Annotated in this window: 170 protein-coding genes and 2 pseudogenes (1 of these 172 only partly in view); 49 read left to right on the top strand and 123 right to left on the bottom strand. The window is 36.8% G+C overall.

From position 1 onward, the window contains the following. The 7 genes from CKJ95_RS11670 to CKJ95_RS11700 form a co-directional block, all read right to left on the bottom strand. A protein-coding gene (locus CKJ95_RS11670) for an ABC transporter ATP-binding protein (protein ID WP_099353605.1) crosses the window boundary here: on the bottom strand, positions 1-1517 show its 5' portion. The gene continues 238 nt to the left of window position 1, outside the view; 1517 of the gene's 1755 nt are visible here — the first part of the coding sequence; it begins with the start codon at positions 1515-1517; the stop codon falls past the left edge of the window. A 169-nt stretch (positions 1518-1686) separates the two neighbouring features. After that, positions 1687-2142, bottom strand: a complete 456-nt coding sequence (locus CKJ95_RS11675) for a TlpA disulfide reductase family protein (RefSeq protein ID WP_099353606.1) — start codon at positions 2140-2142, stop codon at positions 1687-1689. Positions 2143-2212: 70 nt separating this feature from the next. Then, positions 2213-2761: a peroxiredoxin gene (locus CKJ95_RS11680; RefSeq protein ID WP_099353607.1), complete on the bottom strand. Its 549-nt coding sequence runs from the start codon at positions 2759-2761 to the stop codon at positions 2213-2215. A 272-nt stretch (positions 2762-3033) separates the two neighbouring features. After that, positions 3034-3282 carry a YkuS family protein gene (locus tag CKJ95_RS11685; RefSeq protein ID WP_099353608.1) on the bottom strand — a complete coding sequence of 83 codons (249 nt, stop codon included), beginning with the start codon at positions 3280-3282 and terminating at the stop codon, positions 3034-3036. A gap of 106 nt (positions 3283-3388) precedes the next feature. After that, entirely contained in the window at positions 3389-4267 is an 879-nt protein-coding gene (locus tag CKJ95_RS11690) for a LysR family transcriptional regulator (protein WP_099353609.1), read from the bottom strand. Between the two features lie 116 nt (positions 4268-4383). Beyond that, positions 4384-4821 (bottom strand): cyclic-di-AMP-binding protein CbpB, encoded by a 438-nt coding sequence (gene cbpB / locus CKJ95_RS11695; RefSeq protein ID WP_099353610.1) that lies wholly within the window; start codon positions 4819-4821, stop codon positions 4384-4386. A gap of 181 nt (positions 4822-5002) precedes the next feature. Continuing rightward, positions 5003-5239: a YkuJ family protein gene (locus CKJ95_RS11700; RefSeq protein WP_099353611.1), complete on the bottom strand. Its 237-nt coding sequence runs from the start codon at positions 5237-5239 to the stop codon at positions 5003-5005. 181 nt (positions 5240-5420) lie between these two features. Between CKJ95_RS11700 and CKJ95_RS11705 the strand changes: the two genes are divergently transcribed. Continuing rightward, positions 5421-6377, top strand: a complete 957-nt coding sequence (locus tag CKJ95_RS11705; RefSeq protein WP_099353612.1) for an MBL fold metallo-hydrolase — start codon at positions 5421-5423, stop codon at positions 6375-6377. 34 nt (positions 6378-6411) lie between these two features. Here the strand turns inward: CKJ95_RS11705 and CKJ95_RS11710 are convergent, their stop codons facing one another. Continuing rightward, entirely contained in the window at positions 6412-7053 is a 642-nt protein-coding gene (locus CKJ95_RS11710) for a DUF3993 domain-containing protein (RefSeq protein WP_099353613.1), read from the bottom strand. A 306-nt stretch (positions 7054-7359) separates the two neighbouring features. Between CKJ95_RS11710 and CKJ95_RS11715 the strand changes: the two genes are divergently transcribed. Then, positions 7360-8223 carry a metallophosphoesterase gene (locus tag CKJ95_RS11715; RefSeq protein ID WP_099353614.1) on the top strand — a complete coding sequence of 288 codons (864 nt, stop codon included), beginning with the start codon at positions 7360-7362 and terminating at the stop codon, positions 8221-8223. Positions 8224-8251: 28 nt separating this feature from the next. On the opposite strand, the gene CKJ95_RS11720 is transcribed toward CKJ95_RS11715, so the two are convergent. Then, the gene (locus CKJ95_RS11720; RefSeq protein ID WP_099353615.1) at positions 8252-9982 is read right to left on the bottom strand and encodes a sensor domain-containing protein; all 1731 of its coding nucleotides are present in this window, start codon (positions 9980-9982) and stop codon (positions 8252-8254) included. Between the two features lie 180 nt (positions 9983-10162). On the opposite strand from CKJ95_RS11720, the gene CKJ95_RS11725 reads away from it, so the two are divergent. Beyond that, positions 10163-10630, top strand: coding sequence for a YkyB family protein (locus CKJ95_RS11725; protein ID WP_099353616.1), 468 nt, complete (start codon positions 10163-10165; stop codon positions 10628-10630). Positions 10631-10668: 38 nt separating this feature from the next. Here the strand turns inward: CKJ95_RS11725 and CKJ95_RS11730 are convergent, their stop codons facing one another. After that, positions 10669-11319 carry a glycoside hydrolase domain-containing protein gene (locus CKJ95_RS11730; protein WP_099353617.1) on the bottom strand — a complete coding sequence of 217 codons (651 nt, stop codon included), beginning with the start codon at positions 11317-11319 and terminating at the stop codon, positions 10669-10671. Positions 11320-11344: 25 nt separating this feature from the next. Beyond that, positions 11345-12613, bottom strand: a complete 1269-nt coding sequence (locus CKJ95_RS11735; RefSeq protein ID WP_099353618.1) for a DUF346 domain-containing protein — start codon at positions 12611-12613, stop codon at positions 11345-11347. A 320-nt stretch (positions 12614-12933) separates the two neighbouring features. On the opposite strand from CKJ95_RS11735, the gene CKJ95_RS11740 reads away from it, so the two are divergent. After that, entirely contained in the window at positions 12934-13170 is a 237-nt protein-coding gene (locus CKJ95_RS11740) for an IDEAL domain-containing protein (protein ID WP_099353619.1), read from the top strand. Positions 13171-13239: 69 nt separating this feature from the next. Here the strand turns inward: CKJ95_RS11740 and CKJ95_RS11745 are convergent, their stop codons facing one another. The 3 genes from CKJ95_RS11745 to CKJ95_RS11755 form a co-directional block, all read right to left on the bottom strand. Then, positions 13240-15096, bottom strand: a complete 1857-nt coding sequence (locus CKJ95_RS11745) for a PAS domain S-box protein (protein ID WP_099353620.1) — start codon at positions 15094-15096, stop codon at positions 13240-13242. A 222-nt stretch (positions 15097-15318) separates the two neighbouring features. Next, on the bottom strand, positions 15319-15501 hold the full coding sequence (locus CKJ95_RS11750) for a hypothetical protein (RefSeq protein WP_010282879.1): 183 nt from the start codon (positions 15499-15501) through the stop codon (positions 15319-15321). Positions 15502-15653: 152 nt separating this feature from the next. Continuing rightward, positions 15654-16541 (bottom strand): NAD(P)-dependent oxidoreductase, encoded by an 888-nt coding sequence (locus CKJ95_RS11755; RefSeq protein ID WP_099353621.1) that lies wholly within the window; start codon positions 16539-16541, stop codon positions 15654-15656. Between the two features lie 136 nt (positions 16542-16677). Between CKJ95_RS11755 and CKJ95_RS11760 the strand changes: the two genes are divergently transcribed. Next, the gene (locus tag CKJ95_RS11760) at positions 16678-16779 is read left to right on the top strand and encodes a YjcZ family sporulation protein (protein WP_099353622.1); all 102 of its coding nucleotides are present in this window, start codon (positions 16678-16680) and stop codon (positions 16777-16779) included. A 90-nt stretch (positions 16780-16869) separates the two neighbouring features. Continuing rightward, positions 16870-16953: pseudogene (locus CKJ95_RS11765) on the top strand (YjcZ family sporulation protein); the annotation flags it as partial. A gap of 64 nt (positions 16954-17017) precedes the next feature. On the opposite strand, the gene CKJ95_RS11770 reads toward CKJ95_RS11765, so the two are convergent. After that, positions 17018-17230 (bottom strand): hypothetical protein, encoded by a 213-nt coding sequence (locus CKJ95_RS11770; RefSeq protein ID WP_099353624.1) that lies wholly within the window; start codon positions 17228-17230, stop codon positions 17018-17020. A gap of 111 nt (positions 17231-17341) precedes the next feature. Here CKJ95_RS11770 and CKJ95_RS11775 point away from each other — a divergent pair, with 111 nt between their 5' ends. Beyond that, complete coding sequence (locus tag CKJ95_RS11775) at positions 17342-17533, top strand: DUF5370 family protein (protein WP_099353625.1); 192 nt, start codon at positions 17342-17344, stop codon at positions 17531-17533. Between the two features lie 60 nt (positions 17534-17593). Then, entirely contained in the window at positions 17594-18259 is a 666-nt protein-coding gene (locus CKJ95_RS11780; RefSeq protein ID WP_099353626.1) for a GNAT family N-acetyltransferase, read from the top strand. A gap of 40 nt (positions 18260-18299) precedes the next feature. On the opposite strand, the gene ptsP is transcribed toward CKJ95_RS11780, so the two are convergent. Together ptsP and CKJ95_RS11790 are read right to left on the bottom strand one after the other, a co-directional pair. Then, positions 18300-20018, bottom strand: a complete 1719-nt coding sequence (gene ptsP, locus CKJ95_RS11785; RefSeq protein ID WP_099353627.1) for a phosphoenolpyruvate--protein phosphotransferase — start codon at positions 20016-20018, stop codon at positions 18300-18302. Continuing rightward, positions 20018-20284 carry a phosphocarrier protein HPr gene (locus CKJ95_RS11790; protein ID WP_099353628.1) on the bottom strand — a complete coding sequence of 89 codons (267 nt, stop codon included), beginning with the start codon at positions 20282-20284 and terminating at the stop codon, positions 20018-20020. The genes ptsP and CKJ95_RS11790 overlap by 1 nt, the downstream gene beginning before the upstream one ends. Before the next feature lie 501 nt (positions 20285-20785). Between CKJ95_RS11790 and CKJ95_RS11795 the strand changes: the two genes are divergently transcribed. From CKJ95_RS11795 to CKJ95_RS23815, 3 genes are all read left to right on the top strand, one after another. Further along, positions 20786-21583: an HAD family hydrolase gene (locus CKJ95_RS11795; protein WP_180271483.1), complete on the top strand. Its 798-nt coding sequence runs from the start codon at positions 20786-20788 to the stop codon at positions 21581-21583. A gap of 101 nt (positions 21584-21684) precedes the next feature. Then, entirely contained in the window at positions 21685-22452 is a 768-nt protein-coding gene (locus CKJ95_RS11800; protein ID WP_099353630.1) for an alpha/beta fold hydrolase, read from the top strand. A 76-nt stretch (positions 22453-22528) separates the two neighbouring features. Continuing rightward, positions 22529-22654: a hypothetical protein gene (locus tag CKJ95_RS23815; protein ID WP_257215775.1), complete on the top strand. Its 126-nt coding sequence runs from the start codon at positions 22529-22531 to the stop codon at positions 22652-22654. A 42-nt stretch (positions 22655-22696) separates the two neighbouring features. Here CKJ95_RS23815 and CKJ95_RS11805 read toward each other — a convergent pair whose 3' ends face one another. From CKJ95_RS11805 to CKJ95_RS11845, 9 genes are all read right to left on the bottom strand, one after another. Then, entirely contained in the window at positions 22697-23914 is a 1218-nt protein-coding gene (locus CKJ95_RS11805) for a DUF4129 domain-containing protein (protein ID WP_099353631.1), read from the bottom strand. Next, positions 23904-25094 (bottom strand): DUF58 domain-containing protein, encoded by a 1191-nt coding sequence (locus CKJ95_RS11810; protein ID WP_099353632.1) that lies wholly within the window; start codon positions 25092-25094, stop codon positions 23904-23906. The genes CKJ95_RS11805 and CKJ95_RS11810 overlap by 11 nt, the downstream gene beginning before the upstream one ends. Further along, on the bottom strand, positions 25094-26044 hold the full coding sequence (locus tag CKJ95_RS11815) for an AAA family ATPase (protein WP_099353633.1): 951 nt from the start codon (positions 26042-26044) through the stop codon (positions 25094-25096). The genes CKJ95_RS11810 and CKJ95_RS11815 overlap by 1 nt, the downstream gene beginning before the upstream one ends. A 202-nt stretch (positions 26045-26246) precedes the next feature. Next, a complete protein-coding gene (ptsG, locus tag CKJ95_RS11820) occupies positions 26247-28280 on the bottom strand; it encodes a glucose-specific PTS transporter subunit IIBC (protein WP_099353634.1) in 2034 nt (677 codons plus the stop codon). A gap of 200 nt (positions 28281-28480) precedes the next feature. Then, a complete protein-coding gene (gene glcT, locus CKJ95_RS11825) occupies positions 28481-29323 on the bottom strand; it encodes a glucose PTS transporter transcription antiterminator GlcT (protein ID WP_099353635.1) in 843 nt (280 codons plus the stop codon). A 140-nt stretch (positions 29324-29463) separates the two neighbouring features. Then, positions 29464-30741: an ATP-binding protein gene (locus CKJ95_RS11830; RefSeq protein ID WP_099353636.1), complete on the bottom strand. Its 1278-nt coding sequence runs from the start codon at positions 30739-30741 to the stop codon at positions 29464-29466. 318 nt (positions 30742-31059) lie between these two features. Continuing rightward, a complete protein-coding gene (locus tag CKJ95_RS11835) occupies positions 31060-31815 on the bottom strand; it encodes a VOC family protein (RefSeq protein WP_099353637.1) in 756 nt (251 codons plus the stop codon). Positions 31816-31900: 85 nt separating this feature from the next. Then, the gene (locus CKJ95_RS11840) at positions 31901-33283 is read right to left on the bottom strand and encodes an L-cystine transporter (protein WP_099353638.1); all 1383 of its coding nucleotides are present in this window, start codon (positions 33281-33283) and stop codon (positions 31901-31903) included. 153 nt (positions 33284-33436) lie between these two features. Continuing rightward, positions 33437-33844, bottom strand: coding sequence for a VWA-like domain-containing protein (locus CKJ95_RS11845; RefSeq protein ID WP_099353639.1), 408 nt, complete (start codon positions 33842-33844; stop codon positions 33437-33439). A gap of 159 nt (positions 33845-34003) precedes the next feature. Between CKJ95_RS11845 and CKJ95_RS11850 the strand changes: the two genes are divergently transcribed. Beyond that, entirely contained in the window at positions 34004-34282 is a 279-nt protein-coding gene (locus CKJ95_RS11850; protein WP_099353640.1) for a hypothetical protein, read from the top strand. 75 nt (positions 34283-34357) lie between these two features. Beyond that, entirely contained in the window at positions 34358-34918 is a 561-nt protein-coding gene (locus CKJ95_RS11855; RefSeq protein ID WP_099353641.1) for a thioredoxin family protein, read from the top strand. Positions 34919-35026: 108 nt separating this feature from the next. On the opposite strand, the gene CKJ95_RS11860 is transcribed toward CKJ95_RS11855, so the two are convergent. After that, positions 35027-35527: a hypothetical protein gene (locus CKJ95_RS11860; protein ID WP_099353642.1), complete on the bottom strand. Its 501-nt coding sequence runs from the start codon at positions 35525-35527 to the stop codon at positions 35027-35029. A gap of 623 nt (positions 35528-36150) precedes the next feature. On the opposite strand from CKJ95_RS11860, the gene CKJ95_RS11865 reads away from it, so the two are divergent. Beyond that, the gene (locus CKJ95_RS11865) at positions 36151-36381 is read left to right on the top strand and encodes a group-specific protein (RefSeq protein WP_099353643.1); all 231 of its coding nucleotides are present in this window, start codon (positions 36151-36153) and stop codon (positions 36379-36381) included. A 42-nt stretch (positions 36382-36423) separates the two neighbouring features. Here the strand turns inward: CKJ95_RS11865 and recQ are convergent, their stop codons facing one another. Further along, entirely contained in the window at positions 36424-38211 is a 1788-nt protein-coding gene (gene recQ / locus CKJ95_RS11870) for a DNA helicase RecQ (protein WP_099353644.1), read from the bottom strand. A gap of 333 nt (positions 38212-38544) precedes the next feature. On the opposite strand from recQ, the gene CKJ95_RS11875 reads away from it, so the two are divergent. Next, positions 38545-39597 carry a YeiH family protein gene (locus CKJ95_RS11875; protein WP_180271484.1) on the top strand — a complete coding sequence of 351 codons (1053 nt, stop codon included), beginning with the start codon at positions 38545-38547 and terminating at the stop codon, positions 39595-39597. A gap of 994 nt (positions 39598-40591) precedes the next feature. Here CKJ95_RS11875 and CKJ95_RS11880 read toward each other — a convergent pair. The 5 genes from CKJ95_RS11880 to CKJ95_RS23820 form a co-directional block, all read right to left on the bottom strand. After that, positions 40592-41056: a hypothetical protein gene (locus CKJ95_RS11880; protein WP_257215777.1), complete on the bottom strand. Its 465-nt coding sequence runs from the start codon at positions 41054-41056 to the stop codon at positions 40592-40594. Between the two features lie 52 nt (positions 41057-41108). After that, the gene (locus CKJ95_RS11885; protein ID WP_099353646.1) at positions 41109-43472 is read right to left on the bottom strand and encodes an FdhF/YdeP family oxidoreductase; all 2364 of its coding nucleotides are present in this window, start codon (positions 43470-43472) and stop codon (positions 41109-41111) included. A 209-nt stretch (positions 43473-43681) separates the two neighbouring features. Then, entirely contained in the window at positions 43682-44044 is a 363-nt protein-coding gene (locus tag CKJ95_RS11890) for a DUF2294 domain-containing protein (protein ID WP_099353647.1), read from the bottom strand. Between the two features lie 61 nt (positions 44045-44105). Beyond that, entirely contained in the window at positions 44106-45371 is a 1266-nt protein-coding gene (locus tag CKJ95_RS11895; protein ID WP_099353648.1) for an L-lactate MFS transporter, read from the bottom strand. A 76-nt stretch (positions 45372-45447) separates the two neighbouring features. Next, complete coding sequence (locus tag CKJ95_RS23820; protein ID WP_257215778.1) at positions 45448-45579, bottom strand: hypothetical protein; 132 nt, start codon at positions 45577-45579, stop codon at positions 45448-45450. A gap of 186 nt (positions 45580-45765) precedes the next feature. On the opposite strand from CKJ95_RS23820, the gene fdhD reads away from it, so the two are divergent. After that, on the top strand, positions 45766-46575 hold the full coding sequence (gene fdhD, locus CKJ95_RS11900) for a formate dehydrogenase accessory sulfurtransferase FdhD (RefSeq protein WP_099353649.1): 810 nt from the start codon (positions 45766-45768) through the stop codon (positions 46573-46575). Positions 46576-46732: 157 nt separating this feature from the next. On the opposite strand, the gene CKJ95_RS11905 is transcribed toward fdhD, so the two are convergent. After that, a complete protein-coding gene (locus CKJ95_RS11905; protein ID WP_099353650.1) occupies positions 46733-47182 on the bottom strand; it encodes a CoxG family protein in 450 nt (149 codons plus the stop codon). 173 nt (positions 47183-47355) lie between these two features. Here CKJ95_RS11905 and CKJ95_RS11910 point away from each other — a divergent pair, with 173 nt between their 5' ends. Both CKJ95_RS11910 and mscL read left to right on the top strand, forming a co-directional pair. Next, on the top strand, positions 47356-47655 hold the full coding sequence (locus tag CKJ95_RS11910; RefSeq protein WP_099353651.1) for a hypothetical protein: 300 nt from the start codon (positions 47356-47358) through the stop codon (positions 47653-47655). 70 nt (positions 47656-47725) lie between these two features. Further along, complete coding sequence (gene mscL, locus CKJ95_RS11915; protein ID WP_099353652.1) at positions 47726-48103, top strand: large conductance mechanosensitive channel protein MscL; 378 nt, start codon at positions 47726-47728, stop codon at positions 48101-48103. 46 nt (positions 48104-48149) lie between these two features. Here mscL and CKJ95_RS11920 read toward each other — a convergent pair whose 3' ends face one another. The 7 genes from CKJ95_RS11920 to CKJ95_RS23350 form a co-directional block, all read right to left on the bottom strand. Continuing rightward, positions 48150-48668: an acyl-CoA thioesterase gene (locus CKJ95_RS11920; RefSeq protein ID WP_099353653.1), complete on the bottom strand. Its 519-nt coding sequence runs from the start codon at positions 48666-48668 to the stop codon at positions 48150-48152. Positions 48669-48709: 41 nt separating this feature from the next. Then, positions 48710-49144 (bottom strand): GNAT family N-acetyltransferase, encoded by a 435-nt coding sequence (locus CKJ95_RS11925; protein ID WP_306475364.1) that lies wholly within the window; start codon positions 49142-49144, stop codon positions 48710-48712. 135 nt (positions 49145-49279) lie between these two features. Further along, entirely contained in the window at positions 49280-50245 is a 966-nt protein-coding gene (locus CKJ95_RS11930; RefSeq protein ID WP_099353655.1) for a bile acid:sodium symporter family protein, read from the bottom strand. 141 nt (positions 50246-50386) lie between these two features. Next, positions 50387-51115: an exonuclease domain-containing protein gene (locus CKJ95_RS11935; RefSeq protein ID WP_099353656.1), complete on the bottom strand. Its 729-nt coding sequence runs from the start codon at positions 51113-51115 to the stop codon at positions 50387-50389. Between the two features lie 15 nt (positions 51116-51130). Further along, on the bottom strand, positions 51131-52102 hold the full coding sequence (locus CKJ95_RS11940; protein ID WP_099353657.1) for a DUF294 nucleotidyltransferase-like domain-containing protein: 972 nt from the start codon (positions 52100-52102) through the stop codon (positions 51131-51133). A gap of 64 nt (positions 52103-52166) precedes the next feature. After that, positions 52167-53429, bottom strand: coding sequence for an ammonium transporter (locus CKJ95_RS11945; protein ID WP_099353658.1), 1263 nt, complete (start codon positions 53427-53429; stop codon positions 52167-52169). A gap of 211 nt (positions 53430-53640) precedes the next feature. Next, positions 53641-53793, bottom strand: a complete 153-nt coding sequence (locus CKJ95_RS23350; protein ID WP_180271485.1) for a hypothetical protein — start codon at positions 53791-53793, stop codon at positions 53641-53643. A 211-nt stretch (positions 53794-54004) separates the two neighbouring features. Between CKJ95_RS23350 and CKJ95_RS11950 the strand changes: the two genes are divergently transcribed. Beyond that, positions 54005-55366 (top strand): YjiH family protein, encoded by a 1362-nt coding sequence (locus tag CKJ95_RS11950; protein WP_099353659.1) that lies wholly within the window; start codon positions 54005-54007, stop codon positions 55364-55366. A gap of 209 nt (positions 55367-55575) precedes the next feature. Here CKJ95_RS11950 and CKJ95_RS11955 read toward each other — a convergent pair whose 3' ends face one another. From CKJ95_RS11955 to CKJ95_RS11970, 4 genes are all read right to left on the bottom strand, one after another. Then, positions 55576-56583 carry an ABC transporter ATP-binding protein gene (locus tag CKJ95_RS11955; RefSeq protein WP_099353660.1) on the bottom strand — a complete coding sequence of 336 codons (1008 nt, stop codon included), beginning with the start codon at positions 56581-56583 and terminating at the stop codon, positions 55576-55578. A gap of 19 nt (positions 56584-56602) precedes the next feature. Further along, complete coding sequence (locus CKJ95_RS11960; RefSeq protein WP_099353661.1) at positions 56603-57412, bottom strand: ABC transporter permease; 810 nt, start codon at positions 57410-57412, stop codon at positions 56603-56605. Positions 57413-57415: 3 nt separating this feature from the next. Then, positions 57416-58219 carry an ABC transporter permease gene (locus CKJ95_RS11965; protein ID WP_099353662.1) on the bottom strand — a complete coding sequence of 268 codons (804 nt, stop codon included), beginning with the start codon at positions 58217-58219 and terminating at the stop codon, positions 57416-57418. Between the two features lie 109 nt (positions 58220-58328). Further along, positions 58329-59630 (bottom strand): purine/pyrimidine permease, encoded by a 1302-nt coding sequence (locus tag CKJ95_RS11970; protein ID WP_099353861.1) that lies wholly within the window; start codon positions 59628-59630, stop codon positions 58329-58331. Positions 59631-59747: 117 nt separating this feature from the next. Between CKJ95_RS11970 and CKJ95_RS11975 the strand changes: the two genes are divergently transcribed. After that, complete coding sequence (locus tag CKJ95_RS11975) at positions 59748-60731, top strand: Gfo/Idh/MocA family protein (RefSeq protein ID WP_099353663.1); 984 nt, start codon at positions 59748-59750, stop codon at positions 60729-60731. A 37-nt stretch (positions 60732-60768) separates the two neighbouring features. On the opposite strand, the gene CKJ95_RS11980 is transcribed toward CKJ95_RS11975, so the two are convergent. The 3 genes from CKJ95_RS11980 to CKJ95_RS11990 form a co-directional block, all read right to left on the bottom strand. After that, on the bottom strand, positions 60769-61422 hold the full coding sequence (locus tag CKJ95_RS11980) for an SDR family oxidoreductase (RefSeq protein ID WP_099353664.1): 654 nt from the start codon (positions 61420-61422) through the stop codon (positions 60769-60771). A gap of 99 nt (positions 61423-61521) precedes the next feature. Then, a complete protein-coding gene (locus tag CKJ95_RS11985; protein ID WP_257215779.1) occupies positions 61522-63126 on the bottom strand; it encodes a PH domain-containing protein in 1605 nt (534 codons plus the stop codon). After that, entirely contained in the window at positions 63123-63611 is a 489-nt protein-coding gene (locus CKJ95_RS11990) for a PH domain-containing protein (RefSeq protein ID WP_257215780.1), read from the bottom strand. Before CKJ95_RS11990 ends, CKJ95_RS11985 begins: the two co-directional genes overlap by 4 nt. Positions 63612-63831: 220 nt before the next feature. On the opposite strand from CKJ95_RS11990, the gene CKJ95_RS11995 reads away from it, so the two are divergent. Next, on the top strand, positions 63832-64272 hold the full coding sequence (locus tag CKJ95_RS11995; protein WP_099353666.1) for a cell wall hydrolase: 441 nt from the start codon (positions 63832-63834) through the stop codon (positions 64270-64272). A 113-nt stretch (positions 64273-64385) separates the two neighbouring features. On the opposite strand, the gene panF is transcribed toward CKJ95_RS11995, so the two are convergent. The 3 genes from panF to CKJ95_RS12010 form a co-directional block, all read right to left on the bottom strand. Continuing rightward, complete coding sequence (gene panF, locus CKJ95_RS12000; RefSeq protein ID WP_099353667.1) at positions 64386-65846, bottom strand: sodium/pantothenate symporter; 1461 nt, start codon at positions 65844-65846, stop codon at positions 64386-64388. After that, positions 65843-66130, bottom strand: coding sequence for a YhdT family protein (locus CKJ95_RS12005; protein ID WP_099353668.1), 288 nt, complete (start codon positions 66128-66130; stop codon positions 65843-65845). Before CKJ95_RS12005 ends, panF begins: the two co-directional genes overlap by 4 nt. Before the next feature lie 122 nt (positions 66131-66252). Next, on the bottom strand, positions 66253-68208 hold the full coding sequence (locus CKJ95_RS12010; protein ID WP_180271486.1) for an LTA synthase family protein: 1956 nt from the start codon (positions 68206-68208) through the stop codon (positions 66253-66255). Between the two features lie 368 nt (positions 68209-68576). Between CKJ95_RS12010 and CKJ95_RS12015 the strand changes: the two genes are divergently transcribed. Then, positions 68577-69653 carry a metallophosphoesterase gene (locus CKJ95_RS12015; protein ID WP_099353669.1) on the top strand — a complete coding sequence of 359 codons (1077 nt, stop codon included), beginning with the start codon at positions 68577-68579 and terminating at the stop codon, positions 69651-69653. 35 nt (positions 69654-69688) lie between these two features. Here the strand turns inward: CKJ95_RS12015 and CKJ95_RS12020 are convergent, their stop codons facing one another. Both CKJ95_RS12020 and CKJ95_RS12025 read right to left on the bottom strand, forming a co-directional pair. Then, entirely contained in the window at positions 69689-70111 is a 423-nt protein-coding gene (locus CKJ95_RS12020) for a DoxX family protein (protein ID WP_099353670.1), read from the bottom strand. Continuing rightward, positions 70101-70766, bottom strand: a complete 666-nt coding sequence (locus tag CKJ95_RS12025) for an alpha/beta hydrolase (RefSeq protein WP_099353671.1) — start codon at positions 70764-70766, stop codon at positions 70101-70103. The genes CKJ95_RS12020 and CKJ95_RS12025 overlap by 11 nt, the downstream gene beginning before the upstream one ends. A gap of 241 nt (positions 70767-71007) precedes the next feature. Between CKJ95_RS12025 and CKJ95_RS12030 the strand changes: the two genes are divergently transcribed. Together CKJ95_RS12030 and guaC are read left to right on the top strand one after the other, a co-directional pair. Further along, entirely contained in the window at positions 71008-71547 is a 540-nt protein-coding gene (locus tag CKJ95_RS12030) for a helix-turn-helix domain-containing protein (RefSeq protein WP_099353672.1), read from the top strand. A gap of 166 nt (positions 71548-71713) precedes the next feature. Next, positions 71714-72697, top strand: a complete 984-nt coding sequence (guaC, locus tag CKJ95_RS12035) for a GMP reductase (RefSeq protein WP_099353673.1) — start codon at positions 71714-71716, stop codon at positions 72695-72697. Between the two features lie 48 nt (positions 72698-72745). On the opposite strand, the gene CKJ95_RS12040 is transcribed toward guaC, so the two are convergent. Next, positions 72746-73174, bottom strand: coding sequence for a hypothetical protein (locus CKJ95_RS12040; protein WP_099353674.1), 429 nt, complete (start codon positions 73172-73174; stop codon positions 72746-72748). Between the two features lie 35 nt (positions 73175-73209). Here CKJ95_RS12040 and CKJ95_RS12045 point away from each other — a divergent pair, with 35 nt between their 5' ends. Then, positions 73210-73455, top strand: a complete 246-nt coding sequence (locus tag CKJ95_RS12045) for a DUF2164 domain-containing protein (protein WP_099353675.1) — start codon at positions 73210-73212, stop codon at positions 73453-73455. 50 nt (positions 73456-73505) lie between these two features. Beyond that, the gene (locus tag CKJ95_RS23355) at positions 73506-73670 is read left to right on the top strand and encodes a hypothetical protein (protein WP_180271487.1); all 165 of its coding nucleotides are present in this window, start codon (positions 73506-73508) and stop codon (positions 73668-73670) included. A gap of 93 nt (positions 73671-73763) precedes the next feature. Here CKJ95_RS23355 and CKJ95_RS12050 read toward each other — a convergent pair whose 3' ends face one another. After that, positions 73764-75119 carry an MFS transporter gene (locus CKJ95_RS12050; RefSeq protein ID WP_099353676.1) on the bottom strand — a complete coding sequence of 452 codons (1356 nt, stop codon included), beginning with the start codon at positions 75117-75119 and terminating at the stop codon, positions 73764-73766. Positions 75120-75262: 143 nt separating this feature from the next. On the opposite strand from CKJ95_RS12050, the gene CKJ95_RS23360 reads away from it, so the two are divergent. After that, positions 75263-75439 (top strand): hypothetical protein, encoded by a 177-nt coding sequence (locus tag CKJ95_RS23360; RefSeq protein ID WP_180271488.1) that lies wholly within the window; start codon positions 75263-75265, stop codon positions 75437-75439. A 16-nt stretch (positions 75440-75455) separates the two neighbouring features. Here CKJ95_RS23360 and CKJ95_RS12055 read toward each other — a convergent pair whose 3' ends face one another. The 8 genes from CKJ95_RS12055 to CKJ95_RS12090 form a co-directional block, all read right to left on the bottom strand. Then, the gene (locus tag CKJ95_RS12055) at positions 75456-75653 is read right to left on the bottom strand and encodes a DNA-binding protein (protein ID WP_099353677.1); all 198 of its coding nucleotides are present in this window, start codon (positions 75651-75653) and stop codon (positions 75456-75458) included. 15 nt (positions 75654-75668) lie between these two features. Continuing rightward, a complete protein-coding gene (locus CKJ95_RS12060; RefSeq protein WP_099353678.1) occupies positions 75669-77282 on the bottom strand; it encodes an ABC1 kinase family protein in 1614 nt (537 codons plus the stop codon). Positions 77283-77378: 96 nt separating this feature from the next. After that, entirely contained in the window at positions 77379-78437 is a 1059-nt protein-coding gene (locus CKJ95_RS12065) for an ABC transporter permease (RefSeq protein ID WP_099353679.1), read from the bottom strand. Then, positions 78437-79927, bottom strand: a complete 1491-nt coding sequence (locus CKJ95_RS12070) for a sugar ABC transporter ATP-binding protein (protein ID WP_373604852.1) — start codon at positions 79925-79927, stop codon at positions 78437-78439. The genes CKJ95_RS12065 and CKJ95_RS12070 overlap by 1 nt, the downstream gene beginning before the upstream one ends. 118 nt (positions 79928-80045) lie before the next feature. After that, entirely contained in the window at positions 80046-81029 is a 984-nt protein-coding gene (locus CKJ95_RS12075) for an ABC transporter substrate-binding protein (RefSeq protein ID WP_099353681.1), read from the bottom strand. Between the two features lie 162 nt (positions 81030-81191). Beyond that, positions 81192-82190 carry a Gfo/Idh/MocA family protein gene (locus CKJ95_RS12080; RefSeq protein ID WP_099353682.1) on the bottom strand — a complete coding sequence of 333 codons (999 nt, stop codon included), beginning with the start codon at positions 82188-82190 and terminating at the stop codon, positions 81192-81194. Between the two features lie 282 nt (positions 82191-82472). Beyond that, positions 82473-83480, bottom strand: coding sequence for a Gfo/Idh/MocA family protein (locus CKJ95_RS12085; RefSeq protein ID WP_099353683.1), 1008 nt, complete (start codon positions 83478-83480; stop codon positions 82473-82475). Between the two features lie 45 nt (positions 83481-83525). Next, on the bottom strand, positions 83526-84515 hold the full coding sequence (locus tag CKJ95_RS12090; RefSeq protein ID WP_099353684.1) for a LacI family DNA-binding transcriptional regulator: 990 nt from the start codon (positions 84513-84515) through the stop codon (positions 83526-83528). A 193-nt stretch (positions 84516-84708) separates the two neighbouring features. Between CKJ95_RS12090 and CKJ95_RS12095 the strand changes: the two genes are divergently transcribed. After that, on the top strand, positions 84709-85677 hold the full coding sequence (locus tag CKJ95_RS12095; RefSeq protein WP_099353685.1) for a sugar phosphate isomerase/epimerase family protein: 969 nt from the start codon (positions 84709-84711) through the stop codon (positions 85675-85677). Positions 85678-85770: 93 nt separating this feature from the next. On the opposite strand, the gene CKJ95_RS12100 is transcribed toward CKJ95_RS12095, so the two are convergent. Further along, positions 85771-86295 carry a CBO0543 family protein gene (locus CKJ95_RS12100; RefSeq protein WP_099353686.1) on the bottom strand — a complete coding sequence of 175 codons (525 nt, stop codon included), beginning with the start codon at positions 86293-86295 and terminating at the stop codon, positions 85771-85773. Positions 86296-86414: 119 nt separating this feature from the next. After that, positions 86415-87581 (bottom strand): LL-diaminopimelate aminotransferase, encoded by a 1167-nt coding sequence (locus CKJ95_RS12105; protein ID WP_099353687.1) that lies wholly within the window; start codon positions 87579-87581, stop codon positions 86415-86417. A gap of 132 nt (positions 87582-87713) precedes the next feature. Between CKJ95_RS12105 and CKJ95_RS12110 the strand changes: the two genes are divergently transcribed. Further along, a complete protein-coding gene (locus CKJ95_RS12110; RefSeq protein WP_099353688.1) occupies positions 87714-88940 on the top strand; it encodes an MFS transporter in 1227 nt (408 codons plus the stop codon). 108 nt (positions 88941-89048) lie between these two features. Here CKJ95_RS12110 and CKJ95_RS12115 read toward each other — a convergent pair whose 3' ends face one another. From CKJ95_RS12115 to CKJ95_RS12125, 3 genes are all read right to left on the bottom strand, one after another. Continuing rightward, on the bottom strand, positions 89049-89873 hold the full coding sequence (locus CKJ95_RS12115) for a M15 family metallopeptidase (protein ID WP_218962747.1): 825 nt from the start codon (positions 89871-89873) through the stop codon (positions 89049-89051). 797 nt (positions 89874-90670) lie between these two features. Beyond that, positions 90671-91357, bottom strand: coding sequence for an OmpA family protein (locus CKJ95_RS12120; RefSeq protein WP_099353689.1), 687 nt, complete (start codon positions 91355-91357; stop codon positions 90671-90673). Beyond that, positions 91350-93176 (bottom strand): MotA/TolQ/ExbB proton channel family protein, encoded by a 1827-nt coding sequence (locus tag CKJ95_RS12125; RefSeq protein WP_099353690.1) that lies wholly within the window; start codon positions 93174-93176, stop codon positions 91350-91352. Before CKJ95_RS12125 ends, CKJ95_RS12120 begins: the two co-directional genes overlap by 8 nt. A 200-nt stretch (positions 93177-93376) precedes the next feature. On the opposite strand from CKJ95_RS12125, the gene CKJ95_RS12130 reads away from it, so the two are divergent. Continuing rightward, positions 93377-94216, top strand: coding sequence for a serine O-acetyltransferase (locus CKJ95_RS12130; RefSeq protein WP_257215781.1), 840 nt, complete (start codon positions 93377-93379; stop codon positions 94214-94216). Positions 94217-94317: 101 nt separating this feature from the next. Then, a complete protein-coding gene (locus tag CKJ95_RS12135) occupies positions 94318-94938 on the top strand; it encodes a DUF3298 and DUF4163 domain-containing protein (RefSeq protein WP_099353692.1) in 621 nt (206 codons plus the stop codon). A gap of 66 nt (positions 94939-95004) precedes the next feature. Here the strand turns inward: CKJ95_RS12135 and asnA are convergent, their stop codons facing one another. The 16 genes from asnA to CKJ95_RS12210 all read right to left on the bottom strand — a co-directional run bounded on the left by asnA (position 95005) and on the right by CKJ95_RS12210 (position 110176). Further along, entirely contained in the window at positions 95005-96006 is a 1002-nt protein-coding gene (gene asnA / locus CKJ95_RS12140) for an aspartate--ammonia ligase (protein ID WP_257215792.1), read from the bottom strand. 239 nt (positions 96007-96245) lie between these two features. Beyond that, entirely contained in the window at positions 96246-96785 is a 540-nt protein-coding gene (locus CKJ95_RS12145) for a VUT family protein (protein ID WP_099353694.1), read from the bottom strand. 44 nt (positions 96786-96829) lie between these two features. Beyond that, positions 96830-97504, bottom strand: coding sequence for a 7-cyano-7-deazaguanine synthase QueC (queC, locus tag CKJ95_RS12150; RefSeq protein ID WP_099353695.1), 675 nt, complete (start codon positions 97502-97504; stop codon positions 96830-96832). A 276-nt stretch (positions 97505-97780) separates the two neighbouring features. Beyond that, positions 97781-98872 (bottom strand): Gfo/Idh/MocA family protein, encoded by a 1092-nt coding sequence (locus CKJ95_RS12155; RefSeq protein ID WP_180271490.1) that lies wholly within the window; start codon positions 98870-98872, stop codon positions 97781-97783. A 13-nt stretch (positions 98873-98885) separates the two neighbouring features. Then, complete coding sequence (locus CKJ95_RS12160) at positions 98886-99614, bottom strand: ThuA domain-containing protein (RefSeq protein ID WP_099353696.1); 729 nt, start codon at positions 99612-99614, stop codon at positions 98886-98888. Between the two features lie 17 nt (positions 99615-99631). Further along, the gene (locus tag CKJ95_RS12165; RefSeq protein ID WP_099353697.1) at positions 99632-100789 is read right to left on the bottom strand and encodes a Gfo/Idh/MocA family protein; all 1158 of its coding nucleotides are present in this window, start codon (positions 100787-100789) and stop codon (positions 99632-99634) included. A gap of 283 nt (positions 100790-101072) precedes the next feature. Beyond that, a complete protein-coding gene (gene nhaC, locus CKJ95_RS12170; RefSeq protein ID WP_099353698.1) occupies positions 101073-102497 on the bottom strand; it encodes a Na+/H+ antiporter NhaC in 1425 nt (474 codons plus the stop codon). 390 nt (positions 102498-102887) lie between these two features. After that, the gene (locus CKJ95_RS23365; RefSeq protein WP_180271491.1) at positions 102888-103055 is read right to left on the bottom strand and encodes a hypothetical protein; all 168 of its coding nucleotides are present in this window, start codon (positions 103053-103055) and stop codon (positions 102888-102890) included. Positions 103056-103170: 115 nt separating this feature from the next. Beyond that, entirely contained in the window at positions 103171-104286 is a 1116-nt protein-coding gene (gene mnmA, locus CKJ95_RS12175) for a tRNA 2-thiouridine(34) synthase MnmA (protein ID WP_099353699.1), read from the bottom strand. A gap of 29 nt (positions 104287-104315) precedes the next feature. Beyond that, entirely contained in the window at positions 104316-104534 is a 219-nt protein-coding gene (locus CKJ95_RS12180; protein ID WP_099353700.1) for a DUF896 domain-containing protein, read from the bottom strand. A gap of 23 nt (positions 104535-104557) precedes the next feature. Next, positions 104558-105100, bottom strand: a complete 543-nt coding sequence (locus CKJ95_RS12185) for a cysteine hydrolase family protein (RefSeq protein ID WP_099353701.1) — start codon at positions 105098-105100, stop codon at positions 104558-104560. A gap of 63 nt (positions 105101-105163) precedes the next feature. Next, on the bottom strand, positions 105164-106630 hold the full coding sequence (locus CKJ95_RS12190; protein ID WP_099353702.1) for a nicotinate phosphoribosyltransferase: 1467 nt from the start codon (positions 106628-106630) through the stop codon (positions 105164-105166). 55 nt (positions 106631-106685) lie between these two features. Further along, positions 106686-107267, bottom strand: coding sequence for an HD domain-containing protein (locus CKJ95_RS12195; protein ID WP_218962748.1), 582 nt, complete (start codon positions 107265-107267; stop codon positions 106686-106688). Positions 107268-107349: 82 nt separating this feature from the next. Beyond that, positions 107350-108195 carry a Sir2 family NAD-dependent protein deacetylase gene (locus CKJ95_RS12200; RefSeq protein WP_099353703.1) on the bottom strand — a complete coding sequence of 282 codons (846 nt, stop codon included), beginning with the start codon at positions 108193-108195 and terminating at the stop codon, positions 107350-107352. Positions 108196-108285: 90 nt separating this feature from the next. Continuing rightward, positions 108286-109170: an NAD-dependent protein deacetylase gene (locus CKJ95_RS12205; RefSeq protein WP_099353704.1), complete on the bottom strand. Its 885-nt coding sequence runs from the start codon at positions 109168-109170 to the stop codon at positions 108286-108288. Positions 109171-109267: 97 nt separating this feature from the next. Beyond that, a complete protein-coding gene (locus tag CKJ95_RS12210) occupies positions 109268-110176 on the bottom strand; it encodes a hypothetical protein (protein WP_218962749.1) in 909 nt (302 codons plus the stop codon). A gap of 163 nt (positions 110177-110339) precedes the next feature. Between CKJ95_RS12210 and CKJ95_RS12215 the strand changes: the two genes are divergently transcribed. Continuing rightward, the gene (locus CKJ95_RS12215) at positions 110340-110699 is read left to right on the top strand and encodes a winged helix-turn-helix transcriptional regulator (RefSeq protein WP_257215782.1); all 360 of its coding nucleotides are present in this window, start codon (positions 110340-110342) and stop codon (positions 110697-110699) included. Between the two features lie 51 nt (positions 110700-110750). Here CKJ95_RS12215 and CKJ95_RS12220 read toward each other — a convergent pair whose 3' ends face one another. After that, complete coding sequence (locus tag CKJ95_RS12220; RefSeq protein ID WP_099353705.1) at positions 110751-111194, bottom strand: Lrp/AsnC family transcriptional regulator; 444 nt, start codon at positions 111192-111194, stop codon at positions 110751-110753. A 119-nt stretch (positions 111195-111313) separates the two neighbouring features. On the opposite strand from CKJ95_RS12220, the gene CKJ95_RS12225 reads away from it, so the two are divergent. Further along, complete coding sequence (locus tag CKJ95_RS12225) at positions 111314-111868, top strand: cysteine hydrolase family protein (RefSeq protein ID WP_099353706.1); 555 nt, start codon at positions 111314-111316, stop codon at positions 111866-111868. Between the two features lie 214 nt (positions 111869-112082). On the opposite strand, the gene CKJ95_RS12230 is transcribed toward CKJ95_RS12225, so the two are convergent. The 5 genes from CKJ95_RS12230 to CKJ95_RS12250 form a co-directional block, all read right to left on the bottom strand. Further along, complete coding sequence (locus tag CKJ95_RS12230; protein ID WP_180271492.1) at positions 112083-113492, bottom strand: MFS transporter; 1410 nt, start codon at positions 113490-113492, stop codon at positions 112083-112085. 52 nt (positions 113493-113544) lie between these two features. Continuing rightward, complete coding sequence (locus CKJ95_RS12235; RefSeq protein WP_099353708.1) at positions 113545-114942, bottom strand: glycoside hydrolase family 1 protein; 1398 nt, start codon at positions 114940-114942, stop codon at positions 113545-113547. 73 nt (positions 114943-115015) lie between these two features. Continuing rightward, positions 115016-116893 (bottom strand): beta-glucoside-specific PTS transporter subunit IIABC, encoded by a 1878-nt coding sequence (locus tag CKJ95_RS12240; RefSeq protein ID WP_099353709.1) that lies wholly within the window; start codon positions 116891-116893, stop codon positions 115016-115018. Positions 116894-117039: 146 nt separating this feature from the next. Next, the gene (gene licT / locus CKJ95_RS12245; RefSeq protein WP_257215783.1) at positions 117040-117894 is read right to left on the bottom strand and encodes a BglG family transcription antiterminator LicT; all 855 of its coding nucleotides are present in this window, start codon (positions 117892-117894) and stop codon (positions 117040-117042) included. Positions 117895-118169: 275 nt separating this feature from the next. Then, the gene (locus CKJ95_RS12250; RefSeq protein ID WP_099353710.1) at positions 118170-118880 is read right to left on the bottom strand and encodes an RraA family protein; all 711 of its coding nucleotides are present in this window, start codon (positions 118878-118880) and stop codon (positions 118170-118172) included. A gap of 325 nt (positions 118881-119205) precedes the next feature. Here CKJ95_RS12250 and CKJ95_RS12260 point away from each other — a divergent pair, with 325 nt between their 5' ends. Together CKJ95_RS12260 and CKJ95_RS12265 are read left to right on the top strand one after the other, a co-directional pair. Next, positions 119206-119391, top strand: a complete 186-nt coding sequence (locus tag CKJ95_RS12260) for a hypothetical protein (protein WP_099353711.1) — start codon at positions 119206-119208, stop codon at positions 119389-119391. 191 nt (positions 119392-119582) lie between these two features. Beyond that, positions 119583-120215 carry a LysE family translocator gene (locus CKJ95_RS12265; protein WP_099353712.1) on the top strand — a complete coding sequence of 211 codons (633 nt, stop codon included), beginning with the start codon at positions 119583-119585 and terminating at the stop codon, positions 120213-120215. Between the two features lie 44 nt (positions 120216-120259). Here the strand turns inward: CKJ95_RS12265 and CKJ95_RS12270 are convergent, their stop codons facing one another. Further along, the gene (locus CKJ95_RS12270; protein WP_099353713.1) at positions 120260-120637 is read right to left on the bottom strand and encodes a nuclear transport factor 2 family protein; all 378 of its coding nucleotides are present in this window, start codon (positions 120635-120637) and stop codon (positions 120260-120262) included. Positions 120638-120941: 304 nt separating this feature from the next. Here CKJ95_RS12270 and CKJ95_RS23370 point away from each other — a divergent pair, with 304 nt between their 5' ends. Further along, a complete protein-coding gene (locus tag CKJ95_RS23370) occupies positions 120942-121097 on the top strand; it encodes a hypothetical protein (RefSeq protein WP_180271493.1) in 156 nt (51 codons plus the stop codon). Between the two features lie 93 nt (positions 121098-121190). Here CKJ95_RS23370 and CKJ95_RS12275 read toward each other — a convergent pair whose 3' ends face one another. The 5 genes from CKJ95_RS12275 to CKJ95_RS12295 all read right to left on the bottom strand — a co-directional run bounded on the left by CKJ95_RS12275 (position 121191) and on the right by CKJ95_RS12295 (position 123784). Next, the gene (locus CKJ95_RS12275; RefSeq protein WP_099353714.1) at positions 121191-121682 is read right to left on the bottom strand and encodes a GyrI-like domain-containing protein; all 492 of its coding nucleotides are present in this window, start codon (positions 121680-121682) and stop codon (positions 121191-121193) included. Between the two features lie 181 nt (positions 121683-121863). Then, on the bottom strand, positions 121864-122874 hold the full coding sequence (locus tag CKJ95_RS12280; protein WP_099353715.1) for a DUF3231 family protein: 1011 nt from the start codon (positions 122872-122874) through the stop codon (positions 121864-121866). Positions 122875-123070: 196 nt separating this feature from the next. After that, complete coding sequence (locus CKJ95_RS12285; protein WP_099353716.1) at positions 123071-123241, bottom strand: YvrJ family protein; 171 nt, start codon at positions 123239-123241, stop codon at positions 123071-123073. Positions 123242-123301: 60 nt separating this feature from the next. After that, on the bottom strand, positions 123302-123517 hold the full coding sequence (locus tag CKJ95_RS12290) for a DUF2922 domain-containing protein (RefSeq protein WP_099353717.1): 216 nt from the start codon (positions 123515-123517) through the stop codon (positions 123302-123304). 36 nt (positions 123518-123553) lie between these two features. Further along, the gene (locus tag CKJ95_RS12295; RefSeq protein ID WP_099353718.1) at positions 123554-123784 is read right to left on the bottom strand and encodes a DUF1659 domain-containing protein; all 231 of its coding nucleotides are present in this window, start codon (positions 123782-123784) and stop codon (positions 123554-123556) included. Between the two features lie 398 nt (positions 123785-124182). Here CKJ95_RS12295 and CKJ95_RS12300 point away from each other — a divergent pair, with 398 nt between their 5' ends. Then, a complete protein-coding gene (locus CKJ95_RS12300) occupies positions 124183-124692 on the top strand; it encodes a hypothetical protein (protein ID WP_099353719.1) in 510 nt (169 codons plus the stop codon). Next, complete coding sequence (locus CKJ95_RS12305; protein ID WP_099353720.1) at positions 124667-125164, top strand: hypothetical protein; 498 nt, start codon at positions 124667-124669, stop codon at positions 125162-125164. The genes CKJ95_RS12300 and CKJ95_RS12305 overlap by 26 nt, the downstream gene beginning before the upstream one ends. A 37-nt stretch (positions 125165-125201) precedes the next feature. Here CKJ95_RS12305 and CKJ95_RS24030 read toward each other — a convergent pair whose 3' ends face one another. Continuing rightward, positions 125202-125471 carry a DNA topoisomerase family protein gene (locus tag CKJ95_RS24030; RefSeq protein ID WP_099353870.1) on the bottom strand — a complete coding sequence of 90 codons (270 nt, stop codon included), beginning with the start codon at positions 125469-125471 and terminating at the stop codon, positions 125202-125204. 334 nt (positions 125472-125805) lie between these two features. On the opposite strand from CKJ95_RS24030, the gene CKJ95_RS12315 reads away from it, so the two are divergent. The 3 genes from CKJ95_RS12315 to CKJ95_RS12325 are packed head-to-tail and all read left to right on the top strand — an operon-like array spanning position 125806 to position 128397. Further along, positions 125806-126006: a DNA modification system-associated small protein gene (locus CKJ95_RS12315; RefSeq protein WP_099353721.1), complete on the top strand. Its 201-nt coding sequence runs from the start codon at positions 125806-125808 to the stop codon at positions 126004-126006. Beyond that, on the top strand, positions 126006-128021 hold the full coding sequence (gene dndD, locus CKJ95_RS12320) for a DNA sulfur modification protein DndD (RefSeq protein ID WP_099353722.1): 2016 nt from the start codon (positions 126006-126008) through the stop codon (positions 128019-128021). Before CKJ95_RS12315 ends, dndD (CKJ95_RS12320) begins: the two co-directional genes overlap by 1 nt. 4 nt (positions 128022-128025) lie before the next feature. Further along, the gene (locus tag CKJ95_RS12325; protein WP_099353723.1) at positions 128026-128397 is read left to right on the top strand and encodes a DndE family protein; all 372 of its coding nucleotides are present in this window, start codon (positions 128026-128028) and stop codon (positions 128395-128397) included. A 35-nt stretch (positions 128398-128432) separates the two neighbouring features. On the opposite strand, the gene dptH is transcribed toward CKJ95_RS12325, so the two are convergent. The 3 genes from dptH to dptF are packed head-to-tail and all read right to left on the bottom strand — an operon-like array spanning position 128433 to position 137342. After that, positions 128433-133622, bottom strand: coding sequence for a DNA phosphorothioation-dependent restriction protein DptH (dptH, locus tag CKJ95_RS12330; protein WP_099353724.1), 5190 nt, complete (start codon positions 133620-133622; stop codon positions 128433-128435). Next, the gene (gene dptG / locus CKJ95_RS12335; RefSeq protein ID WP_180271494.1) at positions 133603-135006 is read right to left on the bottom strand and encodes a DNA phosphorothioation-dependent restriction protein DptG; all 1404 of its coding nucleotides are present in this window, start codon (positions 135004-135006) and stop codon (positions 133603-133605) included. Before dptG ends, dptH begins: the two co-directional genes overlap by 20 nt. Before the next feature lie 2 nt (positions 135007-135008). Then, positions 135009-137342 carry a DNA phosphorothioation-dependent restriction protein DptF gene (dptF, locus tag CKJ95_RS12340; RefSeq protein WP_180271495.1) on the bottom strand — a complete coding sequence of 778 codons (2334 nt, stop codon included), beginning with the start codon at positions 137340-137342 and terminating at the stop codon, positions 135009-135011. A gap of 222 nt (positions 137343-137564) precedes the next feature. Here dptF and dndB point away from each other — a divergent pair, with 222 nt between their 5' ends. The 5 genes from dndB to CKJ95_RS12365 are packed head-to-tail and all read left to right on the top strand — an operon-like array spanning position 137565 to position 143766. Further along, a complete protein-coding gene (gene dndB / locus CKJ95_RS12345; protein ID WP_099353727.1) occupies positions 137565-138665 on the top strand; it encodes a DNA sulfur modification protein DndB in 1101 nt (366 codons plus the stop codon). A gap of 1 nt (position 138666) precedes the next feature. Beyond that, positions 138667-140265, top strand: coding sequence for a DNA phosphorothioation system sulfurtransferase DndC (dndC, locus tag CKJ95_RS12350; RefSeq protein ID WP_099353728.1), 1599 nt, complete (start codon positions 138667-138669; stop codon positions 140263-140265). A gap of 19 nt (positions 140266-140284) precedes the next feature. Next, positions 140285-142270, top strand: coding sequence for a DNA sulfur modification protein DndD (gene dndD / locus CKJ95_RS12355; protein ID WP_099353729.1), 1986 nt, complete (start codon positions 140285-140287; stop codon positions 142268-142270). Then, a complete protein-coding gene (gene dndE / locus CKJ95_RS12360; protein ID WP_099353730.1) occupies positions 142267-142638 on the top strand; it encodes a DNA sulfur modification protein DndE in 372 nt (123 codons plus the stop codon). The genes dndD (CKJ95_RS12355) and dndE overlap by 4 nt, the downstream gene beginning before the upstream one ends. A 9-nt stretch (positions 142639-142647) precedes the next feature. Then, the gene (locus tag CKJ95_RS12365) at positions 142648-143766 is read left to right on the top strand and encodes a cysteine desulfurase family protein (protein WP_099353871.1); all 1119 of its coding nucleotides are present in this window, start codon (positions 142648-142650) and stop codon (positions 143764-143766) included. Between the two features lie 180 nt (positions 143767-143946). Here the strand turns inward: CKJ95_RS12365 and CKJ95_RS12370 are convergent, their stop codons facing one another. The 3 genes and pseudogenes from CKJ95_RS12370 to CKJ95_RS12380 all read right to left on the bottom strand — a co-directional run bounded on the left by CKJ95_RS12370 (position 143947) and on the right by CKJ95_RS12380 (position 147672). Further along, positions 143947-145731: an AIPR family protein gene (locus tag CKJ95_RS12370; RefSeq protein ID WP_180271496.1), complete on the bottom strand. Its 1785-nt coding sequence runs from the start codon at positions 145729-145731 to the stop codon at positions 143947-143949. A 158-nt stretch (positions 145732-145889) separates the two neighbouring features. Further along, positions 145890-146239, bottom strand: a pseudogene (locus tag CKJ95_RS12375) (DUF3427 domain-containing protein); the annotation flags it as partial. 230 nt (positions 146240-146469) lie between these two features. Further along, positions 146470-147672, bottom strand: coding sequence for an iron-containing alcohol dehydrogenase (locus CKJ95_RS12380; protein ID WP_099353732.1), 1203 nt, complete (start codon positions 147670-147672; stop codon positions 146470-146472). A gap of 406 nt (positions 147673-148078) precedes the next feature. Between CKJ95_RS12380 and CKJ95_RS12385 the strand changes: the two genes are divergently transcribed. The 3 genes from CKJ95_RS12385 (at position 148079) to CKJ95_RS12395 (ending at position 151717) form a co-directional block, all read left to right on the top strand. After that, positions 148079-148543, top strand: coding sequence for a DUF2663 family protein (locus tag CKJ95_RS12385; RefSeq protein ID WP_099353733.1), 465 nt, complete (start codon positions 148079-148081; stop codon positions 148541-148543). Between the two features lie 312 nt (positions 148544-148855). After that, positions 148856-150256, top strand: a complete 1401-nt coding sequence (locus CKJ95_RS12390; RefSeq protein ID WP_099353734.1) for a M20/M25/M40 family metallo-hydrolase — start codon at positions 148856-148858, stop codon at positions 150254-150256. Between the two features lie 144 nt (positions 150257-150400). Continuing rightward, a complete protein-coding gene (locus CKJ95_RS12395) occupies positions 150401-151717 on the top strand; it encodes a short-chain fatty acid transporter (protein WP_099353735.1) in 1317 nt (438 codons plus the stop codon). Between the two features lie 89 nt (positions 151718-151806). On the opposite strand, the gene CKJ95_RS12400 is transcribed toward CKJ95_RS12395, so the two are convergent. From CKJ95_RS12400 to CKJ95_RS23375, 20 genes are all read right to left on the bottom strand, one after another. Next, the gene (locus CKJ95_RS12400; RefSeq protein WP_099353736.1) at positions 151807-153570 is read right to left on the bottom strand and encodes an ABC transporter ATP-binding protein; all 1764 of its coding nucleotides are present in this window, start codon (positions 153568-153570) and stop codon (positions 151807-151809) included. Positions 153571-153610: 40 nt separating this feature from the next. Continuing rightward, positions 153611-154420 carry an energy-coupling factor transporter transmembrane component T family protein gene (locus tag CKJ95_RS12405; protein ID WP_099353737.1) on the bottom strand — a complete coding sequence of 270 codons (810 nt, stop codon included), beginning with the start codon at positions 154418-154420 and terminating at the stop codon, positions 153611-153613. Positions 154421-154450: 30 nt separating this feature from the next. Next, positions 154451-155029, bottom strand: a complete 579-nt coding sequence (locus CKJ95_RS12410) for a hypothetical protein (RefSeq protein ID WP_099353738.1) — start codon at positions 155027-155029, stop codon at positions 154451-154453. A gap of 33 nt (positions 155030-155062) precedes the next feature. Then, positions 155063-156115 (bottom strand): NAD/NADP-dependent octopine/nopaline dehydrogenase family protein, encoded by a 1053-nt coding sequence (locus tag CKJ95_RS12415; protein WP_099353739.1) that lies wholly within the window; start codon positions 156113-156115, stop codon positions 155063-155065. A 52-nt stretch (positions 156116-156167) separates the two neighbouring features. Next, positions 156168-156842: a GntR family transcriptional regulator gene (locus CKJ95_RS12420; protein ID WP_099353740.1), complete on the bottom strand. Its 675-nt coding sequence runs from the start codon at positions 156840-156842 to the stop codon at positions 156168-156170. A 159-nt stretch (positions 156843-157001) separates the two neighbouring features. Further along, positions 157002-157448, bottom strand: coding sequence for a DUF6376 family protein (locus CKJ95_RS12425; RefSeq protein ID WP_099353741.1), 447 nt, complete (start codon positions 157446-157448; stop codon positions 157002-157004). Positions 157449-157547: 99 nt separating this feature from the next. After that, complete coding sequence (locus CKJ95_RS12430) at positions 157548-157883, bottom strand: nucleotidyltransferase domain-containing protein (protein ID WP_099353742.1); 336 nt, start codon at positions 157881-157883, stop codon at positions 157548-157550. 209 nt (positions 157884-158092) lie between these two features. Beyond that, complete coding sequence (locus tag CKJ95_RS12435) at positions 158093-158266, bottom strand: XapX domain-containing protein (protein ID WP_099353743.1); 174 nt, start codon at positions 158264-158266, stop codon at positions 158093-158095. A 44-nt stretch (positions 158267-158310) separates the two neighbouring features. Continuing rightward, entirely contained in the window at positions 158311-158904 is a 594-nt protein-coding gene (locus CKJ95_RS12440; protein ID WP_099353744.1) for a class II aldolase/adducin family protein, read from the bottom strand. 16 nt (positions 158905-158920) lie between these two features. Beyond that, complete coding sequence (gene otnK / locus CKJ95_RS12445; protein WP_099353745.1) at positions 158921-160156, bottom strand: 3-oxo-tetronate kinase; 1236 nt, start codon at positions 160154-160156, stop codon at positions 158921-158923. Positions 160157-160207: 51 nt separating this feature from the next. Then, a complete protein-coding gene (locus CKJ95_RS12450; RefSeq protein WP_099353746.1) occupies positions 160208-161131 on the bottom strand; it encodes an NAD(P)-dependent oxidoreductase in 924 nt (307 codons plus the stop codon). Positions 161132-161208: 77 nt separating this feature from the next. Next, entirely contained in the window at positions 161209-161877 is a 669-nt protein-coding gene (locus CKJ95_RS12455; protein ID WP_099353747.1) for an aspartate/glutamate racemase family protein, read from the bottom strand. Between the two features lie 51 nt (positions 161878-161928). Next, entirely contained in the window at positions 161929-162756 is an 828-nt protein-coding gene (locus CKJ95_RS12460; RefSeq protein WP_099353748.1) for an energy-coupling factor ABC transporter ATP-binding protein, read from the bottom strand. Further along, a complete protein-coding gene (locus CKJ95_RS12465) occupies positions 162753-163616 on the bottom strand; it encodes an energy-coupling factor ABC transporter ATP-binding protein (protein ID WP_099353749.1) in 864 nt (287 codons plus the stop codon). The genes CKJ95_RS12460 and CKJ95_RS12465 overlap by 4 nt, the downstream gene beginning before the upstream one ends. Continuing rightward, positions 163613-164362 (bottom strand): energy-coupling factor transporter transmembrane component T family protein, encoded by a 750-nt coding sequence (locus CKJ95_RS12470; protein ID WP_099353750.1) that lies wholly within the window; start codon positions 164360-164362, stop codon positions 163613-163615. The genes CKJ95_RS12465 and CKJ95_RS12470 overlap by 4 nt, the downstream gene beginning before the upstream one ends. Before the next feature lie 192 nt (positions 164363-164554). Next, positions 164555-165163 (bottom strand): ECF transporter S component, encoded by a 609-nt coding sequence (locus CKJ95_RS12475; protein ID WP_099353751.1) that lies wholly within the window; start codon positions 165161-165163, stop codon positions 164555-164557. A gap of 26 nt (positions 165164-165189) precedes the next feature. After that, positions 165190-166710 carry an amidohydrolase family protein gene (locus CKJ95_RS12480; RefSeq protein WP_180271497.1) on the bottom strand — a complete coding sequence of 507 codons (1521 nt, stop codon included), beginning with the start codon at positions 166708-166710 and terminating at the stop codon, positions 165190-165192. A gap of 97 nt (positions 166711-166807) precedes the next feature. Next, on the bottom strand, positions 166808-167782 hold the full coding sequence (locus CKJ95_RS12485) for a nucleoside hydrolase (RefSeq protein WP_099353753.1): 975 nt from the start codon (positions 167780-167782) through the stop codon (positions 166808-166810). 172 nt (positions 167783-167954) lie between these two features. After that, entirely contained in the window at positions 167955-168779 is an 825-nt protein-coding gene (locus CKJ95_RS12490; RefSeq protein WP_099353754.1) for a BtpA/SgcQ family protein, read from the bottom strand. Positions 168780-168842: 63 nt separating this feature from the next. Continuing rightward, a partial coding sequence (locus CKJ95_RS23375; RefSeq protein ID WP_306475361.1) for a BtpA/SgcQ family protein occupies positions 168843-169154 on the bottom strand: 312 nt, incomplete at its 5' end.

Genomic DNA, 169154 nt, shown 5'->3' on the forward strand with positions numbered 1-169154 from the left:
TCCATATCTACCGCGCTTGTTGCATCATCTAAAATAAGAATACTAGGATCAATGCAGATTGACCTTGCTATTGCAATTCGTTGCTTTTGTCCGCCTGATAATCCCATACCACGTTCACCAAGCATCGTATCATAGCCATTTGGAAGCTCCATAATAAACTCATGCGCCTGGGCTCTTTTTGCTGCATCAATAATTTCTTCCATCGAAGCATTAGGTTTGCCATAAGCAATATTTGCACGAATTGTGGATGAGAATAAGAATGATTCCTGCATGACAAATCCAATATTACTCCTTAACGTAGAAATGGAGTAGTCAGAAACATCTCTTCCATCAATTAAGACTTCGCCTTTTACCGGCTCATAAAATCTTGTCATTAGCTGAGTAATACTTGTTTTCCCAGAACCTGTTGCCCCTATTAACCCAATAACCTTGCCTGGTTCAGCTGTGAATGAAATCGACTGTAATGCTGCCTCATCATCCTCTGTATACTTTAAGGTAACATCTTTAAATTCTACATGCCCCTGCAAACTATCACTTTTCACAACATCATTTTGATCGATAATTTTTTCATCTGCTTCAAGTATCTCTAGTAAACGTTCGCCAGACGCCTTCGCTTGTGAAAACATATTAATGATAAAACCAAGGTTCATAATTGGGTTAAGCAGGTACCAAACTAAACTAAAAAATGCAACGAGTTCCCCATATGATACTGACCCGCCAATTACTAAATATCCACCATAAGAGAGTAAAGCGACAACACAAACATTTCCAATAAACTCCATTAACGGGAAAAACTTTGCCCAAATCTTTGAGGTCGCTAGTGAAACATCTCGGTAATCTTCATTGGAGTCGTTGAATTTATTGATTTGAAACTCTTCTCGTGATAATGACTTTACCGTATTAATCCCACTGATATTTTCTTGTACATTCGTATTCAAACGGCCAAATGTTTTTCTTACCTTACGAAATGCTGGGTGGACTCGTTTATCGAAACGATAAACAACAATCGCTAGAAACGGTAATGCCATAATTGTTACCAATGTAAGTGGAATGGAATACGAAAACATCACGATTAAACTGAAAACAATTAAAAGTGTAAAACGAAGTAGTTCGGCAAATCCAAATGAAAGGAAGAATCGAATTCCCTCAACGTCGGCAGTTAAACGTGACATTAAGTCTCCTGTTTTTGCATTATCATAATAACTAAAAGGTAATCGCTGTAGTTTTTCATATAATGCATTTCTTACCTTATAAACAGCCGTTATACCAAATAAATCCCCCAGATACTGGTTGAAATATGTAGCTAACCCTTTAATTAGCATGATGGCAATAAAACCGAATGCAAGATATGGTACATACTGATAATTACCTGCCCGGATAACCTCATCTATGGTTACCTGAAGCACGATTGGATAAACAACTGTAATTCCTGTGACAAAAATCATTGCAAATAATGACCAGAAAAAATATTTCCGGTACGGCCAATAAAACCCCTTTAATTTCCTAAAAGTATCCATATACGTCCCCCCTCGGTGTTTCCATAAAAAACCTAAAATGTACGTAACATATAATATATCGGTTTTCGAAATAAATATCTAGTGCATTTTCAGAAAATGTTAAATATTTTATCTAAAAATAAATAAAGGCTAAGTCAATTTGACTTAGCCTAGTGAGCAAACCTCTTTATTATTCAGCATTTTGAGTTTCTTCTAATACGCGGTTAACACGTTTGGTTAACATCTTCATGCCACTACCGCCTGCTTGGAAATGACGAAGCTTACCTTCTTTATCAAATACATAATAAGCAGGGACATATTGGTTTTCGAATTTATCATTCAATTTAAGTTCACTATCGACAAAGATTGGTTGAGTGATATTATGCTGCTCGGCAACTTGCTTGATTTCATCTAAATCAAGATCATTTTCTGACCTTGGCATATGAACAGCAATAACATTTAACTTGTCTTGATATTGGTCACGGAATTCATTCACCTGTGGCATTGCTTCTTTACAAAGACCACAGCTTATAGACCAAAAATGAATGAGTGTTGGTTTTTCACCAACAAGTTCAGCTTTACTAACTTCACCATTTAACCAAGCTTTTTCTCCATCAAGCTCAGGCATTTGATCTCGTAATTTCATCGGTTATATCCTCCAATTTATGGATTAAAGGGCCTAACATACGTTAGACCCTGTTGGTATTTGTGATAAATTAGACATTAAGTGTAGCTTGGCCAGGTCTCCAATTAGCAGGGCAAAGGCCGCCGGTTTGTAATGCTTGAAGAACACGTAAAGTTTCGTCAACATCACGACCGATGTTGTTGTGGTTTACAACAGAATACATCATTTCCCCTTCTGGGCTGATGATGAATAGACCACGTAATGCAATACCTTCTTCTTCAATTAGAACACCGTATTCTTTAGAAATAGCATGGCTAGTGTCTGCAGCTAGTGGATAGTTAAGATCCCCTAACCCATTGTCTTTACGGTCAGTGTTAATCCACGCTAAGTGAGTATGAATTGTATCCGTAGAAGCGCCGATAACGATAGCGTCTAGGTCTTCAAACTCATCGTAACGATCAGACATTGCCGTAATTTCTGTAGGACATACAAAAGTGAAGTCCATTGGATAGAAAAATAATACTGTCCACTTATCGTTTTTCATGTTCTCTTCAAGACTAACTTTACCAAATTCTTTATTTGGCATAACAGCGTCCATTTCAAAACGAGGAGCTTGTTTACCTACCATACGTTCTGCCATATGTAAGACCTCCAAATATTTTTTATAAGTAGATTGATAACGCTAACACCAATATCCAAGTATAACCAGCTTTATACAGTTTATACATGGGGTATTCGCTATCAACAATGACTAGTTTAACAAAGAGGAGGCTGTCGATTCAAGTAAAATGCCGTCGTTTTTTTAAAATTATACAATCTTTACAATTTTATAATATATTGTTTGATAACCTATGGATTCATAAAAAAAAGACTAGGTGAAATACCTAGTCTCGTCATTTCGTCTATCATTGTTTACGCCTGTCCTAAACGACTTTCTACTTGTTGACAAACCTGGTCAGCAGATAGTCCGTTTGCTTCAATGACTGGCCCTTTCATGACAGTATCAGCCATTCCCATTACATTCGAATCTAAGCCTGTAACAACACAACAGTCACAGTTTTGTGCATCACTTTCCTGTTTTAGCTGAACAACTTCATAGCCTTTTTCTTGAAGAGCCTGCTGAACATTTGTTAGAGAACCTTCAACACCAATTTTCGCCATTAATCATCCACCTCCTCATATATGTAATTTGTCACAATCAGACTGTGATTATTCTACACATATTCGTGGATTGAATTCAGCACGATAACGATTATTAAAAATCAATTCATAAAGAATCTATGTTTTCTTTAATCATCTCAACAAATGCTTGGACTTGTTTAAGTTCAAATGCATAATCATAGCCGACCAACCATGTATCGCGTTTCATTGGTTCGTTATTCTCGTTCATTAATGGAATTTTATAAATGTTTTTTGTTTCATCATCATTTAAAGTGACAGATGGTAATATTGCATATCCAATTCCATTTAAGGTCATTTGCTTACATGTTTCAATTTGGTCAACCACGATGGTGCGACGTGGTGTTGATTGAAAGGTGCGGTGCCACCATTCTTGAATTTCTTGATAATAGGTTGAGTCACTTTTAAATTGAATAAACGGTCGATCTGTTTCCCACACCTGTTCGATTTTTTGGATTTCTGTATCAACCATATACATCGTATCGGTTAATAGATGGTGTTTGGCACCTTTCCAGTCGGGTTTGCCACGGATGATTCCAATATGTACAGTGTCATCATAGAGATTTTTTAATATTTCACTACTCCAGCCGGTAATTAATGAAATTTTAGCATGTGGATATTTATTTACATATTTTTTTAATACCTTTGGAAGCCAATTTTGTCCAATAATGGACGCACAAGCAATTTTTAGGGTGCCGTGCACTTCTTGATTGAGTCCTTGTAGCTGCTCCCGTATTTTTTCTTCCTTCTCAACAACCTCTTTTGCAAAATCAATTATTTTTTCTCCAGCAGGTGTTGGTGTGAGTCCTTTTTGTGAACGAATAAATATTTTCGTGTTCCATGCTTTTTCAATCGATTGTAAACGCTGGGATAACGCAGGTTGTGTAACAAATAAACGTTCAGATGCTTTTCTCATATTTAATTCAGATGATAGTACCACTAATAATTGAAATTCGGAAAATTGCACATTGTTTCCTCCTGAATACAGGTATAAGTTTTACTTATAGTATAAATGATTTATTACAAATTATCATTATACACAGAAAAAAATCCTCCATATCAGCATGGAGGATTTCAACTAACTTATTTAATTTTTAATTGTTTATTGAATTGTTTTAAAATAGCACGACGTGTGAAAATTCCTTCAAATACTAAATCATCGTTTTCAACACAGACAAAAGAGTGATCGATGACTAATTGAAGACCCTTTATGACATTGTCATTTAAATTTAATCGGGGGATTTCCCTGTTCATGACTTCTTCAACTTTCATTTTCTCTAGACGCTCAAATTCAATTCGTTCTAATCCAAGGATCGAGTCTAGAATATGTGTTGAACTAATCAAGCCATGCAGCTTATACTTTGGGTCCAATACAGGAACTGCGGTATATCCCGTTTTTGTAAGGACAAGTAGTGCGTGCTCCAAGCTATTCCCGATTTGAACGTGAGCTACTTTATCTGCAGGAATGAGCAAGTCTTTAATTGTTGTTTCAAATAGATTTTCATTTTGAAGACCAAGCATGTAAGCCTCACAACCTCACATTGTAATTATTTTCATATATTACCAGAATTCAATTTTCATTCTCCTCTTTTATTTTACCATAATTTTATGAGGAGAACTTGTATTATTTAAGGGTGATTTAGAGTTAGTTCTTTAGAAGGAAGAAAAAGGCTCAGCACAATGCCGAGCCTAAGAGGTGTGATTAGCTAATTAAATCGAAAATTTCAATTGCAATCATGTCAATATTATCGAATTGATATGTTTTGGGCTTTTCCCCTTGCTGGTATACTTCGAGTTCAAATGTACTTGTTTTGTTAAAATACTTAACACTACATTTTCTTTCACCATTTACTTCAAAAAAACGTTGTGGAGGCTCCCCACCGTTTGCATTTTCCTGAAGGCTATTAAGACGAGATATGATTCCTTGTAACTGTGACATATGTAGCCTCTCCTTTCTCTACTTTTAGGATTGAGCAATATCCTCTCTTCTATCCACGGTATTGACCATTTTTCTCACGGACTTATATATTCAGAATATTTCTTTCAATACCTTTACAGTAACTACTATGTAACAATACAATAAAATTAGCGATGAAACAATAAAAAAGTGGGAGGAGAACATGGGAAATCTTACACAACTAAATGAGCGAATATTTCTAATTGACGCACATGATTTGGGGAGAAAGGCTCGAACAGGTTCGTACATAATTAAAGAGGAGAAAATTACAATTGTTGAAACAAGTGCAAGTCCTTCTATACCGTACATTATAGAGGCTCTTGAAGAGCTAACTATTGATCCAATTGATGTTCAGTATATTATCGTAACCCATATTCATTTAGACCATGCTGGAGGAGCTGGCCTCCTATTACAGCATTGTCCAAATGCAAAAGTCGTTGTCCATCCTAAAGGTGCAAGACATTTGAGTGACCCAAGTCGATTGATTGCTGGAGCAAAGGCTGTATATGGGAAAAGTTTTGATTCTTTGTTTGATCCAATTTGCCCAATTCCTGAGGAAAAATTAATTGTAAAATTGGATCAGGAAGAGCTTGAAATTGGAAGGAATTGCAGCCTTTTTTTTTATGATACACCAGGTCACGCCAATCATCATTTTAGTATTTATGACCCTGTTAGCAACGGGATTTTTACAGGTGACACAATTGGCATTTATTATCATGAGCTAGTCAAAGATAATATTGAACTGTATTTGCCATCGACATCTCCTAATCAATTCCGTCCTGATGCAATGCTCGAATCTGCAAAAAGAGTGAATGAACTTGGGGTCTCCGCTATTTATTTTGGCCATTACGGGATGTCAACAAATGTGAATGAAGTGTTTAAACAACTCCAACTATGGTTACCTATTTTTGTAAATGCTGGGAAGCAATCGTTTATCGAACATCCTTTAGCAACTGAAGGTGAACATAAAAATTTTATTAAGGAATTGATTTTAGAGGAAATCACAACTTATCTTGATGAAATGAATATTCCAAGACACCATGAAGTATACGAAATTATTAGTCTAGACCTTGATATTTGTTCGATGGGAATTGTTGATTTCCTTCAAAAAGAAAAATAGAAATCCCAATTGGGATTTCTATTTTCTTTGGTATTTAGAAGATGCCTTGATAAAATCCAAAATGAGTGAATGTTCGATTATCCATTTCAAGTAAGGAATAAATCGTGGTTTTAAAAGGATTCCATATTAATAATGATGAATCATGATTAATCGTCTCCTTTTGTGTAGCAGTCTCTTTTACAATGGGAGCTTCATCTTGTATTTGTAAATCCGTAATAAGCCAGTTTGAGTTAATATTTTCAATCGTGATGACTTCATAATGATCTTTATAAGCAACCGGACCTGACTCTGGGGCTTTAAATAACTCATAGACAAAAATCTTCTTTTCGTTTTGATCGAATAAAATTTTTGTTTCATCTGTATACGAATAAAACGGAACAAAGTAGAGGGCAAAATCTGATCCATACACAATATACCCATCTTTTTCCTTAATTAAATTCTCCTCTAAAAATGTGTTTGCATAATCCGAATGGAAAAAAGGAGCAAGAACTTGCTGAACTTCTTCATAGGTACGAAATTCAGATGTTAATGAAGATTGCGCCTGAAATGCTTCTTGTAAGAATGTGAACACTTCATCTTGCGCAAGAGGTTGATTAGATGACGCTTTAGCTGTTGGAACAGAAACTAGTCCGATTAAACAAATGACAATGAGTAGTAGTGAGATTCGCTTGCTCAAATTATCATCCTTTCATTAAGTGACTGGTTATGTACAAGTACCCTCATTTTAACAAGTTCTCAATTGCCCGTGGATATGAATCGTTCGTTAAATAATTGCAGATTTTGACATGTTTATATACATACAAACAATAAATTCATAAATCAATTGAAAAAAAGAATGAATTTTGACATACAAGATGAGAAAACCGCACACGTAATTAGTATTGTTTACAACTGTAATACATATTTAAAATTTAAGTGAATATGAATATGCTACACTAGTCTCATAGCTTCAATTGATTATAAAGATAGGTTGGCGGTTAGGATGGCAAAAAAATATACAAGACGACAATTTATTAAATGGGCGTTTGCCACAACAGCAACAGCTGCAATTGCGTCCTCTTTCGGGTATTGGTATGCCCGATATTTTGAGCCGAAACAGCTAGATATCACGTCTCATAAAATTGTACATCCTACTATTCCAAAAGACTTTGACAATCTGAGGATTGTTCAATTTAGTGATACTCATGTCGGTCATTATTACACACTAGAACAACTTACTCACCTCGTTGATCAAATAAACAGTTACAAACCGGACCTTCTATTTTTCACCGGAGATTTAATGGATGAGCCTAATAAATATGCAGCTGCCAATCATCTCATCCCGATCCTAAAACGGTTAGAAGCTCCTCTTGGGAAATTTGCCATTTACGGTAACCATGACCATGGGGGTTACGGATCTGAGATTTATAAACAACTAATGGAACAAACCGATTTTACACTCTTAATGAACAGTTCCAAGGAAATTCACTTGAGAGATTCAAAAATTACCATTGTGGGATTAGATGATGTCATGCTTGGACGTCCTAGTTTTGAACAAGCCTTTCAAAACGTAGATTCTTCTAGTTATACAATTCTACTTGCTCATGAGCCAGATATTGCTGACCGAGCAGCTGAAGTGGGAGCACATTTGCAACTATCTGGTCACAGTCATGGTGGACAAATTCAACTACCATTTGTAGGCCCACTGATTACCCCCCCACTTGGAAGTATTTATTATGAGGGTGCCCATGAAATTGGTGCTACTAAAATGTTCCTCTATGTCAATCGAGGACTTGGAACAACTAGGCTTCCATTACGATTTCTAGCAAAACCTGAAATCTCCATCTTTACATTACAATCGAAATAACGATAGAGGATGACCCTAGGCCATCCTCTTACTTATTTGTTAAATAGTGCTCAATCAACTCGTCTTCTGGTATTGGTTTACTAAAGAAATATCCCTGTACTTTATGACACCCCATAATCTTGAAAAACTCAACCTGTTGTTCCTCTTCAACCCCTTCAGCAATTACTGAAAGCCCTAAACTTTGGGCTAAGTGAATGATTGTAGTTGTAATGGCAGCATCTTTTTCATCACGGAGAACATCTTTTACAAAGGACTTATCGATTTTTAATGTATCGATAGGAAGTTTTTTTATATAACTTAAGGAAGAATAGCCTGTGCCAAAGTCATCCACTGCAATTCGAACTCCGATGTCCTTTAATTTGGCCAATGTGAACAACGTTTTCTTTGGGTCTAACATCGCTCCTTCGGTAAGCTCAATTTCAAGACTACCTGGATAGATTTGATTCTCTTCAATATTTCGTTGAATCATATTTACTAATTCAGGTTGTTGGAATTGTTTTGGTGATAAATTGATGCCAACAGATACAGTCCCATATCCACTCTCTTTCCAACGCTTTAATTTCTGACAAACTGTGTGAATTAGCCATTCTCCAATTGATAAAATGAGCCCGGTATCTTCTGCTATCGGTATGAATTCAGCAGGTGATACAAACCCTAGTGTCGGATGATTCCATCTTAACAAAGCCTCAAAGCTAGTCACCTTGCCTGAACTAAGATCCAACTGAGGTTGATAGTAGATTTCAAGTTCATTTTTATCAATAGCCCTTCTAAGACTTGTCTCAAGATACATCAAATGGGAAGACTGTTTCTGTAAATCAGTACTATAAAATTGATAGAGCGCCCTGCCTAATTCCTTTGCACGATACAAAGCTGTATCAGCATTTTTTACTAATGTATCAGCATCATTGCCATCGATTGGAAAGAGACTAATTCCAATACTTGCTGAAATAAAGAATTCTTTTTTCTCTAAAATGAAAGACTTTTCAAATAACCGGATCACGTTCTGCGCAAATTCTTCGGAATGCTCTCTTGATGACTCTGGAAGTATGATGATAAATTCATCCCCGCCTTGACGGAAAACCTTATAGCCTTTTTGACCAATTGTTGATAACCGTCTTCCAACTTCTTTTAATAAATGATCCCCCGCTACATGTCCCATAGAATCATTGAAAAATTTAAAACGATCAAGATCTATGAACATTAATGCAAATTCTTGATCACTCTCTATTGCTTCTACAACAGCATGATCTAAGTCCTGCTTCAATGAACTGCGATTGGGCAAACCTGTAAGTTGATCATGATAGGCCATATAGGTAATCATTTCTTTATCGGCAACCCTTGCAGAGATATCACGAGTGACACTTACGATGAATAGAATATTTCCTTTGTCATCAAAGACTGGGGTTAAGAGCGATTCACCATGTACAACTTTTTTATCGGGTAAAATCACAACATCCTGAAACGAGACTGCCTCTCTTTTCTCCACAACAGATTTATATTGTGCATGCAAATGATCAGCCGTTTCTTTAGGTAACACCTCGTAAAGTGTTTTTCCAAGGCTTGAGTTAGTTAATTTTGCATGCCCTTTCGCTTCTTCATTTAGAAAGACATAGGTAAAAATGTCGTCTTCCTCTACTTTCATGACATATATTAAATCCTTGATATGTTTAAGAATAATTTCAAAGATGATTGCCTCAATTTTCTCACCAAAGTGGCTAAATTGCTTATCCTTTAAGATTACATGATTAATGTTATTCATGAGACCATTCCCTGCTACAGATTAATATTTACCTCTTCGGCATACATCGACAAAAACCTTTAATTTTTCAATAATTATTTCTATATAATCATTTGAAAGATTTAATGAATACAATACGCTAGATGAATTTGTCAAAATACACTACTACCAGTATAATAAAAGATAGAAAGGAGAGAAAGTATGAAAAAACAGGTAAATCAAGCCCCGCTTGAACCAAATGTGGACAACCTTGCACGTGCCATATTTGTTGTAAACCGACATGCCAAAACGGCTACAAACCCTAAATTCTTATACTTACTAAAACGAAAAGCACTAGAAAAGCTTATATCCGAAGGGAAAGCCAAAAAGGAAGGACTACATTTTTCCAGAAATCCGAAAAATAGTCAACAACAATCCGATGTCTTAATTTCAGCCGGAGACTATTATTTTCACATGCCTCCTACAAAAGAAGACTTCTCTCGCCTACCACACCTTGGACAGTTGAATCAGACATATCGCAATCCAAAAACCTATCTATCACTTTCTCTAGCAAAAAGCCTGCTTCAGCAATACGTTGGAATCGAAGAAAAGACCGAGAATAATCACCGGCCAAACAAACGGCCATACCAAAAACCCGTATTCAAAAAACTAGGAGAAAGCTATCGCTAAATTCCATTAAAAAAACCAGGACGATGTACCTGGTTTTTTTAATATAGGTAATTTAAGGCCCGCTGGTCAGCTAAATTGGTATCAATCGGACAGTCTTCCGAATCTTTTCCATATTGCCAAACCCATACATTTGCCTTACATTTTGGTGATATTGGTTTAAATGTAGGTGCATTTCGTTCCTTTGTCACGCCAGGCTCAGGTTCAGCACTCCATAAGATCGTTTGGACAGCTATCTGTCTATTTTTTCGTACAGCCTCACAATAAGCTACAGAAAAATCTCCTTTGACGGGATCGTTGTATAACCCTGGACGAAAGCCACTTGGGTAAATCGATTCCACCCACCCCCGAATCCAAGCCTCGTCTACAGCAGAAAAACGTTCCACACTTGCAAACAATGCTACATTGTTTGGAATGCCAAGACGTCTTGCATTAAATACTGCATTTCTTGCAGCAATCTGCCCTTTTTCATATCCTATTGCATCAGAAAAAACATTATAGATGGGCAAAACCTTAATTCCTCGGTTCCGCAAGAATGAAATTTCTGCTCTTGTTAATCCTGCTGAAACATCGGGGACTTCACTTAAATATCGGCCCCAGAATTTTGGGTTTCCCAATTTAGATTTTACAAATGTATATAGCTCTTCATCAGCAGTTGCCGCTGAATCCACTCCCCACACATATCTAGGCATTTCCACAACCCCTGTTCAATTGAAATTATGATTTCCATTTATGGATAAGTTGGTTGTTTTCTCCTCTTGCGAAGACATCAATTCGGTTTCGATTCCATGAGGCTGAGGATGGTTCGGAAGTTAATGTACCACCAAGGTCCTCCCATTCATTCCAACGGCTTCCATCCCAATTTTTGAGATATAAATGTTCGTCTGTACCCTTTACAAAAACATCAAGATTATTAGGCTCTCTTGAGGATGCAGCTGGACTTGAGGTTAATTCCCCACCAAGATCCTCCCAATTACTCCAGCTTGAGCCGTCCCAATACTTATGATAAAGAGCTCTATTTTCGCCTCGCGCAAAAACGTCGATTCGATTTGGCCCCCACGACACCGCTCCAGGTGCAGACGTTAGAACACCGCCTAAGTCCTCCCACTCACTCCAACTATCCCCATCCCAATATTTATGATAAAGATGGCGATCTGTGCCTCTTCCGAATACATCTAGGCGATTTTCAGCCCAAGATGAGACAGCAGGTGATGATGTTAAGACTCCACCCAAATCTTCCCACTCACTCCAAGTGGACCCGTTCCAATATTTATGAATCAAGTGGTTATTCTCACCACGAGAAAACACATCTACCCTGCCAGGTCCCCATGAGACAGCAGCTGGTGAAGATGTAAGAGTACCTCCAAGGCTTTCCCAATCTGTCCAACTTGTTCCATTCCACATCCGCCGATACAACACACGGTTTCTTCCACGCACATAGACATCTAACTGATTTCTTCCAGGTACAGTAACAGAAGGTCCAGATGTTAAGTAGCCTCCAAGATCTTCCCATTCACTCCAATTCTTTTCAGGTGAAAAGCCAATAGTTTCATAAGTAAGTCGAATAATCGCTTTAAATATTCTTTCAAGCTCACGATCTGGAATTCGGTAAGGCGATAACACACCAAAGACCCAGTTGGCTTGACGACGAAACGCCTGATAGGTTTGATTCACTTTTTGATCTAAAGAACCCGAAAATTGATTTTGAGCCATCAATGTGTACATGACAAGTTGCATGGCTATATACTGCGATAAACTCCGGTTTACATTAAATTCAGCTAAATGATCATAGTGAGGTTTTAAATTTTTTCGTACCTCTTTCCATACATTTTGAAATTCTTCTGTTTGTCTTTGCTGGTGTTCTGTAGTGGGTGTATTTATATAATGAGCCTGTTGGTAGCCATTTGCGGGATAATAAGGATAATAATAGTTTGGAACCACGCGAGCATAAGGATTCATTGGATATCCACCATATGGTTGATTCATGACAGGTACCTCCTTTTATTCTTTTAACTTTATTCAGCAAAACTGAATAAAGTTAAAAAGTTGTTCATTTCATACTATGAAATTTTTTAAGAAAGTAGCCCATTTTTTCATATTCTCCGAACCTTATATCCTAGTTTGCCAATTCATCTAAATTCTGACATATCCAAATTTTCTAAAAAAATACTTTACTTTTCGCCTAATTACCTTCATAATAGAAAGACAACTAGAAATTATTAAATGAAATGATTCTAGTTATACGTATAAGGTGAAGGGGTTTTTGATTTATAAAGAAGTGAAAAAATCAAAGGAGTGATTAAGTAATGAACCATTTTAACAAAGAGCAAAAAAATGAGGTAGTCGTAATTTCTCAAACGCCTGATGAAGAAATGTATGAAAAGGTAGCCGAAATGGTTCTCATCCAATCACAGGCCTCCTTTAGAAAAGAACAATTACTTAAACAAATCGACCAATCACTTATTAACAAAGATGAAACATTATTTATGGAACTTACAAAACAATATAATACGTTACTGTCACAACATAGCTTTTTACAATAACCAATTGGCTGGTGCAAAATGCACTAGCCTTTTATTTTACCTATTGAAAAACGATGTAACTTCTAAAAGTTACACCGTTTCATTTACACGCGGAAGCTTTATCTCAAAGGTTGTTCCTTCATTTTCTTTGCTATCCACCTTAATTTCACCGTTATGATTTTCAATAATATTATAACTAACCATAAGGCCAAGGCCTGTTCCTTTTTCCTTTGTGGTGTAAAAAGGCTCCCCAATTCGGTCAAGAATCGGTTTTGGTATACCACACCCCTCATCTATAAACAATATATAAATTGAGTCGACCGTAACCATTGTACGAATAAAAATATTACCGCCCTTTTCCATTGCATCGATGGAATTCTTAATAAGATTGATAAAGACCTGCTTTATCTGATTTTCATCGCATGTAATAATGGACTCTTTATTCATAAAGTCGATATTGATTTGGATATCTTGCAGAATGGCTTGCGTCTCGAGCAATGTTACAACATCTCGCAAAATGATTCGAATATCTTTATTTTTGAATTTAATTTCTGACGGCTTTGCCAATAACAATAGCTCACTTAAAATCAATTCAATTCGATTTAGCTCTGAAAAAATGATATCAAAGTAGTTTTGTTTCCCTTGAAAATCATTATGAAACAATTGTAAAAATCCTTTTATAGCGGTTAATGGATTTCTAATTTCATGTGCAATACCAGCAGCAAGTTGTCCAGCGATAGACAGTTTTTCAGATTTAATCATTAATTCCTCTGCTTTGATTCGATCTGATATGTCACGAATGATTACTTGAACAGCAGCTTCACCAAAATAAGTAGTCGGAATCCCGATTAATTCTGTATAAACCTGCTTTCCCTGGATGGTATACCAGGATTGCTTGCTAAAATTAACTTCCTTTTTTTCAGCATTTACAATTTTGATAAAATCTCTAACCTGATCGTGATTTTCTGGATGTAGAAAGGTATATATATTTTTCCCAAGCATTTCTGTGTAGCTGTTCGCGCCAAACATTTTTACACCTGAGTCATTGATAAAGACCCAATTGTTTTGATAAATAACCGCGATTGTATCAATAGAATTCTGGACAATTCGTTGATATCGTTCACGACTTCTATGGATAATATCATGAAATGATTTTCTAGATGAAATATCATGTAGGACAAGATATTCATAGATTTCATCATTAATATAAATCGGTACTTCTTTTACTTCTACAAAAATTTCCTCATTATTTTGTTTCTTCCACTTTTGTTCAATAATACCCAATCGATACCCACTTTGTAGTTGTTGAATTCGTTTTTCTACTACTTCATGGAATTCCTGATTGATAAGTGAATAAATCGATTTTCCCAATACGTCCATAGGATTCTGAATTTCGAGTAGGGTCTTAACTTCATTATTTAAATACAATATCCTACCAAATTTAGAAATGATAATTGGAAATGGAGCCTCATCGATTAGAATGGATGCATCTTTTAAACGATTTTGATGAAGAACAATTTCCGAATTAACAGATGATAATAACGTATTATTCTGGATTTCCTCATGTGTCCGACTATTTTCAGGCTCGACTAGCACTCTCATTTTTAATAGGATTTCGTCATATTCGAAGGAATCGGAGTAATAAACAGGTTCAACGGTTGTTTCGAACCAGATAAATTCATCGTTTGTCTTCACAACCCTTAGTGCACAAACTGAAGTTTCATGCTTATTGAAAAAATAGCTTTCAAGCATGAATCTGTCATCCTTATGGATAATGTTTTTAATGGAAGATCCAATTAATGTTTCATTTGTGTAACCTAAGATATCTTTACAGTTACTTGATATATAGAGAATTTTTCCGTTTACCGTAACTGTTAACACAAGATTAACAGAGCATTGTGTTTGTGGTAATTGCTGTTGAGCACTAGTTTGATTGCCAAACTCCATGTGTTGAACCCCCTCCCTTTCGCTTTAGACGTATCATTAAGATCTAAAATATGAAATAAAAAATTTTGTTATGGTAACCAGTTTTTTACTATACTATTACATTAATTTAGGGTTTAGTTCATATCCATAGGTAGAAAGACCTGTTTTAAGCTCTAAAATCAATTCATCACCATCCGAAGGTAAAAAAACTCGACAAGCACCTGCTTGTCGAGTTTGTAAGTATTAAAGTCCGCCTTCATATTTACCATCATTCTTAGAGGCTTTTTCTTTTTTCGCTTTTTTCTTATGTGCTTTGTTCGCTGCTGCGCTACCAAATTCTTTGCCGAACTCTGTATCCGTTACAGCTGAGTCAAAGCCTTTTTTGTTTTTTTGTTCAGGATCATTCTTTTTATTACGCTTTGCCATATTTGAGTGCACCCCCCTTAGAGATAATCATTATTATTTTCTTCTCCTAGAGGATTTCCTATGCAACAATAGGCGAGTGCACTTGTGCTTGTTGGTGAATAAATTTCGTTATGACTTTAATCAAGGTTTTGGACAAAGATTCCTTTGACTCATTAATCCCACAGTTTGTAGATGGCTTGAGTTCCGCTGTTTTCTTCGCCCTTTTCGGCCAGTTCTTCATACATTTGTATTGCAAGTTCTAGACCTGGTGTATTCATTCCCATTGCTTTTGCTTCTTCGAGGGCAATTCCCATATCTTTAATGAAATGCTTGATATAAAAACCTGGTTCAAAATTACCTGCAATCATTCTTGGGGCAAGATTGCTTAATGACCAACTTCCAGCAGCTCCTGTTGAAATACTTTTTAAAACAGTTTCAGGGTCGAGTCCAGATTTCTTAGCATATACCATTGCTTCAGCGACACCAATCATATTGGAGGCAATTGCAATTTGGTTACACATTTTTGTATGTTGGCCAGAACCCGCTGGACCTTGATACACAATATTCTCTCCCATGATCTCAAATAGCGGCTTGCAAGCTTCAAAAACCTCTTCGTCCCCACCAACCATAATAGCTAACCTTGCTTCTTTTGCACCAACATCTCCACCAGAAACAGGCGCGTCTAAGGAATACAAGCCCTTTTGTTTTGCTTCCTCGTAGATTTTAGTTGCTAAAGACGGAGTTGAAGTTGTCATATCAATAAAATAAGTTCCTTCTTTTGCATGTGCCAATAGTCCATTTTCACCAAGGTAGACCTCTTCCACATCGTAGGGATAGCCAACCATTGTAATGACGATATTCGCTTCAGATGCGATATCCGCTACAGACTGTTTCCAAACGGCTCCTTGTTTCACAAGTTCTTCAGCTTTTTCTTGCGTGCGTGTATAGACTAGAACCTTATGTCCTTTTGAAAGGATATGACCTGCCATACTTTTTCCCATAACACCTATTCCAATAAACCCCACAACCGCATTTTCATTTAAAAAATCTTTATGTACCATTACGTTATCTCCCTTGATTTTTTATTTTTATCATATCATATAATTCCAAAAAAAAATGGGAAAATTGGGGATTTGTACCTTACGAAAACGGCACATGTTCCATAGGATATAACAAATAGATATGGAGGTGTTCTAAATGAGTGGAGAAAGACACGGAGGATATGGAGCAGGCTTTGCTTTGATTGTTGTATTATTCATTCTATTGATCATTGTTGGAGCTGCTTATGTAGGTTACTAATTCTTTAAGACAATTAAAGGTTAATAATAAAAAAAGAGAGGGAGATGTAATATGAGTTGTTGTGGATACGGATATGGTGGCTATGATTACGGTGGTTATGGGTTCCGCGGAGGCTTTGCGCTGATTGTTGTATTGTTCATTCTTCTAATCATCGTCGGAGCTGCTTGGTTCTAAGCTAAGATAAGCATTTAACATTAATACGAAGCCAGCAACATAAAACAGTTGCTGGCTTTTTACTTTACTCTCCTTCAAAGATATCCTGGAACTTCTTCATTTCTTTATCCACTTTAGGCTTCATATGATAAGGATTTTTCGGTTGAACCATGTTTTCTGTATTTACATCAGACCTAATCCCTATTTTATTTCCTGCAGTATCATCATTGATAATGCCTTCATAGCGTCCATCGAAATGAGGGTCCCGTTCATGATAATCGCGATCATTTTCTGGCATTTTTCTATACCTCCTCATTATTAAAGTGGCATGTTCTATCAAAAATATGTACTTTTTACATCATAAATAGGAACAATAAGAACAGGATTAATGAAATGAGGAGAGATTGTAATGGGTGCGATTGATCGCGAAGGCTATCGGTTTGAAACAGAATATAGTGTCATTAGTCAAAAAGGGGCAATTCATGTCTATCGGGATGGAGAATTTATCAAGGAATTGTCTTTCGCTTTTAAAGGAGAGCAACCAGACCCAGCTTTAATAGAAAATGTGGTTGATGCGTTTTTTGATACACACCAAGAATAAGTATAGTTTTACTTCTCATCCATTTGAATGTAACGTACAATGTGGATGTGAGGTGATGACATGTATCGAAAAGAAATATTTGTGTTTGATGGAAATACACCTAAAAAGTGCGTAATTCGTAATTATCAAGAAAATGATTTTGACGACCTGATTCGTGTTCAACAAGAAAGTTTCCCTCCACCTTTTCCTTCTGAATTATGGTGGAATAATGAACAATTACATAACCATGTAGCTCTATTCCCTGAGGGTGCCCTATGTGTCGAGATTGACGGTAGAATATGTGGTTCAATGACTGGATTAATTGTTCAATTTGACCCTAGTCATCCACAACATACGTGGGAGGAAATCACAGATAACGGATACATACGAAATCATACTGCAGGTGGAAACACATTATACATAGTTGATATTTGTGTGAGCCCGGCCTATCGAAAATTTGGCCTGGGGAAATGGTTGATGCAATCGATGTATGAAGTTGTTGTACATTTAAAATTAGACCGATTAGTAGGTGGCGGGCGAATTTCTGGATACTCTAAGTACTCTACAGATCTAAGTGCCGAAGAATACATTGAAAAAGTAATGTCAGGTGAACTAAAGGATCCCGTGATTACCTTTCTTCTTCGTTGTGGACGCAGTCCTGTCCAGCTTATTGAAAACTACCTCGAGGACGAGGAGTCCTGTAATTATGGATTATTAATGGAATGGAAAAATCCCTTTCAAATATGAAAAAAACGAGTCTACATTAAAGTTAGACTCGTTTTTTTCTTTAGTTCATAAAGTTTGCTTTTACAAATTCAACTACTTCTTCCGTAGTGCTCATAGAAAGAATCTTTTCTTTGAAGCTTGCGATTTCAGCTTTAGAAAGCTTCTTGATCTGAGTTCTTGCAGGTAAGATGGATGTTGCGCTCATACTGAATTCGTCTAATCCTAATCCTAACAGAATTGGAATTGCAATTGTATCCCCGGCCATTTCTCCACACATGCCTGCCCACTTGCCTTCCTTATGAGCCGCTTCAATCACCATTGAAATGAGTCGTAAGATTGATGGAGAATATGGCTGATAAAGATATGAGACACGCTCGTTCATTCGGTCAGCAGCCATTGTATATTGAATTAAATCATTTGTGCCAATACTAAAGAAATCTACTTCTTTTGCAAATTGGTCAGCTAATACAGCAGTGGACGGAATCTCAACCATTATTCCGATTTCAATTGTATCAGATACAGAGGTTCCACCCGCTACAAGCTTTTCTTTTTCATCAAGTAAAATTGCTTTAGCTTGTCTAAACTCATCAAGTGTTGCAATCATTGGGAACATGATTTTTAAGTTTCCATATGTACTTGCACGAAGTAGCGCACGTAATTGTGTACGGAAAATATCCTGTTCCTCTAAGCAAAGACGAATCGCTCTAAATCCTAAGAACGGATTTAATTCTTTCGGAAGATTTAAGTATGGGAGCTCCTTATCCCCACCTATATCGAGTGTTCGAACGACAACAGGTTTGCCTTCCATTTTTTCAAGAACTGTTTTATAGGATTCGAATTGCTCTTCCTCTGTAGGAAGTTGGTCACGCCCCATATAAAGGAACTCTGTACGATATAGTCCAATTGCTTCTCCGCCATTTTCGAGAACTCCCTTTACATCTTCTGGAGTTCCGATATTTGCAGCAAGTTCTACATGCTCCCCGTCACTTGTAACAGTTTTTTCATTTTTAAGTTTAGCCCATTCAGCTTTCTGTGCTTCATATTGCTCTTTCTTTTGACGGTACTGAGCTAAAACTTCCTCAGATGGATTAACAATGACAGCACCATCAAGTCCATCAACAATAACCATTACCCCATTTTCAATATCTGAAGTAACCGTTTTTGTTCCAACTACTGCTGGAATCTCCATTGAACGAGCCATAATCGCAGAGTGTGAAGTACGGCCACCAATATCAGTAGTAAAGCCTTTTACATAATTTCGATTTAATTGAGCTGTGTCTGAAGGAGTCAAATCTTCCGCAATAATAATAACTTCTTCTGAAATCATACTTGGATTCGAGATGGTCACACCTAGTAGATGAGCCAAAACACGTTTTGTTACATCACGAATATCAGAAGCTCGTTCTGCCATATATTCATTGTCCATTCCTTCGAACATGGTAATGAACATATTCGCTACTTCCTGTAATGCAAACTCTGCATTCACATTTTCAGAGTTTATTTTATCTTTAATAGGATTAAGGAGTTCTGGATCACTTAAAACAAGAAGATGGGCGGAAAAGATTGCCGCTTTGTCTTCCCCTAGTTCAACATTTGCTCGATTCTTAATCGCTTCTAATTCTTCTTTTGATTGATTAACTGCTTCTTCAAAACGCTTAATTTCGGCATCCTTGTCGCTAATAGTTTGTTTTTCAACGGTTAGATCTGGATGCTCTAAACGAAAGCTTTTCGCGATTGCGATACCTGCTGAAGCAGCAATTCCTTTGATTATTTCAGACATTATTCACCAAGTCCTTCATTTGCCATAATTTCTGTCAAGTTAGCGATTACTTCTTCTTCGTCAGATCCTTCTGCAACGATCTTTACCTCTGCACCTTGTCCAATTCCAAGAGACATAACACCCATAATTGACTTTAGATTTACGGACTTTCCGTTATATTCTAATTGAATATCTGAGTTATATTTACTAGCAGCCTGTACCAATACTGTTGCTGGACGTGCATGAATTCCTGATTCACTTGTGATTTTAAATGTTTTTTCTGCCATGTTTATTTCCCCTTTTCACTTATTTTAAAAATAATTACTTGTAGTATTTGTTCGTTTCCGGTAGATATGTAAAGAAAGAGTATTATTGTGTTCACTAGATGCAATAAATAAAGGCATGAGAAAGACGATAAAACCCATGCAAAAAATGTTTTTTTGCCTATAGCTTTTATCACTACTTTACTCATGCCTGATCGAATCAGTAACACGTAATATATTACACATATGTAAATTTTAGATTTTGATTTGGTTAAAATGCTCTTACCTTTTATACCTAACCTTTTACACGAAAAAGTATAGCATAGGAATAGAACGTATTTCAACAGAAAGGCAAATAATCGTTTTAAAACGAAAATTGAGAATGTTTTTCATTTACAATAACTTATTATTCAAATGTACTATTCTTTACAAACAGTGCATTTAAAGATTACAATCCTTAAAGGTAGTCATGTATAATAAGCAAATATTGTATTTTATCTACATAATAAGTTGGAGGTGCTTTCATTGATCAAACTGATTGTTAGTGATTTAGATGGAACACTATTGCGGGAAGACAATTCTGTAAATCCTGAAGATACTAAAGCATTGACCAAGGCCGCACAAGATGGACTTCAAATTAGCATCGCCACGGGTCGAATGGATACTGAGATAAAAGAAGTATTAAAATCGATTGGGCAAAACTTCCATCGAATTAGCCAAAATGGGGCATTTGCATCAACCTTAGATGATCGGTCCATTTTTTCTCGTACCTTCACAACCGAAATCGCAGAAACAATCTATAATAACGTATTGAATCCGAAGTTCGTAACGATTATCTGTAGCTATGACACAAATTACACCCATGAAAATAATGAGTATGTTGAGGGTGTTCAAAAAAGAATGTTCCATCCTATCATCATTGATCCAGAAATAAGTACGAAGTTTAGAGAAATTAAACCATCAAAGATTACCCTGATTGGTTTCGAAAACGATATTGTTGAGACGTACGAAACACTTTCTAATGATTATTCCGATGAAATTGATTTGTTCATTTCCGAGAAACATGTTTTGGATATTATGCCAAAGCAAATTAGCAAAGGGAATGCAATTATAAAACTTCTCGAGGATCTTTCTTTAAAACCAGAGGAAATTGCATGTATTGGGGATTCTTTTAATGATATTCCGATGTTCCGCTTAACTCCTTACAGTTTTGTGATGGAGACTGCACATGACGAAGTGAAAAAAGAAGCAAAATTCGTTGTTCAATCTGTGGCAGAAGCGGTTGAAATGATTTTAAAAGAAAATAGTAAACAAAGTGTTTAAGTAGACTCGAAGAGATTCGAGTCTTTTTTATGTTATAAAAGATTGCATCTAACCAAAAACTAAATAAAATCATTTGCACTGATTTGTTGGAGGAAGAAGAGATGCCATATATAACAGGTACGAATCAGACCCAAATCTACTATGAAAGCCATGGTGAAGGGAAACCAATTGTTTTCATTCACCCTCCTGGAATGGGACATGTAACCTTTAAACTGCAACAACCCCTGTCAAAAAAATTTAAAGTTATTACATTTGATCTACGTGGAAATGGGAATAGTGATCCAGGAACTGAGGATATCACCATTTCATTATTAGCAACTGATATTCTGCAACTGATAGATCAACTAGCTCTCGAAAAAGTCGTTGTATGCGGTTATTCCAATGGCGGATCCATTGCATTGGAATTTGCCCTTTCCAATCCCGAACGTGTTGAAGGCATCATATTAATTGGTGGTTTTTCAGAGGTGAACACATTTTTATTACGGTCAGAATTTAAGCTTGGAATTTCCACCGTTAGAATGAGAGGATTATCTGTATTAGCAAAGGTATTAGGGAAGGCACATGGTACAACAAAAGAATATAAAAAGGAAATTGAACAATATGTAAAAAAAGCAAATGTAAATATTCTCTATCAAATGTACATAAGAGGACTCGAATATAATTGTTCACATCGATTAAAAGATATAAAAGTCCCTGTTCTATTAGTTGATGGTTTCTTCGATTTCTACATGCACTCCTATCAACGTTTTTTAGAGAAGGAAATTCCAAATGCAGAGAGAGTCTTTGTTAATAAAGCTAGACATCAAGTACCGACGAGACATGCACATACATTCAATCAATTAATTGAAACATTCATAGAAAAACTATAATCGTTCGTTCATTTTATACCGTAAGATAACACATACTAATAATCGAACAAAAATTTAAAATAAGGGGGTCAACATAATGGCTAAAAAAGGAAGACAAAATAAGGTAAGCCAAGAAGTGGCAAACCCAACTGTTTCACATAACGAAGAATTTGGCGAGGAAATTGGCGGAACACCTAAAAAACAGAAAAAGAAGAAAAAATAAGCAACATGAAAAAAGAACCTGGACACCCAGGTTCTTCTTCTTTCATTTCGACTTCTTTAACGATTTAATCTTCTCTTTAAGGTTCTGGGCGATCTCCTCACAAGCCTTGTTTTCCTCATCGGTTAATACTTCATCCCCATAGCGTACCCTTTCATAGAGTTCAACAAGTCGAGAGTCAAGGAAATGGTTTCTTCCTAACCATTCTGATACACTTTCATGATGGTATCGTCCAAATCCATGCTTTGCTGAGAGCACCTCAAGTTCAAGGATAAGCTTTCGTACCTTTACTTGTGGTGTCTGTCGTTTTGAACGTCTCCATTTTGCAGTAGGGCTTGTAACCCCTTCTGTAATCGTTGCATATTGGTATACGTCGCCAACCACAGCAGCTTCTTTTACAAATCTCTTTTTTGCTAGTAAGAAAAGAATCACTGCTAATAGGAGTAGACCAAGAATGGATAAATAAAACCAAATATCAAAGCTACCGATCAGCTCAAAAAGTGGATTTTTCTTTTCGGTTTCTTCCCAGTTCAAAGTTCCAACACTTTCACCCTGAGAACCTCTATAGGAATCGATATTTTCGACAGCATTAAAAAGTGGCTTTGAAACCCAATAAAAGCCAGTTCCAAGAATGGATGTAATCAAAGACAAACCCTTGACAAAAACGATTGGAAAAATAACCGCGACACCAATAGCACCCACAAACAAGCCACTAAACAGCCCGACAACGGACCAGGAGTTCTGTTTTGTAGCGATTGTTTTCTTCACGAGTGAACTTGTACTTACACTGTTTAGTATTTTTCCAATCATAAAGAAAAGCAATTGAGTCACAAGTAAATATAAGATAAGGTCACTGTGGACATACCCTTGGACCTTTGCAGCAAAATAAGTTAACCCACCAGATAGTAAACTACCATTTAAAATCATAGCTTCCGTCAGCTTAGGATTCTTGTGGTAATGGATAATGATTCGATAACAAACAACAGCCGCAATCACAATGCTTTGACCAAACGATAGCCCTATTTCACTGCTAACAAGTGCAAGCAATGGAACGATTAACATAATGAAAAAATACGGGGTATTTGATTTCATCAGTGATAACAGGAATGCAATGATGACTGCTCCGACGCCAGTTAGAAACAGAAATGGTATAATGGGCGGCAAATAGTCTGTGTGAATATAGAACAACATTAGTAAAATATAGAGAAGGATCATCTCCATTACGTATTGATACGACTTCAGTAAAGACTGACTATATCGCATGGGAATTCCCCCTCCTCATTGCCAAGGATGCCTTCTGTAATAAGATGGAGTCATTATTCTCAATTAGTTTAAAACAATCGACACCTTTTCTTGCAAACCTACTGAGAATCAGTTCCTCATTCTCTTCTATTTCACCTATCATAATGACGTAAGGTGAAAGTTGTTGCTGTCTTTCGATAGTGTGAATCATAAAATGAAATGGTATTGTTACACTATGCTTACTGAGACGAGCAATTAATTCCAGTGCTTTCGCTAAATGTTCCTTTCCTTTTCCTACTGGTAGGTGGATAAAAGGGGTTCTCCCTGCCCTTCTGACATTTACATACACTTCAAATGGAATGTTTTTTAACGTAGCTGCTTCAAGCATATACGTTAACCCGCTTAAATACTCTTCTAGTTTTCGTTCGCGCACATTAATGATAATAGTCCAAGAGAATTGAGCTGTTTTATCATAAATCTTCGTTTGTAATTGATTCGTACGAGCACTCGCTTTCCAATGCACCCGGTTAAATGGATCTGTTGGCACATAACCTCTCGTTCCGATTATTTGTGTCATGTTTTCAAAAAACGAACTCCGAATTGGGTACTCTCCTTGATTTTTCGGAACAATTTTTTCAATCCCTCCAACCGTTTCCGGGGAAGAATAAATAATTGTTTCAAAGGCAACCGGTTTCGTATATTGAAGATATGCCTCACCAAAGCCAAATAAATGAGGAATTCTTAGCTCGAGCGTACGGATTTTCGCAACTCCCCTTTGCTTCCCTTCAAAAGGCAACATTGTGGTTTGAGCCTGTCTTCCTATTAGAGTAAGTGGTAGTGATAGTTCGATTTGTTCTGTCTCTAGTATTTTTCTTTCATTCTGAAATCCTACAACGTGATCCACAGTTAGCCGAATTTGGCCATTTATGATTGGTAAACGACCTTCTTGCTTTAATGTTAGTGAAAAATCACCATCTTCCCCTTTAAAGAGCTTTACGGTTTCTTTATCGATCGAAACGTTGATTTTATTTCCTACATGTTTTAAATAATATTTGTTCACAAATACATATAAAAGAAACAATACCCCTACAAAAAGAAGCAAAAACACCTGTGAAAGAATCCCTACAAGTATAAAAACAGAAGAAAGAAAAGACATATACGACAATTCATTTCCAATGGATATTTGCCGTTTCCAGTCCATTACTTCACTGCTCCGGCTTCCACCGGGACAGAAACCGTTGATAACAGTTCATGTATAACCTGGCGATTCGTTTTCTTAAGTGACCCCTCCATCGTAAGCACAAGGCGATGAGAAATAACATATGGAGCCATATATTTTATATCCTCTGGGGTTACAAACATACGCCCATCCAAATACGCTTTTCCTTGAGCAGCCTTCATAAGTGCTAGAGTCCCCCTTGGACTGACTCCAACTTCAACATCAGTATGCTTTCTTGTTGCATGTACGATTCTTAGTAAATAGTCTTCTACTTCATCGGAAAGTTTCACTTGCCCGACCTCAGCTTGCATCGATATAATCTCTTCTTTTGTAAGGACCTCCAAAATTTCTTCAATCGGATTATTTTGACGATAGGTTCTCATAATTTGCTTTTCCTCTTCAAAGCTTGGATAACCCAAATCAATTTGGACAAAGAAACGGTCCATTTGCGCCTCTGGTAATGGAAAAGTCCCCTGTTGTGACTCAATTGGATTTTGAGTTGCGATTACTACAAACGGTGATGGAAGTTTTAACGTTTCTCCATCGATCGTCACCTGACGCTCCTCCATGACCTCAAGTAAACTCGATTGAGTCCTAGGAGTTGCACGGTTAATTTCATCGGCTAAGAGAATATTAGTCATTACCGGACCCGGGCGCAGTTGAAATTCCTGCTCTTTCGGATTAAAAAATTGAATCCCAGTAATATCACTAGGTAGCACGTCCGGTGTAAATTGAATGCGCTTAAAATTACCACTAATAGACTTTGCAAAACTCTTCGCAAGCATCGTTTTTCCCGTACCAGGTACACTTTCTAGTAAAATATGACCTTTATTAATAAGGGAATTTAGGACAAGTTCAATCACCTCGTCCTTTCCGATGATGCCTTTCCCAATATTCTCTTTGATTTTTAGAACATTCTCTTTTGCAGACATAATTGCCCCCTGTTTTTATTGAATTAGTAATCATGTGACAATTTAAATTTATCAAAAATGTTGGTATTTTCCAACATAATTATCCTACATTGCAGAATTTGTTCCGTAAAAAAAAAGAGAGTACTAAACTTTCCTTCTTGCGGTCCAATAAATTAAAACAGACAGACCCCTAGAATTAACTATGGTCTGCCTGTTGTATTCATTATCCTTTTGTAATCTCGATGATATTTTCTTCAGAAAGATTAATGTTACCTTGCTTTTTAAGAACGATTTCTTCTCCCTCTGCAAGGTTTGTAAAGACAATCGGCGTAACAATTGATGTTGCATTTTTCTTAATAAAGTCTAAATCAACTTTTAAAAGTTGTTGACCTTTTTCGACCTTATCATTTTCACTCACAAACGTTTCAAACCCTTGTCCTTTAAGATTAACTGTATCAATCCCAACATGAATAAGAATCTCACGGCCTGAATCAGATAGAATACCAATCGCGTGTTTTGTTGGGAACAAGTTGATTATTTTCCCATCAACAGGTGAAACAATGACACCTTCAGAAGGGACAATTGCAAAACCATCACCCATCATTTTACCAGAAAACACCGCATCAGGAACTTCAGTAATTGGCTTTATTTCACCTTTAATTGGCGAATTAAATTGATCAGCACCTTGTTGTTCATTACTCACTAATTTTGGATTTGTTTTTTCAACTTGGTTCGTTTCGACTTCACGGGGTTTTTTCCCGCTCATTACGTCTTGCATTTGGCTTTTAATTGTTTCAGAACGTGGTCCAAAGATGGCTTGAATATTATTTCCAACCTCTAGCACACCAGCTGCACCCAGTTTTTTCAATTCATCTTTATCGACATTTTTAATATCGTTTACAGAAACACGTAGTCGGGTGATACATGCATCAAGATGGGCAATATTTTCTTGTCCGCCCATTGCATTCAGGATGTTATAAGCAAGATCTCCAGCCTGCCCTTTCTTTTCCTCTTCACCTTTTACTTCGCGTCCAGGTGTCATGAGATTAAACTTCTTTATTGCAAAACGGAAAACAAAATAATAGATAACTGCAAAAACGAGACCTAATAATATAGCAATCCACCAAGGCTCTCTCCCTGGCAATATACCAAATAAGAAAAAGTCAATTCCTCCACCGGAGAAGGTGTAGCCTATATTAACACTCAACGCTGTCATTAAAACAAAAGATAATCCATCCAGCACTGCATGGATTAAGAATAAAATTGGTGACACAAACATAAATGAAAATTCAAGTGGCTCTGTGATACCCGTTAAGAACGATGTTAGGGCACCTGAACCTAATAAACCAGCTACAAGTTTTTTATTTTCCGGACGTGCAGCATGATACATAGCAAGCGCAGCAGCCGGTAAACCAAACATCATTATTGGAAATTCGCCAGCCATAAAGTTACCAGCGGTAATTTCCACTCCGTCTTTCAATTGTGAAAAGAAGATTGTCATATCTCCCCTGACGACTTGGCCAGATGCGGTTGTATAAGAACCGAATTCATACCAGAACGGCGCATGGAAAATATGATGTAAACCAAACGGAATTAGCAATCTTTTTATAAATCCAAAGAAAAACACAGCAAAATACGTTCCTTCTTCTATCAGCCAAAGTGATGCACTATTCATTGCCTCTTGAACTGGTGGCCATACGACTAATAATAAAAGACCTGCTATAAAAGAAAACGCGGCAGTTGCAATCGGAACGAATCGTTTCCCTGCAAAAAATCCAAGAAATGAAGGCATTTCAATATCATGAAAGCGGTTATAAGCAAAAGCAGCTATAAGACCAACTATAATTCCGCCAAATACACCTGTTTGTAATGTAGGAATTCCTAATACAGATGCAAAAGCAGGATTATCAGTAAGCATATCAGGAGTAACTCCCTGCCATGAGCTCATTACCTGATTTAGAACTAAATAACCGACTAAAGCAGCAAGTGCTGCTGCACCGTCTCCAGCTAAACCAATCGCTACCCCGACTGCAAAGAGAAGGGCTAGATTACTAAATATGATCCCACCAGCATCCTCCATTACCGATGCAATAAGTTGAATCCAATCAGCTTCTAGGAATGGAAGATATTGAAGCATCGTTTCTTGCTGCATCGCATTTCCTATTCCAAGTAAAAGACCTGCTGCTGGTAAAAGGGCTACAGGTAACATAAGCGCTTTACCAATCTTTTGCAGGACACCAAAAACTTTTTTAAACACGGTTCAAAACCCCCTACTAATTTTTCATTCTCATGAGGTAATCGCATAAACATAAAAAAGGCATGAGAAAGAGGATAATCGAAAGAAGTTACAAGAATAATATTCCCCTAGTAAAGGGCAATATATCCTGTTAAACTTACTTCAATCATTCTCCTTACTCATGCCTGATCGAATCAGTAACACGTTAAAGACAATGTATACTATTTAATTTTCTTCTGAAGCCTTTGCAGATGCATCGTTATATAGACTGCTTCTGCGTCAAAAACTGGTTTCTTCAGCGCTTGCTGTATTACCTTAATGAGTTTCCACGAGAGATTATAACATAATGGATATTCTTCTTTCAAGAGTGCAGTGATTTTTTCTGGCTCTTCTACTTTCTCTCCCACTTTTACACGTTCAATGACGAATCTCAAATGTCGTACAAGTCTCATATAATCAATGCTCTGTTTGTCAATCACCATTTTCAACTGATCCTCTACCAACTGAACTAATTTTGTCACAAGTTGAGAATGCTGATTTACTTCAGATAATTCTTTATTGGTTATTGCACTATGGATGTGAAGGGCGATAAAACCAGCTTCTCCCTCAGGCAAATGTATATTACATTCTTTTCTAAAAATATCCATTACTTCTTTGGCGAGATCGTATTCTTTAGGATACATGGTTTTCGTTTCTATTAAAAAAGGATTACGGATTTCCATCCCTTGTGAAACCCTGGTAACAGTAGTCATCAAGTGATCGGTCAAGGCAACATGGATATGTTCATTCAACGAGTCAACTGTCCTGCTTTTGATTAACTCAATAGCGGAAATAATCACTCTTTGTAAATCATCCTCTAAATATGGTAGAAGCTTAATATAGTTAGTTTGTACTTTTTCATTTTTCAGGACGAACAGCTTTTCTACGCTAGCCGCTTCGAGCACCTCTTTCTGCTTTCGGTTAAAGCCGATGCCCTTTCCTATTAAAACGACCTCCCCATAGTCGGAGTGATCTGCAATGACGACATTATTATTCAAAACTTTAGATATAGTAATGACAGACATCTTTATTCCCCACTTTTTAGCTTAGACATACAATTCATATCGTATATGAGCAAGAAAAAGAAATCAATATTTTTACCTTGTAATGAATTGTGTTAATCATGAGAAAGACAAAGTGAACGAACAAAGAGAAGGAGTTTATTTCAGCTATCCTTCTTGTGATGTCTGACAGGTAAAGTAATGATAACTTTTGTGCCGAACCCAACCTTACTTTTAATTTTAAAGTTTCCTTTATGGTCTTGGATAATTTTGTTACTCATCGTGAGCCCAAGTCCCATACCTTTTTCTTTTAATGTGAAAAATGGTTCCCCAATTTTTTCAAGTCGCTCTTTCGGGATACCCACTCCTGTGTCGATCACTTCAATTTGAACATGTTCTCCCACTACTTTAGTGCGAATTTTCGTTCTTCCTCCATCTGGCATTGCATCAATTGAATTTTTAATGACATTGACAAACACCTGGATTAGTTCATTCATATCGCCATAAAGAACAGCATGTTCAGCGTCATTTTCAACGTTAACCTTTACATTATAAAGGGTCGCTTCGTGCGATGTGAGCTTGATGACATAATCAATCAGCTCTTTTAATTCAAATTCCTTTAAAATTTTGCTTTGCGGCTTTGAAAATACGAGTAATTCACTAACAATTTGATTAATCCGTTCAAGTTCGGAAAGGATAATGTCGGAAATATGAGATGTTGATGCATTCTTTTCCTTCTGCAATTGGACAAAGCCTTTAATCGTCGTAAGTGGATTTCGGATTTCATGGGCTATTCCCGCAGCCAATTCACCTACTACAGACAGTTTCTCCCTTCTTAGCGCAAGCTCTTCAGCAGCTTTTACTTTTGAAATATCACGACCAATTGTTACCAAACCTTTTCTTCTTCCTTCATCGTCGAATAAAGGAACCTTGATTACATCAAATGTCTTGATTTCTCCACTTAGGACAGGAAATGATTCTTCCACACGAGTAGTCACTCCTTGTTTCCAAGCTTCCTCATCCGAGTCAACACAACCTAAAAATGGCTCTTTAAAGAACGGAATCATTTCTGCTAGTTCTTTATCTGTTTTGTTTTTATAAGGTTTACCATGAAGTTGGTAGAGGTCTTTTCCATATTCATTTACACGGATCCACCTACCCTCTCCATCCTTAAAACAGACAAAATCAGGCATCGCATTAATAAGTGTCGACAACTCATTTTGTTCTTCTATTGCCTTAATATAGGCATCATGTTTCTTAATAATAAGATGAATAAGAACGGTTGTGAAAACGACAAAAATCAAACCTTTGCCGATTTGATAATAACTATCATAAACGGAAGGAAATAGATCAATTACATATTCAGAGAAAGTTATCCATATTAGGCTTGCCAAGAAATAGATAAGTAGCAATCTCTTCTTGAAAAGTGTTTTTATAGACATGACAAGCACCCCATTACCATTTGACAACAAGAATATTTTCCTGTATAATAAAAATTTGTTCCCTATTAACTTTAACATAATTATTTTATATAGATATAGATAAATTTAATTTTACGTTTTATCTTTTACATTTGGGAAAGACTTATTCACACTGGACCGGCTTCGGAGCCGAAAGGACGAAAGAGAGGTAGGGCTTTCGTTGTTTAAGATTTTCAAATCTACCGCGGCATGTATGTATCATCAATTATGTAATTAAAGTTTTATTACGCCCAAAAAGTAAGAACCAACCGTGTATATGCGGTTGGTTCTTTTTAATTTTCACAATAAATACTTAGCGCCATGAAGACTAATCTCCCTTTTTGCATTAGGTTCTATTCCAACCAGAAAAGGGCGTTCCCCTCTCGGATGATCCTTAAGGCTGATAAAGTACACATCGATTGTATCAAAATGAACCTTTATTGCTTTTTGTTCAGTACCCGGAAGCGTTGAGTTGTGTACTGTGCCATTGAATACTTCCGCCCAAATATCTGCAAGATTTTCCGGCTGTTCCACAGCGTATGCAATAAACGAAATGGATTTTGAGTCTGGAACATAAACCTCTTTTTCAATAAGTTCTAGTTCCCTTACTCTATCGTCCTCCCCCCATTCAATAAAAAATGGCATTGAGTGGGTATGGTCAATAAAGAGCATCGACCATTCAAGAAGGGAGCCATCAGGTCGTTTTCTAGAGCCTGGGAAGGGTCCAATTGTATGGATGCCTTGTTCTGTAAGCTCTTGGTTGGTTTGATCTATCGAGTTGGTCCGGAAGGCAATTTGTGAAAGTCCTTCTCCTCGTTTATAGTCTTCATACAAGTGACGGGTAAATGGGTGACTACCTTCCTTTGTAACCTCTAGATTGTTAATCCCAATCCATTCGATATAAGCAAGATTTTTAAAATAACATAAAGAATTATAGGTCCCCCAAATCTCGTGGTTACCACCTTTTGCGGTATGGAAACCAAGAAGTTTAAATGCTGTCATTGCCTCATACGGATCTTTAACATAATGGACAACATGATCAAAACGAATATCCAACCAATCATCCCCCTAGCCTATTTTTAATACATTTTATCATAAAAAAATAAGACCCTTACAATTAGGGTCTTATTTTTCACTTCTCTTATGCACCAAGTTGTTGAGATGGGTTTGTGTAGGTTTCAGTGTCAAGTTCTTTTGTTACTTTACTTGTAAGAACACCTGCTGTCATACTACCGCTAACGTTAAGTGCTGTACGTCCCATGTCAATTAAAGGCTCAACAGATATCAATAAACCTGCTAAAGCTACTGGAAGGTCAAGTGCTGATAATACGAGGATGGCAGCAAAAGTTGCTCCTCCACCAACTCCAGCAACTCCGAAAGAACTAATCGCTACAATCACTACGACTGTTAAGATAAAGGTTGGATCCAATGGATTAATACCAACTGTTGGTGCAATCATCACCGCAAGCATCGCTGGATACACACCAGCACATCCGTTTTGTCCAATGGAAAGTCCAAATGAACCTGCAAAGTTTGCAATTCCTTCCGGAACACCTAAGTCATTCGTTTGCGCTTTAATATTAAGTGGTAATGTACCTGCACTACTACGTGACGTAAACGCGAAAGTTAATACAGGGAAAGCTTTCTTAATATACGTAATTGGATTTAATCCAGCTAAAGTAATCAACAATAAGTGAATCGCAAACACAATCAATAACGCAACATAAGAAGCAACCACAAATTTACCAAGCTTATAAATCGCACCGTAATCACTCGTAGCCGTCACACGTGTCATAATCGCTAGAACTCCATAAGGAGTTAAACGTAAAATTAACGTTACAACGCGCATGATAACCGAATAAAGGGCATCGATAATTTTAGCAAACAACTCTGCATTCTCAGGGTCTTTACGACGAACTCCAAGGAATGCAATTCCTATGAACGCTGCAAAGATAACAACAGCAATTGTTGATGTGGATCGAGCCCCAGTAAAGTCTAAGAATGGGTTTGCGGGCAATAAGTCAACAATCTGTTCTGGGAATGTTTTATCTTGAATACCCGCATAGCGTTCTTCTATCGAGGCACCCCTTGCTTGTTCAGCCTCACCAGCTTCGATTTGAATAGCCTCTAAGTCAAATGCAACCGTTGTTCCAATTCCAACAAGTGCTGAGATTGCAGTTGTACCTATTAGAATTCCAAGGATCAGGACACTAATTTTCCCGATATTATTTGCCAATTTCATTTTCGTGAAGGCTGAAACGATGGAAATGAAAACAAGTGGCATTACAATCATTTGTAAAAACTTCACATAACCATTACCGACGATATTGAACCAACTAATTGATTCGGAAATGATTTCTGAATTAACACCGTAAATGAGTTGTAGGACAAGACCAAAGACAATCCCTATTCCTAGCGCTGCAAATACACGTTTTGAAAACGAGACATGTTTTTTCTGCATATAAAACAATAATAGTAGTAATAAGACCATAAAAACGATATTTACAATACCAAGTAAACTCATATGTATTACCCCCTTTTTTATTTACTAATGTATTAAAATATAATCCGATAATGTTAATACGTCAAGTAAGAATTAGCCTAATTATAAATTAATAATGTGATTTCAAACTAAATACGCCTAGAACCAAATGATTCTAGACGCGTCATCCAATCTTTATGCAACTTTTATAGCCTTGCCAAACGGGACTTTTGGTACATAATCATCTGGTACAAGCCAAAACACTTCAGCCTTTACATCTAACTCATCGTAAAAATAACCGGTAACATCGGTTATATAAAAAAGAGTATCGATTTTCTCTTCATCCGCCCATTCCAGCACCTCAGTATAGGAGGACTTGCCATGCGTATAATATTTAATGGTAGGGTTTTGAATCGGTGTGATGGTTCTTATTTTAAAATCGGCTTGGACAAGCTGTGTTTCTGGGATCATTTCACCAAAAAATTTTATGATATTGTTTATCAAAACTGACCGTACCTGATTGGTTGATGTATCGATTGCTAATGCTATTTTTTTGCCTTTACGGTCCTTAAGTAAACCCATTAGTGACCTTTGCCATCTCACGCATCCTCAACTCCTCATGCATAATACCAAAGGATGATTACCTTGGCTCCACTATTTTGTCACGTTTTCCGACCAAATATGAACGGTTTAAATAACAATACTTGGATAGGTTATAGGCGTGCGCAAAGGTAAAACTATCAATAATTGGGGGAATGAAAAATGAAAATTTCGAAAGAAGAGTTAATCCAAAAACTTGAATCAAATAATGGATATGGATTTGTTGAATTAAATGGGGTACTACATGAAATTAAACTCCTTGCTGGAAATCAAATCGCTTTTTCAGGTGCATGTTGGAGATGGGAACAAACAGAGATGCCATCAGCCAATGGGGACTATAGCGTGGTAACGGATGTACTTATAGAAGGGGAACCGGTTATACCACGTTTTCCTACTCAAGATTCCTATGAATTCTACGAAACGGTTACAGACTTTTCATAAGCATCTTTGTGGTTAGATTTTCCTTTTTCATTTATAGTAAATGCAAACAAGTAAAAATTGAAGGAGGAATACATAATGTCAAACTTAAAACCATGGTTTGAAAAAGGCATGAACCAATTCGATTACATTAACAGCATGCAAGTTCACAAGGAGAACCTATTAAAAGTATATAATGGGTTTCAATTAGACGAATCTGATAAAGAATTACTTCATGCGCTTCAGGAAAAAGAGTTAAAAGCAATCATTTTAGCAGCTGATTGGTGTGGAGATGCAATGGTCAATCTCCCTATTTTAATGAGAATTGCAGATGAGGCCTTACTTGAAACTCGCTATTTAATCCGTGATGAGAATTTAGAGTTGATGGATCAATACCTTACAAATGGAAAAGCTCGTTCGATTCCAATCATCATTTTTGTCAATAAAGAGTATGAAGAGGTTGGTAAATGGGGACCAAGATCTCCAGAGGCCCAAGCGGTTGCTGATGAATTGAAAGCAAATGTACCTGATAAAGAATCTCCTGAATACGATGCGGCATTCAAAGCATTTATTAAATCATTCACAGAACGGATCACTACAGATGAAGTGCTTTGGAAAGACATTAAAAATAGCATAATGACTACATTAAAAAATGCATAATTATTGAACAATAAAACATATACTATACTTGAGACCGTCCACCACTTCCAACTTCGCAACGTTTGCGGGACTAACCAGAACGGAAATGCGGGCGGTCTCTTTATGTGTTTAGATGGGTAAAAATAAATGGAACAAAAAGAGTAGAGTAAAAAGAAAAGCCGTTGTGTAATGGAATTTCCGGCGAAACCCGGAGGATTTTTTATGACGAAGATATCCTGCAAAAAGAGTAATTGCTAATATTAGAATGGCTAAAATACCACTTATCATCTTCGGATTTATATACCCTATTAACTCCCCTAGCTTTACGAGCATGATTCCCCCATGAAACACAATTAATATCGTTCCGATGATCGCAAGCTTGACATGAGATTTCATCATACTTCGTGACATTTTCGCAAGTGCTATTTTGAGTTTCCGTACCTTCGTCCTGCGGATGACGAGAAAGATAAAATACATATTTACATTTACAACAAATAAAATGATTGCGATTTGAGCGAAAACCTGCCCTAGTGTGACGATTTGCGAATCATGCGACCTAAAAATCCATATGTATATAAACATACTGATCACGAGTAATGCATTTAAAAAAATCCAAATATAATAGGCCATAACTTTCCTCCCCTTCTATCATGTTTCCATTTTATCAAATGGTTATGAAACTTGTTGTGTGGGATGTCACTAGGTGTACAGTAGTAAAGGACTGCTTTCTCCTAAATTATGCAGGATTGGGGATGATAGATTTGGTTTACCGGTTTGCATTCTCCTGATTTTATCCAAATGCAAGGATGTTTACTAGGTTTGCTGGTTCGCTCTCCCCTATTTCATCCAAATTCAAGGATGTTTACTTGGTTTGCTGGTTCGCTCTCTCCTAATTTCATCCAAATTCTAGGATGTTTACTTGGTTTGCTGGTTCGCTCTCTCCTAATTTCATCCAAATTCAAGGATGTTTACTTGGTTTGCTGGTTCACTCTCTCCTAATTTCATCCAAATTCAAGGATGTTTACTTGGTTTGCTGGTTCGCTTTCTCCTAATTTCATCCAAATTCTAGGATGTTTTCTAGGTTTGCTGGTTCGCTCTCTCCTAATTTCAACCTAACAAAATGAAGATAACACTGTTTTCCAACAAACATTCTTCCCACAGGCTTCTCATTAGCTGCATATTAGTTTCCATCCTCCTATTCTACTTACAAACGTGCTAAAATTAAAATAGAAAAGGAAAATGGAGGGAATTTGATGTCTACTTGTAATATCGACCATTCGAAAGCCGATGTTGTTAAAAAGCTCCAGAGCCAGGAAAGCTTTTTGCCCAAAGAACTCTATAACAAGGCGGCTCTGTTTTTAGAGCAAGAGCACACGCAGCTAACATTAAATGAATTGTTTCACTTATTAAAGAAATATGATTTAGTGATTGAAGAAGAACAACAAAAGCGTAATGTTGTAATGGAGGAACTCTTCCAAGCATAATGTAAGGCACCACAATTAAATGTGGTGCCTTTTGTCTATTCCTTATTCGACAACTGCACTTTTCTCCTCGACGTACTTGCGAATCACAGAAAGGAAGTCCTCCCCGTAACGCTCTAGTTTTGTCTTAGCAACCCCTTTAATTTCAAGCAACTCTTTTTCTTCCGTCGGCGCCACTTCACTCATTTCGCGTAATGTACTATCCGAAAAGACAATATATGGCGGTACTTGATCGCGAGTCGAGATTTCTTTTCGGACCTCGCGAAGAATTTCAAATAGTGTATTATCAGTAACAATCTGTTTTTTCATCACCTGTTCCTTCTTATAAATTTTTACTTCCCCTTTAAGAACAGGCAGAGCTTTTGCATCAAGAATAAGCACTGGATACTGAGAGTTTGTCAGTTTGACATATCCTTCGGCAGCTAAATAGTCGATTAAACCGACAATTTGTTTTTCGGAATATTGCTTCAGCAATCCATAAGTGGATAAGGATGTAAACCCTAATTCAAGGATTTTTTTGTTCCTTGATCCTTTCAACACCTGGGCTACCAATGTCTTCCCAAATCGTTCTTTCATTCGTTTGATACAGGAAAACACCATTAGCGCTTCTGTGGTTACATCTTTTTTTTCACGGTCATCTGTACAGTTAAAACAACGTCCACATTCGGGACTTTCGTTCTCTCCGAAATATTCTAGAATATAGGTTTGTAGGCATTTTTCTGTATGACAATAATCAATCATTTGCTGTAGCTTATGATATTCTTGCTCTTTTTTTCCTTCATCCATTGTTGATTGCTCAATCAGGAACTTCTGAAGCTGGATATCCTGCGAAGCGAATAATAAGTAACAATCACTTTTTTCGCCATCACGCCCTGCCCGTCCCGCTTCTTGGTAATATGCTTCAATATTTTTCGGGAGATTGTAGTGAATAACAAATCTTACATTGCTTTTGTCAATCCCCATCCCAAACGCATTTGTCGCAATCATGACATTGACCGTATCAAATAAGAAATCCTCCTGAGCCCTTTTTCGCTCCTCATCAGAAAGTCCGGCATGGTATTTCCCTACTAAATGTCCCTCTTTTTCTAAAAACGCATGAAGTTCATTGACTTCACGGCGTGTTGCAGCATACACAATTCCAGATTGATTCTTGTTTTCTTTTAAAAAGCTTTTGACAAAATCTCGCTTGTTTTCACCTTTTAGGATATTAAATGTTAGATTTTCTCTAGCAAATCCGGTAATAAAAACAGCAGATGGGGTAATTTGCAATTGGCTGCAAATATCATCCTTTACTTCAACGGTTGCGGTTGCAGTCAATGCAGCAACAACAGGCTTTTCCGGTAGTTCCGCAATCATATATTGGATGTTTCGATAGCTAGGCCTGAAATCATGTCCCCACTGTGAAATACAGTGTGCTTCATCAACAGCAATCATTGAAATTGGGATAGAAGATAATAGGGATCGAAATTGAGAGGATTCGAGTCGTTCAGGAGCAATATAAATGATTTTATAACGGCCAAGCCTTGCGTCCTGCAGTCTTTCCTGAATTTCCTGCAAGGAAATACTACTATTGATATATGTAGCCGCAATTCCAACTCCGAGCAAAGTGTCTACCTGGTCCTTCATCAATGAGATCAAAGGAGAAATCACGATTGTTATTCCTTCAAAAATCAAGGCTGGAATTTGATAGCATAAAGACTTCCCGCCCCCAGTTGGCATAATTGCGAGCGTATCGTTTCCTTCTAAAATGTTCTCAATAATGGATTCCTGCCCAGGTCTGAAGGAAGGATATCCAAAATACGACTGTAATACCTGTTTCGCTTGTTCAATCATAAAAAACACCTTTTTAAATTTATTTTACTGATTTTGGCAAAAATGTGTGTTTGACGTAGTGTACTACCCCACATGTCCGCACGCCTTTGTGCATACTATACAGTGTGGTGTTAGCTCCTTATTCTTTATCTGTTCGTGTTAGGAAGTGATATTTCACTTCCTCTTTTTTTTAGTCCCAAGACCATGTGAGTTCATGAAGTCGATGCCACAGGACGTGGCGTTCTTAGTCTTTGTTCAATAGATAAGATAATTATAAAGGAAGAATTTAAAGGTGTGAAGGGTGTCTACGATATGGTAAGATAAAACTTATAAAATATATGAGGGATGAAACACGTGAGTAATGCAAATCTACAAGTATCACAATCTTACGAAAAAAAATCTTTCCTGTTAGAGAATACACAGTCACTTCGAAATAAACTTCCTGGTGTAGCTCTCGTTTTTATTATAGGCGTTTTGGCGAACTCACTAGGTAAGGATTTTCCGTTGATCGGCGGGGCTGTAATTGCAATCATCATCGGAATCATGGTCCGAAACTTTTTAGGCATACCGACTGTTTTTTCGGAAGGAATTTCCTATACTTTGAAAACGTTGCTTAAGACCGCAATTGTTCTTCTTGGTTTTGGTCTTAGTTATGCGAGTATCTTTCAACTAGGATATGAAGCCATTCTATTAGTTGTTGTAGCGGTATTAGCGGGAATACTTTTTACATTTTTGTTGGCCAAGCTCTTTAAGCTGAGTGGGAATATTCCCATTCTTGTTTCTCTAGGAACAGCAATTTGTGGAGCAACCGCCATTGTGACATCAAGCCCCATTGTTCGTGCAAAAGAGGAAGAAACCGCATATGCGATAAATACAATCTTTGCTTTCAACGTCTTGGCAGTGTTGTTCTACCCACTAATAGGACAACTTTTTTCCATGCCAGACCAAATTTTTGGAATTTGGGCAGGTGTCGCGATACATGACACTTCATCCGTAGTAGCTGCTGGATATAGTTATAGCAGTAATGCAGGCGATACTTCTGTCATCATCAAGTTGATCCGAACACTAATGCTAGTGCCTGTTACTCTCATTCTATCTATCTTTATTTCTATGAAATCAAATGGAGCCGCAGGCAGCAAAGTGAAAATAAGTAAGGTATTTCCGATTTTTATCTTATTTTTCGCTGGAGCGGTGGCGGTCAATACCATCTTCTCGCTTCCAACATCGATTACGAGTGTAACAGATGGGGTTGCCAAATTTCTAATCCTTATGGTTATGGCAAGTGTGGGGCTAGGTACTGATTTCAAAAAAATCAAATCAGTGGGCCTACGTCCATTATTCTTAGGTTTACTATCATCTGTCATGATGGGGCTGTTAACACTAACTATTATCCAACTTCTCTATTAGAAAAGTAATTGAGGGTTTCCTTCAGGGGAGTATGGAAGTTAGTGATATTCTGGATAAAAAATAATTGCGTGTCACCTTTAATTAGGCTGACATGCTTTTTTATGTTCTTGAAGAAGACATAAATTAATACAAGTTTCTATTTACTAGATTTGTAGTACGTTCACGTTATGATTGAGGGTAATTCAGACAGAGATCGAACAGTTCCGAGGTTGGTTGGCATTATTCCTGACTGATTCTGACTCTACTTAATATTTTCCGGCGATGGCTGTCAGAATACATTGCTGATTTTGACTCTACATGATAATTTCCGAAGATGGCTGTCAGAATACATTGCTGATTCGGACTCTACTTGATAATTTCCGAAGATGACTGGCAGAATCCACAGCTGATTCCGACTCTACTTAATAATATCCGGCGGTAGCTGTCAGAATCCTTCGCTGTTTCTGACTCTACATGATAATTTCCGGAGATGACTGTCAGAATCCACAGCTGTTTCTGACTCTACATGATAATTTCCGGAGATGGCTGTCCGATTCCATGGCTGATTCTGACTCTCGATGATAAATTTCGAGTTGACTGTCAGAATCCACAGTTAATTTTGACTCTACTTGATGGATTCCGGGGGATGGCTGTCAGAATCCATAGCTGATTCTGACTCTACATTATAAATTCCGAAGTTGGCTGTCAGAATCCACAGCTGATTCGGACTCTACTTGATAATTTCCGGTGGTGGCTGTCAGAATCAATGGATGATTAGGACTCTACTCGATAATTTCCTGCACTGGCTGTCAGAATCACTCGCTGTTTCTGACTCTACTTGATAATTTCCGAAGATGGCTGTCAGAATCCACAGCTGATTCTGACCCAACTTTATAATTCCCGGCGATTACTGTCCGAAACCTCAACTACTACATTCTTGTTAAAGCGCTTCACCAATACTTGTTCAAAATATCTTTTCTGTAGTTAGCAACAAGCCTAGTGTGATACCTCAAATTCATTTCCCAACTTCTTTTCGTTCCTCCAAGATGTCACAAATTATTTGGATGTGAAAGGAAGCCCATGCTTTTTCACGAAAATGAAGAATTACACTGAAGAAAAGCAGGGCAAAATAAAGGATACTGAAAAGGATCAAATACAAATAGCCTTTTCCAAACAAAAACTTTTGCAATTGGCTTGCAAAAAGAAACAAAAACCACGGGACTGCGGTAATTAAAATGGGAATGATGCCAGAACCATTTTGCTCTTTTAGCATGCGGTAATAAATGATTTGTAACGTTTGTGAATCAATTTTTCCATAAAAAGCCTTAATATCCCGGACTTCCTCCATATCTTTAACATGTTGGAAGGTGGAATCATGATTTATATTCTTTTTTAACCTAAGATAAATTTTATGTGCATCTCCACGAAACGAAATCAAGTGTAACATCCCTTCATCAAACCAGATTATATTGTTATCCATTCCCGGTTTTGCACATGAAAATGCCCCCAAATTTCACTTGGGGGCAACAGTTTTATGCTGGAGGATCAATATTTATATCATCCGCGATTTCTTTTTCTTGATATTGTGTATCTTTTCGTGCATTGAAGCGCTCTGCTTTTTCCACATACACCGCAATATTGTAATCAGGAATACCAGCATATTTTTCATAGCGTCCTCTTGGTAATAAAAAGTTACCTTCTGGGAAGTGAACACCTAGATTTTTTCTGGCGATATCAGCTAATTTAGCTTTTCCTTGGAATACTCCAAAGCCATTGTGAACAACGATCGCTTCACCGTCTGCAACCCGAAGTTCCTTCGCATCCATTGGGTTGATTAACACATCATAACGGCCAGCTCCATTGAATGGATCAACCTCTTTATAAATCATCGAATTAAATTGCTTTCCACGGCGAGTTGTTAACACGAATTGTTCTTCTTTTTTACCGAAATCAGGAATATCAACTGGAATTAGACTTCCCTTTCCATCCGGAGTCGGGCACACTCCACCTTCACAAAGCCATGCTCCTCCCCACTGGAACACATCCCCTTTTTTCTTGAGGTGTTGTATGCCGTTGTAGTTCGGATTGGCAATGGCAATTTCATTGCGAATTTCCTGTCCGCTTTTAAAATCAATTAAATGTGCTTTTTCAGGTTTTACCCGCTTGGCAAGGTCCACATAGATTTTCCACTCTGCGCGTGCTTCAGCAATTTCATTTTTATTTCCTTCAATTTCAGGTGAAAAATAAACCATACGCTCTGTTGATGTTGAAGTTCCTCCACCTTCTTGTTCATATCTTGTTTTTGCCGGTAAAACAATAACGGCTTCTTTTGCATCCACGAGTGTTGAAGTGTTTAAAATAATATCTTGATGCACACGAATATCCAGTTCAGACAATGCTTTTTCGACAAACTTAGGATCTGGCATTGTTTCAAGGAAATTGCCTCCAGACATATAATAAAGTTTTACCTTTCGCTCATGTTCCTCTGGGAGTACGATATTTTCGAGAGTAACACCCACAATATCCCCTTGCCATTTTTGTATCTCAAAGCCCCAAATCTCCTCAAGGCGCTTCCTGTTTTTTTCATCAAATTCGCCACCTGGCAGTACAAACGGATCGGCTCCCATTTCACCAGAACCTTGTACCGAAGAGTGCCCACGAAATGGCATTAGTCCATTATACTTACGACCTAAGTGGCCACGAAGCAAGGCAAGATTTGCCACCTGTGAAATATTATCAGTTGCAAATGAATGCATCGTTAAGCCCATTGCCCATGTGTACACGGCGTTTTTACTCTTGGCTAAAAGTTCTGCAAGTTCTCTGATTCTCTCTTTTGATACTCCGGATGACTTTTCAATTTCATCCCAGCTTTGCGCTTTGGCATGCGCTTTCAATTCTTCATACCCATTCACGTGTTCCTTCACGAACTTATGATTAATCGCAGAACCTTGTTGTTTTTCTTCCATTTCAAACCAATGCTTCATAATTCCAAACATGAAGGCAATGTCTCCACCAATGCTCACTTGGTAAAAATCATCTGCGAGCTTTGTTCCAAATAGGGCAGATTCCATATTTGATGGGATCCAGTATTTATCCATTGCAGGTTCTCTGTGTGGGTTAATTACAATAATTTTTGTACCACGTTTTTTTGCTTCAAGCATGTATTTCGTTGAAACAGGTGAACTGTTTGAAGCAACACTTCCCCAGAATACCAATACTTCTGTACCAATCCAGTCCTGATAGTTGGCAGTCGATGCCCCAACACCGATAGAACGTTTCATCGCTGTTTTACTAGGCGAATGACAAATACGGGAAGCGTTATCAATATGGTTCGTTCCTAAGAAACGAGATACCTTAGCAGCCACATAATAAGATTCATTCGTAATCCCTCTGGAAGTCAGGTAAAATGCATACTGCTTCGGGTTCAACTTCTTCATTTTATTTGCAATCATATCCATCGCTTCATCCCAGGAGATTCTAGAAAACTTTCTTTCTCCTTTACGACGGATCATCGGGTAAGGTATTCTACCGAGCTTTCTTAGTTCTGTGCTATTAAGCTTACGAAGTTCATCGATATCAGCATGAAGAATATCCGATTGAATCGCTGGCATTGTACTTAAACGCAGTACATTTAATCGTGTCGTGCACATATGCGGACCTGTCAACGTTTGATCATAAAGACCAGAAACACCAAGTGCGCATCCGTCACAAACACCTTGCGTTAAAATACGAGTCGCATACCCTAGATTGTCCTTGTTTTCCCACGCAACTTTCATTGTATCTCGAATATGTTTCGGCTTCACTTTTCCTAAACCAAATGGGATTGGACTAACCCAATGCTTTGGTTGTGGCATTTTTGTTGATTTTATAGGTCCCTGATGCTTTGTTTCTCCCACTTCTTACTCCTCCTTCTCCTTATTCCTTTATTACTATGTCTATGGTCAAAGTCAACTTATATTAACTATGCTTTCGGCATTAAACTGCTTAATCCTTCAAAAACTCTAAAATTATAGAAAAAACCACCGAAACATGATTCTCTACGATTATAGAGAAATGAAACGGTGGTTAGTCTTTAGCAGGGTCGCTACCAAGTGCCAACACAAGATTATTTTGTTTTAAATTTCTTCGCTAGGTCTTGATCAAATACAAATACTGACATTCCGAAATCTCGATCAATATCAATATCAACAAATAAATCTACTAGGTTTGAACCTAAAAACTCTTCCATTTCAACTGGTCTGTTTTTTCGGTACATTTCTTTTACCATTTCGGTTCTTGCCGCACGAAGCATTTGTTTTCCTTCATCCGCACCGGCAATAAATTTTTCAACTGGAGATAGGTTTCCTTCCATCTCACATATGGCCCAATTTTTACAAAAGGTTGTGGTGATTTTACTAGGTCCTTTCCCCATATGCTTTTTGCGAAAGGACCTTACTAGATTGCTAAACTCAGCTTCGTATTTATTCATTTTTTGTCTACCTCTTACTAGTTACTCATTAACCTTAAGTTAATCAAGATTACAAAGAATGTCAACCAGCAAGCTCAGCAGCATTCGTAGATTGTTTCTTTTGTAATTTTTTAATATCCAAACGAATTAGAAGTGAAACCGCTAGTGCCACTGCAAAGAGTGCAGTAAATACTGTTAAGCTTTGTGTATAGCTTCCAGTTGTGTCCCGAATCCAAGATGCGAACATTGGACCAGCAAGACCTGCCGCTGCCCACGCCGTTAAAATATAGCCGTGGATTGCACCAAGCTGTTTTGTTCCAAACAAGTCCCCAATGTAAGCCGGGATTGCAGCAAACCCACCACCGTAACATGTATAGATAAGTGCCAGTAATACCTGAAATAACACTGGATTTGACACATGTGGTAGTAACGGAAAAGCAACTACTTGGATAAGGAAAAATACTGTATATGTATTAGGCCTCCCTAAGTAATCAGACACTGACGCCCAACCAATTCGACCAAGACCGTTAAATGCGCCTAAAACTCCTACTAACGCTGCAGCTGCAACTGGAGTTAAGCCTACACTTTCCTGTGCAAGTGGAGAAGCGGCAGAGATGATTGCTATACCGCACGTAACATTGATAAAGAGCATGAGCCATAAATAATAGAAACGTTTTGTCTTTACCGCTTGGTTAGCAGTTAATTGTGATAAATCCTGTTTTACCTTTTTAGTTCCACTCGAAACCTTCTCTTTAAAGCCAGCCGGTAACCAGCCTTCTTTCGGTGGTGCAAGGTAAAGTGACGCCAAGATCATAATGATAAAATAAGAGATTCCAAGGATATAAAACGTATTTGCAATTCCTACTGATACAATCAGTTTTTGCATGATGGGACTGCTGATTAGTGACGCAAATCCAAACCCCATAATTGCAAGGCCCGTTGCCATGCCACGTCTGTCAGGGAACCATTTTACAAGTGTTGATACTGGAGCAATGTATCCAACGCCTAGACCAATTCCACCTAAAGCACCATAGAATAAATACAATAATGGCAATGATTCTAGGTTAATCGCAAGACCAGATCCCGTGATACCGACGCCAAAGAATATAGCAGCTAGAATGCCAGATGCGCGAGGGCCATATTTTTCAACGAAATGCCCTAGGAAAGCTGCTGATAATCCTAAGAAAAGAATCGCGATACTAAAGGTCATGCTGATGTCAGTTAAATCCCATCCGAATTCTGATTGTAGAGGTTTTGTAAATACACTCCAGGCGTAAACAGAACCGATAGATAAGTGAATTCCAACGGCCGAGGCTGCAATCAGCCAACGATTTTTTGTCTTTTCCATTTCTTCTCTCCTTTGTTTTGAAATAATAGGTTACATTTTGCAGTAGTTATAAAAAACAAAAAAACCGCCAGCAGCCTTATGCTTGAATAAGCATAAAAAGGATGATGACGGTTAATTTCCCTAGCAGGTTCGCTACTACAAAATTAACAGTAATCGCTTCCAACATCGCACCTTTTGCAGCAGAGACAGGTTCGCTATCCTGTGACAAAAGTGTGTCAATATTGTGAACTATATAATAAAATATTACCAAAGCTAGCAAAATAAAACAATAGCTTTTATTTAACTATTTCGAGTAGTGAAAATTTTTTATTGTTGTCCTTCCAATAAAAGTATGATTATATATTTAGTAACTAGATGCGTTACATGAATTTCAATCGGAAAGTGAGGTGTATAGATGATGGATTCCATTACTGTTAAAAAAGGGATTATCAAATTTGAAGATGGTCAGCTTTTTGACGAGGAAGATCAAATTGTGACTGAATTTCCTTTGACTATTATCTTGAACCAGCAAGAATTTGCAACGATGGTTTGTACCCCTTCAGAACTTGATGAACTGGTAATTGGCTTTTTAGCTTCAGAAGGAGTCATCCGTTTTAGAGACGAAATTAAAAGTCTCCATATCGATGAAGGCCAAGGCTATGCGTATGTTGATACGACTAAAGAAGTAACAACAAGTCAGGAATATTATTCAAAGCGTTTTATCGGTTCCTGTTGTGGAAAAGGAAGACAATTTTATTTTGTCAATGACTCTAAAACAGCCAAAACATCAACATCAACCATTACCCTCACACCTGAAGAATGCATTACCTTAATGAACGAAATGCAACAAAACAGTGTTGTCTTTAAGGATACAGGTGGTGTGCACAATGCGGCACTTTGCACGCCAAACGAAATGATTGTGAATCGAACTGATATTGGCAGACATAATGCTCTTGATAAAATCTATGGATATTGTTTAAATCATAAAATTCCTGTTCGCGATAAAGTGATTGTGTTTAGTGGTAGAATTTCTTCTGAGGTATTATTAAAGGCCGCGAAAATTGGAGTTGGGATTGTTTTATCGAAATCAGCACCAACTGATTTGGCTATTAAAATGGCTGAAGAACTGAACATAACTGCCGTTGGTTTCATACGCGGCGGAAAGCTAAATGTCTATTCACATCCAGAACGAATTGTACAGAATTTGGTTGAGACTACGAGATGATACGAAAAGAGATTAGTAGGCTTCCCTCTACTAATCTCTTTTTTTGATACTTTTTCCTATCGGCTATATTTTTTTGGTATCAGCCATATTTTTTCGGTATCAGCCATAAATTCAAATTATCAGCCATATTTTTCAATTATCGGCCATACCACTTATTTTACGTGTGTTGAAACAGCTCTTGTACGTTTTTCATGAACTCTTCTGACTGTTTATTGCTTGACCCTTTCATCAAAAGCTCCCCAATTGAAGCTAATTTACCGGTCATTTCAAAATCCATTTCATATTCAACAAGTGTTTGATTCGGTTCGATTGTTTTTAAGTTTGCAGTAAGGGTATTTGTAAAGGAACCCGCAAGTGAAACGGGTTTTCCTTTCATTTCTACGACAATCTTTTCATTTTCGATCGACTCTTTTAACTCCCCTACTCCCTGAATTTTGATCGGGACAAATTGTACCTTGACCTCTACCAATGTTTCATATTTTGTTGGACTTAATTGTTTGACTTTTTTACAGCCGGGAAAACAGGGCCCTAATTTCATTGGGTCCATAAAAACAGAATAGACACTTTCTCGGTCTGCATGTACGATAAATTTATCAGCTTTTTTCAAGATCCCACTCCTTACGATTTTTTCTAAGATGATGTTACAATTTTATTAGCAAAATTTTGTTATAGAACTAAAATGATAAATCGTAAGACAACTGTCATAGTCTATTATTTCAATTGCTTTTTGATATAATGGGTAAAATAAAGCTAGATGTTTGTATAGAGGAGAGACTTTTTATGGCTTTTGGAATTAGACGCAAGGAGCTTCTTGAATGGAAAAGTAAGGTTTCACAAGGGGAAATTGCATTTTTGACGCATTATTGGCTTGACGACCGTTTTCCTGGGATGACGACCGTGACTAAAGTCGGCTGTGCTGACCTTGAAAAACTTAAAAGTTGGGGCGAACAATATGGCATTCCTTCAAAATACATTCATAACCGGACTGGATTCCCTCACTTTGATTTATTAGGAGAAAGACAAATTGAAATCTTAAAAAGTGAAAACATGCTCCACCAATTAGAAAGATTTAAGGGATAAGTCTTATGTACTATTTTCTTTTCCAAGGATTTATGTAAAATAAGAAATGGTTTGAAAGGAGAATTTACTCATGATTAATGAATTTAAAAAGTTTGCCCTCAAAGGCAATGTGATTGATCTTGCTGTTGGGGTTATCATTGGTGGAGCATTTGGAAAAATCGTTACATCACTCGTGAATGATATTATTATGCCTCTAGTCGGTTTCTTACTAGGTGGGGTCGACATATCTAAAGCTTCTATCCCCTTTAATGGTGAAGAAATCATGTACGGTGCTTTTCTACAAACAGTCGTGGATTTTTTAATTATTTCCTTTTCTATTTTTCTCTTTATTCGCTTTTTCCAGCGCTTTAAGAAAAAAGAAGAAGAAAAGCCTGCTGCACCAACTCCATCAAAAGAGGAGCAATTACTTACTGAGATTCGTGATTTATTAAAAGAACAACGTAGCTAATTGAAAAAGGTTGTCCGAGTCATGATTGACTATGGACAACCTTTTTTTATACTTCCCACGGTAATGCAATGCTAAATTTAGACGCCATTTTTTCGTTTTCTTTTTTACGTCTTTTTCGATTTTCTGCACGGTCTTTTGCTGATTCATGTAGCATCTTTTCTTCCTCAGACTTCGGAATTACCTTTGGAACGGGTTTTGGTTTCCCATTCTCATCTAAGGCAACAAAGGTTAAAAACGACAATGCGCAAATATGACGTTCTCCCGTATATAAGTCCTCTGCAATCACCTTTACAAAAACCTCCATAGATGATCGCCCCGTGTAGGTAACGAAAGCTTCTAAACAAACAGAGCTTCCTTCATTAATCGGATGAAGAAAATCCACAGAATCTGTTGATGCTGTTACAACCAGTGAACGTGAATGACGCACAGCTGAAATAGAAGCTACATCATCAATATAAGCCATCAATTTACCACCAAACATGGTTCCATGGTAATTAGTATCAGGCGGAAAAACATTACTTGTCTTTACAACAAAGGATTCTTTGCAGTACTTTGCCTCTTCCATATGTATGTCCTCCTTCGTTATTTTTTTATATTCTTCACGTATTAGATCAATTTCAAACTAACGAGTTTTTCTCCCCAAGGTGCTACCCCATTCAATTGAAAGCCCGCTCGTAAATACGTTTTTTCTGCTTCAATATTATCTGGGTTATACCCGATGATGATTTCTTTGGCATCTGGTTTAACTTTAATATTTTCAATTACCTGTAAAAGAGCGTTAGTGCCGAAGCCATTCCCCTGGTATTTTTCATCAATCATAATTCGGTAAATCCAATAATTATGATCATCCTCATCTAAACCGTACATTGTAAAACCCACCATTTTATCAGCTGCATATATAGCGAGCGCCTCAAAGCTTGGCAAAAACTGTACTTCTGCTAGTGAATAAAGATTTGATGCGATAAAACCCTGCTGTTCCTTACTTACTTTTAAATCAATACATTCTTCCCAATTATCACGTGTGATTTTTTGTAAGGTCACTGTCAAGTGAGTATCCCCCGATACATTAGTATAAGGAGGTGTTTTATGGCCTCCCAACATATAATCGTATGCGTTCGGGCTAAATATTTCAATCTTTTTTTAAAGAAAAAACGTTAGCCAAATGACTAACGTTTGTTATGCGGTAAACTTTTGTTCAACACGTTCAAATGAATATACGCGATCAATGAAGAATGCATAGATCGAAGCTAGTATTTGCTGGAAAAGCATTCCTACAACGACAGGAACCGCAACCTCGGCTGGGAAGAAGGCAATGGCAATGACGGCACCTGCGCTAATATTCCGCATCCCCCCTGTAAAAATAAGTGCAATGATGACATCCGATTCTAGCTTTAGCAGGCGGCCGATTCCCCATGAAATCATATAACCACAAAATGCAATGAAAAATACAACCGCGCCTGTCATGATTAGTTTCAAGTCCACATTTTTCAAATAAGGTGCAATCGTTGCACTATTAATCATCACCACGACACCAAGACCAATCTTTGAAAAAGGAGCCAAAGTTGGACTAAGTGTTTTTGTACATTTGCCTTTTGTAAAATGATTGACAAGCATACCTAGGATAGAGGGTAGCACAACCATAAAAAGGAGCCCTTGCATGATGCTAAGAATATCCATTTCAACATTACTGCCGACAAACAAAGTTAAACTATACGGCACAACAAAAGGAGAAATTAATGTATCAATTAATATAATAGAAAGCGTCAATGCAATATTGCCATGCTTCATTGCCACCCAGATAAAGCTCGATATCCCGGTTGGTATCACAACTGCTAAAATCATTCCGGTTATCGTAAAACTGTCACCAGGAAAGGTTAAATGCCCAACAACCCAAGCCCAAGCTGGCATGATTAAATGTAAAGTAATAAGAGCAATCAAGATGGGAAACGGATGAGTGAGAGCTCTCTTTAAAGAACTAAAACTTGAACTTAACGCCCCTGAAAAAGTAATAAATGCAAAAATCCACGGTACTAAATAAGAAAGCGGAGCTAAGTATGCAGTTAATAAAACACCAAGTACTACACTTGTAGGTGTAATGAGTGGCATAAGTTTTTCTAGTTTTTTATTGAGTTTCTGTAACATTATCATTCTCCTAAGGACTGAGTATCATTTCTGTAAGACCGTTATTTTAGTATACTACAATTTTAGCACGACAGTAGTTGTCCAACATAAATTTGGGTAAAATTAACATAAAAAAAAGAAACACCTTAAACGAGTGCTTCCTTAAAGTTTTGCTAGCCGATCATAAACATCCCTTAATGTACGGCATCCTATCTCTTGGATTTTTCGTATATAAAGTGACCAAAGCTTGGCTGTTAAGACAGCATCTCCTAACGCGTGATGCCGATTCGTTACTGGGATTTGGTGATATTCACATAAGTCTTCTAATCTAGTTAATCGTAAATCCGGTTCTACTAACCTGAATAAAAAGGAGGTATCAATAATCCGATGTTTAAATGGGGTGCGAAATTGCTTCCAACTTGCTGTATGCATAAAGGTTTTCTCATGATTCGCATGGTGTGCAACGAGGGGATTCCCTCTCGCAAATTCAAAGAATTGAATGAGAACCTCCGAAAGTGGCGGGGCATTTTTTAACGTTTCAGGTGTTATTCCCGTTAATTTCTGAACCTTCTCAGGGACCTCTTTTTTAGAGGATACAAGCGAATAAAATAGTTCATTTTCGCGAATTCCTCCGCCCTCCACTTTAATTGCACCAAGTGAAATAATTTCATCCCCTTGGTCTGGGTAGAAGCCCGTTGTTTCGATATCAAACACAACAACAGATAGCTCATCTAACGGAACTGTCAATTTATCCTCTTGCTGAAGATCTCTATGAATTTGGCGTAGAAAAGCAACCTGTTGAAAGCTAAGGCCTTGATTCCCACCCATTCCACTTGTATTTATTTTTCCATGAAGCCCCCGTACAAATTGAACAAATGGTTCAAATGCCATACTTCAACCACTCCTCTAGACGATAATTGAACGAACATACTGATGTAGTTTGTAACCACTCTTCAAAATGTCGCGGAGTTCTTTTTTTCGTCTTTTATCTAAACTCTTAATTGGTATATAATGACTTGCATCGTAAGACTGAGTATGATTGTAGAGATTATTCCTAAGTGCGAGTAAAAGCTTGAAATGTTCAAGATAATCCTTAAAATCAGAGGGATACCCTCTCTTTAGTAAAGCTTCAATACGTTCAATGGTGGATGTTTCTAACAAGCCTTCCTTTATCGCAAGTACTCGAATCGCGTTAACATAAGGTAGAAAAGCGGTCTGCTTTAAATCAATGGATCCTTCGAATTCTCCTTTTTCTTCTCCGACTAGTTGACCAAGTGGACCAATCGCTTTTTTGACAAACATAATGTTCTCCATATGCCTTGTTAACAGGTTCGTATTTACCTCCTGATTGGCATGCAAATGGAACTTAAGCTCACGTAATAATTGATTACTCCCTACAAGAACTCGTGAATCATAAAAAATTTGCAAATAACGTATAGCCTCCCAACTTTCCTCTTCCATCCACGATGTTAACTGTTTTTGCCACCCCTCTACCGAGTTACACCATAAAGGATTGGACGGCATGATTTTCCCCTCACAATATGGATATCCAACTTTGTATAATCCATAAGAAAGCTCTTTTCCTAATTCACTAAAAAAATGAGAAGCTTCTTTTGAATGATCTGCATAGATAATTCCATGATCTTGGTCACTTACATACCCTTGCTCAAATCTGCCCCCACTACCAGTAATAAACCATACAAATTCACAGGGAGGAGTTTTTGTTTTTTGCACCTGTTGCTCTAGCGCCAAATGAAAAATATATTTCATCACCTTATCATGAAAATGGTTTAGGGAATTTTCATCAATCTGATATTGGAAAATCAACTTCTCCCTTAAATTTTTAATTGATTCGTATGTTTGCATGTTTTTGCTCATCGGTACACCCCCTAAACCATAATGATAGCAAGCTCCTCTATCGCTAGAGGGCTTGCACTTTATATTACGAACTTAACTTATCTTCCTTTGCTAAGAATACTTCAGGATAACCATAGCTGCCATGTTCACTAATGTCTAACCCCATAATTTCCTCTTCTTCTGTTACGCGTAGACCACCCATCACCTTTTTGAGAACAGCAAGAATGATAAAGGAAACAACAAATGCATAGAGACCAGATGTAGCAACACCTAAGAACTGTACACCTAATTGCGTGAATCCTCCACCATAAAACAATCCAGGCTGCCCAACCGTTGCAAGCTCTGGTGTTGCAAAGAATCCAGTTGATAATGTACCCCAAATACCCGCTGCTCCGTGAACTGATAAAGCGAAAATCGGGTCATCGATCTTTCTCTTTTCAAAGAATCGCGCACTATAAAAGACAAGAATTCCGGCTACAAAACCAATCACCACAGCTGCCCATGTATCAACAAATGCGCAAGATGCTGTAATTGCAACTAACCCTGCTAATGCACCATTTAACATAGTCGGAATATCTGATTTACCTAATACAATCCAAGAAATGAATAATGCCGCTACTACTCCAGCCCCTGCTGCCAAATTCGTATTTAGTGCAACGAATCCAAAGAATCCAGCGTCCACAGATACCGTGCTACCTGCATTAAACCCAAACCAACCGATCCAAAGAATTAATACCCCCAACGCTGTATACACTTGGTTATGTCCAAAAAGAGTATTCGATGAACCGTCCTTATTGTATTTTCCAATACGCGGCTTCAATAGTATAGTAGCTGCAAAAGCTGCCATTGCGCCTGTTAAATGAACAACTGTTGATCCCGCGAAATCTTGCTTGCCATGCTCGGCTAACCAGCCGCCACCCCAAATCCAGTGAGCAACCACTGGATAAACAATTGCTGCGAAAAGAATGGTAAATACAAGGTATACTGAAAGTTTCGCTCTTTCTGCAAAACCGCCTGTTGCAATTGTAATCGCTATTCCTGCAAATGCTAATTGAAATAAAAAGAAAACAGATGAATTAAGACCTAAATCGAGTTCTTTTCCAGAATAAAAGAATTCAGATAGCCCTACAAAAAAGTTTGCGTTGCCACCGAAGATAAATCCAAATCCAACTGCCCAAAACACTAATGACGAAAGACCGAATGTAAAAATCGTTTTACCTGCGATATGCCCTGCATTTTTCATTCGAGTCGAACCAGCTTCAAGTAGTATGAATCCACCTAACATAAAAATAACTAAAATTGCTCCAACCATTACCCATAGACTGTTCATTAAATAAGAAACGTCCATTTTCAACTTCCCCCTTTAAGCAAACTGTTATTTTACATTACATATGATGTCATAAAATATAACATCATGTATATGATTATTAATATTAATCTAAAATATAGATTGAAATCAACTATTTTTTAAAATTTTTAGATTAATTACGTTAGAAAGTATGACATCAAGCAAAAAAAAAGAAGCATAATCACCATAGTGATATGCTTCTTAACAGCTTCTAGCTAGGATCATTTTCGTCATAAGACAGGGTTGTAACTTGTGTGTAATCGCCTTTTTCTATTTCTTCCATTGTTGCTTCCTCTTGTAAATCATTTTCTGTGTCCATTCCAACTGCGATGGTTGCATCGTCCTTACTTTGGCGTTTCTTCATCAGTATCCACTCCTTTCTTTTAGTATCCCCATATATGTTTTAGTTTGAGTTGGGAATGCTAAAAAAAATGCTGGTAGAAATAACCGTTTTCAGAATAGTATTTTTATACGTTTGGAAGCATTTTTATTTAAAAACCCCTCGCATTTTTATGCAAATTGTTATAAAGTAATCATTGTGACTTTTTTTCGAATAGTATTTGAGGTGAAACAACATGGCAATCCAAAAACAACAAGAAAAACCAGCAATAACTGAATATTTAAGATTTCTAATCCCTTCTTTAATCGGTATTATTTTATTTATTGTACCGTTCCAATACAAAGATTCTTTCACGATCCCTGTTGCGATTTTGGCGGGCATTGTTCAAAATTTATTAGGTGGTTCAATACCTTATATTATGACAACATTGATTACAATCACTGGAATTATTTCTATGTTGACAGTTGTCTTTAAACCATCATTCATTACAAAATCTCCCTTCTTATCTGGACTCTTCTATGTATCTCCTGTATGGGTGATTGCACGAATTCTTGGAACGATTTTCGCTATTATGACGTTATACAAGGTTGGTCCATCCGCAATTTGGTCGGATACAACTGGTGGAACTTTGCTATTTGATTTGATTCCAGTCTTATTTTCCGTATTTTTATTTGCAGGACTCTTTTTACCATTGTTACTTGATTTTGGCTTATTAGAGCTATTTGGAGCATTGTTAACAAAGGTGATGCGTCCCCTTTTCAGATTACCTGGACGTTCATCTGTTGACGCCATCGCTTCATGGTTAGGTGATGGTACCGTTGGGGTCCTCCTTACCAATAAACAATACGAAGAAGGCTATTATACAAAAAGGGAAGCAGCTATCATTGGAACAACATTCTCTGTTGTTTCCATCACGTTTACAGTCGTTATTTTAGCCCAAATGCGTTTAGAGCATATGTTTGTACCGTTTTATTTCACAATCTTACTTGCAGGCTTGGTTGCGGCAATCATCATGCCAAGAATCCCGCCATTATCAAGGAAGTCGGATACGTATTATGAAGGCACTACACAAAAAGCGGACGAAAACATCCCTGCGAATGTAGGTCGTTTTCAGTGGGGTTTGGAGCAAGCGGTCATTCAAGCGAGAAAAAGTGGAGACTTTTCAAAAGTGTTAAAAGGCGGAGTTCAAAACGTGTTAGATATGTGGCTGGGCGTTGTTCCAGTCGTAATGGCAATCGGAACAATCGCACTTATTATTGCGGAGTTCACGCCGTTCTTCACCTATTTAGGGGCTCCATTTGTACCGATTCTTTCACTACTTCAGGTCCCAGAAGCGGCTGCAGCAGCCCAAACAATGGTCATTGGATTTGCAGATATGTTCTTACCGGCCATTATTGGCGCAGACATATCAAATGATTTGACACGTTTTGTGATAGCGGGAGTATCCATCACTCAGTTAATCTACATGTCAGAGGTTGGTGGATTGCTACTTGGTTCAAAATTACCGGTTTCTTTCTTAGACTTAGTGTTGATTTTCTTACTGCGTACGTTTATTACCTTACCAATTATTGTTGGAATGGCGTATTTATTTTTTTAAGTGAATAATTTAAGCCCCGAAGCTGATTCGGGGCTTTTTTGTGCCTTGTGAATGTTAGTGACAGTATTTTGATTTTAGTGACAGTATTTTTGTGTTAGTGACAGTATTTCTGGGATAGTGACAGTATTTCTGGGATAGTGACAGTATTTCTGGGATAGTGACAGTATTACAAAATTAGTGACACTATTTAAGCGTCTCTCCTACATCTTCTAGACTTTCACAGGAACTTCTTCCTTCGTGAATCCTTCTTGATAAATTCGACTGATGATTGACTCAATTTCTGGCTCTTCCACTGTTAAATCAGTAATATTATGGGTTTGCGTAATTTGCGAAATTACGTCTGAGGCGGAAAAGTCATCACGGTTGAAACGAATCCACTTACGGTTCCCTTCTTCTTTCATGAGCTCCCCGTTGGAAACATGTAAATCGACACCATTTTCTTCAACATCAACGATCAACGTCCGCATTTTTCCGAAGCGAGATTTAACTGCTGCTATATCACCGTCATAAACCTTTTGCCCATGGTCAATTAAAATCATTCGTTTACAAAGCCTTTCAATATCCTCCATGTCATGAGTCGTTAAGATCACCGTCACATCGCGAAGTTTATTAATTTCCTGTATAAATTCTCGCATTTTCTCTTTCGCAACAACATCCAATCCAATCGTTGGTTCATCTAAAAATAAAATTTCAGGATCATGTAAAAGGGATGCTGCGATATCCGCTCTCATGCGTTGACCTAACGATAGCTGCCGAACAGGCGTGTTCAAAAACTCGCCTAAGCCAAGAATATCTGAAAATGTGTTCATGTTCTCTTTATAACGCGCATCAGAAACGCGGTATATTTCCTTTAATAATTCAAATGATTCTATTGTAGGGAGGTCCCACCAGAGCTGCGTCCGTTGACCAAACACAACACCAATGTTTTTCGCATTTTCTTTACGATTCTCATACGGTACAATCCCGTTTACAATAATGGAGCCGTTTGATGGAACAAGAATACCTGTAAGCATTTTGATCGTAGTTGATTTACCTGCTCCATTTGGTCCAATATATCCAACCATTTCCCCTTTTTCGATGGAAAAGGAAATATCTTTTACCGCTTCTTTCGTGACAAACTGGCGGTTTATGACACTTTTTAAGGCCCCTACAAAACCTGTTTCTCTTTTTGCAATTTTAAATTCTTTGTTTAAATGTTCTACTTCAATTATGGCCAAGACACAATCCCCCCTTTAATCACGATCCCGCACTCTTATATCGACTTAAGCCGAACATCCAAACATAATATGCAATGACAAAAAACACGATACCCACAAGCGGTGTAAAATATCCGATATAGGAAGGAAAATACGGTGTGTCCTTATCTAATATAACCGCTGCTGGGAAGTAATTTACAAACCCAAAAGGAACAACAAATGCCGTTACCCATTGAACAATCTTAGGATAGATAGCAAGTGGATAGTTCGTTAAATTTCGAGCAGGGTACATCACAACCCAGTAAAAGCGCTCTGACTTCGTAGTCCAGAAGGCAATAGCTGAAATGAATACAAGCAGTCCACCTTGAACTAATATCCCACCGATGATCGCCCCAAGTAAAAAGAGGACTTTTCCAAATTGCCAATAAATATCAAGAGCATTGCTTACCCATATAAATACAAGAATACTAAAAATAAATTGACCGGCAGCTCCAATATCAAATTTCATCGCCATAAAATGAAAAAATGGATTGATTGGACGAACGAGAAAACGGTCAAAGGTCCCGTTCACTATATACGTATCTAAACTTCTAAAATGGAAAAAGAGAATGATACAGAATCCCCATGATAGAACAGCTAACGCGAATAGAAATAACAACTCGTAAAAGTTCCACTTTCCAAGTTCTTTAAATTGATAGAGCATGATCCACATCGTTACAGCGGTTCCTGTGTAGGCTGCGACCATACCAACAATTCGCATGATGAATGCAAAACGATACTGCATTTGGGCACGCACTCCCGCTCCGACTAGTCGGAAATACAAACGAACATATTCAATAATCTTTGTCATCCTTCACCCTCCCTGCACAATCACTTTGTTTGATGCTTTACGCCAAACAAAACGGAGGATTGCATAGGACACAGCTACCCAAAACAACTGAATCCCAATTGAAATAATCACATCTTTGCCACTAATTTCTTCGATAAAAATGGCATTTGGAATAAAATAAATTCCTTGAAATGGTAAATACATTGCAAACGTTTGCAACCAACTCGGGAAAAACCACAATGGAATGACCGAACCCGATAAAAGGGATACAGAAAAATAGAAGATATCCTCTATTCCACCTGTTTCAATAAGCCAAAATGTAAATAATCCAAATGTCAGCTCAATACAGTATCGTATTAAAAACCCTAAAAACCCTGAAATAATAAATAAAATCCACGTCATCCACGATGTTGGCATGCTTAAATCAACAAAGAAAAACAATAGAACATATAAAGGGACAAGCGCAGTCAGCATATAAAAAGCTACACTACCAAAGTCAGCAAATAAATAACGTAACGGTACATCAAATGGCCGCATAAGTTCGAGTGCTATGTCTCCTGTTCGAACCTTTTCTTGCAGTTCCCACAGTGGTGTTCCAGCACCATTGACTGCCGTTAAAAACTGACTGACAACAACATATGTAAGCATTGCCGTTAGGGAGATTCCACTAGCCTCTTCTTTGCCAGCATAAAGTGCATACCAAATTGACATCCACATTAACAAAAAGATGATATTTGAAACCAGCCTTGTCCACACGTCAAAACGATAGGCAGCTGATCTCATAAAGGCTTTCTTCGTAAAAGCCGTATACATTTTTACCGTATCCATTCATTCACCTCTAGTAAACTATGAAACACAAGTTAAAAGTAAGGTATGAACGAGATTCCTTACTTTTAACAGATTTTTCTTTATAGTAGCATAATTCTACTACTTCCGACTAGACTCTTTCTCTCTTTTTAGAACCAAGTCTTGAAACGGTTTGTTCAATCAGGACGGCTACAACCGTTCCAAGGACGAGACCATTATTCAAGATTGAAGTTAAAATAGGCGGTACATCCGTAAACGCCTCTGAAGGAACAAACATCGCCCCTACCCCAACGAATAACGAAAAAACGATGATCAGTCTGGATTTATCTTTGTTTTCAAGATTTTCAAACATCGCTAAAGACGGTAGCATAAGGTTAGCGAAAATGATAAAAACCGTTGCATACCCCACTGGCGCGGGCAAGCCTGAAACGAAGTTCATCACTTTCGGAAGGAAACTAATACCGACCAAGATGAAACTTCCAACAATGAATGGGAGTCTAGTATTAATTTTCGTAGTGGCAATAAATCCCGCAGCCCCTGATATCGGAACAGGTGCAACCGCAGAGAAGAGTCCAGCTAACATTTGGTTAATTCCTGCCATAAAACCTGCCGGACGAAATCTTGTTTTTTCTAATGTTATGTTTTGTGATTGAAGCACTTGTTCAACGACCTTTACACTAGCTATAAGGTTGGTTAATAGCAATAGTGTCACGAGAATCGAAGTCGTAATCATGCCACTATCAAAAATTGGTTGTCCGAAAGGAAAGATCTCAGGTACCTCTATCCATTTGTCCGACGTAACTTTGGTTGGTTCAATTAATCCAAGCACAGCGAAAATAATCCAACCAAGGGCCAAGCTGATTAAAACGGAGTATTGTCTTAGCGCACGAGGTCCTTTTTCGGCAAAAACAAAGGTAAATAGTATAATAAATAAACAAATACCAGCGATTTTTAAGTTAACCGTTTCTGAGCCACGGTAACCAACACCGAAAATGCCATTTATAAAGGAACCGCTTAATTGTAGAGAAAGTAAAATTAAATAAGTGCCTGTTACAACTGGCGTAAATAATTTCGACAGTCGATCAATAATGCCAAAGATACTTAAGAGCATAAAAAGAACCCCGCTCACCAAAATACCAGCTTCAATCGCCCGAAGTGTTTCTTCACCTGAACCATATAATGTCGGACCCAAGCCTGCATAGATAATGAACACGCCCCACCATAAGCCAGCAGGTCCTTCATTTATTGGCAAACGGTGTCCAAAATAAACTTGTATTAAACAGGATAATCCCAATACGAGGAAGGTCCTTTGGACAAAGCTCGCTGTCTCGACTGGGTTCATTCCGTATAGAGCTGCAATCGCGATTGGTGCGACGATGGAACTAGCAATGATAAAGGCTAGCCATTGTAATGAACTAAAAAAAACTTTCAAATTTCTCATCCCTATCCCTATCCTATTATGTATGCTCTCCCATTTTATCACTTTTTTATAAATTTGCATGTTTGATATAATGAGTATATACGCTTTACTTTTGGAGGAAAAAAATTTATGATTCGTTTTGGAGTTATCGGAACTAACTGGATTACAGATTCATTTTTAGAAGCAGCAAATGCAATTGAGGATTTTTCATTAACCGCAGTTTATTCACGAACGGATGAGCGCGCAAAGGAATTTGCTCATAAACACCATGCACCTTATACCTTTACTTCGATTGAGGAAATGGCGCAATCAGATGTAGTAGATGCTGTGTACATAGCTAGCCCCACATCCTTTCACGCCTCTCATGCAATTAGTCTACTGAAACATGGAAAACATGTTCTTTGTGAAAAGCCAATTGCCTCAAACACGAGAGAGCTTATGGAAATGATTCAGGCAGCGAAAGAAAATAAAGTGCTGTTAATGGAGGCGCTCAAGTCAGGTTTTCTCCCTTCCTATTCAAGCATTCGGGAGAACTTACATAAAATCGGACCGGTTCGTCGTTATTTTGCAAGCTATTGCCAATATTCATCCCGCTATGATGCATATAAGGAGGGTACGGTATTGAATGCCTTTAAACCGGAATTTTCAAATGGTTCATTAATGGATATTGGTGTGTATTGTGTTTATCCCATGGTGCAATTATTCGGTAAGCCCGATTCAATCAAAGCAAGTGGGCTTATGCTTGATTCGGGTGTCGATGGTGAAGGCGGTATTCTTGCCCATTACAAGGACATGGAAGGTACGATGATGTTTTCAAAGATCACGAACTCATACATTCCTTCAGAAATACAAGGTGAAAAGGGCAGTATTCTAATCGATAAAATTTCAGAACCTGAAAAGGTAGAAATCCGCTATCGGGACGGTCGAGTTGAAGATATCTCTAACCTCCCGGAGCACCACACCATGTATTATGAAACCAAAGAATTTATTGACCTGATTAAAAATGGTTCCTTAGAATCAACCGTAAACACGTATCAAAACTCGATTGCAGTTATGGAAATATTAGACGAAGCCCGCAAGCAAATCGGGTTAGAATTTCCTGCTGACAGGTAAAAAAACGCTTGCGACCGAACCGTCGCAAGCGTCTCTTTTAATCACCTTTTACATTTTTCAATGCATCTACGATTGGAATTTCTCCACTTACAAGATCAAATGATTGATAATATGTATTTTCCTCAGATAAGGAAGCTACAATCACTTTTGCTACATCCGCGCGAGGGATTGTATTTCTTGTCAAATTCTCCCCAATCGCAACCTTCCCAGTGCCTTCTTCATTCAACAAGCCACCAGGTCGAACAATTGTATACGTTAAATCACTTTGTTCAAGAATTCGATCGGCATAGTGTTTTGCTACATAGTATGGACGAATTGCCTCATTCCATTTTTCACGTTGATTCGCACCTAATGCACTTACCATCACAAAGCGCTTAACGCCTGTCTTTTCTGCAGCTTCAACAGTTTTCACCGCACCATCAAGGTCGATTAGCAACGTTTGATCAGGACCTGTATGTCCACCTGAGCCTGCGGTAAACACAATCGCATCCAAGCCTGTAATGGCTTCTGCTATTTTATCAACATTATCTGCAATATTTGCTAAAACAGTTTCGACACCTAAGTTCTCAAAATGGGCTACCTGCTCTTGTTTACGCACCATCGCAATGGGTGTATGCTCACTACTTTCCTTTAGAAGCTCCACCACTTGTTTTCCTATTTGACCATTAGCACCGACTACACAAACTTTCATCAAATCTAGCCCCTTTCTTTTCCATTTCCTTTATTATTACAAGTTAGGAAATAGATAGCAAATGATAGGGCTTATGATTACTATGGACGGTTCCTCAGATTATTTAGGTACCGTTGGATTGCTATTATGTTCTCCAACAAGGTCGACATCTTCCCAACGCTCCAAATACCATTTTTCAAATGCTTGAGCAAATGGTAATGGGATATCATCAATAGTCTCAATATGTGTCGGAGTTGAACGATTCATCGTTGTAATCGAGGCAACTTGGAAAAGGCTTTGTAATTTCGATTGAGAGTAAGACATTTCAATCAAATGCCTCCGTTTCGTTATAAACATGCGACTGGTTAGTCCACCATGCCACCATTGTACCTGGGTCTCATTCACGGCATATCTCGTATGATGATAATCTAGAAACCTCTGCAAGACAATGACGCATAGGAAGACAACAGACAGGATCCACCAGATTTGTTCGAGCCCAAAAAGCTCAGGTTTAAAGTAAAATAAACCAATTGTTACTAAAAGCCATAACCAGCTTGGTTTCAGCAATTTAACCCACAACGATTTGCGTGGTAACCTTTGTAATTTTCTTGTTTTCACCTGATAGATTGGTAGCAATTCTTCAATTAATTCATATGCTTTTTGGAGAGGCAAAAATGGGTAAAGTGAATTCACATTGATGGATTCATCACCTTTATTTGGATTGGCAGAGCTGATTAATTTTACTTCCGCTAACCCAAATATTCGCTTCATCATCGTTTGCTTTATTTCTAGACCCTGAATTTTCTTTTTTTCAATCGCAAAATAACTTTCATCAAGTACCCCTCGATCTATGTAGATATATCGTGTATCTGAAGAAATTTCATATCTACCATACCGGATAAATGTTCGAGCCACACCAAATGTAACAGCAATAATGATGGCAAAAATCAGGATAATAACAAACAGCCATTTACTTGCAAGCAAGACCTGAAGTACTCCTTCTAGCTGATCGGTATCAGGTAAGAACGGTCTTAACGTATCCAGCGCGGCAAATATAATTGGAATAATAGCGAGGAAGCTTAGGGATGTAAAACTAGCCTTCCACAAATCCATCTTTTCTGGCGTGAAATGAACATGGCGTCTTTTTTCCAGAAAATCCTGCTTTTCATTTTCTATAGATCCCTGTACGTTCTCATCATGATTATTTTCTGACTCTTCATCTGCATAATCTGATACATGAATTTCATGAATTGACTCTACATTTTCAAGTTTTAGTGTCCGCGCCTGTTGCTGACTAGGCTGAACGAGGTCAATTAAAAAATCGGCATGTTTTTTTGACAGTACGTCGAAATGGATGGAATCGTCCTCCCCGTCCATTGCCGTTTCAAATGTTAGAGATGTTAGTCCCACGATTTTATGAAAGAGGGTGGTTTTTCGAGTTACGTTTTGAATTCTGGAAAAAGGAATCGTGCTTGTACGCTTCACAAGAAGCCCTTTATGAATATGAAATGTACGGTCTTTCCACTCATATTTTTCCACAAACCAACTAGCCACTATGTAAAGCAAGCGCAAGAACACAAAGACCAAAAACGCATACCTTCCATACACAAAGTACCAAGACTCTGAATCTCTTTGAATGACAAATAAAAGTAGCATAAAGATGAAGTTACTCTTTATTAATTGATAGATCTTAAAACCCGTACTGAGTGGATGATATCTCATCATTCATCTACTTCCTTTAACTTTGCATAATCTGCTAATCTCTCTCTTAATTCAAGGGCAATACCCTCTTCCAAAGCAGGTATTGTATGAGATGAGCCCATAGTTTCAATTTTAATGGAACGTGCATGATACTTTTTTAAAATGGGGCCCTGGCTTGTCGACACCGACTGAATTTTAGTCATGGGGACAGTCACCCATTCTTTCGTTAAAAATCCATAACTCATTTGAAGATATTCATCATCATAGTGATAGCTCCAGTTCCGATAAAGTAATTGGGGTTCAATAAATGACCAAATCGTTCCGAGAATTGTAAACACAAGCAGAGCAATTAAGATCCAAAACGCCCAAGTAGGCCAGGAAAAATAATGATTTAACCAAAACAATAATCCCAGCACCAAAAATCCGATGATATTCGTAATCGATTCGGATAATAGTCGTATTTTTGGAAAAGCAGGGGATAATTGCTTTTCTAATTTTACATCACTCACTTCCAGCAGCTCCTTATGATAAATCGTATTAGACATATTTACGATAACTATAGCAATAAAGTTTCATTATTTCCTATTTTTATAGAAGTTTGATCAATAAACAAAAATAGCTCATCCTTGGTGACCAATGGGTATCAGTTTGGAAAATTGGGTTTAAATTTATTGAAAACCGACATCTTTTGATGCTGTTTTCATACAATTTTTGTAGAGGTGATGGAAAATGGCAAGAGTAAAACATACAGACAAGGACGTTGATTTAGTAGCAAGGATGATGAGAGCAGAAGCTGAAGGTGAAGGCAGACAAGGCATGCTCATGGTTGGAAACGTCATAGTCAATCGAGCTGTAGCGGATTGTTTAGATTTTAAAGATGTACGAACAATAAGGGACGTGATTTATCAAGTACAAGGTGGAAATTATTCCTTTGAAGCGGTACAAAAGGGGAATCTGTTCTATAACCCAGCAAGAGAGGTTGAAAGAAAATTGGCTAGGCAAACCTTAACCTTTTGGCGCGAGCATCCTTCAAAGTATTCTCTTTGGTATTTTAATCCATATGCTCCGTGTCCACCTACATGGTACGGTCAACCATTTGCAGGACAATTCAAAGACCATTGTTACTACGAACCACAGGCAGGTTCATGTGAGAGTGTTTATCGTCGTTAACCCCCATTTATATGGGGGTTTTTTTATTGTGTAACTTTTAAAAAAATAGATCGTATCATATTGAACAGCATTCGGCCATCATAGAAAAATCGACAAGTACAGGCACTTGTCGATTAATAAAATTTCGCATCCATATTTCGTAAATGTTCGAGGTCTTTTTCCTTCACCAGTAAGCTCACACCAATATACGCAATGAGTGAGAAAAGCACTGGCAGTACAACTGAATGCATACCAAATGGCTCTGGTGAGATTGTATGGATTAGAATATAGCTTCCTACCCCTACGAGAATAGAAGAAATGGCTCCGTATTTATTTCCTCTTCTCCAATATAATCCGAGTACAACCGGCCAAATAAACGCAGCTTCAAGACCTCCAAACGCAAACAAATTCAACCAAATGAGTAAATCAGGAGGATTGATTGCTAATAAAAAGACAAGAATACCTATCAGCCCGGTGACCGACATACTTAGTCTTTTAACTGTTAAATCCGATGCATCTGGTTGTATGTAATTCAGATAAATATCCTTCACAATCGAAGAACCAACGATTAATAACAAGGAATTAACGGTAGACATAATCGCTGCCATCGGTGCAGAAAGAACAACTCCAGCTAACCAGGGCGGTAATACCTCCATTGCAAGCAATGGCATAACCGTATCAGGAACTTCAATCCCAGGAATAATTGCTCTTGCAAATACCCCTGATAGATGCATCCCAAGCATAATAAATCCGACAACGACTGTTCCTATAACCATCGCTTGATGCATTGCCTTTGAATGCCTGTATGACATAGCTCGGACCGCAATTTGTGGCAATCCAACAACTCCAATCCCTACAAGAATCCAAAATGATGATAAATATAAGGGAGTCAGCGAGCCATCAGGCCCAAACGGTGATACGAGATTTGGATTATCGGATATAAGTTCTTTCATTATCGCTGGTACACCACCGCCAGCGATAATTGTTCCTATTAGGATGATTAAGGTTCCAATAAACATGATGACTCCTTGTATCGTCTCTGTTAAAGCTACAGCTCTAAATCCACCAATCGTGACATAAATTAAAATGGAAAAAGCAAAAATGAACAATGAACTCGTATAGGACAAACCTGTTAACGATTCAATTAATCTTCCCCCACCTACCCATTGGGCGGACATTGACGCAAACAAAAAGATTATGATACTGCCTGCTGATAGCAAAACTACCCACTTCGAATTGTAGCGCTCTTTTAAAAAGTCGATGAGAGTAACAGCATGTATTTTTCGTGCAACAATCGCAAATTTTTTCCCTAAAACCGCAAGAACAAAATAACCGGTAACTACTTGAATCATGGCTAACAGTACCCATCCAAGCCCCATTGTGTATGCAGCACCAGGTCCACCAATAAAGCTACTGGCACTCCCGTAGGTAGCAACCATTGTCATTGCAAGAACAAATCCACCTAGCTCCCGGCTCCCCAGAAAATAATCTTGGAGAAACCCTGCACTCTCCTTTAAACGTCCTGCAGCATATATGCCAACAATAAAAATAATCACTAATAAAGCGATAAAAGGTATCAATACTTCCCAATTCATAAGGAGTCACCCCCCTCGTTATCATCAAACGGTACCTCTTTAAATACCTTTTTTACAAGAATGATGACTAACATAACAACAACTAGAAACCCAACCACACAACTGAAAAAAAACCAGCTAGGTAAACCCCAAATATATGTATACTCTTCTACTGGCTTAGACCCTAAGCCATATGCAAAGCCAAACCACCATAGGAAGTTAATAACCGCTAGTGCTATCCCAAGAATTGCCTCTTTTTTGGCAACCTTGTATCTACGGTCACCTGAATGTTTACTCTTATTCATCACGACTTCTCCTTACAATTATCAAAACATTGACATAGTCTCATATCCTCTATACTGCCCCAAATTCCAATCTTGCCATCAAAAAAGCTACCTAAGAACGAACCTTAGGTAGCTTTTACTTATTATTCAGCTGATTCCTCATCAATTAAATAATTGTAATCTGAACGATCAACCGGTTCAAATCCTGGTGGAGTATAAAAACGTAACAAGTCACCATTTACAACTTTATCAGAAGTTCCTAACTTTTCTTCAACGATGTCTTGAAGTTTCTTAGCAGTGTCTAATTGATTCTCGGCAATCTCAACTCCAGTCGTAGAATCATAAAACTTACCATCGACTGATGAAATAGTTGGACTTACGAAATCACCATTACGGAATGGTACAACTTGATCATGTTGTTGTGATAATAAATCCGTTCCGAATTGAACATACTCTTTTGTATCAATTCCAAGCAAGTGTAGAAGTGTTGGAAGAAGGTCAATTTGACCACCATATTGATGGTTTACCCCACCTTCCATTCCTGGAACACGGATAAACAATGGTACCCGTTGAAGGGAAGCATTATCAAATGCAGTAATTTCTTCTTTATCTAAGACTTGCTTCATGGCTTTATTATGGTTTTCAGAAATACCATAGTGGTCACCATACATAATGATTATCGAATTATCGTATAATCCTTTTTCTTTTAAATCATTGAAGAATTGCTTTAAAGCTTCATCTGCATAACGTGCAGTTTGGAAATAACCATCAACAGAACGATCACCTGTTGTATGAGGAGCAATGGTTGCATCCTCTTCACTAATCTTGTACGGATAGTGATGCGTTACTGTAATAAATTTTGAATAAAATGGCTGCGGTAATGTATCTAGTAAATCCGCAGACTGCTCATAAAATGGCTTATCCATAAGTCCATATTCAGCAAGATCTTCTGGATTCATTTGATAAAAGCTTGAATCAAAGAAGTGATTATAGCCAAATGACTTATAAATTTCATTACGGTTCCAGAAGCTTCCTGAGTTACCGTGGAACACTGCTGACGTATAGCCTTGCTGACCAAGAATGGCTGGTGCCGCTTGATATGTGTTCATGCCTTTAGTTGTAAAAGCTGAACCCTGTGGAAGACCATACAATGAGTTCTCAAGAATAAACTCCGCATCAGCAGTCTTACCTTGTGCTGTCTGATGGAAGAAATTATCAAAATACATGGTATTTTCTTCTTTAGTTAATGAGTTAAGGAAAGGTGTTACTTCTTCCCCATGTAACTTGTAATCAATTAAGAAGGTTTGAATGGATTCAAGATGAACATAGATAACATTCATCCCTTTACCTACTCCAAAATACTCCGGATTTGGTTCTGCATAATTTGCTTTCGTATAGTTAATCACTTCAATACTGTCATTACTGTCTGCTAACGCTCTTTGCGTTGAAGCTTTTGTACTTTGAACAGCATCATAAATTGTATAGTTGTACATACCTAGATATTTCACAATATAGTGGCGGTCAAATCCACGTGTTAACAGCTGTGGACGATCAGCCTCTGCAAGAGAAAGGTTTATAGCTGAAATCAAAATCGCAAACGCGAATAATGCAGCCACCTTTATTCCTCTCAAGCTTGTTGTCGTTTCAACCTTGATGACTTTAAAGATCACAAGTGCTACTAATACAAAGAAGTCAACAAAGAACAAGAAATCATATGGTTTTAAAAGTGAAGTAATACTTCCACTTACATCACCAAAGTTTTGTGTTTGGAACAATGTTGGCAATGTAATAAAGTCACTAAAGAATCGGTAATACATAATATTTGCGTATAAAAGGAATGACATTAGAAAATAGATAATAAGAAGTCTTCTATATCTCTTCTTCCCTTTGCCCAAAAATGAAAAACCTAAGAAAAATAAAGCCGATCCAAGTGGATTTAATAGTAATAGAAACGTCTGTAATGAATTATCAATACTTAAATTAAATTCAGTTGATTGTGAAATATATGTTTTCATCCATAGAAATAACACTGCTAATAAATAAAAGCCAAAAAAGCTAGTGAAGATATTTTGACCACGTTTTAGAATGTTCTTTTTCATGATTGCACCTACCTTCAATTTAAACAAAAAAATTAATATTTCTTCTAGGAAAACTCAAAAACCATTCTATCAAGAAAATATGAACAAATTATTAACATACGTAATAAAATTTACATTTGCGGTACATTCACTTACTTTACTACGTTTCTTTAAAAAGTCAAGAGTCCTGAAAAACCCCGAAATTTTCTTGCAACTTCTGTATCCCCTTACATTCTTGCCTGTACACATTTTTCACAAACAATAAAATGATACGTTACATCCTTTCTAAATATGACTGGCTTTTTCAAGCAAATCAAAAGACGAAGGCGTAGTTCTCAATTATACTATTATAAAAGGAACTTACTTCATTAGAAAGGGCTATTGGGACTATGTTTATATTTGCAGTTATAATATTTATGTTGTTTTATGTCGGAATGTGTTTGTTTTTTGGGTATATGGGCTGGGTCTGGCTTAACAAATCCTTCTCATTCCGCTATAAAAAAACATATATAGTAGTCATCGTCGTTTTATCATTATCTATATTTGCTGGGTTCGCAACTTCCTCTTCAGTTTTACAAACAATTGGTTATTATTGGCTAACACTAACAGGATATGGTCTCTTCCTATTGCCAATTGCAATTCTATTATTTTTTCTATTTAAAAAGAAAGGTATTCGTATTATTGGCTTTGGAGTTCTCTTTGTGTATGTCCTAATTTTGGGTTTCGGGACCTACTATGCTTGGAGTCCTGTTGAGAGAACCTATGAAGTCTCAATTAACAAAAATACCGAACGGGATCATTTGAAAATTTTAATGGCATCAGATTTTCACCTTGGTAGTATCGTTGGTGAAAACCACCTTAAAAAATTTGTCCATTTAATAGAAGAAACTAGTCCTGATATCGTGTTAATCCCAGGTGATCTAATCGACGATCATATCGAACCATTTTTAAAGGAAAATATGGGTAAAACCTTAAAGGAAATCAAGGCTCCACTTGGAGTTTACGCAACACTTGGAAATCATGACTATTATGGAAATGACGATAAGAAAATTGTCGAAGAAATGGAAAAGCTCGGAATCGAGGTTTTAACAGATGAAGTTACCATGATCGAAAATGGTATCTATTTAATAGGAAGAAATGATAATACAGATGAAAATCGAGCTGAATTAAACGAGCTTGTTGCGACTCTTGAACAATCAAAACCGATGATTATGTTAGACCATCAACCTAATGACCTTGATGCAGCTATGGAAAACGGAATCGACTTAATTCTGTCAGGCCATACCCATCGAGGTCAAGTGTTTCCCGGAAACCTGATTACCAACAGGCTTTATGAAAATGACTACGGCTTGTTGAAAAAAGGAGATTTACACTCAGTTGTGTCGTCTGGATTCGGCACATGGGGCCCTCCACTCCGACTTGGAACAAGATCAGAAGTTGTCATAATCAATGTGAAATTTGATTAAAAAGCATTACCTCACAGGAGGTAATGCTTTATTAATTAGTTTACTGATGTAGTATTCTCTTTCCCTTTGCCAATAAGTTGGTCAAGAGCAAATGCCTTAGAACCAGTTATCGCAAGCATCACAGCCATCGCAAGAAACGCTAAGTCTAATTCATAACCTGCCATCTGACCGTTACCAAGGAACCCTATTGCAAGTTTTACTTTCACAATGGCCCCAACCATTACTACCGCAAAAAGAATAGAAACAATCCGACTAAATAAGCCTAGGACTAACATAATTCCTCCAACAAGTTCAACAACTGCTACACCATAAGCCACAACACCAGGAATTCCTATGCTTTCAAACCAGCCCGCAGTATTTTCAACTCCACCTTGAAACTTATCTAGCCCATGAATAAAAAACGTAATACCTAAAACAACTCTTATAATTAATTGACCTAATTCAAATTTATTTTCCATTTGTATTTCCCCCATTTTTTAGATTGAATGTAATCCATTCGTTTAAATCACGATAATTTTGTAATGAAACGGTATGTCCTTCTGGATAAGAATGAAAACTTACATTTGCCCCTTGCCTTTCAAAAAACTCCTTGCTCTCAACTCCCCATTCAAATGGAAGCACAGGATCATGTTCCCCATGTGAAATGAAGATTGAAAGGTTGTCGACGGGCTGTATATCATAATCCTCTTTAACGAAGGCAGGAATATACCCACTTAATGCAACAATGCCCTTAATACGATCACCTAAGGCAAGCCCTAGAGTCATCGAAACTATTGCTCCTTGGCTAAATCCTAGTAAATAGATCCTTTCTTGATCAATTGGATAATACTGCGATGCATAATCAAGAAAATTTGTAAGTTGACCAATGCTTTGGTCGAATACCTCTCTGTGCGGCTTGCCATAACCCTCAATTGTAAAGAATGCATAACCTGGTGGCTGTGTTAATGGCCCACGAATACTATATATATAAAAAGTATCCTCCAACCCTCTTACTAACGAAAGAAGATCTTGTTCATTGCTCCCCATACCATGCATTAAAAATAGAGCAGGATATTTTTTATCGGGATCAATTGTTGAAGGATGGCGCAGTTCATAGGTAAATGGTGAATTCAAGTAATTTCCCTCTCCTTTATGTTATTTACTTATTAAAAAGTTCCTCACAGCGCAGTATTTACATAGAGATAAAATATTATTATTAGGAAACTATCGGACAAAAAGAAAAACCTATCCAGGTTTTGTTTTCTAATATGAATATTTGTTGTTTATAAGATAACAAGGAACCTAGTAGCTTGTCAACATTTTTTTTGCTACTATTAAAGAAAGTTTCATACTAGAAAACATGTGAGGTAAAGCTATGGATATTGGTACAAAAATTCGTGCGATACGAAATCGAAAAAAAATCACAATCGCCCAAATGTGTGAAGGCACTGGTCTATCTAAAGGTTTTATTAGTAATGTTGAAAACAATAATACGTCTCCATCCATTAATACACTAAAAACAATCGCAGATTTTCTTGAAATTCCACTTCCCTACTTATTATTAGAAAAGAAAGAACATATGCGTGTTGTTCGTAAGGATGATAGAACGACTACCTCCTTTAACAATTTAAAAGTAGAACACCTCACCTCTAAAGGCGGGCTTCGTATGATGATTGTCGAATGTCCACCTGGTGCATCAATGGGAGAGCCGAACGCCCATGAAGGGGAAGAATGCCATTTGGTCTTACAAGGAAAGATTCTTGCTGAACAAGGGGAAGATTCCGTTATTGTTGAAGAGGGAGATTCTTTTAGCTGGAATGCAAGCGTCCCGCATTTCGTAAAAAACATTGGAGATACGAAGGCTGTAATCTTAATCTCCGTTTATTCTGATTCAGAATTGAATGATATTTTATAGTACAAGCTTGCGTACAACGCAGGCTTTTTTTCATGGTTATTCGTTAGTTCGTAGGCCAATACTAAAAAAGCTTTGACAACGGTTTAAAAATCATGTAAATTATCTAATGTACGAACATTATTGAACAACCAAGAAAATAATATTCGGTTTTAGGAGTGTTTTTTAAATGGAAAATGTATTTGATTATGAAGATATTCAGTTAATCCCTGCAAAATGTATTGTTAACAGTCGTTCAGAGTGTGACACAACAGTTGAATTTGGTGGCCACACATTTAAACTACCGGTTGTCCCTGCAAACATGCAGACCATTATAGATGAGAACATCGCATTATTTTTAGCTGAAAATGGCTATTTCTATATCATGCACCGTTTCAATCCAGAAAAACGTGTCGATTTTATTAAGGATATGCAATCTCGCGGTTTAATCGCTTCTATCAGTGTTGGAGTGAAGCCTGAGGAATACACTTTCGTTGAACAACTTGCTGAAGGTAATCTTGTACCTGAATTTATTACAATTGACATTGCACATGGTCATTCGAATTCAGTGATTGAAATGATTAAACATATAAAAGCACATTTACCAAAAAGCTTCGTGATCGCTGGTAACGTTGGTACTCCAGAAGCAGTAAGAGAACTAGAAAATGCTGGAGCTGATGCTACAAAGGTTGGAATTGGGCCTGGTAAAGTGTGTATCACTAAAATTAAAACTGGTTTTGGAACTGGCGGTTGGCAGCTAGCTGCACTTCGTTGGTGTGCAAAGGCTGCAACTAAGCCAATCATTGCTGACGGTGGTATCCGTACGCATGGTGATATCGCAAAATCAATTCGCTTCGGTGCAAAAATGGTCATGATCGGTTCCCTTTTCGCAGGACACGAAGAGTCACCAGGTGAAACAACAGAAGTCGAAGGTAAGCTAGTTAAGGAATACTTCGGTTCAGCTTCTGAGTTCCAAAAAGGTGAAAAGAAGAATGTTGAAGGAAAGAAAATCTATGTTGAGCACAAAGGCTCATTAAAAGATACACTAAAAGAAATGGAACAAGACCTTCAGTCCTCTATTTCTTATGCTGGAGGAACGAAACTAGATTCCATCCGCCACGTTGATTATGTGATCGTTAAGAACTCAATCTTTAATGGTGACCGAATCTACTAATTTTAAAAAGGATGAGCTATTGCAGCTCATCCTTTATCTTTTTACGGCTTAGTCTTGGTTTTGATTTTCTTGTTTACTCACTGATTTTTCAACAAGCTCGTCGATGAACTCGTATTCAAGCTGCTGACCTGTAGATGTATAAAAGAACCCTTTATACCTAATGGTGTCACTTGAATTTATGATCAATTCCTTCATGGGCTCGCCTTTCGTATCGTAAATCGTTGTGTCAAAACGATATCCCATATAGCCGGCCGAAAGTTTTCCTTTTTTAAAGGTCACTTCATTTAGATTCGTAATAATGTGGCTGATTTCTTGTTCGGATGTAATATCCATTCTGTATCCTGAATTTCCATCTGCAATATGTATTTTTGAAACATCATCGGGATTGATATCAAATATCTTGTGAGGAACGTATGTAAAACTGTATAGTAAAACAATAAGCAGTGGTACTATAATTAAAATTGTTTTTAATTTCATCATGCTTGCACCTTTATAGAATAGGAGTGTTTTGATTGTTTATTAAGCTTTCGAAAGAACAACAGCAAATGATGATTTCGGACATACAAGCCTATTTCTCGCTAGAAAGAGATGAAGAAATCAGCGAGTTTGCGGCAGAACAGGTCTTACATTTTGTCAAAGAAAAACTGGCACCACATATTTACAATGCTGCAGTACATGACGTAAAAGCAGTGGTGGATCAACAATTCGCCTCCCTTGACGACGAAATTTTAACACTTGAACGACCAATAAGAAGATAGAGTATATTTTCACTCGATTGCCTACACTACCTGTAAGGGGTGAAAAGCAAATGCCAAAAGACAAACAAAACGTTTTTGATCCAAATGATACATATGGCATTTTAAAATCTGAGATGGAAGTTGATACGGATGTCAACGAAGATAAGAATCGAGAAAGGCTGCTTGATGACTCAGTTGAAGCATTCTTAGAATTGAAAAAAAGCCTTACTGAATAGTTCGTGAAAAAAAGAGAGAATCCTTCTTAACCTGGTATTATTTTGCAACACAAAAACAAGCCATCATGCACCTGCTGCATGATGGCTTTTCCTTTACCACTGTTCCGTCTTTATTTTTTGATTCGTTACGTAAAGCATTCCAGGTATGATAACCAGCGAAACGGCCAATAAAGCGATTGTCATTGAATTTTTACTACTATCATGTAATCCAACGGCAAACACAACACCGTATATGCTCGAGGCTAGAATATTCCCGATAAACCTTGAGGTCATTAAGAGACCTGAGGCGATTCCCGTTTGAGCAACGCTGATAAAACTATACAATAGGTTTTGGAGGCTGATGTTCATCAGTCCATTACTGATTCCAAACAATGCTAATACGATGATTATCCAAAGCAATGAGGAATTTTTTGTAGTCGTAAACAGGAATCCTACTCCTACAATGCCCACTGCCGCCCCAACGAGCAATGGAATTCGATACCCCGTTCTTTCTGCCCATCTTGTTGCAATTGGCGTTGTGATCATTGCACATACAGATAGCGCCAACATCATCAATCCTGTATATTCCGAGCCTAAACCAATCACTTCCTGTAAATAAGTTGGAGTGAATAACAAGATCGAAAAAAATATCAGTGTTGATAGAATGTACTGTGCGTAAACAACACTAATAGTCGGATTTTTCCTCAAAAATACAACATTGATCAACGGGTCAGCCTTCTTTTTTTCGTATGTATAAAAAAGAACAGATAATCCTAGTGAGAGGACGAAGAATCCTATATTAAATCCACTTTCCAATGAAAGCAAAAAGACCATCCAACTTGTGATGAATGCACTAAATAACAGCATCCCAATGACATCCCATTTAAAACTGGTCCCCTTAGTGGGATCGTCTTTTGGAATATAGAACACGGTTAATAATGCCGACAAGAAAATGACTGGAAGATTCACATAAAAAATAACCGGCCAGCCCCCATATTGAATGAGCAGTCCACTAATGGTTGGTCCAAACGCAGCAGATGTTGTTGCGAACACCGCCAATGTTCCGATTACCCGATTTTGATTTTGTTTTATATACAAGCGGACCATTCCAATCCCTGCAGGATAAAGGGCAGATGTACCTATGGCTTGAATCAATCTCATGCCTAGTAATGTCATCATATTTTGTGACAAAGGAGCTAAAACAGATGATAGTAAAACGAGCAATAATCCGATGAGAAAGATCTTTTTCCTTCCATAATGGTCACTGAGTCTTCCGATGATTGGTAAAAAAATTGCGCTTACAATGAAGTATGAGGCGATCAACCACGAAATATCCTTTGAAGAAAGCGAGAAATCATGTTGAATCGAAGGTAAGGCAACCGTAATCATCGTGGTATTGAGCGGATTTAAAATCACACCCAATGCGATTGCAATGATTACGAATGTTGGTTTTTTTATAGTTTCAGACATTCTGAATTCCCCTTTTAGCCAATTGCTACTAGTAGTGTATCACACAAACATTTTGGAAGGTTGAACTATAACTCAATGAAAAACGGATAATCTCATCCAAGTCGTAAAAGCTACAAATAGACTAAACTAATTGGAGGTTTGATATGATTAGTAGAGCAACCAAAATCACAACATTGTTTTATATTGCGATTCTTGGAGTGATTTTAACAACAATCTATACGATTATCATCATGATTCAAGGAAGTAAAACGATGAAGATGATTCGTTACATGTACAATCAAACGAAACAAAGTGCAGAACATGAAAATCGCGGGGAATAACCCTCGTGATTCTACTTTACTCTTCTGTTTTAAAAGCAAGTCCCTTATCCCCTAGGGCTGATCGAAGCTCCCTAATGGCATTCGGACCCACACCATGTAATGCCAATACTTCTCTCTCAGTAAGTTTTGTGAACTGCTCTAGCATGACATACCCCTCTGCATGCAAAGCACGTAATGCTGGTTTACTTAATTTTAACTCATAAATTTCGGACAAAAGAACCCTCCTTTTTCATCTCCGTTTTTCATGCATGTACCTCATCCATTTTTTCTGTTTATGTGTAACATTAAAATACCCAATACCAGAGATTGCTGTTAGCCCACCAGAAAGGTAAAGCACGATTAAATGTGAAGTAAAAATACTGGCTGCCATTCCTATAATGCCAAGTAAGGACAACTGAAATAAATTCTTTTTATACGTTTCATAAATCGCGAATTGGAATTCTCTTCTTTGTTCAATTTCCTTCAAGTCCTCTAATTTTTGAGGTAACTGCAAAAACTGTTGGACTGAATGGAAAATCTTAAATACTGGCTGTGCCTGAATCCATTGCCAGACCAACGACCATTTCTGATTGCCTTCCTTGTTCAACCAGTTCGTGAACATTGGTTTTACTATATCTAATACATCATCCTCTGAGATTAGATTGAGAGTAAGTCCTTCAATTGCTACAAAGGATCGGCCTAAAAAGATAAATCGTGTTGGGACTTGGATCGCTAGTGCTTGAATGATATCATTCACATCTCGTTTAAAGGCAATAAGGTCTATCTCCTTTAATTGAGACAGTTCAAACGACATCAATTCCTCTAACAACTTTTGCATTGTTCGATGGTCAGCCTCAGGTAATAAAAATCCTAATTGCGATAAACAATCAACCGTTTTCGAATAATTCTTAGTAAGAAAGCTTTCAATTAACCCTTGAAACTGTTTCGCATCTTTTTTCGAGATTTCCCCTACCATCCCGAAATCAAGTAAAATGATTTTACCTTCCTTTGATAGAAGAACATTCCCAGGGTGAGGGTCGGCATGGAACATACCTGGTTCCAGCCATTGTGGAAGGAAAAGTTCTACTAAACTCTGGGCGACCTTTTTTCGGTCAATGGATTGGATATCCTCGATACTTGATATTTTAATTCCATCTACCCATTCCATTACAAGAACCTTTGACGTACTGTACTCTGGGTAGACCTTTGGAATTTCGACATTGTTCATTTCTTTAAATCGTTCAGAAAAGGACTCAAGGGTTTGTCGTTCCTTTGTATAATCTAACTCTCTCTCAATCACTTGTTTTATTTCTTTATATAGTACCTTGAAGTTAATAAATCCCTTCGGAACTGGTACAAAATGATCAGCAAACCAAATAATAATCGCTAACGACCGGAAATCCGTTTTTAAAATCGACTGAATATCTGGCCTTTGGACCTTAATTGCAACCCTCGCTCCATTTTTAAGAACACCCTGATATACTTCACCAATGGAGGCAGAAGCAATCGCCTCTTTCTTGATTGATTGAAAAATGGTATGGACAGGACCCTCCCACTCATCTTTAAGAATTCTCTCAATATCACTCCAATTTGAAGAAGGAACCTTGTCTGTAAGATCTTCTATTTGCTTAATAAAAGGTTTTGGAAGCAAATCAGCCCTGGTGCTTAATATTTGCCCTACCTTAATCAGTAAACCTTCCAATTCAAAAAGCGTTTTGCGAAATTTTATTCCTATCTGCTCCCAAAGCTTATCCCATTCAGCCTGTGGCTTTCTACGAAGTTTATACCAGTAGATGTTACTAAAAATCAGAAAAGCCATCGAAAGAACCTTTGTCATTCGAACAAACTTATTTTTCGTTTTCATTTAGAAACCTCTCATTTCCTAAACTTCCCGTAATAAAATATTTCAATAAAAAAAGCATTTCTCCTTTAAAAAGAAATGCATTTGATAAATATCATCTTATGAAGTTTTTTCTTTTTTCTGCAATAAAACAGCGGCAATTACAATTACACCTTTAAATGCTTCCCTTAAAAATGGTGGTACCCCGAATAGGTTAAGAAGGTTATTCATGACGGCAATAATTAGCATTCCGTAGACAGTTCCTAGGATGAAACCTCTTCCACCCATCATATTTGTTCCTCCAACAACCGCTGCTGCAATCGCATCCATTTCCATTCCTCTTCCTGCATTCGAAAAGTCCATTGAACCAATTCGAGAAACCTGGATGATTGCTGCTATTGACACAAGTAGCCCCATAAGAGCATATACCTTTAGTTTTACTTTTTCCACATTAATACCGGAAAGTTTTGCTGCCCTTTCATTGGATCCAACCGCAATGATATGTCTTCCGAAGGTTGTTCTTTTCGATACGTAGTAAAGTATATAGGCAATGATCGCCCAATAGATAATTGGCATAATCATATAGTTTCCAATTTTAAAACTAGCGATTTGTAAAAATTCAACTGGAACAGTAGGATTATATCCTTGCATGAAGTGTTGTGTCACACTTCTAAAAATCATCATAGCTCCTAATGTTGCAATAAACGGAGGAACATTCCCTTTTGTAATACTAACTCCAATAAGTGAACCTAATAGATACCCTGCTAGTAAAACCAATAGAATTGTGATGATAAATGCAGGTGCACCTGTGATTCCCATCATTCCCAGAAACCCTTTTGTACCCGTATCTAAGAGCATCATCGAAAAGGCGCCCGTGACTACCAAGGTAGAACCAACAGCTAAATCAATTCCGCCTGTCATGATAACAAAGGTCATCCCTAAAGCAACAATCGCTGTTCCAGCATTATTGCGTAAAATATTTATCCAGTTATTGATCCATGACTGAAACCATTCCCCAAATGAATCATAATCAAAGCCTAATACCAATGTTTGTAAAATAATCATAATAATTAATGCAATTGCGATACTGAATAGTGGGTCATTTGACCATTTATATTTAAACCATTCCAAAAAGTTTTTCTTATTTTTGATTGTTGTTTGATCGATACTTGGCTTCATTAGCTTACCTCTCCCTCACTTAAGTCCCCACCTGTAGCAAGACTCATGATGGAATGCTCATTCATATCTTCTCCAGCGACTTCCCCCTGGATGGTACCGTGATACATGACGATTGCTCGGTCACAGACGCGTATGATTTCATTCGCTTCACTGGAAAGAACAACAATTCCAATATTTTCTTCAGCTAGTTTTAAAATAATGTCATAAATATCTTCCTTCGCCCCCACATCCACACCTTGGGTAGGATTGTCCAAGATAAGAAGTTTGGGGTTAGCAGCCAACCATTTTGCAAGGACAACCTTTTGCTGATTTCCTCCAGAGAGACTAGTTATACTGTCAGTAAGGTCACCCATTTTCAATCGTAATGCTTTTCTATGCTCTTCAAAAATCTCCTGATGCTTTTTTGTATTAATCGTTCCCCGCGTTGAAAAGATTGGCCACGTAACGATTGAAGCATTTTCTAAAATGTTCATATCCTTGATAATGGCATTTTCTTTGCGATTTCGTGGCAGATAGGCAATTCCTTCCTTAATTGCTTTCGTCGTACTCGTTATCTTTACTTCCTTACCGTTCAGGAAAATCTTCCCTGTTGAAATCTGGTCAGCTCCAAAAATAGATTGAAAAAGTTCACTTCGTCCATCACCGAGAAGACCTGTAAAACCGACAATTTCACCCGCTCGAACTGAAAAGCTAATATCCTTAAAGATATGACCAGAAGTTAATCCTTCAACACGTAAAATCTCATTTCCTAGATTTTTCTCTCTGATTAGAGATTCTGTTCTCACATCATGTCCCACCATATATCTTGCAAGATCATTCGTTGTCACTTCGCTGACATTACCTTCAGACACCAAGTTACCGTCACGAAGCACAAGATAGCGATTACAAATCTCCATTACCTCATTTAATTTATGAGAAATAAAGATAATACCGACATTATGTTCCTTTAAAGTTCTCATCATCGCAAAGACTCGCTCAATTTCCTGGTCTGTTAAGGAAGTAGTCGGTTCGTCCATAATAATTATCGACGCATTTGTCATCATTGCCCGGCATATTTCGATGATTTGTTTATAGGAAGCATCAAGTTCTCGAACCAATTTATTCGGATCAAGGTCTACGTTCATTTTCCTAAACATCTCTTTTGTTTCTTGATACATTTTATCTAAATCCAAGCTGCCTCTCTTTGTTTTCAACTCTCGGCCAAGGAACATATTTTCATAGATTGGTAAATCGTTGATTAAGTTCAGCTCTTGGTGGATGAAGGCAATTCCGGCATCCTGAGATTGTGCTGGTGTAGCAAATTCCACTTGTTTCTCGTCAATGTGTATAGAGCCAAAGTCCATTTGCAAAACTCCACCCAAAATGTTCATCAACGTAGACTTTCCTGCCCCATTTTCCCCAAGCAATGCGCAGATTTCACCGCCTTTTAGGGAAAAGGATACATCCTTAAGTACATGATTGCTTCCAAAGGATTTTCGGATTTGTTTCATTTCAATTAACACGTCATCACTTCCAAACCTTTAAAGTCACTACAAAGCTCACAAAAAAGGTAAAAGAGAGAGGCTATAGCAGTGTTGCCATAGCCCTCAAGTATTCGAGCTCAATTTCTTAGTAAGGTGAACCCTCATCGAGGAAATCTTTATAATTATCTCTGTCAACAATCGTTGTAGGAATAATGGTTTCCATTTCAACCTCTTCACCTTTTAATACCTTAAGTGCAACATCAACAGCATCCTTTACCATTGCTGGGCTATATAGAGCAGATTGAATCCAGATATCTTCGTTTTCTGGCATCATATTAAAATACTCCTGCATACCTCCGCCACCGGTTACTACTTTAATATCTGTTCTTCCTGCTTCTTTGATTGCTTGTAATACACCGATGGAAGTCTCATCATCCAAGGAATAGACCGCATCAATTTTATCAAGGCTTGTTAAAATATCCGCAAAATCTTTCAATCCATCTTCTCTTGTAAACTGAGTTGCATATGTGTGTAGTTCAATATCTGGAGCGATTTCTTCAATAGTTTCAACAAATCCGTTCTTACGCAATTCAGAAACGGAGCCTGAGGTTGGAACCTCTAGAATAACGACATTTCCTTCTTTACCGATTTTTTCAACAACGTAATTTGCACCTTGAACACCCATGTCCTCATTGTCGCCTGCTACTCGATAAACACCTTCTGCATCAATGACAATGTCAAAGTTTACAACCTTGATCCCTTCATCTAATGCACGTTGAATAGGTACTTCCATACCTTCCCATTGTGGGAACGCTACGATAGCTTCTGCTCCCCACGTCATTAAATCATCTAATTGTGAAGTCATTTCAGCTGCATTGCTACTTGTTTGAATTTGGTACTCAATCTCACCAGAAAGTTCCTTTGCACGAGCCTCCGCATGATATGCAACCGCCGCAACCCATCCATGTGTAACAGCTGGTGCCAAAATACCAATCTTATGCTTATCACTTGAATCTTTTCCCGAATCCCCACTTGGTTTGTCGCCTGTTTGTTCTGAATTACTACACGCACTCAGTACAGGAATTAATAGTAAAACTAGCAGCGATACTAAACGTAATACTTTTTTCATAAAAAATAACCCCCTCGTTTTTAACTAGTTATTTATTTCATTAATAAATTGAAACCTTCTTAACTATAAATTTTTCACTAGTAAATATAAGCGCTTTCTTTTCTAGGAGTTAATCAAGTTGTGGGTTTTTGTGAGGATCTCTGTTGTATGTATAGTGGTAAACTAAATAAATACTTGTATTCTTGATTCTAACGATTCTTCTATGCTTTTAAGTAGTTTTAATGTATAGAGTACGTCTTTTAAAGGAACTATAGTATTTTCTTGGTTCTTATCCATGCAATTCAAAAAATAAGATAATTCATTTTGAAAGGCATCGCTCTTTTCAAAGGTAATTGCTGTCTTTCCCTCGTGATTGTAGTAGATAAGTTGTTTAGTGCCTTTATCGGTATTTTCAATATTCTCACCAGCTATCAAATTAAAATCTAGAGTTCCTTGAGCCGCTTGTGCTCGTAAAGACATTGTAAAAGGATAGCCAGTTGTCATACGCTGAGAGGCTTCAACGAATGCTTTACTCTTATTCTTAAAGGTAAGCGTAGTCATGACATGGTCCCAAGCACCATATTTGTTTTTATTTCCAACCGAATATACAGATTCAACTTCGCCTACTAAATAATGAACGAAATCAATATCATGTAAGTGTAGATCGAATAGGGCTCCACCGCTTTTTTCGGGATGCAAAAACCAATCACTCCATTTAGGAATCTGCCCCAATCTCTTTGCATGGACAATCTCAATATCTTTCAATTTCTCAGATTCACTTAACGTTTTGATTGCCTTATACTCAGGCCAAAAGCGGAGTACATGACCGACAAAGAGTTTGACACCATTTTTAGTAACTTCATGAATAATTCGATTTGCAGACTCTATTGTAAGAGTTAATGGTTTTTCACAAATAATATGTTTTCCGGCCTTAGCTGCCTTGATAATATATTCTTCATGTAGGAAGGTCGGTAAACATATATCAATGACGTCTATTTCCGCACTACGTAATAAATATTCGTAATCCGTGACAAAAGACCCATTAAAAGTTTGAAGAAGATCAAAATCTTCTACTTTATTTCGCGTACATATTGCCGTTACCTGACAATTTTTGATATGACGGTATGCTTCTAAATGTGTCTTTCCGATGAATCCTAAACCAACTAGCCCAATATGTTTCATCGTTTCCCCCTCTTAACCTAGTAATCTGGAAAGATATTCGAAGGATTTTTTCACAGAAACGTCAATTTCCATTGTTTAAGATGTAATTGATTACAAATCATATTAAGAACACATCGTACAAGCTTTACGCTATTGATTACTTTGATAAGGAAGATTCAATTTGTAATCCGTTACATTTATAGTATAAGATAAACAATATTCAGTCAATTAATTTTAGGTATAAATTATCATTTTTTCCATTAAAGGTGCATTAGCTTTGTCTTACATTTCTAACGTATCATCTTATGAACCAAGTATTTTTTCAACAACTCTAAGAGAAGCAACTGCTTGCTCACCAGTAACTGGAGGCTCTACGTCATGTATGATTGAATTGATAAATGCATCGATAACACCTGAATTTGTTTGATTATCATTCGTCTGAATGGACTCCAGTTCATACCTCTTAATAGCTCCATCCCTTTTTTCAATGATTAGTGGCGCATTTGGATCATGATAGATTTTTAAGATTCCCAATTGGCAGTAGATAATCGTTGAATTATCTTCAGAACCGTAATATGTCCATGAAAATGAAGCTGTTCCCAAACGCCCTTTCTGTGTTTTTAATGCACAGACGACATTATCACATACCTCTATTGGTTTACCATTTTCATCGACTTTATCTAAAGCACCATAGAAAGAATGTACATCCTCAATTTCGTCATCCAACAGGTAATGGATTAAATCAATTTTATGGATTCCCAAATCACCTACAACACCTGAATGAGACCGATCCTTTTTAAAAAACCAAGTGGAGTTTGATTTGTTTACTCCCCAGTTCTCAGGACCTTGATGACCAAAAGAGGTTTTGAAAGTTAATACCTCACCAAGTTCCTTGTTATCCATTACTTCTTTCGCTTTCTGATGAGCTTTTGTGAAACGTTGGTTATGGTCAACCATTAATTTTTTCCCTGATTTACGCTGTGCTTCGAGGATTTCTTCAGCATACTTCAAATTAACAGCTAATGGTTTTTCACATAATACATGCTTCCCACTTAATAACGCATTGGAAGTATTAATATGATGGGCCTCATTAGAAGAACAATCGCTAATAGCAACAATGGATGGATCGTGGAACAGTTCCTCAACTGTTTTTACAGCTCGCCCTCCAAATTCATTAGCTAAGCTCAGGGCTCTTTCACCTTTACGGTCATAAAAAATAATTTCCTCAACATGCGGGTTTGCTTTATACTCAGGTGCATGTCTATGCCTAGCTATGGAACCACATCCGATAATGCCCACTTTTATACCCATGATTGAAAACCTCCTCATTTCCTACTTTTTAAAAGGTAGGAAATCCTATCCCATTGTTGACTCGCGAATAATTAATTCGTGATCTAGGACAACACTTTCTACCTTTTCTCCTTGAATACTACTAATCAGCATGTTTGCTGCAATACTCCCCATTTTATACATCGGCTGTGAAATCGTGGTTAAGGTTGGATTCGTCATGTTCGAAAAACTAATATTATCAAAACCTACTAAAGCAATGTCATTTGGAACATGTAAACCATTTCCATTAATTCCTTTTAAGGCTCCAATAGCCAGTGTGTCAGAAACGGCAAAAACAGCTGTGGGTTTTTCTGCTAATTGATACATGACCCTCATAGCCTGAACACCATTTTGAAATTCAAGTTCTTTCGTGTGGTAGATCCATTCATCACGGATTGGAAGATTAAATTCTTTTAATGCTCGCTCATACCCATTTCGACGTTGTCTCGCATATAAAAACTTTTCATCAGAATTAATGAGCGCTATTCTTTCATGACCTAACTTAATTAAATGCTTAACGGCCTGATAAGCCGCCAATTCATTGTCTATCGTTACGTAAGGGATACTACCTCCCTCTTCATATTCACTACAAAGAATAACAGAATAATTCTCCGCTAATTCATTTAGCTTGTTCATATTGACTGTCGGGTCCATCGAAATGACACCATCAGCTAATTTATTCTTAATCATATTAAAATAAATGTTTTCTCGTTGTGGATTTGAGTCCGTTTCGCATAGAAGTATATTGTAGTTGTTGGTAATGGCTGTATTTTGAATCCCGTTGATAATTTCTGTGTAAAAGGGATTTGAGATACTTGGGAGTAATACTAATAACAGTCGACTTTCGGAGTTCCGAAGATTTCTTCCTAACATACTAGGTTCATAATTAAGATCTTTGATTGCATTTTCAACCTTTAGTCTTGTTTTCGGACTGACAGACGTAGCATTATTAAGGACCCTTGAAACCGTTGCAACGGATACACCTGCTTTTTGAGCTACTTGTTGAATATTTGCCATCTGTGGTCCCCACTTTCAATCTATGATAAAGAATTGTAATCGATTACAATTCTGATTGTAGGTATTCTGAATATTTTTGTCAATATTTAAATATCAACCTATATTTTAACAATTTTATATATTCAAATTTTTATTTTCTTTGCTATAATAAGATGTAACGGATTACAAAACAATGAATTGGGGAGGATTCTTTATGAAGTTAGGGGTTTTTACAGTACTATTCTCAGATAAAAGTTTAGACGATATGCTTGACCATGTCGCAGCAGATGGTATTAAAGCAGTTGAATTAGGCACGGGTGGTTATCCTGGTAATGCCCACTGTAAGATTGATGAATTACTAGATAATGAACAAAAACAAAAGGAATTCTTAGAAAAAATTTCTAACAGAGGACTTATCATTAGCGCCTTAAGTTGTCACAGCAACCCTCTTCATCCTCAAAAACACATCGCAAACGAAGCAGATTCTCTAATTTTGAAAACGGTTAAATTAGCAAGTCAGCTTGGTGTCCCTGTTGTCAATACATTTTCTGGCTGCCCAGGTGACCATGAGCATGCAAAATATCCGAACTGGCCTGTTTCTCCATGGCCAAATGAATACCAAGAAATTTTAAAATGGCAATGGGAAGAAAAAATCATTCCTTATTGGAAGGAAAAAGCTGCATTCGCAAAAGAGCATAATGTGAAATTTGGGCTTGAATTACATGGCGGATTTTCCGTTCATACACCTGCAACGCTCCTACGCTTAAGGGAAGCATGTGGTCCCGAAATCGGAGCAAACCTTGATCCAAGCCATATGTGGTGGCAAGGCATTGACCCTGTTGAATCTATAAAAATACTAGGACGCGAGAACGCAATCCATCATTTCCACGCTAAGGATACAACTATTGATCAAGCAAATACAAACCGTAACGGTTTAACGGATATGACTCCATATCATGAAATGCAAAACCGTTCCTGGTATTTCCGGACAGTTGGTTTTGGTCATGATGCTAAGGTTTGGGCTGATATGATTAGCACCCTTCGTCTTTTTGGCTATGATTATGTCGTAAGTATTGAACATGAGGATGGATTAATGTCAATTGATGAAGGATTTAAAAAAGCGATTCAAACGCTTAATCCAGTTATGGTGAAGGAGTCAATTGGAGAGATGTGGTGGACGTAAGCATGTAAAAAAGGAGAAGTCTTTTATAGCTTCTCCTTAGTTCTATTCCTGCACGGCTTCTGTGGCCAGTTTCGATGCAGGTGTATTAGATATTTATTTAAGGTATTCCATTGGTATTGGAAACCTAGTTAATAGAAAAATAATCCAAATAACCGATAATCCCAACGCGATAAGCGGTCGTTTTTGATGAAGTCTTAGCATTGGAAACATAACGAGATTAAAAAGAATCGACCATCCCATCGACCAACCATGATGATGTTTGATTAAATGCAAATACTCCAAATTGATGTATTCGATAACTACATATATTAATATCCACAGTCCAATCCAAAGGAACTGTTTCCATCTTTCTTCAGGAAAGCGACCTAGATAAATGAGAGCCGTGGAAGGATAGGTAACAAACATAATTAATAAAGAAATAAATGTATGATTCGATAGGATGTTTTCAGCAAACATCGTTTCCTGGTAGGTCCAAATCAAGTAATCATGGAATAAGAAATTTTTTAAGAGATCGCCCATAATAAAGAATAAAATCGTTGGGTAATATTCTCGCCATCCTCTCCAATCACCCCATTTTATTGCAGCCAAAAGGAGCAAGGCGTTATATATTAGGTGCATCCAATACACTCCTGAGTTAGTGATACAATTATATTACCCAATATTTTACATAAAAATAAGACGAATCCTGAATTCGATTCGCCTTGTAAGCTGCGGGTAGTCATAATACGCACCCTTCGCTATTTTAACAGTGAGATTTCTTTTAATCGCTGGACAGCCTTTTTTAATGTTGCTTCGTTTTGAACAAGTCCAATTCTCACATATCCCTCACCACTTGGACCAAAAGCATTTCCAGGAGTGACGACAATTCCTGCTTCATCGATTAAACGATAGGTAAAATCAGTGGAGGTAAATCCAGCAGGTACCTTCGCCCAAATAAACATGGACGCTTTTGGTGAATCAACTTGCCAACCTATTTCAGCCAGGCCATTGACCAAAATATCACGTCGTTCTTTGTACGTTTGGCGAAGTTCTTCACTGAAACTTGACGTCACCCGTAACGCGGCAATCGCAGCTTTTTGGATGGGTAAAAAAACACCATAATCGAGATTTGATTTAAGCCGGTTGACAGCTGCAATGATTTCAGGGTTCCCGACAATATATCCAATCCGACAGCCTGCCATATTAAAGCTTTTTGAAAGCGAGTTAAATTCAACTCCAACTTCTTTTGCACCTTCTACTGATAAGAAGCTAATCGGCTTCTCTTCATAATATAGCTCCGAATAGGCAAAATCATGAAGGACAATAATCTGATGTTTTTTCGCGAACTCGATAACCTTATTAAAAAAGGATTCTGTAGCAAGAGCCGGTACAGGGTTGCCAGGAAAGTTTAATATCATCAATTTCGCCTTTTGGCAAACATCCTCAGGAATCGCAGCCAAGTCAGGTAAAAATCCATTCTCTTCTTTTAGTGGCATTCCATAAGGTGTTGCTCCTGAAAGTGCAATACCAGCTGCATATGCCGTGTAGCCTGGGTCTGGCACAAGAACTACATCACCTGGGTTAGCAAAAACCATCGGAAAGTGGACAAGTCCATCTTGAGAACCCATAACCATTAAGACTTCATTTTCCTTATGTACCGAAACATTAAACCTGTTTGAATAGTATGCAGAAATGGCTTCATATAACTCATCGGTTCCCGTTAATGAATAGCCATATAATGAAGGATCTTGCACATGACTCGTCAACGCATCGATGACATACGGTGGCGGCGGCAAATCTGGGCTGCCCACACTTAAGTCAATCATCTCATGCCCCTCACGCAATTTTTGTTTCTTATAGTTTGCTAGTTCGTTGAAAATCGATTCCCCAAATTCGTTCATTTTCTGTGATAGTGTGATATCCAATGCTGTCACCTCTTTTGTTTGATTAGTATTATTATAGCAAGATTTATACGATTGACTACGAAAGATAAGATATAACTTTAAAAAAGCTGATATAATCATTACAGCACCAACTTAAAGAGAGAAGGATCTAACTTGCAGCAACAACAGAACACTTCAGATAAATTATGGACAAAAAACTACTTCCTCGCGTTTATTTATGCGATGTCTACTCAAATTTCCAACAATATGCTAATGACGGGACTGCCATTATACGCAATCTACTTAGGCGGCGATAATTCGATTTCAGGTATGCTTTTTGGTTTCTTCATGTTTGTCGCAATTCTTTTCAGACCTTATTTTGGGAAATTAATAGATGAAAAGAGCCGTAGAATCGTACTCATTATTGGTGCTGTGATAACGGCATTTATTACTCTATCCTATGTTGTAGCCTTTTCAATAAGCCTACTTCTTGTTATGAGAAGTTTACATGGTATAGGGTTCAGTGCTACCACCAATGCTTCCGGTACTGTGGTTTCTGACATTGTACCAAAAAGGCGGTTAGCAGAGGGGATTGGGTATTTTGGTTTAGCAAATACACTGTCTACAGCAATCGGGCCAGCACTTAGCATCTTTTTAATTCAACAGTATACTTATCAGGTTCTGTTCATCGTTGCCGGTTTGATCGGTTTGATTTCGATCATTTGTAGCCTGTTTATGACATACGAAAAAAAGAATCCAAATCTTGTGATAAAATCAACAAAAAAGAATCGCAAAATTTCTGAATTGCTATTTGAAAAAACAGCACTGCCAACCGGATTAGTAACCGCTTTTGTTTATGTTGGAATGGGCGCATCGTTAACTTTCATTCCAACCTTTGCCCTTTCCTTAGGGATTAAAGACATTGGTTTATATTTTACGGTGTATTCCTTTTCACTATTATTAACGAGAATTGTGGGAGGTAAATTGGCAGATAAACATGGAAGTTCCATCGTGGTAATCCCTGGTTTAGTGATTATGACGATATCATTTGTAGTCTTAGCCTACGCGACTTCACTCGGGGACTTTATTCTAACAGGCGTCCTCTATGGATTAGGGTTGGGATTTGTTGAACCAGCTTTAAATGCTGTCATGATCAGGCTATGTCCACCCGATCGACGAGGCGCAGGGAACTCGACGTTTTTTACAGCAAAGGATTTAGGTAGCGGACTCGGAGCAATTTGTTTAGGTTTCATCTCCCTAAATGCAGGATTCAAAGCCGTGTTCTTATACAGTGCAGTATGTATTATCCTCGCGTTCTTCGCATATGTATTGATATTGCGAAGACAAATTAATAGTGCGAGAAAATCTGAAAAATCAAATTTACAGGCCAGTGTAAGCTAGTATCTAAATGTCAGGCACCCTTCTAGTGTGGGTTCCTGACATTTTTATTTACGTGCTATTTAAGTCTATGCACAAAAGAAAAAAGAGCCCAACATGAGCTCTTTCAATCTAATATTCTACAACTCCAAGATATTCTTCTAAAGTAATTTCATGTTCTGTGATATATTTTGCATGTTCTACACCAACATAGCGAATATGCCATGGCTCGTACATATAACCAGTGATGTCTTCATTTCCTAAAGTATATCGGACGATAAAACCAAATTCCGCTGCGTGCTCTTCCACCCATTGGCCTTCAACCGTTTCACCAAATTCCTGGACCAGCTGGTTTTCAACACTATCGCTCGTTACGTCCATTGCAAGACCTGTTTGATGTTCACTTTGTCCAGGCTTTGCACTAAAGGTAGTAGCTTCGGCTTCACCAAACCCACGCACATAAGAATCATAGATTACTTGTTGCGTTTCATACGAACGGTAGCCAGATTGTGCATGTAACGTAATTCCGTCAGCGCTCGCTTGTGCAAATAATTTTTCCAACGCCTCGGCTGCTTCTTTTACCATATGTTTACGTTCTGAAACAGAAGTTGAAAAAGCAACATTTGGCACTACAAGGTTTTGCGGCACATAAGTTTCATCCAATACTCCTACTTCTTTGTTAACTAAGAGCAAAAATGGATCATTTGGATCTATGACTGGTTTTACATCCTCTGGCTTTACTACTTCTGTCTGCTCACCTGCTGTTTGGGTTTCGGGTGCCTCTACTTTTTCCGGCAATGCTTCCCCATCGTTTTCTTTACTTAGCGCAATTTTCCCAATCACGACTTCTTTAATAGAAGCATAGCTTTCTTGTAAAATATCAGAAAAAGCCTCCCTCGTAAAAAAAATCGAGGACGCCACAAGTACCAGTACCAATCCGATGATGACTTTCTTCAATATTATTCCTCTTCCCTACATCTATCTCTGTTTTTTCTCTACCTACCATTCTACTATATTTTACAAGAATCGACACAGGGAATTAGTTGTAAGTTTTCACCATGAGGAAAGCCCTAGGAGAACGCTAGGACTATTTTGGGTCGCGGGGACAGGTTCCTTTGTCCCAGCTTTTAATTGCGTATGCTTTTAGATAGATTGGTGGTTTGAAGTCATTCGCAATATCTAAATAAAGGGAGAAATGATTCAAAAAGAGAAATGAATTGTTAAAATTATACATTTGCGTATGTTTTTTAAGGAAAAAAGCGATAAAAGCATACGAAAAAAAGAATTGCGTATGCTTTTAGATAGATTAGTAGTATTATTTCATTCGCAAAATCCAAATAAAGGGAGAAATGATCTAAAAAGAGAAAATAATTGTAAAAAACATCCATTTTAGTATCATTTTTAAGGAATAAAGCGATAAAAGCATACGCAAAATAGAATTGCGTATGCTTTTAGATAGATTAGTAGTATATTTTCATTCGTAATATCCAAGAAAAAGGAAAAAGTAATTTCCAAAACGACTATAATTCCATAAAACAATTCTACAGGACATGCTGGCGAGTTTTCCACCTGAGCATGTCACGCTAGATTCAGCTTGCAGGGCATGCTCATCACTTTTCCATCCAAGCATGTACCGCGAGAGCAGCCAAGACTAAAAATCTTGGCCAGGGACCTGTGTCCCACAAAACCAGCGGGTATGGTTCAAAACGCGGACTCAATCCCCAAAAAAGAATCGGCCAAAGGCCGCATCCCTTCTAGTTCCCCAATAATTCTCTTGTCTTCTCTAAAATTTCTTGGTCTTTGAGGCGGAATTTAAATTCGACTCTTCGGGAGGCTTGGCCGTTGTAGTTTCCATCAGAGTCTGAGCGGCCATCGGTAAAGGACCTCCCATTTACGGTTAGTTTTGTTTTGAGATGCTCCTGGATGTTTTTATACGGAAATTCACTACTTAGTATATATTCTGCGACACTATACGCCCGCTGCTGCGAAAGTTCTAGGTTATACAAATAGGTGCCATCCCTGTCCGCATGCCCCTCGATAATAATTTCTGAAATATACTCCTCATATCCATTTTCAAGTAACACATCCAAGTAAGCAGGAACGAATTCATCCAAAAATGTGAAAGCCTCAGGCTTCAGCACTGCGGAGTCATACTCAAACAGGATATCTGTATTAAAAATCAAGGCTCCCGTTTTCTCATCAATTTCAATGCTAGAGTCGCTGAATTTTTGATTGAGATCCTCAATCAGCCCGACTCTGACCCCCATGATTTGATCGATTGTTTTTTTCATTTCTTGAATTTGAAACGATTTAATCACCATCATGATGATAAAAATCAAAATAAAACACAGCAGTACCGATGTTAGTAAATCTGTGAATGATGGCCAAAATGAACTCTCCTCTTGCTCCCGGTGAAAAAGCCTTTGGTATTTACTAATCATTGGTTCCAATCCTTACCCGGCTGTTTTCTTGAACCGTGCTCTGGGCAATCGACTGGAGCTGTCGATTTAATTGTTGAAATTCCTGACCGATATCCCCTAATGTCTGCTGCAATTGACGAGCATTTCTCTGGCCGACATCCCCTGTTATTTCACCAATTTGTTTGAACTCTTTTTTCACAGCTTCATTCATTTCCAACATGTACTCATTGATATTTCGACTTACTTTATCAAGTTTTTCTCCGAGTGTTCCCTCGAGATTTGTTACATATTTCGAAAGCGTATCCCGTAAAGCATTCACGCTTGTGTCAATCTGGTTTTCTTTATATTGAAACGAATCCCCCATTTGCGCAATGGTCCGGTTGATTTCATTTAATAGCTTCATATACTTCATGCCAACTTGCTCATTTGAACGCGAGGCTTCACTCAAATAGCTTTCAATCGCTTGGGCATTCGTTAAATGAACCTGCAAATGCGAATTAAATTCATGGGTAAACTGTGTCAATTCATCAAAACGAAAGGTTAACAGATTTTTATATTCACTTTGCGCTTTGTTAATCGAATCAAGCGCATGGGGCAAACGGCCAATTGAGTTGCCCAGTGCCTTAAAATCATTACGAACATCCCGTAAGGAAGTAATGATATCGGTTAACTTTGAACTTACATCTGTTCCGAACACACGCTCAAATTGTAGATTGTTTTCCTTCATTAATTTGATGGAGTGCTCGCTTTGTTCGTTCATTTTATCAAACGCACCATAAATGGCTTCCTGCCTCTGAGCAATGGAAGAGAAATACTCTCTTATATCAACCACTGACTGCTGAAAATGATTCATCGTTTCCTTTTGATCAACTGTTAATTCCGCAACCTTTTTATAGGTTTCTGTAAAAGCACTTTTCATTCTTTCATTTCGCTGGTCCATGTTCTGAAAGTAAATAAACAATTGATCAAAGTTTTGGTTCAACTTTTTCACACCTTGATCAAAACCTTCCGTTAATTCCTGCACACCATGAAAAATAGCCGAAAACTGTTTTAGATTTTCCGTCAGTCCTTCATTGAATTTCGCCAAATCCTTCGCGGATTGCTGCAAACCAACCGTATACTCCTGGAACCCCTTAAACGAGTTCACAATACTTTGGAGGGATTCTTGATTCGTGTTCCGTAATTCAATGATTGAGGAATGAATGGTTTCCGAAACAGCAATAAGTCGCCCCATTCCATCCTGTTCATTTCCTTCTAGAATGGACTCAGTCTTGAGCATAATATCGGTCAACATAAATTCCGTATTCGCAACCCGAGTAACGATCGTCATAATCAAGGAGAGCCCCATTCCAGCAATACTTGTGTAAAAGGCGACATCAATTCCTGCAAGGACAGTTGCGACATTCTCCACCAGCATGTCACCAGTTGTATCTATGCTACCAAGTGACATCGCAAGACCAATAAACGTCCCGAGTACACCAATCAAGATAAAAATCGAAACCGTCATCTGAACAATTTTAATCAGATTGACAACAGGAACATTAAACACACGCCATCCTGAAATTTTATTTTGAACAAATGTTTCCACCTTCACAGATTCCTTTTGTTTCATTTGTTCAAAATCCACTTGAATTCGGTTCAACGGATCGATTTCTAACGAATTCGTGTCACGGATAAAATTGCGAATTCTCCTAAGTTTGCTGTACAACGTAAAATGAACCAAAATTGCCACTACAAATCCTACAAAAAGCGCCATAAAAATGAATTCAATCAATGGACTAGTTAATACAGCTTCTGCCTGTTGCTCACTCACAAACACCCTCAAGATTGCTTCAACCATTCAATCTCCTCCTTCATTGCACGTCCATTTTTCACCTTGTTTATAGCTATTCGAAAAATGGACAAATCATGCATTTGAATGAAAAAAGTGATGTGATATAGAATCATTGAGAGCGATACCATTTTAATAAGCTATTAGCTTTGCAATAATTCAAATTTTACGTTACTTTATAATTAATGCTACAAATGGGGATGATACAGATGGAACAGAATGACTTATTAACGATCTATAACAACTTGCATAAAGAAATCGGAAATACAAAAAAACACTTGTGTTCTCGTTTAAATCATAGTTTAAAGCAGATTCCTACTTTTATAGACACGATTAGGGAAGTACTGTTACCAGAATACTATTGTACAAGTAAAGAACGTAATATTGAGTACGAATTAAAGAATCTGGCAAAGCTTCAACACCTTTTACAGGAAATTTTATCCCATAAAAGTGACGAGCAAGTCGTAGAGCAAGACACCTTAACATTTCTTGAATTGTTACCGTCGCTACGATTTATCATCATGAAGGATGTTGACGCAGCATTTCGAAAAGATCCCGCTGCCAAAAGCTATGAAGAAATTGCGTTAACCTATCCAGGTGTTTTTTCAATCATTGTTCATCGAATTTCTCATGAACTTCATAAAATGGGGTATACGTTAGTATCACGCGGTATTTCAGAATATGCACATGGCAAAACAGGAATCGATATTCACCCTGGTGCAACGATTGGTCATAGCTTTTTTATGGACCATGGAACTGGCATTGTTGTCGGGGAAACAACCCTGATTGGTAATGATGTAACGCTTTACCAGGGTGTGACATTGGGTGCCTTTTCTTTTGACCGTGATAAAAATGGCGAAATCATCAAAGGTGGAAAAAGGCGACATCCGGTCATCGAAGACAATGTGACCATTTATGCGGGTGCGACTATTCTTGGTGGTGAAACCGTGATTGGAAGAGATTCCATTGTTGGCGGAAACGTCTGGCTTACAAGGAGCATTCCGGCTGGAAGTAAGGTCGTAACGGTCATTCAAAATAAAATGCTATAGATTTATTCGTAAAAGGAAATTGTTCTTAAAGGCAATTTCCTTTTTTTCTTCTCACACTCTTTTCTTTCAAGAATACGATAAGGAAAAAAGGACTGTGATGTATGCCTATTTCATTTCCAGTAAGTATAAGAACACAAGCATTCAGATTTGGCCCTCAAAAAAGAGTCTATTACCCTCAAGTTGATAGAATGAGGAATCAACAACTCGAGCAATTGATCAATCAATCGATTCTCCACCAAGCACAAGGATTGATTTCACTACAAGTTGGAAATATGCCTTCTACAGTAGTTGAAATGCTCGGTTATTATGAAATCAAAAACAACCAACGACAGGTACTTAGTCTCACTCAATCAAACTATACCTATCATGACAGGGCCGCCCACGGTATGACTTATATAAGATCATTAACATTTGATCTTAAACGTGGTAAACGTTGCGACCTCAAGGACCTTTTCAAGCCAGGTAGTGATTATGTAAATAGATTATCCACCCTCGTTTCCGAACAAATCAAAGAGCGTAACATTGATCTACTATCTGAATTCACGACGATAAACTCAAATCAGGAATTTTATATCGCTGACAAAACACTAGTCCTCTATTTTCAACTGTATGACCTTACTCCATATGTATTTGGCTTCCCGATGTTTCCAATTTCCGTCTATGACATTCAAGATATCATTGATGAAGATGGACCCCTTGGGAGAATGGCGACAAATGATTGATCGATTAGAAAAAAAGCTTAAATGAGGAAATTTTTTTCCTACATTTAAGCTTTTTTTATTTGAATGCTACAAAAGAATGATGTTCTGTTCTTTGCATTCTTTTCTAATTGTTTCATTCCATACGGAAGCCTGAACTTCGCCTATATGGGCTTTTTTTAGCAGAAACATACATAATCGTGACTGCCCAATTCCTCCCCCAATTGTATAAGGGAGCTTCTTTTCGAGGATTGCTTTATGATAAGGTAATACTTTCCGGTCTTCATGAAAAGATGACCTTAACTGTTTGAGGAGGGCTTTTTCATCAACTCGTACCCCCATTGAAGAAATTTCAATCGCGGTTTGTAATAACGGACTCCAAAAGAGCATATCCCCATTCAAGGTCCAGTCATCATAATCTGGAGAGCGCCCGTCATGTCCCTCACCTGAACGCAGCACCCCACCAATTTGCATAATGAAAACCGCACCATGTTTTTTGGCTATGATATATTCTCGTTCCTTTGTTGTGTTGTATGGGTACATATCCTCTAGCTCTTGAGAAGTAATAAAGAAAATGTCATTAGGTAATATCGGGGTTAGTTGCGAATGTAGACCAAACATGTGGAGTTCAGTCGACTTGATTGCTTGATAAATTTTCCTAACTTCCAGCTTCAGAGTGTCTAGGTTCCGTTCCTCTTTGGAAATGACCTTTTCCCAATCCCATTGATCCACAAATATTGAATGTAGATTATCCAGCTTTTCATCCCTTCTAATTGCATGCATATTCGTGTATAAACCGGTTCCTTTTGTAAATCCATATCTGCTCAAAGCCACTCTTTTCCATTTTGCAAGAGACTGAACCACTTCAATGCTTTTATTTTTTATATCATGAGCATCAAATGACAGGACACGCTCGTATCCATTTAAGTCATCATTGATTCCTTCGCCATTCTGAACCAGCAAGGGGGCTGATACCTTTAATAAACGCATTGACTTAGAAAACTTAATCTCAAAATAATGCTTCAATTCATTAATCGCTGCTTGTGTATGAAGAATATCCAACACAGGTTTGTATTCACCTTGTAATGATATAGAAGTAATTGTCCATTCACCTCCGAGAAAGTATGCAGGAGTCCAACCTTCAATCCAAAGTTGGCTTCCTCCATTTTTTAGACTTATTACCCTATGTGCTAGCGCCCTAAAGTGTTACAGTAATTCTTTAAAATGTTAAAATGTATGGGTTAGGAGCGGAAAAAATGTGTTAGAAAAAACAAAAAAACTTGGATAGAGAATAATCTAATCCAAGCTTTTTTGATTAATTTATAGTTTTATTATTGTGATACGATTTCCTTATCCATCGATGGGTTAATTTGATGAAGGATAAACGCACCAATTCCCTGAATGATTGTTTTCACTAGAACTTGACCGATAATAGCCGCAGGAACAGCTTCCCATGGCAACATGTTAGCACCAAGCGGACTTAAACCAATGATCACAAAGACTGCTGAATCGAGTAATCCACCGACTAACCCACTGTAAAAGACTCTCCAACTCATTGGCAATTTTAGTCGTGTATAAATTTCAGTATCAGTTGTTTCTGCAAGTAAAAATGAAATCGCAGATGCAAATACAATCAATAAAGTATCACCCAATAAAAACGAGACAAGCGCTGATAATAGTAAGGCAATACATATAAAGACATACGTCAACTTTCTTCCATAACGATTTTGAACAAAGTCTCTAAAAATAAACGTTGCTCCGATTAGAAGTGTCCCCATCGGTACGATGAAAACGCCTAGTGTCATAGGTTGAAAAGCTGCTGTTATGACATTCGCTAGTATAATAGATAAAAGATATAAAATGACTCTCATGATAATCCTCCTAAGTTACATTCTTGTTGTTTTTAAATTGTGTATTATTTAAATTCCTCAACTCTCTCACGTGATTCAAGGTAAAGAGTTAATCCTTTTTTTCTTAATTTGCAGGCAGGGCATTCCCCACAGCCTTCTCCAATGACACCTTCATAACAAGTTAATGTCTTTTTACGAACAAAATCCAAGACACCCAGATCATCAGAAAGTTTCCATGTTTGTGCCTTATCCAACCACATTAACGGAGTATGGATGACAAACTGTTGGTCCATTGCTAAATTAATCGTTACATTTAGCGATTTAATAAAAGAATCTCGACAATCCGGATACCCACTGAAATCAGTTTCCGAAACACCGGTAATGATGTGTTTCGCACCTACTTGGCTTGCCAAAACAGCAGCAAATGATAAAAAGAGTAGATTACGGCCTGGAACAAATGTCGATGGTAACTCGCCATCTTCGCCTTCTTTTATCTCCATATCATTTCGAGTTAACGCATTTGGCGCAAGTTGATTTAAAAGCTGCATATCCAAAATATGATGGGCAACATTGACCTCGCTCGCAATCGCCTTTGCACACTCAATCTCCTGCTTATGTCGTTGGTTGTAATTAAAAGTCACAACCTCGACCTCTTTAAAAGTTTCTAAGGCCCAAAATAAACATGTGGTACTGTCTTGCCCACCACTAAATACCACAACCGCCTTTTCATCTTTTAACATGATAAAAACTCCTTCCGACAAAAGAAAAAACAGTACCCCAAGAGAAGTACTGCTTCATCTTAGTTTTTTTAAAGAGGGGTGCTAGAACCTCTACCGCTAAAAAACGGATTTTTGTATTCAACTAAAAATTATAGTATCACAAAAGTCAATACAGTGGTATAAAAACTTTGGATAGCCGTTTCCCCACCAATTTTCTCCATGGGTCGCGGGGACAGGTCCCTTGTCCCACCATATTTATCCATTACCTTTCTCGACTCGGTTATTTTTAGTAGTTTATTAACGTTGTGACACCACATTTAACATCGGCGGCTTCTCACACGTACTCTCCATGACATAATGCCTCCCACTATCTGAGGAATCATGGAAGCCATGCATGGCTTCTAAAACGTGATAAGCTAGCTCACCATTTGCACGGAAAGATTGATTATGTAGGATGGCGTTTGCCATATCCGCTACACCAATGCCTCGGTTATTAGTAGGATTATCAAAAATAAGCGGAACCTCGACAAAATCCTTTTCATCTTTTCTTCTGATTTTGACTGGTCCTCCGAATGTATTTGGATTTGGGACCAATAAAGTTCCCTCACTTCCATAAACCTCAATCGGAGGCAATGATGTTCCACCAAAGGCATCAAAGCTAGTCGTAATCGTTGCAATTGCACCTGAATCAAAATCAACGGTTCCCGCGATATGAGTTGGAGTTACAACATCAATTTTTGTCCCCTTCTTAGGTTCACTTAAAATCATTCGCTCCGGATAACTGATTCTTGTTGTACCCGCTATCCGCTTCATTGGACCTAATAATGCCACCAATGCTGTTAAATAATAGGGCCCCATGTCAAACATCGGTCCGCCACCATGATCATAATAAAAGGCAGGGTCCGGATGCCAATGTTCATGACCTCGGTTGATCATAAAAGCTGATGCTCCAATTGGAACACCAATTTCACCCTTTTCAATCAGATGAATTGCAGTTTGAATACCAGCACCTAAAAAAGTATCTGGAGCACCACCAACGAGTAACTTAGAGTTTCTGGCTACTTCTAAAATTTGTTTCCCCTCTTCGCGAGACACAGTAAGAGGCTTTTCCGTATACACATGCTTGCCTGCTTCTAGTGCTTGGAGACTAACTGTCGCGTGCGCACGAGGAATGGTTAAATTAATCACCAACTGGATTTCATCGTCCGCCAATAACTCTTCAACAGAATATGCGTTAGGCACTCCAAATTTTTCTGCTTGCTGTTTTGCCCGAGCTACATCTAAATCAGCACAAGCCACAAGTTCAAGATGTTCATATTTTTGTAGGTTTTCCATATAGATTGAACTTATGGTTCCACATCCGATGATGCCAAGTTTCATTTTGCCCATAATCTTCCTCCTTTTATTGACTATCTCCCATACCCGTATACGTTCGAACATCTCCAGAACCTGCTACTCGATTAGCCTGTTGCTTTCCTTCCGCCGCCCATAAAAATCCACGACGCATAATGAGAGACACTTCCGGCATTTCAATAATATCCGCATGGTGTCCCAAGGAGCTATAAAAGACTCGCCCTTGTCCCCACCGTTTTGTCCAAACAACGGGCATGTCAACTGCTTTATTAGTCGCATGTGGACCATCTACAACTGGGAATCTTGTTGTGGCCAACACTTCCACAGCTGGATCGAAGTGAAGATAATATTGTTCACTCACGACTTTAAAATCAGACAAGCCCTCAAGCAATGGACTTGAACTATGTTTGATATTCACCATATACTCAACACCATCATTACCGGGGTGAGCAACCCAATTTCCACCCGTCATAAACTGCCAATCTACATTTTTTCGAAATGAATCACACATTCCCCCATGACAGCCAGCGATCCCAACTCCATTGGCAACAGCTTGAGAAATATTATGAACATATTTCTTCTCAATCTCCCCCATTGTCCAATGAGGAACCAGTAAGTCTAGTGATTGTAGTTTTTCAGCATCTGCATATGTATCTAGTGAATGTGAGACCTCAACATGAAAATTTTCTTCCTCGAGCAAGTTTTTAAAAAGATGGGCAACCTGTTCTGGCTCATGACCTTCCCAGCCACCCCAAACGATTAATGCCTTTTTATGCATAGATGAACGCTCCTTTATCATTCAGATATTTTAATCCATTGGCGTTTTTCAATCGACTGTTCCACAGCTTCTAAAACCGCTTGGCATTTCACACCATCTTCAAAATTAGGCACAGGCTGACGATCCTCTTGAATGGCATCCATAAATTCTACGATTTCATGAATAAATGTATGCTCATATCCAATCGTGTGCCCTGCTGGCCAATAGCGGTCAATATAGTCGTGACCTGGTTCTGTTGCTAAAACACGACGGAAACCTTGAGCATCCTCTCTGTCATCTGTAAAATAAACCTGAAGCTCATTCAATCTTTCAAAATCAAAAATAACGCTCCCTTTACTACCATTAATTTCGAACGAATTCGTACTGCGATGCCCTGTTGCAAAACGAGTTGCCTCAAAGCTACCTAGTGCACCATTAGCGAATCGTGCCATAAATAATGTAGCATCGTCAACTGTTACTGGCCCCTTTTCACCTTGGTTACTCCCTGTTGCCGATAGCCCTGTCATGTTTGTTGGCAACGGCCTTTCTTTAATAAATGTTTCACTCATTCCAATAACCTCAGAGATATCACCGATTAAATAATGTGCCAAATCAATGAGATGAGCACCTAAATCTCCATGTGAACCAGAACCAGCAATCTCTTTTTGAAGTCTCCAGGCAAGTGGGAAATTCGGGTCCACTAACCAATCTTGAAGAAACCAAGCTCGGAAATGATAGATATCCCCCAATGCGCCTTCGTCAATCAGCTTCTTCGCAAGTCTAACAGCCGGTGTAAAACGGTAGTTAAAGCCAATCATATGCTTCACACCCGCTTCCTTCACTGCCTCCAACATTTCCTTAGAATCCTGAAGTGTAAGCGCTAATGGTTTTTCACAAAAAACATGTTTCCCCGCTTTTGCAGCCGCAATCGCAATCTCTTTATGTACATCACTTGGGGCATTAATATCAATCAAATCAATGTCATCACGTTCAATAAGGGCGCGCCAATCATTCGTATACGCTTCCCAACCAAATTGTGTTGCTGCCTCCGCAACTGCTTCTTGATTTCTGCCACATATCACTTTCATTTCAGGACGAAGCCGTTCTGGAAAGAATAGCGGCAAATCACGATATGCGTGAGAATGTGCTTTTCCCATAAACTTGTAACCAATCATACCGATATTTACTTGTTTCATAGTTTCATCCCTTTCTTTATAAGTGTACTACCTCCCATTTAATCATATCCGCACCATAACAAATACAATCATTTGCTAAGGAATTGTCTATTTTTTAAGCGAAAAATAAAAAAAAGCTACTCGGATTGAGTAGCTTGGTAATGAACATGGAAAAGTGCTTGCCTCTGGTTATAGCGCAATTTTTCTGGATAAAGCGCAATTCCACATTTTAAAGTGCAATTATCCTGAATATAACGCAATTCACCCTGGATATAACGCAATCCCGTGCAACAATTGGATACATTTAAGCTTCAGCTGTTTTTTTATAGTCGTTTACGACTTGTATCTTCTCTTTTTCTGTATATGTGAAGCCTGTTATACCATAAATCAACGTGAACAGCGGCGTGATCATTGCCATGAAACAGAATGGGATATAGACTAACGGCGAAACTCCTAAAGCTGCCGCGGTGAATAGACCACTTGCCGTCCAAGGTGGAAGTGAACAACTTTGTGTTGAACAATCTTCAATGATTCTTGACAAATTTTCTGGCCGCAAATTAAATTTATCGTATAACGGTTTCATTAATGTACCGGTCATCACAGCGGAAAAAGAGAATGACCCACCAATACCTAATGTAAAATAGGCCGTAATAATAGTTGCGAAAACTAACATACCCCTACTTTTTATTCGGCTTGTAAGAGATACAACAATCGTTTCAAGCACTCCAGATTTTTGTAACAATCCACCAATTCCGAGTGCGAATAAGAAGAGAGCAACTAATGGAAGCATACTTGTCAGTCCTCCACGTTGAAGGAGGGTATTAATGGTCTCTATCCCTGACTCCACATGATAGCCATTATAAAACACATTTACGATTTCACTAATCGTTGACCCTTGATAGATTATAGCCACAACTGCACCTGAAAGGGCACCTATAAAAATCGATGTGATTGCCGGTTGTTTTGCAATGAGGAGGACAAAAAGGATAACCACCGGTATGAACGGAATGATTCCCAAATTGAAATGCTCCGCTAAATAGCCTGTAAGAGTATTGACATCTGTTGAACTAACAGACTCTGTTCCATATCTCATACCTAAGATTGTAAAAATGATTGCCGTAACAAGATAAGCAGGAACTGTTGTCCATAACATATGTTTAATATGAGTCATTAAATCCGCACCAACAACAGCTGGTGATAAATTGGTACTATCCGATAATGGCGACATTTTATCTCCAAAATAAGCACCACTTATAATCGCACCTGCTGTCACGCCTGCAGGTATCCCTAAACTTTGACTCACACCCATCATGGCGATTCCAGCTGTCCCAAGAGTAGCCCAAGATGACCCAGTCGCTAAAGAAACGATGGAACAGAAGATAAGAGTTGATACGAGGAAGAACTGTGGAGAAATTGCTTGAATCCCATAATAAATTAACGCGGGAACAGTTCCAGATGCAATCCATGAACCAATTAATATTCCAACAGTTAATAGAATCATGGATGGCTGCAAGGCCTTAAGCATCGATGAAAAAATACTTTCTTCTACATTTTTATATGAATACCCTAACCTCGTGACAAAAGGAATAATCGTTAATAAAGTGATAAACATCATAATCTGAATAGAAGCACCAAAAACAAGCATCCCTGTTGCTATAATTACAATGATTAACGATAAAATAAGTAACGAATACGCTAATGACGGTTTTTTCACAATGTTTTTATCCATCCAAACACTCCTAAATTAGTATTAGTTGTTTAATAAAGGAGTACTCCATTTGAGTTTATGAAACTAACTTAATATGTTTGGGGTCGACCCTTACGTTTCATTATGCATATATAAAGTATAGCAGTTATTCGTTTTGTTATAAAATTCTGTAAATTCAAGTATAGAAACACCTCCATGGATATAAAGTTGTTTTATAAAGGATAGCTCACGCATACTTACATTTCGATTGAAAATGCTCCAAATAACTCCCAAATGCTAAATATATCCTGGTCACAAGTGGGTCGCGGTCCCTTGTCCTATCTCCCCTTGTTTCAACCAACCTCTATCCTAGGTGTTTAACGTTAAATAAGCCACTCATATCGAGTGGCTTACACTTTTATTCATTTTCTTTCAAATTGAGTTTACTTCTTGGGGCGAACCAGTAATCTCACCAATTAAAGAAAGATCTAGACCTTTTTTAATCATTTTTATGGCATTTTGATATTTTTCTTCTTTTCTTCCTAGTTCATTTCCTTCTTCTCTTCCTAATCTTCGCTCTCCTTCAAGATTGCTTAACAAATCGCGTAGTTCTTTTGCACGTGCTTCATAAGTAACTCGATTTGTTCTTGCTTTTTTCTACCTAAAAAAAGATTAACGCTCCTAAAAGCAGAATAGTTTTTGGTTCCCTTCTTCTTTACCCAACGTGAGTTAATTGATTGTAATCACGATACACTTGTCTAATTGTTCCTCCACCTAGGCATTCTTCTCCTTGATAGAAGACAACAGCTTGTCCAGGCGTTATGGCACGAATCGGTTCGTGGAAAGTGACTTTAACTTTGGAATCATCCAATCGTTCTACCGTTACTTTATTGTCCTGTTGGCGATAGCGGAATTTTGCAGTACATTCAAAGGTATCAGGAATAGCACCCACCCGTATCCAGCTTACATCATCTGCAACAATGCTATCTGAATATAGCATTTCATGGTGGAAACCCTGTCCAACATAAAGTACATTCCTTTCAATATCTTTTCCTATTACAAACCAAGGATCACCATTGCCCCCAATCCCCAATCCGTGTCTTTGACCGATTGTATAATACATTAATCCATCGTGTTGTCCCATCATTTTGCCATCGAATGTTTCCATATTCCCTTTTTGAGCAGGCAAATAACCACTTAGGAACTCTTTGAAGTTTCGCTCACCAATAAAGCAAATACCTGTGCTATCTTTTTTGGATGCTGTTGCTAAATTTGCTTCTGCAGCTAATTCCCTTACTTTGGTTTTCTCTATCTCACCTAACGGGAATAACACCTTACTTAATTGCTCCTCTGTTAATTGATTAAGGAAATAAGTCTGATCCTTATTTTCATCTTTTCCTCTTAACATGTGAACTTTACCGTCTTCTCTAACCACTCTTGCATAATGTCCCGTAGCCACATAATCTGCTCCGACGCTCGTGGCATGATCTAAAAACGCCTTGAATTTGATTTCCTTATTGCATATTATATCAGGATTCGGGGTTCTTCCTGCCCTATATTCATCTAAGAAGTAGGTGAATACCTTGTCCCAATATTCCTTTTCAAAATTCACGGAATAATAGGGAATATCCAGTTGATTGCAAACGCGGATAACGTCCTCATAGTCTTCTGTAGCCGTACAAACACCAAATTCATCTGTATCGTCCCAGTTCTTCATGAATATTCCGATAACGTCATAGCCTTGCTCTTTTAGAAGCATTGCTGCAACGGAAGAATCGACTCCACCTGACATTCCAACAACTACACGTGTGTCCTTTGGTGTTTTTTTCATTTCGTTTCATCCTATCTATTTATTAATCCTTAATCTTTTGTTTTTAAATTGCGGACTTTTTCGGGTGTTACATCATTTCCAAGTCGATCCAACACCTTCATGCCTGAGAAAGTATCGAGAACTTGCCCACGTATTTGATGTAAATAATCCTCTCGAAGTACTTGTTGTTCGACTTTTTCTGCACCTGTTAATCCTTCTTCACGCTGCTTTTTTGCTAATTCATTAATGCGCTGTAAGGAGTCAATCATTGATTTCACCGTCCTATTTACTTTTATTCAATAATTTCAGTATGGAAGCAACGTTTCATATGGTCTATCATTGTTTCTCCAAGGTCTGTAAATGTTGCTACACCACGTCTATGAACGGCTGTTTTGAATCCTTCTGCATCTGCTCCCGCAACCGTTAATAAGTCACAAATATCCGTTGTTACCCCTACAACATGAACTTTTTGCGTTCCTTTGTTTCTCAATGTCTCAGCCAACCCCGTTTGAAAGAAGGCGTTATAGTTCGTTTTAGGCGAATATATAAAATTTTCATGGTCTTTATTTTCTTGATACCACTCATGTAAATCTCCGTATAATCGTTGCCCTTCTGTACCTTCAATATTATGAGGTGGCCATAATTCAAAGTGTGGGTCATTTGGTTGGTGTGAATCCATTGATATGACAACCACTTTTCCCTCTTCTAAAAATCTAGTCGCCAAATCCTTAATATAAGGTACTATTTCTTGTGCATGCTTACCAACAGTTAAGGTGCCATGTTCAGCTACAAAATCATTACTCATATCAACAATTAATAAAGTTTCGTTTGCCATTTTCATTCAACCCCAACATATATTTTTAAAAATATCAATCTTTGTCTAAACGAAGTAAATAACTTATAAAGGTGCTGTTTGTCGGTAGTGTTTTTTTGTTTCCTCGATGTTTTTCATTTTGTTATCCCAACAGGCTTGACTTAAGACCACGGGATATTCCTCAGGATTTAAAGAACGTTGATATTCTTCCCATAACAGGTTTAGTTGTTGGCCAGCATAGGATTGAATCTGTTGGACCCTCGGATGTTCATACACAAGCGAGCCAGCCTCGAAAATATTTTCATGCAAGTCCTTTGCCGTAAAATTGGTGACGAATTTTCCAATGTACGTATGCACAGGATGAAACATGTGTAATTTGGCTTCTTTTTCTGGTTGTTCGCTGGCTAGGGTAATATAATCGCCTTCTGATTTTCCCGTATGATTGTTGATGATACGATATACCTTTTTTAACCCTGGGGTCGTAACTTTTTCTGGGCTCGAAGAAATTTTGATAGTATCGATCATTTGTCCGTTGTCATCCTCAATCGAAACCATTTTATACACCACGCCTAAGGCCGGTTGATCGAAGGCCGTTATGGCTTTCGTACCTACTCCCCACGCATCGAGTTTCGCTCCTTGTGCTTTCAAGCTCATAATCGTATATTCATCAAGATCATTTGAAGCAAAAATTTTAGCATCTCCAAAGCCTGCTTGATCTAATAATTTTCTTGCTTCTTTGGAAAGGTAAGCCAAATCTCCACTATCTAACCGAATGCCTAAAAAATTTATGTTGTTTCCCAGCTCTTTGGCGACTTTGATTGCCGTAGGAACGCCTGATTTTAGCGTGTCATAGGTATCTACTAAGAACACACAATCTTTGTGCCGTTGTGCATACTTATGGAAAGCGATGTATTCATCACGATACGCTTGTACGAAGGAATGAGCATGTGTTCCTGAAACGGGAAGACCAAATCGCTTTCCTGCTCGAACATTACTTGTGCTAGAAAACCCACCAATGAAAGCCGCTCTTGTGCCCCATAATGCAGCATCTAATTCATGTGCACGTCTTGTGCCAAACTCTGATACTGGTTGATCACCTACGACTTGTTTGATTCGGGAGGCTTTGGTTGCGATGAGGGTTTGATAGTTTACAATATTTAACAAGGCCGTCTCGATGAGCTGAGCTTCAATTAGAGGTGCTTCAATCTGAAGAATTGGCTCATTGCCAAATACAACTTCCCCTTCTTTCATTGATCGAACAGTTCCTGTAAAGCGTACGGTTCGCAAATAATCAACATAGTCTTCCTGATAGCCAAGTTCTTTTAAATACTCCAAATCGCTTTCAGTAAAATGAAACGTTTGAAGATATTCAAGGATTCGTTCCAGTCCGGCAAAGATCGCATACCCATTTCCAAATGGTAGTTTTCGAAAATACAATTCGAATACAGCTTTTTTAGTATGAATATTATCTTCCCAATAGGCTTCTGCCATATTGATTTGGTACAAGTCCGTGTGAAGGGCAAAGCTATCGTCCATGTACTTATTCACCATCATTTCCTCCTAAACTAACAAAATACGCTCGGACTTGCTCACGCTAAGAAGATATTCAAGAATCAGTTTCACTACTTTTACGTAAAAGATCTTTTGCAAAGTCAACAAGTCGATATGCTTCTTTTGTCCGAAGAAATTTTACATCCAAAGCATCAGGGCCCAAACGAAATCGGTCGAGTGCGTCTGCATCTTTGAAGATCTGATACAATAGTATGGCCCGTTCACTTAATCTAGATGACTTAGCTATCTCTGACAATCCAAGCGAATCATCCTGGTCGTGGTAAAAGGTAATGTAATAGGTTTGCTCATCATATGACAAACCGTGCTCACGGCAATATTCTTTGTAATACTCTGCAGCACGACTACCATGTCCTTTATCAATCCCATCATCCAGGCGTCGGGTATCATGGAAAACAGCCGCCATCGCAAGTAGCTCCTTTTCCTCCTCACTTAAGTTCTTTTGGTGTCCGATGAGGAGTGCCAGTAATAGTACGCGAGCACAATGGGTTTTCGTATGCCATTCACTATCTGGAAGCCAAAACTCAACCTTTTCTTCCATAAATGTATACCATTTTTCGTAAGGCTTTTTGATTGGTTGGAGCACAGGATAATTCAAAACATTCGCTAGAAACATCATTCATTCCCTCCTCTTTTTTCTTATAAAGAAAATAACTTATTTCCTCTTACTGGGACGAGGGACCTGTCCCTTAAGTCCCAACTTATTTCATCTGCACCAATTGCTGTAATACTTCCGAAATATTACCGTCAATCCCAATGGATTTAGCAGCAATTACATTTGGAACATAGAGCTCGCTACCTCTATTAAAAGTAATGTAGGTCGCAAATTCCTCATGATTGGTTAGATTCATTAACGGGGCTTTAATCAATTGATTTCTTGCACCTACACCTAATTCCAGTAGGACTAATTTTTTGCCATGAGCTTTTTCGATAAAATCCTGATAAGTCTGATAGTTTGTTTGCCAAAACTCACCTCTTAAAAAATTCCGATCGACTTCAACATGGACTTGCATTGGGCCGCCACACTCTGGACACTTAGGAATAAGATTCGATGGGACCTTTCCATTCTCTTGATGTTCGGCCATTTTACATAAGACATCGTCACCTGCATAAATCTGATCATGGCAACCATGAGAGCATTGCAGATTCCGGCAATTGCCTTCTATCTCGAAGAGACGTTCCTTTGGAAATCCAGCCTGTCTAAAATGATCATCTATATTAGAGGTAACCACAAAATAATTTTTATCTTTTACCAGTTCATAAAGATTCTTCATAACAGGACTTGCTTCCTTGTCGTATAAAAAGTAGTTGTACAGCCGGCTGAAGAATGCCCATTTTTCTTCCTCAGTAGGGAATGGATAAAAAGCTCCCTGTATGATGCTACGAAAACCATACTTTTCACGGAAATCTCCAAAATTCTCTTGAAAGGCTGCGTTATCTGCAAATATATGAATACCTTCTGAAATAGAAAGGCCATTACTTGCCCCAATTACAATTCCGTCAGCCTCTTCTATTTTTCTTAAAACGTTATAAAATTTCTCTTTCATATGATTCTCCATCCTTATCAGATTCTGGATTCGAAACTTAATCACAAATTACTTGTCCAATATTTGCATCAATCGTTATTCCTTTATTTGTTAAACCGCACCTTTTTCACCTTCTGTTTGTTGTTTGGTCAGAACATCTCGCAGTACTGGTGCAATATCTTCATGAATGGCAATTCCCTTATTCTTATCCTTCAGTTGTTGCGGCAGCAATGCATCCTTTGGATTGATCGTAATATAGTAGGCATCCGGCCAACTGTAAGTCATGTTCCAGAAGGGTTCTTGGATGAACATCGGAGTCATTCGTCCAACGCCCAACTCCAAAAAGAGGACTTTCTTATTGTGATTTTCCAGTAGAAATTCACGATATTTTCTATGCTCATCATGATATTTGCTTCCTTCTAGAAATACGAAGGAACGTACCCATAGTTCCATAGGGCCGCCACATTCCGGGCACGTTGGAACCATGCTGGATGGAATCTTCGTCCCTTCGATGTGATTACAGAGTTCCTTTGCTTGTTCCGCATAAGGATAAATACCGTCATGACAGGGACCACTACACTGCAGATATGTCCAGTTCCCTTGAATAGCACTGACTTTTTCCTCTGGGAACACTTGTAAAAATTGGGTATCTTGATTTGTCGTAAGAATATAATAGTTTTTGTCTTTCAAAATTTCATATAAATCCTTATAAGGCTGACCAATGGGGACATCTGCTACAAAGTTAATCAAAGTTGCTAGATATGCCCATCGTTCTTCTTCAGTGCGGAATTTATAGTAAAATCCTCCAAAAATACTGTCAATCCCATACTCAACAGCAAATGCGTTAAAGTACTTTCGGAAATTTTCATCATCGCGATACCAGTTATATCCGGCAGCCGCAGACATGCCGGAGGCTCCGCCAACAACAATCGCGTCAGCTTCTTTAATTTTTTGCAGTATTGTGTCTATATTGTTTTGATATTGGTGTGGTAACATTTTTTTGTCCTCCTCATGATATTTCTACTTAGTGAAAAACATTCACTTAAAAGCACCCATACAAAAACCTTTTGTTTGCCCTTTGTAAATTCCCTATTTAGGAATAACTAGCAACTTGTTGACCTCTTTTTGCCTTCTCGTTCAAAGCATCTTGAAATACACGGGCAATGTCTTCATTAATTGCAATTCCTTTTTCCTCTATCTCTCTAGGAACGACCGCATCTTTAGGGTTTATACTAATGTAGTAAGCACCTGGCAAACTATAAGTCATCTCCCAAAATGGTTCTTTAATAAACATTGGTGTCATGGTACCAACGCCTAATTCCAGAAATAAAATCTTTTTATATTTGTTTTTCATGATATATGCTTGGTATTTACTTAATTCGCTTTTGAAAAAGCTTCCTTGCAGGAACACACGTGATCGAACCCATGGTTCCATGTCCTGCCCACATTTTGGACATTTTGGTATCAAATCAGTAGGGATTCTAGTTCCCTCTATATTTGCGTACATTTCCTCAATCTGTTCTTTATTAAAGTAAACCTGATCATGACAAGAACCACTGCATTGAAAATAACGCCAATCTCCTTGAATTGGAGAAACCTTCTCTTCAGGGAAAACCTTGGAAAACTGAGTATCCTGATTCGTTGTAACAATGAAATAATCTTTATCTTGAAGTAGTTGATGTAAATCAAGATAGGTCTGACCGAATTTGGAATCATAGACAAACTTGATTAAAGTTGCAATATAAGCCCAGCGTTCTTCTTTTGTTGAAAAACGATAATAGAAGCCATAAAATATATTTTCGATATTATATTTTTCTGCAAATTTTCCAAAGTGCTTCAGAAAAGTTTCGTCAGTCTGATACCAGTTGAATCCGGAAGCGGTAGACATGCCAGCAGCACCACCAACCACAATGGCATCAGCTTCTTCGATTTTCTGAAGTAATGTTTCTATATAATCTTGATATAGTTTTTTTCCTCCTATCAATCTATCTAAATACATCACACATATATAACTCTCCCTCAAATACAAAGTAAAATCAGGAGGTTTAATTTATTTTTTGTATAGAAACACTGCTTTACTTGTTTCTGAATGTATTATATAGTTGGTATAACTCAACAAACAAGTATGCACTTTTAAGACACATACTATCTAGGAGGATAGTGTAATGATGGAAAAATCCAAGGTTAATGTTTTTGATAGTAACGAGAAGATTACTGATAGCCAAGAACCTTTTTTTGGTTACACCCTCTCCATTATCAGCGGTAAATGGAAACTGCTAATTATTTACCATTTATCAAATCACGGTACGGTCCGCTATAATGAACTTCAGCGCATGTTAGGCAAGATAACCTATAAAACCCTCAGTACTACATTAAAAGAAATGCAGAATGATGGTTTAGTACATCGTGAGGAATATCCACAAATTCCGCCAAAGGTTGAATATAGCCTTACTGAAAAAGGGCAAAGTCTTTGGCCAATAATTCAAGGAATGTGCCAATGGGGAGAACATAATAAAGAAAATTAATGGAGCAAAAAGGGTATAACCTCTCAGTATTTGAGGAGTTATACCCTTTTTTTATTTTGTGGTAGCTAACGGATTCTGTTGTTTAATCTCCTGTATAGATAAATGCATACTATAATTCCCATATTCGAGAAGTTCATTAAGAAAAAGATTTAACTGTTCTTGGGATTTTACCTTTATTTTTAAGTGGTAACAACCTTCCCCCGATACCCGGTGAACTTCAAGTACATCATTTCGATCATGAACAAAACGTATAAACGAATCATGATTTGCTGTTTTCATATAAATAATAACAAACGCTGTATAGGAGAGTCCTAATTTCATTTCATCTACTAGTAGAGTGTAGGCTTTAATTACACCACTATCCTCTAGTTTTTTGATCCGATTCCCTACTGCCTGTCCTGTCATATGAATTTGTTCGCCTAGGTCTTTCCATTGAATACGCGAATTTTCGGATAGTAATCGTAAGATCTGAAAATCAATGTTATCTAGTTCCATAATAAATTCCTTTCACCATGAAATGATTTAAGCTAAAAGTGTTTCATCAAAGTATCGATAGAAATTTTAATAGCAGTTATCATTGTAATGTACCAAAAATTATAAATGAGGTGGAATAAATGAGTACAGCTTTAATTATTGTCGATATACAAAATGACTATTTTGCAAATGGTAAGATGGAATTAGTCAACCCTGATAAAGCAGCCGCTAATGCAGCTAAAGTTCTTGATTGGTTTAGACAAAATAACAAGGATAATATCTTCCATGTTCAGCATATCGCAGCTAGCCCAGAGTTAGGCTTCTTCCTTCCAAATACAGAAGGCGCAGAAATACATGAAACTGTTCTACCATTAGAGCACGAAAACCTTATCATAAAAAATTTCCCTAACAGCTTTTTGAAGACCGATTTAGAAAGCAAGTTAAGAGAAAAAGGCGTAACCAAGGTAGTGGTTGTAGGTATGATGACACATATGTGTATTGATGCAACAGTTCGTGCGGCAGTTGATCTAGGTTTTGAAACTTTACTAATCGAAGATGCATGTGCAACTAGAGATTTGGAATATCAAGGTAAGGTTGTACCAGCTGAACAGGTGCATACTGCGTTTGTCAGTGCGGTTGGTAGTTTGTACTGTGCTGTAAGTTCGACTGAGGAATTCCTAGAACAGAAGAACTAAATAAGTACAAAAGGGAGTTTGTTTAAATACAAGCTCCCTTTTTTGTCGTTGAAAAAATCAATTTCTCAACTTCAAATGAAAAATCAGGCTTTTTTTGATCATAAGATAATTCCGCTTCGTGTGAGAATCTCCCTTTTTCCTTATGAAAAAAACAAAAATGATAGATACATATAAATTAAGAAAACCAATAGCTCTCTTTTTCCATTTTTAAAAATTAACTTTTGCTATCAGAAATACTTCTAAAATCACCACTATGCAACTTCGTTTTTTTCGTTTCGCTTTTTGTTACATAGAGGATTCCAGGAATTAAAATGACGGATATCACAATTAATATGATAGCAAGCCAATTCAGGTTTGTATCGTTGACCCCTGTTGCAAACATTAATCCAAACACACTTGATGCAAGGATATTACCGATGAATCGTGATGTTAAAAATAAACCTGATGCCGTACCACTTTCCGAAACAGAAACAAATGAATAAAGCAACGTTTGTAACCCTATATGCAAAATACCATTACTCAACCCGACCGTAGCCAACACAATTACGATTAAATAAAGTGGTGAGCTCTTCGCAACAGTCATTAATAGAATAACGCCCGCTAAACCAAGTAGAACGGCTGAAAGAAGAGGAATTCGATATCCCACTTTTTCAATCCAGCATGTTGCAATTGGTGTGATGATCATTGAAAAGATCGACAACGACAGCATCAAAATCCCTGTAAGTCGAGGGCTGAGTTCAACTCCTGTTTGTAAATAAGTTGGCATGGATAAAAGAATCGCAAAGAAGATTAATGTAGCAAAAATATATTGAACAAATACGAGTGAGATATTTGGATTTTCTTTTAAGATAACGACATCGATGAAAGGTGCTGATTTCTTTTTCTCAACAAAATAAAATACGAAACTAAGCACAATAGCACCAGCTAATGCCCATATATCTATACCGCTTTTTAAAGTTTGTAGAAAATAAATCCATAAAGTAATTAAGAAACTGAAGGAAATAATCCCCATACCATCCCATTTAAAGGTTTTCTGCGAATTTTTTTGATCTTTTGGAATAAAAAAGAATGCAAGGATGGCTGAAAGCGCGATAATCGGAAGATTCACATAGAAGATCACTTTCCAGCCACCGTGCGTAATTAACAGCCCACTGATTGTCGGCCCTAATGCGGATGAGGTCGTAGCAAAAACAGATAGTGAACCGATGACACGATTTTGATTCTTTTTAATATAGGAACGAACCATTCCAATCCCCGCAGGGAAAAGAGCAGACGTACCAACCGCTTGAATGGCTCTCATCCCTAGCAGGGTTAACATATTTTGAGATAATGGGGCAAGAAGGGAAGATATACTCACTAATAGTAATCCAATTAGAAAGATTTTCTTCCTTCCATAAAAATCGCTCAGTTTTCCAACGAGTGGCAGGAAAATTGCACACACGATGAAGTATGATGCGATTAACCATGTGATGTCACTTGCTGTAAGCGAAAACTCATGTTGAATTTCTGGCAATGCTACAGTAATCATCGAAGTGTTTAACGGATTTAATACAGTCCCCAAAGTGATCGCTGTAATGAATAGTTTTTGATGTTTAACAAGTGAACCACTTTTTGTTTCTAGCATAGCTTTACAATCTCCTTTCGAGATAAATACCCAGGATCTATTCTCGAAAACTCTATAAATTTTCCCCATTTGACTCAATCACGTTTTTGTACCAATAAAATGAATCTTTTTTGATACGTTTAAATGTGCCGTTACCTTGATCATCCACATCTACATAAATAAATCCGTATCTCTTTTTCATTTCACCCGTGCTTGCTGCAATTAAATCAACTGGTCCCCACATCATATAGCCCACTACAGGTATCCCATCAATATCAATTGCTTTCTTCATTTCTTTTAAGTGTTCTCTTAAATAATCTATTCTGTAGGAATCATGAATGTTTCCATCATCTTCAACCTTATCAACGGCACCTAAACCATTCTCTACGATCATTAATGGAAGTTGATAACGATCATATAAGACATTCAATAAATAACGAAGGCCTTTCGGGTCAATCCCCCATCCCCAATCACTAACTTGTATATGTGGGTTTTTGTAGCCTGTTTTTACGCCATTTAGCCCGTTAAATTTGAGCGTCGTTTCCTTACCCACAACATGAGTCATGTAATAGCTAAAGGAAATAAAATCAACTGTCCCTTTCTTCAATTCTTCTAAATCGCCTTCTTGGATAGGTAATGTGATTCCTTCACGTTCAAATTCTTTTAATTTATAGGCTGGATAGTAACCACGGCACTGAACATCACAATAAAACAACATTTTTTGCATAAATTCAGTTGTTCTTTGTACATCTTCTGGGTCAGGACTTGCTGGGTACGCAATATGTCCGCAATACATCATGCCAACTTTATTTTTCGGATCTATTTTATGTGCTAGTTGTACAGCTTTCGCGCTCGCTAAAAATTGATGAAACGCAGCTGTCATACGTGCTTGCTCATCATCTCGATTAACTCCCGCGGCCATCCAAGCTTTTGTTGACATGACATTAATTTCGTTAAAAGTAAGCCAAAGCTTGACTTTTCCTTTGAATCTAGTAAAAAGAGTTTGGCAATATTGCAAATAAAAATCAACGACTTTACGATTTTCCCATGACCCATATTTTTGTAAGCCTAGTGGTGTTTCAAAATGGGAAATCGTCACAATAGGCTCAATTCCATATTTCTCGCAAGTATCAAAAATATCATCGTAAAATTGTAACCCTTTTTCATTCGGCTCTTGGTCATCTCCGTTTGGAAAAATCCGCGACCATGCAATGGACATGCGGTAGCTTTTAAATCCCATTTCAGCAAATAAAGCAATATCTTCTTCAAATCTATGATAGTGATCAATCGCGTTGTGGCTTGGATAATACTTCCCTTCTATAACCCCATCCGTTATTTGGCGTGGAACACCATGTTCACTTACTGTCATAATGTCAGCCGTGCTTAACCCTTTTCCGTCTGTAACATATGCTCCTTCAATTTGGTTCGCAGCTGTTGCCCCACCCCATAAAAAATCCTTCGGAAAACCCATTTTTGCTCATCCTTCCATTTTATTAATGAAAGGGTATAGCTGCTTTTTATAAGCAACTATCCCCTAAATAAAATTACGCCAGTTTTAGTAACGCTTCTCCAACTTGTACATTTTTTCCGGTAATCCCTAAGACATCCGAATAATTTGAGGAATTTGTAATAATAAAAGGTGTAATAATGTCATACCCTTCATTTTTAATTCCTTCAATATCGAATTCTAGTAATAGATCGCCTTTTTTAACGGTTTGTCCCTTTTCTACTTTTGGTGTGTAATAACGACCACCCAGTTTTACTGTGTCAATACCGACATGAATCAGTAGTTCAGACCCATTATTACCAGTAATCCCTATAGCATGATGCGTATCAAAGAACGCCGTTACGGATCCATCAACTGGTGCAAAGATTTTTCCTTCCTCAGGAATAATGGCGACTCCTCTTCCTAAGATACCTTCAGCAAAAACATCATCACTGACCTCTGCAAGTTCAACAGACTTTCCTTTAATCGGTGAAAAAATTACGTCATTTGAAACGATATTTACAACTTTTTCTTCTTTTGTTTCTGATTTCTCTTGTTTAAGTGCTACTTCATCATCTTCTTTAATGCCAAGAATAAATGATACGGCAAATGAAACGACAAATGCTAAGATACAACCTATGATTGCATAGATTAAAATAGTAAAGCTGTCTGGCCCGATATAAGCAGGAAGTGCAAGTAGGCCAGGAGCAACTTGTGCATATCTACCAACTCCCATAATTCCAATGAACAGACCTGCAACTCCCCCACCTATCATGGCAGCAATTAATGGTCGCTTAAATCGCAGGTTAATACCATAAAGGGCTGGTTCTGTAATCCCTAAAACAGCTGTAAAACCAGTTGAAGTTGCTAATGCTTTAATTTCAGTATTTTTTGTTCGTAGTGCAACAGCTAACGCTGCTCCACCTTGGGCAATATTAGAAACCATCATCCCTGGGCCAGCAACTGTGTCATAACCATCTGTAGCTAGCATATTAATACCAATTGGAATTAAACCGTAATGCATACCCGTCATGACCAATAAAGGAGTAAATGCTCCAACTAATGTTGGAACAAGCCAACTTACGTGTGAATTAAGGAAAGTAATAATGGAACCAAGTCCGGCACCAAGAAAGTTTCCTAATGGTCCAATCGCAATTAATGTAACCGGTGCAACAATTAAAATTGTCAATACTGGTGCTAGAATGAAACGAGCTGACTTAGGAACAACTTTGTTAACAAATGGTTCAACATATGACATAAACCAAATGGCTAAAATGATCGGAATGACAGATGATGAATACGTAACAATGGAAACTGGAAGACCAAAGAAAGAAATGCCTTCCCCTGTTTCTTTTGCTGTGTTCATCATTGAAATAAATGCAGGGTGAACAAGTATTCCACCTATCACCATCGCAATATATTGATTCACTTTAAATTTCTTAGCTGCTGAAGATGCTAAGAGGATTGGCAAGAAATAAAATCCTGCATCGCCCATAAAATTCAAAATTTGATAGGTTTGTGAATCAGTTGTCACCAATTTAAAAGTAACCAGTAGTGCAATGACAGCTTTTAACATACCGACACCAACAAGTGCAGGGACAATTGGAACAAACATACCTGCAATGGTATCTAAAATTTTTGCAATTGTGCTTTTATTTTCTTCATCTTGTGTATCTGAACTAGCATCATTTAGATTCCCTATTTTGGAGAGTTCTTTATATACATTTGAAACATCATTTCCAATAATGACTTGGAACTGTCCACCCTTGTTTACAACACCAACTACACCTTTTGTTGCCTTAAGTACATCTATATTTGCTATTTTGTCGTCTTTTAAATTAAAACGGAGACGTGTCGCACAATGTGAGACTGCTGAAACGTTTTCTTTTCCTCCAACATTTTCCAAAATCGTAGTGGCAAGACCCTTAAAATCCATGAGTTTTTCCCCCTCATTAATATCCTTTATCTTTAATTTTAGGCAAAAATAAAAACCCACCATCTATGGAAGAAATCACAACATTTCTTTTCCAAAGTTGGTGGGTATAGCCTTACGTAACAATCCCATTGTATCCTATTAAATTGTTATATACTTTCATCGGTGACTCTTCTTATATGAATGGCGAGATAAACAATCTCATCATCTGTCAACCGACAATTCATTTCATTATAAACATATTCTTCAATACGTTTGGCACATTTATATTCATTAGGATACTTTGTCTTAATAACATCGATAAATCCTAAATCATCTCTGATAATCTCTTTTCCACTGTTTAATCTTCGAACAAAGTATTTTAAATGTGTCATAAACCTTTCATAGTGTATGGAATTTTCATTCAAATCAACACCATAATGGTATTTGACAATATCTAAAATTTTCTTAAGTCTCTTAGTCATTTGTATTGTTTCCTGAATCTTTACGGTATCATCCATTTGTGCGTTAACTAAATGAATTGCAATAAAACCCGCTTCAGAATCATGTAATCTTACACCATGTCTTTTTTCGATAATATTTAAACCTTCCTTACCGATTAAGTACTCGTGATTATAAAATCGATCGATTTCCCATAATAAAGCATTACGAACAGTAATACCTTTTTTAGCTCGATCTATCGCGTGATAAATATGATCAGTAAGACCTAACCAAATTGTATCATCAAGCTTTTTATTAAGGGAATTACTAGCAAATTTTATAATTTCATTTGTTGTACGGACATATGTGTATGGAATATTTGAAAGCAGTACTTCTAGATAATTTCCCTGGTCTTCTTCGCCTTCAATGATATAAATTTTTTCGATTAGTGATTCATCGATTACATCATCTACTTGTTTCTTAAAACCAAGGCCTTTACCCATGACAAGGACTTCTTTTCCATCTTTGTGAGAACGAACTAAATTATTGTTTAGGACTTTATCAATTTTCATAGTACCACTCATAGCTTGACATCTTCCTTACTTTAATTTACAACGCCTTGCTACAAAACTATTATAAATTGGTATAGCCTGCCGAACAGTAACAATCCAATTAATATATTTATTTGTGTATTTATATTATCCCCAAATGAAAACGATGTCAACTATTTGTTTATAAATGAACTCTCTTCTGCCCTAGAAGACTCCCACCTCTATGGCTGATAAAATATTTATTATTTAATTATACTATTTTAATTCCATTGCTGCGAAATGCATTTACAACAACAGGTTCGACCGAATCATCCATCCCCTGTATTACCTTCCTTTTTAATAGCATCAATAAACTCACACCCCTTTTCAAGAAGTGCTGCATCCACCCACGTTCTGTCCCAGATACCATTTTTGATTGCCGCTATTATTTCTGCTTCTTTTGCTACCGTTTTACGTGCTTTCTCTAGGATCTCTGATGCATCTTTAGGATTGATGACCACAACACCATCGTCGTCCCCGACCAAAATATCACCTGGATTAATCGTGACACCATCACAAGAAATCGGAATGTTGATTTCACCTGGTCCATCCTTATATGGACCAGCAGGCGTTACACCCGCTGCATACACAGGAATCGACATTTGTTTGATTACTCCCGCATCTCGAATCGCTCCGTCGATAATAAATCCGGCTATTCCTCGTTTCTGTGCCCAGGTAATCATTAATTCGCCAATTAATGCATTTGTGGTATCTCCTTGTCCATCCACCACAATGACATCGCCGGGAGATGCCAAATCAATCGCTTTATGTAACAGCAAATTATCACCAGGTCTTGTTTTTACTGTAAAAGCACTCCCAATGAGTGGTGTGGTATTGTATGGTCTAATTTTTCTACCAATACAGGATGTCCGGTTCATGTTATCTGCAATATTCGCAACGGGAATCCCTTTAAAAGCATCAACCAAATTACGAAGTGGTCGTTCAAACTCACTATGTATTCGAAAGCCTACATTACCCATACACCTTTCATTCTCCCTTCATCTACACGCCGCATTTCACGACACTTAATAGATAATATTTAGGACTTATACGATTTATACGAAAAAGGCGATAAATTCCATGTTGGATAATGTTCTTTACTCGTTTGATTCTTCACGTTATGCATAATTTGGTAACACAAACAAATCCTAACAGCATCGGAATTAATTTGGTGGTGTTGGGATGACTTTCTCTCGTACTCAGTTATTATTTGTACTTATTCTTTTTATTGGTATTTCGAATCATGTGCTCATCATGCCTCATTTGCTAACAACAGGAAAACGCGATGCATGGGTTCGATGAGGTTTGGAGCATGATATCGATTTTTTAAACTTAGAGCACCAGCTTTTCAGAAAGTATACTGCTGATTGGAAAAAGCTAAAAAATCAAGATACTTTACTTCGTGAAGATAGTATAAAATCGATTGATGCACATATCGCACTGGAGCATTCAGGTTCATTTAAAAACCGTAAAATTGAGATTAAGGAATGATTTTTAATTGCCCAAAGTAGATATGGTTAAATAACTCACCATCATTGGTGAGTTTTCATATTTTAGGATTTAAACTTTTTTATTAAAAGATATCAAACAAATTTTTCTGTTCAATTAATACCACCATTCTATATAATATACTGTAAGAATCACATGTCTGACCTGATTTTAATTAGAATGGGGAGAATAGAATGGAAAACGTTTATCTGTTTGTTCTTATGTGTATTTTTCTCATTATTTTACCTGGTCCTGATACTGCTATTGCTACAAAAAATACACTCACCGTTGGGAAAAGCGGAGGTCTAAAAACAGCTTTAGGCACTTGCTGTGCCCTCCTCATCCATACTTCTGCAGCTGTATTCGGACTTTCAGCCATCATTGTGAAATCTGCCTTGTTATTCTCTGTATTCAAATATGTTGGCGCGATTTACTTAATTTATCTAGGTGTTAAAACATTATGGTCATTGAGGAGGAAGGAAGAAGCAGCCACCGTTGATTCCAACGCAAAAAGTCAGTTTGCACATACATCTTGTTTTAAACAAGGGTTTTTAACCAATATCCTAAATCCCAAAGTTGCTGTCTTTTTCTTAACCTTTTTGCCTCAATTCGTAGACGCTGGAAGCCATACCTTCATTCCATTTCTACTAATGGGAATTACGTATACTGTATTGACCGCCATCTGGTTTTTTCTTTATGTCTTACTAATCAACCAGGTCAGTGCTTTTATGAAAAAACCAAAATCACAGAAGATCATTGAAGGAATCACAGGTACAGTCTTAGTTGGATTTGGTATAAAACTAGCCCTAGAAAAGGCTCATAATTAGAGTGCCATACGTTTAAAGTATGGTACTTTTTTGTTCGTTAAAATTCACCTTTCTAGTTCGATGTATTCCCTCAATAGTTTCCACTCATTACCTTCTTTTCTCCACACAAACATACATTGAGCCGTATACGGTTCTCCATTTATGACATTGGTTTCTCTTCCTGAAACTAAGTATTCATTTCCATTTTTACGTGGTGTGATTGAAAAAACATTAAAGTTTTTTTCTGCATGATCCATTTGTCTCAACGAACGCTCAAGATCATAATCATAGTAGTACGGGTCAGGTTGATCAATATTTGAGTGTGCCCAGTATCCGACAAAACTTTTTGACATATACTCTCGAATCTGATCACCATTCTTGCTTATAAAACCTTCATTCCAAGCCTTAAAATAGCTATGTAAAATCTCTTTTATATCGTCCAACTTCTACTCCTCCTTTTGCTACCTTTTTAAATACGATACGTAAACTTCTCACTAGAATAACTTCAACAAAAATTGAAGCATCTCCTTTTAGTTCGTAAAAAAAGATGTCCCAAAAGCATGGCTTTAAGACATCTTAAATGATACGTATCTAACGTAATACTTTACTTCTACACTATATTGGATGCCGAAACGGAACATATCAATAACACAAAAAATAGCGGTTCCCAGTTCAAATTAACAAAAACACCTGTATGTTTTTTCCTCCTAAAGAGACCATATTAACAAGAGAAAGGAGGAATAAACAATGACAGACAAGAAACAATCCCAAGAAAAACAGAAAAACAAATCCCCTCAAAATCAGTATCAAGAAGAAATAAGTGCGGAACTACTCGCCGAACGTGCATTAGCTGAAACCATCCGTGAAGGCGGTGCATTTGCTCGAAAGAATGATGAAAGCTGATACACACTGATATGGGAAACCTAACTTCAAAAACGACTAAAAGTTCCTTGAGATTTGAGGCCTGAGTAGTTTGCTAAGCTGTCCGCCACACATTTATTGCGGCTTTTTGACAATCGGAATATAAATATCAAAATGCGGATCACTAGGGTCACGATCAACTGGATAATATTCATGTTTTATTGGCATATATGGATCATAGTAATCTACACCCTCTTCCCTATATGGGATATACTCACTTTCGAATAACCATTTATGTAGATCCGTGTATGTCTTCTGAATATCTTCTCCTTTGTTATGTGTTGTTTTCACATACGTTAGTTCAGGAACCTCTATATCAATCATCCCTTCAGGAATTTCCTGCTTATCACTTACTTCATATACTGCATAGTGCACGAATCCATCTTCAATTACATGATTAGATAGACCTAATTGAACTTCGGGATTCACCTTGTAATCTATCTCTTTTGCAAGCTCTTCCGCTTGATGAATCACGTTTTTTAGCTTAGGCACAATCTCAGAGAATGTACCCTCCCATTTTAATCCTACTGCCCGATAGCCTGGTAATTTAATAATTTCATAACTCACTTTATCTACAACCTTTCCAAAATAATATTTATAATTTTCCTATTTCTCGTAAAATGCTAATTCCACTGATATAATTACTTCCACATAAAAAGCGTTAATCCCTCCTTGGATCAACGCTTGCCGTACTTTTATAGACATTTTTCCAAATACTCATCCTAGGTTCGTATTCTCCCCTAAGGACTTATTCATTCCCCTTTATAATTTCGGCTCTGTTCTCAATTTGTGGAGGTTCTTCAAACCAACCATTTTTGATCTTGAGCTCAATCCCTTCTCGCGCATATAAATAAATATCTTTAGAAATGAGCATAGCTTTCATTGCAATATCATTCCGCAAACTGAAGAATACACCTGTCCCAGATCCAACAATTGAAAATCCATTAAGGATGTAGATGCAGTGCATCATTAACTTATCTGAAAAAGGAGGTACGGTGGACTTCGTAACCGTTGCACCAGATTTTGCAGACAGTTGAATATCTGCTTTTAGAAGCATATCTTCCATAATTTTAATCTGCTTCTTAGCCAGTTCTTTCCCTTTCAGAAAATATTGTTTTACCTCTTTGTTTTGAGCACATTGGGCAAACCCGGTAATAAGCTGCATCCCTATATTATTAGATTCTAACGTGTGATGCAGGATTCCGACTTCGAGGTCATTAAATGGTCGTTTATCACCGGTAAGTTTAAATCCATCTAAGTACTTCTTCGATTTGATAAACTCTACCGTTCTCGGCAAAGTAACGATTGGAGGTGGAGAAAGAATCCCTTTTTCAAGTAAATAAGAAGTTGCAAGTTTATAAATTTTTTGGGTGATCGTTGTAAGACCTTCATAGATTGCCATCACTCTTTTATTGTAGGTCATGTTCATATTTAAGGTGTAAAGGCCCATGCTAACTTCCTTTAACACTCGAACAAACATGATATCAAATCCATGATCATATAGCTTAGGTGCATCCAGATGGACATCATCTGCTGTAAATCCGACAGGTTTTACCATACCCTCTTCTTTAAAAATTCCCTCCATTTCTTTTACATAAAAATCCAGCTCCTGCCACAAACCTCCTAGTAAATTCCGAGCTTGTTGATCATTCGCTTTTTCAATAAAGTATTCCAAAAACCTCATAATCAGCGTCTTTTCTAGGTATGTCTGCCAAAGGGTGCCTACTTCTGAAACATTAATAGGATTTTTTTGGCTCAATGTTGTAACCTCCAATTTAATAAGAATATCCAAATTATGTAATCGCACTAATACATTGCCCAGATTCTGGAAAAGAATACCCAATTATATATTTTTTCACCGAAATAAGTTGTGACTTTGGACAGTGCTACGATATCTCACTTATAAAGTCTATAAAAAAACACCTGACTCATTGATCAGTCAGATGTCCCCATTTTTAGGATATATTCTTCTTCGTCTCTAATGGAGGGCTGGCCTTCATGGTATGTGGCAGCATTTGAATCGAGTCTATGACACTATCAAGCTTTGATTCGATTCGATGTAGCAGATAGAATGTCACGACAACAGGAAAGCCAACCTCTTGGATAAAAGGCAATAGTTCCTCCACCCACATTTCCTCCTTTCTAAAAGTAGAGCCAACTCCCAAAAGAGAGCTGGCTCATTTTAATTAAAGTTGAACTTCTTCAACATTACGTTCAACAATACGTGCGCCTTTTTTCGATACCATAGGACCACCAGATGTTAGGAACGCATCCGTTGCTACGATTAAATCCATTGCTGCAGAAAGAGCTACCACATCTACAGGTTCCACTGGATTTTCAATCGATACGGTTGCTGTTTTTCCAGCCATATTCGTAAACTGCATTTCTAGTGTTTTTGCCATTCGTTATTCCCCCTTTCTAAAAATTCATCTTAAAAATTACTCAGCAATGCCTACTAACATAAAGCTATCATTACGCTCAATGTCGGATAGATCTAATGTTTGAAGACCGATGATTGCTGTTGCAACTGCATGTAAATCATCCGCTGTTACAGAAGGGTTAATGTTGTTGTAGTTTTTATTTTTATAGATGAGCTTACCCTTACCATCCACACCGTTTTCAAACACTAGACGTAACTGCGTATCTAGAATTTCCTGTTTTGCTGCCATGTCCCTCACCTCCTTTACACTATTGTTATAGAAGGGTGAGGGGCAAAAAGGGGCATCTGATTTATTTAAAAAATGAATAAAGTTTACGCAAGAAAAAACTCAGGAGGATTCTCCCCTTTTAGATCATTATCTAAATATGGGTAATGTAGTTGTTGTTTTTTATTTTCTTTTTCTTTTTGTTTTTCTTTTTGTCCACGTATCGTGGTACGAGTCATTAACGTATCGTGGACGTGTCGTAAATCGAGCAAAGATGTGTCTAAATAAGGAATTTTTTATAATTTCCTACAAAACAAATCGTTTGCTAGTTTACTTTTTGTTTATTCTAGTATTTACTTACTTTAGAAGTGGCTATATTTCGCTACTCTACTCTTGTAATCCACAATAAAATCTCTGACCTTATGACAAAAATCCATCAAACTCAAATACTGCCATCTCACTTACCAAATTTAAATCCATTTATCCCGACCTCTCTTGCAACTATGATTGGCTTAAATAAAAGTATTATCTTACAGCAACTTCACTACTGGCTTCAGCGGAGTAAAAACATTCGTGAAGATCGAAAGTGGGTTTATTTTACATATGACCAGCTAGTTGAACAATTCCCGTTTTTCTCAAAAAGTACAATCAGAAGAGCTATTTCTTATTTAGAAAACAACGGTTTTCTATGTTCAAAACAGTTTAATAAAATGAAAATAGACCGAACCAAATGGTATTCAATTAATTATGAAGCACTGGAAGAACTAATGGGCGTAGAAACAGAACTACCAAACAACGAGGATTCTAACGTGGACTATGACACACCCGTGACTGTTCAAGAAGAACAGACGATTTGTTCAAACGGGAGAGACCAGCTGCTCAATATGGACTGTCCATCTGTTCAAAATGAGCAGACGAGGTGTTCAATTTGAGCAGAGCAATACCATAGATTACACAAAGATTACTACAGAGATTACATCAAAGACTTCTTCTTCTTCAAGATTCTCTGATGACAACGAAGAAGACCATTTTAGAATTTCTGAACAGGATGGACTTGGAAAAATTGAGAATTATATTCCCAAAAGAAGAATATCATGCTGTACTGTCATAAACAGCCAACTAGATTTTGTAGCAATGATAAGGTCTCAAGAGAATAACTCTAAGAGGTGGAGCAATGTAGAGGTTCAACTTAGGGATTGGATAATCAAAGGCTTCCAAACAGGTAAGCAATCAAACATTAAATTTGCCCGTATCATGCAAAATCATCAACAAACCTTTTCAAAGCCAATCCGGAAAAAGAGCATATCAGATTGGCTGGATACTGACCGACAACTAGACAAATCCGTTTATTTGTACTGGATTTTAAAACGAAGAAAGGGTTGTTTTGGAAAAGCTTATGGCTAGCAGCAGCAGTGTAGACAAGACAAATAATAGCTGTCTACTACAAGTTTGCCTGTTTGTTATTCACAACAAACTTACATTTTGGGTAATTACTACAACCTAAAAAAGTGCCGTACTTCCCCTTACGTTCAACCAGGTCCGAACCACATTTTGGGCACATATTTGCGTTAATTTTATATTGATAAAATCGTTGTGAATCTTTAATGTTCTTAACATGTTGCTTTTTCTTGTCTCCACCAACATTCAATGTTTTCTCAAGTTTTTTAGCAATCTGTTTGGTTTCTCTCTTTACTAGTTTGTTTAAGTACATACGCACTTATGCTTTACCCAGGAATCCTTTAACTTTGGGTATACCTATTATGATTAGGAATGCAGTTATTATTAGTCCCTTTAGTTCCATATCTTTCCCCTCCGAGACACTTGTACTACGTACACCTTCTATAGTCCTGAATTACAACACAAAAAATTACATTATTTGATTATTAATAGGGAATTATTACTGAAAAGGAAAGGTTTTTCAACAAAATTCAATAAATTTCACTATTAATAATAGTCCCAATCTAGTAGATATACTTTTTCTTTGTTAATATAATATTGTAAGCATAAAATGAATATTGCTTAAAATATATTTTAAAGGTGATAGTATGAATTCTACTTTGAAGGAAAAGGAATTAGAGCTTTTGGCGAAAGTTGCAAAAGAAAATAATTTGCCAATTAAGATGTTACACCAGTTTATTAAATCAGCTGAAAAGTTCTCCTATGAAAACTTATCTCCCGGAGCCAGAAAGAAGGAGTACACTGATTTAATCAGCTTTTATGCAAAACAAAATAAAGGTGATGACTAATGTTATTTAAAAAGTTAATTTTCGACAACTATAAAACATACTATGGACATCAAGAAATTGATTTCTATATCCCTAGCGATATTAGGAATGAAAAAGAAAAAAATATAATTCTGCTCGGTGGCTTAAATGGTGCAGGGAAGACAACTATATTAAAAGCTATTTTATATGTTTTATTTGGAAAACGAGGTATTACTGAACAGGAGCACAAACGTTTATTCTCAAACACAATAAATAATTCATTTTTTGACGAAGGAGGCAGAGATTGTTCTGTTTCACTCGTCCTTGAAACAGATAGGGGCGAAGATTGGGAACTTCAAGTTAAGTGGAGTTTCGATAACTATAAAAGGTTATTAAACGAGAACAGATCCCTTTCAATCAGAAAAGCCGGAAATCGACATGGTAAAAAGATTAAAATCGATAATATCGAGGCTTTTAATAGAATTATTGATAAGATTATCCCTTATAATGCTGCTCCCTTTTTTATTTTTGACGGGGAAGAAATTAAAGATATTATCTTAAGACAAAACAGTTCAGAAATGAAAGAAGCCATTCATAAAATCACTGGAATGGAAGCATATAAACAGTTGTTAAGTGATTTAAAGTCGATCAAAATTACTACGGAACAAGGTTTAGCAAAGGCTGTAAGCCAGACAAAACTTAATTCATTAAATTCTGAACTAGCAGAAGTAGAGGAAGAATTAAACAAACTTGAAATACGCAAGTCTAAGTCTATCGAGGAAAGTAATAAGCTCGAATCATTGATTGACAATGCAAAAAAAGCCCGAAACGACAAACTTACTTTAAATTCGAAATCCAGAGAAGTAATTATTAATAGACAAGGTAAAATAAGCACTGAATTACAATTAGCAAAAAAGGATTTCGAAAGTTACTTTAAGGAAAACGCAATTAATATTATCTTAAATAAAAAAATTATTAACCTTAAAAAACAATTAAAACTCGAAAAAGATATTAGATATAAAAAAATCATGCAAGAAGCTTCATTAACTCCATATCGAAGTTTTATGAACCAATTGCTGAATAAGGATATAAGCCCTCCCCTATCAACTGAACAATTAGAGCAGATAAAAAGAATTGGAGAAGAAATATGGGCAAAAGAAAACAATATTAATTTAGGTATCCCAAATGGTTTTGTAGAGATTCACGACATATCAAGTAATGACCAGGGATATTTACTGAATTTAGTAGTAAAAGACAAAAATCATATTATCGAATTGATTAATAAAATAGAAAAATTAAATCGACAGATGGACGATCTAGAAACTGAAATACGAAACGCACCGGAATCTGTCGACATTACAAAAGAAAATAATGCAATTGATATTTTAGTAAAAAAGCTTGGTGAACAAAATTTAAAACATAGAGCTATCATGAACAAGATTAACAAAGCAAAAGAAAAGAAAAGCTCAATCTTAAATCAATTAACAAGATTAGCTGAACAAGGATCCGGATATGAAGAGCTAAAAGAACGATTAGACTACATTAATAGGATAATAAAAGCACTTAATGAATATGTTACTCAAAATACAATAATGAAAGCTAACTTTATTAAAGATGAATTTTCAAGTATGTTAGTAAAATTATTCCGAAAGCAAGATGAGTTTGGTAAGATCGAATTTGATATTGACTCTTATACAATTCGATTATTTAATGATCGCAATCAAGAAATCAGTATACAGGATAGGTCAGCTGGTGAAATGCAGATGATCTCATCAGCGTTAATTTGGGCGTTAACCAAGGCGTCTGATCTTTCATTACCGATGGTTATAGATACTCCACTTGGACGGCTAGATAGTTATCATAGAAATCATTTAATCAATCATTACTATAAGCATTTAAGTGAACAGGTTATCATTCTCTCAACTGATACCGAAATTACAAAAGAATACGTTGATTTAATGAAAAATAACTCGTACAAACAATATATGCTGGATTATGATGAAGACAAAAAATATACCATTATTCGTGATGGATATTTTAACTTTGTGAGGTTGTGAAATCATGGCAAATAGAAGAATGAATCTTACAGGTACAGGAAAAGAGATATTAGACAATCTTTGTGAAACATTAGAGATTGAACGACCATTTGGTGTGAAGATTGCTTTTTCAAAAGGTCTCTCAGCTTCAAATGGAGTAATTAACAATGAAATTAAAGATGATAAAGCAAAATGGACAATCCCCGATAATATTATAAGGGATAAAGAATTTATCCTTTTTAAACATTTAATTATAAATGAGGTTGGGAAGTCCTTAAATGATGAGGAAATTCATCAATATTTACTGGCATATATTGAATACGGTTTAAGAATTATTAAGGATGAAATTGAATCTCTTAGCACATTGGAAGATTACCGTATAAAGATATTAGGTTAAAAAAGGTATCCGCAGTATGCAGATACCTTTTTTATTTAAATTCTCTCCCACAATGGAGTAATATTAACAACTGTTACAATAGGCTGCGTTAATTCCCCGCGATCGTCTAACACTGGACCATTTACAATACATTGACCTTTCTTAAGAGAAGATAGTTTTTTTTCCCATTCCTTTTTATCATTTGGATTGTAGGATAAACTACCTGCGATATAAGATACTTCTTGATCTGGTGGAGCAAAGTACACCTTTTCACTTGCCATCTGTAGTCTTGCAAGTTCACTTGCATCAAGCTGTGATTTTAAGAATTGAGTAGCATACCAAGCCGACCATCCAAATTTTCTTCCCTCTTGCAAAATCCGTGCAGAAGGTGAGTTTTCAGTGTGGTCAAGGTTTTGCGCCTCATCCATTACCACTGGCATAGGAATATTTTTATTACCATTTCTTACTGCATAATTCCATAAATCCCACAAGATAAATTCTGTAATCATCAATTGAACATCTCTTGGATAACCTGTTAATTGGATTACAAATACTTGACCATCACTTTCAATTATTTCCTTCCAATCTAGTTCTGAAGAATTATTAAACGGATTTCGATCAATTAATGGTCGAATCTGTGATAAAGCTGTTTTTGCATAATTTGAACCCTCTTCCTCCAACTCCAGCTTTAACTTTTGTAGATCCATACTATCTCCATATTTATGTAAACCGTTTATTGTTGCTTCGTAAATTGCATTTAATTGTTGAATTCCTAATGTACTATACACTGCCCCAAACACACTTTTAATTCTTTCCGCAACATCTGTTTCATTTTCCGGAAATGTTAAGCCCCCAATATCTCGAACATTTCTTTTAAATGGATTAATTGGGAACCTTTCATTATAGACAACAGACTGTTTTAAATTGTTACCTAGGTATTCTACAAATTCAGGTTCCAATTGATTAGGTAAAAAACCTTCCGTATAGTCAATAACTATGCTTGAAATTCCTTGCTTTGCTTTTTCCAAAAGTAAGCATTGCATAAAATATGTTTTTCCTTGACCTGAGTTACCCGAAATCAGTAGGTGACGATTCGCAAGATTCTTATTTCCATATTCCCAGTAAATTTGTTTATTAGAATTTAAAGCTTTTCCAATTAGAATGCGTACTTTTTCAAGGGGTGTTGAATCCGTTCTTTCATTATCATTAGGAAGTTCAATGCCGTCATTTTCATCTACAACCACAGTGGTTTGTTTATTATCTAAATTAGAACTGTCAATAATATTAAGATCCGATTCTTCATTATCTTGAGACACATGATCGATTTTTTCTTCGAAATTCGTTTCTTGTTCACTACTTCTTTCATATTTGTAGTTATATGAAATTAGTCTTTCTTTTACAAAGTCCGTTTTTCCTGTCTGGATTTTTTCTGTTAGATTCTGAATTGATTTAACAATACCTTCAAAGCCATCATGCAATGTCAGGTTTAGTATTGTAACATTATCCTCCAAACTTGAAGTTCTTAAATAAGCATCCTTCTGGAAAGATATGATTGCACCTTCACCTATAAGTGACTTTAGATCTGTAGACACTTCATAATCATCTGAAAGAAGTTTTTCTATAATTTCTTCAGATAATTTATAATCCCCCTCGTCCCAAAGTTCACTTTGTTTAATTTTCTTTGCATTTGCAATAAATATTTGTGCGAAGAAATTTCTGTAAAATTGATTCTTAAATGTCTTTTTACCATCTTTATAGATAAGCTCATTATCAAAGAGCTTACGGGTGTTATAAATCTGTTCTTTTGCTTTTTCGAATACACCACTTGGGTTATTCCCAATCTTAACTTCTACCGGATAGTAGTGAAGTTTTAAGGTATCTCCATGTTCCAATCCTACAAGTAGTAAGTCATCACTATGTTTACCAGTAACCCCTAAATTTTTAGCTGTAAATACCCCTTCTCTTTTATTTAAGCTAACAGCACCGGCAACCCTCAATATTTCTTCTAGGGAAATAGGAACCCATAATATCTTAGGGTGGTTAAAATAGGCTAACGAATATTTAATAGCTGAAATAATACTCAGCTTTTCTCTATCAAAATGCCCTTTACTTCCTGCTATTCTTAATAACCATTCCCCATTGAATGTATTAAAAGCTTTAATTGTATTCACTATATTTTCTTCAGTTACCTCAATATCTTTATTTACTAATATTTCTTTGATTACAGAGTTAAACTGGTTAGACTTATCGGTTACAGTTATTGCATCATATCTGCTTGAAGAAGTAAATTGATCATTATAATGTATGACAACTAAATTACGATCATATTTTTGAAAGAACTCTAAATCAACACTTGGATCAATAAAAGTTACCCAATAGGATGCATCAAAAATCTTAGATAATGTCTCTTCATCTTCGATATCAGTACGCGAAACAATTCCTTCACCTTTTTTGTAAGTATCATTTCCTCCATTAAACATATTGGCAGCAAGTTCATTAGCAAAAAAGGCAGTTTGTAATAGAATATTATCATCAATCTGGCAACCTTTGATACCAAACCCACTCCGATAATTTTCTTCACCTTTCATAGAAGGGACAGTGGAAAATACCCCATCAAGTGAAATACCAGTAACCATATCTTTCATAGGGAGATGTGCCCTATGTTGTTGTGCATGCATTTTGTAAAATGAAATATGCCCATATCTGTAAGACTTTTCATCATTACTATGCTTAAAATAAAATAAATTTTCTCTAATAAATCGGAGAATATCTGATTCATCATATTTAGATGACTTAAGATTAATATTTAAATATGATTTAACTTGTTCAAGTTTCTCCATCCTTGAAAATTCATCGAAAGCACTCTGCTGGCTGATATCCATATAAAGTGATACTTCTACTGGTTTAAGCTCATCAGGACCTTTCTCCTCAATTTTCTCAATAATCCAATTTACAATACCTCTGAGGATTTCTTTATCATTTGTGATATTCACTACATTTAATTGTAAAGGTGCCTTTGAATCACTTAAGAATAAAAATTCAAAGTGTTCTTCAAACTGTGTAATCTTTTCATGAACTACTTTTGCGAGATACTGACTTGCATCTGATACTGTTACTTCTCGCACTGGTTTAAATCGAATCCATTCAGGTGCATGACTTTGGCTATCTGGCTTATAGAGTTGATCGTGATCGTTGTAAATAAATGGAATTAACGAATCAGGTTTAAGACGACTGAGAATCATATTATCTATTGGTTCTTGTCCAACCTTTTCAGTTAAATATAGTTGATATGCAACCACAATCGGATGGAAAGGCGTAAAGTAAACTTCGTTAGCTGCAACCATTACTCCTAGTTTATTTAAATTTCTTCCTTTATTTCCAGGGGCTTTTCCCTCTTCGAAGGATTTGATTTGCCTTAAATATTCTTGTAGATAATCTTGTGCACGTTTCTTTAGTTCGTCGGAATAATAACATAAGCTAGGTATGCTATTAATTCTAAAATATTGTATAAACCTACTATAAGCTTCCCGCAGGTCTTCATTTAATTCTAGACTAACTGGAACGACTTCTTCCGAATCAAGAATGGCTGATTGAATATTGTTTTCTACCCATTTTTGCTCCCATTCAAAAAAAGTTTTATATTCCTTGTGAGTATAATACTCATTATTCCCAATCATCAGCCTATTGTTTTGAAACTTAAAGTCTTTTGCTTCTTCTCTTTTCATTTTCCATATTCGCATTCCTGTAATTGGTGTTGCTTCAGGTAAGTCATTTTTTAATCGAATCGGAATTCTACAACCGTTATCTTCTACAGTGATTAATAATTGGTCATCATCATCAAAAGCTTCTGGTTGAGGTATTAATGTAATTTCAGTATCTTCAGGAATTTGAATTATTTCATCCGCACTTACAATTTCAATTGATTCACTATTATAACCATCACCAAATTTGATTTCTTCTATATCTGATTCAAGTTCAAGGCAATTATTACTTACGTTTACAAAATACTTAGTTTTCAGATCTTTCAATGTAACTTCATTACATGGGAAGATTGCGATATGAAATTCGCTTCCCAGTGATGCTTTACCTTCGTGTTTATATGCAATTTTAATAAAGGTTGTTTTATCCTTAGATGCAGGTATCTCAAACGTTGCATTAATTTTACCGACATTTAGTGTAACGTCAGAACCTTTTGAAATAGTGAAAAATTCCTTGGATAAGCTCTTTACTTCACTTCCTTCAATTTCAAAATTCACATGAAGTGATACTGATTCTTCTTGGTTTGGATTAAAAATTATTATCTGCCGCTTTCTTTGCCCAGCAGAAGTTTCGGAAAGTGCGCGATCCCAAATAACAAGTTCTTTATCAATACTTATTTTTTTCAACTCTACTTTTGTTTTTTTGCTTTCTTTTATTTTCTCTTCAGCAAATCTTGCAATATCTGAGAAACTTTCTTCGGCCCAATCTTCTTTCTTGAGTTCCTGAACACCTTTTTGAGTGAATTTTTGTCCTAATTCTTCATCAAGAGAACCACCAAAATCATGAACTTTTTGAACATATTCAAACAATTCTCTGTTCTTCATTAGTCGATCATTTAATTTATTTCCTTTTAACGTAGAAAGTTCATTATCCTTAAACAAACCAAATTTCTTGTAATCTTTATCTTCTACTTTCCCTTTTGAGAGCACTTCAAATATTTCTTCAAAATCAAGTAATGTTACTTGTTGAAAAAAATGGTCATCCATTAATCGCTTTAAATTATCTAAAAGAATAATTACCTCAGTTGACGTTAAATTACTCTTTTCAATGTCTGTTTTTAATTGTTGAAATAACGAACTTGGATGTAGCGGCATTCCTTCTTTTTGAAGATTACTACTACCTCCTTCGATACTATCAAGTTGCTCCGAAACTATACTAAATAGTGCAGTTTTCTCCCAAACACCTTGTTGTTCCCCTACTTGATTTCTTAATGTTACTAAAAAGTCAGGCTTAACATTACTAGATGTATTAGCGAACACCAGATTGACATTGTTTATATTTATTCCAAATGTACTATAGGGTTCACCCATATTGTGTTGATAAGTAAAAGGTATAGCATCTTCATGATTTTTAAAAACTTCAACTAATTCTTCAACTTCACCATGTGTATCTAATTGCAAATAAAAACGATCGCCTGGCTTTATTTCAGTTTCCTTAAAAAACTTTAACAAAACATCACTTAAATACTTATAGTATTGGTTTAACATATTGAGCATCACCACTATCACTTTTCTTTTCTATTATATTTAAATTATCTAGAAGTTCCGTTACTTCTTTAACAGAATACCGATCTAACGCAACTCCCCTTTTTTCAAATTCCTCGAATAGTTTCTTAAGTGGAATTCTGTCATCTTTCACACTAACCGCAGTTAGTAAAAGTACAAAATCCTGAGTTAAGTTTAAGGTATAGCCAAGATTTCCTCTTGCTTTAAGGAATTTTCCAATTGCAGCATCCTCAACTGCTTCACCGTATTTTTTTACTACTTGAGTACTCATACCCTCTTCTAAACAATGAAATAATTGTTCAAATGCCTCTGAAAGTGTGTTTTTTTCATTAATTTCAAATTTCAAATGAGCTCTTTCATGATATTTATGAACCCATTGATTAATACTTTGAATAAATTCTTGACAATCCTTGTCATCTTGTAAGAATTCATTTAACTCGTTATAGGTAAAAAATCTTTCCCCATCCTCATTTTTAGTATTGTGACTTAACTGGGAAAGAGTGTGAATATGAACGAAGAGATCCTTTGTTCTTTCTTTCAAGCTCTTGTATCCTCCAACACTTGCTGCATTTCTTCTTTTGTTTAAAGACTCCCAATCAAGCGCAAAATACAATGGTTCAACCTTTGAATAATCCGCACTATCAAATTTCGAAAACTTCAATGTGATCTGTGAAAGATAAAGAAAATAATAAAATTGAACTAGATCTGGATAATGCTCTAGAAAATAATCTCTGTATTTACTGATATAGATAAAATCCTCTTTAAACAAATCTGAGACTACTTTTAATAAAGGTCTAAACGACTTGGTTGAATTATTGTTTTGTTTTTGTAGTGACCCTAAATTATCAAGGACTAGTGTTGTAAGAATATCTTCGCCAGCTTTATTTAAAAATACATCTTGAAACTTTGTTGACTCATCAACCAAAATATCAAACGAGAATTTAGCGATCCTTATTTCTTCGTTCCTTAATGCCTTCTTTTTCTCATTAGATAATGGATAGTAATTAAAAATATACGGATGAATTGATTTTATATCACCGTCTTGACCAAAAAGGTGAGATTGTAAAAAATGATTTAAATCCAATCGAATATCATCATTTTCACACTCAACCTTTTCCGAAATTCGAGAAACTAATGGATCAGCCTCTTCATACTCCAACTCATCAGAATCTTTTTGTTTATCTAATTTCAAATCAGAAATTTGTCTAGTAAATTCTCCTAAAACCTTTTGAAATCTATCTCTTATAACAGTTGTTTTCCTACTGGAATTGAAAGGCAAGATACTCTCAATATTTCCAGTATCATGGATGACTCCGTCTCTGTTTTTTTTCTCTTTTATTAATTTTTCTAGATCTTCTATTAACAACCTCATTGGCCTTGCTCCTTCTTGAACTCATAACCACCAAATAATCCCTTTGATAAGGTATATTTTTTATTTTCCGAAGGGATATGAATTAGTACTGCTTCACTTTGATTACCAAACTTCATTATATGGTCTAAAAACTCAACAAATTTTATTGCATCCTCTTCGTCCTTTTTGTTTGGACAATACCCTTTTAAGACTTTTGATAAGAGATCATAGAGCGGATAATCAACATCCAATTCTATTTTCTCATTGTTATTTCCAGTAAACACCACATGAAAGGTTTGTCTAAAGCTTGTAAGAACTTCATCATTAATAGGAACTAAATGTGCCATACTTGGTTTAGGTGATAATGCCTGTGCAATTCTAAAACGTTCATTTGGCTTATTAATATAAACATATCCATTTTGCGGACTTCCACGCCATTTAAAAATGGTCTGAATGACTTCTTTGTAGAATGACTCAACTTGTTTTTTATCAGCCTTATTAAAATGATAAAGATACTTCATATAATTCTTATATGAAGGTTTAACCGCATCTTTTGCAAACTCTTTATTTGTTAAGTAAGTTAATCTAACCAGCGATTTGCTAAATTCATAAACTAACTCTTCAGGTATTTCATTTTGATTAGATACAGGCTCCAACCACTTTTTTCCCAACGAGTGTAATGTGTATTTTTTAATGATTGTACCCCAATCACTCAAAGTATTTATATCAATATTTATCTGATCTATCACTTGGGAACGTAAATGAATTGGATCTAAATAAGAGATTGTTTTTAAAATTACAGACCTGTCTTTTCTTGTAAACAATAAACTAGGGACTGTTTGATTTAATTTTTCAAATGCATTCCATTCAAAATCGGATAACTCTGTATAAGATTCCGGAATAATCAAATCTGCAATAAAATTGTAAAAAGCTCTCGCAGAAATAACTAATTTATTTCGGACAATGCCTTGAATTACTAATTGGATAATTTCACTTTGAACATTTTCATCCATTAAAAACTCAAAATTCTCATGTATAACACCGTTAACTTTCCTCTTTAAATCCTCTTCATACGCTAAATAAAATGGATTATTACTATCTTTTGTAAAAACTTTACTAAAGATTTGCGAATAAAAAGATGATTTAGGTCCATTTTCTGTAAGTTCATACGCTTGGTAATCACTAAAACCAATTAGATTAAACCCGTCCTTACTAAACTTTGTTGTAACCTTTTGACTAAATAACCCACTTGCATCAATAAATTCTTTGAGTTTGTTAAAAGTTTTACCTTCATGTTCATGTAAAAGGAAGTTATGAAGAACTCCTAAATTTATAGCAAGGATCACTTTATCATTTGATTGCTCTATTTTTTGATCTGAAAAACCATCCAGTAGTTCAGATAGTGTTTCAATAGCGTTTTTATTTGGACTAAAGCTTTCTGTTGCATCGTTTAGTACTGTGTATTTTTTGATGATTTCTGGCCACTTTTCGTTAAAATAAGCTAGTAAATGGGATTTCCCGTCTCCTACACTTCCTGATAATAAAATTAATTCTGCATTTACCGAATCATGGGTTTTATTTAGCATATCTTCAAAGTCATTTTGTATTTCCCTCTTCACATGCATATAATCCTTAAACTTGCTAAATGAATTTGCGTTTTCTACTGCTTCCTGAGAAGATTCCCTAAGTCTTTTTAACTCTCTTAACAAATAACTTCTACCCTCTGATAAATCCAAAGGAAACAGTGTCTCTTTATTATCATCTTTATCTAGTCTCTGTTCTTTTGATTTTTCTAATTCTTCATTGATTTGATCAGAAAAAGTTTCATCCTTCTCCTCTTTTTTAGTAAGGTCAAGATACTGTCCCAATTTTCCACGAAGAGCATCTTCTATCAGTGACTGTATATCGTCTAATTCAAATCCTTTTTTTGGTGGACTTGGATCTCTATATTTAGGAATTTCAATATTTGCAGAGTAAACTTCGGTAAACCAAACCCCTAATTTATACATCTCTTTGAAAATTTTAATAGCTTCGATAATATCAGGTTTAAAGGACGCTTCGTGAACAGCCTTGTTCCCTACAATTCTAATTGATGTAAGTGTTTGTTGTATTTCTCGATTAATTATACCCTCTCTAGTAAGGTACGATATTCGATCATAATGTGTTGGAAGATTTGAATAATCAACATTTTCTCTTCCTAAAACATCCTTAATTATCTCCTCCGCAAATAAACGGGCTTTAATAACACAACCTTTTGGATCTTCGTAAATACTATTTTCTATTTCTTTCGCATTTTCAGCAGCATCTTTATTTAACGCTTCCATAAACCTAAAAAGATATTGTTGTTCCAACTGTTTCCACTCCATTTAATGAACTTATTTCATTAAGCAAATAATTAGTCATTTTACACTTCCATTTTAACATATCATTCCAGTTTGGACATTCTTTCGACTCACATATAATAGTTTTTATCAAAAAATACGAATAAGGGTTCGTTTATTTCTTGTAAATGGAATATGATCCGTTTATAATCAAATTATACTTTTACGTACGTAACAAGGAGGTTTGTCATTATGGATGCAACATTTAGTTATAACTTTCCCGCAATTAGAGGAGTTCAAGCAGGTAAAGAATATTATGTCGCAATGTGCCCTCTTCGAATTATTCCAAAAATCTTCCTATTTGATGAGGAGGAAATTCCGCCGGAACATAGGGCACAAAGAATCCTAAACAAAGTAAGAATACCAGAAATAACAAACTACATAGTTGAAAACCCGAATGATTATGTATTTTCATCAATTACTGCATCAATTGACGGTGAAATTCAATTTCTACCTTTTAATAAAGATGAAAATTCTTCAAATGACTTGGGTCAACTAAGAATCGCACTAGATGCAAGGTTCCTAATAAATGATGGACAACATAGGAGAGCTGCCATAGAAGAAGCACTAAAAATTTCTCCTGAGCTCGGAAATGAAACTATTTCTGTTGTCTTCTTTTACGATGATGGTTTAAAAAAATCACAACAAATTTTTTCTGATTTAAACAGACATGCTGTAAATACTACATCTTCCATTGGTATACTTTATGACCACAGGGACCGCTTATCGATGGTAACAAAAGATATTATAAATTCTATTTCCTTATTAAATAGATACACAGATAAAGAGAGAGTTTCCTTATCTAAAAACTCACCAAAAATTTTTGCTTTAAACCATATATTTAATGCCAATTTAAGATTGCTAGGTGTAGCTAAGGGGGACCAAATTTCAGATAACGATGAAAAGTTTCTAAAAGATTTTTGGGAAGTCTTTTGTAATTCTATAATCGAATGGAAACAGGTATATAAAAAAGAGCTTTCCCCTCGTGAGTTAAGAGCAAATTTTATTATTGGACATGCTGTCTTTATTGAGGCTGTTGGTCTAGTGGGTAGATATTTACGTACCTATCACGAGGAAGATTGGCAAACATATATTGAAAAACTATCTAATATTGATTGGCATAGAAGCAATACAGATCATTGGTTAGGTAGGGCTTTTAATCAAAACGGCCGTATCCAAAAAACAACCTATACTATTCAACTGACTTCGAATAAAATTAAACAGTTATTAGAATTGCCATTAACAGAAACAGAGCAGCAATTAGAAGATAAAATCTTTCAAGGAGTAGTCTAATATGATAAATGGTCTAATAAGTAACCAATTTAATAAAGAGCAACGATTTTCATTTGTTAATGAAGCTAAAGAACATATAAAAAAGGCATATAAAGAAGACAACCGCCCATGGGTAGTCGGCTATAGTGGTGGTAAAGATTCAACAGTTGTAGTCCAGCTCGTTTTTGAAGCTTTAAGTGAGATGCCTAAAGAAGAATTGCACAAAAAAGTGTATGTGATCTCTTCGGATACGTTAGTTGAAACACCATTAATCATCAATTCTATTAATCTTACGTTAAGAAGAATACAAGATGAAGCATTAAATAGAAACTTACCTTTTGAAACACATAAAGTTAAACCTAATGCAAAACAATCTTTCTGGGTAAACATCATAGGAAAAGGCTATCCAGCCCCAAACCAACAATTTAGATGGTGTACAGACAGATTAAAAATAGATCCTGCAAATCAATTTATTATGGACAAAGTCTCCTCATTTGGAGAGGTAATTATGGTATTAGGAGTTCGAGAGGATGAGAGTGCAACTCGTGGCAATGTAATTCGTTCTCATACAGTTGAAGGAAAAACGTTTATGAGACACTCTACCCTATCAAACGCATACGTATATGCACCCATAAGAAGTTTTACAGTAGATGATGTATGGGATTATTTATTAAATCACCCTTCCCCTTGGGGCGACGATAATTATGAGCTTCACAAACTTTACCAAGATTCAAATAGCGGGGAATGCCCTCTTGTCGTTGATAAAACGATAAAAGAAAGTGCAGGTTCTTGTGGAAATAGTCGTTTTGGTTGTTGGGTTTGTACAGTAGTAAATGAAGACAAGGCTTTAACTGGTTTTATACAAAGTGGCCACAATTGGATGAAACCTTTGCTTGATTTCCGAAATTGGCTATCTTCAATAAGAGATGATAGAACGAAGAGAATGAAATATCGAAAGCACGGACATATCTATTTTAAAGAAGTAAAAATAGTAGACCTTGATAGTAAACCACATGTACTCATACCTAAGAAGTCTAGTAGACCAAAACAGTTTATACCACTAGAAAATTATGTGGTTATTAAAAAGGAAGAGCTTAACGCTTATGTTGCTGAGAATAACATTGATTTGAGTGCACCCGAAGATCAAATGATACTAGTAACATACAATGAAGAGACCCTTGATGGCCGAATTGAAGAGAAGTATGCACAACTTGGATTAGGCCCTTATACAATGGATGCAAGAAAAGAGATGTTAACTAAACTATTAGAAGTACAAAGAGATTTAAAACACCCAGAAGATCCACATTACGAATTAATTAGTATTGAAGAACTAAAAGAGATCAGAAAAATATGGTTTAAGAATGGTGATTGGGAAGATGATATCCCTAAAATCTTCAAGGAAACAATGGGCTATTCTATAGATTGGGAAGTAGATGATCGTCCATTGTTTGACAAGGACCAGATTTCAGATTTAGAACTTCTTTGTGACCAGTTCAAAGTTGATATTAAAGTAGTTAAACAATTAATATCAGTTGAAAAAGATTATTCCGGTTATAAAGTACGAAGGGGCTTAATCGAAGAAATTTCAAAAGCACTAAAGCAGGACTATCTACATTTATAATAGAAAATGAGGTCTAAAGATGATTATAAATGAAATAAAGTTAACAAATATAGGTGCCTATAAAGGAAATAATACATTTGATTTCCGTACTGCCGCCGATAAAAACGTCATACTTATAGGTGGAGAAAATGGTGCAGGAAAAACAACGCTGTTAAATGCTATAAAAATTGGGTTATTCGGGTCTTATGGTTACGGCTATAAGACTGATAGCGCTGATTACTATAAAAAAGTACAAAATATACTTAACCATTCAGCTAAAAAGCTGAATGAGAATAACTTCAGAATTCAATTAGACTTCTCGTTGATAGACGAATTTGAGAAAATAGACTATGTACTTTATCGATATTGGAAATATACAGGCAAAAGCATTAAAGAACACCTAGATATATTAGCGAATGGGAAGCATCTTACAGATTATGAAAAAGAACTATTTCAATCGAAATTAAAGGAAGTTATGCCACCACAGCTATTGGATTTATGCCTCTTTGATGGTGAAGAAATTGCTAGAATTGTGAATGAAGATCTCCTTACAGATTATTTAAGGAAACTATCAAAGGTTGTCTTTAATCTAGATTTATTTGAAACACTAGAAAATGACTTAGAAAACTACTCAAATCAAAATCTAGATATGAAGAAAATGGAACTATCCGAACAGCAGTTATTCGATCTAAATAATCGTGAAAAAGAATTAAGAATTAAAATAGTTGATAATATCGCTAAACTAAAAACTCTGATACAGGATAAAGAGGAACTTCAAGATGAGTTCTATCAGTTAAAGAATGATTTCGAAAAATATGGCGGGCTAGTAAAGTCTGAAAGAGATGAAATCGTCAAAAACATTAACAAATTGGAAGTAATTCGCAAACAAAACTTGGAGAGAGTAAGAGAATTTGTATCTAATTTACTCCCCTTCTTTCTATCAAAAAATCTATTGAAAGACACTAGATTACAAATTCAGGACGAAGAATCCTTACAGCTATCCAAGCAACTAGAGATGAAGCTCACAGATGAAAAGCTTAGTACTATAGTTAAGAGTCTTGTTCCAGAATCTAAAGATGATACAAACTTCCTATTAAAACAACAATTACTGAATCTTGTAAAACCAGAACGGGAAATCAATCAAATACATGGAGCCTCCTTTTCAGAGAGTAGTTTAGTCGAAAATATGTACCTAAACATAATAAGTGATCCAGACAAGGATATATTAAAACTACTTGCTAACAACAAAGAAAAATTAGTTGAACTTCAAGGTCTAAAAGAAAAACTTAAAATTAATGATTCAACTAATGAATTCAGCGAAATGATTGAGAATATGGAACTAATACAGAAATCTTCAATGAATCTAGAAGAGGAAATTTTCAATACAGAATCATTGTTAGAAGAACAAAAAAGTCAATTAGAAGCTGTTACTTCTGAAATTGATAAATTACAAAGTACAATTCGTGATACAGAGAAAACAAAAAGCTCATTCCTTGAGTCACAAAAGATAATTGCTCTAAGTAGAAGATTTCGTGAGGTTCAATTAAAGAAAAAACTTCAACAAGTACAAATAGAAGCTTCATCAATGCTAAAAAGAATATTTAGGAAACATAATTACGTTTCAACCATCATTATTGATCCTGAAACATACGATGTTGTTCTTTTGGACTCACAAAAAGACTATATTGAAAAGACTACTTTATCTGCAGGTGAAAAAGAGATTTTATTAATCTCTATTATCTGGGCGATTTTTAAATGCTCAGGTAGAAAGGTTCCATTTATCTTTGATACACTTTTAGGAAGATTAGATAAAACACACAAAGCTGCTGTATTAAAAGACTTTATTCCGAAGTGTGGAAAACAAGCCATTATATTATCAACTGACACAGAAATCGACGAGGAACATTATCGTATTTTAGAAAATTATATTGCTAAGGAATATATGTTAGAGTTCGATGTTACGAAGAAAGAAACACAAATTATCAACAATTATTTTTCATTTAAACAAACGGAGGTGAGTTTATGAACTTCCGATTAAAAACTTCTAAACAAACTGGGGAAATTTTAGTTTCCCTTCAGGCAGCCACTGGCTTAACATGGAACGTTTTATCGAGAATTGCTGTTTCACTTTCATTAAAGGACCCTACTCTTCCAGAACTCGTTGACAATAAATCTGGAGTAGATATTCATCGAAATGCAATGACAGGTGAAAATGATTATATTTTTAAAGCTTTAATTAGACAGCATGCAAAAAGACATGTTCCTGATGAAGAGTACTTCCCTGACTTATTTAATGCTCACTTGGAACGAGGAATTGAATTACTTGAAAATGAGTATAAGCATGCAGGTAACTATGAGAAGCTATTGCAAAATCTTTTAAAAATGGAAGATTAGGTGATTCAGATGCTTTATTTAGACAATAGTGCTACAACACAAATACATCCGACTGTAAAAGATGCAATGTTACCTTATTTACTAGAAGAGTTCGGGAACCCTTCTAGCAAATATTATTCATATGCAGAAAATGCAAAAAATGCAGTAAAAGAAGCTAGAAAATCTCTAGCTTCTTTACTGCACTGTGACGACTCAGAGTTAATCTTTACAAGTGGATCGACAGAAAGTAATAATATGGTTTTAAAAGGGGTTGCAGATAATTATATTTCAAAAGGTAACCATATTATTACAACGAAGGTTGAACATCCATCCGTTATAGAGACCTGTAAGTATTTAGAGTCTAAAGGATATGAGGTTACTTATTTAGATGTAGATAAATACGGTAGAATAAACATAGAGAAACTTGAAAGTAGCATTAAGGATACTACAATTCTTGTTTCAGTTATTTGGGGTAACAATGAGTTAGGCTCATTAAATGACATTGAAACAATCTCAAGAATATGTTTAGAAAATGATGTTTTCCTCCATTCTGATGCCACACAAGTTATCGGAAAAGTTGAAGTAGATCTTTCTAACTTACCTGGATTAACATTTTTATCTTGTTCAGGTCATAAATTCCATGGACCAAAAGGAATTGGTGCAACATTTATAAGAAAAGACAGATATGAAATCTTGACCAAGATAACCCCCCTATTACACGGTGGTGGACAGGAACAAGGAATCCGTAGCGGTACTTTAGCTGTTCATAATATAGTTGGATTTGGTAAAGCAGCAGAAATAGCTAATATGAATCTTGATGAAAACATTAAGAAACTAGAGGACCTTGAATCCTATCTTACAGCAATTTTGGTTGAAAAATTTGGCGATCAAATTATATTAAATAACGATAAGACAAATAAGATTCCCGGAATAGTTAGCGTTCAATTTAAGGGGCTAAATAATGAAATACTGGTTAAAAGCCTAGCCCCAGTTATAGCAGCATCAACTGGTTCGGCTTGTAGCTCGAGTAAACCGTCTCACGTTTTGGCCGCAATTGGGTTGTCCATTGATGAAGTGAGGTCTACTATTCGATTTTCAATGTCGAGTTTCATTGAGAAGGAAGACTTGGAGATATTTAAAGAATTGTAGGGTATAAGCCCTGCTTTTTAATTTATTTTGAAAAGACGTGCTAAATAAAACATATTAGTTGCCTACCTATCTAACATTTAATAATTTTGATTTTATTATTGATCGTGTATCACACAAGACTAAAAAGAGTACCTATCCTTTCGGATAGATACTCTCCAACATATTCAAATTTACAGTATATTATATACCTTTGAGGACATCAGAAAGAGAGTTCCCTGTTGTTTCAATTGAGGTAACATAATCATCAACAAGCTCTTTCAATATAGTAATAGTTCCTGATTCTTTGTATTTTTGTCTAATATCGGTATCCTCTTCTTGATTAGCAACAAACTTTTTGTGCGTTAAAGCAATAATTGAAAGAATTCTTTCCTTAAATTCCTTACTATTTTCGTCATCAATATAATCAATCAATCTTTGTGCACTTTCACCATTAATTTCATCATATCTTATGTCAAATATATATTTTATTAATGCTACAGAATGACCCACAACCAGTTTCTTTCCTCTTACTAAGCGATTTAAGGTCTTTTCATCAAAATTTCTTACTAAAGATTTTATTTCATCAAGATTATTGGCTGAGAAAAATCGATCATACGTGTCAAATAGTTTCTTGGCTAATAAATATAACCGAGGGTCTCGTTCTTTGCTGTAAACTAATCTATAGGTTGTGCCATCAGTAAAAATATCGTCTTTTGCACCAATAGCTTTTGCCGGTTGACCTATATAACTTAACCAGACTTGTCCAACTTCTATCATATTAAGTCTCCTATTATTATATCTTGCCTTTTCTGCCGCTGATAGTGAGTTCCACTCTCCCCTTTTTCGTTCATAATGCCAAGGTTGACTTAATGTTTTGAAATTCGCTTGAATTTCCCGTTGGACTGGGTCATTTGTTTTTAAATCTGAAGATTTGACTGGAGATTGAGAATTAGTAGCTTCTGCAATCCTAAGCAATTCATCTTTTCCTTTTTGACTTCTTTCTATCTTAATTATCTTACTTAAAAGTTTTACACCGTCAGGTATGCTAGCATGGTTATTAATCATGGTACTTACCGTCTGACAGCCATTGACAATCTGTGGATTTGTTAATATTATCTCTCCTTCTTCAAATTTATAATCGTTAACAAGAATTGTGATTCCATTATTATAATGCCAAAAGTATTCATGCTTATCTTCAGATAAAAGAGTATCTTTAATTTTTGTATTCACTCTATTTTGATGACCAAGGTGATACCTGACATTACTACCAAAAATTTTAGGATTATACTTATTTGCTTCTCTTGCAAATTCTTTTCCATTAAAAGTAATAACAATTGAATCTCCTATGCCAGTATTATATGTATACGTAGGAGAAGGAACTGAAATATAAGAATTGTCTTTTATTGGAATGCGAACATCTTCACCAGTAAGATCTTCAACTGTCTCCCTTGTAACATAAAGGTCATATAACCGTTTTAAATCCCATATTTCACCTCTTGGATTGAATTCATTAGCATCACATTTATTAAAAAATTCTAACTTTGCTGGATCAGTTATTTCTCCAAAAACAATACAGTTTAAAACAACCTTTGAGCCGTTCTCAGTTGCAATTTGGAATTCAGAACTGATTTTCTTTAATTTATCACTTCTATCTGCGGCTGTTCTTTCATCAGCAATTATAGATAGCGCAGAAAATAAATCTCTTATTGGTTCAGGGCCAATCACTGTCTCCAAAGGATTATTCGGATATTTTACTTGGTGAATATGGAATAATTGCTCTGCTTCATCGTGAAATCTACCATCCAAACCGCCATCTCCCTGAGTCAATGTATCAGTTTGGTTAAATGCATCATCATCACTTAGCTCATGAATATAACCTACTACCCATGCAGCAAATGCATGTCTATTACTGTTTATTCCATAATCATTTTTAAATTTTTCTACACAATCAGATACCCAATTAACAAAAGTTTCTGGAACTGTCATTTTCATTACCCCTTTAATAAGAATTTTGTAATAGAACTAATTCTAGACTTATTAGAAATTTCCTTTTGATTTTTTAATTTGGTACACTTAAATACACAAAAAGCTATTAACTTATTACCAACCCCATAGAGAATAGATTTATGTCTTTTCACAACACAATTCTTATTCGCCCTCGACACCAAGTAAAAAGGCATTTCCTCCTTTAACTGCCACACAAAGCCCATTGGTACTTCATGCTTTACGTAGTCAGCTGTTCCCAAGATTTCAAATGGTGCGGTGTGGCCGTTATCTTGTTTTTATTCCCTGATAAATTGAGCGATTTGGTAATTGTTTTCTGGGATGAATATGGCGTTGAGCCGTAGGTCTGTGTACTGCTACTTTACTTTGTGTTTGCCAATGGAATAGCTTATCGTTAATTGCATAGTCTTCATACAATGTTGATGCTGAGAAATCTTTTTCTGATTTATTTAAGGTAATGGAAAATTTCTAATTTTTTATCTTGGAAGTGAATTTTTGTGAGATAATTTCTTCATATATTCCTTGCTAAACATCATGTCACCTCGATAATTTTATCTATTGTTAAATAGTTTCCATTATCATGTCAAAAAATCCTTCTTTTTACCTAAGAAAGTACTGTTTTAGGAGAATTTAGACATAAAAAAACAGTCCAGAAGTATAAAGTGTACCCTTCTATAGGGTACATTTTAGTAAGTGGACTAGTTTTTTTATATAAACGAATTATAAGATTGTTTCATTAATACCTTCATTCATCTTGTAATCAAAACAAAGTTTATATAATTCAATAATTTCTTCTTCTGTAGGAATTCTTGGATTATTTCCAGGGCTACCACTTGCAATAGCATCTTTCGCCATTTTTCTAACTACTTTATGTAATTCTTGTTCGTCTATCCCCCACTCCTTCATATTAGGGATATTCAAATTCAAACAAAGTTGCTTTATTTCTCGGACAACGATATTTGCGATTTTTTCATTTGAATAACCATTTAACTCTGGTTTAATAAACAGTCCAATATTAGCTAACCTTTCTATGCAAGCTGATTTACTATATTCCAAAATTGCAGGTAGCAACATTGCATTTGAAACTCCATGTGGTACATGAAATAAGGCTCCTATTGGTCTAGACATTCCATGAACTAAACAAACAGATGCATTTGAAAATGCGATGCCAGCTTTTAAAGCTCCTAATGACATTTTTTCTCTTGCTAATATATTGTTACCATTCTTATAAACTTCTTCAATGTTATCGTAAATCAATTTGATCGCGGATAAAGCAAGGGTATCTGTGAATGGATGTGAGCGTCTTGAGATATATGCTTCGATTGCATGGGTTAGGGCATCTACCCCAGTTGCTGAGGTTATATTCTTTGGAGAAGAAAGTGTAAGCAAAGGATCAACTATAGCGACTTCTGGTAAAAACGCAGGTTGTTTAATCATCATTTTGACATCATTTTTTGTATTTGTAATAACTGTAACATCTGTTGCTTCAGAGCCAGTACCCGCAGTGGTAGGAATCGCAATTAGAGGAATAGCCTTCTTATCAGCGATTTTTTTATTCCCTATAAAATCACTAATACTTCCCCCATTTGTGGCAATTACTGCAACAGCTTTTGCGGTGTCAATACAGCTTCCTCCACCTAATGCAATAATGACATCACACTTATTTTGTTGAAATACTTTCAAGGCTTCATCTACGAATATGTCAGTCGGTTCGGAAGTTATATCCAAATAGGTTGAATGCTCAATTCCTTCTTCATTAAAAATGTTTTTACATTCAGCAACATAACCAATATCCTCCATCACCCTGTCACTAATGATCAGAGCTCTAGTTCCTAGTTTCCTAGTTTCAACCCCTAATCGTTTAAAGGAATCGGATCCATAAAAAATAGCTTTAGGCATATAGACACTTGATATTGAACTCATTTCTTTCCCTCCCTAGTTTTGTTTGCAAATTATGTTTGAACTAACTGCAACGTCCATATTTCCTATCCAATTGATTTAACAATAATTAACGTATTTCTATTTTATTCAAAATTATTATTAAAAGACTACTAGATATTTGAAGAGCTAAATCCTGCCTCTCTTTTAAACTAATATGGCTATGCATTAAGTCCAATCGACACCCTAGTAAATTTTAATCGTATGTTCTTGCAGGATACGAGGTTGGAGTAAGACAAAACAACATTTATAGGTTGTACATTTTTCACTTATGGAAACAAAAGTACTTATTATGCATTTTTTACAAATAGCTTGTCATATTCCTCTCAATCAAAAAATAATATATACCATACGAATAGAATGGTGAATGTATAATGTAAGGGGGAGCACAATGGCAGATAATGGCTTTGCCGCACCTTGGCATCAGGAAGGTACTCGTATATCAAGGGCTGATGGAGATTCGTTGGATCGATTACTTGACTTTAATGAAAAACATAACAGAAAAAAAAGCATGCATAGCTTTTTCTTGTATACGTTAATTGGGTATGCCTTCTACACATTTATTAAATATGTCTTATACACTCCAGATGTATTTGGCAGTTTTACAATTATAGATACGCTGTTTACTAATAAAAATCTTGTGAGGGATTTATTTTTCGGGGCAGTATTATATTTCACTTCAAAATTCACCTTTGATTTAAAAGAAAAAGCAAAGGATGAATACCACGCCCTACGGAATGAAATTGTTGATCTATCGAATAAAGAATGGGTAAAAAAATATGATGATATAACAAATCAGCAAATCTATGAGTATGTGAAAAAACATGATATCAAGATTAATCATAAAACGAAATAGGTATAAAAAAGGCTGCCTGCCCCACGCTGGCAGCTTTTACTATCGTTAGCAGAATTGCTTCATCAAAGAAAAATAGTTCACTTGATTTACAGTAATGGCTGTTACTTCGGTACTAACAGCCTCCCCTCATTCCCGCCTAAGAAACGGAGTTGGAAGTATTTTCCTCATAGGAAGTAAGTCCTTTTCTATCGACTTTATAGTGTAAATATGAGTTTCTGCCTATGTTTATCTAAGGATTCCTACACTTATTGGAATTTTCCGAATGATATAAACTTTATCTTGTACTATGAATCTAGTAAAAGGAGGCATTTCATGAAAAAACTAGTAATGTCGTTTGGACTCACTACAACACTTGCATTTGGGGCCATTGCAACACCTGCAGTATTCGCAAAACCAATCGAAGTGACGCAATCTCAGAAGGAGAAGTTCTTTGATCACAAGGTGATTAATCAACTAAATGTAGACAATATTTATAACAATATTGCATATCTTTCTGAAACACCGCGTGTTGCAGGGACTGAAGCAGAACACAACGCTGTTCAATACATAAAAGAACAATTCGAATCCTATGGATATGAAACTGAAATTCAACCATTTACCTTCTATGGCTATACACCTCCAAGTTCAATTGAACTTTCGGTTAATGGCTATGATGGTACCCTCCAGCCAAGTTCTTTCACCTACACTGTGAATGGAAATGTCTCAGGGGAACTAGTTTATGCAGGATTTGGGACAGTCGCTGAACTTCAAGACACTGACCTTACTGGAAAAATCGCGCTTATTCAGCGTGGCGAGATCTCGTTTGCGGAGAAAGTGTTAAATGCTGCTGAAAAAGGAGCTTTAGGAGTTATTATTTTCAACAATACTTCAGGAGCTATAAATGGAACTCTTGGAGAAGCGAATGACAAGTATGTACCTGCTGTTGCATTAACGAAAGCAGAAGGTGATGCACTTAATGAAGCACTTGTAAATGGAGAGGTACTTCATACTTCGCTTCAGGTTGAGGGCGCAAGAGCTGGTGAAAGTATTTCTCATAATGTAATTGCAACAAAAAAGCCAACAAATAAGAAAAAAGATACAAATGATGTAATTGTTGTTGGGGCTCACCACGATTCCGTAGCAGGTGCACCTGGAGCAAATGACGATGCATCAGGTACCGCTATGACACTTGAGCTAGCTCGTGTCTTTAAAGACGTTCCTACAGATACCGAAATTCGCTTCATTACATTTGGTGCTGAAGAAAATGGACTACTTGGCTCCGCACATTATGTGGCAAATCTACCTGAGGACGACCTCAATCGTATTATCGCAAACTTTAATTTAGATATGGTAGGAAGTCGTGATGCAGGTAACCTAACAATGGCGACACTTGATGGTAAACCAAATCTAGTAACTGAGCTTGCACAAGCATCAAGTACAAGATTGAATGGGGAACCTACTCCAATTTATGCTGGTGGTAGAAGTGACCATGTTCCATTTGCAGAAGCTGGAATCCCTGCTGCATTATTTATTCATAGCCCATCGGAGCCTTGGTATCATACACCAGAAGACTCACTTGACAAAATTAGTAAGGAAAAACTCCAAGATGTTGCTGAAATCGTAGGTTCTGCCATTTATGATCAAGCCCGTTTTGACAATATGGGACCAAAACCTAAAAAAGGACCTAAAGTGAAAGCAGACCCTGAGTTATATCATGAGCAGTCTTTAAAATAAGAAAGAATTATAACAACAAGCAAGGCCATTTGGTCTTGCTTGTTCATTTTTCAGTTAAGGAAAGATACTCCAAGAGACTTATTGAAAACAAGTCATACAAAATTCGCTCCCCTCATACCTTTTGTAGTAAAAGGAGGGATAAAAATGTTAAACAGAGTGTCAGAACGCTTTTCACGTGTGATTCAGCGGTATTTGCCTGATGCGTTTGTTATTGCAGTGTTGATGACTTTGTTTGTGTTTGTCTTAGCCTTTTTTACAGCTCCTGCTGATCCTGCTAATTTGTTTCAGTCGTATGGAGATGGATTTTGGACTTATTTAGCGTTTACGATGCAAATGGTGCTTTTGCTAATGACGGGGATGGTCCTTGCTTCGGTTCCTTTTGTCCGGAGAGGTTTAGAGGCTATCTCAGCTAAAGCGAATACGGCAACAAAGGCCTATTTATTCACGTTCTTGATTTCCGCTGCTGCGTATTATATTAACTGGGGGCTCGCTGTTGTCGTCGGTGCCATCGTCGCTCGTGAGGTCGGTAAGAGGAATAAAAATGCTCACTTCCCACTTTTGGTCGCATGTGCCTATGCTCCTACAGTGCTCTATACAGCCGGGCTTTCCAGCTCAATCCTTCTAACAATCGCAACAGAAGATCACTTTCTCGCCAATGTAATGGGCGTTATCCCAACCTCTGAAACCATTTTCCACCCGGGTACTGTCATCATTTTCTTTGCACTACTCATTACAATTCCTATTTTTATTCTATTAATGGCTCCAAAAAAGAATATCATTCCTTATACAGCAAAAACGGAACCACCACAAGCAGAAGTTGTTACCAAAGAAGACAATAATTCACCAGCCATTCGTTTAGAGAACACACCTATTTTGGGTATTTTAATTGGCTTAGTTGGTATCGTTTATGTGTTGCTACAATTTGCTAAAAGTGTGGACCTCAACTTGAACCTTATTAATATCTTATTTCTATCATTAGGACTGCTCTTTCACCGCTCACTTGCGCAATATGGAAATGCCTTTAAGGAAGCTGCCGGTTCTATTTCGCCTATCATTCTACAATTTCCTTTCTATGCGGGGATTATCGCACTACTCGGTAGCTCCGGACTTGCCGATACCATTATCAGGGGTATGACTTCCATTTCAAGTGCAGATTCATTTGGCGTGTTTACGTATTGGACAGCTGGACTTGTCAATATCTTAGCACCATCAGGTGGTGGACAGTGGGCACTACAAGGTCCACTTCAAGTGCCTGCAGGAATGGAACTAGGTGCCGATCCTGCCGTTATCGCGATGGCAGTCGGCTGGGGAGATGCCTGGACGAACCTCATCCAACCATTCTGGGCCTTGCCGATCTTAAGTATTGTTGGACTTCATATTCGTCACATTATGGGCTATTGTATTCTACTCAGTGTGTGGATTGGGATTGTGACTTCGATATTGATTTATTTTGTTTACTAGATAAAATTATCCTGCAGTCAAAAAAAGCTATGACTAATCGTAAGTTAGATTAATCATAGCTTTTGCATTACGTGCTTTAAAAGTTGTTACTAAACAATCGATCTTTCAGAATCCGTCATTAGATCTTTATCTTTTTGAATATATTGCTCACTGAATCTATTCCAATTCGAGACATGAGGAAATCCAAATTCACTTAGCTCTGCAGAAAATTGAGAAATAATTGGCGGCTTGAGCTTTAATGAACGTAGCTTTTCATAATTACTAAAGAATACGTCATTCGGCTCTCCTTCCATCACAACTTTTCCTGCGTCGATTACAACCACTCTACTAGCATACTGAGCTACCACTTCCATATCATGAGTAATCATAACAATGGTTGCTTGATTATTCTTGATTAACGTTTCCATTAAGGATAATAACGACTTTAAGTTTTGTTCATCCTGTCCCGTAGTTGGTTCGTCTAACAGAATAATTTTCGGATTTGACACTAACATGGTTGCGACTGCTAATCTTTGACGTTCTCCTCTACTCAGAGAGAAAGGATGTTCTTTTCTTTTATTTTGAAGTCCAACTGTATTAATAGCTAACTCCAATTGTTGATTAATAATGTCTTCCGCATAGCCTCTATTTTTTAACCCAAATTTAATTTCATCTTCAACAGTGTTACAGAACAACTGATTATCTGGGTTTTGAAAAACATATCCAATATCTAAAATGATATCTTGAACCTTGCTCTTTTTCGTATTTTTAGAGTTGATTTCGACATCCCCATGTGTAGGTTTTAACAGTCCTATTAAGTTCTTCATTAGTGTAGACTTCCCACACCCATTATGACCTACGATTGCTAATAGTCCACCTTTTCGGATGTCTAAATTAATATCATGGAGTATTTGTTTTTCTTTACTATAACTAAAATCTACTTTTCGTAAAGTTGCAACCAATTCGGAATAATCCTGTTTCGGCTTATTTTTTTGTTCTGGAAATGTTAACTTCTTAGATTTTAAGAGTTGCTTTGCCCACTCCAAAACTTCCTTTTTCGTTATAGGAAAAGTATCTAAAGTAAAACCTTTTTCAAATAAATATTTTGCAAGTCTTATATGATCAGGGATTCTTATCCCTAATTCATTTAGTTCATAAAAATGTTTATTAAAGATTTCACCAGGACACCCATTATACAAGACTTCCCCCTCATGCATGATAACCACTCGATCTATAAATTCAATTAAATCATTCAGATCATGCTCAATAATTAGAAAAGTAGTATCTAGTTCTTGCTTTAACTCGGCAAGAATATCCATTACTTCCTGCTTACTAACCGGATCAAGGTCAGTGGTCGGATCATCAAGTATGAGGATAGATGGTAACATCGCTAGGTTACTAGCTATGGAAACTTTTTGCTTCTGTCCACCTGATAAGGAAAACGTAATATGCTTTTTAATATCTTCTAATCGTAACTTCTGAAGACCGTACGCAACGCGTTTTTTAATCTCTGCTTGTGTATAGCCCTGACATTCTACTCCGAATGCCACTTCGTCCTCTACACGTATTGAAAAAATCTGATCTTCTGGGTTCTGAAATACCATTCCTATCTCGGATGAAAGTTCATGCATTGGAACGTATTGAGTGTTTTTTCCATTAATAACAATGTCACCTTCTAGGTTTCCTTCAGATAAATGCGGAATAATTCCATTGAGACATTTTGCTAAGGTTGTCTTTCCACTTCCACTTGTACCTGATATAAGGACGAATTCTCCCTTGTTTACTTGTAAATTAATATTTTTTAACGTTTTTTTATCGACATTAGGATACGAAAAATTAAGATCTTTTACATGAATAATTGAATCTGTGCTCATAAGTTCGCTCCTTTGCAAAGGATTTAGTGTAACATTGTACTTATGCTATAAATGAATTATCTGCGCCTAATCCGAGACCATATCTTACATACAACGCACCGGCAAAGAATACAATGGTTAGAACGATGACTACATAATCTTTGTTTTCAAGTTTCATATCTTGATAATATTCCCGCCAAGCCATTTTGCTAAATCCTTTACTTTCCACAGCAAGTCCCATTGTTCTACTTCTTCTTAACGAATTAATCAGTAGAGGAAACGCCGCTAATTTAAAACTGTTCCAACTTCCTCTTATCCCTTTTTTATTAACGCCTCTAATGGTTTGCGCATTTGAGATATTTGTTAATTCTTCGAAAACTAATGGGAAGAACCTTAATGTTCCTAAAAACATAAAGGCGATGTTCATAGGAACCTTCATCTTCATTAAACCCTTTGCCAACAACGCAGGATCAGTTGTCGTTATAATAACAATTGTCATAAAACATGGTATAGCAATTCTGTATCCAAGCACCAAACCAGAATATAGGCCGATATCTGTCGCTTGAAGCGAACCGATTGAAAATAGGACATTGGCATTTGCTTGTTCATAATTATAAAAAGTAGAGAAAATAACTGCTGACATGGCAAGTATAACGATTGTGCCAAGTAAAGGCATAATTGATTTCATATGAATCTTCGCTGATAACCAAATAGGTATACCCATCAGCAGGATAATCGTTAAATAGAGGGGATCCATAAATAACAATGGTGTTACGACGAATCCGATTATTAAAAGTAATTTAGCACGTGGGTCCAACTTATGAACCCACGTTCCTTTATCTAGATTTACAACAAAATCGCTTGCTGCCATAGCTTACACCTCCATACAAATCAATATTCATTATCCTAAAAGAGCTTTTAATTTTAGCCCAAGAGGCTTAGCAATGACTGTTCCAATAATCATTCCAACAACAGAAATCGCAAAAACAATAACAATTAAATGGAATGGTACTGGTATTTGATATGGATAAACAATACTCCACCAAACAAAAATTTCATAAATCGCATTGTAAAGTACGGCTGCTACAATCAAATCCTTTGTACTAGAATAAACATCACTAGGGTTTGCAAAAGCTTTACTTCTGCTATTCAAATACAATTCAGGTAGAATTGGTGCAATGACAACTAGAATCCAATAGATTGGAAGTTCGCCTTGTAGAAAGAAGTTAATGGCACACCACGCGGCGGTAAAATAAACTGATGCATAAGGCTTTCTTACAACTACCCAACATAGCACTAAAGCAAAAGCACAGAACAAGTAAACAAAAGTATGGTTGAACGGGAAAACAACACCAGCAAATTTGAAGAAATACCAGAGTACACGATATAAGACTGCAAATATTACGATGGTAATTAAATCAACAGCTGTTACCTTTCTTTTTACCATTGAAAGCTTTGTACCTAACTCTACTTGTGTCATCACATAACCTCCTACATATTCATTATTTTTTGTTTAAATATATTGAGTAAGCCCTTTCAAACGATTAATATCTTCTGCTGTATGTCCCTCAAAACTGACACCATCCGATCTAAAGTCTTTTTCCATTAACAGTGAAGCAGTATTAATAAGTGAGTCTGTATATGGAGTTTCTAACCCTATTTTTCTACTTAACTCTGATATAGGCACAAGCCCAAATGGAATATCCTCGGTAATATATCTATAGTCTAAAGTGGTTGGTGCCAATCCGTCTGGGAATAACCCTGGTAAAGCTTCTAGTAAAGTTGGAAAATCAGTTTTATAGAACTCGTTTAAGATAGATAGGATACTTTGTGTCTCTATATTAAAATGTTCAGCAAGTCTGATCCTTTCCTCATCAAGTTTTTCAACGTATGATACAGTCAATGGTGATGTTCCGTCACCGTAAAATCTAAATTCACTTGCAGAGTCAATTCTACTAGCGTTAAATAATGTAATTGGAGTATGTACTACGACGTTAGAGTTGTTTAAAGATGTTTCAATAACATTGTTTGCTGAAATTAATTGTGGGAATGTTTCTAGGAAGTATTTTGAGATAGTAAGATTCTTAGAGGTAGGTATTACACTAATTTGTACATTTTGCTTAATTCTACTGATTGTTACAGTACCAGTGGATTCTGCTTTTGAAATAAAAGGCATTGCGCTTGTTTCCGCGATTGTAAGATTCTTTTCTTCAATATCGTTACCAAGAACTTCTCTGCATTCAATTGCTCCCCAATATCCAGGGAATATTGCAATAGTTTGATTCTCTCTCAAATGTGGCTTTAGCTGTTTGAATATAGGTTTATGGCCCGAAGCCGTAGTTGTTATAATAATGTATTCCGCATCTTCAATTACCTCTTCAATATGAGGTGTTGCTTGGATTGGAACTTTTCCTGAATAGATCCCTTTTAGTTCTAGACCCTGAAACGATAGAATTTCTGCTTTTACCGGACTTCGACTATAAAGCTTAACTTTCTTTCCTTGTAGAGAGAGGTATGCAGCAATAGCTTGACCTGTATTACCTGCTCCAATAACCGCAAAAGACATATAACTCCTCCTTGCATCTATTAATTTAAAACGTAACCTATAAAACGATCTGTCACTTTAAAGATTCTAGATATTGTTTCACCCCCATTACGGCTTGTTCCATAGAATCTAAAATATGTTTTTTGATTGCTATTTCTGCATTTAATTTATCCTTCTGAATAATAAAGTTCAGGATTGTCTCATGCTCATCTGAGGTTTTCTTTGTATCCACTTGATGTGCTAGACGCCTATATCTAGAGATTTTATCATTTAATTGAAATAAAATTTTTATAACTGTCTGGTTGTTGCTAAGAGTATAAAGAGTTGTGTGAAACTGACCTCCAAAATGATCTACATCCTCATAGTTGTTTTCACTTGAATTATTTTTAATCATAAAAGCATGATACGCAAGATGCTTAATGTCATTTTCAGTAATATTATCAATTGCCTCGACAATAATAATTCCTTCTAACAAGCTTCGGACAAGAAATAGTTCCTTCACTTCTTGTACAGAAATAGATGCAACCTTTAAACGACCGTTTGACTGTCGTTCAACTAACTCCTCTATTTCTAAACGTTGAAGCGCCTCTCTTAGTGGTGTTCTACTAATCTCTAATTCTTTCGCTAACTCATCTTCAACGATCTGTTCCCCAGGCTTGAAAGAACATTTAAGAATACGCTCCTTTATTTCTGAGTAAGCAATGTCTTTTGCAGAAACTCTTGTCAACGTCGGTTTTTTCACATGCATTTTTTCACCTCCTAAAATATAAAAATATTTGAATAATTGTATACAATTATATTTCTAAATGTTTTAAATGTAAAGAAAATTTAGTATATTTTTTATAAAATAATGAAAATAATAAACCAGGCGCTAGCCCTATTAAAAAGAGCTGCGCCTGGTTTATGTTTAATTGCCCAACTGTTGGATCTGATCTATTGTATTAGTTACGTTCTGCAACGTTTGAAATAGCTCACTATTTTCAAGAAGAGCTGGGTCGAATTGTCCATTCTCGATATTATCAAGATACAAATTAACGCCTTCTTCTGCCTGTTGGTTATAATCGACGATTTGCTGATGAAGATCCTCTGCGACTCCTGGTGGTTGAAGCGCGTTAAATGAATTCATGTCTTCCTGCATTTCAGTTAACATCGTTTCAAGATCTGCTCTTGCTTGCTCATCGGTAACAGCCTGTTCGGCTAGGCTGGGAGCCTCGTTAACAAAAGTACTTACCTCATTTACATAATCCGTTGCCTCATTCACATACGTTAATGTATTATTAACATCCTCAAGGACGGAACAAGCCCCAAGAAATAGTAACCCTATTAAAGAAAATACTAAAAATCGTTTCTTCACTATATCCCCTCCTGTTTTGTAAGCATACCATATATACGATACAAAACGGGAAAGGTTTCATTTTTCTTAGCTAGCCCCATGTGTTTCCAACGTCATATATTAGTAATAATGATATGAATCATCAAAAAGAACAATATGCTTGCGATTCCCAATGCCTTCACCATTTAAATCCCAATACGGCAAAAAATCAACTTTTATATGGTCGATATAAAGAGGTTCCTCCATAAGATTATGAAAAACATCATCTTCTCGTTCAGTTCCACTATATTCGATGACAATATCCAAGTCGCTTTCAGCATGAAAATTGCCGTATAAACGACTCCCGATAATGGCTATCTTCTTAATGTCGAGATCAAAATCATCAAGTGTTTCGTCGATATGAGACATGATTATTGATGTAAGTTCACCCTTGGAATATTGACTTAATCCGTACACCTCAACAGTACCCAGAATGACACCTCTATTCTTCTTTTAAATAATGTATACACCTTTAGTATTAACCGTGTGTCCCAATATTTAAAAGAATGCCATAATTAGTGACTGTCATTACCCAAATTTTCTTCTTTACAATAGTTGTTCGGGTTTCATCATCACGCAATTTAATGGAAAAAGACCTTGCGGAACATCCGACAAGGTCTTTTTGCTTATAACTTTGTTATTACAGGTAAGATAGATAAATATATTTTATATCCTAAATAAATACCTAGAATTCCTCCAATACCAGATAAAGTTGGTGGTGCTGGAATCGGTAGTTTAGTCAGTCCAAATAAAAAGCCAATCAGTAAACCAGCAAAAACAGCTAATATAATATGCAACATTATCTTCACCCTCTTCACCTTCTTTTAAAGTGTGACAAAATTTCTTAGTCACTCTGTATTAGTTTTCGAAGCTCCCAAGCAATGTGCGCACTTTCCTCTAATTCTTCTAATGCAAAAAATGCTTCCATGATATCTTTACCTGGTACAACCGGGCCGTGATGGCTCAACAGCCAGCCATCACTAGCATTTACGCGTTTTTCAAATACGTTAAACAATTCTTGACTACCGGGTTTTTCATATGGAATTAAGCCCACAGTTCCCAATTTCATTTTTAAATATGGAGTATGATCCGGCATACAATCTGATTCATTTAGATCAGGTAGACAACTCCAAAGCACACTATAAGTGCTATGCACATGAAGAACTGCTCCAGTATCTGGTTTAGCTTTGTATACGGACAAATGTAACGGCCATTCCTTGCTTGGTTTTACTTCATCATATTGAATTCCATCCAAGTCCATAACAGCAAACTCTTCTGGTTTCAGAGTTCCAAAGCATGTTCCGGTCGCAGTCACATAAATTTTATCTTCATGTAGAAAGCTTAGATTCGCAACACTTCCACTTGCTTTACCTCGCTGAAAGAGACTTTTGGCAACCCAAATAGCATCTTCAATCTTCTTATCTAATGTATGATCCATATTTACCACTTCTCTCTTATGTTAAAGATAAGGCTTGAAGGAAAAAATCAGATTTTCCAAAGTTTCCACTCTTAAACACCATTCGAATTTGATTATCTTCTATTGGTATCATGATGGGTACTCCAGGTGCGATACTATCTCCTATATGGTATCCATTATACCCAAGCCTTTTTGCTACAGCTCCACTCGTTTCTCCGCCTGCAACAATGATTCTATGGAACCCAGCTTGAACTGCAAGTTCTGCTAAATCTGCAGTTGCCTTTTCTAATTTCGCAACAACATCTTCTTTACCTTGTTGCTGAATCCGTTTCACATTCTCAGGTGTGTCGCTGCTATATACTAAGATTGATTCTTCTTTGTTTTGAGAAATCACATTCCAAATCTTCTCGACTGATTCTTCACCTGAAATCAATTTAAGTGGATCTAAGAAATAGGTTTTACCACCTGATTTTTGATATTCAACAATCTGGATTCGAGTCGCTTCACTGCAACTTCCCGCTAATAGTAACGCTGGTGAATTAGATCGTTCAAATCCACCTGCTTTTGCATTTTCCTTATACATTTTCGCCAATGGGTATGCAAGGCCACTACCACCAGTTATAAGTTTGAGTCCTCCAAATAACTGAACCAGCTTTTCCGCATCTTCTTCTATCTCGTAATCTGGCACGATATAAAAATGTGAATGCGTACTTTGTGTTGTTATTCTTGTAATTAGTTCATCTACTTCTTCCTTGTATAAAGCATCTGACATTTTCACACTTGGAAATCTGCTTTGTGCCTCCATTAAACGAACTAGATCACAATCCCACATTGGTGTAAGTGGATGATCCTTCATCGGACTCTTATGCAATGGAACTCCATTTACATATAAACATCCTTTTTTAACAGTACGTCCATTTACCGGAAGTGCAGGACAAAGAATCGTATAAGGAACTCCTAGCTCTTCCATTACAGCATCACAAATAGGTCCAATATTACCCTCAGCTGTAGAATCAAATGTGGAGCAATATTTTATATAAAACTGTTGTGCACCTCGCTCTTTTAACCAGCCTATCGCCTCGAGTGAATCTTTGACAGCTTCATTACGCTCTTGAGTACGTGTTTTTAACGCTAAGACACAGACCTCTGCCTGGTGAGCCTCCTCCCCTTTTGGTACTCCATTGTATAAAACCGTACTCAGTCCACCTTTTACAAAAAAGGAAGCAATATCACTTCCGCCGGTAAAATCATCTGCAATAACTCCAAACAGCATTAGATTCACCCCTTTTTATTTATTCCAAGATGATTTTTCTAATCATGACTGTTATTTAACCAATTGTGCCTCTTCAATATTCTTTTTACGTACTTCCACGCCCAACATATCTTCAAAGTAACGAATCATTGCATGCTTGTAGTAATCACCGTGTCCGTTTTGTAATGCAAGTTGATATGTTTGCATGGTTCCACTCAAAGTTGGTAGTGGAATTTGGTATTTCATTAATACTTCGTTCATACTTTCCATATCCTTATATGCTCTCTCTAGTGAAAAACTATGTTCAAAATTTCCTTCTAATATTTTAGGAATCAATGTTTTTGAAGCAAAACTTGATCCTGTTGCTGTCATTAAAACGTCACCAAGTTTTTCCGGGTCTAAACCAAGCTTTACACCAACAGGTAATAGTTCACTAAAGCTAGCACAACAAATATTTAATACACAGTTATTAATCATCTTCGTCAGTTGTCCTGCCCCGATTTCACCCATATAGAGAATTTGTTTTCCCATACGATCAAGCATAGGTTTTATTGTGTTAAATAATTCTTCGTCCCCACCACACATGATACTAAGCGTTCCATCTACAGTTGTTCTCGGATGTCCAGAAATAGGACAATCCATATATTCGATTCCGTTCTCTTTACAGGTTTCTGCAATTTCGATGGCGCCTAAATAACTAATCGTGCTAAAGTCAACAATCTTCTGACCTGGTTCCATATATTTTAATAAGCCGTTTTCGCCTAATACAACACTTTTTACAATCTCTAAGTCTGGTAGACAGAGAAATACATAATCACTATCTGCTGTATCCATCACATTCGTTGTGGTTTTAATCCCTTGAGCCTTGAATTGCTCTAACGCATTTGGATTTGCATCACACACTAGATAATCATACTCACCTTCTTTTTCACCTTTTGCAAGATTAAATGCCATTCCTGTACCCATTACGCCTAATCCTATAAAACTTACTTTCATTGAAAATCTCTCCTTTTACTTGAAGTTTTTGCAGTTCTATGATGAAACTCGGATGGTATTGTATAAGTTCGTACTCACTAACTATTTACTTCTTCTCGCTCTAAAGCACCCATAACTGCATTTACTGCTTCTTTCGGACTTGTCAACACTGGAAGTCCTAATGTGCTCGTTTCAGATTCTGCGCATGCCTGTGTAATTTGTGCAAGAATGATGACATCGCATCCTTTTTCTTTTAGCTCCGCTGCCGCAATACGGTTAAGACGATTATGCTCTTCTTCATTACCAGCTTTCAATTCAGTCATAGCCTGAGTGGTAATTTGTGTTTCTACTACAATCTCTTTTTCCAATTCATTGGCAAGTTTCTCTAATTGGGCTTTTGTTGCTGGTCCAGATGGTGCTGTTGTTGCCACAACCCCTATTTTTTTGTAATTGTAAACCGCCTTCTCTAACATCGGACGATCCACCGCAAAGATTGGTACTGAGATAAATGGCTTAACAGTATCCACTACAGGGGTCAGTACGGTGCATGCTACAATAATCGCATCTACTCCCGCTTCTTGTGCTTTATTGGCCATATTGACAAAATCTCGATATAATTTGTCATCGAGTCCATTAATTTGATTCGCGTGGTACTGAATATTTTCATCAACAAAGTTTAAAACCGTTACTTCAGGTGCTAGTTGTTTAAAAGCTGCATTTAAAGGTGGTACTGCATTACAAGTTGCATGAATAATACCAATTTTCATTTCGATTCTCCTCTATTTTTTAGTAGTTAGAGAGTTTCATATTGCTACATTTTATAGAGTAACCTCTAACTTACCTGATGTTTTTTTTAGTACATCTATCATTTGATTAATATCTAATACTTTTTCATTAAGATTTAATGTATTACTTAATCGACTGATATGAGGCTGTTTTAACATCGCTTCTTCCAAGACACCAAGATTCCAGAAAATTTCTTGCTTATGATTATCCTCAACTACTCTCTTATTTGCCATCACGATGACACGTTCAAAGTTATTAACGACAAATTCCATATCATGTGTAATGGTAATAATAGTTTTCCCTTCTCGAACTAATGAATCAATAATGAACCCTAATCTTTCAATGGCTAATGAGTCTTGACCAGCTGTTGGCTCATCTAAGATAATCGTGTCTGTATCCATCGCAATTACCGAGGCAATTGTGACAAATTTCTTCAGAGAATAAGGTAAGTTATACGGATGTATATTTAAGAATGGCACAATTCCTGTCAATTCTGCTGCCTTCATTACGTTTTCTTCAATCTTCTGCTCCGAAAACCCAAGGTTCTTAGGCCCAAACCTGATTTCACTTCTTACATTTTCATGGAAAATTTGATCATCAGGATTTTGAAATACATAACCTACCTTTTTCGAAATCTGAGCTGTCGTATAATCTTTTGTATTCAAGCCATCAATGATAACATCACCTTGTGTTGGCTTTATTAATCCATTCATCATTTTCACTGTTGTTGTTTTCCCAGCCCCATTTTGTCCAATTATGGCTACCGATTCACCTTTTTCGAAAGACATGCTGACATTTTCAACAGCTTTAAAACCATTTGGATAACAATAGGTAACGTCATTTAAAGTTAAAAAGCTCATGATTTCACCCCTTGTAATTCCATCCATTGTTTCATCACTTGAACGGAGTCTCTTTCAGTAATAGGAATTCTTTCTGTATTCATATTGTGTTTTCTCATTTGTAAATCTAATAATGTATACTGGGTTAATCCTACACCATAGTCCTGTGTATCTTCTTCAGAAAGCACATCTTCCGTTCTTCCTTGTCTCTTAATATGTCCATCCTGAAGAACGACTACATAATCTGCATATTCAGCAATTAATTCGATTTTATGCTCTACTAATATAATTGTTTTTCCTTTTTTCTTCATAATATCGATTGCTTTAAATATTTCCTCGGTACCTTGTGGATCCAATTGTGATGTTGGTTCATCAAAAATAAGAATATCTGGCTCCATTACGATAATCGACGCTAAAGCCACTCTTTGTTTTTGTCCACCTGATAGCTCATTCGGGTTTTTGTGTTGGATATACTCAATCCCAAGCAAGCTAATGATGTCTTGAACTTTCTGTTTAATAACGCTAACTTCAACCCCTAGATTCTCCAGTCCAAAAGCTATTTCATCAAAAACAGTTTCTTTTACACCACTGATTTGGGTAAAAGGATTTTGGAAGACAAAACCCACCTTCTGCGCAAGATCACTTGTATCCCAATCAGTAACATCCTTACCATCAATCAACACTTCTCCACTTCTATCTCCCTTAAAAAAATGTGGAATAAAACCTCGAATAACATTACAAAGTGTTGTCTTTCCCCCGCCATTAACACCAATGAAGGCATAAAACTTTCCGCTTTCTATCGAAAGATTAATATCATGCAAAACCTTTTCCCTTCCAGTAGGGTACTTGTAAGATAGATTTCTGATCTCTATTCCACTCATAAGAAATACCTCCAGATCAAGATGGAAACAAATAAAATTAATAATATAACTCTTACTAAACTATCACTCTTAGTCTTTTCCAATTGGTGTAAACTGGTCTTTTTGGTACGGGCTGTAAAAGCCCTAGATTCTAAAGTGATAGCTTTCTCATCTGTGCTTGAAAATGATGATAATATCAATGGGGTTAATGCCGGGATAAATGCTTTCATTCTTATACTGAGATTTCCTTCAGTTTCAACACCGCGAGTTCTTTGTGCATCCATAATTCGTAATAAATGCAGCCTCATCTCTGGAATAATATTAAGTGCGGATGAAAGTACATAGGTAGCTTTTGGCGAAACTCCTAATATTTCTAAGGAACGGGATAGATCATTAATTTTTGTAATCTGGAAAAATAAAACAATTGCTGATCCCACCGCTAATATTTTGGATGTTAATTGTAAACTAAAATCAATTCCTTCTTGTTTAATGGAGAATATGCTCCACGACCATAATATGGTATCTCCTGGATAGAAAAATGATTGCAAAAGAAAAATCATGACAACAATCGATACCAATCCCTTAAAGACGATGTCGACATATAGCTTTGTTTTTCCAGCTACCATCGCAATTATTAAGCACAAAACGGGGGCCAAATATGAATATATATAACCTGGTAACAGTAATGGAGTAATCATCAAAAAGACGGCTACAAAGAATTTAGTAGTTGGATAAAGATTTAGAATAAAGCTTCTTAGTTTTTCCATATGTGTATCTCCCCTCTCATATTAAGGTTCATTTTTTCGCTGATTCATGGCAAAAAATTGGGTTAATACTCTCAAGCCCTCTTATTTACCTAAAATATATATAAGGATAGTAGAAACACGACTTTATGGGGTGAGTGATGCAGTGACAGCAGATTTATCGACAGTTTCACCCCATGCTTTTATGAAATTCTTTTAAGCTCCTAGTTTATTATTGTTGTTATTAATATATAAGTGACCATAGTTTTGTTTAGAGAGATATTGATCTGACATCTTCCTAACAATCATATAGGCAACCATTATCGAAAGTATTTTATCAATACTTTCAACAAATATCTTTTGAGTAATAACTGCTGTCCATATCTCTTTGCCTGAAGCTAAAAGTACGGCAGTGATAGTATCTGACCCCGTTCCAGAAGCCCCACCAAATACAATAACCGTTGTCGGAGTCGCGATTAATATCGCAACAATCGCGACAATAAAACCTGTAAAAGCAACTTTCCAAACATTTTTGGTCATTCCCTTTTTTGCTAGGAGACCTACAACGATTCCTGAAGCCATGGCAACCGGCATAAACGCCAACTGAGTAGGGTTGAATATCCCAAATATTAGTTTTGAGACCCCACCTGTTACTGCACCAACCCAAGGACCAGCTACCATCGCAACAATCATCGTGCCAATCTGATTTAAGAAGAGAGGGATTTTTAGTAATTCAACCAATTCCCCAGCAACTACATTGACTGCGACACCGATGGGAATGAGCAAGATGGCAATAAGTGTAAAATCTTTTTTTATACTTTTCATATTTCGTCCTCCTTTTTATATGGGTTTTACAGAGTTTTATTTTCTTCAAGAATTACATGTTCATTAGTAGAATCCAATCTTCTACTAGCTTTTTTCTCCCCCAAATTATGATGAATTTTTTCATACATTTTGGTGAAGTATGGTTCATATTCATTCGCCAATTGAAGGCTTGATCTACTTTTTTCAACAAGAGATTCATATTTTTCTTTTACCGATTGCAGGACCGCCTCTTCATCAAAAGAAGTAATTTTACGATTCTTAAGGACCCATTCTCCCTTGACCATTACCGACTCAATCGAACTTCCATTCTCGTAATACACAAGCTGAGAGATGAGATCTGCATTCATAGCCAAAGCAGGTGATTGTTTGGTTAACAGCACTAGATCAGCTTCATAACCTTGTTTAATTTTCCCTCGCTTTTTCTCTTCACCTAGTAAGTATGCTCCGCCAGTTGTAGCCATTTTAAGCACATCTATTGGTTTTAGCCATTCGTTGAAGTTAGATTGTTCTTGTCGACTATGCATAACAGCTATCCTCATTGCTTCAAAAAGGTTATGAGAGATCCCACAATTGGAGGAATCTGTTCCCAAGGCTACATTAATCCCTTTTTGGAGATAGGATGAGATTTTTGCTCTCCCACTCCCAAGCATCATATTACTAACCGGATTATGAACAAGAGAAACACCATGCCTCGCTAAAATGTTTAACTCATCATCTTCAAGCCAGATAGAATGGGGAGTGGACAGTCGTTTTGAGAGCAATTGCTGCTCATGTAGTCTGCCTACTATTCCACCCGAAAACGTAGCATCCCCGATTTCCTTTTGAATTTTCGTTTCCAAAAGATGAGTATGAACATATGCTCCATGTTGATCACTTAATTCTTTACTTAACGCAAGCATTTCCTCCGAACATCGCTGCGGTGCATTTGGACCTATTAAAATTTGAATTCTATTATTCTTATCTTGCCACTTGTTAATTAGAGATATATAAAACGCTCTCATTTCTTCGACTGATATTGGTGATGTTTCATCAAGTTTCCTCTTCAGTTCTATTGGTAACTCAACTGGAAGAAAATGATGATCTGGTACATCATGCATCATTGGTGCAAATCCAACTCTGATTGATGAAGCCTCATATGCTTTAAGTGCTGCTTCTGATCTTTTTATATGTGGAAAATGGTCAATACAACTAGTAATACCACTTTTGATCATGTCTATTAAACCTAAAAGCACCGCATTGTATATATCTTCATCATCAAGCGAATAGCCATATGCCGTTGTATAAAGGGACCATATTTCTAATGGAAAATCGCTAGTTGTCCCTCTCAATAGATTCGAATAGGAGTGATAATGTGCATTTGTCATACCAGGCATTACAATCATTTCAGACCCGTCAATTGTTTCATAGGCCTGAATCGTAGGTTCACTCCCAAAGTTGTGTGGGATAACTTCCTTTATGAACCCATCTTCCACCAAAATACTGCCCTGGATGATACTTGCATTATCGTCCATCGTAATAATTGTGGCGTTTTTAATGAGAGTTGACATCATGTCACCCCTTTAAGTACTAAATAACTATATAAAAGAATAATGACAAAAAAATTGGGATTTCTATTCGTTTTCTATAATTGAACTACAATTGCCTTTATTTATAAGGCTCAGCATATCTTGTTTCTAATGTTGAAATACGCTCAGCAAAACTTTTTGCAACGCTCTCCCCGTCCACATCCATAAGGATTGAGGTATTATGTTCTGAATGACCCCATTGTCCTGTAAACTCAGCAACAGTCTGACCAGCTGTCAGTTCCCCCGCCGTCTCAATCGAAACAAAGGCTGGCTGCACTTCAAAGAGTTCTGGCCAAAGCGCATAGGCTACGGCTGGTACGTCATTAAAATATACGCCTGTCTCCGTTTCTAAAGATTGCTGGGCCGCAATATATGCTTTACGTCGGAATTCAGCTGCCTCTAAGAGGAAAGCTCCTGGGCGAGTATTCGTAACCCTAATGCGTTCAAGATTTTCTTGTGAAATTCTCACCTTTGTACAAACATCGAGACCTACCTGAACGATTGGCGCACCCGATTGGTACATTACTTTTGCGGCCTCAGGATCACTTGCTAGATTAAAAGACGCCACAGGTGAATAATTTCCAGCAACACGTACTGCACCACCCATAACAATGATTCTTTTCACCTTCTCTGCTAGATTCGGGTCTATTGAGAGAGCAAGAGCAACATTGGTTACTGGCCCCAACGCTAAAATAGTGATTTCATTTGGGGCTTCGTTACAGCGCCTTACAATCTCCATTGCTGCATACTCCCTCGCCTCGGATACAGTAGGGCTTGGGGCCTCTACGCCACCAAAACCATTGTTGCCGTGAATGTGCTTGGCAAAGTATGGTTCACGTATGAGAGGTTTGCTAGCTCCACGGTAAACGGGAATATCAGTTCTACCTGCTAATTCAAGTAATGACAGCGCATTATGCGTTGCAGTTTCCACCTCAATATTTCCATATACTGTTGTCAAAGCTTCGACACGTAGCTCCGGGGACGCGAGCGCAAGATAGATTGCGGCAAGGTCGTCGACACCCGGATCAGTGTCAATAATTACTCGTTCCACCATAATTTCTAGTTCTCCCCTTACATATTTTTAAATTTTGTCCCTCTATTTATAGTAAAAATATAGTGGGATGAATTAGTACCAAACTCTTATTAGAGTAAAGTTTTGGTTTGTATAAGGGGCCAAAAGTGGCCCCAAAACCTTCAAACTCTGATTCTATTAAAACCGTGTACTACTAAACCAATTGAGCGTTTCTTTCTTTATCTACGCCTTCGCAGAAGCGACGTGTTTTGTCCTCATCTACTGGGTTCGTCATGATATCATCAATTTTTGCCCCATATCCAAAGACTGCCCCATCCGCATATTTTAGTAGGTGGGCAGTTTCAACCTTCATTCCACTGCCGATAATGATTGGAACATCAGGGACTGCATTCCTTACTGCCTCTAAATTCTCAATTGAAGGAGGTTGAGCTGATTCCTCACCGGCAAGGATGATAGCGTCTGCCATTCCACGATAAGCTGTATCACGAGCCAAGACATCTATTGGTCGAGCCGCTAATGGAGCAGCATGTTTTGTTTGAATGTCAGCAAAAATCTTGACTTTGTTCTCTAAACCAAGAAATTTCCGATATCTCGCTACTAAGTGCGCTGTACCGTTGATAAGACCTTGGTCAGTTACATACGCATCTGTTAGGACATTGAGTCTAATAAAATCTGCTCCAACAGTTCCTGCAACTGCTAGCGCAGATTTCCAAGAGTTTCGTAGAATATTAATTCCCATTGGAAGTTTCACTTCGCGGCGAATTTCGTGCGCAATCAAAGTCATCGCTGCTACTGTTTCAGGTTCCTCTGTTTCTGGGTAAAATGGGTAGTCATTAAAGTTTTCTACCATTACAGAGCTAGCTCCGCCCTTTTCAAGACTTTTTGCATCACGGATTGCTGCTTCTAATACTCGCTCAATATTTCCATCATATAGGGGTGATCCGGGTAGTGGACCTAAATGAACCATTCCTAATACTGGTTTTTCTACACCAAAAATATTTGTAAATGACGTTTTCATAACAAATTCCTCCTTATTATTTGTAAATTTATAATTTAGACCGAAGCAATTAGGAACTATTTACTACTTAACTAATAAAGATGTTCTTACTCTTTCTACACCTTCGCAGAAGCGACGAGTTTTGTCCTCGTCAACTGGGTTCGTCATGATATCGTCAATTTTCGCCCCATATCCAAAGACAGCCCCATCCGCATATTTAAGTAAATGAGCAGTTTCAACTTTCATACCACTGCCGATAATGATTGGAACATCAGGAACCGCAGCCCTAACTGCCTCTAGATTCTCAATTGAAGGTGGTTGAGCTGATTCTTCACCCGCAAGAATGATAGCGTCTGCCATTCCACGATAGGCTGTATCACGAGCCAAGACATCTAT

It is taken from the genome of Fredinandcohnia onubensis, assembly GCF_002734285.1.
Lineage (GTDB): Bacteria > Bacillota > Bacilli > Bacillales > Bacillaceae_L > Ferdinandcohnia > Ferdinandcohnia onubensis_A.

Excerpts from the sequence above, each read along its gene's own strand:
- CKJ95_RS12490 (WP_099353754.1), bottom strand. The coding sequence starts at position 168,779 with ATGAAAACGTCATTTACAAATATTTTTGGTGTAGAAAAACCAGTATTA.
- CKJ95_RS12455 (WP_099353747.1), bottom strand. The coding sequence starts at position 161,877 with ATGAAAATTGGTATTATTCATGCAACTTGTAATGCAGTACCACCTTTA.
- CKJ95_RS12145 (WP_099353694.1), bottom strand. The coding sequence starts at position 96,785 with ATGAGAGTCATTTTATATCTTTTATCTATTATACTAGCGAATGTCATA.
- CKJ95_RS11775 (WP_099353625.1), top strand. The coding sequence starts at position 17,342 with ATGGGTGCGATTGATCGCGAAGGCTATCGGTTTGAAACAGAATATAGT.
- CKJ95_RS12460 (WP_099353748.1), bottom strand. The coding sequence starts at position 162,756 with ATGAGCTTTTTAACTTTAAATGACGTTACCTATTGTTATCCAAATGGT.
- licT (WP_257215783.1), bottom strand. The coding sequence starts at position 117,894 with ATGAGTGGTACTATGAAAATTGATAAAGTCCTAAACAATAATTTAGTT.
- CKJ95_RS11935 (WP_099353656.1), bottom strand. The coding sequence starts at position 51,115 with ATGGCATTTGAACCATTTGTTCAATTTGTACGGGGGCTTCATGGAAAA.
- CKJ95_RS11680 (WP_099353607.1), bottom strand. The coding sequence starts at position 2,761 with ATGGCAGAACGTATGGTAGGTAAACAAGCTCCTCGTTTTGAAATGGAC.
- CKJ95_RS11750 (WP_010282879.1), bottom strand. The coding sequence starts at position 15,501 with ATGGCAAAGCGTAATAAAAAGAATGATCCTGAACAAAAAAACAAAAAA.
- CKJ95_RS12005 (WP_099353668.1), bottom strand. The coding sequence starts at position 66,130 with ATGAATAAGAGTAAACATTCAGGTGACCGTAGATACAAGGTTGCCAAA.
- dndD (WP_099353722.1), top strand. The coding sequence starts at position 126,006 with ATGTTATTTAAAAAGTTAATTTTCGACAACTATAAAACATACTATGGA.
- CKJ95_RS12265 (WP_099353712.1), top strand. The coding sequence starts at position 119,583 with ATGGAAAACGTTTATCTGTTTGTTCTTATGTGTATTTTTCTCATTATT.
- CKJ95_RS12415 (WP_099353739.1), bottom strand. The coding sequence starts at position 156,115 with ATGTCTTTTGCGGTTATTGGAGCAGGTAATACAGGTCAAGCTATTGCT.
- CKJ95_RS12225 (WP_099353706.1), top strand. The coding sequence starts at position 111,314 with ATGAGTACAGCTTTAATTATTGTCGATATACAAAATGACTATTTTGCA.
- CKJ95_RS11975 (WP_099353663.1), top strand. The coding sequence starts at position 59,748 with ATGATTCGTTTTGGAGTTATCGGAACTAACTGGATTACAGATTCATTT.
- CKJ95_RS11745 (WP_099353620.1), bottom strand. The coding sequence starts at position 15,096 with ATGGAGTTTGGCAATCAAACTAGTGCTCAACAGCAATTACCACAAACA.
- CKJ95_RS12130 (WP_257215781.1), top strand. The coding sequence starts at position 93,377 with ATGGAACAGAATGACTTATTAACGATCTATAACAACTTGCATAAAGAA.
- CKJ95_RS11920 (WP_099353653.1), bottom strand. The coding sequence starts at position 48,668 with ATGGAAGAGGCAAAGTACTGCAAAGAATCCTTTGTTGTAAAGACAAGT.
- CKJ95_RS11770 (WP_099353624.1), bottom strand. The coding sequence starts at position 17,230 with ATGCCAGAAAATGATCGCGATTATCATGAACGGGACCCTCATTTCGAT.
- CKJ95_RS12190 (WP_099353702.1), bottom strand. The coding sequence starts at position 106,630 with ATGGTGAATAAGTACATGGACGATAGCTTTGCCCTTCACACGGACTTG.
- CKJ95_RS11950 (WP_099353659.1), top strand. The coding sequence starts at position 54,005 with ATGGCAATCCAAAAACAACAAGAAAAACCAGCAATAACTGAATATTTA.
- CKJ95_RS12235 (WP_099353708.1), bottom strand. The coding sequence starts at position 114,942 with ATGGGTTTTCCGAAGGATTTTTTATGGGGTGGGGCAACAGCTGCGAAC.
- CKJ95_RS12155 (WP_180271490.1), bottom strand. The coding sequence starts at position 98,872 with ATGGGCAAAATGAAACTTGGCATCATCGGATGTGGAACCATAAGTTCA.
- CKJ95_RS12440 (WP_099353744.1), bottom strand. The coding sequence starts at position 158,904 with ATGGATCATACATTAGATAAGAAGATTGAAGATGCTATTTGGGTTGCC.
- CKJ95_RS12020 (WP_099353670.1), bottom strand. The coding sequence starts at position 70,111 with ATGGAAAATAAATTTGAATTAGGTCAATTAATTATAAGAGTTGTTTTA.
- CKJ95_RS12015 (WP_099353669.1), top strand. The coding sequence starts at position 68,577 with ATGTTTATATTTGCAGTTATAATATTTATGTTGTTTTATGTCGGAATG.
- CKJ95_RS12405 (WP_099353737.1), bottom strand. The coding sequence starts at position 154,420 with ATGGCAGCAAGCGATTTTGTTGTAAATCTAGATAAAGGAACGTGGGTT.
- CKJ95_RS12090 (WP_099353684.1), bottom strand. The coding sequence starts at position 84,515 with ATGGCAAATATTCAACAAGTAGCTCAAAAAGCAGGTGTATCCGTTGCA.
- CKJ95_RS12160 (WP_099353696.1), bottom strand. The coding sequence starts at position 99,614 with ATGCATAAAAAGGCATTAATCGTTTGGGGTGGCTGGGAAGGTCATGAG.
- CKJ95_RS12465 (WP_099353749.1), bottom strand. The coding sequence starts at position 163,616 with ATGAGTGGAATAGAGATCAGAAATCTATCTTACAAGTACCCTACTGGA.
- CKJ95_RS12095 (WP_099353685.1), top strand. The coding sequence starts at position 84,709 with ATGAAGTTAGGGGTTTTTACAGTACTATTCTCAGATAAAAGTTTAGAC.
- CKJ95_RS11810 (WP_099353632.1), bottom strand. The coding sequence starts at position 25,094 with ATGGACTGGAAACGGCAAATATCCATTGGAAATGAATTGTCGTATATG.
- CKJ95_RS23350 (WP_180271485.1), bottom strand. The coding sequence starts at position 53,793 with ATGAAGAAACGCCAAAGTAAGGACGATGCAACCATCGCAGTTGGAATG.
- panF (WP_099353667.1), bottom strand. The coding sequence starts at position 65,846 with ATGAATTGGGAAGTATTGATACCTTTTATCGCTTTATTAGTGATTATT.
- CKJ95_RS12205 (WP_099353704.1), bottom strand. The coding sequence starts at position 109,170 with ATGTTACCACACCAATATCAAAACAATATAGACACAATACTGCAAAAA.
- CKJ95_RS12100 (WP_099353686.1), bottom strand. The coding sequence starts at position 86,295 with ATGCACCTAATATATAACGCCTTGCTCCTTTTGGCTGCAATAAAATGG.
- CKJ95_RS12400 (WP_099353736.1), bottom strand. The coding sequence starts at position 153,570 with ATGAGCACAGATTCAATTATTCATGTAAAAGATCTTAATTTTTCGTAT.
- CKJ95_RS11715 (WP_099353614.1), top strand. The coding sequence starts at position 7,360 with ATGGCAAAAAAATATACAAGACGACAATTTATTAAATGGGCGTTTGCC.
- CKJ95_RS24030 (WP_099353870.1), bottom strand. The coding sequence starts at position 125,471 with ATGTACTTAAACAAACTAGTAAAGAGAGAAACCAAACAGATTGCTAAA.
- CKJ95_RS12485 (WP_099353753.1), bottom strand. The coding sequence starts at position 167,782 with ATGGTGGAACGAGTAATTATTGACACTGATCCGGGTGTCGACGACCTT.
- CKJ95_RS11980 (WP_099353664.1), bottom strand. The coding sequence starts at position 61,422 with ATGAAAGTTTGTGTAGTCGGTGCTAATGGTCAAATAGGAAAACAAGTG.
- CKJ95_RS11800 (WP_099353630.1), top strand. The coding sequence starts at position 21,685 with ATGCCATATATAACAGGTACGAATCAGACCCAAATCTACTATGAAAGC.
- CKJ95_RS11880 (WP_257215777.1), bottom strand. The coding sequence starts at position 41,056 with ATGGATAACAATATAATCTGGTTTGATGAAGGGATGTTACACTTGATT.
- CKJ95_RS12075 (WP_099353681.1), bottom strand. The coding sequence starts at position 81,029 with ATGAAAAAAGTATTACGTTTAGTATCGCTGCTAGTTTTACTATTAATT.
- CKJ95_RS12420 (WP_099353740.1), bottom strand. The coding sequence starts at position 156,842 with ATGCATGTGAAAAAACCGACGTTGACAAGAGTTTCTGCAAAAGACATT.
- CKJ95_RS11850 (WP_099353640.1), top strand. The coding sequence starts at position 34,004 with ATGAAAATTTCGAAAGAAGAGTTAATCCAAAAACTTGAATCAAATAAT.
- CKJ95_RS12085 (WP_099353683.1), bottom strand. The coding sequence starts at position 83,480 with ATGGGTATAAAAGTGGGCATTATCGGATGTGGTTCCATAGCTAGGCAT.
- dndE (WP_099353730.1), top strand. The coding sequence starts at position 142,267 with ATGAACTTCCGATTAAAAACTTCTAAACAAACTGGGGAAATTTTAGTT.
- CKJ95_RS12200 (WP_099353703.1), bottom strand. The coding sequence starts at position 108,195 with ATGAAAGAGAAATTTTATAACGTTTTAAGAAAAATAGAAGAGGCTGAC.
- CKJ95_RS12220 (WP_099353705.1), bottom strand. The coding sequence starts at position 111,194 with ATGGAACTAGATAACATTGATTTTCAGATCTTACGATTACTATCCGAA.
- CKJ95_RS11985 (WP_257215779.1), bottom strand. The coding sequence starts at position 63,126 with ATGATGAGATATCATCCACTCAGTACGGGTTTTAAGATCTATCAATTA.
- CKJ95_RS23370 (WP_180271493.1), top strand. The coding sequence starts at position 120,942 with ATGACAGACAAGAAACAATCCCAAGAAAAACAGAAAAACAAATCCCCT.
- CKJ95_RS11960 (WP_099353661.1), bottom strand. The coding sequence starts at position 57,412 with ATGACAAAGATTATTGAATATGTTCGTTTGTATTTCCGACTAGTCGGA.
- ptsP (WP_099353627.1), bottom strand. The coding sequence starts at position 20,018 with ATGTCTGAAATAATCAAAGGAATTGCTGCTTCAGCAGGTATCGCAATC.
- CKJ95_RS12390 (WP_099353734.1), top strand. The coding sequence starts at position 148,856 with ATGAAAAAACTAGTAATGTCGTTTGGACTCACTACAACACTTGCATTT.
- CKJ95_RS12365 (WP_099353871.1), top strand. The coding sequence starts at position 142,648 with ATGCTTTATTTAGACAATAGTGCTACAACACAAATACATCCGACTGTA.
- CKJ95_RS12435 (WP_099353743.1), bottom strand. The coding sequence starts at position 158,266 with ATGTTGCATATTATATTAGCTGTTTTTGCTGGTTTACTGATTGGCTTT.
- CKJ95_RS11700 (WP_099353611.1), bottom strand. The coding sequence starts at position 5,239 with ATGTCACAGTTACAAGGAATCATATCTCGTCTTAATAGCCTTCAGGAA.
- dndB (WP_099353727.1), top strand. The coding sequence starts at position 137,565 with ATGGATGCAACATTTAGTTATAACTTTCCCGCAATTAGAGGAGTTCAA.
- CKJ95_RS11685 (WP_099353608.1), bottom strand. The coding sequence starts at position 3,282 with ATGGCGAAAATTGGTGTTGAAGGTTCTCTAACAAATGTTCAGCAGGCT.
- CKJ95_RS11720 (WP_099353615.1), bottom strand. The coding sequence starts at position 9,982 with ATGAATAACATTAATCATGTAATCTTAAAGGATAAGCAATTTAGCCAC.
- CKJ95_RS12475 (WP_099353751.1), bottom strand. The coding sequence starts at position 165,163 with ATGAAAAGTATAAAAAAAGATTTTACACTTATTGCCATCTTGCTCATT.
- CKJ95_RS12080 (WP_099353682.1), bottom strand. The coding sequence starts at position 82,190 with ATGAAACATATTGGGCTAGTTGGTTTAGGATTCATCGGAAAGACACAT.
- CKJ95_RS11865 (WP_099353643.1), top strand. The coding sequence starts at position 36,151 with ATGTCTACTTGTAATATCGACCATTCGAAAGCCGATGTTGTTAAAAAG.
- CKJ95_RS11860 (WP_099353642.1), bottom strand. The coding sequence starts at position 35,527 with ATGGCCTATTATATTTGGATTTTTTTAAATGCATTACTCGTGATCAGT.
- CKJ95_RS11855 (WP_099353641.1), top strand. The coding sequence starts at position 34,358 with ATGTCAAACTTAAAACCATGGTTTGAAAAAGGCATGAACCAATTCGAT.
- CKJ95_RS11735 (WP_099353618.1), bottom strand. The coding sequence starts at position 12,613 with ATGAATCAACCATATGGTGGATATCCAATGAATCCTTATGCTCGCGTG.
- glcT (WP_099353635.1), bottom strand. The coding sequence starts at position 29,323 with ATGTCTGTCATTACTATATCTAAAGTTTTGAATAATAATGTCGTCATT.
- cbpB (WP_099353610.1), bottom strand. The coding sequence starts at position 4,821 with ATGCTTGGTCTTCAAAATGAAAATCTATTTGAAACAACAATTAAAGAC.
- CKJ95_RS11930 (WP_099353655.1), bottom strand. The coding sequence starts at position 50,245 with ATGTTACAGAAACTCAATAAAAAACTAGAAAAACTTATGCCACTCATT.
- mscL (WP_099353652.1), top strand. The coding sequence starts at position 47,726 with ATGATTAATGAATTTAAAAAGTTTGCCCTCAAAGGCAATGTGATTGAT.
- CKJ95_RS12410 (WP_099353738.1), bottom strand. The coding sequence starts at position 155,029 with ATGACACAAGTAGAGTTAGGTACAAAGCTTTCAATGGTAAAAAGAAAG.
- queC (WP_099353695.1), bottom strand. The coding sequence starts at position 97,504 with ATGTTAAAAGATGAAAAGGCGGTTGTGGTATTTAGTGGTGGGCAAGAC.
- CKJ95_RS12050 (WP_099353676.1), bottom strand. The coding sequence starts at position 75,119 with ATGTCTGAAACTATAAAAAAACCAACATTCGTAATCATTGCAATCGCA.
- otnK (WP_099353745.1), bottom strand. The coding sequence starts at position 160,156 with ATGCTGTTTGGAGTTATTGCAGATGATTTTACCGGCGGAAGTGATATT.
- CKJ95_RS12295 (WP_099353718.1), bottom strand. The coding sequence starts at position 123,784 with ATGGCAGCAAAACAGGAAATTCTAGATACGCAGTTACGTCTAGTGTTT.
- CKJ95_RS12030 (WP_099353672.1), top strand. The coding sequence starts at position 71,008 with ATGGATATTGGTACAAAAATTCGTGCGATACGAAATCGAAAAAAAATC.
- CKJ95_RS12065 (WP_099353679.1), bottom strand. The coding sequence starts at position 78,437 with ATGAAGCCAAGTATCGATCAAACAACAATCAAAAATAAGAAAAACTTT.
- CKJ95_RS11840 (WP_099353638.1), bottom strand. The coding sequence starts at position 33,283 with ATGAGTTTACTTGGTATTGTAAATATCGTTTTTATGGTCTTATTACTA.
- fdhD (WP_099353649.1), top strand. The coding sequence starts at position 45,766 with ATGATGGATTCCATTACTGTTAAAAAAGGGATTATCAAATTTGAAGAT.
- CKJ95_RS12070 (WP_373604852.1), bottom strand. The coding sequence starts at position 79,927 with ATGAAACAAATCCGAAAATCCTTTGGAAGCAATCATGTACTTAAGGAT.
- CKJ95_RS11675 (WP_099353606.1), bottom strand. The coding sequence starts at position 2,142 with ATGAAATTACGAGATCAAATGCCTGAGCTTGATGGAGAAAAAGCTTGG.
- CKJ95_RS11815 (WP_099353633.1), bottom strand. The coding sequence starts at position 26,044 with ATGTCTGCAAAAGAGAATGTTCTAAAAATCAAAGAGAATATTGGGAAA.
- CKJ95_RS11940 (WP_099353657.1), bottom strand. The coding sequence starts at position 52,102 with ATGAGCAAAAACATGCAAACATACGAATCAATTAAAAATTTAAGGGAG.
- CKJ95_RS12395 (WP_099353735.1), top strand. The coding sequence starts at position 150,401 with ATGTTAAACAGAGTGTCAGAACGCTTTTCACGTGTGATTCAGCGGTAT.
- dndC (WP_099353728.1), top strand. The coding sequence starts at position 138,667 with ATGATAAATGGTCTAATAAGTAACCAATTTAATAAAGAGCAACGATTT.
- CKJ95_RS12450 (WP_099353746.1), bottom strand. The coding sequence starts at position 161,131 with ATGAAAGTAAGTTTTATAGGATTAGGCGTAATGGGTACAGGAATGGCA.
- CKJ95_RS12315 (WP_099353721.1), top strand. The coding sequence starts at position 125,806 with ATGAATTCTACTTTGAAGGAAAAGGAATTAGAGCTTTTGGCGAAAGTT.
- CKJ95_RS11730 (WP_099353617.1), bottom strand. The coding sequence starts at position 11,319 with ATGCCTAGATATGTGTGGGGAGTGGATTCAGCGGCAACTGCTGATGAA.
- CKJ95_RS11995 (WP_099353666.1), top strand. The coding sequence starts at position 63,832 with ATGGCAAGAGTAAAACATACAGACAAGGACGTTGATTTAGTAGCAAGG.
- CKJ95_RS12290 (WP_099353717.1), bottom strand. The coding sequence starts at position 123,517 with ATGGCAAAAACACTAGAAATGCAGTTTACGAATATGGCTGGAAAAACA.
- dndD (WP_099353729.1), top strand. The coding sequence starts at position 140,285 with ATGATTATAAATGAAATAAAGTTAACAAATATAGGTGCCTATAAAGGA.
- CKJ95_RS23360 (WP_180271488.1), top strand. The coding sequence starts at position 75,263 with ATGATTAGTAGAGCAACCAAAATCACAACATTGTTTTATATTGCGATT.
- CKJ95_RS12480 (WP_180271497.1), bottom strand. The coding sequence starts at position 166,710 with ATGTCAACTCTCATTAAAAACGCCACAATTATTACGATGGACGATAAT.
- guaC (WP_099353673.1), top strand. The coding sequence starts at position 71,714 with ATGGAAAATGTATTTGATTATGAAGATATTCAGTTAATCCCTGCAAAA.
- nhaC (WP_099353698.1), bottom strand. The coding sequence starts at position 102,497 with ATGGATAAAAACATTGTGAAAAAACCGTCATTAGCGTATTCGTTACTT.
- CKJ95_RS12470 (WP_099353750.1), bottom strand. The coding sequence starts at position 164,362 with ATGGAAAAACTAAGAAGCTTTATTCTAAATCTTTATCCAACTACTAAA.
- CKJ95_RS23355 (WP_180271487.1), top strand. The coding sequence starts at position 73,506 with ATGCCAAAAGACAAACAAAACGTTTTTGATCCAAATGATACATATGGC.
- CKJ95_RS11740 (WP_099353619.1), top strand. The coding sequence starts at position 12,934 with ATGAACCATTTTAACAAAGAGCAAAAAAATGAGGTAGTCGTAATTTCT.
- mnmA (WP_099353699.1), bottom strand. The coding sequence starts at position 104,286 with ATGAAAAAAACACCAAAGGACACACGTGTAGTTGTTGGAATGTCAGGT.
- CKJ95_RS12305 (WP_099353720.1), top strand. The coding sequence starts at position 124,667 with ATGAGCAGACGAGGTGTTCAATTTGAGCAGAGCAATACCATAGATTAC.
- CKJ95_RS12135 (WP_099353692.1), top strand. The coding sequence starts at position 94,318 with ATGCCTATTTCATTTCCAGTAAGTATAAGAACACAAGCATTCAGATTT.
- CKJ95_RS12185 (WP_099353701.1), bottom strand. The coding sequence starts at position 105,100 with ATGGCAAACGAAACTTTATTAATTGTTGATATGAGTAATGATTTTGTA.
- CKJ95_RS12165 (WP_099353697.1), bottom strand. The coding sequence starts at position 100,789 with ATGAAACAAGTAAATATCGGTATGATTGGTTACAAGTTTATGGGAAAA.
- CKJ95_RS11755 (WP_099353621.1), bottom strand. The coding sequence starts at position 16,541 with ATGGTACATAAAGATTTTTTAAATGAAAATGCGGTTGTGGGGTTTATT.
- CKJ95_RS12120 (WP_099353689.1), bottom strand. The coding sequence starts at position 91,357 with ATGATTAGTAAATACCAAAGGCTTTTTCACCGGGAGCAAGAGGAGAGT.
- CKJ95_RS12300 (WP_099353719.1), top strand. The coding sequence starts at position 124,183 with ATGACAAAAATCCATCAAACTCAAATACTGCCATCTCACTTACCAAAT.
- CKJ95_RS12380 (WP_099353732.1), bottom strand. The coding sequence starts at position 147,672 with ATGAGTTCAATATCAAGTGTCTATATGCCTAAAGCTATTTTTTATGGA.
- CKJ95_RS11760 (WP_099353622.1), top strand. The coding sequence starts at position 16,678 with ATGAGTGGAGAAAGACACGGAGGATATGGAGCAGGCTTTGCTTTGATT.
- CKJ95_RS12240 (WP_099353709.1), bottom strand. The coding sequence starts at position 116,893 with ATGGATTTTAAGGGTCTTGCCACTACGATTTTGGAAAATGTTGGAGGA.
- CKJ95_RS12195 (WP_218962748.1), bottom strand. The coding sequence starts at position 107,267 with ATGATGTTTCTAGCGAATGTTTTGAATTATCCTGTGCTCCAACCAATC.
- CKJ95_RS12180 (WP_099353700.1), bottom strand. The coding sequence starts at position 104,534 with ATGATTGACTCCTTACAGCGCATTAATGAATTAGCAAAAAAGCAGCGT.
- CKJ95_RS11705 (WP_099353612.1), top strand. The coding sequence starts at position 5,421 with ATGGGAAATCTTACACAACTAAATGAGCGAATATTTCTAATTGACGCA.
- CKJ95_RS11890 (WP_099353647.1), bottom strand. The coding sequence starts at position 44,044 with ATGAATAAATACGAAGCTGAGTTTAGCAATCTAGTAAGGTCCTTTCGC.
- CKJ95_RS12325 (WP_099353723.1), top strand. The coding sequence starts at position 128,026 with ATGGCAAATAGAAGAATGAATCTTACAGGTACAGGAAAAGAGATATTA.
- CKJ95_RS12215 (WP_257215782.1), top strand. The coding sequence starts at position 110,340 with ATGATGGAAAAATCCAAGGTTAATGTTTTTGATAGTAACGAGAAGATT.
- CKJ95_RS11965 (WP_099353662.1), bottom strand. The coding sequence starts at position 58,219 with ATGGATACGGTAAAAATGTATACGGCTTTTACGAAGAAAGCCTTTATG.
- CKJ95_RS12250 (WP_099353710.1), bottom strand. The coding sequence starts at position 118,880 with ATGGGTAATGTAGGCTTTCGAATACATAGTGAGTTTGAACGACCACTT.
- dptH (WP_099353724.1), bottom strand. The coding sequence starts at position 133,622 with ATGTTAAACCAATACTATAAGTATTTAAGTGATGTTTTGTTAAAGTTT.
- CKJ95_RS11805 (WP_099353631.1), bottom strand. The coding sequence starts at position 23,914 with ATGCGATATAGTCAGTCTTTACTGAAGTCGTATCAATACGTAATGGAG.
- recQ (WP_099353644.1), bottom strand. The coding sequence starts at position 38,211 with ATGATTGAACAAGCGAAACAGGTATTACAGTCGTATTTTGGATATCCT.
- CKJ95_RS12060 (WP_099353678.1), bottom strand. The coding sequence starts at position 77,282 with ATGAAAACGAAAAATAAGTTTGTTCGAATGACAAAGGTTCTTTCGATG.
- CKJ95_RS11725 (WP_099353616.1), top strand. The coding sequence starts at position 10,163 with ATGAAAAAACAGGTAAATCAAGCCCCGCTTGAACCAAATGTGGACAAC.
- CKJ95_RS12370 (WP_180271496.1), bottom strand. The coding sequence starts at position 145,731 with ATGACAGTTCCAGAAACTTTTGTTAATTGGGTATCTGATTGTGTAGAA.
- CKJ95_RS11895 (WP_099353648.1), bottom strand. The coding sequence starts at position 45,371 with ATGGAAAAGACAAAAAATCGTTGGCTGATTGCAGCCTCGGCCGTTGGA.
- CKJ95_RS12385 (WP_099353733.1), top strand. The coding sequence starts at position 148,079 with ATGGCAGATAATGGCTTTGCCGCACCTTGGCATCAGGAAGGTACTCGT.
- CKJ95_RS11790 (WP_099353628.1), bottom strand. The coding sequence starts at position 20,284 with ATGGCAGAAAAAACATTTAAAATCACAAGTGAATCAGGAATTCATGCA.
- CKJ95_RS12125 (WP_099353690.1), bottom strand. The coding sequence starts at position 93,176 with ATGGTTGAAGCAATCTTGAGGGTGTTTGTGAGTGAGCAACAGGCAGAA.
- CKJ95_RS12010 (WP_180271486.1), bottom strand. The coding sequence starts at position 68,208 with ATGAAAAAGAACATTCTAAAACGTGGTCAAAATATCTTCACTAGCTTT.
- CKJ95_RS12040 (WP_099353674.1), bottom strand. The coding sequence starts at position 73,174 with ATGAAATTAAAAACAATTTTAATTATAGTACCACTGCTTATTGTTTTA.
- CKJ95_RS12230 (WP_180271492.1), bottom strand. The coding sequence starts at position 113,492 with ATGCTAGAAACAAAAAGTGGTTCACTTGTTAAACATCAAAAACTATTC.
- CKJ95_RS11780 (WP_099353626.1), top strand. The coding sequence starts at position 17,594 with ATGTATCGAAAAGAAATATTTGTGTTTGATGGAAATACACCTAAAAAG.
- CKJ95_RS11945 (WP_099353658.1), bottom strand. The coding sequence starts at position 53,429 with ATGGACGTTTCTTATTTAATGAACAGTCTATGGGTAATGGTTGGAGCA.
- CKJ95_RS11830 (WP_099353636.1), bottom strand. The coding sequence starts at position 30,741 with ATGTCTATAAAAACACTTTTCAAGAAGAGATTGCTACTTATCTATTTC.
- CKJ95_RS23815 (WP_257215775.1), top strand. The coding sequence starts at position 22,529 with ATGGCTAAAAAAGGAAGACAAAATAAGGTAAGCCAAGAAGTGGCAAAC.
- CKJ95_RS11910 (WP_099353651.1), top strand. The coding sequence starts at position 47,356 with ATGGCTTTTGGAATTAGACGCAAGGAGCTTCTTGAATGGAAAAGTAAG.